This window comes from Streptomyces sp. NPDC088910, assembly GCF_044749865.1.
GTDB lineage: Bacteria > Actinomycetota > Actinomycetes > Streptomycetales > Streptomycetaceae > Actinacidiphila.
The window spans coordinates 763,477-994,162 of record NZ_JBIVIV010000001.1; the positions used below are offsets into that span (position 1 = coordinate 763,477).

Genomic DNA, 230,686 nt, shown 5'->3' on the forward strand with positions numbered 1-230,686 from the left:
GTGTAGCCGAAGACCGTGCCGGTGCCGCAGAGCTTGGCCTGCCAGCTCCCCATCGCGTCGGAGACCAACTCGCTGCCGGTGGTGTCGACTTCCCGCGCGCCCATCGCGCAGGTCGCGCCGACCGGCTGGAAGTCGAGCCGGACCGCGATGCGGTTGCGCCAGTTCGTGGAGGACACCGGGGAGCCCGCGTTGACCTGGGTGCGGTCCTGGTAGGGCTTGCCGTCCAGGTCCAGGTGGCCCTGCGGGACGATCACCAGCCAGCAGGACCGGCCGGTGACGCTGCCGTCGGGGTGCTTGACCGGGGCGCCGCAGCCCAGGTGCGGGGCCTCCTCCTTGGTCTGCGCCTCGACGTACTCCTGCCCGGTGCCGTCGGCCCCGGTGCGGCCGAAGTCGATCTCGTTGGTGGTGTTGTAGCTGTAGAAGCGGTTGTTCTGGGTGTCGCTGGTGACGACGGTGCCGTCGATGGACTTGAACGGCACCTCGCCGCGGCCGAAGGGGCGGCCCGCGCCGTACTTGTCGTCCTCGCCGTAGCTGCCGGGGTCCGCGCTGTACGAGACCTGCCGGGTGTCGTCCGCCTGGTTGCCGGGCCAGGTGTTACGGCCGGTGGTGGGCGACGCGCCGAACTGGCACTGGGTGCGCGGCGGTCCGGGGTTGCCGGGGACGGCGCCGTCGTCCTCGCCCCAGCACTGCATGATCTGGACGAAGTCGGTGTTGAACTGGGTGCCGGCGAAGGTGGTGGGCACCCCGCCGGTCCAGGACACGCTGATCGCCTGGTTGGCGAGGTCGCGGGTCTGGCTGACGCGGAAGCGCATGTCGGCGAATTCGCCGCGGCCGGAGACGGTCACGGCGGACGACTGGGCGGAAGGGCTCGACTGGGCCGCCCGCACCGACGCGGCCGACTGCGCGGCGACCGGCCGCAGGTCGGTCAGCAGGGCGGGGGCCGCCTGGGCCGCCGCCGCGCCGAGGACGGCGCCGAGCAGGGCGCCGGTGAGCAGGCGCCGGACGAGCCGGCGGCCGAGGGACTGTCGCGGGGTCGTCACGGCGTGTCCTCCTTGCGGTCGGTCGAGGCGGTGCGGTCGGCCGGGGCCTTGCGGCCGTTCAGGGCGCGGGAGGTCGCGGCCGGTGCCAGGACCAGCCCGACGACGAGCAGCGCCGCGAGGAGCATCAGGGTCTGGGTGCCGCCCCAGCCGTTGTGGCCGCCGACGGCGACCGGCTGCGCGAGCACGACCTGATTGCCGTTGCCGCCGCCGTTCGCACCGCCGTCGCCTGAGCCGCCGCCGGACGAACCGCCGTTCGGGGAGCCGCCGTTGGACGCGTCGACGGGCAGGCCGGTGTCCGGGTCGACGGCGCCCGAGCTGTTGCCGCCGCCCCCACTGCCCGAGCCGCCGGTGCCGCCGTTCCCCGTACCGCCGGAGCCGCCGCCCGAACCGCCGCCGCCCGTAACGCCGTTGCCCGATCCGCCCGTGCCGTTGCCCGAACCGCCGCTCGTACCGCCGCCGTTGGAGCCGCCGGACGATCCGCCGGAGCCGCCGGTGGACGCGCCGCCGCTGCCGGTGGTGCAGGGCGCGGCGCCCTGCTTGTCGCAGTCCTGCGGGAAGGGCGCCGACTTGGCGAGGGTGTTGGTGCCGTCGGTGCTGAAGGTCGGGTTGTGGCAGCCCTTGACGTTGATCGTCTGGGTCTGCGCGCCCGGGATGCGGCGGATCTGGTCGAAGCCCGCCTGCACCAGGTTGATCGGCAGCGGCGAGTAGCCGAGCTTGGGCGCGTACTGCTGGCCCTGGCACATGAAGTAGTACGAGAAGGCCGCCAGCGTGGTGCCCTTGGCCTGGGTGAACTGCCCCTGCACCTTGAGCGGCAGGATCATGTACGAGTAGCTGGACAGCGGATAGTTGCGCTTGTCGGTGTCGGTGTAGACGCCGCTGAGGTCCTGGGTGAGGTAGTCGGGCGAGTTCTTCTCGGTGTTGATCCGCGCCTTGACCAGCGACACCGCGACGTTGGCGGGCGTCGGCTCGGTGTAGTAGCCCGCGTGGTTGAGCACCTTCGCGACGGGGAAGTGCGCGTTCTTGGCGTAGGAGTAGTTGACGTAGCCGATCGCGCCGTCGCCGTAGTCCTGGGCGACGTAGCCCGCCACGCCGAGGTCGCCCGCCTGGGAGATCATGCCGGGCACCGGCGGGTAGTAGGACGTCGAGCCGCAGGCGCCCGCGCGGCCCACCTTGGCGCAGTAGGTGTTCCACAGCGCGGTGTGCTGCTTGGCCATCCACAGCGTGAACTGGGCGCTGGAGCCCGAGCCGTCGGAGCGGACCACCGGCACGATCTTCTTGGCGGGCAGTCGCAGGCCGGGGTTGTCGGCGGCGATGGCCGGGTCGGACCAGTTGGTGATGGCGCCGGTGAAGATCTTGGTGACGTTCTCGCCGGACAGCCGCAGATTGGTCAGCCGCTTCCCGTTGACCTTGAGGTTGTACATGAACACGGTGCCGCCGGCCACGATCGGCATGTACGCGTAACTGCCGTTGGTCGGGTGCTCGGGCGCGGAGCCGTCGGTGGGGTTGGTCTGGAAGGGGATGTCGGAGACCGCGAAGTCCACCGTCCCGTTGAGGAACTGGTGCCGGCCGTCGGAGGAGCCGGTCTGCGCGTACTGGATCTCCATGCCGTACTGCTTGACGTTGCGCCGCCACTGGTCGACGGCGTTGAACGCCCAGGTCGATCCGGCGCCGGACAGCGGGACGTAGCTGTCGGCCGCGGCGGCGCGCTGGACGCCGGGGCCGAACACCGAGGTGACCAGCAGGGCGAGCAGGGCCATGAGCAGGGCGGCCGGGGCTGAGGTGCGGCGGGGCATCAGGAGTTCTCTCCGGGAAGCGGGGATCCGGCCGGGTCTGCGGCGGGAGCGAACAGCGAGGGGCGGGGGGCGCGCAGGTCGTCGAAGCGCTCGACGTCGCGGCGGGAGGCGCGGGCGGCGCGGCGGCCCTGGCGCTTGGAGAGCTGGCCGGGGCCGCGCCCGCCGATCAGCCGGGCGATGGTGAAGAGCACCAGGACCAGCAGCATCAGCACGGCCGCCGCGCCGAATCCGCGGGCCACCATGGCCGGTTCCGGGGATTTGACGAAGGTGAACACGGCCAGCGGCAGCGACAGCATCGGGCCGTTGGTGGGGTCGGCGTTGACCGCGGTGGCGTATCCGGCGGTGAGCAGGACGGGCGAGGTCTCGCCGATGCCGCGCGCGGTGCCGAGGATGACGGCGGTGGCGAGCCCGGAGCGCGCGGTGGGCAGCACCACGTGCCAGACGGTGCGCCAGCGGGGGGCGCCGAGCGCTTCCGCGGCCTCGGTGAGATTGCCGGGGACCAGGCGCAGGACGACGTCCGAGGCCCGGATGATGATCGGCAGCATCATCACGCTGATCGCGAGTCCGGCCGCGAGACCGGACTTGGGGAAGTGCAGGATCAGGATCCAGGTGGCGTAGATGAACAGTCCGGCCACGATGGAGGGCAGGGCGGTCATCGCCTCGACGATGGTCCGCACGAAGCGCGCGAACCGGCCGCGGGTCTGGTTGAGGTAGACCGCGCAGGCGATGCCCAGCGGGATGGTGACGGCCAGGGCGATGGCGATCATGATCAGGCTGCCGAGCATCGCGTGGGTGATGCCGCCGACCGTGATCGGGTCGAGCGGGCCCGCGAGCTGCATGTCCTGCGTGAAGAAGTTGCCGTGCGGCAGCGCCTCGCGCCCCCGCCACAGCGTGAAGCCGACGACGAGCACCAGGGCCGAGAACAGCAGTCCCGCGGCGGACCAGAGCACGACGGTCATGAGCCGGTCGCGGACCGCGGGTCCGTCGTGCTCCAGCGAGCACAGCAGGGCGTACGCGGCGAGGAAGACCAGGTAGGTGACGGCCGCGAAGCCCAGCGGGCCGGAGAGCGGGGCCAGTCGGCCGAAGAGGAGGAGGGCGGTGCACAGGCCGGTGGCGGCGGCGCCGAGGACGTTGAGCACCGCGCCGCGGGCGACGCCGCCCAGGGCGCGCCGTCGCTGCGCGGCGTCCGGGGCGTCGGCCGGCTGCCGTACGACGACGGTGGTGGCGGGCGCGGCGGCGGCCGTTGTGGCGGCGGCTGCGGCGGCGTTCGTGGCGGCGGTGGCGGGCTCGGCCAGAAGGTCCGTCATGTCGTCACCCCTCGCTCAGCGAGCCGGAGCGGGACCGCGCGACGATCGTGGACGCGGTGAAGTTGACGACCAGGGTGAGCAGGAAGAGGGCCAGGCCCGCGGCCATCAGCGCCGACATGCCGAAGTCCGAGGAGTCGCCGTAGTGCAGGGCGATCAGCGAGGAGACGGAGTTCGAGCCGGTCTGGAGGATGTGGGGCTGGATCTGGAAGACCGGGGAGATGATCAGGTAGACCGCGATGGTCTCGCCCAGCGCCCGGCCGAGCCCCAGCATCGTGCCGCCGATCACGCCGCCCAGGCCGTACGGCAGCACCACCGAGCGGATCATGCCCCAGCGGGTGGAGCCGAGCGCGTAGGCGCCCTCCCGCTCACCGGCCGGGGCCTGCGCGAAGACCTCGCGCATGACCGAGCACATGATGGGGGCCACCATCATCGCGACGACGATTCCGGCGATGAAGGTGGAGGCGGTGTACACGCTGGCGGAGGAGAGGGGTTCGCCCGGCTCGACGCCGTCCACGCGCAGGAAGGGCACCCAGTGGAACCAGGTGGACAGCCAGCGGGACAGGCCGATCACATGGCCCTGGAAGAAGAACAGGCCCCACAGGCCGTAGACGACGGACGGCACGGCGGCCATCAGGTCGACCATCGCGACCAGGGTGCGGCGCACCCGGTGCGGCGCGATCTCCGAGATGAACAGCGCGGTGCCGACCGCGAGCGGCAGCGCGAAGCAGACGGCCACGGCGGCGATCAGCACGGTCCCGGTGAGGACGGCGGCGATGCCGAAGTTGTGGACGTCGGGCTGCCACTGCGCGGTGGTCAGGAACGCGAAGCCGCGTACCCGCAGCGCCTGGCTCGCCCGTAGCAGCAGGAACAGGCCGACCGCCGCCATGATCGCCAGTACGGCGACACCGGCGGCCGTGAGCTGCCCGCGGAATATCCGGTCCCCGATCCCCTTGGCCGCCCGCAGCCGCCGGGGGGCGTCGTCGCCCCCGACCGACTCGGGCGTGCGGGACACCACTTGTGTGGATGTCACGTGTCGTTCTCCCCCCAGCGCTCCCGCGCGCCGAATGGCGTCGCGTTGCGAGGAGTGAACGGGGCCTCCATGGCCGAATGACACTGTTCACCTGAGGAGAAAATGAACAACAGATAGTGAGAAGTTGTGAGTGGCCTGTGGAGGTTGTCCAATGTCCGACAAAACTACCCATCTCCCGCTCGGTTGCCTTATGCACCTAGCAACTTGCCTGCCCAGAAGGGGTGTTGAGAGGGCGCTCGGCGCGCGATACGGGCGGGACCGGTGGTGTTGGCGGGCGATGTGAGCACGGAGGGTGACGAGCGACAGGGGGCTCGATCCGGCCACATTGGGGCACGAGCCCACGGTTGCCGGGAGGCGCACGCCTGCTACCGGCAACGGGCACCGCGCGAGGCGCGGAGGATTCGGGGAGAGCCCTACGAGTTTGTAAAGGACCTGTGAGAGGGTGTCCGCCTGAACCCCGCCGATATTCGCCGCCCGACCGGGGCCGAAGGCTCCAGCGGTCGACCAGCGGACCGAATCGGGGGTTGGGGTAGTTTCATATCTCCGCGTGCTATCGATGCGAGGAACGTTGCGTATGGATTCCACACTGCCCGGAGCCGCGTCGACAATACGGCGGCGGAGGCGACTGAACACGAGGATCAAGGACGCGCTGCGCGATCTCTCCGTCCAAATGGCGTTGCTGAACCATCGGGTCGGCACTCATCTCGGCCTGCGCGACGCCGACTTGGAGTGCCTGGACCTGGTCAGCCGCTTCGGGCCGATCGGACCGACCGCGCTGTCGAAGCACGCGGGCCTGCACCCGGCCACGCTGACCGGCGTGCTCGACCGGCTGGAGCGCGGCGGCTGGGTGGTCCGTACGCCCAACCCCAGCGACCGGCGGGCGGTCCTCGTCCAGGTCATCAAGGAGCGCGAGACCGAGACGGCCGAGATGTTCGCCGGGCTCAACAAGTCGATGGACGTGATCTGCGCGGACTACGACGACGCCGAACTGGTGCTGATCGCCGACTTCCTGTCCCGCGCGGCGCGGGCGGGACGTGAGGCGACCGACGAACTCGCCGACCGCTGACGGGCCGACGGCCGGCCGCCGGTCGTCCTCACCTCACCCGACCTCACAGGCCGCCGGCCGTCCTCACCTCACCTGCCGCCGGCCGCGCGGCGCTCCGGGTGCCAGCGCGGCGCCGCGTCCAGGCAGCCGTCGTACGGGTCGCCGGGACCCGGCAGGTCCTGGCTGCCGCGCAGCGCCCGCAACTTGCGCAGCACGCCGGGATCGTCGAGGCCGCCGGGCCTGCGACGGGCCGCCGCGGCGACCGCGCGCGGGCCTGAGCCCTCGGTGGGCGCCGCGCCCTCCCACCAGTGCTCGCCGCGCCCGCGCCACCACTCGGACGACGAGACGCCGACGGTCGTCGAGCCCAGCGAGATCAGGGCGCGCAGCAGCCGGTCCCCGCAGAACCGGGCGGCGGCCCGGCCGAAGGCGCGCCAATTCGGTGCGGGCATGCGCGATCACTCCTCCTCACGCGTCTTCACCGATCGTGCTCAGACGCGCTCGGCCGTGACCCCGGTCCCGGTCTGCGCCGTGGTCTCGACGATCTTCAGCGAGATGAACTCGTCGATGCGCAGCCGCTGGAGCGCCCAGCGCAGCACGGCGGGGATGTCGGGGTTGTCGTCGATGTACACCTGCGGCGCGACCACCGGGACGCGCTTGCCGCGGGTCTTGATCTCACAACCGCCCGCGGCCACCACGTTCTTGACCCAGTCGGACTCCGCGCCGTACGGGAGGGACAGGATGAAGTGGCCGTTCTTCTTGAAGACCTTGACCGGCGTGCGGTACTCCCGGCCGGACTTGCGGCCCTTGTGGTAGACCGCGCCGAACCCCGGCATGGCGGGGAGGATCCGGCCGACGATCCGATTGCCGAAATACTTGTTCACGCGCGCCAGCCGCCGCTTAACGGACATGACTGTGCTCCTTCTTTGAGGGACTCGCACGGGGAAAAAGAACGGAGAAAAGAGAGAAGAAAAACGACAGCGGTCGGTAATAGCGCAACATCTTTACCGGCCGATGTCACACTCGGACGGGGGCCCTTCATCTCAGGTGACAGGAGCGCGCGTCACACTGGGAGGCCCACCATGTCCGACAACCCGGCGGAGCTGCCCGACGACACCGCCACACGGGTGTTCGTGGGTCATCGGGAGTTACTGTTCTCGGTGGTCTACAACCTGCTCGGCAGCGTCTCGGACACCGAGGACGTCCTTCAGGAGACCTGGCTGGCCTGGGCGCGGAGAGTCCGCCAGCCGCACGCCGAGGAGATCGACAACCCGCGCGCGTACCTGGTGCGGATCGCGGTCAACCAGGCGCTCGCCCGGCAGGCCACGATCAGCCGCCGCCGCGAGACGTACATCGGACCCTGGCTGCCCGAGCCGTTGATCACGCAGATTCCGGAAGCGCGGAACACCCCGCAGGCGGCGCAGGCGACGGACGCCGCGGAATCCGCGCTGCGCAACGAATCCGTGTCCATGGCACTGTTGGTCATTCTGGAGACGCTGACCCCGCTGGAACGCGCGGTGTTCGTGTTGCACGAGGTGTTCGGTTATGCGCATACCGAGATCTCCGAAATTCTCGGCCGCAGCCCGTCCGCGATTCGCCAACTCGCGCACCGGGCCCGCGAACACGTCCAGGCCAGGCGGCCCCGCTACCAGGCCGACCCGCACCTCCAGCAGCAGGTCACCGAGCGCTTCGTGGCCGCCGCGCTCGGCGGCGACATCGCCGACCTGATGAGCCTGCTCGCGCCGGACGTGACGATGTGGACCGACGGCGGCGGCAAGGTCCGCTCCGCGCTGCGCCCGGTCACCGGCCGCGACAAGGTCGCCCGGCTGCTGAACGGTTACGCCACCAGCCGGCTGCCGGAAGCCCTCGACATCCGCTACCGGCACGTCAACGGCGACCCGTCCGCCGTGGTCTTCTCCGGCGACTCCCCCTACGCGGTCATGGTCATGGACCTCAATCCGAGCAACGACCAGGTCACCGACATCTATCTGGTCACCAACCCGGACAAGCTCTCCCGCGTACGGCTGGACGGTCTGGACGACGGGGACGAGGACACGGCCGCCGGACAGATCGAGGCCGCCGAGCCGAGGAAGGCGATCGAGCCCGGCGACGACGGCCGCGACGGCCGCGACGAGTCCGGTCCGCGGTCGGGCTGAGCCGAGCGGCTGTCCCGGCCCTCCCCACGTGGGGCATGTCACGTGGGGTGGACCGGGACGCCGCGTTCCTGGGTGACGGGGGTATCGGCCGCCGGATCGGATGTTCCGGCGTCCGCGAACCCGTCGGTGAGTCCGTCGGGCAGACCGTCCGCGCGTCCGTCGGCGAGTTCGTCAGGACGCCCGTCCGTACCCCCCTCGGGCACCCCTTGCAGGGCCAGTACCCGCTGCTCGCGCAGTTCCTCGTCCGCCGTGCTCTCGATCCGCTTCATCGCGACCCGCAGGATCGGCGGAGCCATCAGCGGGGTGAGGATCGCGATCAGCACGATGATGCTGTACATCGCGGTGGTCAGCAGGCCGAGCCGCACGCCGACCACGGCGATGACCACCTGGATCACCCCGCGCGCGTTGATCCCGGCGCCGAGCGCCAGGGCCTCCCAGCGGGTGAGGCGGCTGAAGGCGCTGCCGATGAAGGCGCCGAGGAATTTCCCGGCGACGGCGATCGCCAGCGCGGCCAGTCCCCACAGCGCGATCTTCGGACGCGTCAGCGACGTCAGGTCGATCCGCAGCCCGGCGAGCGCGAAGAACAGCGGGGACAGGAAGGACAGCACGGTGGCGTTCAGCGGCTCCAACTGCCGTGCCTGCGCGTCCGTACCGCGCGAGCCGATCAGGATGCCGCACAGGAAGGCGCCGAACACCGCCTCGAAGCCGAGCGCCTGGGCGCCCGCGCCCGACAGGACGAGCAGGATGACGGTGGCGGAGATGGTCACGCCGCGCGAACCGGAGCGCTCGGCCCAGCGCAGCACCCAGCCGACCAGCCACCGGCCGCCGGTCAGCAGGACGACGATGACGACGGCGAGGTGCCACAGCGGGGTGGCGATCTCGCCCGCGCCGACCCCGGTGGTGGCCATCGCGGTGACGACGGAGACCAGCAGCCAGCCCACGGCGTCGTCGATGGTGCCGACGACCAGGATCATCTGGCCGACATTGCGGTGGATCAGCTTCATGTCGACCAGCACCCGGCCGATCACCGGGATCGAGCTGACGCACATGGCGACGCCGACGAACCAGGCGAAGACCGCCGGATCGGCGTCGCCCGGCCGCAGTTCACCCGGCAGCGCGTAACCGAGCCACACCCCGAGCGCCAGGGGCAGCAGCAGGGCGGCGGCGCTGACGCCCGCCGCCTTGCCGCCCTGTCTGCGGACCACCTTCAGGTCCAGGTGCATACCGGTGAAGCCGACGAGCAGCAGCACGCCGAGCTGCCCGACGGCGTCCAGCAGGTGCATCTGGGTGGGGTCGCGGGGGAAGAGCCAGCCGGACAGGCCCGGCGCCACGTGCAGCAGGAGCGAGGGCCCGAGTAAGACGCCCGAGGCCAGTTCTCCGACGACGGTCGGCATGCCGAGCCTGCTCGCCAGCCGTCCCAGCACGAGTGCCAGGACGAGCAGGGCGCCGATCTGGAGCAGGAACACCAGCAGTGTGTGCTGCGGAAGGGGATCGACGGTTTCCGCGGCGATGCTGATCGCACTCATCGAAGAGCTCCTCACTGATGCGCGGTGGCCGGGTCGGCGGACAGGCCCTAGGCCACGCAGATCCCCTGGACGGCGACCTTCTCCGCGATGAACGGCCGCGCGAGCAGACCGTCGGGGTAGGCGCCGGCCTTCTCCTGGAACTCGGCCGACATGAAGGCCGCGAGCAGCGAGGAGGTCGACTCCCAGATCGCGATGTTGACCAGGGTGTTGCTGCCCGCGGTGCCGCGGTGGAGCTGGGTGGAGATGCAGCCGTCACAGGACTTCATGTAGGCGGCGTCGAGCGCCCAGCTCTCCAGGGTCTTGTCCATCTGCCCCTCGGGCACGACAAGGGTGTTGATGAGTACGACGGTGCCCGAGTCCTCCTGCTGGAGCTGGGTCTCGAAGGAGACCTTCGGGTCGACGGCCTCGAATGCGAACGCCATGGTGTGTCCTCTCGTCGTCATGGGCGGTGCGTGACGTGACGTGACGTGGATGGCTGACGTGCGGGTCCGCTCAGCCGTCGAAGATCGGGTGCGCTCCCCGCGGCTCCTCCTCCAGCGCGCCCAGGGAGCCGCGGAAGAAGATGAGCGGTTCCTGGTACTCGCGGGGCACGCCGAGTTCGACGACGCGGCCGACGAAGATGGTGTGGTCGCCGCCGTCGAACTCCTTGTCCAGGCGGCAGGCCAGGAAGGCCAGTGCCTCGCTGAGCACCGGCATGCCCTCGGCCGAGTGGTGGTGGGGCACGTCCTTGACCGCCGAGGTGTCCTTGCCCGCGAAGGCGCGGGCCAGCGGCTCCTGCGGCCCCGACAGGAAATTCACCACGAAGGAGCCGGCCTCGTCGATGACCGCGCGCAGCCGCGACTCCTTGTGCAGGCAGAACAGCACGAGCGGCGGGTCGAGCGAGACGGAGGTGAACGAGTTGACCGTCGTTCCCTCCGAACGCCCTTCCGCGCCGCTGGTGATGACGGTGACACCGGTGACGAACAGGCCGCACACATTGCGCAGCAGCCTGCCCTCCACCGGCTCCGGCTGGTGCAGCACCTGATCGGAGGGCGCGCTCACGAGCGCCCCTTCTCGCCCGCGGCTGCGGCCCCGGCGCCGGCCCCCGCCTCGGCCTTGCCCGCCGCCTCCGCCTCGCCGACCTCGACGCCCACCGTCGAAGTGGCCATCAGCTCGCTGCTCTTGGGCAGCAGCGGACCGGCCAGCGCGGTCGTGACCAGCGCCATGATCACCATCATGGTGAACATCTGGCTGTCCAGGACGCCGAGTTGGACGGCGGTGTTGAGGATGATCAGCTCGGTCAGCCCTCGGGTGTTCATCAGCAGGCCGAGCGCCCTGGACTCCCGCCAGGACAGGCCGAACAGCCGGGCGGGCACCATCGCGCCGAGCAGCTTGCCCGCGCAGGCGACGACCAGGATCGCGGCCAGCTCCAGGTACTGCCGGGCGTGCAGGCCGTTGATGTCGACGCCGAGGCCGGTGACGATGAAGAACACCGGCAGCAGGATCAGGCTGACGTGGTCGAGCGGCTTGCGCAGGTGCTCGGCGAGCTGGAGCGCGGGCTCGCGCGGCATGATGAAGCCGAAGAGGAAGGCGCCGAAGATGCCGTGGATGCCGATCCAGGTCGTCAGGTAGGACGACAGGAAGGTACCGGCCGCCATGACCACCAACAGGGCCCGCCACTGCTGGCGTTCGCTGAAGAACCTGACCACCGCGGCCAGCGCGGGCCGCACGAGGACGAACATGCCGAGCACGTAGGCCGCGCTCAGGCCGAGCACCTGGAAGAGGTCACCGGCGCCGCTGGAGGTGACCAGCGCGGAGACGTACGCCAGCATGCACCAGGCGAGGATGTCGTCCACGGCGGCGCTGGCCAGGGCGAGGGTGCCGACCCGCGAGTGGGTGAGCCGGTTGTCGGTGAGGATCCGGGCGAGGACGGGGAAGGCCGTCACCGACATGGCCGCGCCCATGAACGTGGAGAAGGTGACGAAGGAGATGTGGTGCCCGGCCACCGTGTTGTGGTGCGGGTAGAGCAGCGCGGCCACCGCGACGCCGAGTCCGAAGGCGCAGGCGACCGAGGAGAGCGAGACCGACGCGGCCAGACCGCGGTGCGGACGCAGCATCCGCTTCTCGAACTCCCAGCCCACCATGAACATGAAGAGCATCAGGCCGACGTTGGAGACCGCGGACAGCAGCGGCCGTACGTCGGCGGGGAACAGCTTGTGCGACAGGTCGCCGGGCAGCAGCCCGAGCAGGCTGGGGCCGAGCGCGATGCCGGCGAGGATCTCGCCGATCACCGCGGGCTGGCGGACCCGCTTGGCGAGAGTGCCGAGCAGCACTCCGACCAGCAGGACGAAGGCGATGCCCGCCAGCATGGTGGCGACCTGGAGGTCGTTGTGGGGCGCGAGGCTGTGCAGCGCGATGCTTGTCATCGCAGTCCTCCGGGGACGGGAGCGGCTGGGAGATGCGGACTCGAGCGGTACGCGTCCGGGCGGTGTCCGGACGCACGACAGCGGGGTGGCACGGAAGTCCGTGGCCACCCCGCTGTCGTGAGAGGGATGTCGCTGTGTCGCCGTCAGGCCCCTAGCGAATGCTCTGGGCGAACCTGAAGGCGCCGTGCGGGTCGTAGCGGTGCTTCACGGCGGACAGCCGCGGGTAGTTCTCGGCGTAGTACGCCTGCCGCCAGTCGGGCAGTTCCGGGTCGATGAAGTTCTGGTAGGTCTCACCGGAGGACTGCCGGTCGATGACGCGGAAGCCGCTGTCGACGAACGCCTGACCCGCCGCCCTGCCCGCGGAGTCGGCGGCGTCCGGGGACCCGATGTCGACGAGGAAGTTCACCGTGAACAGCGCGTCGCGGTGGACGAACGCGGTGTCGGTGCGGCGTAAATCCCTCACCGCCCCGCCCAGCGGGAGCACTTCCATGAGGTGCGCCTGGCCGGGTACCCGCAGGGTCTCGAAGAGCGCCGCCGCGTTGTCCCACACGCTGCGCGACGGCAGCCGGTTGAAGAACCGGCTGCGCTGGAGGCCGAACGCCGACCGGGGAAGCGTGCCGCCGGGCGTGGTGTCGGCCCGGTGGCAGGCGGTCACATCGGCCGCGCACCGGAAGAAGCCCATCATCAGCGGCTGGTACGGCACGACGCTCGCGGGGGTCTGGCTGGCCGGCGCTCCGGTCAGCGCCACCAACCGGGCGACCTCGCTGGTGAGTTCGGCCGTGGTGCCGGTGGAGGCGACGAAGACCATGACGTTGACCGGCGCGCCCGGCGAGGCGTCGAAGAGCTGGAGGAAGGCGCCGCCGCTGAGCGTGCGGGGCGCGTTGACGGACCAGCGCGCGTACCCGTCCAGGACGTCGGCGGCCTTGTCGAAGGTCCAGTTCAGATTGACCACGGCGAGCTGCGAGACGTTGACGGTGGTGATGTCGTACGAGGTGACGACGCCGAAGTTGCCGCCGCCACCGCCGCGTATGCCCCAGTAGAGGTCCCGGTTCTGGGTGGGTGAGGCGGTGACGACGTCGCCGTTGGCGAGCACCACCTTCGCCGAGGCGATCCGGTCGGAGCCGACGCCGTAGGAGCGGGTGAGCACGCCCAGGCCGCCGCCCTGGTAGAAGCCGCCGACGGCGACCGTCGGGCAGTAGCCGCCGATGATGGCCTTGCCGTGCGGCGCGAGCGCGTCGATGGCGTCGACGCCCTGGACGCCGGTGCCGACGGTCACCGTGTTCTGGCCGACGGATATGGAGTTGAGCCCGGAGACGTCGATCACCAGGCCGGTGCTCGTGGAGTACCCGCCGCCGCTGTGCCCTCCGCTGCGCACGGCGAAGGGTATGCAGTTGTCCTGCGCGAACTTCAGGGTCAGCGCCACATCGGCGGCGCTGACGCAGTAGGCGACGGCCTGCGGGTTGATCACGTCGAACTGTTGCAGGTCGAGTTGCTTCGCCGTCGTGTAACCGGAGTCGGTCGGCAGGACGAGCCGGCCCTGGAGGTGCGCGCGCAACTGACTCCAGGGTGCCCCGCTGCCGGCGAAACCGGCGGTGGCCCCAAGTCCTGACAGAGCCACCGCGGTCGCGCCCGCACCGAGGACTTTTCTGCGACTGATCATGGTGCTGTTCAACTTTCGGTCAGATGGAAATTGCCGGGCGGGGTCAGACGAACTTCTGCCCACGCAGACCGGACCGCACAATTCCGCTTACCATGTCGCGACCCAGTTCGCGCATCTCGCCCGGAGCCTTGAAGTTGGCCCAGTACATGAACTTAGCCATCATCGCGGTGGTCGGGTACACGAATTTGATTTCTGGGTCCTCCCATCCGAAAACGGGGTTGAGTTCATCCGAAGCACGGAGACTGTCCATGATCAGCTTGGCCGCCGCGTCGCCGTCGATGTCACCGGCCTCGTACTTCTCGCAGGCCTCCGCCATGATTTCGACGGTTTGCTTGAAATCCGGGCTGTTCGGCCACCAAAGACCCGGATTGGGGGTCTTCTCCAAATCGTCCAGCCATTTCACGTCGCCGCTCTCCTCATACCGCGCCCGCGCCCGGATCAACCGCAGCGCGCCGGGCGTGAGATAGGAGCCCCAGACACGGAACACCGCGTTCCACAGCGGGAAGTGGCTGAAGGAGATGTAGGAGCTGTTCACCAGTTCGTCGTTGAAGTGCAGCAGGCCGCGCTCGACGTCCTCGACGTACTGGAATCGCTCGTTGGCGAAGTCGTCGTCGTCCAGGGCGGGCAGCAGCCGGGAGCACAGGGCGTAGACGACCTCGAAGGTGTTGGACAGACCGCGCGAGAACAGCGGGTCGAGGAAGCCCGCCGCGTGCGACATCAGGCACCAGCGGTAGCCGATCGACTTGCTGGAGCTGTACTGGAGCCGGTCGGTGGAGACCCACTCGCGGACCCGCGTCGCGCCCTCGAACTGCCGCTTCACCGCCGGGTACTGGTCGAGGAAGCCCTGGAACTCCTCCTCGGGGGTGCGGTCCTTCGGCTTGGGATACGTCCGCTCGTCCATGGTGAGCCCGATGCTGGTGATCGGGTTCTTGGAGTCCTTGTGGTTGTTGAACGGGATGATCCAGAACCAGCCGCGCTCGATCATGTGGTGCAGCGTGCCGCCGTGCCAGGGCGCGCTGGCCGGCGGGCGCAGGCTCTCCGGGTGGTGGCTGACCTCGTCGAACGGCTTGATGCCGATGTAGTGGGTGAACATCGACCGGGAGTGGTGCTTGAAGCGCGCGGGCTTCTCGCGCAGGTCGAACTTCTCGGCCAGCAAGGAGCGGAAGCCGCTCGCGTCGATCAGGTAACGGGCCCGGAAGACCTCGCCGTTCTGCCCCGTGACCGTCACTCCGAAGTCGTCGAAGTCAAGGTCGGCGACCCGCCAGTTCTGCCGCGTCGTGGTGCCGTACTTGGCCGCCACGTTGAAGAAGTACATATCGGTGTCCTGCCGGAACAGGTGACCGGCCTCGGTGAGCGCTTTGGGAATGACGAACATCGTGGCGTCGCGCGGGTCGGGCTCCTGGCCCTTCTCGTGCTTGATGAAACCGAAGCTCTGCTTCTTGCCGTGGGTCGGGCCGATGTTCTTGGTGACGGCCTTGACGTCCAGCAGGTGCTTGATCTCCGGTACGTCGAAGCGCACCGCCAGGATGTGCAGCCACTCGATGAGTTGCGGGGTCATCGACTCGCCGATCGCCATCCGGGGATGGGTCGCGGCATCCACCATGACCACGTTCTTGCCCTGCCGGGCGAGGATCGCCGCGCTCACCGAACCCGCGAGGCCCGACCCGATGATCAGGACGTCGCAGTTCTGCGTCTTGGAGGCGCTGTTCACCGGAACGGATTCCTTGGCTTTGCTGGGCACGGAGCGCCCCTCTCTCTCCGGCGCGGACGGCGCGGAGAATCAACGACGGGTGTGTGGCCGAATTCCCAGGGCACACGCGGGCATCTGAAAAAGGGCGTGCAAAACAATCGCCGGGCCGACCCCGATGGGTCGGCCCGGCGATCGAGAAGAGGTGACCAAGATGTGAGACGCGGCGGCGTCGCGGCGGTGGTCCGCCGGCGTCAAACCGCAATTGGGCATACTTCTACTGCCCAATAAAGCGTGACACGCGGCGACACTCGGTGTCAACCCCGGTAATGGTGTACCGGAAGTGACGCGAGTGCCGCCGGTGTTATTGTCCGGACTCTCCCGACCCCTCCCTAAAGGGCAACTCACCCCTCCCTAAAGGGCTACTCGGAGAACCGCGGGAGCTTGCCGATGGACGGCTTTACCAAGGGGTGGCCTACCGGTGGGCGGCTCCGGAATCGGCCGCCGAATCCGCCGCGGGAGACCCCGCGCCGTCCGTCTGACCGGGAACGGCCGCACCCGACTCCGGCGTGGCCGACTTCTTCGGCCCGACGATGATCAGGCAGGCGATCACACCGACGAACAGCACGGCCATCGGCACGTACATGGTCGGCTTCATGGCGTCGACGAAGCCGTGCCCGAAGACCGCCGCGGCGGTGTCCTGGATGCGGTGGGCGATGTCGGCGGGCACGTTCGACGGGAACTTCATGGCGCTGCTCGACTGGCCGCCGACCTCGAGGTGCTTGCCCGCGTTGTCGAAGTTCTTCAGGAAACCGGCGCGGTAGTCGGACGGCACGGCGCCCGCGCGCTGCGCCGCCTGGTCCTTGAGGGAGGAGGCGAGCTGGTTCTGGAGCACCGCGCCGATGACGGCGCCCGCCATGACCGAACCGACCTGCCGCAGCGCGTTGTTGACGCCGGACGCGGCCCCGGTGAGCTTGGGCGGCACATTGCGCATGACCTCGGTGGCCATCGGCGTGAAGGTGCAGCCCATACCGGCGCCGACGATCACGACCGGCGCGATCAGCCCGGTCCAGCTCTGGCCGACCTCGACGGTCCGCACGATCCAGAAGACACCGCCGATGTACGCGAGCAGACCGCCCATCAGGATGTACTTGCCGCCGAACTTCTCGGCCAGCACACCGGAGGGCCCGGCGGTGAGCATCGAGCCGACCGCCATCGGCACCAGCACGCCACCGGCCTTCAGCGCGCTGAAGCCGAGCACCGACTGGAGGTAGATGGTCAGCGGCAGCAGCAGGCCGACGACGCCGAACGAGACGGCGATACCGACGAAGTTGACCACCGAGAAGTTACGGTCCTTGAACAGCACGAACGGCACCAGCGGCTCGTTGTCCTGCTGGCCGCGCTGGTAGACCAGGAAGATCGCCAGCACCACGACACCGGCCGCGATCGTGCCCCAGATCGCGCCGTTCCAACTGTACTTCTGGCCCTCGATCAGACCGAAGGCGAGCAGGAACAGGGCGATGGTGGTCAGGACGACGCCGGGGATGTCGAAGCGGTGCCGCACCGTACGCGCCGCGGACGGCATGAACATGAACGAGGCGATGATCGCCAGCACACCGATCGGCACGTTGACGTAGAAGATCCAGCGCCAGTTGAGCTTGGTGACCAGCAGGCCGCCCAGGCTCGGTCCCGCGACCGACGCCAGGCCCGCGACCGTGCCCCAGATGCCGAGCGCGACACCGCGCTTCTCGTCGGGGAACACGTCCGCGATCATGGACAGGGTCTGCGGCAGCAGCAGTGCCGCGCCGATGCCCTGGATCGCCCGGAAGATGATGAGCTGGGTCGGGGACTGGGAGAGTCCGCAGGCGAGACTCGCCAGGGTGAACAGCGCCACACCCGCGATGAACAGGTTCTTCTTGCCGACGAGGTCACCGAGCCGGCCGGCGGTGATCAGCAGGACGGCGAGCCCGAGGGTGTACGCGTTGACGACCCACAGGATCTGGTCGAGGGACGCGTCGAGGCTGTCCACCATGTCGGGGATCGCGATGTTCACGATCGTCAGGTCGAGCAGGGTCATGAAGAATCCGAAGGACAGGATCGCCAGAATGACCCACGGATTACCACGCCATTTGTTCACGGTTCCTCCTTGCCGCGCGCGTCGGGCCGCACGGCGTTGCACGACCCACAGCCCCTTGCCCCCCAAGAGGTGAGCGGGGGCCGTGGGTGTGACATCGGTAGGACGGTCGAGACGCAACCGTCACCGAGGAGGTCCGCGAGTCCCGGCCGCGGGGGCCGGTCCGCCGGACGGGCCCTAGAGGGCCGCGGGCGCCAGACGCTCCCGCAGGAAGCTCACGACCCGCTCCCGCGCGGCGTACGCCGGGTGTCCGGGGATCTCGCGCATCTCCTCGGTCAGTACGGGGTGGGCTCCCTTGGGGAAGCCGCCCTCGTTGCCCTTCGAGGAGTCCAGTTCGATCACCTCGAAGGCGTCGCCCAGACTGCGCCGCAGGGTGTCGAACCTGGCCCGCGGGGACGCGCTGTCCCCGCTGAAGCGCATGCCCAGCACGCACAGTCCGCTGTTCTTGGTACGGCTCACCACCGTGTCCAGCTCGCCCCGCGAGAGGCCGGGGTCCGCGGACCGCTTGGCGCTGACCGGGAACGGCACCGCGGGCTGGGCGACGACCGGCGCGAGCACCACGTCCTCCACCGCGGCGGCCAGCGCGAACCCGCCGGTGAAGCACATGCCGACGATGCCGACACCGGGCCCGGGGGTTCGCGCGGCCAGATCCCGTACCAGCGCCCTGAGGTAGTCCGCGACCGGCCGCCGCGCGTCGACGGCGAAGGCCCGGAATTCGGCGGACACGCACAGCTTGGCGACGGTGGACAGCGTGTAGGGCGTGGAGTTCTTACGTCCGGGCCGTCCGAACAGCGACGGCATCGCCACGGTGAAGCCCTGGTCGACCAGGTGGTCCGCCAGGCCCAGCACCTCGGGCGTCATGCCCGGAATCTCCGGGACGAGCACCACTCCCGGCCCCGCGCCCTTCTCGTACACGTCGTGGGTGAGCCCGGCTCCCGTGAACGGGGCCGCGCGCCAGCCGGTGAGATCAGAGGTCGGTGCGGTACCGGTCACGAGGGGTTCTCCTTCAGACGGGTCTTCGGCCCGGGCGGGCGGACGGGCGGTCAGCCGCCCCCGGACTCCCGTCCCTGCCGCGCCCGGACGGCGAGGACGACGAAGGTGGTGATGCTCGCGATCAGGTCGATGTGGTCGATGGCGTGCGGCGACCCGTTCGCCCTGCGGATCTTCTTGGTGACGGCGAGGAAGTTGGCGGCCAGCGTACCGACCGTGACCGCCGTGCGCAGCGGGCTCGCTCCCCGCGCGGCGGGCGGCCCGGACCGACCCGCCCGCGGCCCGGCGGCGCTCACCGTACGGCGTCCGTCTCGCCGTCCGACGGCGCCACCGCCGCCAGCATGTCCTTCGGGGTGAACTTCACCACCGGGAGCAGGCGGCTGGCCCGGTTCTGGAACTCGTTGATGAACGGCAGGACTTCGGAGTACTTCGCCCAGATCCGGTCCCGCTCGGGGCCCGACAGGGTCTCGGCGAGGGCGACGATCTGCTCGCGGCCGATATTGATGGTCACCTCGGGCGTGGCCTTCAAGTTGAGGTACCAGGCCGGGTGCAGGCCCTTGGGGCCGCCGGGGATGTCGAAGTGGCCGGGCACGGCGACCGCGTAGAAGAAGCCGCGCTCGTAGATGTAACCGACCGGCACGACACGTTCCTTGCCGGTCTTGCGGCCCAGCGTGTGCAGCAGCAGCGCGTCGAGGTTGCCCATCTTGCCGCCGATGCGGCCGTTGGACCGCTCGTACAGCCAGATGTGCACATTGAGCGCGCCCTTGCTGAGCGACTTCTGCACCTTCTTCGGCGGCTTGGAGTAGATGTAGACGTTGACGCGCATGAAGGCCCGCGTGATCGGGCCCGCGTCCAGACCCTGGTCAGGACGCGTCGTCCTGAAGGACGACAGCGCCTCGGTGTCCTGGATCACCGAGGTGTCACCCATCGGCTCGGCCATCGAGTCCTCCATGGGCTTCGGGGTGGTCTGCATGTGTGGTGCCCTTTCGCGAGATCCGGTGTTCTCAGGACTTCTGTGTCGGAACGCGTCGCTTCGTCGCAAGGCCGTCTGTTCAGAGGACCTTCTTGCCCTTGACACCCGCGCGGACCGTGCCGGACAGCAGGGCGGAGCCGAGGTCCCGCATCTGCGGCGGGGCCTTGCGCACGGCCCAGTACATGAACTTCGCCATCGTCGCCGTGGTCGGGGTGATCAGCCGGGTGTCCTCGGGGTCGCGCCAGCCGAAGGCCGGGTTCAGCAGCTCGCAGCGGCGGAGCCGGTCGAAGATGATGTCCGCGGCGCGGTCGCCGTCGATCTGCCCGGCCTCGTACTTCTCGCAGGTCTCCGCGGTGAGGTCGACGATCTCCCGGACGGCGGGCTCCGGCCACCACAGGCCCGGATACGGCGCGTCCTCCAGGGCGTCCAGGTGCGCGGGGTCGCCGGTGAGCGTGAAGTTGATCCGCGCGCGGGCCAGCCGCATCACGCCGGGAGTGGCGAAGCCGCCCCAGACCCGGAACACCGCGTTCCACAGCCGGAAGTGGCCGAAGGAGATGTACGCGCTGTTCACCAGCTCGTCGTTGTAGTGCAGCAGGCCGCGCTCCAACCGGTCGACGTAACCGAAGCGTTCGACCGCGAAGTCGTCGTCGTCCAGGGCGGGCAGCAGCCGGGTCATGAGCGAGTGGACGACCTCGAAGGTATTGGACAGACCGCGCGAGAACAGCGGATCGAGGAAGCCGGCCGCGTGCGACATCAGGCACCAGCGGTAGCCGATCGACTCCTTCGAGCTGTACTGGAGCCGGTCGGTGGAGACCCATTCGCGCACCCGCGTCGCGCCCTCGAACTGCCGCTTCACCGCCGGGTACTGGTCGAGGAAGCGGGTGAACTCCTGCTCGGGGCTGATGTCACGGGGCCGCGGGTAGACCCGCTCGTCCATGGTGAGGCCGACGCTGGTGACCGGATTGGCCGCGCCCTTGTGGTTGTTGAACGGGATGATCCAGAACCAGCCGCGTTCGATCAGGTGGTGGAGCGTACCGCCGCTCCAGGGCGCGTTCTTGGGCGGTCGCAGGCTCTCCGGGTGGTGGCTGACGTCGTCGAACGGCTTGACGCCGATGTAGTGCGTGAACAGCGACCGGGAGTGGTGCTTGAAGCGCGCGGGCTGCTCCCGCAGGCCGAACTTCTCGGCGAGCAGCGACCGGTGGCCGCTGGCGTCGATGAGGTAGCGGGCCCTGAAGACCTCGCCGTTCTGCCCGGTGACGGTCACGCCGTCGTCGTCGAAGTCCAGGTCGGACAGCCGCCAGTGCTGCCGCGTCGTGGCGCCGTACTTGGCCGCGACGTGGAAGTAGTACGCGTCGGTGTCCTGCCGGAACAGGTGGCTGGCCTGGGTGAGCGCCTTGGGGATGACGAACATCGTCGTCTCCCGCGGGTCCGGTTCCTGGCCCTTGTCGTGCTTGACGAAGCCGAAGCTCTGCTTCTTCCCGTGGGTCGGGCCGATGTGCTCGGTGACCGACCGGTGGTCCAGCAGATGCAGGAGTTCGGGCAGGTCGAACCGTACGGCGAGGATGTGCAGCCACTCGATGAGCTGCGGGGTCATCGACTCGCCGATCGCCATCCGCGGATGCGTCTGGGAGTCGACCAGCACGACGCTCTTGCCCTGCCGGGCGAGGATCGCCGCGCTCACCGAACCGGCCAGACCCGCGCCGACGATCAGGACGTCGCAGGTGCGGACGGGCGGCTTCGGGGCGGCCGGTCTCGGAGCGGCCGGTCTCGGAGCGGCTGCCTTTACGGCGCTCGCCTGGGGCGCGGTTGCCTGAGGGGCAGTTGCCTGAGGGGCGGTTGCCTGGGGCGCCGCCGTCTCCGCGACGGCCGTCCGTGGAGCCGCGATCGGCGTGACGGGGACCCGGGGGACGTCCTCGGCGCCGAACCAGCGCCGTAGCGCCGGAGCCGGGTCGGCCGCGCGCGGCGCCGACCAGGCGATGTGTCCGTCGGGCCGCAGCAGTACGGTCTTCTGCCCGTCGAGGAGCGTGCCGGGCACCGGGCGCGCCGACACCACGTCGACCCGGCCCGCCCAGCCCTCGGCGGCCCTGCCCAGCGTGGCCCGGCGCCTGGTGTCGCCCGACAGGTCGAGCAGCACACCGCGGCCGGGCCGCAGCAGCTCGGTGGTGCCGGTGGGCCCGTCCGCCGTCGTCAGAGCGATGTGGGGCACGCGGCGGCCGGTCAACTCACCGGCCGCGTCGGGGAGAGTGTCGGTGTCGGGATCGCCGTAGCGGATGTCGAGGCCGCTGATCATGCCGGCGAGGTGGCCGCGGACGACCGAGGTGCGGGTGAGGAGTTCGGCGGCGGTGCCGCGGACCGCCCCGGTCTCGGGACCGCCGAAGAGGATGACGGTCTGCGCCTCGATGTTGGCCAGCACCCGTCGCCCGACCGCGTGCCGCTCGGTGTGGTACGTGTCCAGCAGCCCGTCGGGCGCGCGCCCGGTGACCCGCGCGGCCAGCTTCCAGCCGAGGTTGGCCGCGTCCTGGAGCCCGAGGTTGAGCGCCTGGCCGCCGACCGGCATCTGCCGGTGGGCGGCGTCCCCGGCGAGCAGCACCCGGCCCCGGCGGTACGAGGCCGCCTGGCGGCTGGTGTTGCCGAAGGCGTTCAGCCAGGTCGGGGTGCCGTGGGTGATGTCCTCACCGGTGACCCTGGCCCACACGGCCGCGATCTCGGCGTACTCGGGTTCCGCGGTCCTCGGCCGCACCTCGCGGCCGAACTCGTGCACCATGACGCGGGTGACGCCGTCCCGCGTGGCCGCGATGGCCACCCCGTTCGGGAGCCGCTGGAAGCGGCGGTTGGGGATGTCGAGCCCCAGCACGTCGCAGCGCAGCAGCTCCTTGGTGGCGTCGGAGCCGGGGAAGTCGAAGCCCGCCAGCCGCCGTACGGTGCTCTCCTCGCCGTCACAGCCGACCAGATAGCCGGCGGTGAGACGGGTGACACCGTCCGGGGTGGCGACCTCGACCTCCACGCCTTCCTCGCCCACGTCACCTTCGTCGCCGCCGTCGCCCGTGGTCAGGCCGAGCAGTTCGTGCTCGCGCCTGACCTCCGCGCCCAGCCCCGTGGCCCACTCCGCGAGCAGCTCCTCGACCCGGGCCTGCGGGACCTTCCACTGGCCGGGGTAGCGGGTGGTCGGCTCGCTCAGGTCGAGCGGCAGACCGCCGAAGTGGCCCATCGGCTCGTTGGGCGGCGTGCCCAGCGTCTCCAACAGGCCGCGCTGGTCGAGGAGTTCCATGGTGCGGGCGTGCAGGGTCGACGCCCGGGACTCGGTGGTGGGGGCGGCGAGCCGCTCCAGAACCGTCACCCGGGCTCCGCCGAGCCGGAGTTCACCGGCCAGCATCAGGCCGACAGGCCCCGCGCCGACGATGATGACGTCGGTGTCCATCTCAGCGCCGGCCCTCGGCGTAGTCCTTGGCGTGGCCCAGGGTGGCCCGGCTGTTGGTGCTCAGCGCGTTCTGCACGAAGGCGCGCGCCTCGGCGACCCCGGCGTCCGGGCCGAGGATCTTGGTGATGTTCGCGGTGTTGATCACCACGGTGTGCTGGGAGGTGGCGGCGACGCCGTCGCCCTCCTCCTCGAACAGCCAGTAGCCGGTGTGCAGCGTCATCAGCGCGGGCAGGGTGATCTGCTTGTAGACGATCCTGCTGTGCGGGAAGGTCACGCGCACCGACTTGGTGGTGTGCGAGGAGCCGTCCTTGGTGAGGGTGTCCATCTCCAGGATCTGCAGTCCCGGCGTCTCCTCCTCCAGCGAGACCCGCGCCACGTGCGGCAGCCGCTCCTTCCAGAGCTGCGCCTCGTTGATGAAGTCGTAGACGTCCTTGGCCGATCCGTCGATGTGGACGGTGTCGGCGAAGGACAGCAGGAGTTCGTCCGCGGAGCCGACGACCAGTTCGACGTTGGTCTTGAGCGCGGCCAGTTCGGAGCGGCTGTTGCGGTCCACGGCCTCGTCGATCCAGGCGAGATCGTCCGGCTTGTCGTCGATGGCGCGGTAGTCGTGCAGCAGCCGCACCCGCGACTCGGTGTCGGACACGGGCTCGATCACCCAGGTGCCGCCCATCGCCGCGACCGGCGGCGCCGAGACCTCCTGGCGGAATTCGATCCGCAGCGCCCGCGGGTCCAGGACGCGGCGCGACGTCCAGTTCTTGGCCGCGCCGTTGGCGGTGGCCCAGATGCGGATGCGCTCCTCGTTCTCCGAGCGCTCCACATGGTCGACGAAAACGGTCGGCGGGAAGATCCGCGGCCAGTTCTCCACCTCGGCGATCAGCCGGTACACCGCGGCGGCCGGGGCGTTCACCGTGATCTCGTGCTCCACCTCGCGGTGGCCAGTCTGCGTCATTCTCGTTCCCCTCACGCGAGTCGGACGTCGTAGGACGGGGTCGGTGGCGGCGGATCAGAAGTTGCCGAGGCCGCCGCACACGTTGATGGCCTGCGCGGTGATCGACGCCGCGGTGTCGGTGGCCAGGTAGCCGACCAGGCCCGCGACCTCCTCGGGCGTGGAGTAGCGGCCGAGCGGGATCTTGGACTGGAACTTCTGGAGGATCTCGCCCTCGGTGGTCGAGTAGGCCGCCGCGTAGCCCTGCCGGACCCGCGCGGCCATCGGCGTCTCGACGTAGCCGGGGCAGACCGCGTTGACCGTGATCCCGGTCGGGGCCAGCTCGTTGCCCAGGGCCTTGGTGAAGCCGACGACGCCGTGCTTGGAGGCGGAGTACGGGGCGCCGAGCACCACGCCCTGCTTGCCCGCGGTGGAGGCGATGTTGATGATCCGGCCGCGGTCGCGGTACCGCATGCCGCCGGTGTTGAGCACCTCGCGCGTCATCAGGAAGACGCTGTTGAGGTTGGTGTTGACGACGTCGAACCACAGCTCGTCGTCGATGTCGGCGGTGACGCCGCCGCCGCTGCGGCCCGCGTTGTTGACCAGGACGTCGACCGGCCCGTACCGCTCCACGGCGGCGAGCACGAACGCCTTGATGTCGTCGCCCGACTTGACGTCGCAGGCGGTGCCGTCGACGTCCAGGCCCTCGTCCCGTAGTTCCTTGACGGTCACTTCCACGCTCTCGGGCGTCCGCGCGCAGATGAACACCTGGTGTCCCTGTGCGGCCAGCGCCCTGGTGACGGCGAGCCCGATTCCGCTGGTGGCCCCGGTGACGAGAGCGACCCGCTGTCCCTCTGCCGACATGACTGCTCCTCCGACTCGGTACCGCTCGGCTGCGTACATGTGCTGCGTTCACGTGCGCTCTTCAAGTGCTGCGTTCATGTGCGCTGTACGTGTGGTCTGGGCGTGTGGGCTGGACGGGTGCGCTGTACGTGGGGGCTGGGCGTGTGGGCTGGCCGGTGCCGCCGCCGCGCCTTTGGAGCACGGCGGCGGCACCGGGCGGGGGGAGCGTCAGGCCGCGTGTTCCGCGGCGAGTTGCTCGTTGACGACGGCGAGCAGCGCCCGCGGCGTCTCGACGACGGTGATGGAGGTGTCCTCCAGCTCGATCCCGTGCTCGCGCTCGATCCGGCTGCCGGTCTCCAGCAGCGCCAGCGAGTCGTAGCCGAGGTCCTCGAAGGTCTGGTCGAGGATGTCGCCGTCCAGGTCGATGCCCTCGCTCTCGCCCGCGGCTTCCCGGAGGATGCGCTTGAGGTCTTCGATCGTGAGTTCCGGTCCGGCCATCTCGGTCCCTTCCTGAGGTGTGGCGACGGCGGTGCGCGGGCCCGTCACCGGGCTGCTCCGCGCACGACCATCGCCGAGTTGAAGCCGCCGTAGCCCCTGGCCAGCACCAGCGCGGCGTTCACCGGCGCGGTCCTGGGCCGGTCGACCACCAGGTCGAGGTCGTACTCGGGGGCGGGGGCGACATGGGTGGTGGGCGGGATGACCCCGTCCCTGATCGACAGCAGCGCGGCGGCCGTGTCGAGCGACGCGGCTCCTGAGTAGAGCCGTCCGGTCATCGTCTTGGGCGCGGTGACCGGCACGCCGCGCGGTCCGAAGACCGCGGTGATCGCGTCGGCCTCCGCGCGGTCCAGTTCGGGGACGGCCGCCGCGTCGGCGAAGACGACGTCGATGTCGCCCGCCGTCAGGCCCGCGTCGGCCAGCGCCGCCTCGACGGCCCGCCGCAGACCGGGCTCCCGGCCGCTGCCGGGCCTGGGGTCGAAGGTCGAGGCGTATCCGGCGATCTCCCCGTAGACCTTGGCGCCGCGCTCCCGCGCGGACCCGGCGTCCTCCAGGATCAGCAGCGCGCCGCCCTCGCCGGGCACATAGCCGTCGGCGTCCGCGGCGAAGGGCCGGTACGCCTTGTCCGGGTCGTCGCTGTCGGTGAGCCGTCCCGCGGCGACCTGCGCGATCCATCCCCAGGGGCAGATCGAGCCGTCGACGCCGCCGGAGACGATCAGCCGGGTGCCCTTGCGGATCTGCCGCCTGGCCTGCGCGAGCGCGTCGAGGCCGCCCGCCTGGTCGGAGACGACGACCCCGCTGGGGCCCTGCATGCCGTTGCGGATGGAGATCTGGCCGGTGTTGACCGCGTAGAACCAGGCGAAGGACTGGTACGCGCTGACGTGCTGGCCGCCCTTGGACCACAGCTTCTGGAGTTCGTTCTGGCCGAATTCGAAGCCGCCGGAGGAGCTGGCGGTGATGACGCCCATGTCGAACTGTTTCCACTCGTCGAGCTTCACGCCCGCGTCGGCCAGCGCCCAGTCGGCCGCGACCAGGGCGAGCCTGGTCATGTGGTCGGTCTGCGGGATCAGCCGGCTCGGCAGGTAGTCCGTGGCGACGAAGCCCGGTACCTCGCCTGCGAGTTTGGCGGGGTAGCCGGTGGCGTCGAACCGCTGGACGGGTCCGATGCCGTTCTTCCCCGCGAGCGTCGCGGCCCAGAACTCCTCGGTGCCCAGGCCGTTGGGCGCGGTGACGCCGATACCGGTGACGACGACGGAACTGGCGGCGCCAGAGGAGGCGGCCGTACTTTCGGAAGCGGTCGGGCCCGTGGAAGCGGCCGGGCCCGTGGAAGCGGTCGTGTCCGCGGAAGCGGCCGTGCCTTCGGAAGTGGTCATGCCGCCCTCCGCAGCACCATCGCGCTCTGGAAGCCGCCGAAGCCGCTGCCGACGCTGAGCACGGCGTCGGTGGTCCACTCCCTGGCCTTGAGCGGTACGTAGTCCAGGTCGCACTGCGGGTCCGGCTCGTGCAGATTGGCCGTCGGCGGGACCAGGTTGTTCTCGATGGCCAGCGCGGACGCGGCGATCTCGATCGAGCCGATGGCGCCGAGCGAGTGCCCGACCATCGACTTGATGGAGCTCATCGGCGTCCGGTACGCGTGGTCGCCCAGCGTGCGCTTGACGGCGGCGGTCTCGTGGCGGTCGTTCTGCTTGGTGCCCGAGCCGTGCGCGTTGACGTAGTCGATCTCGTCGGGGTTCATCCGCGCCTCGTCCAGGGCCGTCCTGATGGCCTCGGCCATCTCCAGGCCCTCGGGCCGCAGACCCGTCATGTGGAAGGCGTTGGAGCGGGTGGCGTACCCGGCGATCTCGCAGTAGATGTGCGCGCCGCGCGCCTTGGCCGCCTCGTACTCCTCCAGCACGAACATCGCGGAACCCTCGCCGAGGACGAAGCCGTTGCGGGAGTTGTCGAACGGCCGCGAGGCGTGCTCGGGATCGTCGTTGCGCGAGGTGGTGGCCTTGATGGCGTCGAAGCAGGCCACGGTGATCGGGGAGATCGGGGCGTCGGTGGCGCCCGCGATCATCACGTCGACGCTGCCCTCGCGGATCAGCTCGGTCGCGTAGCCCACCGAGTCCAGGCCGGAGGTGCAGCCGGTGGAGACCACCGTCGCCGGGCCCTCGGCCCCGGTGGACCAGGCCACTTCGCTGGCGAAGGAGCTGGGCACGAAGAAGTCGTACAGATGCGGTACCGCGTACCGGTGGTCGTTGAGGTCGAGACGCCCGCCGTCACTGGTGACGCGGTACTCCTGGTCCAGGCCCATCGTCGCGCCGACGGCGCTGCCGACGGTCACCCCGGTCCGGTACGGGTCCAGGTCGGACATCTCCAGTCCGCTGCCCGCGAGCGCCTCCGCGGCCGTGACCACCGCGAACTGCGCGGCGCGGTCCATGCGGCGGATCTCCTGCGGGCTCAGTCCCAGTGCCTCCGGGTCGAAATCGACCTCGGCCGCGACGCGGGAACGGAACGGGGCGGGATCGAAAAACGTGATGCCTCTGGTCGCGGTTCGGCCGTCGCTCAGCAGACTCCAGAAGTCCTTCACGCCGACACCCCCCGGCGCCACGACCCCAATGCCGGTTATCACCACTCGCCGTCCCATGTGGACGCCGCTCCCTTCGGAATTTCGTGAATTCTTGAGGACAGGCTTGAGATCAGGTCCGTCACTCGGACTTGGCCCAGTGATAGAAACGCGTGGCCATCGCGTCCTTCGGCGACCGCCAGGTCGCCGGGTTGTAGGCCTCGATGTGCGGCTTCAGGTCGGCGCTGACCTGCACAAAGAGCGGGTGGTCCTTGGTCTGTTCGATGGTCGTGTTACCGGCCTCCGTGTCGAAGTCCTGGAGGTGGAAGTAGAGGCCGTTGTAGGAGAAGAGCTCCCGTCGACGGGTGCCCATCAGGTCGGGCATCCCGGTCTGGTCGAATTCCCCGAAGATCCGGGCCACGTCCTCCGCGGACTGCGGCAGCATGCGCGCGACTATCAACGTGCTGTGCATCGTTCGCTCCTGGTGATGGGAGTGATGGAGGGGTCGTCCGCTGGTCGTCGAAACAGGCCGTCCTAGCGGGATCGTTCGGCAGATCGCTCGGCGCGGCGGCTGAAGCACGCGTGTGCGTCGGCCTCCGAGTAGTAGGTGCGGCCCGAGCCGTGCCTGCGGCGCCAGCTCTGCTCGCTGGCCAGCCGGTAGACCGTGCCGACCGGGGTGCTCCACAGCCGCGAGATGTCGGCGGCGGTGAGCCAGCGCTCGGCGACGGCGGGGGTGACGGCGGCGGGACCGGCGGAGGTGCCGGCGGAGGTGTCGGCCGCTGTGCCCGGGGCCGTGTCCTCGGCGGGCATCAGGCGGCGCAGATGGGTGAGTTGGTGCCCGGCCCAGGTGTGCCCGGCCTGGGCGTCGCACTGCACGGCCGGGTGCGCGGCCGTCGCCCCGACGCGTACGACGGCGGACAGCCGCCCCTCGCAGCCGGGTTCGACGCAGTCGCCCAGCGCGATCCGGCGGATCTGCTCGGGGTGGGCGACGCGGCGGGCCCTGCTGACCAGCCGGGCCACCTCGCGGGTTGCCTCGGCGACGGCCGGGTGCCCGGCCAGCCAGTCGGCGTGCCGCAGCAGGAACACCGACAGGGTGCCGACGGACCGCTCGGGCGGTACGAGGCCGCGCTGCTGGGCGATCAGGCCGCTCCAGGAGCCGAGCACCCCGAGGATCGCGGCGCGTGTCTCGGCCGCCGCCGGGTTGAACGGCATGCCGGGCAGCGGGCCGCCGCTGGTGCGTTCGCGCAGCCCCTTGGCCGCGGCGCCGCCCAGCACCCGCTCGCAGTCCCGGTACAGCTCGGGGAGCATGCCGATGCCGGTGGTCAGCCGACGGTGGCAGGCGGCGCACAGCCGGTTCCCGCCGACCGGACGGCCGGGGTGCCGGCCCCCGTCGCGGGGCTCGGCCTGCCGCGTACCGCATTCGTGTCCTTCGCACCGCACGGCCGCGCGGCTCATGCGGAGGACCCGGACCGTTCGAGCCCCAGACCGAGCCGGAATCCGACACCGCGGACGGTGACGATCCACTCCTTGGCGCCCAGCTTCGTCCGGAGGCTGCTGACATGGGTGTCGACGGTCCGCCGGGACCACGAGTCACCCCACACCTGCTGCATGAGCCGCTTCCGGGTGATGACGATGTCCGGGTGCGAGGCCAGCAGGTAGAGCACGTCGAATTCCTTACGGGTCACATCTATATGCCGTCCGCCGAGCCGCACTTCGCGCGATCCGGCGTCGATCCGCAGCGGTCCGCAGGAGATGACCCGCGCGGAGGCGGGTTCCGGGCGGGCGCGGCGCATGACCGCGTCCATCCGGGCCATCAACTCGCGGAAGCCGTACGGCTTGACGAGGTAGTCGTCGGCGCCTGCCTGGAGGCCGAGCACCCGGTCGAGTTCGGTGCCGCGCGCGGTGACGGCGATGACCGCCACGTCGCAGACCGACCGGATGCTCCGGCAGACCTCGAGTCCGTCCAGGTCGGGCAGGTCGAGGTCGAGCAGCACCAGGTCCGCGTCCTCGTACGTCTGGAGTGCCGCGCCGCCCGTGCCGACCGACGCGACCTCGTGTCCGTGCCGCCGTAACCCCCTGACCAGGGATTCGGCGTCGTCTGCATGAGGTTCCACCACAAGTACCCGCCAGCTCACGGACGGCCCCGGCACTCCCCGTACCGGCGATGCGGTACGTATCTCGGTGCGATTGACGTTTGCGGACGCACGTGGGGCTGGTATATGAGGCTTCAGAAGGTCTATCCGGCTCATGGGTCCGCCCTTTGTGACGCTCAGGTCCGACTGCGACCTGGGCCTGATCGGTTCCTTGGACTGCTTGCGAGTCTCCGGTCAACCTCCGGCCGCGAATGCGAGCGCATCGAGAGTCGAGGCACACTGCCGTGAATCGAATGTCGCGAACACCCGTGCTGCCGGGGCGATCCGGCGGCACAGGCCGCCGAGTACCTTTCCGGGTCCGATCTCGATGAAGCGGTCCACGCCCGCGTCCGACATTCCGGCCACGGTTTCGGTCCAGCGGACCCGGCCGGTGAGCTGGCGTTTGAGCGCGGTACGCGCCTCGGCGGCGGTGGTGACCGGCGCCGCGGTGACGGACGAGATCGTCTCGACCACCGGATCGCGGAATTCCACCGCGTCCAGGGCCGCCGCGAATTCGTCCTCGATCTCGCTCATGAGACTGCAATGGAAAGGCGCGCCGACTTCGAGGGGGACCGCCCGGCGCGCGCCGGCGTCCTTGGCGGCGGCCATCACCCATTGGACGGCTTCGGCCTGGCCCGAGACGACCGCCTGCGCCGGTTCGTTGTCGTTGGCGATCTCGACGATCTGGCCGGTGCCGGTGGCGGCCTGTGCGCAGATGGCCTCGACGTCCTCGAGCGGCAGGCCGAGTACGGCCGCCATGGCGCCGGGCACGCGTGCGTTGACCGCGGCCATCAACTGGCCGCGCAGCCGTACGAGTCGGAGGGCGTCGGTCCATTCGAGGACACCCGCGGCGACCAGCGCGGTGTATTCGCCGAGGCTGTGGCCCGCGACGATGTCGGGGGCGAGACCGCGCGGACGCAGGCTCTGCCAGGTGCACAGGCTGGTCAGGAAGATCGCGGGCTGGGTGATCGAGGTGTCCCGGAGGACCTCGGCGGGTCCCTCCCAGCACAGCCGGGACAGTGGAAGGCCGAGAATCTCGTCCGCGGTGCGGTAGTAGGGGCCGACCAGATCCGGATGCTCTCCGGCGAGGTCGAGCCCCATTCCCACCTTCTGCGAACCCTGGCCGGGGAAGACAAAACCGATCCTGTCCATGCGCCGCAGGCTCCTTTCGGCCTTTCGCGGTGCCGGTGGCGGGCGGTCGGTGACGGCGTGGCCGCCCATGACGAAGCCCCGCGGCTGCACAGCGCACGCGGGGCTCGGTGATCTGAGTGTGATTGCGGCGTCCGGGGTCTCACTGCTGCCCGGATCCGGGCATACCTCGGCCGCCGGAAGTATCGTGACAGTCTCTTGCCGCCGATGTCAACTTCACTTGGTCAGCGGGCTGTTTGCGCAGTTCATCGACGGGTCGGGACTATGCGGTCGGGAAAGATGGTTGCAGTGCCCCTCGAATTTGCGTGACACCGATGAAGTCCGATGATCCTCATAGCATCGCCTCAACATCGAGCATTTCGGAACACTCCGGACCCGAATGACCATGGAGCCTGACGCGCTGTCAGATGGTGATTGTTCGCGGGTTCACGACGGCGTCACGCTAGCGTGTAGTCACATTTTACGAGGCGGCATTCTCGTCAATGAGCCGCCGGTCAGGGCCGCGTGGAGCGTGATCGTCGCAGGTAGATCAGGTGTGGACGGCTCCTGCGTTTGCCTGTATCGTCGCCTGCCAAACGCGAACATCCGTATGCTGTAAGCCGTACATGACTCGGGAGCGGGGGTTCCGGATCGTTATGAACACGGATTTAACGCGACAGGCCCAACTAGACTCATCACGGCCACCACGGCGTTTCCGATCGCCGGTAACCTCGGTCTCGTGCCGGGGTGCTTCAGGCACGGTGGATGAGCCGGTCACCTCATGGCGCCACGGGAGCGTTTCTCCAGGTCACCCTCGGGCGACCGGCGGGGATCCAGCTTTACGAACGGTCCCGGGCACGGCCCAGGGCACCGTCATCCGTCTCCGCCCGAGCCACTGCTCGGACGCGGAGGCCGGCCAGGTCCGCGCACGCTCCGGCGACTCGACGGTCGATTCGGCCGTTGATTCGGCGGCGCGGCGGGCCCCGTCCCGCGTGGCACGGACGATGACGTCCCGCTTAGGCGACGCCACGGCACACGCGCGCCCCACATCATCCCGTACCGGTGCGATCCACTCACGACGCACACCTCCATGATCCGGCGTGCCCCATGGGCCCCACTGGTCTGTGGAGCCCGCGAGCACCGCTGCTCGCGGTATATCCGGTCGGCCCGGCCCTCGCCGACCGTTCTGCACTGCGTTCAGCACTGCGTTGAGATGGTCCAGGCGTTCCACTGAGTAGTTCCCTCGCGCCTGGAGTACGTCGACAGGTTCCGGATCCAGCGGTCGCCGCTGACGGTGCGCCATTCCGTCGGAGGCAGCCGATGCACGGCCATGTTCCGACGGGACGTCGCTCACCTGCACCGACGACGACTTTCGGCATGTCCTGAACAGGGCGCACTCCCCTCGGTCATCGAGTCGATCGACGAGTTCGCACTGCGACAGCCACCTTCCGACATCATGACCAACGGGTGACCAAATGAATTCATCTCCATGTGTGGGCCAAAAATGCGGCAACGTGCCGCACGGGTCGCGACCGCGCCGCACAGCGGCCCCGGGGCTGCGTCTGTGCACCTCGTGCTACCACGATCTCAAGGCGAATCTGATGGAGCTGCCGGAGATCTACGACGACTGCGAGTCGGTGCTCCATCCGCGCCGCAACCCGACTCTCCAACGGGTCAGCGGCAGCAGGCAGTCGACCGGAATACGGCTGGACGAGGCGGCGATCACCGCCCGGTCCGGCATCGTCGGGTTCCTGGCCTCGTGGGCGGCGATGGTCGCCGAGGAGCGCGCCGTCCGCAAGCCGGTCCGCAGGCAGCCGGAGGAGATGGCCGACTTCCTCGTCGTCCACCTCAACTGGCTGCTCGCGCACCCGACCGCCGCGGACTTCGCGGAGGAGATCTCCGAGATAACGCACCGCGCGCGCCGGTCCGCCTACACGCAGCCCGCGTTGCGCATGGATCTCGGCCAATGCATCCATTCCGGTTGCAGCGCGGCGATGACCACGGCGCCGTCGTCGCCCGACGGCCGGCGCACCCGAGAAGTGAGCTGTACCGCAGGACACAGTTGGCAGCCCCACCAATGGCTTCTGCTATCCCGGCAGATTCAGCAGACGCGGCAGTTCGCGCGCGGCACTGCGGGAGCGGCAGCACAATCCCAGCGCCCGGAGGACGCCGCATGAATCCGCCACCGCGCAATAGAAGTCGGCTTGTTCCGACTCAACTCGCCGCACTCGCCGCCGGAGTCTCCGAGGCGACGATCAGGAAATGGGCCAGCCGCGGCAAGATCACCCGCTACGGCAGTCCCGGACGCGCGCAATACGATCTCGACGAGCTACTCGAACGTGTGGCCGCGAAAACGGAAGCGGCGGCTCTGAAGGAATCCACGTGAGCGCTTCGGGCCTCGCGTAAAGCAATTGACAGAGGACGAAGAGCCCTGCCTGTCGTGCGGAGCTTTCTCTCGGGCAGGGTTTCCTCCTCGTTCTTCTCGTTCTCACCGTTCGGCCTTCGTCAAGTCCGGCCGCCGCTCACGCCCTCCTACCAGAGAGCCGGACCGCGCGACGGGATGTGACATCCGGTGCGGGAAGTGTGACGCGCGCCTCATTCGGCCGCCGGACAGGGGGCGCGCCGCCCGCGTGCGCCCTTAGCGCAGTCCGGGACCTTCCGCCAGCCCTCTCCTCTGTGTACATTTATGCTCGATAGCTGCTCGTTTCGAGCAGGATCGCGCATCCGCACCGCGCGTCGCATCTCGCACGCCGTATCTCGCACACCGCACGAGGAGCCCCGATGTCCGCGTCCCTCACCACCACCGAGACCGCCTCCCAGCCCGAGTGCTGGCAGCGGGCGGCCGATCTCGCTCCCGCCGAGGCCGGAAAGCTGCCGCGCGACGGCGAGCGGGTGGCGGTGATCGGCTGCGGCACCTCCTGGTTCATGGCCCAGTCCTACGCGGCGCTGCGCGAACAGGGCGGTCACGGCGAGACCGACGCCTTCGCGGCCTCGGAGTTCCCGTTCGGCCGCGGCTACGACCGTGTGCTGACGATCACCCGCTCCGGCACCACCACCGAGGTGCTGCGGGCGAGCGAACGACTGCGTACGGCGGGCGTCGCGGTCACGGCGATCACCGCCGACCCGCACACGCCGGTGATGGAGGCCGCCGACGAGGTCGTGGTGCTGGACTTCGCCGACGAACAGTCGGTGGTGCAGACCCGGTTCGCCACCACCGCGCTCGCGCTGCTGCGCGCCCACCTCGGCCACGACCTGACGGCGGCCGTCGCCGACGCGCGGCTGGCGCTCGCCCAGGAACTGCCCACCACCGTCACGGCCGCCGAGCAGTTCACCTTCCTCGGCACCGGCTGGACCTACGGCCTGGCGCAGGAGGCCGCGCTGAAGATGCGCGAGGCCGCGGGCGCCTGGACCGAGAGCTACCCGGCGATGGAGTACCGGCACGGCCCGATCAGCATCACCGGCCCCGGCCGCGTGGTGTGGGCCTTCGGCGCCCTGCCCGAGGGCCTGGCGGACAACGTCGCGGGCGTGGGCGGCCTTCTCGAGGCCGGTTCCGCCGCGCCCGCCGACGGCGGTACGAGCGCGGTCGGCGGTACGGGCGCGCCCGTGCTCGACCCGCTGGCCGACCTGGTGCGGGTCCAGCGGCTCGCGGTGGCCATCGCGGAGAACAAGGGGTACGACCCGGACCGGCCGCGCAACCTGACGCGTTCCGTCGTCCTGGCCTGACGACAGCCCCCGCGCGGCGCTCCGCTGTTCGGCGGACCGCCGCCCGTACCCCCGCCCGCACCCGTGAAACCGGCACCGCCGTACGTACCCCGAGGAATCCCATGCCTGCCGTCTCCACCGCAGAACTCGTCACCGCAGCCCGGGCCGCGGGCCACGGGGTCGCCGCGTTCAATGTGATCACGCTGGAGCACGCGGAGGCGATCACCTCCGCCGCGCAGGCCGCCGGGCTGCCGGTGATCCTCCAGATCAGCGAGAACGCGGTGGCCTTCCACGGCGGCCGGGTCGAGCCGGTGCTGGCGGGGGCGGCGGCGGTCGCGCGGGGCGCGGCGGTGCCGGTCGCCCTGCACCTGGACCACGTGGAGAGCGAGGAGTTGCTGCGGGCGGGCGTGGCGGCCGGGGCGTCCTCGGTGATGTTCGACGCGTCGAAGCTGCCGTACGAGGAGAATCTGCGGGCCACCGCGCGGATGGTGGAGTGGGCGCACGGCCAGGGCGCCTGGGTCGAGGCCGAGTTGGGCGAGGTCGGGGGCAAGGACGGCGCGCACGCGCCCGGCGTGCGGACCGACCCCGCCGAGGCCGCCGCCTTCACCGCCGCGACCGGGGTGGACGCGCTCGCCGTCGCGGTCGGCAGCTCGCACGCGATGACCGACCGCTCCGCGCGCCTCGACCACGAACTGATAGCCGCGCTGCGCACGGCCGTACCCGTACCGCTGGTGCTGCACGGCTCGTCCGGTGTGCCGGACGACGAGCTGCGGCGGGCCGTCGCCGCCGGGATGGTGAAGGTCAACATCGGTACGGCGCTGAACATCGCCTTCACCGGGGCGGTACGGGAGCACCTGGCGGCGGACCCGGCCGTCGTCGACCCGCGGCGCTATCTGCGGCCGGCCCGCGACGCGATGTCCGCCGTGGCGGAACACCTGCTGCGCGTCGTCGCGGGCCGTCCGGAGTGATCCGTAACGCCTGATCCCCAACGGCTACTTGGGCATCAGCACCGTGTCGATGATCTGCACGGTGGCGTTGGCGGTGGTGACGTTGCCGCAGACCACGTTCGCGGTGTCGTTGACCTTGTACGCCTCGCCGGAGCCCGAGGTCGTCAGGGTGCCCTTCTCCAGCGTGGTGTAGGTGCCCTTGGACAGGCCCTCGGGCGCCTTCACCGGCTCGCCGACCACGTGGTAGGTGAGGATCTTGGTGAGCATCGCCTTGTCGGCGAGGACCTTGTCGAGGTCGGCCTTCGGGATCTTCGCGAAGGCGTCGTTGGTCGGCGCGAAGACGGTGATGTTCTGGGCGTTGTTCAGGGTGTCGACGAGACCGGCCTTCTGGACGGCGGCGACCAGCGTCGACAGCGCCGGGTTGTGCGAGGCGGCGGTCGCCACCGGGTCCTTGGACATGCCGTCGAAGCTGCCCGCGCCGTTCTTGGGCACGGTGGCGCAGCCGGGCCCGAAGGGCGCGTCCTTCGTCGAGGCGTCACTCGGCGCGTCGCTGGTGGGCGCCATCGCCGGATCGCTCGCCGAGGTGGACGGGCTCGCCGCCGCCGAGTCGTCCTTCTTGTTGTCGTCGCTCGAACAGGCGCTGAGGGCCAGCGGCAGGACGGCGGCGGCCGTCACGGCGACGGCGATGCGGCGGGCGCGGAGGTTGAACATGGTTTTTCTCCTCTATATGTGCGGTTTATGCGACATGTGCGTGCGGAAAGTCGTCTGTGGCGGGGAGTTGGGGAGGCGGATGGTCAGGGGGGCGGATGGCCCGGGGGGGGGGCGGATGGCCCGGGGGGCGGCGGGCCGCTCGAAGGCGAACAGGTCGTCGGATGGTCGGCGCGCCGACGGGTCAGTCGACGCTGACCACCACCGAGTGCCAGCCGGTCGCGCCGTTCGGGACGGTGCCGACGCGGTGGTCGGTCTGCGTGTAGCCGTCACGGTCCGTCGCGCGGACCTCCAGCGTGTGACTGCCGGGCGTGGCGTCCCACTCCCACAGCCACTGCCGCCAGGTGTCGGTGCTGTCCTCGTCCGCGAGCCGGGCGGTCTGCCACCGGCCGCCGTCGACCCGTACCTGCACCCGGTCGATGCCCCGGTGCTGCGCCCACGCCACCCCGGCCACCGGCACCCGGCCCGCCTTGGGACTGGCGAACGGCTTCGGGGTGTCGATCCGCGACTCGGTCTTGATCGGAGCCTCGCGCGACCAGCTGCGTTTGACCCAGTAGGCGTCGTAGGAGTCGAAGGTGGTCAGTTCGAGTTCGCGCAGCCACTTGCAGGCCGACACATAGCCGTACAGGCCGGGCACCAGCATGCGGACGGGGAAACCGTGTGCGAAGGGCAGCGGCTCGCCGTTCATGCCGAGCGCGAGCATCGCGTCACGGCCGTCGAGCACGGTCTCCACCGGCGAGCCGATGGCCATGCCGTCCACCGAGTGCGCCACCAGCTGGTCCGCCGTGCCACCGTGCGACGGGGGCCGTACCCCCGCCTCGCGCAGCAGATCGGCCAGCCGGACGCCGATCCAGCGGGCGTTGCCGACGTACGGGCCGCCGACCTGGTTGGACACGCAGGTCAGCGTGATGTCCCGCTCGATCAGGTCACGGCGCAGCAGGTCGTCGTAGGAGAGCGTCAACTCCTTGCCCACGCCCATGCCGTGGATGCGCAGCCGCCAGGTGGTGGCGTCGATCTTCGGCACGACCAGGGCGGTGTCGACGCGGTAGAACTTCGCGTTCGGCGTGGTGAACGCGCTCAGGCCGGGGATTCCCAGGTCCGCCCCGCGCGGGACGGCCGCGGCGCGGGAGGCGGGGGCGGGCAGCGCGATGGCCTTCCGTGAGGCCACCGCGACGGCGCCGCGGCGGTTGTTGAGGGTACGGCCCAGGGCTCCCGCACCCGCGGACGCGGCAGCCGTGGCGGCAGCGGCCAGCACGAAGCCACGGCGGTCGAACGCGGGGCGGGAGGTGGGCCCGGCCTGCGGGGCGGGCGTTTCCGTCCGTGGCAGAGGGATCTCGGCGGTGTCCTCGTCGTCCTCCGCGGCGCGCTCCACGGCGGACGGAGCGGTCGGTGTCTCCGGCGCGGCGGCCTGTTCCGGCACGCGCGCGGCCGGTGCGGCGCGGAGCGTGAGCCGCTGTGTCAGCAGCCACAGCGCCGCCGCTCCGAGCAGCGCGCCGACGATCGACGGCAGCGTGTCCAGCCGGTGGTGGTCGGGACGGCTCCAGGCGGCGACCGCCCCGATGACGCCGAAGGCCAGCACGCCCGCGCAGCCCGTGCGCCGGAAGCGCAGCGCGAACACGCCGAGCACGAAGGCGAAGAGGGCCAGGATCGCGACGATGCCCAGTTGCAGCACCAGTTTGTCGTTGGTGCCGAAGTTCCGTACCGCGTAGTCCTTCAGGGACACCGGTGTGCGGTCGATGACCGCGCCGCCGACCGCAGTCACCGGACTGGCCTCGGGACGGGCGGCCACGGCGACGAGTTCGGCGAAACCGAGTGACGCGGCAGCGGCCAACAGGCCGCTCAGCGCGCCGAGTACGACCCTCAGCAGCCGGCCGGCGGCGCTCGGGCCATGTGGCTGATGAGGCTCCAGCGCACTGCCGGGGCTGATGGTCTCCTGGTCGGTCACATCCCGCATTCGTGGCCACTCGCCCGGCGGATTGGTACGGGATTCCGCGTCCCCCGGACCGACGGGTTCCGCCGCAGGTGGGGACCGTGAAGATCACCGCCGGAACGTTCCGCTCCCGCACCAATCCGCGACGGCGGCGGCCACGAATGATCAGTGAGGGCGCACCGGTGCCGGTCGCCGTTCCGGCCGCGCCGGACACCGACCGGGCACGGGGCGCCACCGGGCACCACGGGGTGTCACCGGACATCGAGCACTGACCGAGGGGATCGCATGACGGCCGAACGACGTCGGATCGCGGTGATAGGCAGCGGAGTGGCGGGCCTTACCGCCGCCCATGTGCTGCACCGCGCGAGTGACGTGTCCCTGTACGAGGCGGACGACCGGCTCGGCGGGCACGCGGACACCCACGACGTGGCCGACCCCGACGGCCGGTCCCTGAGCGTCGACACCGGCTTCATCGTGCACAACGCCCGCACCTATCCGCATCTGCTGCGGCTGCTGCGCGAGCTGGACGTCGCCACGCAGGAGTCCGAGATGAGCATGTCGGTGCGGTGCGAGGGCTGCGGCCTGGAGTACGCCGGGGCCCGCGGGCCGCGCGGGCTCTTCGCGCAGCCGCGCAACGCGCTGCGGGGCCGCTATCTGCGGATGCTGACCGAGGTCACGGCCTTCCACCGCGGGGCGCGGCGGCTGCTCGCGGAGAGCGGCGAAGCGGGTTCGGGTTCTTCCACGGATACGGGTGCGGGCTCGGGTTCTTCTGCGGGCTCGGGCTTTCCCGCGGATACGGGCTCGGATACGGACACGGGTGCGCGCGCTGCCGCCACCGACCGCACGCTGCGGGAATTCCTCGCCGACGGCCGCTACTCCCCCTACTTCGTCCAGCACTTCATGACCCCGCTGGTCTCCGCCGTCTGGTCCTGCTCCCCCGCGACCGCGCTGGACTTCCCGGCCCGCTACCTCTTCCGCTTCCTCGACCACCACGGCCTGCTCAGCGTCGGCGACTCCCCCACTTGGCGCACGATCACCGGCGGCTCCCGTACGTACGTCGAGCGGGTGGGCAAGGAGGTGTCCGCCGTGCACACCTCCAGCCGGGTGACCGCGCTGCGCCGCGTCCCCGGCGGCGCCGAGGTCACCGTCGAGGACGGCACCACCGAGCGCTACGACGCGGTGGTCGTCGCCGTCCACCCGCACCAGGCGCTGAGCCTGCTGGCCGAGCCCACCGCGGCCGAGCGCGAGGTGCTGGGCGCGATCCCGTACACCGTCAATCCCGCGCTGCTGCACACCGACACCGGCGTGCTGCCGCGCGCGTCCGGCGCCCGCGCGTCGTGGAACTACCTGATGCCGTCCTGCGCCTCGGACGCCGGCGCCGTCCTGGTCAGCTACGACATGAACCGGCTCCAGCGGCTGGACGGCGCCGACACGTATGTGGTGACGCTCAACGGCGCCGACCGGGTCGCCCCCTCCGCCGTACGGGACCGGATGGCGTACGAACACCCGCAGTACACGCCGGAGTCGGTGGCCGCGCAGCGACGGTTGCCCGAACTGAACGGGCCGGTGGTCGCCTACGCGGGCGCCTACCACGGCTGGGGTTTCCACGAGGACGGCTGCGCCTCCGGGGTGGCGGCGGCGCGCGCGCTGGGGGTGGAGTGGTCATGACGGCTCCGGTGCATGACGGGACGGCGCACGACCCGGCGAAAGTGGAAGCGAAGCCGCAGGCGGTGGCGCCTTCGCTGTACGACTGTCGGATCGCCCACGCCCGTAACCGCCCCGTGCGGCACTCCTTCCGTATGCGCACCTATATGTGGCTGGTCGACGTGGACCGCATGCCCCGACTGCCGCTGCCGCTGCGCCCGCTGGCCGGTTTCCGGGCGCGGGACCACTTCGGCGGTACGGCGCCCACGGTCAGGGCGGGGCTCGACCGGTTCCTCGCCGCGCAGGGGGCGGCCCCCGCGGACGGCCGCGTGCTGATGCTCACGCACGCCCGTGTCCTCGGCCATGTCTTCAACCCGCTGACCCTGTACTGGTGCCACGCGCGTGACGGCACGCCCCGCCATGTGGTCGCGGAGGTCCACAACACCTATGGCGAGCGGCACTGCTATCTGCTGGCGCCGGACGCCGAGGGCCGTGCCTCGACCGCCAAGGAGCTGTACGTCTCCCCGTTCTTCCCGGTGGAGGGCGACTACCGCATGCGGGTGCCGGAGCCGGGAAACCGCCTTTCCGTGACGGTCCATCTGGAACTGGACGGAAAACGCCCCTTCACCGCGACCGTGAGCGGCGACCGCCGCCCGGCCACCGCGGCCGGACTGCTCCGGGCCGCTGTACGCCATCCGTGGTCGACGCTCCTCGTCTCCGCGGGGATCAGATTCCACGGTGTTCTGCTGTATCTGCGCGGCCTGCCCGTACGGCCGCGGCCAAGCCATCACGTTCAGGAGGGAATGCGGTGACCGTGTCATCCACTCCGGCCGCCCCGGTGACTGCCGGGGCCGCCGTCTCGCCCGTGTCGACGTCCAGGGTGCGCGCGGCGGTCGACGCCGAGCGCTGGCCGGACGTCGCGGCGGCGCCCCGCTGTTCGGCCGCGCGCGCGGCCGTCGCGGCCTTCCTCGTGCGCAGGGCGCTGGAGCGGCTGCCGCTGCGGGTGCGGCTGGCGGGCGCGGACGGCGACGACGCGGGCGAGGGCGCCCGCACGCTGGGGCTCGGCGGCCCGCTGATGCGGGTGCACGACCCGCGGTCCTTCTTCCGCCGGATCGGCGCCGAGGGCCTGATCGGCTTCGGCGAGTCGTACATGGCCGGGGAGTGGGACGCGGACGACCTGACCGGTGTGCTCACGGTCTTCGCCGACAACGTCGCCACCCTCGTACCGCCGTCCCTGCAACGGCTGCGCGGTGCGTGGGCCAGGCGGCGGCCGGAGGCGCAGCGCAACACCCGCGAGGGCGCGCGCGACAACATCCACCGGCACTACGACCTGTCCAACGACCTCTTCTCGCTCTTCCTCGACGAGACGATGACGTACTCCTCCGCGGTCTTCCGCGGCTTCCCTGCCGACGAGCACCTGCTGCCCGCCGCCCAGCACCGCAAGATCGACCTGCTGCTGGACGCGGCCGGGGTCGGTCCCGGCACCCGGCTGCTGGAGATCGGCACCGGCTGGGGCGAGCTGGCGGTGCGCGCGGCATCGCGCGGCGCCCGCGTGGTGAGCGTGACGCTCTCGCGCGAGCAGCGTGGACTGGCGCTGGAACGGGTCCGCGCCGCCGGGCTCCAGGACCGTGTCGAGGTGCTGCTGCGCGACTACCGCGAGGTCGAGGGCGAGTACGACGCGGTGGTCAGCGTCGAGATGATCGAGGCGGTCGGCCACGAGTTCTGGCCGGAGTATTTCCGCACCCTGGAGCGGCGGCTCGCGCCCGGCGGCCGGATCGCGCTCCAGGCGATCACCATGCCGCACGACCGGATGCTGGTGAGTCTTCCCACCTTCACCTGGATCCACAAGTACGTCTTCCCCGGCGGCATGATCCCCTCCGCCGAGGCCATCTCCGAGGTGAGCGGCGAGGCCACCGGGCTGCGGATCGTCAGCGCCGAGGCGTTCGGACCGCACTACGCGGAGACGCTGCGGCTGTGGCGCGAGCGGTTCGCGCGGTGCGCGGACGAGGTGGCGGCGCTCGGCTTCGACGCGGTCTTCCGGCGGCTGTGGACGTTCTACCTGGCCTACTCGGAGGCCGGTTTCCGCTCCGGGTACCTGGATGTGCGGCAGTTCGTGCTGGAGGGGGCGGCGGGGGCCACCGGGGAATCGGGGCCGACTGGTGCCGTGCACGCGGAAGACTCGGCGGCAGGCCGGTGAACGGCTTTCCGTGGGGCGCATTCTGCGTGAATCTCGCGGCGGCGGCGGGCGCGGCGCTCGCCGTGATGCTGGTGACCTTCGCGGTCGCGGTGGCCAAGGGCATGCACCGGGTGGTCGACGTGGCGTGGGGCGCCGCCTTCGCGGCGGTCGCCGTCGTGTCGTACGGGTTGTCCTCGGGGCACGGTGACGACGGGCGGCGGCTGCTGGTCCTGGTCCTGACCGTGGTGTGGGGGCTGCGGCTGGCCGGGCACATCGCCTGGCGCGGCCGTGGCCACGGCGAGGATCCGCGCTACGAGAAGATGCTGTCCAAGGTCCCGGCCGACCGCCGCAACGGGTACGCCTTCCGGATCGTCTACCTGCTCCAGGGTCTGCTGGTGTGCGTGGTGTCGCTGCCGGTGCAGGTCGCCTGCTATCTGCCGGGGTCCGTCGGCCCGGCGGCGGCGGTCGGCGCGGCGCTGTGCCTGGTCGGGCTGGTCTTCGAGGCGGTCGGCGACCACCAGCTCGCCCGCTTCAAGGCCGATCCCGCGCACCGCGGTCAGGTGATGGACCGCGGCCTGTGGGGCTGGACCCGGCACCCCAACTACTTCGGCGACTTCTGCGTCTGGTGGGGGCTGTACGTGCTGGCGTGCGACGGCGCCCGCTGGTCGTCGGCGGCGGGCGCCGTCGTGCTGGCCGTGCTCGGCCCGCTGACCATCAGCTTCCTGCTCCTGCGGGGCAGCGGGAAGCCGCTGCTGGAACGGCACATGGCGCAGCGGCCCGGCTACGCCGAATACGTCGCCCGGACGAGTGGTTTCTTCCCGTGGCCGCCGCGAAAGGGCGGTGTTGACGGGCGGGCGTAGTCGGCGGCAGCCGGGCCGCTGGGGGCACAGGTCGTGGTGAGCGGGTCGGCTCCGCTCGGTTCGGCGGTTTCGGTGGGCTCGGTGGCTCGGTCGGTTCGCGGGTTCGCGGGTTCGCGGTCAGTCGTCCAGGCCGCGGGCCCGCGAGAAGCGGGCGTGCCCTTCGCTCAGGGCCACGATCGGGTCCGGGTAGTCGAACCGCTCCCGTTCCGGACCCGACAGCTTCCACGGCTGGTGCACTGCCGCCCCCTCCAACTCGGCCAGTTCCGGAACCCAGCGCCGCACATAGTCGCCGTCCGGGTCGAAACGGGCCGCCTGGAGCAGCGGGTTGAGCACCCGGTTGGGCCGGGTGTCGGTGCCGGTGCCCGCCGACCACTGCCAGTTGAGCTGGTTGTTGGGGATGTCGCCGTCGACCAGCAGGTCCAGGAAGTGCCGGGCGCCGACCCGCCAGTCCACGTACAGCGTCTTGGTCAGGAAACTCGCCACGAGCAGCCTGCCCCTGTTGTGCATCCAGCCCTCGTGCAGCAGTTGGCGCATCGCGGCGTCCACGATGGGGTAGCCGGTGCGGCCCTCGCGCCAGGCGGTGACCTCCTCGGGCGCGGTGCGCCAACGGTCGTGCCGGGAACGGTAGTCGCGGTGCGCCGCGTCCGGCCGCGCGGCGAGCACCTGATGGTGGAAGTCGCGCCAGGCGAGCTGCCGGATGAACGCCTCCGCGCCCCGGCCGCTCACCGACCGCGCCCGGTGCACGAGTTCGGTCGCGGACACGCACCCGAAGTGCAGATACGGCGAGAGCCGGGAGGTCGCGTCACCCGCCAGGTCGTCGTGCTGGTCCGCGTAACCCTCCAGGCCCGAACGCCACCAACTGCCCGCAAGCTTGCGACCCGCCGTCTCCCCGCCGGGCGGCAGGCCCGGCGACGGCTGCCCGCCGCCCGGCCCGGTCAGCTCGGCGGCGGAGGGCAGCGCGGCGGACTTCACGTCCTCGGGCACGGTGACCTTGCGCGGCGCGTCCAGCACGCGGCGCTGGGGCTCGGCGCCCCAGCGCCGGAAGTACGGTGTGAAGACGGCGAAGTGGTCGCGGCCCACGGGGGTGACGGCGCCGGGCGGGGCCGCGGTGACCACGGCCTCGTGCACCACCACCTCGCAGCCCGCCTCCGCCAGGGCCTTGCGCAGCCGGTCCTCACGGCGCAGGGCGTAACCGCTCACCCCGGCCGCGATGTGCACCTGCCGCGCCCCGCTGTCGCCGACGGCCCGGACGACCTCCTCGACGACGTCGCCGCGCCGCACGACCAGCCGCCCGCCGCGCGCCCGCAGGCCCGCGTCCAGGTCGGCCAGGCAATCGGCGAGGAACGCCGCCCTGTTCGGCACCGCGAATCCGGCCCGCGCGATGCCCTCGTCCACCACGAACAGCGGGACCACGCTCCCGGCCGCCGCCACCGCCCCGGCCAGCACGGGGTTGTCGTGCAACCGCAGGTCCGCGGTGAACAGCGCGATGGACGACCCGGTCCGCGACGTCTCAGGCACGGGCCGCCGCCGGGAACGTCACCAGCGCCAGCGGGGCACTCGTCGGCTGCTGCGAGCCGCCGGCCGGTTCGACCGTCACGCCCACCCCGGAGGCGTTGTCGATCCGCCCGTCCAGCACCACGGCCTGGTCGGTGGCTGACGGGTCCATCAGACCCGCCGGCCGCATCTTCCCGCCGTCGTCGAACCACAGCTCGTACGTCTTCCCGGCCGCCGGCGTCGGCATACCGGCGGCCAGGAAAGCGGCCTTGCCCAGGCTCCGGGAGACCACCACGGTCGCGGTCGTGCCGGTGCTGAGCTTCCGCGTGGTGCTCGCCGCGTCGGGCGCCGAGAGCACCTGGGAGAGCTCGCCCGCCCGCTGCTCGGCCTGATTCGCCCGCTGCCTCGCGTCGTCGGCGGCCTGGTGCTGCCAGACGGCCACCCCGCCGAGCCCGACCACTCCCGCCATGCACGCGGCCAGCGCGTAACGCGGCAGCCGCCGCGCCCCGGCCACCCATCCGGCGAGACCGCGCCGCTCCTGCCGCGTGACGACCGGCGGCTCCTGCCGCACGGCGGCGACCCGGCGCAGCACCTGCTCGCGCATGTGCGGCGGCGGCACGACCGAGGCGGCCAGCGCCAGCCGGGTGGCCGTCGCGGACAGCTCACGGACCTCCTGCGCACAGGCCGAGCAGTCGGCGATGTGCCGTTCGAATTCCTCCCGCTCACCGTCGGGCAGCGCGTGCACCGCGTACGCACCGGTGAGGGTATGCAGATCGGCGGTCGTCATGCGCTCACTCCCAAGCAGTCGCGCAGGCGGATGAGTCCGTCCCGCAGTCGGGTCTTGACGGTCCCCAGCGGAGCCGCGAGCAACTCGGCGACCTCCCGGTAGGTGAATCCCTGGTAGTAGGCGAGCGTCACCGACTGGCGCTGCAATTCGGTGAGCGTCCGCATACAGCGTCGCACCTGCTCGCGCTCCAGCCGTGACTCGACCTGTTCCGCGACCTCGTCGAAGGCGGGGGTGTGCTCAAGCAGCGCGGCCTTGTGCTCCCGGTCGGAGGACGCCTGCGCGGAACGCACCCGGTCCACCGCGCGACGGTGGGCCAGCGTCATCACCCAGGTCATGGCGCTGCCTCGGGATGCCTGGAAGCGGGTCGCGGTCTGCCAGACCTCGACCAGCACCTCCTGGGCGACCTCCTCCGACTGCGCGGGGTCGCGCAGCACCGAGCGCACCAGCCCCAGCACGGGCCCGGCCACCGCGTCGTAGACCCTGGCGAACGCCGCCTCGTCGCCGCGGGCGACCGCGACCAGCAGCTCCTGGAGGTCGGGGCCGGCGCCTGCGACGCCGTCCAGCCGTACGGCTTCCCTCATCTGCGATCCATCCCGTCCCGACTCACCCGCGCAAGTCTCCGACCGGTATTCGGAGCCGAGGGGTGGGCGGATTGCCCGCTCGCTGATTTCCTCCGGTCTCAGCCCGCCATCGTGCCCCCTTTCACCGCCACGGTCCGGACGACCTGCGCGGTCGTTACCCGTTCGCCACATTTGTCACCGTTACGCGGGTTCCGTGTCACAGAAGATCAACAAGCCCATGCGGTGACGCTCACCTGTCGTTGGCCGGACGAAGGTGCTGATCAACAGCAGCCCCGCCGTACGGAGGTACCTGGGATGACCGACCGGACCCTGTGGTCGTACGCCGAGATCGCCGCGCACATCCGCGTACAGGTCGACACCGTCCGCTCCTACCGGAAGCACGGGCATCTCCCGCCGCCCGATGTCGTCGAGGGCGGCAAGCCCTTCTGGTACGCCGATACCGTCAGGGCCTGGAGTGCCCGGCGGCCGGGAAACCGCGGCCGCCGGGATCCGGACTGAGCCTCAGTTCCGCGTGGCCGGCTCGGGGTCCCGCCGCTCCCGCGAGGAGCGCGGGGCCTTCGTGCCCTCCGCCGCCTCCTGGCCGCCGCCCTCCGATATGCCGAACCGGTCGTGGAAGCGGCGCAGCACCGGCGGCGCCCACCAGGTGGCACGCCCGGTCAGCCGCATCACCGCGGGCACCAGCAGGGTGCGGACCACCATCGCGTCCATGAGCACCGCGAGCGCGATGCCGAGCCCCAGCATCTTGGTGTTGGCCACCCGCGACGTGCCGATCGCGACCATCACCACGGCCAGGATCACCGCCGCCGCCGTGATCAGTCCGCCGGTCCGCTTGAGCCCGAACTCGATGGACGCCTGGTGGTCGCCGCCCCGGTCGTACTCCTCCTTGATCCGCGAGAGCAGGAACACCCCGTAGTCCATGGAGAGTCCGAAGGCCACGCAGAACATCAGCACCGGCAGGGTCGTCTCGATGCTGCCGGTGGCCGTGAAGCCCAGCAGTCCGGACAGATGACCGTCCTGGAAGACCCACACCACCGCGCCGAACATCGCGGTGAGACTCAGCGCGTTGAGCAGCACCGCCTGGAGCGGGATGATCACGCTGCCGGTGAGCAGGAAGACCAGCAGCAAGGTGACCAGGGCGATGATCCCGGCCGCCCATGGCAGCCGTTGGCCGATGGTGTCCTTGGTGTCCACCAGGACGGCGGCCTGGCCGGTCACCGAGGCTTTGAAGTCCGTGGGCACGGCGCGGATCGCGCCGACCAGGTGCTGGGTGCCGGCGTCCACCGCCTCGCTCGTGGACAGCACCGTCATATAGGCGGCGCCTGAGTCCCGGGCAACGACCGGCCCCTCGACCCGGACCACGCCGGGCAGGGCGGCCACCCGCTTCTCGTATCCGGCCAGTTGGGACCGGTCGGCGCCTTCGGCCAGCACCGTGATGGCGCCGTCGGGACTGCCGGGGAACTCCTGGCGGATGTGCTGCTGCACCACATGGGACTCGGCCGCCGAGGGCAACTGCCGATCGTCCGCGGCGCCGAAGCGCACCTGGAGGAAGGGCAGCCCGAGCAGCAGCAGGCCCGCGACCGCGCCGATCGCGAAGAGCGGCGCCCGGCGCATCACCAGCCGGGCGAAGGCGGCGTATCCCGCACCGGGGTCGCTCGCGGGCCTGCGGCGCAGTGCCTTGCGCAGATCCAGCGCGTTGACCCGGTCTCCGAGCAGGACCAGGCAGGCGGGCAGCGCGATCAGCGCCGCGGCGGCGGCCAGCAGCACCACGGCGATCCCCGCGTAGGCGAAGGAGCGCAGGAAGTACTGCGGGAAGACGAGCATCGCGGCGAGCGAGGCGGCGACGGTCAGGGCCGAGAAGAGGACGGTACGGCCCGCGGTGCGCAGGGTCACTCCGACCGCCGCGCGCGGGGTGAGTCCAGTCGCCAGCTCTTCGCGGAATCTGCGGACGATGAACAGGGCGTAGTCGATCGCGAGGCCGAGGCCGAGCGCGGTGGTGAGATTCTGCGCGAAGACCGAGACGTCGGTGAACGAGGTGATGGCGCGCAGCACCGCGTTGGTGCCGAGGATCGCGATGATGCCGACGCCCAGGGGCAGCAGTGCGGCGATGGCGCTGCCGAAGACCATGACGAGCAGTATCAGGGTGACGGGCAGGGCGATCATCTCGGCCTTGACCAGGTCGTCCTGGATGGTGCTCTGCAATTCGTGCCGGACGGCGGCCGAGCCGCCGACGCTCACGTCGACCGGTCCGTGCTCCCCCCGGTAGGCGGGGGCGATCCGTTTGACGGCGGTAGCCACCGCGTCGTCGTCGCCCTTGAGCCGGGCGGTGATCATCGCCGAGCCGTCGTCCTTGGCGCGCAGCACCGGCGCGTGGGTGCCCCAGTAGGAGGTGACGCCGGTGACGGCCGGATCCGCGGCGAGCTTGCGGGCCAGCTCCTGCCCCTGCGCGGCCACGGCGGGGCTGTCGACTCCCGCGCCCTTGGCGTCGACCAGCAGGACCAGATTGGGCTGGGAGGCGGGGAAGTGGTCGGCGAGCGCCGCGGTCGCGTACGAGGACTCGGAGTCGGGCGCTTCCCAGCCGCCGCTGGCCAGCCGGTCGGCCACGCCTCGCCCGGCGACGACCGCGAGCGCGGTGAAGAGGAGGGCGAGCAGCAGCGTCAGCCTGGGCCGGGCCGTGACGGCCCGCGTCCAGCCCCCGACCTCGGAGTCGTGGTTGACATCAGCCATGACAAAAGGTGTCCTCTCCCCGTAGTGCGACGTAGAATCGCAAATGCGAACTGTCGCTCGCGTTTCAAGAATGCGAGTGACCGCTCGTGTTTGTCAATACCCCTGGGGAGTCACCGTGTCCGAGGCGGAAGAGCGGCAGCCGCGCCGTCGGCAGGCCCGCGGCGAGCGGCGTGTCACACAGCTCCTCCAGGCCGCCGCCAGCGTGTTCTGCGCGCTGGGCTACACGGCGTCCAGCACCAACGCGATCGCCCGCGAGGCGGGGGTGTCGCCGGGCACGCTCTACCAGTTCTTCCCGAACAAGGAGGCCATCGCCGTCGAGCTGGGCAGCCAGCTCGCCAAGGAGATGGAAGCTACCCACGGCCGGGTCTTCACCGTCGAGAACGCCCTGCTGCCGCTGGACGAGATGATCGACGCCGTCGCCGGCCCCTTCATCGAGTTCAACTGCGCCAACCCGGCCTTCCTCGCCCTGATCAAGGGCCCAGACACTCCCGGCAAGGTCGCCGAGGGCCACGACGAGCTGCACGCGTCACTGCTCGCGCGCCTCACCGAACTGCTCGGCGTGCGTCAGCCGTCGCTGTCCACAGCGGAACGCACGCTTGTGGCGCAGATGTCCTTCGCGATGTTCAAGGCAGGACTCGACCTCGTCGTCCAGCACGAGGGCGAGGAACGGGACGCGTACGCGCGGGAGATGAAGGGGATGCTCTACCGCTATCTGGCGCCCTACCTGGGCACTGGGGCGGTCACCGGTCAGGGCACGGCCGCCGCCCCCGCCGCAGCCCCCGCCCCGGACAAGGGCACCGCCCCGGGCAAGAGCCCAGAAGACAGCACGGACACCACCGCCGCGCGCTGACTCCGGGTCCGGGGGCTCGGCCGAAGGCTACTTGCCGCGGCCGGCCGAGAAACAGGGAAATCCGCCCCGGTCCTTGCCCGGTGGCGGACTTGTGCGCGCGACAGTGGCGCCTGTGACGGATGTCGACGTGGTGGTGGCCGCTGCCCCTGGTCCCGCGGGCAGGCCACCGGCCGGTCCCGTACCACCACCGCCGGAGGGTCCCGGTACGACCACCGCGTCACCCGCGAAGGACGCCCGTACCACCATCGAGGGAGGCCGGGTCGCCTCGCGCTCCCCCACCAGGCGTGGATCGCGGCGCTCACGCGCCCGCGAGACCCACTGCACCAATGTGCCGATACCGGCGACGAGCATCGATATACCGAGCCCCAGGCAGAGGGCGAAGAAGGAGTTGGAAGCGGCTTTGCCGCTGAAATAACCGGCTCCGACGGAATAGCTGGCCCAGACGGCCTCCGCGACACCCGCGCCCACCGCGTAACGCCGGGCGGGATAGCGCACGACACCCGCCGCGAGACCGCCTATCACTCGGCCGCTGGGCAGAAAGCGCACGCCGATCACAAAGGGCACACCGTGCCGCTGTATCCGCAGGGCGGCCCATCTGAGCAGCGCCGCCCGGCGTTCGTTGCGCTCCATGCGGGCCAGGACACGGCCGCTGAGCGCCCGGCCGGTGCGGTGGATCAGCATGTCGCCGAGGACCGCGCTGCCCGCCACCACCAGCAGCACGAGGGCGATGTCCAGCCGTCCCTCGGCCGCCATCACTCCGCCGGTCACGAGCAGCACGGAGTTGGGCACGAGCGGCGGGGCCGTGGTGAGGGCCAGTACCGCGTACGCCCAGAAGACGTGTCCACCTCGCAGGTACTCAGCGAGACCCGAGGTGAAGTCCAGTGACGACACGTTCAGTGCAACGTCCATTCCACCGCCCCTCTTCCCGCCCCCGGGCTTCAAAACTGACAGCGGCCGGTGGGACGGGGCAAGGGGGTTTCCCGTGGATCAGGGGATTCCTCGGGGGCTCCCAGGAGAATTCATCCTGAGGGTCCAGTCGGGCTACTCCTCAGGGAGTACGGGCGCGCCTGTCACGGAACGCGGAATGCTCCCGGCGCACTGGACCACCGGAGCACAGGACCTCCGGAGCACAGGGACCACCCGGTCACCGGGTCACCGGCCGAGCAGTTCGCCGCCGTTGCACTGAAGGATCTCGCCGGTGATGAAGCCGGCCTCGGGGGACGCGAGGAAGAGCACGGCCGCCGCCACGTCGGCGGGGTGGCCGACGCGGCCCACGAGCGTGCGCCCGGCCCGCCGGGTCAGCTCGGCGTCGTTGAGCCGCGAGCCGAAGAATTCGGTGCCCGCCACGGTGCCGGGCGCCACGATGTTGCACGTGACGCCCTGCGGGCCGAGCTGGGCGGCCAGCGAGTGGTTCCAGGCGTGCAGGGCGGCCTTGGAGGCCCCGTAGGAGCCGCCGCCGCGCAGCGCGGCCACCGAGGTGACCGTGACCACCCGGCCGCTGTCGGTGAAGCGGTCCCGCAGCGATTCGGTCAGCAGCACCGCGGTCAGCACATTGCGCTCGAAGTCGCCGCGCCAGCGGGCGAGCACCCCGTGCGGGCCCGCGCCGATCGCCAGCTCCCGGCTGCCCGCGTTGTTCACCAGGACGTCGACCTGCTCGGGCAGGTGCCGGAGCGCCGCCTCTACGTCGTCGGGGTCGGCCAGGTCGCAGGCGACCGGGGTGACGTCCAGCCCGCGTTCCCGGCGCAGCTCCTCCGCGGTGGCGTGCAGGACCTCACGGCGACGGCCGACGATCGTGACGTGGTGGCCCTCCTCGGCGAAGCGGATCGAGATCGCCCGACCGATGCCCGTACCCCCGCCGGTCACGACGACGCTGCGGCCCGCTGTCCCGTTCTGTGCCATGTACTCCGCCCCTCATGAGGAGACAGCACGCTACGGGATCGCCCCATACCGCCCGCGAGCGGGGTAGCCTGCGAAAACGCCCCCTTTCGAAGAGACGTAGATCACAGGGCTTGGAACGTAACCATTACGGTGGTTCGTGGGTCTTATGTCTTGAGCACCGCGCTCCCGGCGGAGCCGGTGGGGGGCTGCGGAACGGGCTGTCTTGGGGGACGGCCCGGGAATGCGTCGCCGGGGCGATGTCCGGGGAGCTTTGAGCGGCCCTCCCGGGCCGCACTCGTCCCGGCACGGCGCAGCCGCCGAAAGACGCCCGGTCGGACCCGTGGGGGGATCCGTTCCGGGAACGGGAGCGCCCCGTGCCGGACCCGTGGGGGGATCCAGCGCGGGGCGCTTCTTCATGCGTGGTGGGGCCAGGCTCAGCCCGTGGTTCAGCGGCCCTCGACGGGCACGTAGTCGCGGATCTCGACGCCCGTGTAGATCTGCCGCGGACGGCCGATGCGGGAGCCGGGCTCCTTGATCATCTCGTGCCACTGGGCGATCCAGCCGGGCAGCCGCCCGATGGCGAACAGCACGGTGAACATGCTGGTCGGGAAGCCCATGGCCCGGTAGATCAGGCCGGTGTAGAAGTCCACGTTCGGGTACAGCTTGCGCGAGACGAAGTAGTCGTCGCCGAGCGCGTGCTCTTCGAGCTTGAGCGCGATGTCCAGAAGCTCGTCGGACTTGCCGAGCGCCGACAGGACGTCGTGCGCGGCCGACTTGATGATCTTCGCCCGGGGGTCGAAGTTCTTGTAGACGCGGTGTCCGAAGCCCATGAGCTTCACACCGTCTTCCTTGTTCTTCACCTTGCGGATGAAGGCGTCCACGTCGCCGCCGTCGGCCTGGATGCCTTCCAGCATCTCCAGCACCGACTGGTTGGCGCCGCCGTGCAGGGGGCCCCACAGCGCGCTGATACCGGCCGAGATCGAGGCGAACTGGTTCGCCTGCGAGGAGCCGACCAGCCGGACCGTCGACGTCGAACAGTTCTGCTCGTGGTCGGCGTGCAGGATGAAGAGCTTGTCGAGGGCGCTGACCACGACCGGGTCGAGCTCGTACTCCTCGGCCGGCACGGAGAACGTCATGCGCAGGAAGTTCTCGACATAGCCGAGGTCGTTGCGCGGGTAGACCACCGGCTGACCGACGGACTTCTTGTACGCGTACGCCGCGATGGTCGGCAGCTTGGCGAGCAGCCGGATCGTGGAGAGGTGGCGCTGCTCGGGATCGAACGGGTTGTGGCTGTCCTGGTAGAAGGTCGACAGCGCGCTCACCACGGACGACAGCATCGCCATCGGGTGGGCGTCACGGGGGAAGCCGTCGTAGAACCGTTTGACGTCCTCGTGCAAAAGGGTGTGCTGGGTGATCTCGCCCTTGAACTCGGCCAGCTCGTCGACCGTCGGCAGTTCGCCGTTGATCAGCAGGTAGGCGGTCTCCAGGAAGCTTCCGCGCTCGGCGAGCTGCTCGATCGGGTAGCCGCGGTAGCGCAGGATGCCTTCCTCACCATCGAGGAAGGTGATCGCGGACTTGTAGGCCGCAGTGTTGCCGTAACCGCTGTCCAGGGTGACCAGCCCGGTGTCGGCGCGCAGCTTGCCGATGTCGAAGCCGTTGTCACCGACGGTGCTGTCAACCACCGGGTAGCTGTACTCGCCGTCCCCATACCGCAGTACTACAGACTTGTCGCTCACGTCATTCCCTCACCGACGGTGTTGCCTCTTCTTCGAGGTGCCCTGACGAGGTCCACTGTCCCCCATTTGGCACTGGCGTGTGCACTCGGGGTCGGCCATCGGGCCGAAAGGTGGCACTCAGTGCCTATTTTGCGCCCCTGGACAGCCGGTGGTCGAGAGCCGTGAAGCGCTTTCCCGCCGACACCGTCCGCACCGCCTGACCGATGGCGCGACGCGATCCGACCAGCACGACGAGCCGCTTCGCCCTGGTCACAGCGGTGTAGAGCAGATTGCGCTGCAGCATCATCCAGGCACTGGTGGTGACAGGGATCACCACGGCCGGATACTCACTGCCCTGCGAGCGGTGGATCGTCACCGCGTACGCGTGGGCCAGCTCGTCCAGCTCGTCGAAGTCGTACGGGATCTCCTCGTCCTCGTCGGTGTGCACGGTGAGGCGCTGCTCGACGGTGTCCAGCGCGGTGACCACGCCGACCGTGCCGTTGAAGACGCCGTTCGCGCCCTTGTCGTAGTTGTTCCTGATCTGCGTGACCTTGTCGCCGACCCGGAAGGTCCGGCCGCCGAACCGGCGCTCGGGCAGGTCGGGCCGCGCCGGGGTGACGGCCTGCTGGAGCAGTCCGTTGAGCACGCCCGCGCCCGCGGGGCCCCGGTGCATCGGCGCGAGCACCTGCACGTCCCGGCGCGGGTCGAGCCCGAAGCGGGCCGGGATGCGGCGGGCCACCACGTCCACGGTCAGCCTGGCCACCTCCTCCGAGTCCTCCTCGGCGAAGAGGAAGAAGTCGGGCAGGCCCTGAGTGAGCGGCGGGACACCGGAGTTGATCCGGTGCGCGTTGGTCACCACCCCGGACTGCTGGGCCTGCCGGAAGATACGTGTGAGCCGCACGGCGGGCACGGGGCCGTCCGCCGCGAGCAGGTCACGCAGCACCTCACCCGCGCCGACGCTCGGCAACTGGTCCACATCGCCGACGAACAGCAGGTGCGCGCCCGGCGGCACCGCCTTCACCAGCTTGTTCGCCAGCAGCAGGTCGAGCATCGACGCCTCGTCGACCACCACCAGATCCGCGTCCAGCGGCCGGTCCTTGTCGTACGCCGCGTCGCCGCCCGGCTTCAGCTCCAGCAGCCGGTGCACGGTCGAGGCCTCGGCGCCGGTCAGCTCGGCCAGCCGCTTGGCGGCGCGGCCGGTCGGGGCAGCCAGCACCACCTTGGCCTTCTTCGCGCGCGCCAGCTCCACCACCGAGCGCACGGTGAACGACTTGCCGCAGCCGGGACCGCCGGTGAGCACCGCGACCTTCTCGGTCAGCGCCAGCCGTACCGCCTCCTGCTGTTCCGGTGCGAGATCGGCCCCCGTCCTGGTCGCCAGCCAGGCCAGCGCCTTGTCCCACTCCACGTCCCGGAAGGCGGGCAGCCGGTCCTCCGGTCCGCGCAGCAGCCGCAGCAACTGGGCGGCGAGCGATATCTCGGCCCGGTGGAAGGGGACCAGGTAGACGGCCTTCACCTGTTCCTCGTGCCCGTCCGGCGAGGGCACGCTCTCCCGGACGACGCCCTCCTCCTCGGCCAGCTCGCCCAGGCAGTCGATCACCAGCCCCGTGTCGACCTGGAGCAGCTTCACCGAGTCCGCGATCAGCCGTTCCTCGGGCAGATAGCAGTTGCCGCCGTCAGTGGCCTGCGACAGGGCGTACTGCAATCCGGCCTTGACCCGCTCCGGGCTGTCGTGGGGTATCCCGACCGCCTGCGCGATCCGGTCCGCGGTCAGGAAGCCGATCCCCCAGACCTCGGCGGCCAGCCGGTACGGCTGGTTCTTCACCACGGAGATCGACGCGTCCCCGTAGCCCTTGTAGATCCGCACGGCGATGGAAGTGGACACCCCCACTCCCTGGAGGAAGACCATCACCTCCTTGATCGCCTTCTGCTCCTCCCACGCGGCGGCGATCAGCTTGGTGCGCTTGGGGCCAAGCCCCGGCACCTCGATCAGCCGCTTCGGCTCGCCCTCGATGATCTCCAGCGTGCCGGTGCCGAAGTGGTCGACGATCCGCTCCGCGATCCTCGGCCCGATGCCCTTGATCAGCCCCGATCCCAGGTAGCGGCGTATCCCCTGGATCGTGGCCGGCAGCACCGTCGTGTAGTTCTCGACACTGAACTGCTTGCCGTACTGCGGATGCGAGCCCCAGCGGCCGTGCATCCGCAGCGACTCCCCCGGCTGCGCCCCCAGCAGCGCGCCGACGACCGTCAGCAGATCCCCCGAGCCACGGCCGGTGTCCACCCGCGCGACCGTGTACCCGGTGTCCTCGTTGGCGTAGGTGATCCGTTCCAGGACGCCGTCCAGCACGGCCAGCCCCGACTCGCCCATGCCCGGCCTCCCTTCCCGGCCCTCCCGTTGGTGATCTGTTCCGAAGGTACCGGTTGGCTCGGACACCCCGTTGCCGCCCTGTGGATAACTCTCCGGCGGCAACTCCCCCTGTGGACAACGCCGCTCGGGCCACCCGGCTGCGGCCCTTCACGCGTTCGGCCGAACTCCGGGGGCCGCCGCTCGCGCGCCCGCGTAGCGTCCGGCACATGAGCGACCGACCGCTGCAGGACGAAGTGCTGACCGAGCTGGGTGACGAGCGGCTTCAGGAACTGGCCGATCGGCTCGGCACGGACACGGACGCGGCTCGGCAGGTCGTGGGCGCCTCGGTCGGTTCGCTGACCGGTGTGGTCACGGATGAGGCGGTGACACCGGGCGGGACCGCGGAGTTGAGCCAGGCGCTGGAGCAGGCCGCCTCGGAACCGGAGCCGCTCACCGGGGTCGCCGGTTTCGCGGGGCTCGGCACGGGCGTGGGCGGCGGTCTGCTCACCACAGTGCTGCGCAAGGCGACCGCGCCGACGGCCCGCGCGGTGTCGAAGCGGACGGGTCTTCCGGTGGCGGCGGTCACGGGGGCGCTGGAGACGCTCATTCCCGTGGTGGCGACGGTGCTGGCCAAGCGGGCCCGCCGGGCGAAGTGAGGCGGACGCGGCGAGCCGCCCCGGCGGTCACAGCGTCCGCACAGAGATACGAAAGAGGTCCGGCACAAGGCCGGACCTCTTTCGTTTCCCCCCTGCTACCCCCGAAGCCCCCCTCGGGCGCATTTCCCTCTCGGCTCCGTGAAACCCCTCCCAGGAGCCTTGATGCCCAGTAAGACCACCGACCCCCCGGAAGGGTTGTACGACGGATGCGTAATCTCTCAAGTTTTTTTCAGAGAACGTGCCGGAGGTACCGATCGGCGATCTCGGCGACCAGTTCAGCGCCGTCCCTGGCCCACAGCGCGGGGTTGAAGATCTCCACCTCGACCGGCCCGCGAAAGCCCGTCGCGTCCACCCGCTCACGCAGTCCCCGCAGGTCGACGCAGCCGTCACCGAGCTGTCCCCGCCCCAGCAGCACCCCCTCCGGCAGGGGCGTCACCCAGTCGGCGACCTGGAAGGACGCGATCCTGCCTCCCGCTCCGGCCCGGACGATCTGCGTAGGCACCATGTCATCCCACCACAGGTGATACGTGTCGACCACGACACCCACCTGGTCCGCGGGGAAGCGCTCGGCGATGTCCAGCGCCTGGCCGAGCGTGGAGACCACACACCGGTCGGAGGCGTACATCGGGTGCAGAGGCTCGATCGCGAGCCGTACCCCGCGCTCCGCCGCGTAGGGCGCCAGCTCGCCGATCGCGTCGGCGACCCGCTCCCTGGCGGCGGCGATGTCGCGGTCGCCCGCGGGCAGGCCGCCGGAAACCAGCACCAAGGTGGCCGTTCCCAGCGTCGCCGCCTCGTCGATCGCCGCGCGGTTGTCGTCCAGCGCGGTCGCCCGCTCCGCCGGGTCGGTCGCGGTGAAGAATCCGCCGCGGCACAGCGATGTCACGGTGAGCCCGCTGTCCCGCATCAGGTCCGCTGCACGCTCGACGCCGTACTCCCGCACCGGCGCCCGCCACAGCCCCACCGAGCCGATCCCGGCCGCCACGCAGCCCTTGGCCAGCTCGGGCAGCGACCACTGCTTGACGGTCTCCTGGTTGATGCTCAGCCGCGAGAGGTCGCCGGTCACGTCGCTGTGCACGTCGTCGTGAGAGGCGGATGCGGAGGACTCGGGGTCGGGCGACGTCGGTACGGTCATGCGTCCACTCCGTATACGGCGAGCAGGCCGCGCATCCGAGCCTCGGCGAGTCCGGGGTCGGGGAACAGGCCGATCCGGTCGGCCAGTTCGTAGGCGCGGGCGAGATGCGGCAGGGAACGGGCCGACTGGAGACCGCCGACCATGCTGAAGTGCGACTGGTGCCCGGCCAGCCAGGCGAGCAGGACGACACCGGTCTTGTAGAAGCGTGTCGGTGTCTGGAACAGGTGCCGGGACAACTCGACGGTGGGGTCGAGGACGCGGCGGAAACCGGCGTCGTCCCCGGTGTCGAGGGCGCTGACGGCAGCCGACGCCAGGGGCGCGAGCGGGTCGAAGATGCCGAGCAGCGCGTGGCTGAAGCCCTGTTCGTCGCCCTCGATCAGCTCGGGGTAGTTGAAGTCGTCGCCGGTGTAGCAGCGCACGCCCTGCGGCAGGCGGCGGCGCAGTTCGACCTCGCGCCGCGCGTCGAGCAGCGAGATCTTCACGCCGTCGATCTTGTCCGGGTGGGCCTTGATGACGTCGAGGAAGGTGTCGGTCGCCGCGTCCAGATCGTCGCTGCCCCAGTACCCGGCGAGCGCCGGGTCGAACATCGGGCCGAGCCAGTGCAGGATCACCGGGTCACCGGCCTGACGCAGCAGCCGCCCGTACACCTCCAGATAGTCCTCAGGGCCCTTCGCGACCGCGGCGAGGGCGCGGGACGCCATGAGGACGGCCTGCGAACCGGTCGCCTCGACGAGCGCCAACTGCTCCTCGTAGGCGGCGGCGACCTCGTCCAGTGTGGCGGCGGGACCGGTGAGCTGGTCGGTGCCGACACCGCAGGCGATCCGGCCGCCGACGGCGCGCGCCTCGGCCGCCGACCTGCGGATCAGCTCCGCCGCGCCCGCCCAGTCGAGCCCCATGCCGCGCTGCGCGGTGTCCATGGCCTCGGCCACGCCCAGCCCGTGCGACCACAGATGGCGGCGGAAGGCGAGAGTGGCGTCCCAGTCGACGGCCGCGGGCTCGTCCGCCGCCGTCCGCAGCGGGTCGGCCACGACATGGGCGGCGGAGTACACGACACGGCTGCGCAGCGGAAGATCCGCGCTATAGGTGACGGATTCCGAACGCGGCACATAGGTGCGCGTTTCACCGGACGCGTCCGGCAGCAGGATGCTCACAGGGCCAGCTCCGGAACCTCGAAGCGGCGGCCCTGCGCGGAGGAGGCCAGGCCGAGTTCGGCGAGCTGGACGCCCCGGGCACCGGCCAGCAGGTCCCACTGCCAGGGCTCGTCGAGCGCGACGTGCCGCAGGAACAGCTCCCACTGGACCTTGAATCCGTTGTCGAAGTCGCCGTTGTCCGGGACCTCCTGCCACTGGTCCCTGAAGGACTCGGTGGCGGGCAGGTCCGGATTCCACACCGGCTTCGGCGTGGCGGAACGGTGCTGGACGCGGCAGTTGCGCAGCCCGGCGACCGCGGAGCCGTGCGTGCCGTCGACCTGGAACTCCACCAATTCGTCGCGGTTGACGCGCACCGCCCAGGAGGAGTTGATCTGTGCGACGGCGCCGCCCTCGAGTTCGAAGACACCGTAGGCGGCGTCGTCCGCGGTGGCGTCGTACGGCTTGTCCTTCTCGTCCCAGCGCTGCGGGATGTGGGTGGTGGCCAGCGCCTGGACGGTACGGACCCGGCCGAACAGCTCGTGCAGCAGGTACTCCCAGTGCGGGAACATGTCGGCCACGATGCCGCCGCCGTCCTCCGAGCGGTAGTTCCAGGAGGGGCGTTGGGCGCTCTGCCAGTCGCCTTCGAAGACCCAGTAGCCGAATTCGCCGCGGATGGACAGAATCCGGCCGAAGAAGCCGCCGTCGATGAGCCGCTTGAGCTTCAACAGGCCCGGCAGGAAGAGCTTGTCCTGCACGACGCCGTGCTTGACGCCCGCGGATGTGGCGAGCCGGGCGAGTTCCAGCGCTCCGTCGAGTGAGGTGGCGGTGGGCTTCTCGCAGTAGATGTGCTTGCCCGCGGCGATGGCCGCCTTCAGCGCGGTCTCGCGGGCCGCGGTCACCTGCGAGTCGAAGTAGATGTCGACGGAGGGGTCGGCGAGGACGGCGTCGAGGTCGGTCGACCAGTGCTCGATGCCGTGCCGCTCGGCCATGGCCCGCAGCGCGTGCTCGCGCCGGCCCAGCAGGATCGGCTCGGGCCACAGCGTGGTGCCGTCGCCGAGGTCGAGTCCGCCCTGCTCACGCAGGCTCAGGATGGAGCGGACCAGGTGCTGCCGGTATCCCATCCGCCCGGTGACGCCGTTCATGGCGATCCGCACTGTCCTGCGTGTCACGTGACAAGTCCTCTCGTCGCTGCCGGGTGCAGGGAACGCGCCCACGGTCACCAGCACGGCGATAGCAAGCGCTTTCTTCTCGTTTACGCTAGCTGTCACGGCCTGCGTTCGACAAGAGTCTCCTGGTGGTGAATGGAAGCGCTTTCTCTCACATGCGCCACCGCTCCCTCTCGCGTCCACGAAGTGAGACCATGTGCCCCTGCGAGCGGGAACGCGCACCTCACGGCGCCCCTCGCGCCCACCGCCCCCTGCAGAAGGACCGGACCGAGATGGCAGTGACTCTGGCCGATGTGGCGGCGCGCGCCGGAGTGTCGTCGGCGACCGTGTCCCGTGTTCTGAACGGCAACTACCCGGTCGCGGGAAGCACTCGGGAGCGGGTCAGGCGCGCCGTCGCCGAACTGGACTATGTCGTCAACGGCCAGGCGCGGGCCCTCGCCGCCGCCACCTCCGACCTGGTCGGCGTCCTCGTCAACGATGTCGCCGACCCCTTCTTCGGGCTCATCGCGAGCGCCGTCCAGGCCGAGATCAGCGCGGGCGCGGCGCCGGGCGGCGGCAAGCTCGCCGTCGTGTGCAACACCGGCGGGTCCCCCGAGGCCGAACTCACCTATCTCACGCTGCTCGAACGCCAGCGCGCGGCGGGCGTGGTCCTCACCGGGGGCGCCGTGGAGAGCGCGGAGCACACGGCGGCGGTCGCCGCGCGGCTCACCCGGCTCGCCGCGTCCGGCGCCAATGTCGTGCTGTGCGGCCGTCCCCCGCTGACCCTGCCGGACAGCGGGCTCGTCGCGGCCACCGTCGCCTTCGACAACCGCGGCGGCGCGCGGCGGCTGACCGAGCACCTGCTGTCCCTGGGCCACCGCAGAATCGGTTACGTGACGGGGCCGGTCGAGCGCAGCACCTCCCGGCACCGGCTGGAGGGCCACCGTGCGGCCCTGGCCGCGAGCGGCACCCGGATCACCTCGGATCCGGAGGCGTACGCGGAGCGGCTGACGGTGCACGGGACGTACGACCGGGCGTCGGGTTACGACGCCGCGCTCGAACTGCTGCGGCGGGACGCGGGTCTGACCGCGATCGTGGCCGCGAACGACACGGTCGCGCTCGGCGTGTGCGCGGCGCTGCGGGACCAGGGGCTGAGCATTCCCGGTGACGTGTCGGTCGCCGGATTCGACGATCTGCCGTTCAGCGCCGATGTCTCCCCGGCCCTGACGACGGTCCGCATTCCCTTGCAGGAGGCGGGCGCGCGAGCCGGGCGGTTGGTGATGGGGCGGCTGTCCCCGCCGCCGGGCGGGGTCGCCACGATCCGTACGGAACTCATGGTCCGCGGGTCGACCGCGCCGCCGTCGGGCCGGTCCGACTGAAGTTATCCACAGGTTTCGGAGGGGTCTTCCGCCCGGCCCCGCGTCCGCCTACCTTTGACTCAGGCAAAGGAAATGGGGGATTGATCATGGCCGTCCGGGAGATCCGCGAATTCAACCGCTTCTACACCAACCTGATCGGCGCGCTCGACTACAGCCGCCACCTGCACACACCGTTCACCCTCACCGAGGCGCGCGTGCTGTACGAGCTGGCGCACGCCCCGCGGACCGACGCGGCCGACCTGCGGGTGGAGTTGTCGCTGGACGCGGGCCATCTCAGCCGGATGCTGGCCAAATTCGAGGAACGGCAACTGGTCACCCGCGGCCCGTCAGAACAGGACGCCAGGCGGCAGCGGATAGAGCTGACCACGCACGGGAGGCAGGCCGCGTCGCTGTTGGAGGAGCGGTCGGAGGAAGCCGTCGGCTCGCTGGTGGACCGCATACGTCCGCAGGACCGGCCGCGGCTGTCCGAGGCGATGCGGACGGTTCGGGAAATACTGCGCGACAACACCGTCAGCGGCGACAGCGGTGGCGACGGCCGTGCCCCGGCCACCGGCGGCGAGCCGTCCGCGTCGCGGGTCGTGCTGCGCGGCGCGCGCCCCGGCGATCTGGGGTGGTCCATCGAGCGCAACGCGGAGGTCTACGCGACGGAGTTCGGGTGGAACGAGGAGTACGAGGCGCTGGTCGCCCAGATCGTCGCGGACTTCGCCGCCCATCGCGATCCGGAGCGCGACGCGGTGTGGATCGCCGAACTCGACGGACAGCGGGCAGGCTGCGTCTTCTGTGTACGCGACAAGGAGCCGGGCACCGCGCGGCTACGGCTGCTGCTGGTCGATCCGGCCGCCCGGGGACACGGCATAGGCAAGTTGTTGGTGGACGAATGCATCGCCTTCGCCCGCTCCGCCGGCTACACCGATCTGGTCCTGTGGACCAATGACATACTGGCCGGCGCCCGAACGATCTATCAGCGCGCGGGATTCGAACTCGTCGCGGAGCAGCGGCATCACAGCTTCGGCCGCGAACTCATGGGGCAGGACTGGCACTTGGCGCTGTAGGGGACAGCGCCGCGGGGCCGACACGACATCGCAGACACAGTATAGGGGGATTCCATGGCGATTTCGATGCAGAAGGTGGAGCAGACCGCGCCCGGTCTGGTCAGCCTCTACAAGCAGGCGGCCGTCAGCCTGGACAAGCACCGGCTGTCGGGCGAAAGCGCCGCGGTCTATCTGGTGCTCGACCGCTCGGGCAGCATGCGGGAGTTCTACAACGACGGCACCGTCCAGCATCTCGCCGAGCAGACACTCGGCCTGGCCGCGCATTTCGACGACGACGGCATCGTCCCCGTCGTATTCTTCTCCACCGAGGTCGACGGTGTGGACGAGGTGTCGCTGACGCGGTACGGCGGCCGGATCAACAAGCTCAATGAGGCGTACGGCCATATGGGTCGCACCAATTACGCGGCTGCCATGGAAGCGGTCATCGAGCACTATCAGCGGTCGGGGTCGACGGCGCCCGCGTTCGTGGTGTTCCAGACCGACGGCGGGCCGATCAACAAGGGCGCGACCATCGAGGTGCTGTGCAAGGCGGCGAAGCTGCCGATCTTCTGGCAGTTCGTGGGATTCGGGGACGACGAATTCCGCTTCCTGCGGCGGCTGGACGAACTGCCGGTACCCGCCAAACGGGTGGTGGACAACGCGGGGTTCTTCCCCGCGGGCAAGGACCCGCGATCGATATCCGACGCGGTGCTGTACGACCAGCTCATGGCGGAGTTCCCCGACTGGCTGGCGGCGGCCCGCGCGCAGGGCATCGTCGGCGGCTGAACAGGTGCCGAGCAGGGGCTGAACACGGGTCGGGCGGGGCCGAACGCGGTTGACCCGGCAGGAAGCGGTGCCTAGTGTCCGGCGAATGAAACTCGCCTTCTCCACTCTCGGCGTCCCGGCCCTGCCCATCGAGCAGGTGGTGCGGCTCGCGACGGAAAACGGCTTCCACGGCGTCGAATTGCGCGCCAGCGACGAGGAACCGGTCCACCCCGGTCTCTCGGCCGGTGAACGCGCCGACGTGGTGGAGCAGTTCGGCAAGGCCGGGGTCGAGATCCTCACCGTGGCCGCCTACGCCAAGGTGGCCGCGTCCGGGGACGACCAGCCGGTGCTGGACGAGATCGGCGCGGCGATGACCCTCGCGGCCGATCTGGGGGCCGCCTATGTGCGGGTGTTCCCGGGCGGAGGCGACACCGAGTCGCATGAGGCGGACGCGGTCGCCGCGCGCCGGCTCGCAGCGGTGGCGCCGGTCGCCGCCGACCTCGGGGTGCGGGTGCTGCTGGAGACCCATGACTCGCACCGCGGCGGCGCCGATGTCGCGCGGATCCTGGGCCTGGTCGGACACCAGGGGGTCGGCACGATCTGGGACGTGATGCACACCTGGCTGGCGGGTGAGCAGCCGTCCACGACCTATCCGGCACTGGCCCCTTACCTGGGCTATGTCCAGGTCAAGGACATCGCCTCGGCGGCGGACACCACACCGCTGGCGCTGGGGGCCGGGGTGCTGCCGCTGGCGGAGACCGTCGAGGTGCTGAGCCGGGCGGACTGGGACGGCTGGCTGTGCTGGGAGTACGAGAAGCGCTGGTATCCGCAGGTGCCGGAGTTGACGGCGCTGCTCGGCCCGGCGCGCGAGCACCTGTCCCGGTTGCTGGCCGACTCGGCCTGAACGGCATGCTCGATCTGGCGCGGCTGAGGGCGCTGCACGCGGTGCACGTCCACGGGTCGGTGGGCGCGGCGGCCGAAGCGCTCGGCTACACGCCGTCGGCAGTCTCGCAGCAGATCTCCAAGCTGGAGCGGGAGACCAGGTCCGTGCTGCTGGAGCGGCACGGGCGCGGGGTGGCGCTCACGGACGCGGCGCATCTGCTGGTGGAGACCGCGCAACGGCTGATGTCGATCGTGGAGGCGGCCGAGGTCACGCTGGAGGAGCAGCGCGGACGGCCCACGGGACGACTGACGCTGGCGGCCTTCCCGACGGCGGCCTGCGGGCTGCTGCCCGGAGTGCTGGCGGAACTGACCGCGGCGCACCCCGCGTTGGAGCTCCGGCTGCTGGAGGTGGACGCCCATCTGTCGGTGGACCTGGTGGCGCGCGGGGCGGTGGACCTGGCCGTGGCGCACGACTGGGACATCGCGCCGCTGCCCGCGCCGCCTGGCTTGGAGCGGGCGGTCATCGGGGACGACCGGTGCGACGTGCTGGTCCCTGCCGGGCATCGGTTGGCCGAGCGGGCGTCGCTGACGCGGGCGGATGTGGCGCACGAGCGGTGGATCTGCCAGCCGCCGGGGTCGGTGTGCCACGACTGGCTGGTGCGGACGTTGCGGGAGGCCGGGACGGAGCCGGACATGGCCTTCCAGGTCGGCGAGTACGGGACGCAGTTGGCGCTGGTGGGGGCGGGGCTCGGTATCGCGTTGGTGCCGAGGCTGGGGCGGGGACCGGTGCCCGAGGGCGTCGCGGTCGTACCGCTGGAGCCCGCTCCGGTGCGGCGGCTGTACGCGCTGTGGCGGACGGGGGCCGCGCGCAGGCCCTCGATCGTCGCGGCGGTCGACACGTTGAGGTCGCATTGGGCGGCTGGGCCCGGATCGGCCGCCGAGGACGGATGATCGGGGCATGCGCCCACGATTTCCGCACCGTCCGCCGCGCCCGCAGCCGGGCGGTGACCATGCCCCTGAGGCCATCGCGGAACCGGGCGGGGTCGGGGACCGTCACACCGGCATGCTGACCGTGAAGGTGAATCAGCGCGGAGCGGCCTGGGCCGTGGCACTGGCCGTTTCGCTGACCTTGGGTGCCGTCGCCTGCGGGAGCGGCACCTCGGACGCGGCGGACGGCGCGCCGTCCAGCACAACCGGGCCCGTGACGCCGAGCGGCGACACGACCACCGCGCCGCCGACGACCACCGAGCCGACGACCGCGACGCCGACGACCGGTGGCCCCACCACGGGCGGGGCGACGCCGGGGACGGGGTCGATCGCCAGTCGCGTCGTGTACTTCTCGTCGTCGGTGCGGGCCGTCGCGGGGACGCACGAGGTGCTGCGCGACCGGGGCGAGTTGGACCGTTTCGCCACCACCGTGGCGCACAACGACGGGAAGACGGCGGCGGAGATCTCGGCGGGCGGGGCGGCGACGGACTTCGGTCGGTACGTGCTGGTCGGCTGGACCGAGTCGACCGGGTGCAGCGCGGCCACGTCGGCGACGCTCGGCGTGGCGGGCAACTCGCTGAAGCTGCGCGTCGAGCAGCCGACGCCGACGGCGGAGTGCCTGACGGACTTCCGCGTGACGGCGGTGTTCGAGGTGCCGAAGGACCGGATCCCGGCGCGACCCGCCTTCGGCTGACCGAAGGCGGGACGCCAGGAGCCCAGAAGGGCAGAAGGGCGGAAGGCCAGGAAGGCGGGACCCGCCGGTTCCGTCGCACGGGCGACGGGTCCTCCCGTCACGCCACCGCGCGTACCTCGCCCGTGAAGGTGCGCCACAGCTCGGCGTAACGGCCGTCGCGGGCCAGCAGCGCCGCGTGGGTGCCGTCCTCGATGACCCGCCCGTGGTCGAGGACGACGACCCGGTCCGCACGGGCCGCCGTGCTCAACCGGTGCGCGACGACCAGCGTCGTACGCCGGGTGGCGAGCCGGTCGGCGGCCTGGTTGACGAGGGCTTCGGTGGCCAGGTCGAGGGCCGCGGTCGCCTCGTCGAGAAGCAGGACGGCGGGGTCGACCAGTTCGGCGCGGGCCAGGGCGATCAACTGCCGCTGTCCGGCCGACAGATTGCGGCCCCGCTCGGCGACCTGGTGGAGATAGCCGCCCTCCAGCGTCGCGATCATCGCGTGCGCGCCGACGGCCCGCGCCGCCGCCTCGACCTCCGCGTCGGTCGCGCCCATCCGTCCGTACGCGATGGCGTCGCGCACCGTGCCCGCGAAGAGGTACGGCTCCTGGGGGACGACGCCGAGGCGCTGCCGGTAGGCGGTGAGGTCGAGTTCGCGGATGTCGGTGCCGTCGACCAGCACCGCGCCGTCGGTCGGGTCGTAGAACCGCGCGACCATCTTGACCAGGGTGGACTTGCCCGCGCCGGTCTCGCCGACGAAGGCCACGGTCTGTCCGGCGGGGATGCGCAGATTCACGCCGCTGAGCGCCTCCGCGCCCTCGGCCCCCTCGCCGCCGTACCTGAAGTGCAGGTCGCGGAAGGCGATCTCGCCGCGCAGCCTTCCGACCTCACGCGGCCGGGCGGCGGCCGGGGTGGCGGTCGGCTCGTGCAGCAGCTCACGGATCCGGCCGAGCGACACCGACGCCTGCTGGTAGCCGTCGAAGACCTGCGAGAGCTGCTGCACGGGTGAGAAGAACAGGTCGATGTAGAGCAGATACGCCACCAGCGCGCCCGCCGTGAGCGTCCCCGCGCTGATCCGGTGCGCGCCCACGATCAGGACCAGCGCCGCCGCCACGCTGGACAGCAGCTGAACGAAGGGGAAGTAGACGGAGATCAGGAACTGGCCGCGCACCCGCGCCGTCCGGTAGTCGTCACCGCGTTCGGCGAATCGTTCCGCCCCGCGCCGCTCCCCCCGGAACGCCTGCACGATCCGCAGACCCGCGACGTGCTCTTGGAGGTCGGCGTTGACGACGGCGATCCGCTCGCGCGCCAGCTCGTACGCCTTCACCGACTTACGGCGGAAGACCCAGGTGGCGACGATCAGGATCGGCAGCGTGGCGAAGACCATCAGGGCGAGCTGGACGTCGATGGCGAGCAGCGCCACCAGGATGCCGAGGAAAGTGAGGACGCTGACCAGCGCCGTGACCAGCCCGGTCTGGAGGAACGTCGACAGCGCGTCCACGTCCGTGGTCATCCGCGTCATGATGCGGCCGGTCAGCTCGCGCTCGTAGTAGTCGAGGCCGAGCCGGTGCAGGTGCGCGAAGATCTTCACGCGCAGGGTGTAGAGGACGCGTTCGCCGGTGCGGCCGGTGAGCCGGGTCGAGCCCCACTCCGCCGCCCACTGCGCGATCACCAGGACCAGGCCGAGCAGCGACGCCACCCAGACCGCGCCGAGCGCCGCCTGCCGGACTCCCGCGTCGATGCCGTGCCGGATCAGCACCGGCAGCAGCAGTCCCGCGATGGCGTCCACGGCCACCAGCGCCAGGCTGAGCAGCAGCGGGGTGCGGAAGCCGCGCAGCAGGCTGCCGAGGCCGAACTTCTCCTCGGCGGTCCGCGCCCGGTCCTCGTCGACCTCCGGGGTGTCCAGGGCGGGCGGCAGCGCGGCGACCTTGGCGAGCAGGTCGGGAGTGGCGGGCATGCCCGCCAGCGCGCCCGCCATGCCGCCCTGGGCGGGGGCGACCCGCGGCGGCCCGGAGGCGCCCGCGCCGGCGCTCCGCCGGTCGTCGTCCTCGGCCGCGGCACGCCGGTCGGCAGGCCACAGCTCCGGAGTCACCGCCCCCGGAGCCACAGCCTCGGGACAAGCGCCGTCGCCCCGCGCCGGGTCGTCCTCGTCGAGCGGGCACTCGAAACCGTCGAGGCCGTCCGTACAGCCCTCGGTCCGCGCACCCGCCAGTTCGGCCTGCGCCGCGGCCATGTCCGTCTGCGCCGCCTCCCACTCGATCCGCCCCGCCGGGTCGAGGTCGACCACGTCGGCGCCGAGCGCGTCCGGGTCGGTGAGCAGCGCGCGGTAGAGCGGGCAGCGCTCCTGCAACTCCTCGTGCGTGCCGACGTCCGCCAGGCGTCCCGCGTCCAGTACGGCGATCCGGTCGGCGAGCGCCAGCGTGGAGCGGCGGTGGGCGATCAGCAGCGTCGTACGGCCGCGCATCACCTCGCGCAGCGCGTCGAAGATCTCCGCCTCCACCCGGGCGTCGACCGCCGAGGTGGCGTCGTCGAGCAGCAGCAGCCGGGGGTCGGTGAGGATCGCGCGGGCCAGGGCGACGCGCTGGCGCTGGCCGCCGGACAGGGTCAGGCCCTGCTCGCCGACGACCGTGTCGTAGCCGTCGGGCAGGTCGGAGATGAAGCCGTCCGCCTGCGCGGCGCGGGTGGCGGCGAGCATCTCCTCCTCGGTGGCGTCCGGGTGGCCGTAGAGGATGTTCGCCCGCACGCTGTCGGAGAACAGGAAGCTGTCCTCGGGGACCATGCCGATCGCGGACCGCAGCGATTCGAAGGTCAGCTCCCGTACGTCCACGCCGCCGACGCGTACGGCGCCGCCGGTCACGTCGTACAGCCGCGGCAGCAGCAGCGAGACCGTGGACTTGCCGGAGCCCGAGGAGCCGACGACGGCGACGGTCTCGCCGGGCTCGACGCGCAGGTCGAAGCCGTCGAGGACGGGCCGGTCCTCGGTGTAGCCGAAGGTGACGTGGTCGAAGTCGACGGTGGCGGGGGCGTCCGCGGGCAGCGTCCTGGTGCCGTCGGTCAGCGTGGGCTCGGTGTCGATCAGTTCGTAGACCCGCTCGACCCCGGCCCGCGCCTGCTGGCCGACGGTGAGCATCATCGTCAGCATCCGGACCGGGCCGGTGAGCTGCGCCAGGTAGGTGGAGAAGGCCACGAACGTGCCGAGGGTGATCTGGCCGCGGGTCGCCATCCAGCCGCCGAGCGCCAGCATGCCGATCTGGCCGAGGGAGGGCACCGCCTGGAGCGCGGGGCTGTAGCGGGCGGTGAGGCGGATGGTACGGAGGCGGCCGGCGAACAGCTTGCGGCTGACCGTCTCCAGCTTGTCCATCTCCTGCTGCTCCTGGCCGAAGCCCTTCACCACGCGCACACCGGTGACCGAGCCGTCGACGATGCCCGCGACGGCCGCCGCCTGACCTTGCGCGTACCAGGTCGCGGGAAACAGCCGCTTACGCGACCGGTCGGCGATAAACCACAGAGCAGGGGCGACCGCGAGCGCGACCAGGGTGAGCAGCGGCGACAGCGTGAGCATCACCACGAGCGAGAGCACGAACAGCAGCAGATTGCCGATCATCATCGGCAGCATGAACAGCAGACCCTGGATGAGCTGAAGGTCGCTGGTGGCGCGGCCGACGACCTGGCCGGTGCTCAACTCGTCCTGGCGGCGGCCGTCCAGGCGCATGATCGAGCGGAACATCTCATTGCGCAGGTCGTACTGGACGTCCAGGGCGAGCCGTCCGCCGTAGTAGCGCCGCACATAGGTGAGCACATAGACGACGACGGCCGCCGCGATCAAGGTGAACGCCCAGGGCGCGAGCGGCTTGTCGTGCTTGACGATCACGTCGTCGATGATCAGCTTCGGCACCAGCGGGACCAGCGCGGTCACCGCCATGCCGCCGAGTGACGCGCCCATCGCGAGCAGCACATTGCGGCGGTAGCGCCAGCAGTACGTGGTCAGCCGCCACAGCCAGCCCCGCTCCTTCGGCGTCCGCGCCGCCGCCCCCTCACCGGGGACAGGACCTTCCTTCGTCGTCCTCGCCCTGGTCAACGACCTTGCCACCCGCGTCCTCCAGCCCGTCCGTCCACCCGTTGCCGCCGGAGGCTGCAACGCTCCGGCGTGCGCGTTTCATCCTCCCGCAACAAATGGGAGACCAAGGTCGCGGGGCGGTGCGACCTTGGTCGTAGTCCCCGGGGCGACGCCGGCCAGGCCGCCGAGGGGCCGCGAACAGGCCCGCGGGGCGGCCCTGGAGGGGCCGTCAGCGGGCCGCGGCGACCTGCCGGGACATGATCGTCGTCAGCTCGTAGGCGGTGTGCGAGGCCGCGACCGAGGTGATCTCGGCGTGGTCGTAGGCCGGGGCGACCTCGACGACATCGGCCGACACCAGGTGGCAGTCGGCCAGGCCCCGCAGGATCTCCAGCAGCTCGCGGGAGGTGAGGCCGCCGGCCTCCGGGGTGCCGGTGCCGGGCGCGTGTGCCGGGTCGAGCACGTCGATGTCGACCGAGATGTACAGCGGACGGTTCCCGACACGCTCCCTGAGCTGCTGCGCGACCTCGTCGACACCGCGCCGCATGACGTCGGCGGACGTCACGATCCCGAAGCCCATCTTCTCGTCGTCGTCCAGGTCCTTCCTGCCGTACAGCGGGCCGCGCGTGCCGACGTGCGACAGCGCCGACGTGTCGAGAATGCCCTCCTCGACCGCGCGCCGGAAGGGCGTGCCGTGGGTGTACTCGGCGCCGAAGTAGGTGTCCCAGGTGTCCAGGTGCGCGTCGAAGTGCAGCAGCGCCACCGGGCCGTGCTTGCGCGCGACGGCGCGCAGCAGGGGCAGCGCGATGGTGTGGTCGCCGCCGAGCGTCATCAGCCGGGCACCGGTGTCCAGCAGGTCGTCCGCCGCGGCCTGGACGGTCTCCACGGCCTCGTTGATGTCGAACGGGTTGGCGGCGATGTCGCCCGCGTCCGCGACCTGGGCGAGCGCGAAGGGCGACGCGTCCTGCGCCGGGTTGTACGGGCGCAGCAGCCGTGACGCCTCGCGGATCGCGTTGCCGCCGAACCTCGCGCCGGGCCGGTAGGAGACGCCGGAGTCGAAGGGCACGCCGACGACCGCGACGTCGGCGGCGCCGACCTCGTCCAGGCGCGGCAGGCGCGCGAAGGTGGCCGGTCCCGCGTATCGCGGGATACGCGAGGAGTCGACGGGGCCGCGCGGCTCTGCGCTGCTCATGGGTGGCTGCCTCTTTCGTTGGGGATCGCCCGCCTGAGGGGCGAGGCCGACCCTACGTGGCCGCCGGAAGCCACCGGAATGTACGTTTCCTCCAATCGGGGGTTCCGATTACGCCTCGGCGTCGATCCCCGGCCGGACGCACGTCCGAGCGGCGGAGCGGGACAATGTGCGCATGCCCATGGATCCAGCTGCCGCAGCACCCACCCGCCAGGCCCTCGTCGCCCATCTGACCAGCACCCGGATAGCCGGCGACGTGGCGACCAGCCGCGAGAACAACCTCGACCACTTCCGGGCGCTGGCCGAGGGAAATCGCTACTACTGGTTCGGCCTGGAGCTGGGTGACCGCTGGGACGACCAGGCGGCGGTGCTGGAGCTGATGGCCGAGCGGTGCGGTGTCGTCGCCGATCCCGGGCACCGGCACGGGCAGGACACCATCGATCCCGAGCTGACGATCGACGCGCTCGACCGGATGGCCGATGTGCTGCACAAGGCGGCGGAAAACGGCTCCAGGGTGCTGGTGGCGACCGGTCACCCGGCGGGTCTGTTCGCCGTCCACTGGGAGCTGGCCGCCGCGCTGCGCGAGGCGGGCTGCACGCTGATCACCCCGTCGGAGCGCCTGTACGCGGACGGCGGTGAGATCCGGCACCTGGCGTCCGTTTCCATGGTCCACCGGGCGGGCGGTCTGGTGCACACCCACTCGCCCGACCCGATGCGGGAGATCCTGGACGCGCTGGAGCGCGACGGCGAGCCGCTGCCTGATCTGGTGATCGCCGACCACGGCTGGGCGGGGTACGCGGGCGAGCGCGGCATCGACACGGTCGGCTTCGCGGACTGCAACGACCCGGCGCTTTTCGTCGGCGAGGCGGAGGGCAGCCTGCTGGTGACCGTCCCGCTGGACGACAATGTGCCGCCGCAGCACTACGCGCCGCTGACCGCGTATCTGCTGGCGACCGCCGATCTGACCGCCGCAGGTCAGGCCGCGCGGAACTGACGCGGTCCCGGTCCGTCGCTACGCTCGCTACCATCAATGAAGGAACAAAAGGAACATCAGGGTCAAGAGGGGGCGAGGAAGGCAGGCGCAGTGGTCCAGGTCGTGATCGTCGATGACGAAGCACTGGTCAGGGCCGCCCTGCGAAGCATCCTCGAATCCTCCGGCGACATCCGGGTGGTCGCGGACTGCGACGGGCACGACGCCGTCGGGACGGTGACCGCGACGCGTCCCGGCCTCGTCCTGCTGGACGCGGTGATGCCGCCGCCCGACGACGGACTGACCGTCCTGCGCGCCCTGCGGGCACTGCCCTCGCCGCCCGCCGTCGCCATGCTGACCGCCTTCGACACCAGCGCCCATCTGCGCGCGGCGATGGCGGCGGGCGCCACCGGCTTCCTGCTCAAGGACACCGCGGTCGGCACCCTGATCGACGCGGTACGCGTCATGGCGCGCGGCGGCACCGTCTTCACCCCCACCGTGGGCCGCGCGGTCGTCGACGGCTTCCTGGGCGGTCCGCTCGGCTCCGACGGCGCGGAGGGGCCCGGTACGCCCGAGGCGTCCGCCCACGCCGCGGCCCTGGCGCCGCTGACCGACCGCGAGACCGAGGTGCTGCGGCTGCTGGCGGCCGGGCTGCCGAACGCCCGGATAGCCGCGGAGCTGGGGATCTCGGTCGGCACCGTCAAGGACCATGTGCGCGCGGTGCTGCGGAAGCTCGCCGCGCCCAACCGGGTGGCCGCCGCCGTCGTCGCGCACCAGGCCGGGCTGGTACGGGTGCCGAAGTGATCATGAAGCCACGTGTCGCCCTGCCGGACGCCGCGCTGTTCGCCCTCTCCGCGACCGAGGTGTGGGCCACGCGCTCCTTCGGCGGCCCGGTCTCGTTCGCCTTCGCGGCCCTGGGCACGCTGGCGCTGCTGTTCCGGCACCGCTTCCCGCTGATCGCCTTCGCCGCGACCCTGCCCGCCCTCTCGCTCGGCTACATCTGGTTCTCGCCGATGGGCGCGCTCTACGAGATCGCCGCGGGCGGCCCCGACCGTCACCGCGCACAAGGGTGGCCGTTTTCTCCGGCCGGGCCCTCGAAGAGCGCGCCTTCCGGTACGCCGCCCGCCGGTTCCTCTGCTCGGGCGGCTCTCGTACCGCCGGGGACGACGGCCGCTACCTCATCGGCCACGCTCGCCCGTTCGGGTGAGCGCGTGATATCTCGCCGCGCCCTGCTGATCGGTGGCTGCGCGCTGCTCGCGGCGACGGTCTCCTGCGTGCCGTGGCCGTTCCGCGCCCCGGCGCCCTGGGGGCTGTCGGACACGATCCTCGCGGTGATGCTGTCCTCGCTGCTGGCCCTGGCGCCGACCGCGCTGGGCCTGTTCGCCGCCTCGCGGCGCGAGCTGGCCGAGCGGCTGGAGGAGCTGGCGGCCAGCAGGGAACGGGAGCGAGAGCTGGCCGCGGAACAGGCGGTGGTACGGGAGCGGGCCCGGCTCGCCCGCGAGATGCACGACACCGTGGCGCACCACATCAGCCTGATCGCCGTGCAGTCCGGCGCCCTGGAGGCGACCGCACGGGGACCGCAGGCGCGGGCGGCGGCCGGGGCGGTGCGCGAGCTGAGCCGGGACGCGCTGGACGAGCTGCGCCGGATGGTGGGGCTGCTGCGGCTGCCGGTGACGTCGGGGCAGCCGCTGGACGCGGGCCCCGGCCTCGCGGGCATCCCCGCGCTGGTCGCCGCCGCGGGACCCGGCACGCACGGCGAACTGCCCGGCACCATGGCCCCGGCCGACGCCGCCCGCCTGCCCTCGGACGTCCAGCACGCCGCGTACCGCATCGTGCAGGAAGCGCTCACCAACATCCGCAAGCACGCGCCAGGCGCGGAAACCCGCGTCCTGGTGCGGCACAGCGGCGACGTGCTGGTGGTGGAGGTGCGCAACGGACCCGCGTCGGCGGCGCCGGGACCGGCCCTGCCCTCGGGCGGCCACGGTCTCGCCGGGCTGCGCGAGCGGGCGGTGCAGCTCGGCGGCGAATTCATCGCGTCGCCCGCGGCGACCGGGGGCTTTCTCGTACGGGCGACGCTGCCGGTCGGACCGGCGGTCGAGGCGGCGTAGGCGGAGCCGCCCGATCAGAGCCCGCGCGCGGCTCCGAAACCGCCGAGCCGCAACGCCGCGCGTGTCTCGTATCCGGGAGCGGAAATCCGCGCTCACCCGAAAGGGTGAGCGTCAGTCGCGCGGCACCCGCACCAGGCCCTCCTGGATCACCGAGACGGCGAGCTGCCCGTCGCGGGTGTAGATCCGGGCGGTGCCGAGGCCGCGACCGCCGGAGGCGGACGGGCTCTGCTGGTCGTAGAGCAGCCATTCCTCGGCCCGGAAGGGCCGATGGAACCACATGGCGTGGTCCAGGCTCGCGCCGACCACGTCGCCGACGGTCCAGCCGCCGCGGCCGTGGGCGAGCAGGACCGAGTCGAGCAGCGTCATGTCCGACACATAGGTGGCGAGACAGACGTGGAGCAGCGGGTCGTCGGCCAGTTTGCCGCGGGCGCGGAACCAGACCTGGGAGCGCGGTTCGCGGATGACACCCGCGGTGAGGAACGGCGGGTCCTCGACGTAACGCAGGTCGACGGCCGCGCGGGTCTCGAGTATCCGGTCGACCACCGTGGGGTCGGGGAACCGCGCGGCGTGTACGGGCAGCATCTCCTCGGCCGTCGGCAGCGTCTCCGGGTCGGGCGCGTACGGCATCGGCTCCTGGTGTTCCAGGCCCTCCTCGTGGACCTGGAAGGACGCCGAGAGATGGAAGATCGGCTGGCCGTGCTGGATCGCGACGACCCGGCGGGTGGTGAAGGAGCGGCCGTCGCGGATCCGGTCGACCTGGTAGACGATCGGCGCGCCGGGGTCGCCGGGCCGCAGGAAATAGGCGTGCAGCGAGTGCGCGCCGCGGTCCTCGGGCGACGTGCGGCCCGCGGCGACCAGGGCCTGTGCGGCGACCTGGCCGCCGAAGACCCGGGGCACCACGGCCGACCGGCTGACACCGCGGAAGATGTCCCGCTCGATCCGCTCCAGGTCGAGCAGATCGAGCAGGGACTGGAGCGGATCCCGGGAGTCGTTCACGGGTCCTTCGGCATTCACGCGTCCGCCGGCTTTCTCACGGATGGGTCTACGGTCACAGGCCCATTGACTTGGCGATGATGGACTTCATGACCTCGCTCGTGCCGCCGTAGATCCGGTTGACGCGGTTGTCGGCGTACAGGCGGGCGATCGGGTACTCGTTCATGTAGCCGTAGCCGCCGTGGAGCTGGAGGCAGCGGTCGATGACGCGGGCGGCGACCTCGGTGCAGAAGAGCTTGGCGGAGGCGGCGTCCGCGGCCGACAGCTCCTTCTTGTCGTGCGCTTCGAGGGCGCGGTCGACGACGGCCTGCGCGGCGTCCACCTCGGCCTTGCAGGCGGCGAGTTCGAACTTGGTGTTCTGGAAGGACGCGACGGTCTGGCCGAAGACGGTCCGGTCCTGGACGTACGCCTGGGCGAAGCGGATCGCGGCGGCGGCCTGGGCGTACGCGCCGACGGCGATGCCCAGCCGCTCCTGCGGGAGATTCTGTCCGAGGTAGGAGAAGCCCTTGCCCTCCTCGCCGAGCAGGTCCTCGAGCGGGACCTTGACGTCGGAGAAGGAGAGTTCCGCGGTGTCGGAGGTGCGCAGGCCGAGCTTGTCGAGCTTGCGGCCGACCGCGTATCCGTCGGCCTTGGTGTCCACGACGAACAGGGAGATGCCCGCGCGGCGGTCCTCGGGCGTGGCGGGGGCGGTGCGGGCGCAGACGATGACGCGGTCGGCGTGGACGCCGCCGGTGATGAAGGTCTTGGCGCCGTTGAGCACGTAATGCGTGCCGTCGGCGGAGAGCTTGGCCGTCGTCTTCATGCCCGCGAGGTCGGAGCCGGTGCCGGGTTCTGTCATGGCGATGGCGAACATCGTCTCGCCGCTGACGAAGCCGGGCAGCCAGCGCTTCTTCTGCTCGTCGGTGGCGTAGGCCATCACGTAGGGCAGGCAGAGGCCGACGTGGACCCCGCTGCCGCCGAAGCTGACGCCCGCGCGGGCGCACTCCTCGCTGATGACGGCCTGGAATTTGAAGCTGTGCTCGCCCGCGCCGCCGAACTCCTCGGGCACCTCGATGCCGAAGACGCCCAGCTCGCCGAGCTTGTAGTAGAAGTCGCGCGGGACCAGGCCCGCTGCCAGCCACTCGTCGTGGACGGGGACGACCTCGGCCTCGATGAAGGCACGTATCGTCTCGCGGAACGCTTCGTGGTCCTCGTTGAACACCGTACGACGCACAGCGCGCCTCCCATCCGCGACCGGGTCCGCTGCCGGGGCGGTCGACAATCGAGCATTAAGCAAGCGCTCAGTAAGTTACCCGCCAGTCGGCCGTGCTGTCCAGACCGTCCAGCGCGTCCAGCGCCCCGAGGGCGAGCCGGTGCAGCAGGGCCGCCATCGCGGTCCTGCCGGGCAGTCCGCCGCGCTCGCCGAGGTGCGGAGTGGAGTTGAGCAGACCGAAGACGGCGTGCACGGCCGCGCGCACTTCCAGCTCGGTGGCGCCCGGATGCACCAGCCGCACGACCGCGACCCACTCCTCGACGTACTGCCGCTGGAGCTGGCGGACCAGCTTGCGGTCGGAGTCGCGCAGCCGGTCCAGCTCGCGGTCGTGCAGCGTGATCAGCGGCCGGTCGTCGATCGCGAAGTCGATATGGCCGCGGACCAGCGCGTCCAGCGCCTCGACGGGCCCGGTCGCCTCGGCGACCCGCATCTTGCCCGCGGTCAGCAGCCGGCCGCTGATGCCCACCAGCAGCTCGGCGAGCATGGCGTCCTTGCCCGCGAAATGCCGGTAGAGACCCGGGCCGCTGATGCCGACCGCGGCGCCTATCTCGTCGACACCGACCCCGTGGAAGCCGCGCTCGGCGAAGAGCCGGGCGGCCTCTCGGAGAATCTGCTCGCGACGGTTCTCCGCCGTCTTCGTCGGGTTCATGAGATCGAGTCTAGACAACCGAGTTAGCGAGCGTTAACGTGGTGTCACCACGTTAACGCTCGCTAACATCCGGGGGGCCGAACCATGGCAGCACCCGCCCTGTCCAGCGCCGCAGATCCGGCGTCAGAGGCGTATCAGGCCAATGCGCAGGCTCATGCCGCATTGACCGCGGACCTGCGCGACAAGCTGGCCGCCGCGCGGCTCGGCGGCGGCGAGAGAGCCCGCGCCCGCCACACCGCGCGCGGAAAGCTGCTGCCCAGAGACCGGGTGGACGGGCTGCTCGACCCCGGCTCACCCTTCCTGGAGCTGGCGCCGCTGGCCGCGGACGGGATGTACGACGGGCAGGCACCGGCCGCCGGGGTGATCGCCGGGATCGGCCGCGTCGCGGGGCGTGAGGTCGTGGTCGTCGCCAATGACGCCACGGTCAAGGGCGGCACCTATTACCCGATGACGGTCAAGAAGCACCTGCGCGCCCAGGAGATCGCCCTGGACAACCGGCTGCCGTGCGTCTACCTGGTCGACTCCGGCGGCGCCTTCCTCCCCCGGCAGGACGAGGTCTTCCCCGACCGCGACCACTTCGGCCGGATCTTCTTCAACCAGGCCACCATGTCCGCGCGCGGCATCCCGCAGATCGCCGCCGTCATGGGCTCGTGCACCGCGGGCGGCGCCTACGTCCCGGCGATGAGCGACGAGGCGGTGATCGTACGGAATCAGGGCACGATCTTCCTCGGCGGTCCGCCGCTGGTGAAGGCGGCCACCGGCGAGGTCGTCACCGCGGAGGAACTGGGCGGCGGCGAGGTGCACTCCCGGGTCTCCGGCGTCACCGACCACCTCGCCGAGGACGACGCCCACGCGCTGGACATCGTCCGCGACATCGTCGCCACCCTGCCCGCGCGCGGCGCCCCGCCGTGGACGGTACGGCCCGCGGAGCCGCCCGCCGTGGACCCGGCCGGGCTGACCGGTGCGGTACCGGTCGACTCCCGCACCCCGTACGACGTCCGCGAGGTCATCGCGCGGCTGGTGGACGGCAGCCGCTTCGCCGAGTTCAAGGCGGAGTACGGCACCACGCTGGTCACCGGTTTCGCCCACATCCAGGGCCATCCGGTCGGCATCGTGGCCAACAACGGCATCCTGTTCGCCGAATCCGCCCTCAAGGGCGCGCACTTCATCGAGCTGTGCGACCAGCGCGGCATCCCGCTGCTGTTCCTCCAGAACATCTCCGGCTTCATGGTCGGCCGCCAGTACGAGGCGGGCGGCATCGCCAAGCACGGCGCGAAGATGGTCACGGCGGTCGCCTGCGCGCGCGTGCCCAAGCTGACCGTGGTGATCGGCGGCTCCTACGGCGCGGGCAACTACTCGATGTGCGGCCGGGCCTACAGCCCGCGCTTCCTGTGGATGTGGCCCAACGCCAAGATCTCGGTGATGGGCGGCGAGCAGGCCGCGTCCGTGCTGGCCACCGTCAAGCGCGACCAGCTCGCCGCCGCGGGCGAGAAGTGGAGCGAGGAGGCGGAGGAGGCGTTCAAGGCCCCGGTCCGCGAGCAGTACGAGACGCAGGGCAACGCCTACTACGCCACCGCCAGGCTCTGGGACGACGGTGTGATCGACCCGCTGGAGACCCGTACCGTCCTCGGCCTGGCCCTCACCGCCTGCGCCAACGCCCCCCTTCCGACCGCCGATCCGGGTGCGCCCGGCTACGGCGTCTTCCGGATGTGAGGGGCGTGCCGACCATGAACACCGCAACCGCCGGGAGCGCGAGCCCCATGTTCGACACCGTCCTGGTCGCCAACCGCGGCGAGATCGCCGTCCGCGTGCTGCGGACCCTGCGGGAGCTGGGCGTCCGCTCGGCCGCCGTCTTCACCGACGCCGACGCCGACGCCCGGCACGTACGCGAGGCGGACACCGCGGTACGGATCGAGAACTATCTGTCGGCCGCCGAGCAGGTACGGGCGGCCGTGGAGGCGGGTGCCCAGGCGGTCCACCCCGGCTACGGCTTCCTGGCGGAGAACGCGGCCTTCGCCCGCGCCTGCGCCGAGGCGGGCCTGGTCTTCATCGGACCGCCCGCCGAGGCCATCGAGCTGATGGGCGACAAGATCCGCGCCAAGGAGACGGTCCGGGCCGCGGGCGTCCCGGTCGTGCCCGGCAGCACGGGCAGCGGGCTCACCGACGACCAACTGGCCGACGCGGCACGGGAGATCGGCCTGCCGGTGCTGCTCAAGCCCTCGGCGGGCGGCGGCGGCAAGGGCATGCGGCTGGTGCGCGACGAGGCCCTGCTGGCCGAGGAGATCGCGGCGGCCCGGCGCGAGGCGCGCGGCTCCTTCGGCGACGACACGCTGCTGGTGGAGCGGTGGATCGACCGCCCGCGGCACATCGAGATCCAGGTCCTGGCCGACGGCCACGGCTCGGTGGTGCACCTCGGCGAGCGCGAGTGCTCGCTGCAACGACGGCACCAGAAGGTGATCGAGGAGGCCCCCTCGGTCCTGCTCGACGAGGCGACCCGGCAGGCGATGGGCGAGGCCGCGGTGCAGGCCGCCCGCTCCTGCGGCTACACGGGCGCGGGCACGGTGGAGTTCATCGTCCCCGGCGCCGACCCCGGCGCGTACTTCTTCATGGAGATGAACACCCGCCTCCAGGTGGAGCACCCGGTGACGGAGCTGGTCACCGGGCTCGACCTGGTCGAATGGCAGCTCCGGGTGGCGTGCGGCGAGCGGCTGGGCTTCGGACAGCGGGCCATCGCCATGACCGGCCACGCCATGGAGGCGCGGATCTGCGCGGAGACCGCCAGAGCGGGCGACGGCCGGGTGGACTTCCTGCCGTCCGCGGGCACCGTCGTGGCGCTGGCCGAACCGACCGGCCCCGGAGTGCGCGTCGATTCGGGTCTCGCGGTCGGCACGGAGGTGGGCACGGCCTACGACCCGATGCTGGCCAAGGTGATCGCCTACGGCCCCGACCGGGCCACGGCGCTGCGACGGCTGCGGGCCGCGCTGGCGGACACCGTCGTGCTGGGCCTGGACACCAACACCGGTTTCCTGCGCAGGCTGCTGGCCCACCCGGCGGTGGTCGCGGGCGAGCTGGACACCGGGCTGATCGACCGGGACGCCGCCGAGCTGCTGCCGCCCGGCGTGCCGGACGAGGTGTACGCGGCGGCGGCGCTGCTGCGGCAGGCCGCGCTGGCCCCGGCCCCGGACGCGGGCGGCTGGACCGACCCCTTCTCGGTGCCGAGCGGCTGGCGGCTGGGCGGCGAGGCCGCCTGGACGGTGCACCACCTGCGGGTTCCCGGCCGGGAGCCGGTGACGGTACGGGTCCGCGACGGCCTGGTGCGGATCGGCGAAGGACCGGCCACGGCGGCCCGGTTGACGCTGGACGGACCGCGCGCGCTGCTCCACCGCGAGGGCACGGTGACCGCTTTCCGGCACGCGGGCGAGTGGCTGGGCCGGGACGGCGACGGCTGGTGGGTACGGGCGTACGACCCGGTGGCCGCGGCCCTGCGCGGCGCCGCGGGCGGGGGCGGGGGCGGCGCGCTGACCGCGCCGATGCCCGGCACGGTCACGGTGGTGAAGGTCGGCAAGGGGGACGAGGTCGTGGCGGGCCAGAGCCTGCTGGTGGTGGAGGCCATGAAGATGGAGCACGTGATCACCGCCCCGCACGACGGGACGGTGTCCGAGATCGACGTCACCGCGGGCAGCACCGTGGCGATGGACCAGGTGCTGGCGGTGGTCACCCCGTCGGCCGCGCAGGACCCGGCCGAGGCGGCAACACCCGCGGCAGCCGCCGGAACAGCGCCCGAGCCGCCCGCCGGACCGACCGCCGGACCGACCGCCGCGCGGACCACCGCATCCGACGCCGCGCGGACCACCGCACCCGCTGCCGGTCAGACCACCGCGCCGGCTTCCGCACCGACCGCCGGGGAGGCGTCATGAGCACCGCCGACCGGAGCCCGGCCGCGTCCGGGACACCCAGCGGCGCCGCCGCGAGTACGACGACGGACGCGACCGGCGGCGCGCTGCCCGCCGGACTGCCGATGGCCGTACCCGCGGCCGGGCTGCCGACGGCCGTGCGGATCCACGAGGTCGGCGCGCGGGACGGACTGCAGAACGAGAAGGCGACCGTGCCGACCGCCGTGAAGGCGGAATTCGTGCACCGGCTCGCCGCGGCCGGGCTCGGCACGATCGAGGCGACCAGCTTCGTCCACCCCAAGTGGGTGCCGCAACTGGCCGACGCGGCCGATCTGATGCCGCTGCTCGCGGACCTGGACCCGGCGGTGCGGCTGCCGGTGCTGGTGCCGAACGAGCGGGGTCTGGAGCGGGCGCTGGAGCTGGGCGTCCGGGAGATCGCGGTCTTCGGCAGCGCCACCGAGTCCTTCGCCCGCGCCAACCTCAACCGGACGGTGGAAGAATCGCTGGCGATGTTCGCCCCGGTGGTGACCAGGGCCAGGGACGCGGGCGCCACCGTCCGCGGCTATCTGTCGATGTGCTTCGGCGACCCCTGGGAGGGCCCGGTCCCGATCGGGCAGGTCGCCGCCGCGGCCCGGCGGCTGTACGAACTGGGCTGCACCGAGCTGAGCCTCGGCGACACGATCGGGGTGGCGACGCCCGGCCATGTCACGGCGCTGCTGGACGAACTGACCGGCGGCTCCGGCGGCAACGACGTCCCGGTCGACAAGCTCGCCGTGCACTTCCACGACACCTACGGCCAGGCGCTGTCCAACACGCTGGCCGCGCTCCAGCGGGGCGTCACCGTCGTGGACGCCTCCGCGGGCGGCCTCGGCGGCTGCCCGTACGCCAAGAGCGCCACCGGAAACCTCGCCACCGAAGACCTCGTCTGGATGCTGCACGGCCTCGGCATCCGTACCGGGGTCGATCTGGACCGCCTCAGCGCCACAAGCGTGTGGATGGCGGAGCACCTGGGACGGCCGAGCCCGTCCCGTACCGTCCGCGCCCTGACCCACCAGGAGCAGTAGCCATGTCGATCGACCACCGTCTGTCCGCCGAGTACGAGGAACTGCGCGCCACGGTCGCGGAGTTCGCCAAGGACGTGATCGCGCCGAAGATCGGCGAGTTCTACGAGCAGCAGGAGTTCCCGTACGAGATCGTGCGGGAGATGGGGCGGATGGGCCTGTTCGGGCTGCCGTTCCCCGAGGAGTACGGCGGGATGGGCGGTGACTACTTCGCGCTGTGCATCGCACTGGAGGAGCTGGCCCGCGTGGACTCCTCGGTGGCGATCACCCTGGAGGCCGGGGTGTCGCTGGGCGCGATGCCGGTGTTCAGGTTCGGCACCGAGGAGCAGAAGCGCGCCTGGCTGCCGAAGCTCTGCTCGGGCGAGATGCTGGGCGCGTTTGGGCTGACGGAGCCGGAGTGCGGTTCCGACGCGGGCGGCACCCGTACCACCGCGCGGCTGGACGAGGCGACCGACGAGTGGGTGATCAACGGCACCAAGTGCTTCATCACCAACTCGGGCACCGACATCACCGGGCTGGTCACGGTGACGGCGGTGACCGGCCGCAAGGACGACGGCAGGCCGCGGATCTCCTCGATCATCGTCCCGTCGGGGACGCCCGGCTTCACGGTGTCGAAGAAGTACAGCAAGGTCGGGTGGAACGCGTCGGACACCCGCGAGCTGTCCTTCGCCGACTGCCGGGTGCCCGCGGCGAATCTGCTGGGCGAGGAGGGCCGGGGCTACGCGCAGTTCCTGCGCATCCTGGACGAGGGGCGGATCGCGATCTCGGCCCTGTCCACCGGTCTGGCGCAGGGCTGTGTGGACGAGTCGCTGTCGTACGCCAAGACCCGGCACGCCTTCGGGCGTCCGATCGGTGACAACCAGGCGATCCAGTTCAAGATCGCGGACATGGAGATGCGGGCCCACACGGCGCGGCTGGCGTGGCGGGACGCGGCGTCGCGGCTGGTGCACGGCGACGAGTTCAAGAAGGAGGCGGCGCTGGCCAAGCTCTACTCCTCCGAGATCGCGGTCACCAACGCCCGTGAGGCCACGCAGATCCACGGCGGCTACGGCTTCATGAACGAATATCCGGTGGCCCGTATGTGGCGGGACTCCAAAATCCTGGAGATCGGCGAAGGCACCAGCGAGGTGCAGCGCATGCTGATCGCACGGGAGTTGGGGCTCGTGGGCTAGAACACCCGCCTGCGGGGAAGAGTGATCCCTGAGACAACTGGGACACAGGACCGTTGAGCGGCTGAGTTAGGTTAGGCTAACCTAACTCAGCCGCTCAACGAGAGGTCTGCCCATGCGCTCACACCTGCTCAACGACGCCACGACGGAGCACTATCTGCGCTCCGTCTCCCAGGGAGTCGAGCGGGTGGCGGCCACCCTCGCCGCGACCGACCGGCCTTTCACCGGCATCACCCCGGAAGCCCTCGCGCCCCGGATCGACGCGATCGACCTCGCCCAGCCGCTCGGCGACACCGCCGCCGCGCTGGACGAACTCGAAGCGGTCTATCTGCGCGACGCCGTCTACTTCCACCACCCCCGCTACCTCGCGCACCTCAACTGCCCGGTCGTCATACCGGCCGTCGCCGCCGAGGCCGTGCTCAGCGCCGTCAACTCCTCCCTCGACACCTGGGACCAGAGCGCCGGCGCCACCCTCATCGAGCGCCGCATGATCGACTGGACGGCCGAGCGCGCGGGCCTCGGCCCGGCGGCCGACGGCGTCTTCACCAGCGGCGGCACCCAGTCCAACCTCCAGGCTCTGCTGCTCGCCCGCGAGGAAGCCGTCACCCGCGGCGCCGCCTCCTCGCGGCTGCGCATCCTCGCCTCCGAGTGCGGCCACTTCAGCGTCCAGAAGTCCGCGAAGCTGCTCGGCCTCGGCGCCGACGCCGTCATCTCCGTCCCCTGCGACCAGAACAAGCGGATGCAGAGCCTCGCGCTCGCCCGCGAGTTGGACCGCTGCGCCCGCGAGGGCCTGACCCCGATGGCCGTCGTCGCCACCGCGGGCACCACCGACTTCGGCTCCATCGACCCGCTGCCCGCCATCGCCGACCTGTGCGAGCGCCACGGCGTGTGGCTGCACGTGGACGCCGCGTACGGCTGCGGCCTGCTGGTCTCCCCCACCCGCCGCCACCTGCTCGACGGCATCGAGCGCGCCGACTCGGTGACCGTCGACTACCACAAGTCCTTCTTCCAGCCCGTCAGTTCGAGCGCCCTCCTGGTCCGCGACCGCACCACGCTGCGGCACGCCACGTACTACGCCGACTACCTCAACCCGCGCCGCACCACCACCGAGCGCATCCCCAACCAGGTGGACAAGTCGCTCCAGACCACACGGCGGTTCGACGCCCTCAAGCTGTGGATGACGCTGCGCGTGATGGGCGCCGACGGCGTCGGCCAGCTCTTCGACGAGGTCGTGGACCTGGCCGCCGAGGGCTGGAAGCTGCTCGACGCCGACCCGCGCTTCGAAGTGGTCGCCCCGCCGACCCTGTCCACGCTGGTCTTCCGCTGGATCCCGGCCGCCGTCACCAGCCCGGCGCTGATCGACCGCGCCAACCTGCACGCCCGCAAGGCGCTGTTCGCCTCGGGCGAGGCCGTCGTGGCGGGCACGAAGGTACGCGGCAGCCACTACCTGAAGTTCACCCTGCTCAACCCGCGCACCACCCCCGCCGACATCGCCACCGTCCTCGACCTGCTCGCCGAGCACGCGGACCAGTACCTGGGAGACGCACTTGTCCACGCCTCGTGACCCGGACTCGGCATCCGAACCCGCCGCGCCGGAACCGGAGTTCGACTTCATCGCGATCGGCCTCGGCCCGTTCAATCTGGGCCTCGCCTGCCTGACCGAGCCGATCGACGACCTCAACGGCCTCTTCCTGGAGGCCAAACCGGACTTCGACTGGCACTCCGGCATGTTCCTGGAGGGCAGCACCCTCCAGACGCCGTTCATGTCGGACCTGGTGACCCTCGCCGACCCCACCTCGCCCTTCAGCTTCCTCAACTACCTCAAGGAATCGGGGCGGTTGTACTCCTTCTACATACGCGAGAGCTTCTATCCGCTGCGCGAGGAGTACAACGACTACTGCCGCTGGGCCGCAGCCCGCATCCCGTCGATCCGCTTCGGACAGACGGTCACCGAGGTGACCTACGAGGACGGCGCAACGTACGAGGACACGCACGGCGGGACTTACGTCGTACGGACCGCGAGCGGCGCGGCGCACCGTACGCGCCGACTGGTCCTCGGCACCGGCACACCGCCGTACGTCCCCGCCGCCTGCGAAGGGCTCGGCGGCGACCTCATCCACAACTCCCGCTATCTGGCGGCCAAGAGCGACCTCCAGCGCAAGCGCAGCATCACGATCGTCGGCAGCGGGCAGAGCGCCGCCGAGATCTACCACGACCTGCTCCAGGACATCGACGCGCACGGTTACGCGCTGAACTGGGTGACCCGCTCGCCGCGCTTCTTCCCGCTCGAATACACCAAGCTCACGCTGGAAATGACGTCGCCCGAATACGTCGACTACTTCCATTCCCTGCCGTCCCCGGTCCGCGACTCGCTCAACGTGTCGCAGAAGAACCTCTACAAGGGGATCAATTCCGAGCTGATCAATGACATCTTCGACCTGCTCTATCTGAAGAACCGGCGCGGCAAGGTCCCGACCCGGCTGCTCACCAACACCTCGCTCGACAGCGCGCGGTACGACGCCGACAGCGGCACGTACACCCTCGGACTGTGCCAACGCGAGCAGGGCGGGGAGTTCACGATCGACACCGAGGGCCTGGTCCTCGCCACCGGCTACCGCTACCAGGTGCCGGAATTCCTCGCCCCCGTCCGGGACCGCATCCGCTGGGACGAGCAGGGCCGTTACGACGTCACCCGCGACTACGCCATCGACGTCACCGAGCGCGCGATCTACGTGCAGAACGCCGAACTGCACACGCACGGCTTCGTCTCACCCGACCTCGGCATGGCGGCCTACCGCAACTCCCGCATCATCCGGGATCTGCTCGGCCGCGAGCACTACCACGTGGAAAAGGCCATCGCCTTCCAGGAGTTCACCGCATGAGCAGCACGAACAGCATGAGCGGCGCAAGCACCGCGAGGACCGCAACCACCGCGAACAGCGCGGGCAGCACCAGCACAGACCTCGACTTCACCTTCCGCCCGGTCGACCCCCTCGCCGACGCCGACCTGCTGCACACCTGGGTAACGCACCCGAAAGCCGGTTTCTGGCTGATGGGCGACGCGAGCCGTTACGATGTCGAGCGCGCGTACACCGAGATCGCGCAGGCCCCGTACGAGGCGGCGTTCCTCGGCCTCCAGGACGGACGGCCCGTCTTCCTGATGGAACGGTACGACCCCGCGCGGGTCGAACTCGTCGGGCTCTACCCGGCGCGGCCCGGTGACGTCGGCATGCACTTCCTGGTCGCGCCCTGCGACACCCCCGTGCACGGCTTCACCCGCGCGGTGATCAGGGCGGTGATGGCCGAACTCTTCGCCGATCCCGCGACCCGCAGGGTGATCGTGGAGCCCGACGTCCGCAACACGGCGGTGCACGTACTCAACGAGACGGTCGGCTTCGAGATCATCGAGCGGATCAAGAAGCCGGAGAAGGACGCCTTCTTGAGCATCTGCACCCGCGAGCGCTTCGAGGCCACCCGATGACCGACGTCGACCACCTCACCCCGGAGCTGTGGGAGCGGGCCACCCGCCACCTGGTGGCCAAGGCCCTCGCCGAATTCGCCCACGAACGGCTGCTCACCCCGGAGCCCGCGAGCCAGGACGCCCAGCGCGGCCAGCACGGCCAGGACCGTCAGCACGCCCCAGACGCCCGGCACGCCGCGGACGCCCGGCACGGTCAGAAGAACCACGACAGCTACCTCGTCCGCAGCGACGACGGCGCCACGACGTACCGTTTCGCCGCCCGCCGCCTGGCCCTCGACCACTGGCGGATCGACCCGGCGAGCGTCACCCGCCACCGGCAGGAGGCCGAACTCCCCCTCGACGCGCTCGACTTCATCACCGAACTGCGCACCACCCTCGCCATCAGCGACAGCGTCCTGCCGGTCTACCTGGAGGAGATCAGCGCGACCCTCTCCGCCGCCGCCTTCAGGCTCGCCGCCCGCGACCGCGCGCCGGTGAGCGCGGCGGAGCTGACCCGCGCCGGATTCCAGGCCATCGAGACCGGGATGACCGAGGGCCACCCCTGCTTCGTCGCCAACAGCGGCCGGCTCGGCTTCGGCGCGGACGACCACCCGCGGTACGCGCCCGAGGCCGCCTCCCCCGTCCGGCTGATCTGGCTGGCCGCGCGCCGCGACCGCACCACCTTCAGCGCGGGCGCGGGCATCGACTACGAGGACTTCCTCACCGCCGAACTGGGCCGGGAGCAGCTCCGGCGCTTCGCCGCCGCGCTGACCGGCCGGGGCCTCGACCCGGCCGCGTATCTGCTGATCCCGGTCCACCCCTGGCAGTGGTGGAACAAGCTCTCGGTCACCTTCGCGGGCGAGGTCGCCCGGCAGCACCTGGTCTGCCTCGGCCCCGGCGACGACGCGTATCTGGCGCAGCAGTCGGTCCGTACGTTCTTCAACACCACCGTCCCGACCAGGCACTATGTGAAGACGGCGCTGTCCGTCCTCAACATGGGCTTCATGCGCGGCCTGTCCGCCGCGTACATGGCGGCCACCCCGGCGATCAACGACTGGCTCGCCGAGCTGATCGCCGCCGACCCCACCTTCACCGCCGCCCGCTTCTCGATCATCCGCGAGCGGGCGGCGATCGGTTACCACCACCGGCAGTACGAGGCGGCCACGGCGTACGGCTCCCCGTACCGGAAGATGCTGGCCGCGCTGTGGCGGGAGAGCCCGGTCGCGGACCTGGAGCCGGGCCACCACCTGGCCACGATGGCGTCGCTGCTGCACACCGACGCCGACACGAGCACGGGTACGGGTACGGACACAAGCACCGGCACAGGCACAGGCACAGGCACCGGCACGGACGCGGGCACCTCCTTCGCGGGCGCCCTCATCGCCCGCTCCGGCCTCCCCGCCGAGACCTGGCTGCGGCGCTACCTGGACGCGTATCTCGTCCCGGTGCTGCACAGCCTCTACGCCTACGGGCTGGCCTTCATGCCGCACGGCGAGAACGTGATCCTGGTGCTGGACGAGACCGGGACGGTGCGGCGGGCGGTGTTCAAGGACATCGCGGAGGAGATCGTGATCATGGACCCGGAGACGCCGCTGCCGCCCGAGGTGGAGCGGATCAGGGCCGAGGTCCCGGAGGACGAGCGGGTGCTCGCCGTCTTCACCGATGTCTTCGACTGCTTCTTCCGCTTCCTCAGCGCGATCCTCCACACCGGGAAGATCCTGGACGAAACGGTGTTCTGGCGGACGGTCGCCGAGTGCGTCGCCGACTACCAGGCCGCCCACCCCGACCTCGCCGACCGGTTCAAGCGGTACGACCTCTTCGCGCCGGAATTCACCCTGTCCTGCCTCAACCGGCTCCAGCTCCGTGACAACCAGCAGATGATCGACCTCGCCGACCCGTCGGCCGCCCTCCAGTTCGCGGGCACCCTCCTCAACCCCCTGGCGGCCCACCGGCCGCACCCGTAACCGGGCCAACCGGGCCGACCGGGCCGACCGGGCCGTCCGCGCCCGCAGCAGTGCCGTCTTCGTCCGTAACGGCCGAATTTTCACCCCCTTGGCCGCTTCCCCTGCCCGAAATCGGGCAGGATTCTTGCAAAGCGCAGATGATCACATCAGTATCGACGGGTGCTCGAACGCCGGACGTCCTACGAGGACCTGATCGACCACCTGGTGCGCTCCACGCCGCTGCACCGCGGCGAGGCGAGCCGGGTGGTGCTGGACGTGCTGGCGTACTTCGACGAGACGACGGAGGAGTTCGTCCGCAGGAGACACCGCGAACTCCAGGCCAAGGGCCTGGTCAACGCGGACATCTTCGAGCGGATCGCCGAGGAGCTGCCGCACCGCGCGGTGGCCCCCTCGGCCCTCTCGCAGCGCCAGCTCCGCCGCATCGTCTACGGCTGAGCGACCGAGCCAACGATGCGGCCGAGCGACCGAGCCGACAATGCGGCCGAGCGGCCGAGCACCGTCGGCCACCGGGACAGGGCACCCGGGGGCCGAAAAGAACAGAACAGAACACGGACAGACACAGGGACGAGGGACGACCATATGTGCGGAATCGTCGGATACATCGGCAGGCGTGACGTGGCACCGCTGCTCCTCGAAGGGTTGCAGCGGCTGGAGTACCGGGGTTACGACTCCGCGGGCGTCGTGATCACCGGAAAGTCCGGCGAGCTGAGGACCGTGAAGGCCAAGGGCCGGGTGCGCGAGCTGGAAGGCCGCATCCCCAAGCGCTTCGCGGGCACCACCGGCATCGCGCACACCCGCTGGGCCACCCACGGCGCCCCGAGCGACCACAACGCGCACCCGCACCTCGACGGGGACAGCAAGGTCGCGATCGTCCACAACGGGATCATCGACAACGCGTCCGAGCTGCGCGCCAAGCTCTCCGCCGACGGCGTCACCTTCGCCTCGGAGACCGACACCGAGGTGCTGGCCCACCTGATCGGCCGCGCCCAGGCGGAGACCCTGGAGGAGAAGGTCCGCGAGGCGCTGCGCTCGGTCGAGGGCACCTACGGCCTCGCCGTCCTGCACCGCGACTTCGCCGACCGTATCGTCGTGGCCCGCAACGGCTCCCCCGTCGTCCTCGGCATCGGCGAGAAGGAGATGTTCGTCGCCTCCGACGTCGCCGCGCTCGTCGCCCACACCCGCCAGGTCGTCACCTTGCAGGACGGCGAGATGGCCACCCTCAAGGCCGACGACTTCCGCACGTACACCACCGAGGGCTCGCTGACCACGGCGACGCCGACCACCGTGGAGTGGGAGGCCGAGTCGTACGACATGGGCGGCCACGACACGTACATGCACAAGGAGATCTCCGAGCAGGCGGAGGCGGTCGACCGCGTGCTGCGCGGCCGGATCGACGACCGGTTCTCCACCGTGCACCTGGGCGGCCTGAACCTGGAGCCGGGCGAGGCCCGCCGGGTGCGCCGGATCAAGATCCTCGGCTGCGGCACCAGCTACCACGCGGGGCAGATCGGCGCCGGGCTGATCGAGGAGCTGGCCCGTATCCCCGCGGACGCCGAGCCCGCCTCGGAATTCCGCTACCGCAACCCGGTGGTCGACCCCGACACCCTCTATGTCGCGGTCTCCCAGTCCGGCGAGACGTACGACGTGCTGGCCGCCGTCCAGGAGCTCAAGCGCAAGGGCGCGCGGGTGCTGGGCGTGGTCAACGTGGTCGGCTCGGCCATCGCCCGCGAGGCGGACGGCGGCACCTATGTGCACGCCGGGCCCGAGGTCTGCGTGGTGTCCACCAAGTGCTTCACCAACACCGTGGTCGCCTTCGCGCTGCTCGCCCTGCACCTGGGCCGGATTCGCGACCTGTCGGTGGCCGACGGCAAGCGGATCATCGAGGGCCTGCGCCGGCTGCCCGGCCAGATCGACGAGATCCTGAAGACCGAGCCGGAGATCAAGGCGCTGGCCAGGCGGTACGCGGACGCCAAGTCGATGCTGTTCATCGGGCGGGTACGCGGCTACCCGGTGGCCCGCGAGGCGTCGCTGAAGCTCAAGGAGGTCTCGTACATCCACGCGGAGGCGTACCCGGCCTCGGAGCTGAAGCACGGGCCGCTGGCCCTGATCGACCCGTCCATGCCGACGGTCGCGATCGTGCCGGACGACGACCTGCTGGAGAAGAACCGGGCGGCCCTGGAGGAGATCAAGGCCCGCAGCGGGCGCATCCTCGCGGTGGCGCACCAGCCGCAGGAGAAGGCCGACGACACCATCGTCGTACCGAAGAACGAGAACGAGCTGGACCCGATCCTGATGGGCATCCCGCTCCAGCTCTTCGCGTACCACACGGCCCTCGCACTGGGCCGGGACATCGACAAGCCGCGTAACCTGGCGAAGTCCGTGACCGTCGAGTAGCCGAGCGATCGGCTCGTCGCCGGTCGCGCATACGGCGAAGGCCCCCGCCAGCCCGGCGGGGGCCTTCGTAAACGTCCGTACGGGACGATCCCGCACGGAACGTGCGACCGCCCGCCGCGACCCTCCGTGACCCGCCACGACCCGCCACGACCCGCCACGACCCGCCACGACCCTCCGCGCCCTACGGAATGACCACCACGGGCCGCTGCGCCCGCCGCGCGAGCCGCCCGGCGACCGAGCCGAAGATCCGGCCGACCAGGCCGTGCGTCCCGCCCACCACGATGGCGTCGGCCTCGTACTCCCGGCCGACCTCCTCCAACTCGTGGCAGATGTCGCCGCCGCGCTCCACCAACACCCAGGAGATCTCGGCGAGGTGGTCCGCGCAGGCCAGTTCGAGGCCGAGGACTTCGGTGCGGTGGTCGGGCACGTCCACGAAGACCGGCGGTTCGCAGCCCGCCCACACGGTGGCCGGAAGCCGGTTGGCGACATGCACGATGATCAGCGCGGAGTGCGTCCTGCGGGCCATGCCGATGGCGTAGGACAGGGCGCGCTCGCTGGAGAGGGAACCGTCGAAGCCCACCACGACCCCGTGCCGGAAGGCAGGATCGCAGGCGTGCCGCAGCGCTGGAGCCTGCTCGGGCAGCGCCGCCGACTCGGCGAGCGGCCTGCCGTCGGCGGGCTCGGGAAACTCATGACCGGCCATGATGCGGATTCTCGGCGAGGGCGGCGCTGACGCGCCGAGCGGCGGACAAGGACGGTGCGCGCGGGGCGGGCCGCCGGAACCAGCCGGTTTCGGCCAGTTCGCCACTTCCCGTCCCACTGACTCCAGAGTACGGCCGCGGAGACCGCCTGCACAGGCTTGCCGGGGCTCCACAGCCCTGTCGTACCCGGCAGGTACCCGGAGTTTCCGGAAGAATGCCGGAGCCGGGCCCAGAGTGCAACGCCATCACGCCAACCGGCGGCACGGTTCAGCGCACCGGCGCACCGTGGGGGCGCATCGGGATCACCCGTCCGTGGCTCTTCCGGAACGCCTCGGAACCCCGCCGGAGGGACCTCGGACCGGTGCGCAGGACACCTCCGGCGCACGTGAACGACGTGTTCGGGCTCCGGCAGGCGCGCGGGCCGGCCGCGCGCCGCGCACCGCTCCCCGCACGCGGTGGGCGCACTACCCGGCGCCCTTTACGCACACCGGCCCGCCGAACGACGTTTTTCGGCCAACTTCTCTTCCCTGCGCGCCGATTGGGCTTCCGGATCATTAACACCCCCACCACCTGCGGTTCTACGATGCCCAAAGACGCGGAGGGGGCGTTTGGTGGCCCGTGTGGCGGGAGGCGTACTTCCCAGCGGGCTCAGCGAGTGAAACGCTTCGTGATCGAATGCTTTACGCCACGTTGTCTTGTCGACTTAGCGTCAGATGGTGAACTAGTCACTAACGCCCCACCTGACACAGTAGATTTGATCATGGGTGGCCTCATGGGGGAAAACATGCAGGACCGAGGGGACGACGCGTCGATTCGAGGGGGGCTTGAGCTCCATGAGCCAGGAGTCCAGTTCCGTTACGGCGGCGGACAGTCCGTCGCAAGCACCATCGGCATCGCCTCGCGCCATTCGTAAACTTTCCGCGCGACGCCGACCGGAAGTCGTCGCCGTGCTGCTCTTCAGCGGCGGACCGATCTTCGAGAGCTCCATACCGCTCTCGGTCTTCGGCATAGACCGGCAGGACGCGGGCGTGCCCCGCTACCGGCTGCTGGTCTGCGCCGGGGAGGACGGCCCGCTGCGGACCACCGGCGGACTCGAACTGACCGCGCCCTACGGCCTGGAGGCACTCTCCAGGGCAGGCACGGTCGTCGTGCCCACCTGGCGCTCGATCTCCCAGGCACCGCCGCCCGAGGCGCTGGACGCGATCCGCCGCGCCCACGAGGAGGGTGCCCGGATCATCGGACTGTGCACCGGCGCCTTCGTGCTGGCCGCCGCCGGGCTGCTGGACGGCCGCCCGGCCACCACACACTGGATGTACGCGCCCACGCTCGCCAAACGGTATCCCTCGGTGCACGTGGACCCCAGGGAACTGTTCGTGGACGACGGCGACGTCCTCACCTCCGCGGGGACCGCCGCCGGGATCGACCTGTGCCTGCACGTGGTGCGCACCGACCACGGCGGCGAGGCCGCGGCGGCGCTGGCCAGACGGCTGGTCGTACCGCCCCGCCGGGCGGACTGGCAGACCGGTCAGCGACACCTCGACCGGTCTTTACCCGAGGAGATCGGCGCCGACCCGCTGGCCGAGGTCGTCGCCTGGGCGCTGGAGCATCTTCACGAGCAGTTCGACGTCGAGGCGCTGGCCGCGCGCGCGTACATGAGCCGTCGGACGTTCGACCGGCGGTTCCGCTCGCTCACCGGCAGCGCGCCGTTGCAGTGGCTGATCACCCAGCGGGTGCTCCAGGCGCAGCGGCTGCTGGAGACGTCGGACTACTCGGTCGACGAGGTGGCGGGCCGCTGCGGCTTCCGCTCGCCCGTCGCGCTGCGCGGGCACTTCCGGCGGCAGCTCGGCTCCTCCCCCGCGTCCTACCGGGCGGCCTACCGCGCCCGCAGGCCGCAGGACGAGCCGGACCGCACGCCGCCCGCACCCGACCTGCCGCCGCCCCGGCGCGGCCCGGTCTCCCAGATCCTGGCCGCCCCCGGCAAGACGGACAGTGACGCCTACGTCGCCGCCCGTGTGCCCGAGCAGCCCGGCAGCAGGGCCGAGGCGGCCGAGAGCGCGTCCCGGGGGCGGCTGCGCGCCCCACGCAGCCTGGGCGCCGCACTGCCCGGCTCACGGGATCGCCCCGTAGGGTGAGGCGTATGAACGACCGGATGGTGTGGATCGACTGTGAGATGACCGGGCTGTCGCTGGCCCACGACGCGCTGATCGAGGTGGCCGCGCTCGTCACGGACTCCGAGCTGAATGTGCTCGGGGACGGGGTGGACGTGGTCATCCGGCCGCCCGACGAGGCGCTCGTGACCATGCCGGACATCGTGCGGGAGATGCACACCTCCTCCGGTCTGCTGGAGGAGCTGCCCGGCGGGATCACGCTCGAAGAGGCCGAGAAGATCGTGCTGGGGTACGTGCGCGAGCATGTGGCCGAGCCGCGCAAGGCGCCGCTGTGCGGGAATTCGGTCTCCACCGACCGCGGCTTCCTCGCGCGCGACATGGGGACCCTGGAGCAGCACCTGCACTACCGGATCGTGGACGTCTCCTCGATCAAGGAGCTGGCCCGCCGCTGGTACCCGCGCGCGTACTTCAACAGCCCGGAGAAGAACGGCAACCACCGGGCGCTGGCCGACATCCGCGAGTCGATCGCGGAGCTGCGCTACTACCGCGAGGCGGTCTTCGTCCCCCAGCCGGGGCCGGACACCGACACCGTGCGGGCCATCGCGGCCAAGCACGTCCTGCCGGCGGAGTAGCGCGGCCGGAAGGCCCTGCTGAGCGGCCAGGAAAGGCCGCGGAGAGCGGCCGCGAAAGCTCGCCAAAAGGGATGCGCGAGCACGCCCCCGCACCCTGTACACTTCTTCAGGTCGGCGCCTGAAAGCGCCGGACATGGTGGGTGTAGCTCAGTTGGTAGAGCACCTGGTTGTGGTCCAGGTGGCCGCGGGTTCAAGTCCCGTCACTCACCCCATACGAGAGGCCCGGCCCGCGGAAGCGGACCGGGCCTCTCGCGTGACTCACGTCACATCAGGGGTGGTCGTACGCCGCCTCACTCGTTGAAGAGCAGCGCGTACGAGCCCATCGCCAGCGCGATGTCCGCCTGGGCCCAGAAGCGGTGGTAGGTGAAGGTCGGGGCGGCTCCTCCGCCGAGGTAGGTGGCGATCTTGGACCAGTTGGGGTCGTTCTTGTAGAAGGAACGCAGCTCCAGGAAGGTCGAGCTGGAGTTGATCTTGTCGCCGTTCGGCATGGCGCCGGAGAAGGTGGACGGGACGTAGACCGGGTCGTTGAAGCGGGAGAAGTCCGTACGGGTCTCCGGCACCGCGATGCCCAGGGCGTCCTGGTTGTTGCTCCACATGCCGTCCAGCAGCGCCTTGGCCGTGGTCTTGGCGGCGGCGTTCCCGGACTTGGCGCCGTAGTACGACAGGGTCTTGGCCAGGGCGGCGGCGACACCGAGGTCGTTGCCGTAGGACGTGACCGTGACGTGCAGGTTGGCGTTGGCGCCCGGCGAGGCGGCGTTCCAGGTGTCGGGAGCGCCGGTCCAGGCCAGGTCGGACGGGATCTTGAAGGTGCCGTCGGGGTTGATGGTGGTCTGGGAGATCGCCCAGGTCACCCACTTGTCGAGCACCGCCTTGGCCTTGGCGTCACCGGTCTGCTGGTAGTACTCGGCGACGCGCTCCATCGACCACGCCTGCATGCCGAACCACTGGTTCGACGGCGGGTCGTGGTAGACGGGCTCCCAGTCGTACGCCATCCCGTAGAAGGTCGGCGTGCCGGCCGGGGGCTGGGCGTAGGCGCCGTCCCAGCTATTGGTGGCACCGCCCGCGATGCCGCCCTCCTTGGACTGGAGCCAGGTGTAGAACTCCAACTGCCGGGTGAGGCTGGTCGACCAGTCCTGCTTGCCGGTGGCCGACTTGGGGGCCATCGCCGGGTCGGTGGTCAACGCGTAGGCCGCCAGCGGGTTCTGGTAGCCGAAGTGCGAGGCGCCGTCACCGATCCGCCAGGACCAGCCGCCGCCCGTACCGCTGGAACCGCCCCAGGCGTAGTACCAGGACAGCAGGTAGTGCTCGCTGTCCTTGCCGGTGCCCGCCGGGCAGGACGGACTCGTGCAGTTGCCGATCTTCTTGAAGTACTTGTCGAAGAACGAGTACCGCAGGTAGTCGCCCATCTTTCCGGCCTTGGCGACCGTGGTCGCCACATCGGCGCCCTTGCCCTGCGCCTTGGCCCAGGTGTCCGCCCAGTAGGCGGCCTGGATCGCGCGCGCGTCGGCGTCCGGGGCGTCGGTGTACTTCCACTGCTTGGCGTACGACGAGTCGCCGGTGAACAGGTCCAGATAGCCGTTGGTGCCGCCGTACTTGAAGGCGTCGCAGGTCGGCTGCGGCACTGTCTCCCACACCGACTCCTGCGCGCCGCGCTGGAAGGTGTTGATGTACGAGGGACCGGCCGCCGTCGGGCCCAGCTCGCAGCCGCCGCCGGGCGTGTCACCGAACCCGTAGGTGTTGTCCACGTCCTGGAGCCAGTGCATGCCGTAGATGTCGGACGTGCCGTACGCCGACTTCAGCTCGTTCGCGATCGGGTCCTGACCGACCGGGACGCTCGTGTCGAGCTTGGACGGGTAGTCCGAGGGCAGCGGGTGCTCCGGCGCGTACGTGGCGGGCTTGCTCGGGTCGTAGAAGCTGTTCGTGGGCTGGTCGGCGGAGGTGGGGATCATGTACTTCTCCATCAGCGCCCAGGCCCCGTTGAACTTGCTCCAGTCCTGGGTGATCCGGCCGTACATCGCCTGGAGCCAGATCAGGTACGAGTACGCCTCCGACGTCGTCTCGTGCCCGTAGTCCGGCGCCTCCACGATCAGGGTCTCCACCGAGTGGTAGGGGATGCCCTGCGGGGAGAAGTAGCCGTTGGCCGGGTCGGTGATCTTGCCGTAGAGGTTCAGGAAGCGGGAGTCGTACGTGCCGCTGGTGCCCGTCACCTCCGTCACCGTGACGTCGGCCTTGGCGAAGCCGGTGGCGGTCGCGGAGAAGGTCGCCGCTCCGCTGCCGGTGGCCGCGGCGGCGACGGTGACCGTCTGCGCCGTGCTCCAGTTGGCGGGGGTGAAGGTCAGGCTGGCGCCGGACTTCACGGTCAGCGAGGTGTTCCCCGAGGTGCGCGCGACGGCGACCGTGACATTGGCCGACGGCGCGCCGGACAGCTTGACACCGAAGGTGCCGGTGCCGCCCTGCGTGACCGAGACCTGCGTGGGCGAGGCGACGATCGAGGGCCCGGCGGCCACGTGCACGCCCACCGGGGTCGATTCGCCGGACGCGCCCAGGCTGTCGTACGCCTTGGCGTAGACCGAGTAGTCACCGGCCGCGACCGCGGGCCAGGTGAAGGTGTAGGGCGAGGTGGTGTCGGTGCCCAGCAGCGTGGTGTCGCTCCAGAACTCCACCTTGCTGACGGTCGCCGAGTCCGCCGCGACCGCGGTGGCCGCCAGCGGGATGCTGGCGCCGGCGGTGTACGTGGCCCCGGCCGACGGGCTGGTGAGCACGGTGAGCGGTGGCTGGTGAGCGCCCCCGCATACGGTGCCGTTGACGGCGAAAGCGGTCGGCGCCGCGTTCGTGCCGCTGTAGTTGAAGTTGGCGCTCGTGGTCACACCGGCGTTCGGCGCGATCGTCTTGTTCCAGTCGAGCGATTTGACGGTGACGTTCTTCCCGGTCTGCGACCAGGTGCCGTTCCAGCCGCTCTGGAGCGTCTGGTTGCCGGCGTAGGCGTACGTCAGTGTCCAGCCGTCGATCGCGGCCGTACCGCGGTTGGTGATGGTGGCGTTGGCGGTGAAGCCCGAACCCCAGTCGTTGGCCGAGTAGTCGACGCTGCACTGGAGAGTGGCCGCGTGGGCGACGGTTCCGCCGCCTGCCACGGTCAGGGCGAGCGGCAGGGACAGCGCGACGGCGAAAGCCGTCACCAGCCTGCGGATCCGCTTGCTGAACGGTCTTCCTCTGGGCATGCGAGAAGCCCTCCTCGCGGTTCTGTGGGGGGATGGAAACATCTGAACCAGTGGGAGCGCTCCCACAATCAAGGCGCTGTGAGCGCACTGTCAAGAGGTGAAGCAGAACGGCATGTTCATGCCGCTATCACCGGAGAGTCGCTACAGAAGTCGACACGGTCGTCACCGAACCCCTACCGCCCTCGCCGACTTGCCGCTATGGTCTGCGGCGGACCAGTGGGAGCGCGTCCACTTCTCGATCCCCCCACTTACGAGGAGTCGCACATGCGACGACCCACGCGCACCGCGGCATTCGGGATCGCGGCCGTCACGACGGCCGCGACCGCCGCCGCGCTACTACCCGCCGCGCTCGGCGCGACCGCGTCGGGTGCCGCCCCCGCCTGTTCGGTGGCCTACTCGGTGACCAGCCAGTGGGACGCCGGATTCCAGGGCGATGTGGTGATCACCAACAACGCCGCCGCGACGACCAGTTGGAATCTGAGCTTCGACTTCCCCGGCAGCCAGAAGGTCACCCAGGGCTGGAACGGCACCTGGACCCAGTCCGGCAAGACCGTCAGCGTCGCCTCGATGTCGTACAACGGGACGATCGCCACGGGCGGTTCGGTGAGCGCCGGATTCCTGGCCAACTGGTCGGGCTCCAACCCGGCGCCGACGGTCTTCAAACTCAATGGGACCACGTGCAATGTGAACGGCACGACGCCGCCCACCACGCCCCCGACGACCCCGCCCACGACACCGCCGACCACTCCCCCGACCACACCGCCCACGACACCACCGACAACGCCGCCGACGACGCCGCCGACGACTCCGCCCGGTGGTGACACCGCGCCGCCCAAGCTGCACGTCTCCGGCAACCAGCTCGTCGACTCCACCGGCAAGAACGTCGTGCTGCACGGCGTCAACCGCTCCGGCACCGAGTTCATGTGCGCGCAGGGCTACGGCGTCTTCGACGGCCCGGTGGACGACGCGGCGATCGACGCGATCAAGAGCTGGCACGTCACGGCGGTCCGCGTCCCGCTCAACGAGGACTGCTGGCAGGGCCTTTCGTACGTGCCCGCCGCGTACGGCGGCGCCAACTACGTCTCGGCGATCACCGGCTGGGTCAACCGGCTGGTCGCGCACGGCATCACGCCGATCGTGGAACTGCACTGGAGCCACGGCACGTACACCGGCAACTCGGCGGGCTGCTCGGACGTCAACGCGACCTGCCAGAAGCCGATGCCGGACGCGCAGTACGCGATCCCGTTCTGGACCGGCGTGGCCAACGCGTTCAAGAACAACACCTCGGTGGTCTTCGACCTGTTCAACGAGCCCTACCCGGACCGCGCCACCTCCACCACCGAGCAGGCGTGGACCTGCTGGCGGGACGGCGGCACCTGCCCGGGGATCGGCTACCAGGTGGCCGGCATGCAGTCGATGATCAACGCCGTACGCGGCACCGGCGCGCAAAACGTGATCCTGGCGGGCGGTCTGGCGTACTCCAACGACCTGACGGGCTGGCTGGCGCACAAGCCCACGGACCCGACGGGCAATCTGGGCGCCGCGCTCCACGTCTACAACTTCAACACCTGCTCCTCGGCGGCCTGCTGGGATTCGCAGGTCGCGCCGGTCGCGGCGCAGGTCCCGCTGGTGGCCGGTGAGATCGGCGAGAACACCTGCTCGCACGGCTTCATCGACCAGTTCATGAACTGGCTGGACGCGCACAAGCTGTCGTACCTGGGGTGGACCTGGAACACCTGGGACTGCTCCTCGGGACCGTCGCTGATCTCGGCGTACGACGGGACGCCGACGGCGTACGGGATCGGGCTGCGCGATCACCTGGCGTCGCTGGGGTAGCCCGGTGACGTGACGAGCCGGAGCGGTCCCGCGCATGGATGGCGTGTGCGGGGCCGCTCCTTCGCGCCGCGCGGGAGTGCGAGGCGCGAACGACGGCGCGCGGGGTGTGAGCTGCGGGTTCGGCGTCCGCTCGCGTTCGGTTCTCGAAATCGGGCACGGGGCCAACTGACCATTATTGAACAACTCATTGACGCGGCTGTTCGGCGCTTGTAAACATCACCTCGCCGGGAGAGCGCTCTCAATGCACTCCGGCTCCCTCCGGCCTCCATCACGGACCCCCACCCGGTTGAGGAGAACACATGTCAGGCAGCACTACCCTGTCGGTGCGCCAACGGCCATGGCGCGGCGGGCGCCGGCCGGTTCTGATCTTCACCGTCCTCGCGGCCCTGCTGGCGAGCCTGGCGCTCGTCTGGACCCAGTCCCCGGCCCGCGCGGCGGACACCCTGCTCTCCCAGGGCAAGCCGGCCACCGCGTCCTCGACGGAGAACGCGGGCACGCCCGCGTCGGCCGCCGTGGACGGCAACACCGGCACCCGCTGGTCGAGCGCCGCCGCCGATCCGCAGTGGCTCCAGGTCGACCTCGGCTCCTCGCAGACGATCACCTCCGTCACCCTCAACTGGGAGGCGGCGTACGCGAAATCCTTCAAGATCCAGACGTCGGCCAACGGCACGACCTGGACCGACATCTACTCCACCACGACCGGAACGGGCGGCAACCAGACGCTGACCGTAAACGGTTCCGGGCGCTATGTCCGGGTGTACGGCACGGTCCGCGCCACTCAGTACGGCTACTCCCTGTGGGAGTTCCAGGTGTACGGCAACGGCGGTACGACGCCGCCCGCCGCCTGCGGCACGGCCAACGCCGCGCTGAACCACCCGGCCACCGCGTCCTCCACCGAGAACGCGACCACCCCCGCCTCGGCGGCGGTCGACGGCAACACCGGCACCCGCTGGTCCAGCGCCTTCGGCGACCCGCAGTGGCTCCAGGTCGACCTCGGCTCCTCGCAGACCATCTGCAAGGTCGGCCTCAACTGGGAGGCGGCGTACGCCACCGGCTTCCAGATCCAGGTGTCCGACAGCGGTACCGGCGGCTGGACGAACATCTACTCCACCACCACCGGGACCGGCGGCGTCCAGGCGCTCAACGTCACCGGCACCGGCCGCTACCTGCGGGTCAACGGCACCGCCCGCGCCACCGCGTACGGCTACTCGCTGTGGGAGCTGACCGTCAACACCACCGGCGGCGGCACCACGACTCCCCCCACCACACCGCCCAGTGACAGCTTCTGGGGCACGACGGACGACATTCCGGCCGCGCACAATGTGATGGAACTGAAGATCCTCAACCGGACCAACGGCCAGTACCCGGACAGCCAGGTGTACTGGAGCTTCAACGGCACGGTCCACTCGATCGCCGAGCAGCCGTACTTCGACATGCCGGCGAACTCCTCGGGCCGGATGTACTTCTACCTCGGCTCGCCGAACAGCCAGTACTACGACTTCATCGAGTTCACCATCGGCGCCAACGTCTTCAACGGGAACACCACCCGGGTCGACGCCTGGGGCCTGCCGCTGGCCATCCGGCTGCACACGCACGACGGCCAGGATGTCCAGCTCGGTGACAGCCAGGACCTGTTCAACCAGAGCCGGGAGGCGACCTTCGCGCAGTTCCAGGCCGCCGTACCGCAGCAGTTCAAGGTGCTGGCCCAGACCCAGGCCCCGTACCGGATCATCGCGCCGGGCAGCGACCCGAGCTTCCGCGCGGGCGGCGCGAACGCCAACTACTTCACGGCGTACGCCAATTCGGTCGGTGTCAACGAGCCCACGTCCAACATCTTCGGCTGCGCGGGCTCGCTGGCGGGCAACCCCGGCATGTGCGCCGCGCTCAACCGGCACACCGCCAACCTCCCGTCCAGCCAGTGGGAGGACCCGACCAAGTTCTACACGGGCGGCGACCCGGCCAACTGGTACGCCAAGTTCTGGCACGACCACGCGATCAACCACCTCGCCTACGGGTTCCCGTACGACGACGTGGCCGGGCAGGCCGCGTACGCCTCGCTCCAGAACCCGCAGTGGATGGAGATCGCGGTGGGCTGGTAGCACCCGCTGCCGCTCCTTCCTTCTCACCGTTCTTTTCTCCTCCCCCCACAAGCCGGGGGCGGGCGGCGGCCGTTCATGGCCGCCGGCCGCCCCCGGCGGCATGTCCGGGTCCGGACGCGCGTCCGGGTCCGGCGGGACGTCCGGGTTCAGTCCGGCGGCGCGGCCGAGGCCCGTAGCGGGTCCGGGTCCGGCGGCGCGTCCGAGGCCCGTGGCGGGTCCGGGTCCGGCGGCGCGCGGGTCCGGCTTCTTTGCGACTCGGATATCTCGCCATGGCGGACGTTTTACCTCCGGATATCCATGGACGAAACGGGTGTTACGCGTGAGGCGGTGTTGACATGTGCTCGACATCGTTTGATGGTGGGGGACGGCCGGTGGTGAGAGCGCTCTCGTGCGGTGGAGGCGCGCTGGACTGCCGGGCGCTGTTCGAGTGTGTTGTCCCCCCACGAATTCTCGCTCGCGAGAAGGTGCAAAGGAGCGCGTCGATGCGACGTATGACTCGTACGGGCTGGTGTCTGTCCGCCGTAGTGGCTTTGGGAGTAGGGGCGTTGGGGCTGGCGCCGGTGACCTCGGCGTCGGCCTCCGAGCCGTTGTCGCCGGGACTGGTGAGCGCCATGCAGCGGGACCTGGGGCTGACCCAGACGCAGGCGACCGCGCGGCTGAAGGCCGAGGCGACGGCGACCACGCTGGCGCCCACCGCCCGGCGCGCGGCCGGAAAGGCGTTCGGCGGCGAGTGGTTCGACGCCGCCTCCGGCAAGCTGGTGGTGGGGGTGACCGACAGCGCCGCGACCGAGGCCGTACGCGCGACCGGCGCTTCGACCGTGAAGGTCGCGCACACCGCGGCCGCGCTGGACTCGGCCAAGGCCGGGCTCGACACCGCGGCCAAGTCGTCGGCCGGTGCGCCCGCCGCGGTGCGGAGCTGGCGCGTCGACGTCACGACCAACCGCGTCGTCGCCGACGTACAGGCGGGGGCGGAGAACCGCGCCGACGTGGCGGCCTTCCTCGCGCCCGCCCGCGCCGCCGGGCTGCTGACCGTCAAGGCCGACAACTCCCCCGCGCCCCGCACCTTCTCGGCCGGGACCGTCGGCGGTGACCCGTACTACATCAACGGCAACACCCGCTGCTCCATAGGCTTCTCGGTGGTCGGCGGCTTCGTCAGCGCCGGGCACTGCGGCACGCCGGGCAGCTCCGTGGCCGGCTGGGACGGCTCGGCGATGGGCACCTTCGTCGGCTCCACCTTCCCCGGCAACGACTACTCCTACATCTCCATCGGCAACGGCTGGTGGACCGTCCCGGTCGTCCTCGGCTGGGGCACCGTCAGCGACGTCCTGGTCCGCGGCTCCAACGTCGCCCCGGTCGGCTCCTCCATCTGCCGCTCCGGCTCCACCACCCACTGGCACTGCGGCACCGTCCTGTCCCAGGGCGACACCGTCAACTACGCCCAGGGCGCGGTCTACAGCCTGACCGGCACCAACGTCTGCGCCGAACCGGGCGACTCCGGCGGCTCGTTCATCACCGGCGACCAGGCCCAGGGCGTCACCTCCGGCGGCTGGGGCAACTGCGCCAGCGGCGGCCAGACCTGGTTCCAGCCGGTCAACCCGATCCTGAGCCGCTTCGGGCTGACCCTGGTCACCGCCTGACCGGATTCGGGACCCGTCGCGGTCCCGGTGATGCGTGACAGGTGATGCGTGGCAGCTGCGCCTGGTGCGAAGTCGGCGAGGACTTCGGCCGGGTCGGCGGAGTCGGTCGCATGTCGTGTGTCCATGCCTCTAGGGGCGTGTGAGGCGCCGGATTCTTGAAGCCCAGCCCTTTCGGGGGCGGTGGAAAGAATCCGGCGCCTCGCGCGTCCTACTCCATGTCCGGCAACGCGGGGCGACCCGCAGATCGAATGGAGCGGAGGACATGGGACAAGGCTCGGGGGCCATGACGACGAGCGCCGTACCGCCGCCGAAACGGCTGTCGGAGGAGCTGGAAGGGCTCATCGAGGCAGAACTGAAGGAGGTACATCCCCGCCTGCTCAGGGCGGTCAGGCGACTGACCCGGGACGCGGTCCTCGCCGAGGACATCACGCAGGAGGCGTGCATCGCCGTCATCCTGGAGTACCGCAAGGGCACCGTCTTCGAGAAGCCGGTGATCGTCTTCGCGACGGTGGTCGCCCGCAACAAGCTCAAGTCGCACTACAACCGGCTCGGTACGCGCTACGAGGACCCGACCGGGGAACTCCCCGAAGGCGTCCTGTGGCCCGGCGTTCTCGGCCGCCCCGCCGCGGACCATCTCACGGCCTCACTGGAGTTCATCGAACTCCTCGCCGCCGTACGAGCCGCGATCGGCCACGAACGCCCGTACACCATATGGGAATTGACCCATGTGTGGGGCCTGAGCGGGGTCGAGATCGCCGCCCACCTGGGCGTCTCGCCCGCGACCGTCAGCAAGGACCTGAAGAAGGCCACCCGACTGGCCTTAGGCATCGGCCCGGAGGAGGAATGGCGCGCGGAATAGGTCTGCTTCTCGGGACCACGGATCACTTTCACCGTGGTCCCGAGTCGGGATCTAATCCCGACACGAAGAACAGGGGGAGACAGGGAGGATGCACGTGTCGAAACCGAATCGAGGGGATTCACCGCACGAAAGGATGCTGGCATACCTGAACGAGAGTGACCGCACGATGAACGACCCGCCCGAGCCCGAGGGGGGCAAGGGCGTTGGGGGCACGACCGGTTGGCATGAGCTGTACGGGGGACTCATGGCGACCGCGGAGGCAGTCCGGATCGTGGCGGGGGCCACGGCGGACGCGCCGACGACCGGGGAGGACGTCGCCGGCGCACCACGGGAACACCCGGGGGAACACCAGGGGGAATGGGTACCGGTCGGCGGCACGCGGGGGCGCTGATCCGTATCCCGAACGTGCCCGTTGCCCGACGCGAGGGGGTCGTCGGGCAACGGGCACATCGACGGGTGGCAGAGCTCACGTCAGACGTGACGACATGAAGTGTCCGCACGGGCCAAATGTACTTCAGGCCCGTTGACGGGGAATCCAATGGGCGGCTCCAATCACCCCTGTCGCCACCTATCGGTAACCTCATAGCGACTCACGCCATGTCGAACGGCCAACTCGCCAGCACCGGCCTCGCTCTGCGTTAAATATACACCGGCGAAGGAAGTGCAATCAGGGCTCAGCCTTCCTTCAACAACCGCGCGAGCCTCTTTCGCCGCTTCATCGCGCCAGTATCGAGAAGGTCTTTGAGTCATACCAAATTCCTACCGCGCGTTCCAAGAGCGACCCTCCACCAACACCTCCGCAGTAGTCGATCAGACTCTGCTCATGCTGGTATATCAGCACATCATTGCCACCGGGAATCTCAATCCGGTCAATCTCTCGGACGTCAGAAGAACTGTATCCGGCACTACCGATAGCATGCCTGCGATCACTAAATGCACGATGGATTCTGACGTGAATAGTGTTCGCCTTGGTCGCCGACCCGACATACACCTTTCCATCATTCGTCTTGATGATGTAGACGCTCTGAGTATTGGGCGCGTTCAACCGGCCGGAAGACGACTGGGACCCAAAGATTCGACATCCGTAGTCGTTGTGAACGAGGACCGACGTCTCACCCGCCAGCACATAGTACGTGTGCTACGCGACCTCCTTCCGCGAGTACAAGGGCAGCGACCCGACGACGAAAGGTCTGGCCGCGACGCCCGCCGCACCTGGCGCACCGAACAGGCCAGCGCCCACGCCGGCCTCCCCGATTCCGATGCGGACACGACTCTCGTCTTCGGCCACTGGGGCTACCTCGGCTCGGGCTACAGCCCCGGCGCCCCCCTCCTCGCCGCTGACGTCTGGCACCGCAGGGAACTTCAACGCCACTTCGCGGCCGAAGGCGGCTGCTGATGACCACGACTTCTCCGCCCTACACCCGGCGGTGCGTCCGATGCAGGAACTGCTGACGATCCCCCAGGTCATGGCTCGCCTCCAACTCGGCCGCTCCGCCGTCTACGACCTGCTCCGCACCCGGCAACTCGACTCGATCACCCTCGGCCGCGCCCGCCGCATCCCCGCACACGCCCTCACGGACTTCATCCGCACCCGACTCGAACAGGACGCCGCCAGACCACACCCCGCGACACCCCCGCCTCCCGACGGACCCGCGCCAACGGCGACGGAACCGTCTACCAGCGCAGGGACAACCGCTGGGAAGCCGCCGGATACGTCCTCGCCCCCGGCGACACCCACCGCCGCATCCGCGTCTACGGCACTACCCGCAAAGAGGCCCTGGCCAAGCTCACCGAGAAGATCGCCGCCAGCAACCGTGGCCTCCCCATCCCGTCCGCGCAGGGCTGCGTACCTGACGTACTGGCTCGATGCTGTCGCCGTCCACCAACTCCGGGAGAACACCCACACCCGCTACACCGCCGTTGCCCGGATCTACCTCACCCTCGGCCTCGGGCGGAAGTAGCTCGTCAAGCTCACCGCCAAGGACATCCGCACCTGGCTCAACCAGCTCCGCACCACCTGCCGATGCCGCACCCCCGGCCTCGATACCGCCCGCGACCAGCCCCTCTGCTGCGCTGCCGGAAAGTGCTGCTCCAAGCGGCTCTCGCCCCTGACCCTCGCCTACGTGCACTCCGTCCTCAAGTCCGCCCTGGAACACGCGGTACGCGAGGAAGAGATCCCGCGCAACGTCGCCCGCAACGTCCGCACCGGCACACCCCGATCCCGCCGCTTCGAACCCCTCACCGCCGACGAGGCCCGCACCTTCCTCACCGCCGCCCAGGGCCACCGCCTCCACGCCCTGTTCGAACTCGCCCTGCGCACCGGGCTCCGGAAGGGCGAACTCCTCGGCCTTCGTTGGGAAGACCTCGACCACGGCAGCGGCACCGCCAGCATCCGCCGCACCCTCCGGCGCACACGCACCGGCGGATTGACCACCCTGCCCACCAATACAGTCAGCTCCGAACGCCGCATCGCCCTCCCGGCCCCCTGCCTGCTCTCACTCCGCGCCCACCGCCAGCAGCAAGCCCAGGAGAAGGAGAAGGCCGGCGCGGGCTGGGTGGACAGCGGCCACGTCTTCACTCGGCCCGACGGCCACCCCATCGAACCCGCCACCCTCACCCGCCACTTCAACGCCCTGCTCCGCCGCGCCCGCCTTCGCCAGATTCGCTTCCACGACCTCCGCCACTCGACCGCGACACTCCTCCTGGAACAGGGCGTCGAACTCATCGTCATCAAGGAACTCCTCGGCCACGCCCACATCGGCGTCACCGCCACCGTCTACGCCCACGTCCGACTCCGCCTCCAACGCGACGCCATCGACCTCCTCGGCCGTACCCTCGGCAAGCCCTCCGAGACCGGCCACCGACCCCGACGACGGCGACGACCCACCGCTTTGTGCAGCACCCGTCCGCTGACGTTGCCGTCAACTACTGCCGTCAGACACCACGGAAGCCCCACCGGAAACAGATCCGGTGGGGCTTCCGCATTACTCCAATGCGATCAGTCCTCGAATTTTACAAAACTGCGCAATGTCACTTTGGAGAACCCGTCGAATTCGCCGAAATTTCCATAATCATATCGCGGGAACCCTGCCTCCAGGTCAACGCCGCAAAAGTATCGGACCCCCGGGGCCTTCCAGTAGATATGATCTAGATTTTTCAGACCATCCTCCATTGCGCAGATTAGCCCAGGCTGATCCGGCGCGAAAAGTGCAAGCAGGTGGGAGCGAAGAAGAATCCCACTTTGTGTGAACGCGGCCACAATATTCTTTTCACCCACCTCGGCGACATCAAGTGTCACATGCCGAAGAGTTCTCCAATCGAGGCGCGTGGGCAGCCAAGGAAACGTGATGAGTTCATCATGGAAGGCCGCACAGACGTCAACTGAGGCCACTGAAGCACGACCTGAGGACACCCAGTCCGCCAAGTGCTCACTGTCGATGTAGTTCACGTATAAACTCAGTTCCATGGGAAGTGACTGATCATTTGACGGAAGTCGCCTTCGGTTGCTCCATCAATAATAACAGCCCCACCCTTCCAGCCAGAATTTCGCTTCGGGCCGCTCGTCCTATCCCACCAGTTGACGTGAACGCCCTTGCGCGAGGCGGGGTCGGGATCAAAGTCCATCCGCCAGCCGCGCAGCCCGTCAGGACTCTGCATCCCCGAGGTGTATTTCCCCTTCAGAGGGCCAAGCTCCTGCTGGAAGGGGATGGCGTCATCACCCAGCCCTGCTGACGCACGAGCGATATTCCTCGCTTCATTCAGGCTGGAGACATGAACATGCGGTTCATCAATGATGCTGCAATTGTGGACCAGGACCGGTGTGTTTCCGGCGAGTACATAGTACGTGTGTAGTTGCTCGACGGTCAGGTTGTACATGTCGGCTGCGCCCGGCAGAGGGTGCACGGACTTGATGACGACGTGGGTGTTGCTGGCGGTTTCCAGGGAGTGGCCGGGGGTCAGGCGGGCGGCGGGGGTCCAGGCGTGGGTGGTGTCGTCCCAGAAGGGGTGTTTGGATGTGGTGTGGAGGACGGAGGTGTGGCCTGGAGCGGTTTCCACGGTCAGATCGACGAGGTCGTCGTCGTGATTGACATGTGTGGCCGTGACGGTGCGGGTGCCTTGGTGTTTTCCGGTGTCCGGGTCTGCCGCTTCTACCGTGTCACCGGGCTGAATCTTGCCGATGGCCTTGGCCTTCCCATCGGCGAGCAGAACCTCGGTCGACGGAGTGAAACTGCATTTCCCTGGTTTACTCTTCCCCCATCCGCCGACCGCCCCGTCCTTGCCTGCAGCTCCGAATGCGGCCACCCCGGCCATGATCGTCGAAAGCAGCGAAGATACATTGTGCGGGCAGCCGTGAATCTCGGCGCAGACCGCCATTTTGATATTGCTTAGCTCATATTGGGTGCTGCTGACGTCGTCGCCGCCCACGCAGTAGACGTCCACCTGCCCGTGGCACATCTCCTTGAGATATTCATTCCAATGCTGAATGAATACATATTTCTTGTCCCAATCGGTCGGAATGTCGACTCCTGGGAATATGGTGGAACGCCCGTCGTGGTTGACGTCGTCCCCATGGGCTTCCCTGGCGACCAGGTCTTCGGTGTCGATGTCGTCGCCCCGGGGGTCCGGATTGTCGTGGCAGGCGTATTCACCGGATCCTGCCTGTTGGCTGCACGAACCGCTACTGCCGTCCTTGTCGCTCCGTTGCAGGCCGGTGGGGTCGCTGTAGGTGACCGGGCTGTTGTTGCTGTAGCTGTAGCCGTTCATCTGCTGCGGGTCGGCGGTGTCGAGGATGGGGTCGGCGCTGATGAAGCGGCCGGTGGCGGGGTCGTAGTCGCGGGCGCCTAGGTGGGTGAGGCCGGTGCCCTGGTCGATGGTGCCGCCGATGAAGCCCTTGCTGCCGGGCCAGTTGGCCGGCGGGGTGCCGCGGGCTCCGCCGAAGGGGGTGGAACGGCGCTGCTGCATGGCCAGGTCGGTTGCGGAGATGGCCAGTTGGGCAGTGCCGAGGTGGTCGCCGATGAGGAAGCTGAGTTTGTTGTCGTCGGTGCGGATGGCCTGGGTGCCGCCGCCGAGGTCGTAGTAGCGGGTGGCCTTGGCCTTGATGGCGCCCTTGGTCAGGGTGATCTCGGTGGAGCCGAGGTAGACGGTGGTGTCGGTGGCGGTGCGGGTGATCAGGCGGTTTCCGTCTGCGTCGTAGACGTAGGAGACGACGGTCTTGGTGCCACCGTTTCCGTCGTCCTCGGTGACCTTGGCGAGATGGCCCTCGGCGTCCCAGATCAAGGTCTGCTTGTCGCCGCCGACAGTGCGGGTGGCGGTATTCCCTGTGGCGTCGTAGGTGTAGTAGTCGGCCGCTGTTCCAGTCGCTCCGGTGGTGTCGACTTCGCTGAGAGTGTGCGGCCGCGCCGCTGTCGCGCTCGGATTGATGTAGGCGCGGTGGACGTCGTTGGCCGTCACCCCGTTGGGGTCGTGGAGTGTTTCGGTCTTGCGGTTGCCGCTGAGGTCGTAGGTGTACGACTGCCAGTAGGGGGCCGGTCCGCCGAGAAGCGCGGCGCTGGGGTCGCCGCAGGTGGCGGCCGTCTGGGCCCAGGTCTCGGTGAGACGGCCGAGGTAGTCGTAGGTGAAGCACTGATTGTCGGTGCCGTCGCGCGAGACGTCGTTGATCGAGGTGACGTTGCCGGCTTCGTCGTACCCGTAGGTGGAGGACTTGTCGGTGCCGGGGACGTCCTCGCGGTCGACGCGCGCGTTGGCCAGGCGCTGTGTGCCCCACTGGTAGGTGTTGGTGACCTGGGTCTTCTTGCCGCCGCTTTGGTAGGTGTACTGGAGCGGCTTGCCGGTGAAGCTGTAGACGGCATCGGTGAGGTATGTGGTGCCGCCGGTTCCGGTGAGCTTGACCGGGCGCAGCACGTCGTCGTACGTGGGCACCAGGACGTCGGCGGCCAGGGAGCCGGCCGCGGGGTAGCCGGTCGACTGGAGTGTGCCGTTGGCGTTGTACTTGACGTTGGTCTGGTATGACCCGGCCAGTGTTTCCTCGCCGGTGACCGACGGGATAGTGGTGGTGATCCGGTTGGGCCGGTAGAGGGCGTCGTAGATGTTGTACGTGGTGGTGTACGCGGTCCCGGTGGCTCCGCCGACGTAGCGGGTGGCGGAGGCGAGTTGGCCTTTGTAGTCGGACGGATCCCAGACGTGCCTGGTCAGCAGCGGTCCGGTCGCGGTGCCGTCATGGGTCTCGGTCTCGCGGCCCAGGCCGTCGTACACATGCGTGATCGTCTGGTGGTTGGCATCGGTGGTGGAGACGAGCTGGTTGCGGTCGTCAAAGACCGAGGAGGTGTCACCCTTGTCCGGGTCGTGCGCGCTGGTCTGGTTGCCACGCTGGTCGTATCCGTAGGACCAGACAGTGCCCGACGGGTCGGTGATCTTCTCCAGCTTCCCGGCGGGCGTGTAGCCGTAATGGGTCGTGTCGGCCGCTCCGGTGGGGGTGGCTGCGTGGTACTGGAGCAGGTCGGTGGTTCGGCCGCGTGCGTCGACCACCGTGGTGGTCGGAGTGGCTCCCCTCGGCGGCGTGACCGTAACGCGGTCGCCGCCGTACGTGGTGCTGGTGGTTGCCAGAATGCCACCGCCGCCGCTGTTGCCCGAAACCTGCTGGGTCTGGACGACGCGGCCCAGGCCGTCGTAGGTGTTGCGGGTCTGGGTCTCGACACCGAGAGCGTCATCGAGCTTCAGCAGTTCTGTGGAAGGCGCGCTGGTGTTGTAGTACGGAGCGAAGGTCATGACTGCCTGGCCGCGCTCGTCATAGAAGGTGTCGGTGACCAGGCGTCCGCCGTTCGGGCCGGGCGCCTGGGTCTGCCGCGGCTGAAGGAACCCGTCGTACAGGGCGTAGGAGGTCTGCTGCCCGGCGTCGCTCTTGAGCGTTTTGGTGGCGACCGAGATCGGTTTGGTGTCGGTGATGGTGTAGACGAACTGGTAGTTCGGGATGTCGCTGTTGGCCTTGGACCGGTCGGGCAGCCAGACCTTCAGACTGCGGCCGAGGGCGTCGTACGTCATGTCGGTGCGCTTGTTATTGGTGTCCAGCGCTGTGAGGGGCAGGCCGCGCAGCGTGTCGTAGGTGGTCTTCGTCGCCTGTGAGGTCGACGCCGTGCCTGGCACCGCTGGCGGCGAAGTCACGGTTACGGTCGTCGGAAAGCCTGTCGCCGGGGCGTAGGCCGTGGTCATCGTCCGACCGTCAGTGCGGTTGGTCCGGACCGGGCTCGTGGTTTCGGTGGCGGTGACAGTACCGGTGAGGTCCGTCGCGGTCAGAGGCCGACCGTAGGTGCTGTCGTATGTGGCGCCGGCCTCAAGGTAGGTAGCTTTGCTGCCGTCATGGCTTTTCAGGGATGCCATGTGGGTGGCGTCGCCCTTGGTGGGCGCGACACCGTAGTCGAGTCCGTCGTAGGCCGTGCGGACATCGGAGAGAACGTCCTTGGCCCGGTTCGGGGTGGCGGAGCAGTTGACGGCAACGGTCTCGCTGCGCGCGACGGCGGTGAGCAGCCACACGCTGGTGTTGTCCGCGTAGGTGACGCGGGTGCACTGATCGTCGGCGGGAGTGCTTTCGTCACCGAAGTCATCGGTCTTGACGACGCGCCCGGCGCTGTTCTCGAAGCTGTTGACCTTGTAGGTCTGCCGCCAGGTGGTTCCCGCGCCGTTGTCCAGCGAGGCCCAGGTGCGAGTGTTCGCGGTACCGGTGAGGTCGGCCGTGGTCGTGCCCCAGTCCCGCACCCGCTTGGCCGTCTCGTGGAACCAGGGGGTGTTGACGGTCTTCGACAAGACCTTGCCGCCCGGCGCGCTGTACTGCTCGGTCTTGTACTCGAAGCCCGCCACCGGGTCGCTGTCGGTGATGGTGCCGCCGTGGTCGTCGGAGACGGTGACCGGGTTGGTGCCGCCCTTGTCGCCGTCCATGCCTCGCAGGAAGTAGTGGTCGGTCTGGGTCTTCATACCGACCGGGTCCTGACCGCCGGTCTGGACCCGGACGTGGCCGTAGCCGCGCCAGGTCGACCAGGTCTTGTACTTCTCCTTGGTGAGCCCTTCATCGTCGTCGTAGTGCCAGGCCGCCCCGTCGAGGTAGGAGTAGCGGGTGACCATGTCCGGCGACGATTTGGTGCGGTCGGTCCGGACGACGGTGTCGACGACGTATTTGTTGAACCACTGCAGAGTGGGATCCGTGTCGCCCTGCTTGGTGAAGTAGACCGGGAAACAGCGGGTGGTGTTGGACGCCGGCGTCGGCAGGTGGGCAGCGTCGCAGGTGGCCGCGGAGTAGGTGACGTCGAGTTGTCCGCCGGATTCGTCGACGACTGTGGCCAGCCGCTCCTTGATGAACGGTGCCGTGTCGTCGCCGGGTTGTTTGAGGCGGTTGGTGCGCTGGTCGTATCCGAAGGTGACCGGCGGCAGGGAGATGTTCGGAGTGGCCGACTTGCCGGTGTGCTTGACCGACTTGAGGAGCAGTTGGTAGTCGATGTCCGCCATGCCCCAGCCCTGGTCCAGGTGCCAGGTGTCGATGGGGTTGTAGCCACTGCTGTCCGGCTTGAGGACTTGGGTGGTGACGTCGGTGAGGCGCTTGCGGGTCCAGAACGTGGGGGACGCGGACTTCGTGCAGTCCGCGCCCGCGGCGCAGTTCAGGTCCCACGGGGTGTCGTACCAGTAGAACGACTTGTCGTTGATCGTGCCCGCGTCGCAGGTGACGCCGGTTTCGGGGATGCAGCGCTCGGCTGAGGCGAAGTCGACACGGGCGAGTGCCTTGGCGGAGTAGACGGAACTGTCCCGTAGCCCGTACTCGATGTGGTCGAGGCTGCCGCCGCGGTCGTACGCGGTTTCGTCGGCGGGCTTCAGGTTGCGGGCGTAGGTGTTGGTCTCCTTGTTGTAGAAGTAGGCGATGGCGTTGCCGTGGACGTCGACCGCGTAGTCGAGATTCCAGCGCCAGCCTTGCTGGCACCAGGAGTTGGCGAATGTGGCCGCGTTGCAGGGCTCACCGGAGTCGTCGCCGTAGACCGGCACGGTCCAGGCCGAGTTGGTGACTGCGTTGCCGGTGGCCCAGCCGGGCAGCCGGTTGTAGCCGAAGTAGTAGCGGGTACCGTCGGTGGTCGTCACCTTCCAGTACTCGTCGTTGCGCGCCCCGTTGGCCCGGACGTTGTTCGTGTCACCGTAGACGCGGTCGATCTTGGTGCCGTCGTCGCCCTTGAGACGGAAGGTGTTGGTTCCCGTTGCGATGAGCTCTCCTGCGTGCCCGTTGAAGGAGAGCGTCGCGTTGTCATAGGCCCAGCACAGGTCGCCGGGAGCCTTCCCGTCGGCGTTCTTCACGTTGTCGTCGGCGCATGGCTTGTAACTGCGCTCGATCGAACCGGACCAGAGGTTGAAACCGTCGCCGGCCCAGGACGCCTGATTGTTGGAGTTGGACGTACGTCCGTCCAAAGAGTCGGAGGAGTAGGCGAGCTTGACAGTCGGAGTGAATTTTCCTGGCACATCCGGTGTGGGCATCGGATAGGACCAGGTGAAGTCACCAGTGTTCAGGTTGGCGTTCCACGTCGCGGACGACGACAGCGGCGTCGCCTTGTAGTCACCGTGATCGCTCGATGTCCCGGTGGCCACGGCGAGCAGCAGCGACTGGCCCGCGGCAGGCACGCCTACCGATGCCGCGGTAAGGCTGTGGGCAGCCGGGTCGTTGCGGGCCGGAACGGGAGTACGCGTGGAGCAGGACGGCTCTTCAGGCGTGGTGGCCGCGCAGGCCGGGAGCTGCACCAGTCGGACCCGGGCGGCGTAACCGCCTCCGTAGGCCTGGGAGAAGGCGCTGTAGTCCACGGTCAGTCCCACCGCGTTCCCGCGGGCTGCGTTCTGGCGGCTGACAGAGAAGAGCATGCCGTCCACGCCGGCCCGCTGGGCGGCCTGATGGTCAAGCACCCGCACGGTGGCGGCGCCTTCCAGGGGCGTACTCGCCGTCTTCGCCCGGGCGGTCTGTGCGGTCGCGGTGGTGAGCGCCACCGCGGTGCTTCCGGCGCGGACGGCGGTGGCGGTCTTTCCCGGGGCGGGGAGTGTCACCTGCGCGGTACTGGCCTTCGGCCAGTTCTGTTTCGGCGTCCGCTGGGGGATGCCAGGCGCACCCTTGGTCTGGCGGGGTGCCATCTTCACGTCGTGGCCGCTGAGTGCCTTCTCCGACGCCGGGATTCCCGGCATGTCGTCGGCTTCCGCCACAGGGAGGACCGCCCCTTGCAACAGGGTGGCGATCAGGGCGCCGGAGACGACTGCGGCGATCCTGCGGCGAATCCGTCGTCTCATGCCCGCAGAAGTCGTCGCTGTCCTTGCCCGCTTCATCATGAAATCCGTCCTGGGCCGCACAAGCCATGCCCCCTCGCCCCGGTTCGGGGCAGTCCGCCGAAAGGTCGTGGTCAAAAGGGTGGTACTGGGACTGCTCTGCGGGGTGGCCGCACAGTTGGTGCGGCCACCCCGCCATGGCCGGTCAGGGGCCAGGGTTGGTGGGGATCGCGTTTCCATTGGCCAGAATTGCGATCTGCTCGTCGTTGGCGGCGCCTTGGAAGACCCACACGTCGTCGATCGCGCCCGACCAGTTCTCGCCGAAGACGCCGCCGTTCAGGGAGCGCCCGATCTGCAGGCCCTTGGTCGCGTCGAAGGGATGCGCGTCGGAGTTCCAGGACACCTTCGTCGTACACGTCGGGTCGTTCTGCGTGCCGTCGCCGTCGTCGTCCGCACACACCGACTGACGCAGTCCGCCGTCGACGTACAGGCGCATCTGCGCAGCGAAGGCGTCGTAGACCACGGTGATGTTGCTCCAGCCGTCGTCCTGGAAATTGGTGTGCTCTGCGAGAGAGTGTTTCGCGGCGCTGTCGTCTGTGGTGGCCATGTCCAACTGCCATCGCCCGGCGTTCGGGTCGTCCGGGTCAGGGACGTAGCGCACGGCGAAGGCGGAGTTCTTCACACCCGCCTGGCTCAGCACGGTCCGTGGCGATGTCGGCCGCGGTCCTTTGACCCACGCGCTGACGGTGAAGCTGGTGTTGGTGTGAATCGGCGAGGCGGCAGTGGAGGCGTAGCTGCTGCTCGTGCCGTCCAGCTTCAGGCCGCCGGAACCCACCATGTAATTGGTGCTGTCGGTGTCGATGTGGGCCCCGGCTCCGAGGGTCAGCGGGTGCCGGTCCGCCGCGGTGGGCAGGTCATCGGGAGACGTGGACCCGGTGGCGGTGTCCAGCGTCCAGCGGCCTTCCACGATCGGCCTGGACCGGTACAGGTCGGACACCTCGGGACCGGACAGCGCCCGGTCGAAGAGCTGGACGTCATCGATCTGTCCGGGGAAGAAGTCCCCCGCGACATGGTCGAATGAACTCGCACCGATCTGTACGCCGCCAGTGCTGTAGAAGGGGGTGGCGAAGCTGGTGGTGGTCACATGGACGCCGTTCACGTACAACTGCATCTCATCGGCGATACCGTCATAGGTGCCGACCAACTGCGTCCACACACCGGCCGGGGATTTCGTTGTGTCGCCTTGTGCGGCCCGGACCAGTGTGGCGCTGGGAGCGTCCGTGGTGAACTGGCCGAACGTCCAGCCGAGTGCGTTGGAGTAGTAGATCTCGAAACTCGGACGTGAGGACCCTGCCTGGGTCACGACGACCGCGCCGTGGTCGGGCTTGACCGAGAGCTTCGCCCACGCCACCACGGACATACTGTCGACTGCGTTGACGTGCGGGAACGTAGTGGCCGCGTAGTCGTCGACTCCGTCGAGCGTCAGTGCGTTGCCGTAGACACCTGGTTGACCGGGCGTCGCCCCGCCCTTGTACGCGGCGGCCTGCACGTCTGCGTGTCCGCTGATCACCGTGGTGGCAGCGCCGTCGTCCTGCGTCGCTCCCTCGTCGAGGGAGAAGACGGCTCGGGCTGGGCGTCCGGTGTCCAGCGGCTGCTTGTTGGCCAGCCTGGTGACGTCGTTCTGTACCAGGGGCTTGTCGTAGATCCGTACGTCATCGATGGACCCGGGGAAGAAGGAGGTCGGGCTTCCGCTGTGGGAGCCCGCGCCGATCTGCAGTCCTCGGCGGGCGTCCCATGGGGTGGCGTACGCCTTCGTACCCGCCACGGCCCCGTTGACGTAGAGGGTCATCAGATCCGCCGCCGAGTCGTAGACGCCCGCCAGGTGAACCCACTCGTCCGCATGGACTCCGCCACCTGCCGCTTGTGCCGCCTCGACCGGTGTCGCCGTCGTGGCGTCGGCCGTGTACTGGTTGAACGCCCAGCGGTCGGTCGTCTTGTTGTAGTACAGCTCGAACCCGGGGCTGTTGTTGCCGGGTTGCGCGGCCACCACCGCCGAGGAGCCCGGCATCGTGGACAGATTCACCCACGCGGCGACCGAGAACCCATACGACGTGTGCACCGTGGGGATGTCGGAGTACAGGTAGTCGTCGATCCCGTCGAACGTGACCGCATTGCCCACGGCGCCCGGAACACCCAGCGTGGGGTTGCCCGCGATGTCGAGTGTCCGCTCTCCGCCACTGCCTTCGGCGGCGGTCGCACCGGCCGGGTCGTCCAACTTCCACGCGGCCCTGGCCGGCTGGCCGGCCTTCACCTTGAACATGTACGACGTCGGCGCGCGCTTGTTGCCCAACGAGTCGAGTGTGGAGGCATAGACGATGTTGACACCGGATTTCGTGGGGCGGAACTTGATCGTCTTGGCCGCGCCCGCGGTGGTGGTGATCACGTTGGCCGATGACGGCTCTTCGTTCACCCCGTACCAGTACTTCGTGGTGCTGCTGTCGGTGGGAGAGGAGATGGTGAAGGTGCCATACCGGCCGACACCGTCATAGCTCGGGTCCAGCGGATCGTTGACGTTGATCGGCGGGTAGTCGCCGGAGGTGATCGTCGGGCTTGCCGGTGCGCTGGTGTCGTAGACGAAGTAGCAAGCGGTCGCGGCCCCGTCGTACGACCAGGGGGAGTAGCTGTACCGATTTTCCTCGTCGTAGTCCGCCACACGTACCGTCCACCCGATCTTGAGGTTCTCCGGGATGGTCGAGGGGAGGGCGATCGAGAAACTGGAGCCCGAGGCCTTGGCCGTCGTCCACGCTGACGTCCAGTGCGTCGTCCGGTTCGTACCTCTGCTCGCATCCCACAGAAGCGCGAACTGAACGGCGACGTGGTCTCCGTCGGGGTCGGTGACGTTCACCGCCGAGACCGTGGGCACAAACCGCGTGGAGCTCCCGAGCGGATTGCACGTCCCGCCCGGATTCATCGACAACTGCGACATCTTGATCTGCGTCGGCGGCTTGTTGTACTTCACCCGCAGGAACGCGTCGTCGGAGAACCGCTTCCACGCGTACTTGTCCCCCTCTTCCGTCGCCTTGAGACCGAACGTGGCCGTGGAAGAGCCGTGAGAGACCGCGTACTTCACACCGTCCGTGGCCTCGAACTCCACGTCACCGGCCGGGCATCCCGAACCGCCGCCCTTGGCGACATCGGCCGTGCCGAGCGCGTCTGCCCAGAATCCGCTGGCGAGCTGCGTGTTCCACGTCGTCGACGAGCTGATCGGCTTGGTCCGCCACAGCTCGACCACGCGTTTGTCGCAGCTCGCCGAGTGCGTCTCATGCCCGACGAAAGTGGCCTTGACGATCGTCTTGCCGATGAACTTCGACGTGGAGAACTGGTAGAACAGCCGCTTCAGGTCGTACGGGGCGCAGTAGTCCCAGCCGCAGTAGCCGACACCCGCGTCGGAGTCCCCGTTGAACCGCCACTGCGGTGAGGACGCCCAGTACCGCGAGACCATCGTCCACGACGACGCCTTCGGCGTGTACGTCTGCGGGTCGATGAACACCGGGAAGCGGGTGCCCGCGTCGGCCAGCATGTTCTGGTCGGGCGTCAGATGCAGTTCACTGCCGTCGGCCGACACCTCGACATCGATCGGCGCGACTGCCGAAGCGTCACCGGGACCGTGCTCATCGGCCGCTCCCGCCGTCTCCTCGGCAGAAGCCGCCCGGCTTCCTGCGGTCTTGGTGGCCGTCTGCGTGCCCGTCGGGCTCGCCGAGTCCCACATCACCGGCTGCGGTGCCTCGATTGCGAACCGCCGCCCGCCTCGTCGGTCGCCTCCAGGCCACCGTAGGCCGACTCGGCCAGACTCAGCCCCTGCGTCTGAACTCCCAGTTTCAGTTGGGCGAGCGCCGGGTTCTTCGCCGCTTCGGCCGGCATCCGCAGATCGATGTCAGGGAAAACGTTCTCGTACGTGGCCGTGTCCCCGTCGAGCGTCGGCACGGGGAGCAGCGCGGGCCACGTGTACGCCAGCTTCTTGCCCGCGTTGTCCAGCGACACCAACGGGCTGCTGCCGCCGCCGGAGAAGGTGATCCCCACGGTCGTCGCGTTCGGGACCACCGTTCCCTGCGCCGTCGCGGTCAGAGTGTTGTCAACCGGCTGCCACCCGCCGCGAATCCGGGCACGCACCGGCCGGACGTGCTCCACCACCTCGAACTGGCCATCGGCCGTGGCGTACGTCTCGCTCGACTCCGACCGCAGCGACGTGATCTCCACATCTGCCCCGGTGGACGCGGCCTGTGCCTTCGCGGCGTCCTCGGTGAGGGCCGAAGCGGCCTTTCCCTGCGGGGACTTCTCCGCTGTCTGCGAAGGAGGAGCGGCGAACGCCTGCCCGCCCGCACACAAGGGCGCGAGGCCGCCCGTCACCATTACCGCCGCCACGGCAGCAATCAACGACCTGCGCGCACGCCTGCTCAGCACAGAGCTCTCCCCCACCCCAGCCCCAAAGTCCCCACCCGGAGCCACAGAATTCCCACAAGTTCGCAGATCTTACATGTGATGTACATGCTCAGGTCAAGGGTGCATAAAGGGGTCTTCTGGCGGGTGGGCGGACGATGGAGACCACGGGCATATCCGGAGGGAGTCCTTCCATGCGGAGGGGGTGATCGCTCGTGGGCATGATCTGCTTTACTCCACTCCGTGGATGACAGAGGGGCGTCTCAGCCTGGCGGTGGAAGTAGCGGCGGAACGGGCGTGGACGGGGTGCTTGCGCCGCAACAACCGGGCTCGGGAAATGAGTTGCCGGAATATCCCCGTGGGGGGCCTACGGATCAGGCTGTGTACGGGCAGGTGCCGGTGGGCGGGATGCCGCCACTGGCGTCGTGGGGCCGACGGGTAGCGGCGGCACTGATCGACGGCATCATCATGTACGTGCCCGAACGCATCGTCTGGTACGCGCTGGGCAGCACGCCGGCAGCCGCCCAGTGGGGCGCGCTTCTCGTCCTCCTGATTGCCATCGGCCTGAGCTACGTGGCGGGCACCACCGGGCAGACCCCCGGAAAAAAGGTGGTCGGCATCCACCTCCTACGCGAGGCCGACGGGCAAGTCCTCGGCGTCGGGAGGGCCTTCGGCCGCTGGCTCCTGCACATCCTCGACGCCGTCTGCTGCGGGCTCGGCTATCTGTGGCCGCTGTGGGACGAAAAGCGGCAGACCTTCGCCGACAAGATCGTGCGCTCCGTCGTCATCAAGCCCTGACAGCCGCAGGCGCGACAGCGGGGGCCACGGCGATGCCGCCGTGGGCGCGACCCCGTGCCTGAGTGACGAGCCAGGACCGGAATCGAGCCGTGGCGACGACCTTGGTCGCGATGACGAGTCTCCGCTTCACGACGCCGAAGGCGGCCTGGGGGCGGGGCGGTTGGTCCGGTAGCGGCCGGGGGTTGTGCCGAGGATGGCGGTGAAGGCGGCGATGAAGCCGCTGGGGTTGGCCCATCCGCAGGCGGCGGCGGTGCGGAGGGTGTCGTGGCCATCGGCGAGGAGCACGAGGGCGTGGTGGATGCGCAGTTGGGTGCGCCACTCGTAGAAGGTCATGGCGAGTTCGTCGTGGAAGAGCCGGCTGAGGGTGCGGGGGCTGGCGCCGATCGTCCTGCCGAGTTCGGCCAGCGTGGAGTTGTCCGCCGGGTTCTCGTAGAGGATCCGGGCGACGGCTCGCAGCCGGTCGTCCGCGGGCTCCGGCAGGTGCAGAGGCTGTTCGTGCGCTTCCTGGAGGTCGTCGACGAGGACGCGCAGGAGGCGGGCGCGCGCGGCGGGGCTGTGCGCGGGCACGTCGGCGTCGTGCGCGCGGGGTCCGGTCAGGGCGAGCAGGACCTCGCGGGCGAGGCCGGAGGCGAGGAACACGGCGGGGTGGCCGGGCAGGAGCCGGGCGAGGGACGGCGTGAGGAAGACGATCCGCATGTCGGTGACGCCGTGAGCGCGGTGGTGGTGCGTGAACCCCGCCGGGGTCCAGGCGACCCGGTCGGCGGGCACGATCGAGGTGCCGCGCTCGGTGTGGACCGCCAGGACGCCGCTGGCCGCGTACACCAGGTGCCCGCGTGGGTGCGACCGCACCTCGCTCGCCTCGCCGGACGGCCAGAGGTGGCGCCCGCCGGACGGCCACACATGGGACGTCACACCGGCGGCCGGGCGAGGTTGGCGGCGAACGGGCATGACTTGGCATCGTAGCGGTACCACGCCACCGCCTGCCCCCGTGAGACTGGCTCTGTACGCAGTGGTCCCGCGGCGCGCCGAGCGCCCGGCCGGGCCGCGTGTCACCCGGAGAAGGAGAAGCACATGGCGACGTTCGTCCTCGTACCCGGCGCGTGGAAGGGCTCCTGGTCGTTCGAGGCGGTGGTCCCGCTGTTGGAGCGCGCCGGGCACACCGTGCACGCCCTGACCCTGACCGGTCTGCGGCCGGACGACGACAGCGCGACGGTCGCGACCGCCGGTCTCGACACGCACGCCGACGACGTGCTGCGGTGCCTGGACCGTCACAGCGTCACCGGCGCGACGCTGGTCGGCCACAGCTACGCCGGGATGGTGGTCGCCGCCGCGGCCGACCGCGCGGAGGGCCGGATCTCCCGGCTGGTGCACCTCGACGCCTACGTACCGCGCGACGGTGATTCGTGCTGGTCGTCGACGAACGACCACTTCCGGGAGGTGTTCGCCGCCGGTGCCGCGGCCACCGGCTACTCCGTCCGGCCGCCGGACGGCGGCGATCCCCGCCGCCGCCCCCATCCCCTCGCCGCCTTCCTCCAGACGGTCCGGCTGACCGGCGCGGTCGCCCGCGTCCCCCGCCGCGAGTTCGTCTACTGCTCGGGCTGGGAGAACCGGACGCCCTTCGCCGGCCTCCGCGCCCGCCTCCAGGCCGACCCCGCCTGGCGGGTCCACGACCTCCCGACCGGCCACGACGCCATGCACGAGGCCCCGGACGCCGTCGCCGCGATCCTCCTCGCCGACGCCGACGCCGACGCCGAGGCCGACGCCGACGCGCACACCGCCGCCGACACCGCTGCCACCGCCCACCCGAGCGCCTGAGCCCGGCGCGTGTCGGATCCCGCAGCCGAGCTCACGGCGTTCATGGCGCGGTATGAGCAGGCCAACAACAGCCACGACATCGCACGCGTGATGCAGCCCCGGTCAGGGGAGGGGCGGGGCACGAACGTGATCGTGAAGCGGGACGGGGCGTGGAAGATGCTGCACGAGCACCTGAGTCCCTGACACGCGGTGGGCCGGTGGGCCGGTGGGGGTCCTTGGGGCCGGGGCCCGGCGTCGCCGCCCGGGGCGGAAACCCGGGTGCGGGGGCCGGACGGGCGTGTCTAGGGTGCGGCTCGGACGTCGAGGGATCGGAGAGGTACGGGGTATGAGCAGTGAACTGTTCGCGATCTGCTTCAACGCGACGCGGCCGACGGGGCTGGCGAGGTTCTGGTCCGGGGTGCTGGGCTGGGAGGTGATCCCCGGTGAGGACGAGGACGCGCAGGGCGGTGTCGCGATCGTGCCGCCCGCCGCGGACGGGGCGACCGGCGGCTTCCGTATCCGCTTCCTGCCGAGCCAGGAGCCCAAGTCCCGCCAGAATCAAGCGCACTTCGACCTGACGAGCGCCTCCGCCGAGGACCAGCGGCAGACGGTGGCCAGGGCGCTGGAACTGGGCGGACAGCACATCGACATCGGCCAACTCCCCGAAGAGGGGCACGTCGTGCTCGCCGATCCTGACGGCAACGAATTCTGCGTCATCGAGCCCGGCAACACATTCCTCGCCGACACCGGCGTCATCGGCGCCCTGGCCTGCGACGGCACCCGCGAGGTCGGCTGCTTCTGGAGCGAGGCCCTGCGGTGGCCCCTGGTCTGGGACCAGGACGAGGAGACCGCGATCCAGTCCCCCGAGGGCGGTACGAAGATCACCTGGGGCGGCCCGCCCGTCGCCCCCAAGACCGGCACCAACCGCCTCTTCTTCGAACTGGCCCTCCCCGCCGGCGCCGACCGCTCCGCCGAGGTCGACCGCCTCCTCGCCCTCGGCGCCACGCGCCCCGAGGCCGCGGAGACCGACGGCGGAGCCCACGTCCTGCTCCTCGACCCCGACGGCAACGAGTTCTCCGTCCGGAGGCCCGGATAGGCAGTCCTGCCCGGATGAAGCCGTCCTGCCCGAGCCTGCCCCGGCCCGGCTCCCGCCCCGCCCCGCCGCGACTCGCCGCAGTCAGTCCGCCGTGACGCCCCAGTAACCGATCGAGACCGGCCTGCCGTCGGCGTCGTAGAGGACGGTGCAGTTGCCCGCCGCGCGGTCGGGGTAGAGGTCGCCGCGGTCCGACACCGCGGCGGTCCACTCGGCCTCGGTGGGACGGCCGCCGGGGCACCAGGCGCGGACCTCCGCGTCGGTCAAGGGGCGCATGAACGGCCCCTCCTCGTCATGGTCCCGAACCCGTGGTCGTCCTCGGAGAGTTCGCGCTCCTGCTCGAACGCCGCCGCCGGATCCGGGCGGTGCGGAACCCCGTGGCCGAGGCGGAGGGGGAGCGTCGGCCACGGGGCGCGGGGGTCAGATTCCGCAGGAGGAGGCGCTCCAGTAGCGGGAGCTCTGGTCGCCTAGGTGGGCGTGGGTGCTGTGGCCCGGGTAGCCGGGGCCGAGGATCTCGTTGAAGCCGTGGTAGCGGGCCTCCTGCACGATGCGGCAGTAGCTCGGTGAGCCGATCAGGTCGACGGCACGGCCGTACATGTGGTTGCTGTTCGCGGCCCCGCCGACGGCGCTGTTGCACGACGCTGAGCGGAAGCCGCTGCTCGTGTTGAGCGGCTGGTCGCCCAGCGCGTGGCGCAGCGCCTCCAGCTTCCACATGAGCCGCAGGGCGTTGTCACGGGCGGTGGCCGCACTGACCGCGCCGCCCGCCCAGGTGGTGTTGCAGCGGTTCATCTCGCCGAAGGTGAAGTGGATCGGGGTGCAGTCGGTGTCCTGGAGCGCGCCGATCTTCGCGAAGGTCTGCGGCCCGGCGATGCCGTCCGCCGTGAGGCCGTACGCCTGCTGGAAACGCACGACGGCGGACTTGGTCGCCGGCCCGAACTGGCCATCGGTCGCCAGCACCGCGCCGTAGCCGGGGTATCCGGCGATCCGGATCTGGAGCTGGCGGACGTCCTCACCGCTCGCGCCCTGGCTGAGGGTGCGGCCCCAGGAGTAGCAGCCGGCCGCATGGGCGCTGCCCGCCGTCACGGCGGTTCCGACGAGGATAGCTGACGCAAACATGACAATAGCGAGTAATGCACGGACGTACCGTCTCAACATCATGCCTCCCATGGGGGGTTCACGGACTCATGAGACTGCCCGACCTTGTCTATGCGCGTCAACCACTCCTTGACCTGGCATATTCGCCTGGCGCACCTCGCCCGCGAACGCCGGCGGGGCCGCGCGGACACGGTGTCCGGGCGGCCCCGCAGAAGCAGGCCCCGCCGAAGCAGGCACGCGGGCCGAGGGTCAGGACCCCTGGGTGAACGTGTAGTGCGGGGAGTCGTACTGGGGGCCGTTCTTCTCGTACGTGAACCAGTACGTGAGAACGCTGCCGGTGGAGAGGCCGTTGACGGTCTGGGTCCAGGTGCCGGAGGAGTTGGTCATGCGGAAATTCTGCTGACCCGCGCCGTTGACGAGGTAGTGGACGTCGACGTAGGCGGCCGGGGTGGTCGGGGTGAAGGAGATGCGGGCCTGCGTGGAACTGGTGGAGGTGACACCGGCGGTGTAGTCGGGCGTGGTGGTGCTGCCGCCCGTGCTGCCCGCGCTCGAACCGGAGCTGGTGCCGGAACTCGTACCGGAACTCGAACCGGAGCTGGTGCCGGAACTCGTACCGGAACTCGTCCCGGAGCTGGTGCCGGACGACGTACCGCCGTTGTTCGTGCCGCCGACCGTGCCGCTGCTGCCGCCGGTCGTCTGGTACACGGCGAACCAGTCGACGCTCATGCCCGCGCCGGAGCTGATGTCGGCGGACGGGGAGGTGCAGCCGCAGACCTTGTTGGGGTACGAGCCGCCGATGGCGACGTCGAAGATGGCGAAGAAGCCGTGGTCGACGGCGGCCTGCCAGGTGGCGACGGAGACCTGGTTCTCGTTGACGGTGTAGGTCAGATTGCCGTCGAGGTAGAAGCGGAGCTGCTCGGCGGAGGTGTTGGTGCGGTCGATGACGGCCGAGTACTTGTGGAAGCCGGTCTGGCAACCGGCGCACGGCTGGAGGTCGCTGGTGATGCCGTCGGGGTCGTGGCACTCGCCCGCCCACTGCCCGCAGTGGAAGGTGGTGGAGTGCTTACTGAGGGCGTTGACGTCCTCCATGATGTCGATCTCGCCGATGCTGGGCCAGTTGGTGGCGCTGACCGGGCGGGCGGCGGCGCCCATCGCCCAGAAGGCGGGCCAATAGCCGAGCCCGCTCTGGGGGTTGGGCTGCTGGATCGAGGCGCTGATTTCGAGCTGACCGCCCGCGGGGGCCGCGAAGTCCGTGCGCTGGGTCTCCACGCGACCCGAAGTCCAGTGCCCCGAGGCGTCCTTGACCGGCTTGATCACCATGTGGCCGGAGCCGTCCTGGTAGACGTTCTGCGTCGAGTCGGTGGAGGTCTCGATCTCGCCGGTGCCCCAGTTGCCCGCGCCGCCGGGGTAGCTCGTGCCGATGTCGTAGAGCCAGTTGGACCGGTTGAGGCCGCTGCCCGCCGCCCCGTTGAAGTCGTCGCTGAACACGGTCGTCCAGCCCGCCGCGGGTCCGGGAACGGCCGCCGACGCCGAACCGCCGGACAGCACAAGGCCGGTGATGCCGGTCACGAGGAGGAGCAGGGCGCTGAGCACGGCCGTGGGACGTCCGCTGACGAAGCGGCGGGCGGCCGATGGAGGGGATGTCGTCATGGGCAGGTGCTGCCTTTCGGTCGTGGGGGGACAGCTGCCGTGGTGGCGGGGCGCTGAGCGTGAGCCGTGGTGCGTGGTACGTGGTCCGTCGTGCGTGTTACGTAGTCCGTGGTCCGTCCTGCTCGTGCGCGACCCGCCGCCCGTGGTGCCGTACTCGATATGCGTGATGCGGGCATGACATGTCGGAAATCCTGAGAGCGCTCTCAGAGCTGCGTGCGAATGGAGTGTCGGGCGGAACGGCGGGGGCGTCAAGGCATCGCACACAGATCCGCCGGGTAGGGGGCGGCGGCGGACGGGGCCGGGCACGCGTCACGGCCCCCGCCCGGGAAAGGGCGGAGGCCGTCACAGGCACCGGGGCCGCGGGGCCCGCTCGATCACCCCTGCGAGGCGACCGGCTCGCGGTCCAGGTCGGGACCGGAGGCCGGCTCGCCCTCGCTGAGCCCGAACCGGTCGTGGAATCTGCGCAGGAAGCCCGGCGCGTACCAGGCCGATCCGCCGAGCAGGCGCATCGCGGCGGGGACGAGGACACCGCGGATGGCGACGGCGTCGATGAGGATGGCCAGTCCGCTGCCGAGGCCGAACATCTGCATGAAGCTGAGCTTGGCCGTGCCGAAGGCGAAGAAGCTCACGGCCAGCAGGCAGGCCGCCGCGGTGACGATGCGCCCGGTGTGCCCGAGGCCGTTGACGACGGCCGACTCGGTGTCCTCGCCCTGGTCGTGGAGCTCCTTGATCCGGCTGGTGACGAAGACCTCGTAGTCCATCGAGAGTCCGAAGACGATGCAGAACATCAGCACGGTCATCGACATCTCCATCGGCTGCGCGGTGAAGCCGAGCAGGGAGGAGAGATGGCCGTCCTGGAAGATCCACGTCATGACGCCGAGGGTCGCCACCAGGGTGATCGCGTTGAGCAGCAGGGCGCGCAGCGGCTGCACGACGCTGCCGGTGAACAGGAAGAGCAGGATGAAGGTGGTGAGGACGACCAGGCCGATGGCGAGCGGGAGTTGGCCGCCGATGGAGTGCCGGGTATCGACCAGTTCGGCGTCGGTGCCGCCGACCAGCGGGTGCGTTCCGGCGGGCGGCGCGAGGTCCCGTACCGCGCCGACCAGGTCCTGGGCCGCGTCCGACCTCGGCGTCAGGGAGCTGGTCACGCTGATCCGCTGCCCGTCGGGGCGGCCGAGGTTGGCGCTGCCCGGCCCGGCTGCGGAAGCCTGCCCGTCGGCGTAGGTCCCGGTGCTGGTCTCGACCCGTACGACGCCCTTGAGCTGCGACAGCCGCTGCGCGTACGACCCCAGGGGGCCCTTGTCCACGGCCTGGCCGAAGACGATCTGGAGGGCGGAGTCGTCGCTGCCGGTGAAGTCGCTCCTGAGCGTCGCGGAGACCTGGCGGCTCTCGGCGTCCTTGGGCAGCACGCGCTCGTCCGGGGTGCCGAAGACGATGCCCAGCAGGGGGCTCGCCGCCGCCAGCAGGACCACGAGCACGGGCAGCGCGGTGAGCGCGGGCCGCCGCATGGAGGTACGGGCCAGCCGCGCCCACACGGAGACGCGGGCGGTGGAGTCGGCGGAATCCGTGGAGCTGGCGGAAGTCGTGGCGCTCGCGGCGCTCACGGAATTCACGGCCTTCGCGGCGCTCGCGGCCTTCATCCAGGGCATCCGCCCGCTGTTGACCCGGTGGCCCAGGACGACGAGCAGCGGCGGCATGACGAACAGCGCGCTGACGGCCGCGATGGCGACGACCCCGACGCCCGCGAAGCCGAACGAGCGCAGGAAGTACTGCGGGAAGACCAGGAGCGCGGCGAGCGCGGCGGCCACGGTCGCCGCGGAGAACGCGACGGTGCGGCCCGCGGTGTGGACGGTCCGGCGGACTGCGTCGTCCACGCTCGCGCCCGTCGCGAGCTGCTCCCTGAACCGGCTGATCATCAACAGGCCGTAGTCGATGCCCAGTCCGAGGCCGAGGGCCGTGGTGAGATTGGTCGCCGTGTTCGAGACGCTGGTGACGTCCGCGAGCAGGGACAGCTCGGCGAACGAGCCGAGGATGGCGATGACCGCGATGGCCAGCGGCAGCAGGGCGGCCACCGCGCTGCCGAAGACGAACAGCAGCAGGACGAGGGTCAGCGGGATCGCGATCAGCTCGGCCAGTTCGAGGTCCTTGACGACCTGCGTCGCCATGTCGTTGCCGACGGCGGCCACACCGCCGGCCCGGACCGTGAGCGCGTCCTTGTACGTACCGCCGAAGTGGTCGAGAAGCTTCTCGGCGTTCTTCTGCTGCTGCGTCGGGTCGCCCTTGACGTGGGCGAGCACCATGGCCTCGCGGCCGTCCTTGGACCGCAGTTCGGTGCTCCGCGTGTCCCAGTACGAGACGACGTTCGCCAGCGTCTTCTCGCTCTTCAGCTCGGCCACCAGGGCCCGCCCGTTCCGCTCGGCCGCCGGGGCGTCCACACGGCCGTCGGCGATACGGCCGTCCGCGGTGCGGACGAGCAGCACCAGATTCGTCTCGCCGCCGAATCTCTTGTCGATGAGGTCGCGTGCCCGGGTGGACTGGGAAGCTGGATCGTCGAAGCCGCCGCCCAGTAGCTTGGTGAAGGCGCCAGCACCCACGGCACCCATGACGGCCGTCGCCACGATGGCGACGATGAGTACCAGCCGGGACCGGCGGATCGCCAGTTCGGCTATGCGTTCGAACACGCGAGATCTCCTCTGCGGACTTGCGGGCGTTCTGGACGCGCGTACCGGCGCAGTCGCGGGTGTGCGGGGCCCGCGGAGCCGCGCCGTGCGGCGGATGCGACGGGAGTGACGTCGCCGTGACGAACGTAGACAGCACACAACAGACTTTGGCAGTGCGAGATTTACCTGACAGTGTTCAAATTCCGGATACACGCCAAGGAAGCCGTCATAGGGTGGGCGCATGCCCGCCGAGGAACACCCGCCAGCGCCACCGGACGTCTCCACGCCGACAACACCGCCGACACCACGGACGACACCGTCGGGACCGCCGACACCAGCAACGCCGCCGCCACCGTCGTCCCCGCCCTCCCCGCCCTCCCCGCCCTCCGCGCCCTCTCTGCGTGAACGGCGGCGCGCGGCGGCGACGCAGGAGATCCTGGACGCCGCCGAACACCTGATCGGGGAGAACGGCCCCGAGGGCCTGTCGATGCGCGCGATAGCCCGCGGCCTGGGCATGACCGTCCAGGCGCTCTACCACTACTTCCCGAGCCGGGACGCCCTCGTCACCGTGCTCGTCACCAAGGCGTACGACGACCTGACCGCCGCCGTACGTGCCGCGCTCGACCGAGCGGCGGCGGACTGGCCGGACCTGCCGCGCCTGGTGGTCGCGGCCGAGGGCTACCGCCACTGGGCCATCGCCCACCCCGAGCGGTACCAACTCCTCTACGGGACACCGCTGCGGGGGTACGCGGCCCCGCACGACGGCATCACCACCCAGGCCAACCGCCGGATGAGCGTGCTCTTCCAGCGCGAACTGTTCGACGGCTTCAGCACCGCGCAGCTCGCGGCGGCCGACGTCCCCGCGCTCTCGCCCCGGCTCCTGGCGCACCTGGACCGGCTGCCGCCGGAGGGCCCGGGAGAGCTGCCCCCGCCGGCGGTCGCTCTCCTCATGGAGGCGTGGGGCCGCCTGCACGGGCAGGTGGTCCTGGAGGTCTTCGGGCACACCTCGTTCCTCGGCGAGCACCAGGCCGAGGTCTTCCGCATGGCGATGCGGAATCTGCTCGCGGACGTCCGCCGCCGTATCCCGGCGGACGTGATGGTGCCGCAGACGTAGGACGGACCCGCAGCGAGTGGGCCCGACACCCGCGCGGGCCCGAGGCCCACGCGCGCCCGGCAGGGATCAGGGGGCGGTCTCGGCCCCCAGGATCGCGGCGAGCTGGCGCGGCTCGGAGAACATCGGCCAGTGCCCGGTGTTCATCTCCACCAGCCGCCACCGCTTGCCGTCCAGGAGCGCGGCCACGTCGCTGTTCGGCTCCGGGCCGTCCAGAAGGCACTTGATGTACGTCGTCGGGAGGTCGGCGAGCGGGCGGGACAGCGCGGCGGGCTCGGTGAGCGAGGGCGCCGGATGCGGGGTCGCGCCCGCGACGAGCCGGGCGATCTGCTCGTCGGTCAGGCCCTGGCCCTCGAACTCCCCGGCGGCGGGTGGCGGCCAGAAGCCGTCCCCCTCGGCCAGGATCGCCTCGAATCTGGCCTGCCCCTCCCACCAGCCGGACGCGAACGACCCGCCCTCGACCGGCACTTCGGAGTCGACCAGGACCATACGGGCCAGCCGGTCGCCGATCCGGCCGGCGGCCTGGCCGACCGGAATCCCCGAGTAGCTGTGTCCGACCAGGACCACGTCCCGCGAATCGAGCCGTTCCACCTCGGCCACGATGTCCTCGACATGCGTCCGCTGCCCGGCGTCCGGCGCGGCGCCCCGCTTCTCGGCGAGCCCCGACAGCGTCAGCGGATGGACGCCGTGCCCGGCCGCCCGCAGCTCGGGCACCACCTCGTCCCACGCCCACGCGCCGAGCCACGCCCCCGCGACCAGTACGAATTCAGCCATGACGGCAACGTATCCGAGGGGTACGACAATCCCGCCGAGGCCCGCACGCCGCCGCGCGGCATCCGTACGACAGCCGTGCGACAGCCCCCGGCAGACGGGCGGCACCCGCGCCAATCCGTACGCCGTACCGCGCCGAATACAGGGTGAGAGCCCCGACCGGAACAGCCCGGCACAGCCCGGAACAGCACAGCGGAGCCGCCTCACCGGCCGGCACCGCGGAAAGCGAGCGCGTCCATGCCCTCCGTGACACCCACCGCGGCCGACCGGCTGCGCCCCCACCTGGACCAGGCGCTCGGCGGGGAACCGCCGCTGCGGGTGCGGCTGTGGGACGGGAGCGAGCTGGGCTCGGGCGACGGACCGCTGGTGGTCGTACGGCGGCGGCGGGCGCTGCGGCGGCTGGTCTGGCAACCCGGCGAGCTGGGCCTCGCGGAGGCGTACGTGGCCGGGGAGATCGACGTCGAGGGCGATGTCGGGGAGGCGCTGCGCACGGTGTGGGCGGCCATCCGGCAGCAGAAGCTGCGGCCCGCCCGGCTGTCGGCGGCCGACCGGGCACGCGCGCTGGCGGCGGCGGTACGGATCGGCGCGATCGGGCCGCGCCCCGCGCCGCCGGGGGCTCCGGCGCGGCTGAGCGGACGCCTGCACAGCAAGGACCGCGACCGGGCGGCGATCCACCATCACTACGACCTGTCGAACGACTTCTACGCGCTGCTGCTCGACGAGACGATGGCGTACTCCTGCGGTTGGTGGACCAGCGACGCCCCCGACTACACGTCCGCCGACGCGCAGCGCGACAAACTCGACCTAATCTGCGTGCGGTTGGGGCTCGGGCCCGAGGCCCGGCTGCTCGACATCGGCTGCGGCTGGGGCTCGTTGACCCTGCACGCCGCCGAGCGGTACGGCGCCCGCGTCACCGCCGTCACCCTCGCGGCCGAGCAAGCGGCGTACGTACGACAGGAGGTGAAGGCGCGCGGGCTCAGCGACTTGGTCGACGTGGAGTGCCGCGACTACCGCGACATCCGGGGCGGCGGCTACGACGCCGTGGCCACCATCGAGATGGGCGAGCACGTCGGCGACGCCGAGTACCCGGCCTTCGCCGCGGCCCTGCACGACCGGCTCAGGCCGGGCGGCCGGGTGATGGTCCAGCAGATGTCACGCGGCCGGAACGCGCCGGGCGGCGGCGCCTTCATCGAGACCTACATCGCCGCCGACATGCACATGCGCCCGCTCGGCGAGACCGTCGGCCTGCTCGAACAGGCCGGTCTCGAAGTGCGGTCCGTCACCGCGATGCGCGAGCACTACGTCCGCACCATCCTGGCCTGGCACCGCACGCTGGAGGACCGCTGGGCCGAATTCGTCGCCCTCGTCGGCGAGGAGACCGCCCGCGTGTGGCGGCTCTACCTCATCGGCAGCGCCCTGTCCTTCGGGGAGAACCGCATGGGCGTCGACCAGATCCTCGCCTGCCGCCCGCCCGCGCCCGAGGACGCGGCCTGAACCGATCCCGGCGAACGCGGTCCCGAAACGTCTCCGGGAGCGTGTTCCTGAACGTATTCGGTGCACGGCGGGCCTCACCCATGCACTGGCGCACGGCCTGCGGACGGGCGAGGCGGACGGCGACCGCGACGGGCTGATCACGCTCGGCGAGTTGTACGCGTACGTACGCGACCGGGTGCGGGAGGCCGCCGACGTCCACGACGAACTCCTCATCGCCTGGTGCGACCGCCCCGCCGCGTCCTCCGGCCACCGCCAGGAGCACCCTCACCACCACCTCGCCGTACCGGAGTGGGAGCTGCCCGACGTCCCGGACGCAGCCGTCCCCGCCCCACGTGGTGCTGTCGTCGCCCTCCCGCGCCGCGCCGGGAGTGCCGGTGTGGCGCCGCCTGTGGCGGCGGTGAACGGCGTCGGCAGCGCGTTCTGAGAGCGCGTACGAGGGCCCGCGTTCAAGAAACGTACGCGCCTCGGCGGCCCGAGGTCGTAGCCTCCGTTCATGGCCGAGATCTGGGATGAACAGGAGCTGATCGGCGAGGGATTCGAGCGGGTCTTTGCCGAATTGGACCGATACGACGCCCCGATTTTCGGCCTCGCCGAGGTCGAAGGGGAGCCGCACTACTTCCGGCTCGTGTACGAGGACACCTACGCCGTGTGGCCCGTCGGCGCCGCCCAACTCGCCCTGGAGCGCGAGCGGTGGGCCCTCTTCGCGGCCTGGCATGCCCGCTACGAGGCCGGTACGGCCGAGCCCGACACCCACCCCGGCACGGGCGGCGTCGACGCCCGTTACGACGAACTCACCGCGCTGCTCCTCCCCCACCGCGACACCCCCGCCGAGCCGCGCGTCCTGACCGCCCAGTGGCGCTCCACCCCCGGCCCCCGCTACCGCCCCGACGGCGTCGACTACCGCGTCAGATGGCGGCCCGCCGACTGAACCGGATACGGCGTCTCCCGGCTCTCCGTCTGCAACGCCCTGTGCCACTCCCCCATCTCCTCGGCCAACTGCCCGTGCCGGGCCAGCACCGGAGCCGGGACCTTCCCCGTATTGCGCTCCAGCCAGCGCACCAAGTGCGTACGGATGTAATCGCGGTCGTACGTCCGGTGCCGCTCGTAGAACTCGGCCTCCGCCGACGACAGTTCGAACCTGGTCGACACCGCCAGGCCGTAATCCGCGAAGTACAGGCGGTGGCCGTCGGTCAGGATATTCTCGAAGTGCGCGTCGAAATGCAGCAGTTCGCGGTCGTTCATGAAATCCGCGCCGTCCAGCAACTCTCGCTCGATCCACTCGCAGACGCGTTCCGTCGTCTCCTCGTCCGCCTCCGCGAGACGGTTCCGCAGCCAATTCTGCAAATTCTGCGGGATGTACTCCATGAAGACCACCGCGCTCGCCGTCGCGTCCCGCACACCCTCGATGCGGCGCCTCATTCCGGGGCTGCCGCCCCAGTACGCCACCGCCGCCTCCACGTCGGCCAGCTCCTTCGGCAGGGGCCTTCTCGTGCTCGGCAGCACCCGCCAGTGATACGTCATGGGGAAGCCGTCGTGCTCTCCCGCCAGGACCCAGTTCGTCGTCATGGCATGGACGGCCAGTTCGCGCCAGGCGCCGAAGCCGGGGGTGGCGATGCCGTAGTGGCAGAACGCCGGGAGGTCGAATACGTTCGCCGTCGAGTGGGTGTTCTCCGGGCGCCTTTCGAGGTCGGTGAGGCGGATCTCCTTCACGAAGACGGGGGTTCCCGCGAGGAGCACCTTTGAGGTCTGTCCGCCGATTCCTTCTCCGAGGGGTTCCCCCCTTTCCACGAGCTCGCGCAGTTCCGCGTCACTTCTCAGCGCCAGCTCTGTCGCCACTTCCCCGTAAACCGCCGTCCGCTGCTTCACGTCCTGTCCTTCCTCCGTCCTGTCTTTCCCACCCGCCCACCCGTGCGGGTGCTTTCTTCGTCTGCGGGTGCCGCCCGTGCCTGGTCGGTCCCGGCCCGGGGCACCTCCTCGGGCGACGAACGTGCGGCCACTTCCACTCGCTTCTGCCCTTGCCCGTTCGTCCCCCTGCGGGGGCACCCCGCACCGACCCCTCCGGTCCGCCGGCGCCCGCCTGTCCGCTGTGGCTGGGGGGGGGAGGGGGTGGGTGGGGTGCGGGACCTCCGTTAGGTGTGAGCCCGGGACCCGAGTCACCCGACGTCCAGCCGGAGTGGGCGGGGGTGCGGGTGCTGGGGAGTGGGGGGGTGGCAGGGGCTTCGTTGGGCGCCTGGGGAAGGGCCCGGTCTTTCCGGAGCGGCCGGGAGGGCGCACCGGCACAAGGCGGCCCGCCGAAAGAACCCCCCTCCCCGGCAACCCCCACCGGACAGGCGGACGCCGACGTACCGGGAGGGGACGGGCCGGGGTGCCCCCGCAGAAATGCGGTGACAAGAAGGGTGCCGGATACACAGGTACCAGGTAGCCGCATTTCGAGGAGGTGCCCCGGACCGGCACCGACCAGGCACAAGCGGCACCCGCAGACGAAGAAAACACCCGCACGGGTGGGCGGGCGGGCAAAGACAAGACAACGAGCCCTAAACAGAGTCGCGTTGAATCAGCTCAGTGGCCAGAACGACATGGCGTCGCACCGAATCCCGCTCAGCGATCTCCTCCAGAAGCACCCGCGCCATCGTCCGCCCCATCTCCTCCGTCGGCTGCCGAACACTGGTGAGCGCCGGATCCATGTGCCGCGCGATGGCCGAGTCCTCGAAACCGACGAGCGCGACATCGGTCGGCACAATCCGCCCCGACTCGCGCAGCACCTGCCGCGCGCCGGCCGCCATGAGGTCGGAGGCGGCGAAAACGGCGTCGATGTCCGGCCGCCGCGCGAGCAGCTCGCGCATGGCCCGCCGCCCGCCCTCCTCGGTGAAGTCGCCCCGGGCGACGAGCTCCGAGCCCGAGGAGCCCCCCGAGGAACCCCCGGGGGAAACCCCCGCCGCCTCCACGGCCTGCCGATACCCGTCGAGGCGACACCGGGCCACGTACATGTCCGGCGGCCCGGTGATCGTCGCGACGGCCCGCCGCCCGCGGGCGAAGAGGTGGGCGACGGCGGCACGCGCGCCGCCGACGTTGTCGGCGTCCACGTACGAGACGGATTCCAGGTCACTGCGCCGCCCGTTCAGAACGGCGGGCATGTCGAGCTGTTCGAGAAGGTCGGGCAGCGGATCGTCCTCGTGGACGGAGACCAGCAGGACGCCGTCCACGCGGTGCGCGGCCAGGTACTGGCCGAAACGGGCCCGCTCCTTGGGCGTTCGGATCAGCGTGAGCAGGAGCTGCATGTCGGTGTCGGCCAGCTCCGCCCCGATCCCCCGGATGATGTCGGAGAAGTACGGCTCGGCGAAGAGCCGCGTCTCCGGCTCGGGGATGACCAGAGCGATCGCGTCGGTGCGATTTCCGGCCAGCGCGCGGGCCGCGCGGTTGGGCACGTACCCCAGTTCGGCGATGGCGGCCTCGACCGCGGCCTTCGCGCGGTCGCTGACCCGCGGCGACCCGTTGATGACGCGCGAGACCGTGCCGCGTCCCACCCCGGCGCGTACAGCCACCTCTTCCAGGGTGGGCCGTCCGCTGTGCCGCCCGTTCATGGCCACTTCCGCCTCCTGTGCTCCACTGTCGCGCCACCTTAGCGCCCGGCCCGCTCTGGACAGCAGGATCTCTTGAGAGCGCTCCCACGCTGTGTTCACCGTACCCGCCCCGCGGCGTCCGATCCGTTCAAGAAGTGACCATCGGTCCGGTCCGGACACGTTCCGGCAACGAAATCGACTTCACATCTTGACACTGACCCCTCCGAGGCCGGATTGTTCCGGCAAGCTTAGTGGGAGCGCTCCCACACCCTCACTCGCACCACCGCACGCCAGACCCACCCTGACAAGGAGAGTGGAATGCGCACTTCCGGCAGAACCCGCAAGGCCGCAGTCATCGCGGTCGCGGGTCTCGCGACCTGCGCGACCCTGATCACCGGATGCAGCAGCGACAGCAAGAGCAAGGACTCGGGCAACGGGAGCACCGCCTCCTCGACCGAGAAGATCACGCTGCACGTCGGTGACTTCGGATCGTTCGGCTACGACGACAAGACGGGCGCGGCCCTCTTCTCCGAGTACCACAAGCTGCACCCCAACATCACGATCGTCGAGGACAACGTCGCCGACGGGCAGCAGTACTGGGACGCCCTGAAGCTCCACCTCTCCCAGGGCAGCGGCCTCTCCGACATCCAGGCCATCGAGATCGGCTACATCGCCGAGGCCACCGGCCCGACGCTGGCGTCGAAGTTCGTGGACCTGGGCAAGGCCAAGGGCGTCAACGTCGGCGACTGGCTGGACTACAAGGAGAAGCAGGCCACCACCACCGACGGTTCGGTGATCGGCCTGGGCACCGACATCGGCCCGATGGCGGTCTGCTACCGCAAGGACCTCTTCAAGGCCGCGGGTCTGCCCGACGACCGCGAGGCGGTCGCGGCCAAGTGGGCCGGTGACTGGTCGAAGTTCCTGGCCGTCGGCAAGGAGTTCAAGGCGAATGCGCCCTCAGGTGTGGCCTTCACCGACTCCGGCAGCGGTCTGTTCAACGCGGTGGTCTCCAGCCAGACCACGCAGTACTCCGACGCGTCCGGCAAGCTGATCTACGACACCAGCCCCGGTGTGAAGACGGCGTGGGACCTGGCGACCGAGGCCGTCAAGGACGGACTGACCGACAAGCTGCGGCAGTTCGACGCCAACACCTGGAACGCGGCGTTCAAGAACTCCAAGTTCGCGACCGTGGCCTGCCCGAGCTGGATGATCGGCATCATCAAGGACTCGGCCGGCCCCGCCAACCAGGGCAAGTGGGACATCGCCGCGCCGCCGCAGGCCGGTAACTGGGGCGGTTCGTTCCTGTCGGTGCCCAAGGCCGGCAAGCACATAGCGGAGGCGACCGCGCTGGCCGCCTGGCTGACCGCGCCCGCCCAGCAGGCGAAAGTCTTCGCGAAGAACGGCAACATCCCGTCGACCAAGGCGGGTCTCGCCGACCCGGCCGTGCAGAACGCGACGAACCCGTACTTCGGTGACACCCCCGTCGGCAAGATCTACTCGGCCACCGCGGAGAGCATCCAGCCCGCGCCCATCGGCCAGTACGACGGTCAGGTGAAGACCTTCATCACCGACAACGGAATCCTCGACATGGAGCAGCACGGCACCTCGGCCGAAAAGGCGTGGTCGAACGTGAAGGCGCTGGTCAAGGACAAGATCGACCAGTAGCGCGGACGGGGCCGCCCGGCAGTGTCTCCCACCTGCCGGGCGGCCCGCACCTCGTCTCCCCGCACCTCGTACCGCCCCCGCAGCCGCGGCCGGACCACCCCGGACGACCGCGGCCCTCCTCCAGTCACCGCACAACCCTCGCCCGAACCCCTACGGGAAGGACGCCACTCGTGGCCACCTCCGTCAGGGCGACGTCCGACGGCAGTCCTCCGTCGTCCCGGCCCGCCGCCCCCCGCTCGCCCGGCAAGGGCGCCCACCGCCCCCCGGGCTGGCGTTCCAGGCTGTACCGGCTGGACACCAAGGCGTCGCCGTACGCGTACATCGCCCCGTTCTTCATCTGCTTCGCGGCCTTCGGCCTCTTTCCGCTGATCTACACCGGCTACCTCTCCTTCAACCAGGTACAGCTCGGCGGCGACGCCAGTTGGGTCGGTTTCCGGAACTACACCCGCCTGTGGGACAGCGAGTTCTTCTGGAACGCGCTGCGCAACACCTTCTCGCTCGCGGTGATCTCGACCGTGCCGCAGCTCCTGATGGCGCTCGGCCTCGCGCACCTGCTGAACTTCAAGCTCAGGGCGCGCGGCTTCTTCCGGGTCGCGGTGCTCGCGCCGTACGCCACCTCGATCGCGGCGGCGTCGCTGGTCTTCGTCCAGCTCTTCAATCCCGACTACGGGATGGTCAACCAGATCCTCGCCCACTTCGGGGTGCACAACCTCGACTGGCAGTCGTCCAAGTGGCCCGCGCAGATCGCCATTTCGGCGATCGTCACCTGGCGCTGGACCGGCTACAACGCGCTGATCTACCTGGCCGCGATGCAGGCCGTGCCGTCCGACCTGTACGAGGCGGCGGCGCTCGACGGGGCCTCGCGCTGGCGGCAGTTCATCAGCGTCACGATCCCCTCGATCCGGCCCACGATTCTCTTCACCATCGTGGTCTCGACGATCGGCGCCACACAGCTCTTCGGTGAGCCGCTGATCTACGGCGGCGGAGTCGGCGTCAGCGGCGGCTCCGCGCATCAGTACCAGACGCTGAGCCTCTACATGTACGAGAAGGGCTGGGCGACCGGCGCGCTGGGCCAGGCCTCCGCCGTGGCCTGGGTGATGCTGCTGATCCTGCTGCTCATCGGCGCCGTCCAACTGTTGATCGTGCGGGCCAACCGCCGGAAGCTCGGGGGCTGACCTCATGGCACAGACAACCGAAACGCAAGCGTTCGGGGCCGCGCCGTCGCGGCGGTCCACCGCCGTACCGCCGCCCAAGCCCCCGCGTCGCCGGTTCCTGCGCAGGAGCGGGGCGGGCAAGCAGGAGCACGCGGGCCCGGTCGCGTACGTGATTCTCGTCGTCGCGGCGCTGATCTCGCTGTTCCCGCTGTACTGGACGGTGGTGGCGGCGTCGCGCACGGACGCCGAGATCGTCACGCCGCCGATGCCGCTGCTGCCCGGCAGCCATCTGATCGACAACCTGCACATCGTGTGGGACCAGGTCGACATGGGCAAGGCCCTGATCAACTCCACGATCGTGGCGGGCTTCGTGTCGTTCAGCACGGTGATGTTCGCGACGCTCGCCGGATTCGCCTTCGCCAAGCTCCAGTTCCGCGGCCGTAACGCGCTGCTGATGCTGGTGGTCGCGACGATGACGATCCCGCCGCAGCTCAGCGTGATCCCGCTCTACCAGATCATCACCAACCTGGGCTGGGTCGGGCACATCCAGTCCGTCATCCTGCCGTCGCTGGTGGCCGCCTTCGGCGTGTTCTTCATGCGGCAGTTCTTGTCCGAGGCGCTGCCGATCGAACTGGTCGAGGCGGCGCGGGTGGACGGCGCGCACAGTCTGCGGATCATCTGGCACGTGGTGTTCCCGGTGGCGCGGCCCGCGATGGCCGTGCTGGGAATGCTGGTGTTCGTGCAGTCGTGGAACGACTTCTTCTGGCCGTTCATCGCGCTCAACCAGCAGAACCCGACGGTTCAGGTCGCGCTGGCCGGTCTGGGTTCCGGTGACCACACCATCGACCACTCGATCGTGGTGACGGGCGCGCTGGTCGCCACGCTGCCGCTGCTGCTGGTCTTCGCGGTCCTCGGCAAGCACATCGTCGGCGGCATCACGGCAGGTGCCGTCAAGAGCTGAACCCTTCGTGAACTCCCCCATGCCTCCCCTGAACTCCCCCTGAGCAGCGTCCTGTTGGCCCCCTCCCCCGCTTACCCCTGATTCCCCTGGAGTCCCCCGTTATGACCGCTGTCCGCTCCGAGAGCGCCGAGAGCGCCAATGTCTCGGCCTCGCTCCGCTTTCCCCCCGGCTTCGTCTGGGGGGCGGCCACCGCCGCCTACCAGATCGAGGGCGCCGCGGCCGAGGACGGCCGCACCCCCTCGATCTGGGACACCTTCAGCCACACGCCCGGCCGCGTCCACAACGGGGACACGGGTGACATCGCGGCCGACCACTACCACCGCTTCCGCGACGACGTCGCGCTCATGTCCGACCTGGGCCTGGGCGCGTACCGGTTCTCCGTCTCCTGGTCGCGCGTGCAGCCGACCGGGCGCGGCCCGGCCGTCCAGCGCGGCCTCGACTTCTACCGCTCGCTCACCGACGAACTGCTCGACCGCGGCATCACGCCGGTGGCCACCCTCTACCACTGGGACCTCCCGCAGGATCTGGAGGACGTCGGCGGCTGGACGGTACGCGACACCGCCGAGCGGTTCGCCGACTACGCGGCGCTGGTGGCCGGCGCGATCGGCGACCGGGTGCCGTACTGGACGACCCTCAACGAGCCCTGGTGCTCGGCCTTCCTCGGCTACGGCTCCGGCGTGCACGCGCCGGGCCGCACCGAGCCGGAGTCGGCGCTGCGGGCCGTCCACCACCTCAACCTCGCGCACGGCAAGGCGATCGGGGCCCTGCGCTCCGCGCTGCCCGCCGCCGCGCAGACCTCGATCACCCTCAATCTGCACCAGATCCGCCCGCTGACCACCTCACCGGGCGACCTCGACGCGGCCCGCCGGATCGACGCGGTCGGCAACCGGGTCTTCCTCGGCCCGATCCTCGGCGGCGACTACCCGGCCGATCTCCTCGCGGACACCGCCCACTTGGTGGACTGGGAGTCGCTGGTACGGGAGGGCGACCTCGCGGAGATCTCCCGGCCGATCGACCTGCTGGGCATCAACTACTACACGCCGACGCTGGTTTCGGACGGCAAGCAGCGCGCCGACGGACCCGACGTGCCCCGCAACGACGGGCACGGCGCCAGCGACCACTCGCCGTGGCCCGGCTCCGAGCACGTCGCCTTCCACCTGCCGCCCGGCGAGACCACCGCGATGCGCTGGGCGGTCGACGCCACCGGTCTGTACGACCTGATCCACCGGGTGGCGCGCGAGCACCCGGGGCTGCCGATGATGGTTACCGAGAACGGCGCCGCCTACGACGACTACATCTCGCCCGAGGGCACGGTCAACGACCCGGAGCGGATCGCGTATCTGCGCAGCCACCTGGCGGCGATCCACCGCACGATCGCCGACGGCGTGGACGTACGCGGCTACTTCCTGTGGTCGCTGATGGACAACTTCGAGTGGGCGTACGGCTACAGCAAGCGGTTCGGCGCGGTCTACGTCGACTTCGGCACACAGCGCCGCATCCCCAAGCAGAGCGCCCACTGGTACGCGGCCGTCGCCCGCGAGAACGTCCTTCAGGGAGTCGCGGAGGAGGACGGGGCTTCCTGAGGGAACGGAAAAGGAGCGGTACGGACAGCTCGAGGGTGCTGTCCGTACCGCTCCGCGCTCCTCTCCCGTGGGGGTGGGAGAGGCACGGTTCAGGGGGCGTTCACAGGTGACGTGCCGTCAGCCGGTGTACGCGGCGAACGCCTTGGAGAAGGCGCCCGCGCTCTGCACGATCGAGCTGCACGAGGCGTCGGCCCAGCTCTGCGCGCCGCCCGCGCACTGCTTGTCGCGGGTCGCGGACCACATCGACAGCCACGCCAGGCCCTTGGACTTGGCGAAGGTCACCAACTGCGTGGCGTCCTCGACGGTGAAGATCTCGGTGGCGACGTCGTTGACGCCGATCATCGGCGTCACCGCGATCTTCTTCCACGCGGCGGCGTCGGAGATCCCGAGCACGCTCTTGACCTGCGCCTGCGTGGCGGTCGCGCCGTCGATCGCGTACTGGCCCATGTCGCCGCTGAACGAGGAACCGTAGTCCATCGCCATGATGTTGACGGCGTGGATGTCCACCCCGTTGCTCTTGGCGTTGCTCAGCAGATTGATGCCGTCCTGCGTGAGCCCGGTCGGCATCGCGGGCAGCGTGTACGAGACCTCGAGTCCGCTGTGGCTCTTCTGGAGTTGGGCGATGGCCTGCGCGCGGCGGGTGTTGGCCGCGGTGTCCGGCAGCGCGCCGCCCTCCACGTCGAAGTCGACCTTCGTGAGCTTGAACTGGTCGATGGCCTTGCCGTACGCCGCCGCCAGGTCCGACGCCGAGGAGCACGCCGAGGCCAGCTCCGTACCGTTGGCGCCGCCGAACGATACGCGTACGTCGCCGCCGGCCGCCCGCAGCGCGCCGATCTGCGCGGCCACCGCGTCACCGCCCAGGTCGGTGACGCCGCCCCACTTGGGGACGCAGCCGCCGCCGGACACGAGGAAGGCGAGGTTGAACTCCTTGACGCCGTTGGCCTTCGACGCGGCGACGAGGTCGTACGCCGGGTAGAGGGAGGTGTCGACGTAGGGGGCGAAGCCGCTGGACGTCGTGGTGCCGCCGCCCGAGGTCGGGGTCGGGGTGGCGGTGGGCGTCGGGCTCTGGGTGGGGGTCTGCGTGGGCTTCTGGGTCGGGGTCGCCGTGGGGGTCGCGGTCTGCGTCGGGTGGCCCGTCGGGGTCTGCGTGGGGCCGTCGGAGACCGAGCACTTCGCGTTGTTGATCAGGCAGTTGACGGGGTCGCCCGCCGCGCCGGACGCGCTCGTCACGAAGCCGACATCGACTTTGCCGCCGGGGGCGATCGTGCCGTTCCAGCTCTCCGCGGTGACGGTGACCGTCTGGCCCGACACCCGGTAACTGCCGTTCCACAGCGAGCTGATCTTCGTTCCCGCAGGCAGGTCGAACTTCAGCGTCCAGCCGGTGAGGGCGCTGCTCGCGGAGTTCGTGATCTCGTACTGGCCGGTGTAACCGCCGTCCCACCCGCTGGTCTTGGAGTACACCGCCCCGACCGACGCGGCACTCGCCGATCCCGCCAGTGCGAAGGCGCCTCCGGCTACGGCGGCGACGGCGGTGAGGCCGCCTATCAGTTGGACCTTCCGGCTGGGGCGACGGCGGTGCGTTGTTGCCATGTTCGAGCCTGCCTCTTGGGGGTGGGGGGAGGGGGACGCGTTGGCACGCTAGCGCGCGGAGAGGGGACAAATTGGCTGGTCCGGGCTGCGGACGGGGTTCTTATGGCGCGCTTAAGGCGGCGCAAGGGAGCCGTTAAAGGTGGGGCCTCATCGCCGGCGGGGCTCGTCGCCCCCAGCCAGCGCGGGGAGGTGCCCCCACAGACGCCGGACGGGCTGAATCCTGGCTTCCGGCACGCGCGCCGGGCGCGCTGCGGGCTCAGCGGTGGCGGTTGAGGGGGGTGCGGCGGTGGGTGGGGTGGGGGGTCGAGGTGTGGGGGGAGAGGGCGAGCCAGAGGCGGATCTCGGCGCCGCCGAGGACGCTGCGGCCGACGGCGAGGTCGCCGCCGGTGGATTCGGCGACGCGGCGGACGATGTCGAGGCCGAGGCCGGTGGAGCCCTGGCCGCCCGCGCCGTGGCCGCGGCGCAGGGCGGCGGCCGGGTCGGCGACGCCGGGTCCGGCGTCGGAGACGAGGACGATGACGGCGTCGTCGCCGCGGTGGACGTCGACGGCGAAGGCGGTGCCCTCCGGGGTGTGGCGGAAGACGTTGCCGAGCATGGCGTCGAGGGCGGCGGCCAGTTCGGCGCGGGCGACGGGGACCCGTACCGGCCGCTCGGCCCCCGCGGAGCGGACCTCGCGGCCCTCGTCCTCGGCGAGCGCGGACCAGAAGGCCATCCGTTCGCGGATGACCTCGGCGGCGTCGCACCCGGCGGCGCCGGTCGCGGTGTGGGCGCCGCGCTGTTCGCGGGCGGCGCGGATGATCTGGTCGACCTCGCGTTCGAGCTGGGCGACGGCCGCTCGGGTCTGGTCGGCGGCCGGACCTTCGCCGAGGGACGCGGTGTTGAGCCGCAGCACGGTGAGCGGGGTGCGCAGCCGGTGCGATAGATCAGCCGCCAACTCCCTTTCGCTGGCGAGGAGTTCGACCACCTGGTCGGCCATGGCGTTGAACGCGGCGGCGGCGGACCGCAGTTCGCTGGGACCGGCCTCGGGAACCCGTACCGCCAGGTCGCCTTCGCCGAGGCGCTGCGCGGCGCCCGCGAGCCGGGCGGCGGGGCGGACCATGCGGGTGCCGAGCCGGTCGGCGATGGCGACCGAGCCGACGATCAGGCCGATTCCGACGGCGGCCAGCACCAGCCAGGCGGTGGGGACACCGCGGTTGATGTCGTCGTCGGGCACGAACACCTCGACGACCGCGACCGTCCCCGAGCTGACGGCGGTCGGCTGGAGCAGCGCGTATCCGCCGGGGACGCGTACGGTCGCGGCCTCGCCGTACGCCGAGGCGGTGTGCAGCGCGGCGTCGGTGGCGTGCGGGGTGCCGATGCCGACGGCCGCGGACTGCGCGGTGGCCGGGATGCGCAGCGCGATCCGGGACTCGGCGCCCGCCTGGGTGCTGGCGATGGCGCGTTCCAGCTCACCCCGGTCGGTGGTGATGGCCAGGGCGGGGCCGATCGCGGCGGCCTGGCGTTCGGCGTTGGTGAGCGCGCGGTCGCGGGCCAGTTCCTTGACGACCAGGCCGAGCGGTACGGCGAAGGCGATGACGACCATCGCCGTCACCGCCAGGCTCACCTTGATCAGCGCCCATCTCATGACGGCGGCACCGCGGGGGCGGGCGCTATCGCGGTGGGCGGCAGGGCGGCGGGCGGTTCGAGTTTGACGCCGACGCCGCGCAGGGTGTGCAGATAGCGCGGACTGGCCGCGGTCTCACCGAGCTTGCGGCGCAGCCACGACAGATGGACGTCGATGGTCTGGTCGTCGCCGTACGACTGCTGCCAGACCTCGGCGAGCAGTTCGCGGCGGGCGACGACGACGCCGGGCCGGGCGGCGAGGAAGGCCAGCAGGTCGAATTCGCGGCGGGTCAGGTCGAGGACGGCGCCGTCCAGGACCGCTTGGCGGCGGCGTACGTCGATGTGCAGGCCGCCGACGTGGATCAGGGCGTCCGCGGTGGGCGCGGCGGACCGGCTGCGGGCGCGCCGCAGGACGGCGGAGAGCCGCGCCGACAGGTGCTCGACGGAGAACGGCTTGATCAGGTAGTCGTCGGCCCCGGCGTTGAGCAGGCGTACGACCTCGGCCTCGTCGTCCCGCGCGGTCGCGATGATCACCGGTACGTCGCTGAGGCCGCGCAGCATCTTCAGCGCCTCGGACCCGTCGAGGTCGGGCAGGCCGAGGTCGAGGATGACCACGTCGAAGCCGACCTGCGCGACCTCCCGCAACGCCTCAAGAGCCGTCCCCACGCTGCGTACCGTGTGGGACGCCTCGGTGAGGTGCCGAATGAGGGCGGACCGCACGAACTGGTCGTCCTCGACCACGAGCACACTTGCCATGCGCCGCAACCTAGCCCATCCGGGGGACCGGGCACCGGCCCGCCCGGCGATCCGGGGTGCGTACGGGGTGCGGACGGGGGTGCGTAAAGGGGCGCATCGGACGCGCGGCGGGGCGGGCGGTCTCGCGGACGGGGGTGCTTCGGCCAGCCGCTGGGCCCACTGCCGAATCCGGCGCAGAACCCGGTGTTGAGGCGGGCGTTGAGCCGGACGCTGAGCCGGGCGTTCCGGTACGTGTTCCGGGCGGCGGGCGGGTGCGGCAGTATGGCGCGCGTGCACAGAGGACTGTTCCATGTCGGCGCCTGGGCGCTGGCGACCGCGGCGGCCGTGACCTTGTCGTGGTTCGGCGTGCACTCGGTGCTGCGCACGGCGTACGACCCGCCGCGCGCCCTGCCGATCTCGGACGGGGACCCGCCGGTCGTGTCCTCCACGCACCGCCCGAAGCCGACGCCGCCCGCGACGCCGACCGCCACGCACACCAGGGCGACGGCCCCGCCCCCGGTCACCGGCAAGGCCAAGGTGCCGCCGAAGACGCCGCCGGGCACGCCGAAGGCGACCGCCACGGCGAGCGGTGACACCGGCCATGTGCACAGCTACACCGTGGAGGGCGGCCGGGTCGCCCTCGACCTGGGCCCCGACTCGGCGTCGCTGGTCTCCGCGACGCCCAATCCGGGCTGGCAGATGCAGGTCTGGACGCAGGACGGCTGGCTGCGGGTGACCTTCACCGAGACCTCCGGCAGCGGCTCGTCCTCCGTCTTCTGCACCTGGAACGGCCACGCGCCGACGGTCCAGGCCTTCGAGGACTGACGCCCGGCCCGCCGCTACGGGGCAGGCCGCGGGCTTACGTGAAGACGCCGGGCGGTGGCGCCGGGGAGTCGGCGGCCGTGGCGTCCGTGACGACGGGCGCGCCGCCCGCGAAGTCCGCCAGCTCGCGGCCGTGTTCGACCCGGCCGGGGTGCGGGTCGGTGGCGACCCTGCGGGTCAGTTCGGCGACCGGCAGCGGGTGGTCGGCGGCGTAGAGGATGAGATTGCCGAATCTCTTGCCGCGCAGCACGGCGGGGTCCGCGGCCAGGCAGACCTCGGCGAAGGCGGCCCGTACGGTGGCGATCTGCGCGCGCAGGAAGTCCAGCCGCCCGCCGTCTGCGAGGTTGGCGGCGTAGTGCCCGTCGGGGCGCAGCACCCGGCGGACCTCGGTGAGGAATTCGGCGCTGGTGAGGTGGGCGGGGGTGCGGGCGCCGCCGAAGACGTCGGCGATGACCAGGTCGGCCCAGCCGTCCGGCAGTTTGGCCAGGCCCGCGCGGGCGTCGCCGCCGCGTACCTTGATCCGCCAGCCGCGGTCCCAGGGCAGTTCGGCCCGGACCAACTCGACCAGCGCGGTGTCCAGTTCCACGACCTGCTGGGTGGAGCGCGGCCGGGTGTGCGCGGTGTAGCGGGCCAGCGTCAGGGCACCCCCGCCCAGGTGCAGGACCTGCAACGGGCGGCCGGGCGGCGCGGCCAGGTCGATCAGGTGGCCGAGCCTGCGCTGGTAGGAGAAGTCCAGGTGCGCGGGGTCCGCGAGGTCCACGTGCGACTGCGGGGCGCCGTCGATCAGCAGCGTCCAGCCGCCGGGGCGCGCCCGGTCGGGCACGAGCGCGGCGAGTCCGCCGCCCACCTGTGCCTCGACCGTGTCCGGGGTACGCGCCCTGCCGCCGCTCTGCCGCTTGCCTGCCATCCCCCGATTATCGGGGACGGCCGGCGGCCGGGCGGGTCAGGGGCGGGGAGGCCGGAGAGGCCGGAGAGGCCGTGCGTGATCCGCTGGACAGGCCCTAGCGGTACCCCGGGGTCGCGTCCGCGGTCCGCAGGGCCGACTCGGCCGGGCGGTGGTGGTCCGCGGACGGGCAGAAGCCGTCGGCCAGCTCGATGGTGCGGGCCGCCATGCCGAGGGCCGCGCGCAGTACGGCCGGGTCGGTGACGACCGTGTCGGTGTGCGGCGGCACCAGCCAGCCGGTGTCCTCGACGGGCGGCTCGTCACCGATGACCAGACCGCGGCCGTCGGTGCTGGTACACGAGCTGCCGGGGACGTCCCAGCAGTCCGCGGTGCCGGGCGGGACGAGGAAGCCGAGGCTGTGCCCGGAGTTGTCGTGCAGTACGGGACCGACTCCGCTGCTCAGCCGCAGGATGTCGACCGCTTCCAGACCCTGCCTGGTCGGCACGGTGACCAGGTCGCACGGCGGCGGCAGTTGGCTGCTCTCCGTGCTCGGACCCGACGTGTGTGACCCGCTGGTGTCCAACAAGGCAACTCTCCTCACGCTCACGATGGGATCGGCACCACACCCGTATCAACGCGCCCCGGCGTCAACGGCTACGCGTGAATGACGCCGTAAGGGGTGGCGTTTCATGGCGGATAGCGCGTGAGATATCCGTTTTGTAGGCAAATTGAGTATTTCGCGGGCCCGATTCCCCGGTACGGTCGTCCCCGCCGCCGAGCGGCACCGTCCGTCCGGGAGTCCGTCATGACGTCGTTCCCCCTGCCCCCTCTCCCCCGCACCACCGGGTCGTCCGCCGCCGCGTCCGCTTCCCCGTACACGCCCAACACCGCCTTCCGTCAGTTGCGCGGCGACCGGTCGCCGGGCGAATTCGCGGCGGCGGTACGGCGCGCCGCCCGCGAGATCGGCGAGCACGTGAGCTGCGACGCGCGGTACATCGGGCGGCTGGAGAGCGGGGAGATCCGCTGCCCCAACTACGCCTACCAGCGGGTCTTCCGCCATCTGTTCCCCGACCTGACCTCGGCGGACATGGGCTTCGCACCCCGCCGGGCGGTACGGGGCCGCGCCCGCCGCTCCCCCGAGTCCGGCGCCGCCGGTCCGCCCGCCCTCTCCGTCCTGCCCTCCCCCACCGGCCCCACCGGCCCCACCGGCTCCACCGGCTCCACGGCTTCCGCCGGCCTTCCCGATCCGACGTACGAGGAGAGCGACGTGCTGCGTCGCGCATTCATGACCGGCGGCTCCGCCGCCCTCGCCAGCACGCTGGTGCCCGCGCAGGGCGGCCGGGACCGAGGCCGTACGACCGGCCGCGCCGGTTCCTCCGAGGTACGCGCCGTCCACGAGTCCGTCCGGCAGATCCGGCTGCACGACGACCGGCACGGCGCCGACGGCCTCTACGACGACGCCGGGGACGCCCTGCGCACGGCCTACCGGCTCCTGGACGAGAGCAGCCACGGGCCCGCCGTCGCCGCCGGGCTCGCCTCCGGCGCCGGTGAACTGGCCATCTCCGTCGGCTGGTTGGCCCACGACTCCGGGCGGCTCACCGAGGCCCGCTCGTACTACGCCGAGGCGCTGGCCACCGCCCGGATGGCCGGGGACTCCGCCCTGGAGGCCCACGCCTTCTGCAACACCGCCTTCCTCGCCCGCGACGCCGGGCGCCCCCGCGAGGCCGTCCGCGCCGCCCAGGCCGCCCAGCTCCTCGCCCGCTTCTTCGGCTCCCCCCGGCTGCTCTCCCTGCTCGCCCTGCGCGAGGCCGGGGGGCGCGCCGGGCTCGGCGACCGGCGCGGCTGCGAACTCGCCCTCTCCCGCGCCCACTCCCTCTTCGCCTCCGGCCCGCGCGACGCCGACCCCGCCTGGATGACGTTCTTCGGCGAAGCCGAACTCTCCGGCCTCGCCGCCCAGGCATGGTCCGCCCTCGGCGCCCACTCCCGCGCCGCTGCCGCCGCCCGCGAGGCCGTGCGCCTCCAGGACCCGCACTTCACCCGGAACATCGCCCTGTACGAGGCCGAACTCGCCCTCAATCTGGCCGCGTCCGGCCAGCCCGAGGAGGCCCAGGCGGCGCGCTCGCGCGCGCTGCGCCTCCTCGGACAGGTCCGCTCCTCCCGCATCCGCGCGATGCTGGTGGCGTAGCACGGGGCACCTCAGCGGACCCGGTCGTAGACGAGGGACAGCGTCCCGTGCTCGCCTGCCGCCCGCCTGGCCGCTAGCCCTCTTGCCCTTTGTCTTTGCCCGCCCGCCCACCCGTGCGGGTGCTTTCTTCGTCTGCGGGTGCCGCTTGTGCCTGGGTCGGTGCCGGTCCGGGGCACCTCCTCGAAATGCGGCTACCTGGTCTCCTGTATCCGGTGCCCTTCTTGTCACCGCATTTCTGCGGGGGCACCCCGGCCCGTCCCCTCCCGGTACGTCGGCGTCCGACGGTCGGTGGGGGTGGCCGGGGAGGGTAGGGGGCCTTTTCGGCATGCCGCCCTGCGCCGGTGCCCCCTCCCAGCAAGCCGCAAGACCTCGGCCCTCCCCCAAGCACCCAACACCACCCCTGCCCACCCCGCCAGACCGTCGCCTCCCCCAGGCCCCGACCCCCCTCGCCCACCCGGCCGGACAGTCGGGCGCGCAGGACCCGGGCTCCCACCCACCCCCCTTCGCCCACCCCGCCGGAAGGTCGGGGCACGCAGGGGCCGGGCTCCCACCCACCCCCTCCACCACCACAGCGGACCGTCAGCCGCCGACGCACCCGGCCCCACCCACCCCCCTCCGCAACGCCCACCGGCAGGCGGACGCCGACGCACCCGAACCCACCCACCCCCCTCCCCGGCAACCCCCACCGGCGGGCGGACGCCGACGTACCGGGAGGGGACGGGCCGGGGTGCCCCCGCAGAAATACGTTGACGGCCGGGTACCGGATTCGTAAAGGCCAGGTGATACGGATTTCGAGGAGGTACCCCGGACCGGCACCGACCAGGCACAGGCGGCACCCGCAGACGACAAAACACCCGCACGGGTGGGCGGGCGGGAAAAGGAAGCAAGACACGAAGGGCGGAGGCGGGTTCGTTAGGGTGCGGGGAGGGGGTGAGGGGCGGTGGACGGTGGAACCGTCGCAGGAGTCGCCGCGTCCACCGCGGCGCTGCTGACGCTGCACCTGCTCGCCAGCCACCGCACCGCCGGCCTCGCCGCCGCCGCCGCGGCCGGCGCCGTCGCGATGGCCACCGCCACCGCCGCCGCGGCCGGCCTGAGGCCGTGGAACGTCGCGGGCACCGCCCTCGTGGCGGCGGGCGCCGCGGCCGTCGCGTGGGCCCTGGGCCGCTCGCGGAAACGCAGGCGCGCCGAGCGCTCGGCCCTGGCCGCGTACCGTACCGGCGCACCCCAGATCCCCCGCTTCGCGGCCCTCGCGGAACGCGACCGGCTCGCGGTCGAGTTGCACGATGTCGCCGCCCAGCGCCTGACGGCGATCGTGGTCTCCGCCGCGGCGGCGCAGCGCCTCGCCGACCCCGAGCGCACGGCGGCCGCACTGCGCCACGCGGGCACCGCCGCCCGCCTGGCGATCGCGGAACTCGACGTCCTCACCGACCACGAGGACGAAAGGGCGGCGGACCTCGACGCCGTCGCGGCCCTCGCCGCCGAGGCCGGCGCCCATTACGAGTGCACCGCCGCGGCGGTCCCCGCGCCGACCGCCGCCCTCGCGTACCGCGTCGTGCGCGAGGCCCTGACCAACGCGGCGCGCTACGCCCGCGGTTCGGCGATCCGTATCGCCGTCGAGGCCGCCCCCGGCGTGGTCACGGTCACGGTCGGCGACAGCGGCGGCACGGCGCTCGAACCCCGCCTCGGCACGGGCCACGGCCTGGCCGGTCTGCGGACGACCGTGGCCGCCGCCGGGGGCACGCTCCGTTACGGCCCGGACGGCCCCGGCTGGAGGGTGCGGGCCGAACTCCCGGTCGCACAAGCCGCGTCCGGCCGGACACCCGGCGGGACACCCGACCGCCGCCGCCCCCTGTGGCGGGGACCCACCGCGCTCGACTGGGCGCTGGTCGTCCTGGCCGTCGCGCTGTCGCTCGGCGCAAGCCTGCTCTCGGACGACGTGCCCGACTCGTTTCGCGGACTGCTGCCGAGCGTGCCGGTGGTGGTGCTGTCCGGGCTGCACGCGGTGCCGTTGGGGTGGCGGTCGCGGGCGCCGGGGGCGGGGCTGGTGGCGGTGCTGTCGGCGCTGGTGCTGTGGTGGGGGTGCGACAGGGCCGGGTGGACCCGGCCGCCGGTCAGTGACATTTTCCTGGTCTATTGGTGGGTCGAGCTGACGTTCGTCTTCAGCGCGGGCGCGTATCTGGCGGTGCGGCGCGGGCTGATGGCGCCGGTGGCGGTGGCCGTGACCGGCGGTCTCGCGCTGGCCAGCGCGGACGGCATCACCGGCAGCAGGACGGCGGCCTGGGCGGCGCTGACCGGGCTGCTGGCGGTGCCGTCGTTCGCGCTGTGGTGGCTGGGTCTGGCCACCGCCAGGCGGCGGGAGCGGCGCGGGGCGGTGGCGGCGCGGGGGCGGGAACGGCTCGAACGGGACGCCGACGCCGCCGTACGCGACCAGCGCCGCCTGATCGCGGCGGGCCTGCTGCGTACCGCCCGGCAATACGCGGCGAATGTGGCGGACGCGGCCGACGCGGGACGGCTCGACACCGTTCTCGACGAGGCGCGCGCGGCCCTGGGCGCGCTCCGCGAACTCCTGCGTGACCTGCGCGGCCGGGACGGCGCGAGCACTCCGCCGCCCACGGTGGCGGGGATCGCCGCGCTGGCGGGCCGGTACGGCGCGACCGTCCGCTACCGGGGGCCGCACCGGGCGGTGACCGTCGTCGTGGGGGTGGCCGCGTACCGGGTCGCGGCGCTGCTGCTCGCCGAGGGGGTCACCCTCACCGTGCTGCGCCTGGACGCGGGTGTCGAACTCACCGCGCCGCCGCCCGGCGGCCCCGGCGCCCTGCGCCGGGTACGGGCGGTGGCCGACGCGGTGGGCGGTACGCTCACCAGGACCGACGACGACGCGGTGCGCGTGTGGCTGCCGGAGGTGTTCCCATCACGATCAGGGTGACGGTCGCCGACGACCAGGCGGTCGTACGCGCGGGCATCGCGGCGATCGTCGACGCGGAGCCCGGCCTGTCGGTCGTCGGCCAGGCCGACGACGGGGAGTCGGCGGTGGCGCTCGCCCTCGAACTGCGCCCGGACGTCGCGCTGATGGACATCAGGATGCCCGGCACCGGCGGTCTGGCCGCCACGGCCCGGATCGTCGCGGGCGCCCCCGCCACCCGTGTCATCGTGCTCACCAGCTTCGACCTCGACGAGTACGTGTTCGCCGCGCTGCGCGCCGGGGCCGTCGGCTTCCTGCTCAAGGACGCCGAGCCGGAACGGGTCGTGGACGCCGTGCGGGTGGTGGCCGGCGGGGCCGCCCTGCTCGACCCCGCGGTGACCGGACGGCTGATCGAGCGGTACGCCGCCGGGCCCGTCCCCGCCGACCCGGCGCGGCTGGCGCGCCTCACCCCGCGCGAGACCGAGGTCCTGCGGCACGTGGCGCGCGGCCTGGCCAACGCCGAGATCGCCGCCGTCCTGGGCATCAGCCCGGCCACCGTCAAGGACCATGTCGCCGTGGTCCTCGGCAAGCTGGGCGTACGCGACCGGGTCCAGGCGACGATCGCCGCGTACGAGACGGGTCTGGTCCGCCCCGGAGCCGGCTGAATCCGCGACCCCCGCCCCCGTACGAGACAGATCTGAGCCGCCGCGACCGGTCGGGCCCCCCGCCGCGCGGCGGGGGTCGGGACCCCGCCGACCAGCGGATTTCGCCGAACGCCGGTCGTCCGGGCGCACGACGACCGGGTGACCCGCGCGTACCTAGGCTCGGCGGCATGGCACTGAGACTTCCCCCGCTTCCCCCGCTCGCCCGCCGCATATTCGGCGGCGTCCTCCTCGTCGTCACGGTGGCGCTGACGCCCGTCACCGCGACCGCCGGTTTCTTCGCGGCGGCGTTCGCGACCGCGAACGTCCCGCTGCTCGCCCTGTGCGGCCTGGTGGTCGCCACGGGGACGGCCGCGGCGCTCGGCCGAGGGGCGTTCGCCCTGCTCGGCAAGGGCGGCCTGCGGGCGACCTGCGTCCTCACCGGCGTCCTGCTCCTCGGCGTCTGCGCGCTCGCCGCCGGTACGGTCTTCCGCCCGATGCCGACCTCCGCCTCGGCCCCGGTCCCGGCGGACGTCAGATTCTGGAATCTGCCGACCGGCTCACGGATCGCCTATGTGCACGCACCCGCCGTCGGCACTCCGAGGCCGACCCCGGTCGTCTTCCTGCACGGCGGCCCCGGCACCCCGTCTGAGGGCATCCCCACCGGCGGCCGGGAGTTGGCCGCGGACGGCTTCGACGTCTACGCGTACGACCAGGTGGGCGCCGGACGCTCCACCCGGCTCTCCGACGTCACCGGGTACACGGTGGCGCGCCAGGTCGCGGACCTCGACGCGATCCGCCGCACGATCGGGGCGGACCGGATCATCGTCGTCGGCCAGTCGTGGGGCGGTTCGCTGGCCGCCCAGTACCTGCTGGCGCACGGCACGCACGTCGCCAAGGCCGTGTTCACCTCGCCCGGCGCGCTGTGGGGCCACGAATTCCCCGGCTCCGCGGCGGGGGACCCCTGGGACCACCTGACACCGGCCCAGCGGGCGGCCCGTGACCGGCTGGACAGCAAGCCGCGGCTGATCGCCGCCAGTCTGCTGCTCCAGATCAACGCGCGCGCCGCGCACGCCCTGGTGGGCGACGGCGAACTCGACCACTGGATGCACGAGGTGGCCCTGCTCGGCAAGGACACCACCTCCTGCGCGGACGCCGCGGCCTCGGAGGCGCACGCCAACCCTCAGGGCTTCTACAGCAACCAGATGACCGTCAAGGACTTCGAGCAGCTCCCCGACCCGCGCCCGAGGCTGCGCGCGATCCGCGTTCCGTCCCTGGTCATGCGGGGAAGCTGCGACTTCATCAAGCCCGCCGTGACCGAGGAGTACCGGCAGACCCTCCCGGACTCCCGCCTCGTGCGCGTCGAGGACGCGGGCCACGCCATCTCCCACGACCAGCCCGCCCTCTACACCGCCCTCCTGCGGTCCTTCCTCCTGGACCGCCCCCTGCCGACGCCCGCCTCCTGAGCCGAGGACGCGGAGGGGACGGCGCGGGGACGGCGCGGGGACGGTGCGGGGCGCGGTCAGGGCCTCACGCCAAGTGACCGGTGTCGTTCCAGCGCTCGATCGCCGGGGCGCCGTAGGCCCAGCCGAGGATGGACAGGGAGGCGGGGTCGAGGCGGAGGGCGCCGGCGAAGGACGGGTCGAGGTCGAGCCAGCGGGCCCCGAGGACGCGCAGGAAGTGCCCGTGGGCGAAGACGAGGACGTCGCGCTCGGCGGACCGCGCCCAGGAGACGACCTGGTCGGCGCGCGCGGCGACCTCGGCCAGCGCCTCGCCGCCCGGCACGCCGTCACGCCAGATGGTGAAGCCGGGCCGCAGGTCCTGGAGCTGGGCGGGCGTCAGGCCCTCGTAGTCGCCGTAGTCCCATTCGACCAGCGCGTCCCACTCCTTGGCGGCGCCGCCGAAACCGGTGAGGTCACAGGTCTCGGCGGCCCGCAGCAGCGGACTCGTGCGGACCTCGACGTCGGGAAGTCCGTTCCAGGGCCCGCGCGCGAGCCGCTCCCCGAGGATCCGGGCGGTGCGCCGCCCCTCCTCGGTGAGGGGGATGTCGGTACGGCCGGTGTGCCGCCCGGACAGGGACCATTCCGTCTGGCCGTGTCTGACCAGAAGAATGCGCGGAGCCATGCGGCGGTGCCTTTCCTAGGAAACGGGCCCCCATCATCGCTCACGGCCCCGCCGTCCCCGCCCTCACGGCCCCGCCGTCCCCGCCCTCAGAGCCCCTGGCCGCCGCCGAGCAGACCCTCCAGCAGCCCTTCGAGGCCGAATTCGTACTGCGCGGAACCCTGGTCCTGGGCGCAGAGGAGTTCGGGCGCGAGGCTGACGAGGGCGGGGTAGACGTCGGGCGGCAGGGCGTCGATCTTGGCGCGGACCCGGTCGCGTACCCCGTCCTCGCACAGGGCGCGGGCCCGCCTGGTGTTCCACAGGGCGGAGCCGACGGTGTACTGCATGAGGGCCACGTGCGCGTGGGCCGCGTCGGCGCGGCCGAGCCCGGCGCGCCTGAGCAGGTCGAGCATGCGGTCGATGACGGCTATGGCGTCGTCGCCGCGCAGCGGCCTGATGGTGAGGAGCTGGAGCGCGGAGGGGTGCTCGGTGAAGAGCCCGTAGACGCCGCGGCAGACCTCCCGCAGCTCACCTCGCGGGTCGCCCGTGCCGGTGGGCGGAAGCTCTATCGTGTCCATCAGACGCTGTGCCACGGCGTCGCTGATCTCGTCCTTGCCCCGGAAGTGGGAGTAGACCGCCATGGTGCCGACGCCGAGTTCCTGGGCGAGCGCGCGCATGGTGAACGCCTCGGCGCCCTCGCGGTCGAGGAGGGTGATCGCGGCGTCGAGGATACGGTCGGGGTTGAGCGAGTTGCGGGGAGCGCGGCGCCGTGGGGAGCGGACCGGCTGGGTGACGGACATCCGATTCTCTTGTTTCTCGTACTCAGTCGTACTTCAGTCGTACAACAGTCACGCTGGGGTGCCTCGTGCGACGGGGTACGCCGAGGCCGGAACGTCGCCAACACGTCGAGGAATACGCCGAGGAAGGCAACCCGGAGAGCGGACCGGGCGTCCTCGACTGCACATACCCCTGCTACGGAACGTTGAACACCGTACGATGTCGGAGTTTCTTCCGTAGTTCTGGGCCGGTGTACGTGGCGTTTAGCGTACGTCGTACGGTAGAGGGTACGCGCCAAGACCATGACCGCCCGCCCGCGGCCTTCGGAGAACCTGGAGAGACGCCCGCATGACGATCACCGCCACCGCGCCGCGCGCCGCCGCCTACCGGGGGAAGCTGCGCTGGTGGACCGAGCTGCCGCTCATCGCGGTGATTTACGCGCTCTACTCCGGCGCCCGCCTGCTGGTCAGGGGGGATGTGGACGACGCCGTCGAACACGGCGCGGACATCCTGCACTTCGAGCAGCTCCTGCACATCGATCCGGAGCGCTGGTTCAACAAGCTCTTCACGCAGCACGCCTTCCTGGGCGTGCCCGCGGACTTCGCGTACGCGTCGCTGCACTATGTGGTGACGCCGAGCATCCTGATCTGGTTGTGGCGCCGCCGCCCGACGCACTACCGGGTGGCGCGCACGTGGCTGATGATCTCGACGCTGATCGGTCTGGTCGGCTTCACCGTGGCGCCCACCGCGCCGCCGCGGCTGATCGGCGGCGGGCACGGCTTCATCGACACGATGGCGCAGTACGGCTCCTACGGCTGGTGGGGCACCGACGCGAGCGCGCCGCGCGGTATGGGACATCTCACCAACCAGTACGCGGCGATGCCCAGCCTCCACGTGGGCTGGTCGCTGTGGTGCGGGATCATCCTGTGGCGCTACGGGCGGAACAGGGTGGTGCGCACCCTGGGCGTGCTCTACCCGGTGACGACGGCGTGTGTCGTGATGGGCACCGCCAACCACTATCTGCTGGACGCGGTGGCCGGTGTCGCCGTGATGGGCCTGGGCTATCTGCTGGCGAAGCCCGCGCTGCGGGTCGCCGACCGGCTGCTGGCGCGCGTGAAGGAAGCCCTGGGCAGGCAGACGGCCGAGGAGACGGAGCCGGTGTCCGGTGCGTCGTCCGCGGTGGTCACCGCGCACGTCGCCAATACCGCGCAGGTCTCCAACGGCACGCACGTGTCCAACGGCACGCATGCCACGGGCGTCAGCGGTGTCGCCGCGAGCATTCCGGCGCCCGGTGGCGGCGCCTCCGTACCGAAGCCGCGGACCGTGTCCGTACCGCCCGGCGCGGACGGGCCGGACGACGCCGACGACCCGCGTGCGGCGGGCGAACACGCCGGACAGAGCCGGATGTCGTAGCCGAGTGCCACACTTTCGCGGGTGAGCACTACGCACCACCACCACTCGCTGCGGGAACGGCTGGCCGCGCTGCGCGGCCCCGACACCGCGCCACGGCCGCTCGACGCACGGGCGCTGGCCGCGCTGGCCGCCAACCCCGGCTGCCGCCGCCGCGCGCTGCTGGACGCCGCCGGGGTCGACAAGGGCGCGGTCGCCGAAGTGCTGGGCGCGCCCGCCCGGTTCGGCCAGTCCCGCTTCGCCTTCTCGCGCGGCCACGCCTTCGAGGCCCGCGTCAAACGGGACGGCTGCGCCGAGTTGCTGCGGCTGCTGGGCGCGGCGGAGACGGCGGCGGGGATTCCGGAGTCCGCCGAGGTCCCCGATCTGTCGGCGGCGGGGCCCGAGGGCCGGGCGGCCCGTACGCGGCTGGCGCTCGCCGAGGCACCGGCCGGTTCCTGGACGCTGCTCGACCATCCGCTGCTGGCCCTCGAGGTCGCGGGGTCGCTGGCGTATCTGGAGCCGGACGCGGTGGCGGTGCGGCCCGACGGGTCCTGGACGGTGGTGGAGATCAAGTCCTTCCCGATCCTGGACGGCGGCGCGGACGCGCTGAAGGTCGGCGCGGCGGCCCGGCAGTCCGCGGTGTACGTGCTCGCGCTCGACGAGGTGGCGGCCGGCCGGACCCGGCCCGACGTCCTGCTGGTCTGCCCGAAGGACTTCTCGAATCTGCCGACCGCCGAGTGGGTCGACGTCCGCAAGCAGCTCTCGGTCACCCGGCGGCAGTTGGCCCGGCTGACCCGGATCGAGGAGATCGCGGCGGCCCTCCCCGAGGGCACCACCTTCGACCTGCGGTACGGCGCGGACGGCAGTACGCCGACCCGCCCGCGGATCGACCTGACCGCCGCCGTGGACGCGGTGCCCGCCGCGTACGCGCCCGAGTGCCTGTCGACCTGCGAGCTGGCGTACCACTGCCGTGACCGGTCGCGGGCGGACGGCTGCGTGGAGTCGCTCGGCCGCAGTCTGCGCGGCGAGCTGGGCACCCTGACGACGGTGGAGGCGGTGCTGTCGGCCGCGCACGGTGAGGCCGGTGACCCGGCCGACCCGGCGGTGGCGGCGCTGCGCAGGGCGGCGGCCCTGCGGGCCGAGGCGCTGTCCGCCCGGGAAGAGGCACCCGCGCTGCCCGCCCAGGCGGCCGTACGGGACCAGGCACCGGACGACGCCGCCGTACGGGACGGTGCCGCATGTCGTTGATGAACACGCTCGCGCGGGCCGAGGCCGTCGCGACGGGCCGGGCCGTGCCCGCGGCGACCGTACGCCACCGGCACCTGGCCGAACGGCCGCTGGTGCTGGTGCCGTTGACGACGGCCGGTGAGGCGGGCGCGCCGCTGGGCGCGATGGTGGGCACGGACCGGGCGGCGCCCGAGCTGCTGGTGGTGCCGCAGCCGCTGGACCGGGAGCTGCGCTTCGGCTTCTTCGCCGGACTCGCGGGCGCCGTACTGCCGTTGATGGACGCGTACGCGGACGACGTCGAGGTGGAGCCCGCGACCCGCAACCGCGTGGGGGCACCTCCCAGCCGCCGGGCTGGGGGAGAGTCGGAGGTCTGCGCGGACGCGCCGCAGATCGTGGTGCCGAACAGCGCGGCGCTGGAGTACGTCCGCCTGCTCGGCCGGTCCACGCGCTTCCTGCGGACGGCCGAGGACCCGGACGCGCCGCACCCCGTCCCGGTGCCGGTGCCGCTGCTCGGCCGCTGGCTGACGCATTACGGGGAGCGGGCGCGTACGCCGGGCAGCGCGCTGCTGGTGGCCATGACGGAGCTGCTGACCCGGCACTGGGCGACCGGGCAGAGCTCGATGGAGGACCAGCACCTGGGCGGCCTGCTCGGCTGGATCGACCCGCCGGACGGGCTTGACGGGGCGGTCGCCGCCGAGCGCGCGCAGACCGACCGCGCCGCCGACGGGCTGCTGCTGAGCCCGCCCGCGGGTCCCGCGACCGACCCGGTCTTCGACAACCGTGTGCTGGCCCCCGCGATGGCCCGCTACGACGCGGCGCGTACGGCGGCGGAGGCGGACCCTGCCGGGGCCGCCGCTGAGCTGGCCGCGGCCGAGGCGGAGGTACGGCGGCTGGTCGGCTCCCAGCTCCGGCCGACCTGGGACGACGTGTGGCGCGGCCTCGACCTGCTGCGGGCGCTGCCCGAGGGCGCGCATGTGGCCGACCGGTGGAAGCGCGACCGCTGGTCGTTCACCGGGCACCGCGACCGGCTGCGCGCGGGTGAGCCGCCGCAGCCCAAGCGGGACGGCGCCATCGCCGCCGCGCAGAAGCTCGCGGGCCGCGAGACGGCCCAGGCGCGGGTCTCCGCGCAGGAGGCGCTGGACGACCCCCTGACGATGGCGGCCAGGCGGCTGGCGGGCGAGGCGTTCGCGGGCGAGGTCATCGGCGTCGAGATGACGTACTCCGAGGGCAAGCGGCCCATGCCCCGCCCCCTCCTGACCATCCGCACCCACGACCTCCCCCAGGCCGAGCCCGGCACCAAGGCGTACCGCTCCGTGCCGGGCGCCAAGTCCGCGCAGAGCGCCGAAGTGGTCTCGGTGGCCCCGGACGGCAGCGGCGCCACCGCGCCGGACGGCGGTCCTGTGGCCGGGCCGGAAGGCCGGTTCGTGGTGGTGGTGCGGCTCACCGGGGGGATGGGGAGCGGGCGGACGCCGAAGGAGGGGTCGGTGCCGGGGGCCGGTGACCGGGTGGACTTCACCTTCTTCGAGCACGATCCGCGCGGCGGCCCCGGGCTGCCGGAGCCGGAGCAGACACCGTGGACGCACGGCGGCCCGCCCGACGCCGGGACGCCGCCCGGCACACCGCCGACCGCTGACCCGCCCGACCCCGTGACCGCGGAGGACTACCTGTGACGCAGCCCGTGCGAGCCGACGGCCCGGACACGGACGGACACGTACCGGAAAGGTGGGACAGAAAGGACGGGTTCGACGCGGGCAGGGCCGCCGCCGAGGCGACGGCCGCGATCCTGGAGAGCACGCTGCACGGCACCGCCCGCGGGGTCGTGGTCGACTCGCCGCCCGGCGCGGGCAAGTCGACGCTCGTGGTGCGCGCGGCACGCGAACTGGCGGCGGCGGGCGAGTCGTTGATGATCGTCGCGCAGACCAACGCGCAGGTCGACGACCTCGCGGACCGGCTCGCCACCGCCGAGCCCGACCTGCCGGTGGGCCGGTTGCACGGCGCCGAGTCGCCGCCCGACAAGGCGCTCGACCGGCACCCGGCGCTGATGAAGTCCAGTTCGGTGGCGGATCTGCGGGCCTGCGAGGTGGTGATCGCGACCGCGGCGAAGTGGGCGTACGTGAAGGACACCGAGCCGTGGCGGCACGCCATCGTGGACGAGGCGTACCAGATGCGGTCGGACGCGCTGCTGCAAGTGGCGGGGCTCTTCGAGCGGGCGCTGTTCGTGGGCGACCCCGGGCAGTTGGACCCGTTCAGCGTGGTCGGCGCGGAGCAGTGGGCGGGGCTGAGCTACGACCCGTCGGCGAGCGCGGTGGTGACGCTGCTCGCGCACAATCCGGGGCTGCCGCAGCACCGGCTGCCGGTGTCCTGGCGGCTGCCCGCGTCGGCGGCGCCCCTGGTGTCGCGCGCCTTCTACCCGTACACCCCGTTCAGGAGCGGTACGGACCACGGCGACCGGCGGCTGGTGTTCGGGGTGCCGGGCGACGGCGGCGGGCCCGACCGCGTCCTGGACGAGGCGGCGGCCAGCGGCTGGGGGCTGCTGGAGCTGCCCGCCCGGCACACCCCGCGCACCGACCCTGAGGCGGTACGCGCGGTGGCCGCGGTGGTGCGGCGGCTGCTGGACCGCGGGGGTCTGACGTACTCCGCGCCCGATCCCGGCCCGGCGGCGCTGACCGCGGACCGGATCGCGGTCGGCACCGCGCACCGGGACCAGGCGGCGGCGGTGCGCGCCGCCCTGGCCGACGTCGGCGTCGCCGGGGTCACGGTGGACACCGCGAACCGTCTCCAGGGCCGCGAGTTCGACGTGACCGTGGTGCTGCACCCGCTGTCCGGCCGCCCCGACGCCACGGCGTTCCACCTGGAGACCGGGCGGCTGTGCGTGCTGGCCTCCCGGCACCGGCACGCGTGCATCGTGGTGTGCCGCGCGGGCGTGGCCGAACTCCTCGACGAGCACCCGTCCTCCGAGCCGGTCCAGCTCGGTGTCACGGTCAAGTTCCCCGACGGCTGGGAGGCCAACCACGCGGTCCTGGCGCACCTCGCGGAACACCGGGTGAGCTGGCGGCCGTGAGCGCGGTCGCTCACCCGATTGGAGGGGGTCTTGCGTGGGCGCGGGACAATGGTGTGCGTGATCGATTCCGGAGGTAGCCGTATGTCAGAGCCGCAGTCGGCTCAGAACGCGCAGGGCGGTGGGTCGCGGGAGGCGGCGCCGCGGCCCAGGCGGCCCGCGTCGCTGAGCTTCGAGCCTGCCGCGACGGTGGAGGATCCGGAGCACTTCTTCGACCTGGAGTCGATGGACGATCCGGGGCGGATGCTGGCGCGGGCGACGGAGCTGGCGACGGCTTTCCGTACGGCCGCCGACCGGGCCACGGACTTCCAGGCGATAGCCGCCGCGCAGCTCACCGATCCGCGCCGCTTCGACCGGCTGACGTACGCGGGCCTGGCCGAGCGCGCGGGGTGGACCGAGGACTACGCGAAGCGGATGGTCGAGTACGGCGAGGGCCTGATCGCGGGCGGCGGCGCCCCCTAGGGCCTGATCGCGGGCGGCGGCGCCCCCTAGGGCGGGTCCGCGGGCGCTTCAGGCTCCCCTGGCGGCTGCCGTGACCGTCACGCCGCCGGGGGCCGCCGCAACCGTGCCCCGCATATGCGTCGCGGCAAGGTACCCCCTCTCCCACCCTCCTGTCCCGAATTCGTCCGATTGCGCCGACCGCGCCGGAAGCGGCCGGTACCTGTAGATGCCATGGACGAATGGCAAGGGACCGGAAGCATCGCGGCCGTGACGCATGCCGTCACCGAGGTCGTCACCGAAGCCCAGCGGCGTCGGCACACGTCGTACGTCACCCCGGAGGGCGCCGAGTGGCTGGCCTCGGCCAGCGCCTTCCCGCGCAGCGTGCGGGCGCTGTGGTCGGCCCGTCCGACGGCGCCGAGCGTGCTGCCGTGCGGTACGGCGTTCGACGTGGTGAACCTGTCGGCGCTGTTCGGCCGCAGACTCCTGGAGCAGTTATGGGCGTCGGGCCCCGGCAGCGGCCCGGTGGCCGTGCACCGCGGGCGGCTGCTGCTGCTCGTCGCGCCCGGTACGGCGCAGCGGCTGCCGTACCTGCTGGACTGGGAGGAGTGGGGCCAGGCGGTGCCGCCGATGCTCTGTCACGGCAGCGGCGACGCGGTGACCGTACCGCCGCTGTACGCGCCGCAGGACGGCGCCGAGGCCGGCCAGGACTCCGGTTGCGATCCGGGGGCAGGGCTGTCCCGCTGGCTGGTGGCGCCCGATACCCGGCACCCCTGGCTGCCGGGCGCGGACGTGGTCCTCTGGGCGTGTGTGCGGGCGGCCAGGTCGGCGCCCGCGAAGACCGTTCCCGCCCTGGTCAGCACCCCTGGAACGGCCTGAGTCATATCGATTTCCGCTCCCCGTGGCCGGATGCTAAGGTCTACGACGTCAGCAGGCGCCGCTAGCTCAGTTGGTTAGAGCAGCTGACTCTTAATCAGCGGGTCCGGGGTTCGAGTCCCTGGCGGCGCACAGACGGTCGAAGGCCCCTCGCGGAAGCGGGGGGCCTTCTTCGTATGAACGTCCAGGCATGCGGACGCGCCGTCCGGGTGGCCGACGGCCCGCACCACGACGACCCTGGAGCCATGGTGGACTGGCTGGCCGACGCGTACCGGACGCGGATCGCGGACACCGGCCGTGAGCCGCTCTTCCTGCTGCTGGTCGGACTGATCGGCTCCTTCCTGTTCATCCGGTTCAGCGTGCGGATGATCCGGCGCGGGGTGAAGTGGTGGCCGGGCAATGTGCAGCCCGGCGGCCTGCACATCCACCATGTGGTGTTCGGCCAGGCGATGATGCTGATCGGCGGCATCGGGTCGTTCGCCGTACGCGGCGGCCCGGCGGTGCACGACGTGCTCGCGCTGGTCTTCGGGATCGGCTGCGGCCTGGTGCTGGACGAGTTCGCGCTGGTGCTGCACCTGAAGGACGTCTACTGGAGCGAGCAGGGCCGCCAGTCGGTCGACGCGGTGATCCTCGCGGTGTCGGTGATCGGGCTGCTGCTGATCGGCCAGGCCCCGCTGGGCGGATTCGCCGTCGGGGAGTCGTACCAGCAGTATCTGAGCGCCGGGGTGCTGATCGGCTTCGTGGTGGTGTGCCTGTCCAAGGGCAAGGTCTGGACGGGGCTGCTCGGGGTGATGGTGCCGGTGCTGGCGATCGTCGGCGCGCTGCGGCTGGCCCGCCCGGCCAGTCCGTGGGCGCGCTGGCGGTACACCTCCCGGCCGCGCCGGATGGCCAGGGCCGAGCGGCGCGAGGACCGGATCCACCGGCGGATGGTCGCGATGAAGACGGCCATGATGGACGCGGTGGCGGGCGCGCCGCTGCCGTCGTCGACGCCCGCGCGCAAGCCCGCGCGGCGGCCGACGATCGTGGAGCTGCCGCCGTCCAGGATCGAGACGCTGCTGGCCCGCGTGCTGCGGCCGTTGCGGCAGCCGGGTGCGGCCTTCACCGTCTGGTACCTGCGGGTGGTGTGCGCGGTCAACGCGGTGACCGGGGTGATCGCGCCGTTCCGCGACCGGGTGCGGGCCGCCTCGAACGGCGAGTTCTTCACCGCCTTCCTGGTCAGCCCCGGTTTCACCGGCGCGGTGCTCGCGCTGGTCCTGTCGGTGAGCCTGCGCCGCCGCAAGCGGGCCGCCTGGATCGTCACGACCGTGCTGACCGGCGGATACACGCTGCTGTGCCTGGCGGGTGTGGCGGCGCTGCCGGTGACGCGCGGGCATCCGTTCAACTGGGTGTCGCTGGGGGTGACCGGGCTGGTGCTGTTCGCGCTGCTGGTGTCCAGGACGGTGTTCAACGTGCGCGGCGAGCGGGGCAATGTGGCGCTGGGGCTGACGACCTTCGTCGTCGGCGGCGCGGTGGCGATCGGCCTCGGCACGCTGCTGGTGCACGCGACGGACGAGCTGCCGCCGCGCCAGTGGGGGGCCAGTACGCGGTACACGCTGGTGCGGGTGCTGACGGTGTCCGGTCTCTTCGACCTGCCCGAGATCCGGGTGCCCGGCTGGACGGACCTGGCGATCAACGTCCTGAGCGTCGCTCTGATGCTGCTCATCCTGCTCGCCTTCTTCCGCTCGCCGCGCGGCCGGGACCGGCTGCTGCCCGCGGACGAGCGGCGGCTGCGGGCGCTGCTGCGGGTGTACGGGCGGCGCGACTCGCTCGGCTACTTCGCGCTGCGCCGCGACAAGGCGGTGTCCTGGACCCCGGAGCGGGACGCGGCCGTCCTCTACCGCGTGGTGAACGGGGTCGCGCTCGCCTCCGGTGACCTCGTCGGCGACCGGGCGGCCTGGCCGCGGGCCGTCGACCACTGGCTGGACACGGCGCGGCGGCACGCCTGGGTCCCGGCCGTCACCAGCGCGGGGCCCGCGGCGGCCGTGGTGTACGAGGCGGCCGGTTTCCGCGCGCTGCCGTCCGGTGACGAGGCGGTGGTGGAGGCGGCCTCCTTCGCCGCCGTCTTCGCCGATACGGGCTCCGCCGAGCTGAGCGCGCTGCGGCAGGCGCACGGGGTGCTCGGCGGCGCGGGCTACTCGGTGGTGCTGCGCAGGCACCGGGAGATCGCCCCGGACGAACTGCGGCGGCTGGCGCATCTGGCCGACAGGTGGCGGCGGCACCCCGCCGAGCGCGGCTTCTCCGTGGCGCTCGGGCGGCTCGGTGACGCGGCCGACGGGGACTGTCTCCTGGCGGAGTGCCTCGATCCGCACGGGCGGACCTGCGCGATGGTCACGTTCGTGCCCTGGGGGCCCGACGGGCTCACCCTCGACCTCATCCGGCGCGACCGGGAGTCCGGGCGGGCCCCGGTGGATTTCCTCCTCACCGAGGTGCTGCTGCGCGCCGCAGCCGGTAGGGCTCCGCTGGGCGCGGTCACCCGCGTGTCCCTCAACTTCACCGCCTTCCGCGGCGCCCTGTCCTCGCGGCTGCGCCGCGCCCCGCTGCGGCTTCTCGCCCGCCTCGGGCAGGTCGCCGCCCGCGAGCGGGGCTACGCGGCGTTCGCGCCGCGCTGGCAGGCCCGCTATGTGCTCTTCGAGCGGAGAGCCGACCTTCCGCGGGTGGCTGCCGCCAATGCCATCGCCGAGGGGTTCCTCACCGGACCGCGTCTCCGCCACCGCGGCACCCTCCTCACCCCTGAGGACGGTGCTCCCTAGCCCGGAGCCGTACGCCTGGAGAGGCGCGTCCCGCCGGGTTGGGGAAAGCTGAAGGCGCCAGGTGCGTGGGAGGAGAGGCGGAGCCGATGCCCGGGAAGGTGGCGTGGGGGCGGGTGGCGCCCAGGATTCCGGGCTGGTTCGGAGAATTCTTCGGGATTCTGGCCCTGTTCTGCGCCACCCTGGCCGTCGTCTCCCCGTTGCGGCCCCTGCTGGACCCGGTGCGCCGGTGGGTGGAGATCCTGACGGTGCCGGCGTCGCCGAATCTGGCGTACGCGGCGTTCCTGGTGCTGCTGGGCGGCGCGATGGCGGCCCGCAAACGGGTGGCGTACTGGATCGTGGCGGTCTTCCTCGGTCTGACCGTGGTGGCGAATCTGGTGCTGATCGCGGTGCGCGACTGGAGCGCGATCCCGGCGCTGCTGATCACGGGCACGGTGCTGGGCGCGGTGATCGCCGCGCGGGGCGAGTTCTCGGCGCGGGTGCGCAAGGGGGCGTTCTGGCGGGCGCTGCTGGTGCTGGTGTGCGGGCTGGCGATCGGGGTGCTGCTGGGGTGGGGGCTGCTGACGCTGTTCCCGGGGACGCTGGAGGGCGGGAACCGGCTGCGGTGGGCGGTCAACAAGGTGGTCGGCGGGGTGAACGACCTGCCGGACATCGGCAGGCCGCCGTACTGGACGAATTTCTGGCTCGGCCTGTTCGGCGCGGCGGCCCTGCTGTGCGCGGCGGCGGCGCTGTTCAGGTCGCAGCGGATGGAGGCGGCGCTGCGGGGGGACGACGAGGACCGTATCCGGGCGCTGCTGGCGCGGTACGGGGACAAGGACTCGTTGGGCTACTTCGCGACGCGGCGCGACAAGTCGGTGGTGTTCTCGCCGAGCGGCAAGTCCGCGGTGACGTTCCGGGTGGAGGTGGGGGTCTGTCTGGCCAGCGGTGATCCGCTGGGCGACCCGGAGGCGTGGGGTCCGGCGATCGACGCGTGGCTGGCGCACGCGGGGGCGTACGGCTGGGTGCCGGCGGTGATGGGCGCGGGCGAGGAGGGCGCGAAGGCGTACGCGCGGGCGGGGCTCGGCGCGCTGGAGCTGGGCGACGAGGCGATTCTCGACGTGACGGACTTCGACCTGGCGGGCCGCGAGATGCGCGGTATCCGGCAGGCGGTGCACCGGGTGCGGCGGACCGGGGCGACCACCCGCATCCGGCGGCACCACGACCTGTCGCCCGAGGAGCTGCGGGAGGTCGAACGGTTGGCGGACGCCTGGCGGGACACCGACACCGAGCGCGGCTTCTCGATGGCGCTGGGGCGGCTCGGCGACCCGGCGGACGGCGAGTGCCTGCTGGTGGAGGCGCTGGACGACAAGGGGCGGGTGACCGCGCTGCTGTCGTTCGTGCCGTGGGGGCACGACGGGGTGTCGCTCGACGTGATGCGGCGGGACCGTACGGCGCCCAACGGGATCATGGAGTTCATGGTCACCGAGCTGGCCGCGGGCGCGGGCGCGCTGGGTGTCCGGCGGGTCTCGCTGAACTTCGCGGTGTTCAGGTCCGCTTTCGAGGAGGGCGCCCGGATCGGCGCGGGGCCCGTCCTGCGGATGTGGCGGCGGCTGTTGCTGTTCTTCTCCCGCTGGTGGCAGCTGGAGGCGATGTACCGCTCGAACGTGAAGTACCAGCCGCACTGGTACCCGCGGTACCTGTGTTACGCCGACGGCAAGGACATGGCCAGGATCGGCCTGGCCTCGGGCATCGCCGAGGGTTTCGTGGAACTCCCGAGCCTGCGCTTCCGGCGCCGCCGCCGGTCCGCGGCGGGCGGTACGGGAGCGGTGGGTGGTACGGCGGTGGCCGGTGCGACGGCGGGCGTGGTGGGCGGTACGGCGGCGGGGATGACGACGGCGAGCGTGACGGCCGCCGCGGCCGAGCGCGGCCGTCACGCCCCCGCGGACCCGCACGGCCCCGCCGAGCAGGTCCGTGTGCGCCTGGCCAAGGTCGAGGGGATGCGGCGCGACGGCGTCGACCCGTATCCGGTGAGCGCGGGGCCGACGCACACGCTGGCGGTGGCGCGTACGGCGGGGGCGGGCAGCGCGGTGGCGGTCGCGGGCCGGGTGCTGCGGGTGCGCGACCACGGCGGGGTCGTCTTCGTGACGCTGCGGGACTGGTCGGGCGACCTCCAGATCATGCTGACCAGGGATCGTCTCGGACGGGACGGTCTGCGGGAGTTCGAGTCGGGCGTGGACCTCGGCGACCTGCTCCGGGTCGAGGGGGCGATGACGGTCAGCCGCGGCGGTGAGCCGACCGCGGAGGCGCACTCCTGGACGCTGACCGGCAAGTGCCTGCACCCGCTGCCGGACAAGCGCCGCGGCCTGACCGACCCGGAGGCGCGGGTGCGGCAGCGCTATCTGGCGCTGGTGGTCTCCCCCGAGGCGCGGTCCCTGCTCACCGCCCGCAGCGCGGCCGTCGGCGCGGTCCGTACGACGCTGGCCGACCGCGGCTTCCTGGAGGTCGAGACGCCGATGCTCCAGCCGGTGCACGGCGGCGCGAACGCCCGCCCGTTCACCACGCACATCAACGCCTACGACCTCGACCTGTATCTGCGGATCGCGCCCGAGCTGTATCTGAAGCGGCTGTGCGTCGGCGGGGTGGAGCGGGTCTTCGAGCTGGGCAGGACCTTCCGCAACGAGGGTGTGTCGTACAAGCACAACCCCGAGTTCACGATGCTGGAGGCGTATCAGGCGTTCGCGGACTACGACGTGATGCTCGATCTGGCGCGGGAGCTGATCCAGGCGGCGGCCGTCGCGGCGAACGGCGGGCAGACCGCCCGGCGGCCGGACGGCGCGGAGGTCGACCTGTCGGGGCGGTGGCCGGTGCGGACGGTGTTCGGGGCGATCTCGCTGGCGCTGGGCGAGGAGGTCGACGCGGGGACGCCGCTGGCGCGGCTGCGCGCGCTGTGCGACCGGGCGGGGGTGCCGTACGGCCCGGAGGACGGGCCGGCCGACGTGGCGCTGGAGATGTACGAGCGGCTGGTGGAGGAGCGCACCACCACGCCGTGCTTCTACAAGGACTTCCCGGCCGAGGTCTCGCCGCTGACCAGGCAGCACCGCACCGATCCGCGGCTGGCCGAGCGCTGGGACCTGGTGGCGTACGGCACGGAGCTGGGCACGGCGTACACCGAGCTGACCGATCCGGTGGAGCAGCGGGCCCGGCTGACCCGGCAGTCGCTGCTGGCGGCGGGCGGCGACCCGGAGGCGATGGAGCTGGACGAGGACTTCCTGACGGCGCTGGAGTACGCGATGCCGCCGACCGGCGGGCTGGGGATCGGGGTGGACCGGCTGGTGATGTTCCTCACGGGGCGGACGATCCGTGAGACGCTGCCTTTCCCGTTGGTACGTCGCCGCTGACCGTGCCGCGCGGCGGGTCGCGGGGGGTGCGCGGCCGGATTCGCGGGGGCGCGGGGCGGGTTCCCCGGGGCCGGGCGCGGGGCGGGGGGCCTTGCATCACCCGTTCGGAGCATGTTTACGGTGGTCCGCATGACGTACAAAACCGGACGATCTGGGATGTTGAGCCGCACGGCCGTACGGCGGACCGCCGCCGCGGTGGCCACCGCGGCGCTCGCCGGGACCGCGCTCGCGGCGTGCGGCACACAGCACGGCGGGGCAGCGGCGAGCGGGGCGGACGACGCGCGGGCCTCGTCGCGCGCACCCTCCTCGGCCGCGTCGGGTGAGGCGTCCGGCCCGGCCGCGGGCATCCCGTCCCAGCGGACCTCTCCGCCGGGCGATCCGTCCGGCTCGCAGCCGTCCGGACCGGGTCCCGGTCAGAACGGTCCCGCACCGACCGGTCCGGCGCAGACGGGTCCCGTGCCCACCGATCCGTCCGGGACCGTCCCGTCGCAGACGGTCCCCGGGCAGCCGACCGGGCCCCTGGACCCCTCGGCCGGTCCCGCCGACCCCTCGGGGAGCCCCGCCACCGGCGCCCCGGCCGGCGAGTCGATCCAGCACTCCACCGAGGACGGCGGCAGGTCCGTCGCGCTGACCTTCGACGACGGCCCCGACCCGCGCTGGACCCCGCAGGTCCTGGCGCTGCTGGCCGCGCACCACGCGAAGGCGACCTTCTGCGAGATCGGCCCCAACGCCGCCGCCCACCCCGACCTGGTCCGGCAGATCACCACGGCGGGCCACCGGCTGTGCGACCACTCCGTGCACCACAACGAGCGGCAGAGCAGCAGGTCCGCGGCGTACAACACGCACGAGATAGTCGACGCGCAGCGCGAGATAACCAAGGCCGCGGGCGCCGGCGCGAAGCTCTGGTACTACCGGGCGCCCGGCGGCGACTTCACCCCGACGATCCGTCACATCGCCGCCGGCCACGGGCTGCGCCCGCTGGGCTGGACGGTGGACTCCCGCGACTGGGAGCGGCCCGGCACCGCCAAGGTGCTGGCGAACATCGACCGTCAACTGCGCCCCGGCTCCATCGTGCTGATGCACGACGGCGGCGGCGACCGCGCCCAGACGGTGCGGGCGCTGTCGCGGCTGCTGGACAGGCTCGACGCGCAGGGCTGGACATACAGCTTCCCCGCGCGCTGATCGGGGCGCGCGCGAGGTAGCGTTCAGGAGGCGTTCCCGCCATCCGTCGGTACCTCTTGGAGGCTTCACCATGGCAACCACCCGCACCGCGACGACCCAGTGGAAGGGCCCGCTGATGGGCGGCGCCGGGACCGTCTCGCTGGACACCTCGGGCGTCGGCTCGTACGACGTGACGTGGGCCTCCCGCGCGGAGGAGGCGAACGGCAAGACCAGCCCCGAGGAGCTGATCGCTGCGGCCCACTCCTCCTGCTTCTCGATGGCGCTCTCGCACGGTCTGGCGGGCGCGGGCACCCCGCCCGAGTCGGTGCAGACGCAGGCCGACGTGACCTTCCAGCCGGGTGAGGGCATCACCGGCATCGTCTTGACGGTGAAGGCGCGTGTCCCCGGCATCTCCGCCGGTGACTTCGAGGCGGCGGCGCAGGGCGCCAAGGAGAACTGCCCGGTCAGCAAGGCGCTCGCGGGCACGACGATCACGCTCAACGCCGAACTGCTGGACTGAGTACGGTCTCTGACGCCTGATCAGCGGCGGGTGACGTGGATCTTCCACGCGCCCGCCGCTGTCCTTCCCAGCACCTTGAAGGTCAGCCCGGACGCCTTGTCGGTGGAGCCCTCGCCGACGCTGAAGGGCGCGTCGTTCAGGGAGTTGAAGGCGCCGCTGCTGAAGTCGCAGGCGGAGGTGCGGGGATGGGCGTCCACGACGGTCACCGGGCCCTTGCCCGAGTCGACGTCGGTGCGGACCCTGTAGGCGAGCACGCCCGCGCGGCACGCGTCCTTGTCGTTGCCGAGCTGCTGTCTGGCCTCCAGGACGAAGACCCCGGTGCGGCTGTACGGGATCACGACGGCTTTGCGTCCGCCGGGGATCTCGACGGCGCCGAGTTCGTAGGTCGTGTCGGTGCGGCCGGTGACGCAGGCGATCTGGCTGTCGTCGAGCCAGCCGAGCTTCCACTTGTGCCAGGCGAACAGGTCGCCCTGCAGTCCCCAGTCGAGGGACATGCTGTCCCACTGCCCGGCGAGCGTGTCGGTGCGCGGGAAGTCGTCGGCGGCGTAGAGGTCGGGCAGGCCGAGCGCGTGGCCGTTCTCGTGGCTGAGGACGCGCGGGCCCGACTGGTCGTGGCCGTAGATGAGGGAGACCTTGTCGAGGTGGGCGCCGTCGTCGGTGGTCGCGGCGGACGCGCCGGTCCAGGTGACCGAGAGCACCGCCTCGTCGGCGGGCGGGCCCGCGTTGGGGGTGACGAGGATGTTGACCAGGTCGTAGCCGCGGAAGTCGATGGAGTGGTCGGCGACCTTGAGCAGGTCGCGCATCATCTCGGTGTGGGCGTCCCAGCCGTAGCCGCGGCCGATCCCGTACGCGCTGAAGGGCCGCGGCATCCGTATGTAGCGCAGCACCGGCGTGGACTCGTAGTCGAGGCGGCCGTACGAGCTGACGGCGTACCACTTCTTGACGGCGGGGAAGAACTCGCCGTAGCGGTCGGCGGCGCTGTACTGGGCGGGCGCGTCGGGGAAGTCGATCAGCAGGGTCAGGGCGTGCAGGGTGCCGGTGGAGGGGGCGAATTCGGCGTTGGGGCCGCGGCTGGAGCTGTCGGGGAAGCCCTCGGACATGGCGACGCCGGGGACGGCCCGCAGGGCGCAGGGCCGGGCGGCGGGCGGCGGCGAGGCGTTGAGCGCGGCGGTGCGCGGGCCCGCGGAGACGGTGCTGCCGACGGCGAGCAGCCCGAGCGCGAAGAGCGCGGTGCAGCGCAGTCCGGTCCGGGTCAGCCGGCGCGGCCCCGACCCCGTCGTGGCCGGGCGGCGCGGTCCAGACCCCTTGGTGGAGGCCATGGCGTTAGCTCCTGTGGCCGGTGTCGTCGCCGACGGGCGACCCCTCGACGATCTTGACCGTCCAGGTGCCGTCCGAATTGTGGGCGGAGACCGTCACGCGGGTGGAGCCGTCGGGTACGGCGTAGGACTCCCCCACGCCCAGCGGCGCGTCGGCCAGCGGCGGGTAGACGGAGGTGGCCCGGCACGCGGAGGTGTGCGGGTGGCCGTCGATCACCGTGATGGGTCCGTCGCCCGACTCGATGTCGGAGCGCACCTTGTAGAGCAGGACGCCCTGGCGGCAGGCGGCGTGGTCGTTGCCGGTGGCGGTGCGCGCCTCGATGGCGAGGGCGGTGTCGGGCCCGGTGCGTACGACGATCAGCTTGGTGCCGCCGGGGGTCTCGTCGGGGCTGAGGTCCTGGTAGGTGGTGCCCGCGCGGGTGACGCAGCCGACCTGGTCGGAGGTGATCCAGCCGAGCTTCCACTTGTGCCAGGCGAAGGGGTCGGGCGCGAGGCCGAACTGGCTGCCCATCAGGTCCCAGTCGCCGACGTGGGTGTCCCAGTCGGCGTTGCTGCCCGCGGGCGGCCGGTAGTACAGGTCGGGCAGGTCGAAGACGTGGCCGGTCTCGTGGGCGAGCACGTTGCGGTCCGGCGGGTGCCGTTCGAAGACGGTGACGAGCCGGCGCAGCGGGGTGCCGTCGACGGTGATCGGGGTGGAGAGGTTGACGACCTTGGTGGCGTCGGAGTCGACGCCGGGCGCGTCGGGGTCAGCGACGAGGTAGACGACGTCGTAGCCGTGGAAGTCGACCACCGGGTCGGCGGCGGCGATGGCGTCGCGCAGGTAGGCGGTGCGGTCGGCGGCGTTCCAGTCGCGGCTGATCGCGTAGTCGGTGGCCGGGCGCGGCATGCGCAGCCAGCGGGTGACGGGGTGGACGCCGAGGTCGAAGCGGCCGTACGAGGCGCGGTCGAAGAAGCGGGTGGTGGCCGGGAAGTGGTCGGCGGCGACCTGCTGGGTGGTGAGGTCGGGCGCGGTGCCGGGGAAGTCGAGGAAGACCATGAGGGCCTTCATGTGGCCGGTCGGCCGGGCGTAGCCGCTCTCCCAGGTGTCGACGCCCTCGGAGTGGTGGGCGCCGGTGCGCGGCAGGAGGCAGGCGCTGCCGACGGCGGCGGACGCGGCGGGGCCGGTCGTCAGCGTCCAGGCGACCACGGCGCTGAAGACGCTGAGCGCCGCCGCGGCGGAGCGCAGGACACGCCGCCGCGCGCGGGGCGGTACGCCTATCGAGACGCCTGAGGAGCCTGACGAGCTGGCTGACCGCCGCACATGGACCTCCGGGGAGGATTCGTGAACCCGTTCGGGACACCTCCCCCACATTGCTATGGAATGTGACGATATGTCCTGTCCGACTGCTCCAGCCGGGCGGTGTGCGGGAGGCGTACGGGCATCGCACAGCGGTCACTACGGTGCGTAATGTCCCCGGGGATGCGATCACATGAGCGATCCGTTCGGACACGTTCGGTCGATCCGTCAGCACACGTGCGGAGAATCACCACCAGGGCGCTGGAACACCAACTCCGCCAGCCCATATGATCGCGATCGAGACGAGCGCGAAGCGGGGAGCGGGCCATGGGCGGACCCTCGGGCGGCCCAGGTGTCGAGCCCGAAAGCACAGCACAAGTCATCACGCACAGTCACACCTCTGCCCCACACTCCGGCGGCGCGGAACCGCAGCCGGCCGGACGGACGGCGGGGCAGGGAAGTACGGCCGCGCGGCCGGGCGACGCCGACCTGCGCGACTACCGGGCCGCCTTCGCCATCGCCCAGACCGCGATGGCGCTGCTCGCCCCCGACGGCACGGTCCTGGAGGCCAACGGCGCGCTCGGCGCGCTGCTGGGCGCCTCGCCCGAGCGGATGAGCGCCACGGGCGCCGCCGCGCTCCTCGGCCTGAGCGGCGACCGGCACGCCCGCGCCGCCTTCCACGACGTGCTCACCGGCCGCCGCGAACGGCTGCGCTGCACGCGCGGCATCACCCGGCCGGACGGCAGCACCGTGCACGCCGAGATCACGCTCTCGCGCACCGGCGCGCGCCCGCTGCTGCTGTCCGTCGAGGACGTCGGCGAGCGGGACACCCTGCGCGAGGAGCTGCGGCACCTGCGCATGCACGACCCGGTCAGCAGACTGCCCAACCGCGCGCTGTTCTTCGAGCGGCTGTCGGCCGCCGTCGGCGACCACGGCAGCCGTACCGGCCGGATCGGCCTGTGCTATCTGGACCTGGACGGCTTCAAGGCGGTCAACGACACGCTCGGCCACCGTGTCGGCGACGAACTGCTGGCCGCCGTGGGCCGCCGCCTGCTGGCCTGCGCCGAGCCCGGCGGGCACCTGGTGGCGCGGCTCGGCGGCGACGAATTCGCCCTGCTGGTACGGGACTCCACCGGTACGGGGCAGGCGACGGATCTGGCCGAGGCCGTACTGGCCGCGCTCCAGCCGCCGTTCGACGTGGGCGGCCACCGGCTCGCGGTCTCCGCCAGCATCGGCGTGGTCGAACGGGAGGCGGCGGGCACGTCGGCCACCGGTCTGATGCAGGCCGCCGACACCACGCTGTACTGGGCCAAGGCCGACGGCAAGGCGCGCTGGACGCTCTTCGACCCGGAGCGCAACGAGCACCGGATGACCCGTCAGGCCCTGTCCCGTACGCTGCGGCAGGCCGTCGAGCGCGGCGAATTCGTCCTGGACTACCAGCCGTTGGTCGCCCTCGACTCGGGCGAGCTGCGCGGTGTCGAGGCACTGGTGCGCTGGGAGCACCCGCACTTCGGGCGGCTGGCGCCCAACCGCTTCATCGGTCTCGCCGAGGAGGACGGCTCCATCGTCCAGCTCGGCCGCTGGGTGCTCGCCGAGTCCTGCCGCCAGGCCCGCGCCTGGCAACTGGCCCACCCCGAGGCGCCGTTGGTGGTCAGTGTCAACGTGGCCGTACGCCAGGTCTGGGACTCCGACCTGGTCGCCGACGTCGCCGCGATCCTCGCCGACACCGGTCTGCCGCCGCGGCTGCTCCAGTTGGAACTCACCGAGTCCGCCGTGATGGGCTCCGCCGGCCGTCCCCTCCAGGCGCTGCACGCCCTGGACGAGATGGGCGTACGGATCGCCATCGACGACTTCGGCACCGGTTACTCCAACCTCGCCTACATGAGCCGCCTCCCGGTCTCGGCCCTGAAGCTGGACGGCTCCTTCGTGCAGGGCTTCCGCTCCGCGGAACACCCCAACCCGGCCGACGAGACGATCGTCGAGGCGCTGGTCGAACTGGCCCACCGGCTCGGCCTGACGGTGACGGCGGAGTGCGTGGAGAACGCGGAGCAGGCGGAGCGCCTGCGGCGGATCGGCTGCGACACGGGCCAGGGCTGGCACTACTCGCGCCCCGTGGCGGCGGCGGCGATCTCCGCGCTGCTGGACTGAGGCGGCACGCGCCGCGGGACCGGGGCGGTACGCGCCGCGCGGACCGGGGCGGCACGCGCCGCGCGACGGCGGCACGCGGAAGGGGCCCGCGTCCTTGGGGGGAGAAAGGACGCGGGCCCCGGGTCATGCGGTCAGGAGGTGAGCCGCGTCAGCAGGCCCCGAGGTCCTGCCACACGCCCCATTCCCCGGTCGTACCGGGCTCCTCATTGGTGGTCCACCACTTGGCGTTCCACTTGTGGCCCTTCCAGGAGACCTGGTTGCCACCGACGTAGACCGCGGAGGCGGACCAGGACGGCAGGGTGCAGGTGCCGCCCGGCGGGGTGGTCGGAGGCGTGGTGGGCGGGGTCGTCGGCGGCGTCGTGGGGGGCGTCGTCGGCGGGGTGGTGGGAGGCGTGGTCGGCGGGGTGGTCGGCGGCGTGGTGGTCGTGCCGCAGCCGGACGCGGACCCGTTGGTCGCCGTCACGATCTTGTTGAAGAGGGTGGCGGCGGGATCGAGGTCGAGCAGCGAGTACATCATCGAGCCGGCCAGGTTGTGGCAGTGCGCGTAGTCCGCCTTGGCCTGGATCGCCTGGGCGCCGAGGCCGGTCCAGAACTCGGTCCCGTTGTAGAACCAGTTGGCCTGGGTGCTCGGGTCGTAGAACGTCGTGGAGGCGTTGTCCACGAGCCCGGTGAGCTCCTTGTAGTACGCGGTGCCCGCGACCTGGCTGATGCCGCGCGCCGGGGCGGGGCCCGAAGCGGACTGGTACAGGCCGTGGTTGCTGCCCGCGGGTACGCCGGTCCAGCCGCGGTAGTACAGCGGGTAGCCCATGGTGATCTTCGTGGACGGGAAGCCGCCCGCGATGCCGTAGGCCGAATTACCGTTGATCCACGCGTTGATGGCGTGATCGGTGCTGTACTTCTCGGTGCCCGGCGGGATCGCCGTGGACGGGTCGGTCGGCGACTGATACAGCGGGTCCTGGAGGTTGGTCGGACCGGTCGCGTCCCAGGCTCCGTGCATGTCGTACGTCATGATGTTCGCGTAGTCGAGGTACTGCCCGACCTTGTTGGTCTCGATCTGCGCGATCTTGTCCTGGCCGGCCGGGAGCGCGGCGGTCAGCAGCATCTTCTTGTTGCCGTTGGCCGTGCCGTACGCGTTCAGCTCGGTGCGGAACTCCGCGAGCAGCGCGGTGAAGTTGGCCTTGTCGTTGGGGCTGTAGTGGTTGCCCACGTGGCCGTTGGGCGAGCCGGGGTACTCCCAGTCGATGTCGAAGCCGTCGAAGATCCCGGCACCGCTGCCGGGGCCGCCGTAGCCGCCCTGCACGGGCAGATTGCCCTTGATGAACATGTCGATGCAGGAGCTGACGAACTTCTTCCGGCTGGCGTCCGTGGCCGCCACGTCGGAGAAGTACTTGGAGTAGGTCCAGCCGCCGATCGAGGCGACGATCTTCAGGTTGGGGTGCTTCGCCTTCAGCTTCTTGAGCTGGTTGAAGTTGCCGACGATCGGCTGGTTCCAGGTATCGGCGACACCGTCCACGCTGATGTCCGCGCCGAACGACTTCTGGTAGTCGGCGAAGGAGTCGCCCGCGCCGTCACCGGCGTTGGGGTTGGACTCGTTCGTGGAGTCCGACGCCTTGGTGGCCTCGAAACAGGTCAGGTTCGAGGGGTCGATGTTCTCGAACGAGTAGTTGAGGATGTCGAGTTTGCCCGCCACCCCCGACGTGTCGAGGTTCTTCGGGTAGTAGGCGTTGCCGTACACGCTCCACTGGTCGTAATAGGCGATCTTCACGCCGCCGCTGCTCGCGGCGGCGGCCGCGGGCTTGACGGCGGCGGTGGTGTCCGCCTGGGCTGTGCCCACTCCGGCGACGAGCGCGGTGAGCGCTCCGGCGGTGAGGGCGGCGGTCGTGACGGCTGCCACGATCGCTCTCTTCCTGGACTGCACGAGTACCTCCGGGGGGAGAGGGAGGAACAACAGGGGGCTGGTGAATGGATAACCCCTCGTCAAGTGCACGTCAATGGTCTGAACCAGACTTGGACTAGACCAATCCTGCGGAAGGCGACCGGCCGGTAGCGTTCCGCGACAACGGCAAAGCCGCTCGTCAACCGGGTGACAAGCGGCTTTAACGCTGACTTAAGGCTGGTCAGGGGCCGTCGCGCGACGTTGGACCACGCACCGGCCGGAAATGAGTCTTTAACCGGCGGCGACCTCGGAGGAGACACCCGACGGGGCCTCGGCGGAGGCCGTCGCGATGTCCTTCGGGAAGCCGTACGCGTCCGCGATGAGGTCGTAGGAACGCAGCCGGACCGACGGCGTGTGCGCGTTGGCGGTGATCACCAACTCGTCGGCGCCGGTGCGGTCCACGAGCTGGTCGAGTCCGGTACGCACCGTGTCCGGGTCGCCGTGGATGATGTTCACCAGCCACGAGTCCACGAAGTCCCGTTCCGCCGGGCTGAATTCGTATGCCTCGGCCTCCTGGGGCGTCGGCACCAGGCCGGGGCGTCCGGTACGCAGCCGCAGCATGCTCAGCGCGCCGGAGAGCACCTGGCGGCGCGCCTCGGCCGGGTCGTCGGCGGCCAGCGCGGCGACGCCGATCGAGGCGTAGGGGCGGTCCAGGATCTCCGAGGGCCGGAAGGACTCGCGGTAAAGGGCCAGCGCGGGAACGGTGTTGGCGGCCGAGAAGTGGTGCGCGAAGGAGAACGGCAGGCCGAGCGTGCCCGCCAGTCGCGCGCTGAAGCCGGAGGAGCCCAGCAGCCACACGCTCGGGCGGCCCGCCGACTGGACGCCGCCGGGCGCCGTGCCCTGCACCGGGCCGGGAATGGCGTGAATGCGCGCGTAGCGGTGCCCGTCGGGGAAGTCGTCGTCCAGGAACCGGGTCAACTCCGCGAGCTGCTGCGGGAATTCGTCCGCGCCCTCGTGCAGCCGGTCGGTGCGGCGCAGCGCGGCGGCCGTCGCGCCGTCGGTGCCGGGCGCGCGGCCGAGACCGAGGTCGATCCGGCCGGGGGCCAGCGCCTCCAGGGTGCCGAACTGCTCGGCGATCACCAGCGGCGCGTGGTTGGGCAGCATCACCCCGCCGGAGCCGAGCCGCAGCGTGCGGGTGTGGGCGGCGAGGTGGGCGAGGATCACCGCGGGCGAGGAGCTGGCGACGCCCGGCATCGAGTGGTGCTCGGCCACCCACATCCGGTGGTAGCCGCGGGTCTCCGCGGTCCTGGCGATCTCGACGCTGGTGCGCAGCGCGTCGGTGGCGGTGAAGCCGCTGCCGACGGTGGCCAGATCCAGTACGGACAGCGGTACGGGGGCGGTGCCGCGGACCGGGCCGCGGATGCCCCGGCCGCGGAGCGTACCGGTGTCGCCGTCCCGGCCGTCCGTACGGGACCGGCCGTCCGTAGCGGACCGCCCGTCCGTTCGTTCGCCCTGCTGTTCGCCCTGTCGTTCGTCACCCACGGCGGGCGCCTCCTCGATCGTCTCCGTGCCCATGTCTGCCCCACCCCTGCCCGACCGACAACCGGAGCCCGCGTCCGGTTATTCCCGGGCGCGGATTGTACGGTTCCCCCGCCGTTTCCTTTTCGGGTAATGACGTCGGCATATGCCAGGGTGGCCCCGTCCTGCATATACGCTTGAAGAGCCCCGGATAACCGGCCAACCGCCTCTACCTGAAACGGGATTGGGGCTATCGTGGAGACCGGCCCAGCCGCCGGGTCCGGTCGTCTCGGATACCCGTCCGTGACCGGCGGCGACAGCCAGGACGCAAACGGTCATACCTGCAGGGGGCTACCGTGGCGCTTGAACACCGACAGATCGAGCCGGTGTACGCGGTCCAGTACGCGCTGCGCGTGCTCGAATCCGTCGACACCCATCGGCACGGCGTCACCGCCGAACAGTTGGCCCGCGAAATCGGTGTGCCGCTGGACTATCTCTCCCATCTGCTGGCAATGCTGCGCCGCGAGCGTTATCTCGGATTTCTGCCCGGCGGCGGATATGTCATCGGCGAGTCCATGGTGCTCCTCGGCGCCGCCAACCGCGACCACGCCCTCGCGGAGAAGCTCCAGACGGTCCTGGCCGAACTGCGCGACGAAGTGGGCGCGGCCGTCTACTTCAGCCGGTACGACGACGGCGAGGTGCACGTCATCGACTTCGCCGACGGCCCCAACGCGCCGAAGGTCAACGAGTGGGTGGACTTCCGCTCCTCCGCCCACGCCAGCGCGGTCGGCAAGTGCCTGCTCTCGCAGCTCGACCACGACGGCCGGATGGAACACCTCTCGCGGCACCGCCCGGCCCGGCTGACCTCGCGCACCGTCGTGGACGACCGCGTCCTGCTGACCAAGCTCGAACGCCAGCCGACCTCGGTGCCCACGCTCGACCTCCAGGAATACGCGGTCGGCACCGTCTGCGCCGCGATCCCGGTCACCATCGGCAAGACGGTCGCCTGCCTCGCGCTGTCGATGCCGTACGCCCAGGCCCACCGCCTCAAGCCCGCCGTGGACACCCTCCACACCCGCGCGGCCCCGGTCCTGCTCTCCTTCAGCATCTGATCCGCCACGGCACAGGCTCGGCACGACGAAAGCCCGGCACGGCGAAGACCCGGCACGGCGAGCGTTCGGTACGACAAAGGTTCGGTACGACAAAGGCCCCCCGCGTGTACGGAGGGCCTTCGTGGGCATGTGCGCCGCCAGGGACTCGAACCCCGGACCCGCTGATTAAGAGTCAGCTGCTCTAACCAACTGAGCTAGCGGCGCCTGCTGACGTGGGAGATCGTACCCGATGGTCGGGGCCGGGCTCAAAGCGGCGGCGGATTGCCGCCAGGCGGAATCGCGCCACCGCCGATCCGTGCGGTGGCGGGCGTACGGCCGGTAGATCATGTGCATGACTTCGACTCGACGCCGGATCACCGTACCGGCGGGCACCACCGTGCTCGCCCTCGGTACCGCACTCCTGCTGCCCACGGGCCCCGCCGCCGCGGCGACCCCCGCGGCGGCCCCGCGGTCCGCGCCCTCGTCAGCCAACTCCACCCCCTCCGCCACCTCGACCACCGTCACCCTGCTCACCGGCGATGTCGTGCACATCGCCGACGGCCCCGGCAAGCAGGACACCGTCACCGTCGACCGCGCGCCCGGAGCGCGGGGGATCGTACGGATCCAGCAGTACGGCGGTGACACGTACGTCATTCCCGACGAGGCGGAGCCGCTGCTGGCCGCGGGGAAGCTGGACCGGCGGCTGTTCGACGTGTCCGCCCTGGCCGCGATGGGCTACGACGACGCGCACAGCGCCGGCCTGCCGCTGATCGCCACCTGGACCGACGCCGCCCGCACGGCACGGTCACAGCCCGCGGCTCCGGCCGGCGCGAGCACCGTACGGACGCTGCCGAGCATCGGCGGCGCGGCCCTGAAGGCCGACAAGAAGCGGTCCCGCGCCTTCTGGACCGGCCTGGCGGGCCCGGCGGGCAACGCCCGTTCGCTCAACGGCGCCACCGGCATCGACAAGCTGTGGCTCGACGGCCGGGTGACGGCCGACCTCAAGGACTCGGTGCCGCAGATCAACGCGCCGCAGGCGTGGGCCGAGGGCTACGACGGCGCGGGCGAGAAGGTCGCCGTCCTGGACACCGGCGTGGACGACACCCACCCCGACCTGAAGGACCGGATCGCCACCGAGCAGAGCTTCGTGCCCGGCCAGGCCGTCACCGACGGCAACGGCCACGGCACGCACGTCGCCTCCACCATCGCGGGCAGCGGCGCGGCCTCCGACGGCAGTTACAAGGGCGTCGCGCCGGGCGCGAAGCTGCTGGTCGGCAAGGTGCTCTCGAACGAGGGCGAGGGCCAGGACTCCTGGATCATCGCGGGCATGGAGTGGGCCAAGGCCCAGGGCGCCGACGTGGTGAGCATGAGCCTCGGCTCCCCGATACCCGACGACGGCACCGACCCGATGGCCCAGGCCGTCAACTCCCTGTCGGCGAACGGCGGTCCGCTGTACGTGATCGCCGCGGGCAACTCCTACGGCGCGGGCACCATCGGCGCCCCCGGCTCGGCGCGCGACGCGCTGACCGTGGCCGCCGTCGACAAGTCAGACCAGCGCGCCGACTTCTCCAGCATGGGCCCGCTGAGCGGCGGTTACGGACTCAAGCCGGACCTGTCGGCGCCCGGCGTCGACATCACCGCGGCGATGCCCGGCGGCGGCTACCAGACGATGTCCGGCACGTCGATGGCCACCCCGCACGTGGCGGGCGCCGCCGCGATCCTCAAGCAGCGGCACCCCGACTGGACCGCGGCGCGGCTCAAGGACGCGCTGATGAGCACGTCCAAGGTGCTCGCCGACTACACGCCGTTCGAGCAGGGCACCGGCCGGGTCGACGTACTGGCCGCGGTCGACTCACCGGTCCAGGCCACCGGTTCGGTCGACACGGCCGTTTACTCCTGGCCGCACGACGGCGCGGCCCCGGCCACCCGCGTGATCACGTACCGCAACAGCGGCAAGGCCCCGGTCACGCTGGATCTGGCGACGGACACCAAGGACCCGGCGTACACGCTGTCGGCGCCGTCCGTCACCGTCGCCGCGGGCGGCAGCGCGGACGTCACACTGACGCTCGACCCGGCCGGGGTGCCGTCGGCGACCACCTTCTCCGGCCAGGTACTGGCGACCGACGCGGCGACCGGACACATCGTCGCGCACACCGGCTTCGCGCTGGAGAAGGAACAGGAGCTGTACGACTACACAGTCAAGCTGCGCGGCCGGGACGGAAAGCCCGCCGCGGGCACCGTCGTGCTGGCGCAGGAGGGCAACCCCAACCCGTCGCCGGTCGCGGTCGACGGCGAGCGCACGCTGCGGCTGGCGCCCGGCACGTACATGGCGTACGCGGAGATCGACGTGGCAGGCGACGCCCCGGACTCGCTGGGCCTGGCCGTGCTGATCAACCCGGAGACGGTGCTCAGCAAGGACACCACCGTCACGCTCGACGCGAGCAAGGCGCGCAAGGTCAGCGCGGCCGTGCCGGGTCAGCGGACCCAGACGCGGCAGCTCCACGTGGACATCGCCCGCACCTTCGCCGACGGCGAGGTCGTCCGTGACGCGGCGGTCCTGCCGCTGACGTACGACACGCTGTACGCGTCGCCGACGGCCAAGGTCGGCAACGGCACCTTCGACTTCCTGACCCGCTGGCGGCTCGGCGAGCGGCAGGTCGCCGTCACCGGGCGCGGGCAGGACCTGGACACCACCCCGCAGCCCGGCGCCACCGTCACCGACGGCAAGGGCACGCTCCGCGCGGTCTACGCCGGGCAGGGCGGCGCGGCCGGCTACCGGGGTCTGGACGCCAGGGGCAAGGTCGTGGTGGTCGAGCGCTCCGACGCCGTCACGCCGGTCCAGCGGGCCGCGGCGGCGACCGCCGCGGGCGCGAAGCTGCTGATCGTCGTCAACGACGGCCGCGGCAGGCTGCTGGAGTCCTACGCCGACCCCGACAACGGCTACCAGGACACGCCGCTGACCGTGGTCTCCGTCCAGCAGGGCGCGGGCGCGAAGCTCGTCGCCGACGCCAAGGGCGGCAAGCTCTCGCTGAGCGTCGAACAGCGCGAGTACACCCGGGTCGTCTACGACCTGCTCGACCAGCACGACGGCACCATCCCTGACCGCTCCCTGGCCTACACCCCCGACCCCAGGCGCGACCTGGCCAAGGTCACCGCCACCTACAACGGCGACCGCGCCCGCGCGGGCGCCGGCTTCCGCTATGACATCCCCGCCTGGGGCTACGGCATCGGTTTCGCCGAGCAGGAGTCCTACCCGGGCACCCGTACCGAGTACGTCTCGCCCGAGCACGGCGCCGGATTCTGGTACGAGGACCACTCCGTCTACGACGCGGACTACAGCAACCAGCTCCTGGAGGAGCGCGGCGGCAACGACTCGTTCACACCGGGCCGTTCGTACGCGGTCTCCTGGTTCGGCGGGATCTTCCGGCCGCGCCTCGGCTCCGCCTTCTGGGGGCCGAACCGCTCGTCGTACAACGACATCCAGTTCAACATCACGCCGTGGACGGACGGCGGCGCGGGCCACTCGGGCGACATGCCCGCCGACGAGTACGACGGCCGCACCACCTACGCCGCCTACCAGGGCGACACCCTCGTCGCCCAGGGAGTCGGCCGGGCGGGCGGCATCTGGGACCAGCCCGCGAAGAAGCTGCCCTACCGGCTGGTGCTCGACTCGGCGCGGGACGCCAAGGAGTGGCGGACCTCGATCCGTACGCACACCGAGTGGAACTTCGTCTCGGGGCCGCTGCCCGAGGGCGTCGGCCAGGACGACGTCAAGCTGCTCCAGCTCGACTACGACGTGCCCACCGACACCGCGGGCGATGTGCCCGGCGGCCGGCTGATCCCGGTCGGTCTGGGGTCCACCACGCAGGAGTGGCTGGTCGGCGCGACGAAGGCGGCCTCGGCGAAGCTGTCGGTCTCCTACGACGACGGCAGGACCTGGCTGCCGACGCTGCTGATCAAGGACCGCAAGGGCCACTGGACGACGCTGATCCGGACTCCGCGCGACCCCGGCGGCTCCGTGTCGCTGAAGGCGAGCGCGTCCGACGGCGCGGGCGGCTCGGTGAGCCAGGAGATCATCAGGGCCTTCGGCCTGAGGTGACCGGCTGACCCACCGGGCGGAGGGGATGGTCGGAGGGGGTGGTCGAGACCACCCCCTCCGACCACGTATGATGGTCCCCGCAAGCGCCGCTAGCTCAGTTGGTTAGAGCAGCTGACTCTTAATCAGCGGGTCCGGGGTTCGAGTCCCTGGCGGCGCACTTGCCCAGAAGGCCCTCCGCGCGAGCGGGGGGCCTTCTCCGTGTGCCCGCCGGTGTGCTCCGCACGGGTGGTCCTGGGCGGCGGCGGGCGCGGCAGGCGTACGGGGCGGGGCGGGCGGAGGAAGGTCGGCCCGTGCTGGGGCTGATCGTGGGTCATTTCGTGCTGGCGGGTTTCGCGGGGGTGTTCACGCGGTGGTGGGGCCGCCGGGCCTTCCTCGTGCTCGCCGCCGCGCCCGCCGCGACCGCCGTCTGGGCGGCCCTCCAGTGGAACGCGGTCGCGGACGGCCGGGTCCGGGAACAGACCTGGCACTGGGCGCCCGCCCTCGACCTGGAGATCGCGCTGCGCCTCGACGCGCTGAGCCTGCTGCTCGCCGTCCTCGCGGGCGGCGTCGGCGCCCTCGTCCTGGTCTACTGCGCCGGGTACTTCCGCGACGACGAGCCGGGACTCGGCGGCTTCGCGGGCACCCTGACCGCCTTCGCGGGCGCCATGCTCGGCCTCGTCCTGGCCGACGACCTGATGCTCCTGTACGTCTTCTGGGAGCTGACCACCGTCCTGTCCTTCCTGCTGATCGGCCACAGCGCCGAGAAGAAGGCCAACCGGCGCTCCGCCCTCCAGGCCCTGGTGGTCACCACCGCGGGCGGCCTCGCCATGCTCGTCGGGCTGCTGATGCTCGGCCACCTCGCGGGCACCTACCGGCTGTCCGCGCTGATCGCCCACCCGCCCGCCACCGGTCCCGCCGTACGCGTCGCCCTCGTCCTGGTCCTCGCGGGCGCCCTGTCCAAGTCCGCCGTGTGGCCCTTCAGCCTGTGGCTGCCCGGCGCGATGGCCGCGCCCACCCCCGTCAGCGCCTACCTGCACGCGGCGGCCATGGTGAAGGCCGGTGTCTATCTCGTCGCCCGCCTCTCCCCCGCCTTCGCCCCCGTCGGCCCCTGGCGCGCCCTCACCGTCGGCCTCGGCCTGGCCACCATGCTCCTCGGCGGATGGCGCGCCCTGCGCGAATTCGACCTCAAACGGATCCTCGCCTACGGCACCGTCAGCCAACTCGGCTTCCTCACCGCCCTGGTCGGCACCGGCTCCCACACCGCCGCTCTCGCCGGAGTCACCCTCCTGTTCGCCCACGCCCTCTTCAAGGCCGCCCTCTTCCTCGTCGTCGGCGCCGTCGACCAGACCACCGGCACCCGCGACATCCGCCGCCTGTCGGGCCTGGCCCGCACCTCCCCCCTCCTGTGCGCCGCCGCCACCCTCGCCGCCGCCTCCATGACCGGCCTCCCCCCCTTCCTCGGCTTCCCCGCCAAAGAAGCCGCCTTCGACGCCCTGACCCCCCTCCCCCTCTCCCTGTCCGTCCTCGGCTCCGCCCTGACCGTCGCATACACCCTGCGCTTCCTGTGGGGCGCCTTCGGAGGAAGAGCCACGGCGAAGCCCCCTGCCGCCCCTCCCCCCGCGACCCCCGACGCACCGAAGCCCCCTGCCGCCCCTCCCCCCGCAGCCGCCGACGCACCGGAGGGGACGGGCCGGGGTGCCCCCGCAGATTTGCGTGCCGACAGGGCGGCGACGGATGCGCAGGAGCAGGCAGCACGCAGCTCGAGGAGGTACCCCGGCCCGGGACCGACCCGCGCACACACGGCAGGCGCACACACGGCCAGCCCACGCACGGCCAGCGCACACACAACCCGCGCACACACGGCAGGCGCACACCTGAAGGGCTGGGAAAAGGCGGTGCCCGTAGGAACGCTGGCACTCGCCGGGACGGTCCTCGGCCCCTACGTCACCCACCTCGAACCGCTGCTCGGGCAGTACGCCCACTCCGTACCGGAAGCGGACGGCGCCACGCCGTACCACCTGGCGCTGTGGCACGGCTGGGGCACCCCCCTGGCCCTGTCCCTGGTCGCCTGGGCCCTGGGCGCAGCCCTCTTCGCGGCGAACACCCCCCTGATCCGGCTCGCCCGGAAAACGGCCCTCCCCACCGCCGAAGCGGCCTTCGCCCGCATGATCCGCGGCACCGAATGGTTCGCCCTCCAGCTCACCGGCACGGTGCAACGCGGCTCCCTCGCGGTCTACTTGACCACCGCCCTCCTCGTGTTCACCGGCACCGAGTCGTACGCCCTGGTCCACGACGCCCCCTGGCACACCCCCGGCGGCGGCCCCCGCCTGGCGGACGACGCGGCGCAGGCCGCCGTGGCGGTCGCGGTGATGGCGGCGGCGGTGCTGTGCGTGACGGCCCGGCTGCGGATGAAGGCGGTGGTGCTGGCGGGCACCACGGGCTACGGCACGGCGGTGCTGTTCGTGCTCCAGGGCGCCCCCGACCTGGCCCTGACGCAGTTCACCGTGGAGACGGCCAGCATCGTGGTGTTCGTGCTGGTGCTGCGCCGCCTACCGGCGCGCTTCCCGCGCACCGCCCCGCGCCGCCGCGCGGCGAACTACGCGGTGGGCGCCGCCGCGGGCGCCCTCGTCGCGGGCCTGACGTATCTGACGGCGGCGGCCCGCCGGGCGAGCGACGCCCGCGCCGCGCTGATCGAGGCGACCGAGCACGACGGCGTGAAGAACGTGGTGGCGACGATCCTGGTGGATCTGCGCGCCTGGGACACGATGGGCGAGTCCGCGGTGCTGGCGGTCGCCGCGGTCGGCGTGACGAGTCTGCTGTTCCTGCGCCGCCGCGCGGGCTCGCTGCCACGGGCAGCGGACGGCGAGGAGCCGGGCACCGTATGGCGGGCGGGGCCGCGCGAGGCGCCGGGCCCGGCGTCACTGGCCCCCGAGCGGACCTGGCTGTCCGCGAGCGGCACCCTCGCGCAGGAGCGCCGCTCGGTGGTCTTCGAGGTGGTGGCCCGGCTGACCTTCCACCCGATCCTGGTGCTCTCCCTCTACCTGCTGTTCAGCGCGGAGAATCTGCCCGGCGGCGGCTTCACGGCCGGGCTCGTCGCGGGCCTGGCGCTGGTGGTGCGCTATCTGGCGGGCGGGCGGTACGAGTTGGCCGCCGCGGCCCCGGTGGATGCCGGTTTCCTGCTGGGCGCGGGCCTGGTCGTGTCGGTCGGTACGGGCCTGGGCGGGCTGGTGTTCGGGCGCGCGGTGCTCGACGCGGGCACGTACCACGCGCGGCTGCCGCTGTTCGGCTCGGTCCATCTGGCGAGCCCGGTGCTCTTCGACTTCGGGGTCTACCTGCTGGTGCTCGGCGTCGTCCTGGACGTGCTGCGCGGCCTGGGCGCCGAGATCGACCTCCAGATCGAACGGGACGGCCGCGGGGAGAGGGAGGTCACGTGAAGGCGACGATCGCGCTCATCGCGGTGGGCGGTGTGCTGTTCGGCTGCGGCACCGCGCTGCTGATGTCCAGACCGCTGACCCGGATCCTGCTGGGCGCGGTGCTGCTCGGCAACGGGGCGAATCTGCTGGTGCTCGCCACGTCGGGCAAGGCGGGGAAGCCGCCGCTGCTGTATCCGGGCACCGACCCGAAGGACGTCACCGACCCGCTGCCGCAGGCGATGGCGCTCACCGCGATCGTCATCACGCTGGCGCTGACGGCGTTCCTGCTGGCGATGGCGTACCGGAGCTGGCAGTTGTCGGGGAACGACGACGTGCAGGACGACGTCGAGGACATCCGGATCGCGCTGCGCGCCGAACACGAGGGCACGCGGGCGGAGTTGCGGGCCGTGCTGCGGGCGGACCGGGTGCGGCAGGCCCGCGCGGAGGAGACCGAGGACCTCGACGACGAGGTCTGGGACCACGTACTGGGGGCCGACCGGTGACCGCGTCCGACCTGCTGCCGCTGCCGGTGGCGCTGCCGCTGCTCGCGGCCGGGGTGAAGCTGGCGATCGGCCAACGGCTGCCGCGTACGCAGCGGTTCATCAGCGCGGGCGTGCTGTGCGCGGTGCTCGGCGCGTCGCTCGCCCTGCTGGTGGCCGCCGACCGGGACGGGCCGCAGGTCATGCACACCGGCACCTGGCCCGCGTCGGTCGGCATCACACTGGTCGCCGACCGGCTGTCCGGGCTGATGCTGGTGGTGTCGGCCGCGGTCACGCTGTGCGTGCTGATCTACTCGATCGGCCAGGGCATGGCCGACCAGGACGCGGCGACACCGCTGTCCGTCTTCCACCCGGCGTATCTGATCCTGGTCGCCGGGGTCTGCGACACCTTCCTCGCGGGCGACCTGTTCAACCTCTACGTCGGCTTCGAGATCATGCTGACCAGCAGCTATGTGCTGTTGACGCTCGGCGGTACGGCGGCCCGCATGCGGGCGGGCGCCACGTACGTGGTGGTGTCGCTGCTGTCGTCGGTGCTGTTCCTCGTCGCGATCGGGATGGTCTACGCGGCGGCCGGGACGGTGAATCTGGCGCTGCTCGCCGGGCGGCTGGCCGAACTGCCCTCCGGCGTACGGCTGCTGCTGCAACTGGCGCTGCTGACCGTCTTCGGCATCAAGGCCGCCGTCTTCCCGCTGGCGGCGTGGCTGCCGGACTCGTACCCGACCGCGCCCGCGCCGGTCACCGCCGTCTTCGCCGGTCTGCTCACCAAGGTCGGCGTCTACTCGATACTGCGGACCCAGACGCTGCTGTTCCCCGGCGGGCGGCTCGCCGACCCGCTGATGCTGGTCGCCCTGCTGTCGATGGTGATCGGCATCCTGGGCGCGGTCGCCCAGACCGACCTCAAGCGGCTGCTGTCCTTCACACTGGTCAGCCACATCGGGTACATGGTCTTCGGTATCGCGCTCGCCTCACGCGGCGGCATCGCGGGCTCCGTCTTCTACGTGGCCCACCACATCACCGTGCAGACCACGCTCTTCCTCGTCGCGGGGCTGATCGAACGGCGCGGCGGCACGACGGATCTGCTGCGGCTGGGCGGCCTGGCCCGGATCTCGCCGCTGCTCGCCGTCGTCTTCTTCGTCCCCGCCATGAACCTCGCCGGTATTCCGCCGCTGTCCGGTTTCCTCGGCAAACTCGGCCTGCTGCGCGCCGGCATCGCCAACGGGGGCGGCTGGGCGTACGTCCTGGTCGCGGGCGGCATCGTCACCAGCCTGCTGACGCTGTACGCGTTGGCCAAGGTCTGGAACCTGGCCTTTTGGCGTGCCGCCCCGCCCGATCTGTGCGAGGACGGCACCGTCCTGGAATCCGACGAGGACTCCGCCGACGCGGAGGAGGGCGGCTCGGGGCCGGCACCCGCGCCCCCGTCGCCCCCGTCGCCCGGGGAGGACTCCGGGGCGACCGCCGTGCCGCTGCCCGCCGGGGCCGCCCACGCCGCGTCCCTCAGCGGGCGGCCCATCACCACCACGGCGGCCCTCCCCGCGCCGATGCTTCTCGCCACCTGCGCCATGGTCGCGCTCGGTCTGTCGTTCACCGTCCTGGCCGGGCCCCTCACCGGCCTCGCCGATCGCTCCGCGAGCGAGCTCCTGTCCCGAACCCCGTACGTCTCGGCGGTCCTCCGCCACTGACGGTCCCCACCGGCCGGTGGTCCGGAGACAACCGGACTGCCCCGCCGGGGCGGGTGGTGACCTGCGGGCACGCGGTAGTTGAGCGCGCGGTTCCCCATGCCCCCGACGGGGCGCGTCCTGCCCCGGGCGTCAGGTCCAATGGGAGGGGCGGGGCGGGCCACCTGGCGAAAGGACGGTGGTGGAGTCGCCGCGGGCGGCGGTGAGTTGGGGCGGGGTGAGGAAGAGGGCCCCGCGCAGATCCGCCCCGCGCAGATCGGCGTCGCGGAGATCGGCACCGATGAGATCGGCGAGGCGCAGGTCGGCCCGCCGCAGGTCGGCGGCGATCAGATAGGCCCCGCGGAAGTCGGTGCCGCGCAGGTCCGCCCCGCGGAACCCGCGGCCGATGAGGTCGGCGCCGCGCCGGTCGCGGCCGGGGGTGCCGGCGCGGGCCAGGGCGCTGGCGCGGAGCAGGATCTCGTTGACGGGCGCGCGCTCGGCGGCGACGTCGAGGGCGAGCAGGGCCTCGGGGGTGCCGAGGGTGAGCCCGGAGATCCGGGCGACGGCCGCCTCGGCGGCGGCGTGCACGGGCCGGGCGGAAGGCAGCGCCAGTGTCTCGCCGAGGTAGCGGAGGAGTTCGTGGAGCTGCCGGACGACCGGCAGCAGCGCGAACATCGACCGCCCCCCGTCGGCGGCGTCGCGCCAGTCCTGCCCGCCGAAGGTGATCCGGGAGAGCTTCTGGCCCGCGCCGAAGCAGTCGTAGACGGTGCAGCCCCGGTAGCCGCGGCCCCGCAGTTCGCGGTGGATGCCGCAGCGGTGGTCGCCGCCGAGGTGCCCGCAGGGCTCCCCGGCGGCCTTGTCCGCGGCGAAGTCCGCGGAGCGGGTGAAGGCGAGGGCCACGCAGCACAGCCCGAAGCAGTCGCCGCAGTCGGCCCGCAGCTCACTCGTCTCACCCGTCGGCGTGTCCACCGGTCAATGGTGCCTCACGGCGCCGAGGGGAAGACCGCGGGCTTGGCGGCGGTGTAGAGCCAGGTCTGGAAGAAGGTGCCGAGGCGCTGCCCGGAGATCCGCTCCGCGAGCCGCTGGAAGTCGGCGATGGTGGCGTTGCCGTAGCGGTGCAGGGCGGGCCACGCCTTGAGCAGGGTACGGAAGTCGCGGTCGCCGATGGTGTCGCGGAGCGCCTGGATGGCGACGGCGCCGCGGTCGTAGACGGCGTCGTCGAACTGGTTGTCGGGGCCGGGGTCGCCCGGCTTGACCGTCCAGAACGGGTCGTCGGCGGGGTGCGCGTCGTAGATGTCCCGGGCGAGCTGCTGCGGGGTGCCGGTGCCCTCGTGCTCGGCCCACAGGAACTGGGCGTAGCTGGCGAAGCCCTCGTTGAGCCAGATGTCGGACCAGCGTTCCAGCGAGACGTCGTCGCCCCACCACTGGTGGGCCAGTTCGTGCGAGACGACGTTGGTGTTGGCCTTGGTGGCGAAGGAGCTGGGGCTGTAGAAGACGCGGGTCTGCGCTTCGAGCGCGAAGTGCGAGGTCACGTTGGGCACGTAGCCGCCGGCCGCGTCGAAGGGGTAGGGGCCGAACCAGCCGCTGAGGAAGTCGACGATCTCGGCGGTCCGCTCCACGCTGGCGCGGGCGTTGGCGGCGGTGGCCGCGGGGAGGTCGGCGCTGTACGCGTTGATGACCGGGACGCCGGTGCGGGTGCGGCTGTGCGTGATGTCGAAGTGGCCGACGGCCAACGTGGTGAGGTACGTGGCCTGCGGCTTGGTCTCGCGCCAGTGGTAGCTGGTCCGGCCGTCCTCGGACTTCCGCGAGACCAGCAGCCCGTTGCTGATCGCCTGGTCGCCGTCGGGGACCTTGACGCGCACGTCGTAGGTGGCCTTGTCGGCCGGGTGGTCGTTGCTGGGGAACCACCACCACGCGGATTCGGGTTCGTTGGCGGCGACTGCGCCGTCCGGGGTGCGCTGCCACGACGTGAAGCCGTAGCGCTTCACGGTGGAGGGGACGCCCGAGTACGTGACGGCGACGGTGATCCGGTGGCCCTTGGCGATCGGCCTGGCCGGGGTGATGACCAGTTCCTGCTCGCCGCTGGTGGCGAAGGCGGCGGGCTTCCCGTCGACGGTGACCCGGCTGACGGTCAGCGCGAAGTCCAGGTCGAAGCTGGTCAGTCCCTGGGTGGCGGTCGCCGTGATGACGGCGGTGCCCGACAGCAGGTCGGTGCTGGGCTGGTAGTCGAGGTTCAGGTCGTAGTGGGAGACGTCGTAGCCGCCGTTCCCGTAGGTCGGGTAGTACGGGTCGCCGATGCCGGGCGCGCCCGGCCCCGTGTCGGCAGCGGCCGCCGGGATCGCCAGCAGCAGGCCGAGGGCGGCGGCAGTGGACGCGATGACTCTCTTACGCACAGGGGTCCTCCAGCACGGTGAACGACAAGCGGCGGGTGCCAAGTGGCCGCCGCCGCGAGGCGGGTGGCGGCGGCCGAGTGGCAGGTACACGGCGACCCTAAGGAGCCCCAACCGTCCCAGCCACCCCTGTACTCACTGCTGTCGCAGAACGTTCACCCGGCGCAACACAACGGCCGGAACGTGACACCCGTGTCGTAGGCGCGTCACACGTGTCCGGTCTGCGAGCATTCGGCGGGTGCGTACCCTGCGGAGAATCCAGTGGCCGCTGGTGCTCTGGCTGGCCGTGGTCTGGGTGCTGCTGTGGGGAAAGGTCACCGCGGGCAATGTGCTGACCGGCCTGGCCGTCGGCGTCGTGCTCTGCCTGGCCTTCCCCCTCCCGCCGCTCGAACTCGAACTGCGGCTGCACCCGGTGGGCCTGGTCCGCTTCGCCGCCTACTTCCTGGCCGATCTGACGGTGGCCGGGCTGCGTACGGTCTGGCAGATCCTCACCCCGTCGCCGCTGCCCTGCGCGGTGCTCGCCGTACCGCTGCGCTCCCGCAGCGACTTGATGCTGACCGCGACGGCCGTGGCGGTCTGCGCGGTGCCGGGCAGCGCCGTACTGGAGATCCAGCGCTCCACCGGCACGCTCTTCGTCCACGTCATGGGCTCCGACAGCGCGGGCACGGACCAGGCCCGCGCCGAGGTCAGACGCCTGGAGCAGCTGGTGGTACGGGCGTTCGGCACCCGCGCGGAGATCGCGGACCTGACGGCCCCCGAGCCGGGTACGGGTGCGCCGTGAACTGGGTGACGGGGGTGGTGCTCGCCCTGCTGGTCGCCTCCGGCGTGATGGTCTTCGTCCGGCTGGCGCGCGGCCCCTCGATGCTGGACCGGGCGGTGGCGGTGGACGCGCTGCTGGCGGTCGTGGTGGCCGGACTCGGCGCGCGGGCCGCCGAGGCGCGCACCCCGTACACCCTGCCGGTGCTGCTGGTCCTGGCCTTCCTCGGCTTCACCGGCTCGGTGGCCAGCGCCCGCTTCATCGCGGTGCGCGGCGCGGAGCCCCCGGAGCGGCCGGGCGGGCAGGAGCCGGCGGGGTCAGGGGAGCCAGGAGGGCCGGGGCGGCCGGGGGAGCCGGTGGAGCCCGAGGGGGCCGAACGGACCGAGCGGACCGAGCGGCCGAAAAGGGATGACGGCCGGGAGGGCACGGCCGCTGACGGTGAGGAGACGGGCGGATGAGCTGGACCGCGGTGGGCGACTGGGCCGCGGCGGTGTGCCTGCTGCTCGGCGCGGGGCTGAGCTTCGTGGCCGGGGTCGGGCTGCTGAAGCTGCCCGACACCCTCACCCGTATGCACGCGGCGACCAAGCCGCAGGTGCTCGGGCTGCTGTTGGTGCTGCTCGGGGTCGCCCTGCGGTTGCGTTCCTGGGTGGATCTGGGAACGCTGGTACTGATTGGCACGTTTCAGCTGATGACTGTGCCGGTCGCGGCTCATATCGTGGGCCGCGCGGCGTACCGCACGGGCCAGGTGGACGGCGACCGGCTGGTCCTTGACGAGTTGGACGAGCGGCTGACCCGGCCGGAAAGGCCAGATAGGTTCACCGTGTGAAGAATGTCCGCGTGGTCAGGGCGCTACAGCATGTGGAGGACGAATACCTGTCACGTATGGGTATGTCGCTCCCCCTGCTGGTCATCGCGCTGGTCGTGATCGCCGATCTCGCGGCGGGCCGGGACCACTTCATCACGCCGGGCATCGTGGCCGCGCCGCCGCTGGCCGCGATCACCGTCAACTGGCGGCGGACCCTGTTCATCGGCGTGCTGGGCCTGATCGTCCAGGCGGCGCTCGCGCCCTACGACGGCATCGCCGAGATCCCCGATCACGACGTGTTCTTCGGCCAGGTCTTCGCGTACGGCTCGGTGACCCTCTTCAGCATCTACATCGCCTGGCGCCGCGAGACCGGCGCGAAGGCGTTCAGCGCCATCACCTCCGTCGCCGAGGCCGCCCAGCACGCCCTGATGCGCCCGCCCGCCCCGCGCGTGGGCGGTATCCAACTGGCCGTGCGGTACGTGTCGGCGGCCGACGCGGCGCAGATCGGCGGCGACCTGTACGCGGTGCTCGACACCCCGTACGGCGTGCGGGCGCTGATCGGCGACGTGCGCGGCAAGGGCCTGGGCGCGGTGCAGACCTCGGCCGTGGTGCTCGGCGCCTTCCGCGAGGCCGCGTTCGACGAGGGCGGACTCGACCGGGTGGCGCGCCGGGTGGACATCAGCGTCGGCCGGCATGTGACCGGCGGGGACTTCATCACGGCGCTGTTCGCGCAGTTCGACAAGCCGGACAGCGTGGAACTGCTGCACTACGGCCATGTGCCGCCGCTGCGGGTCTCGCGGGACGGCGAGGTGGAGACGCTGTACCCGAACGAGCCATGGCTGCCGCTGGGCCTGGCCGACATGGTGGCCGAGGGGCCCACCCCATGGCGGGTGCCGCTCATGCCGGGCGACGTGCTGGTGCTGTGCACCGACGGGGTGATCGAGGCGCGCAGCCCGCGGGACAACTCCTTCTACCCGCTGGCCGAGCGGGTCGGCCGCCTGGTGGCCGGTGCCTCGTACGACCTGGACGACGCCGTGGAGCGGGTCTACAGCGATCTGCTGGAGCACGCGGGCGGCTCGCTCACCGACGACGTGGTCCTGCTGCTGCTCGCGCCCCAGCAACGGCCCCTGCCGGCCCACCCGCAGGACCCGCCGCTCAATCCGGTGTGACCGCTGTCGTCGTGTCCCGGGCGTCCGGCGCGGGCGCCGCGTGGGTGACCGGCAGGCCGCGTGTCGCGCGGTCCAGCGCGATCAGCACCGACTCGTACGCCTCGCCCGTGGCGTGTTCCATGCCCAGCTCGCACATCCGGTTCGCCGACAGATACGCGTCGTAGCCGCGCGCCGCGACCTCCTCGGCCTCGGGGCGCGTCGCGGCCTCGGTCAGCTCCTCGTGCAGCATCCCGCGGTCGCCCGCGAAGGCGCAGCAGCCCGCGTCGTCGGGCACGACGACCTCGCGGGCGCAGGCCCGCGCGACGGTCTCCAGCGCGCCGGTGTCGCCGAGGTGCCGCATCGAGCAGGTCGGGTGCAGGACGGCGGACGCGACGGTGTCGGTGACCGTCAGCCGCGGCAGCAGGTGCTCGGCGGCCCAGACGACGGAGTCGATGACGGTCAGCTCGCCGTGCAGTTCACGGTTGGCGTCGGAGAGGTACGGCACGACGTCGCGGGCCAGGCCGAGCGTGCAGGAGCTGGCGTCGACCACGATCGGCAGCCGTCCGCCGCCGGTCCACAGCCAGGCCGCCTCCACGATCCGGTTGGCCATCACCGCGTTGCCCGCCAGGTAGCCCTTGGAGTGCCAGATGGTGGCGCAGCAGGTGCCCGTGACGTCGTCCGGGATCCACACCGGGCGACCGGCCCGCGCGGAGACGCTGACGACGGCCTGCGGCAGCGACCCGTACCGGGTGGCCGGGACGCCGAAGACGCGGTTGACGCACGCCGGGTAGTACACGGCGGTCGCGCCGTCCTTCTCGGTGCGGGGCAGCCGGGGGGCGGCGCCGGGGATCTCGGGGAGCCATTCGGGTATCAGGTCCGGGCGTACGGCTCTGCGGGCCAGGCCGGTGCCCGCGGTCAGCGGGCGGTCGCCGACCCGGTCGCGTACCGCGTCGGCGGCGGCCACCGCGGCGCGGGCGGCGCGTTCCGCGGCCTTCCAGTGGGTGGCGACGGAGGCGGCGACCCGCTCCTCGGTACGGGAGTGCCCCGCGTGCCGGAAGTCCCGCATCATCGCGCCGGTGTCGATGCCGACCGGGCAGGCCAGCGCGCAGGTGGAGTCGCCCGCGCAGGTGTCGACGGCGTCGTATCCGTACGCGTCCAGGAGCGCCTGGAGGACCGGGGAGCCGGGCGGCTGGCGGAGCATCTCGCGGCGCAGCACGATCCGCTGTCGGGGAGTGGTGGTCAGGTCGCGGCTGGGGCAGGTGGGCTCGCAGAAGCCGCACTCGATGCAGGCGTCGGCGACGGCCTCGATGGCCGGGATCGTCTTGAGGCCGCGCAGGTGGCCGCGCGGGTCCAGGTCGAGGACGACGCCGGGGGCGAGGACGCCGTCCGGGTCGAGCAGCCGCTTGACCCGCCACATCAGGGCGGTGGCCTTCGCGCCCCACTCCAGTTCGAGGAAGGGCGCGATGTTGCGGCCGGTGCCGTGCTCGGCCTTCAGCGAGCCGTCGAACCGCTCGACGACGGTGTGGCAGAAGTCGTCCATGAAGGCGGCGTACCGCTCCACGTCGGCGGGGTCGGCCGCGTCGAAGGTCAGCAGGAAGTGCAGATTGCCGTGCGCGGCGTGGCCCGCGACGGCCGCGTCGAAGCCGTGCCGCTCCTGGAGTTCCAGCAGCTCGGCGCAGGCGTCGGCGAGCAGCTCCGGCGGTACGGCGAAGTCCTCGGTGATCAGCGTGGTGCCCGACGGGCGGGCGCTCCCGACGGCCGCGACGAAGGCGTTGCGGATACGCCACAGGCCGGCGATCCGCGCCGGGTCGCGGGTGAAGGCGTTGTCCGCGGACGGTACGGGCGTGACCAGGCCGAGGTCGTCGCAGACCCGGACGGCGGCCCGCTCGTACGCGGCCAGCTCCGTGTCGTCGGCGGCCCGGAACTCCACCAGCAGCGCGGTCGTCTCGCGCGGCAGCGCGGCCCACTCCCCGGGCACCTCGGGCACGCCCACGGCGGCCCGCAGGGTATTGCCGTCCATCAGCTCGACAGCGTCGGCCCCCGCCTGGTTGAACAGCGGCACGGCCGCGGCGGCGGCGGGCAGCGTCGGGAAGAACAGCAGGGCGGCGGTGGCCGCCGCGCGTATCGGCAGCGTCTCGAAGACGGCCTCGGCGACGAAGCCGAGGGTGCCCTGCGAGCCGACCATCAGACCGCGCAGGATCTGCGCGGGCGTCTCGGCGTCGAGGAAGGCGTCGAGCCGGTAGCCGTTGGTGTTCTTGATCGCGTGCTTCGCGCGAATCCTGGCGGTCAGCTCCTCGTCGGCCTCGATCTCGTCCCGCAGGTCGAGCAGGCCCTGGCACAGCTCGGGCTCGGCGGCGGCCAGCGCCGCGTCGGCGTCGGGGTCGCCGGTGTCCACGAGGGTGCCAGACGGCAGCACGACGGTCATCGAGGTGACCGTGCGGTACGAGGTGCGGCTGGTGCCCGCGGCCATCCCGGACGCGTTGTTGGCGACGACTCCGCCGACCGTGCACGCGACGGCGCTGGCCGGGTCGGGGCCGAGCACCCGGCCGTGCCGGGCCAGGGTGGCGTTGGCCCGCGCGAGTACGGTGCCGGGCAGAATACGGGCCCGCGCGCCGTCGGCCTCGACCTCGACGCCGCTGAAGTGGCGGCGCACGTCCACCAGGATGTCCTCGCCCTGCGCCTGGCCGTTCAGGCTGGTGCCCGCGGCTCTGAAGACCAGGTGGCGGCGCTCGCGGCGGGCGTAGGCCAGCAGCCTGACGACGTCCTGCGCGCTCTCGGGCAGGACGACGGCCTGCGGCACGAAGCGGTACGGGCTGGCGTCGGAGGCGTAGCGCACGAGGTCGGAGACGCCAGTGAGGACCTTGTCCGCGCCCAGCAGCTCGGTCAGCGCGGCCTTGAGGCCCTGCGGTGTGCCGGTGGCCCGCGACTCCTCCACCCGGTCGGGCGCGGCGCTCGCGGGCGGCACAGGGCGCAGTGCCTCGCCCTTCGGATCGGGCACGGGCATCCGGACCTCCTCGGGCGGACCGTGGGACGTGGTGGCTTCCGGTTCTCGGTCGTGGGCGCTGGGCTCGCGGCGGTTCTCGGGTCGGCGGCTCCGGGTGCTCGGTACTCGGCTCTCGGTGCTCGGGAGGAGCCCACCGATTGCCAAGGTATGACGGACTCCGCGTTCCCGCTCGCCCCGCGGGCCCCGCGCTGCTCCGCCGTCTCCGACCTACGGCGGAGGCGCCGCGCCGACCCGACGGCGGATACTCGGCTGCGAGTCCGGCAACGGGGGCCGGGCACGAACGGGGAGCAGCGAGAATGAGCCACAGCGCGCCAGGTGATCCTTCCGGCCCTCCCACGAAGGGTCCCGCCACGAGCGGCCCCGCCTCGAACGGTCCGGCCACGAACGGTCCGGCCACGAGCGGCCCTTCCGGGGTCCGGCCCGGCGCTCCCGCCGACTCCCCGGCGCCCGAGCCGTACGCCGCCGCGCTCGGGGCGGCCTTCGTGGCCGTGGCCGACACGCTCGACGGGGGCGGCGCGGTCGGGGACGTGCTGGTCGGGCGGTGTGTCGGGGTGCTCGGGGCGGCGGCGGCCGGGCTGCTGCTGGTGGCGGAATCACGCGGGAGCGCGGAGCCTGAGGTGGTCGCGGTCACGGACGAGGCCGTACGGGCGCTGGTCGCCGCCGAGGGCCCCGGCCGGGAGTGCCACCGCGCGGGCGCGCCGGTGCGCGCCGACGTGCTGGGCGCGGCGGCGGGCCGCTGGCCCGATTTCACCGGGGCCGCGCTGGCCGCGGGCTACGGCGCCGTCCTCGCCGTCCCCATGCGTTGGCGCGAGGAGACCATCGGCGCCCTGACGCTGTTCCGTACGGCGCCCGGCCCGCTCCCCGACGGCTACGCCGAGCTGGCCCAGGCGCTCGCCGACGTCACCACCATCGGGGTGCTCCAGCGCCGCGTCAGACGGCAGCGCGAACAGCTCGCCGACCAGCTCCAGTCCGCGCTGGAGAGCCGGGTCCTGGTCGAGCAGGCCAAGGGGCTGCTCGCCGAGCGCTGGCAGGTGAGCGTGGACGCCGCCTTCACCGCGCTGCGCAGCCACGCCAGGACGCGCCGCATCCGGCTGTCCGACCTGGCGCAGGGCCTGCTCGACAGCACGGTGGACGCGGCGGAGCTGCGCGGGGGCCCCGGCCGGTGACGCCGCCCATGCCGCGGCCGGTGACGTCGCATTGCGTAGAGAACGTGTAACCAACCGTCATATTCCCTCTGGTGCGCGGGAGTTCGGTGTTCTAGGGTGTGGGGCACTTCGCGGCCCGCGACCCCGGTCGCGGCGCTCAGACCCGTACTCTCCCGTCCGCTCAGGCACGGCCCGACGACGCCAGGACTTGGTTTGCCCATGGTCAAGCTCGCGGCATCCGCGTACCTCCCCCCACGCGAAGCCGACCGCCCGGTGCTCGACGTGTCCTGGACCTTCTCCGTCGGCCGCCTGCCCGGCAGCGACGAACTGGCGGCCCGTATGACCCGCGCCGCCCTCGACACGCTCGGCGGCCCGTACGGCGGGATCGGCGCCCTGATCACCGACGCCACCTCACTGGCGTGCGCCTACCTGGTCGCCCACAGCCTGGCCCGGCGCTACCGCGTCACCCTGGGCGTGGACGGCGGGCACTGCGCGGTCGCGGTCACCGACTACGGCTACGACCACGGGCTGCCCGGCGACGGCGCGGAGCCGGTGCCGGAACCGGCCCGCGACGAGGCCAGGGACCTGTGCAGGCGGCTCGCCGAGGCCGCGGCCCACCCGGTGACGATCGACGGGGTCCAGGTGCACCACGCCGTGGACGGCGCCGTGCTCATCCGCTTCAGGGCCCAACTGCCCCACGCCCCCACGGTTCCCCCCACTCCCCCGGCCGCGCCGGACGCCTCCCGCAGTCCAGGCGCCCGAGGGTGAGGAGCGCCCGGCCGGGCGGCTTCGCGGGGGAGGCGAGCCACCGGCCGGGCGCGGTACGCACCCCGGGAGGGATGCGGGTCTCGACACGCGCGTCAGGCCGTCGGCGTGCCGGGCCGTACGTGCGTCAGGTCGTACGCCGTCGGGCCGTACGTGCGTCGGGCGCACGCGCCTCGGGCCGTACTGCGTGCGTCAGGTCGTACTGCGTGCGTCAGGTCGTGCGGTTGCCGGTCAGCGCCGCGAAGACCACGACGTTCGCCGAGTACGCCTGCTTCTCCTTGTCGAAGGAGCCGCCGCAGGTGATCAGCCGCAGTTCCGGGCGCCCGGAGGACCCGTACACCCGGTTGGCGTCGAAGTGGTCCTTCTCCACCACCTCGACGCCCTCGACGGAGAATTCGGCGACCGTGCCGTCCGCACGGGTCACCTCCACCAGCGCGCCCGGCTCGACGGTGCTCAGCCCGTAGAAGACGGCCGCGCGGGTCTCGGTGTCGACGTGGCCGACGATCAGCGCCGCGCCCGCCGTTCCCGGCGACGGTCCGTCGCGGTACCAGCCCGCGACGTCCGGGGTGGCGTACGGCGGCGGGTCGACCGCGCCGTCCTTCAGGCCGCGGCCGACGAGCTTGGCGTGCAGCCCGATCGAGGCGATGTCGATGCGCAGCGGCGTGGAGGCGGGCATCGGCAGGTGGGGGGCGTAGACCTCGCGCGGGCGGTCGGCAGCGGCGGCGGCCAGCGCCCGGCCGCCGGGGGTGGCCTCCGTACCGCTGCCGCCGCCGTCGTGTCCGAACAGCCAGGCCGCGAGCAGCACGAGGGCGACGGCCGCGGTCGTCCAGGTCCTGTTGTCGGGCCGTGGACCGTCCTCGCCGCCGCCCGCGGCCTCCGCCCCTTCCGCCATCCCGGTCAGCCGCGGTCGGAGCTGCGGCGCCGGTGGATCACGAGGCCCGCCAGACCGATGGCCGCGAAGCCGCCGGTGACCAGCAGCGCGCTGGTGTCGGAACCGGCCGTGCCGGGCCCGGCCGCGAGCTGCGCGGTACCGCCGCCGCCCGCGGGGACGGGCGCGATCGGCAGCGAGGTGCTGGCGCCGGTGACCGTCACGGACGCGGACGCGGAGCTGGAGGAGCCGTTGCACTCGACGGAGATCTCGTACGAGCCGTCGACCGCGTCGGACTTGATGAACGCGGTGCCTTCGAGCGAGTGGGAGCCGTCGCTCGCCGGGGCGAGGGTGACGGTGTCCACGAAGACCTCGGCGCTGGCGCGGGCCTTGCCGCCGGACTTGCAGGAGGTCTCCAGGTGCAGGCTCACGACACCACCCGGCGCCACGCTGGCGGGCGACACGTCCATCGAGTCCGAGGAACTGGACGACGAGGACGAGGACGACGACGAGGAGGAAGAGGACGACGATCCCCCTCCGCCCGAGTCGGCGATCGCCTGGCTGGGCAGCCCCGAGGCGCCACCGAGCGCGAACACTCCGACGGCACCGGCTGCGGCGATGACGGGCAGTTTCAGACCGAACATGGAGACCTCCGCTCGTCCGGGAGCGGGGACTCGCGCCCGGTGCTTACGAACATCCCTGCGACGGCCGCCGCCCGCACCCCGAGGGGCGCCTCAATCGTCCATCAGGGTGAGGGACGCTCTACGGAGAGTGATGGAGCGGTGTGTCGGCTCGGCTTTCCCGGGCCCGGGGCTCCGGGGGCTGCGCGCCGGCTCGGGGGCCGGCGCTGGGGGCTGCGGGCCGGGGCTCAGATCTCCGACACGAGGTCCGCGATCGAGTTCACGACGCGCGAGGGGCGGAACGGGTGGCGGTCGATGTCGGCGGGCGCGGTGAGGCCGGTCAGCACCAGGAACGTGGTCATGCCGGACTCCAGACCGGCCAGCACGTCGGTGTCCATCCGGTCGCCGATCATCGCGCTGGTCTCGCTGTGCGCGCCGATCGCGTTGAGCCCGGCGCGCATCATCAGCGGGTTGGGCTTGCCCACGAAGTAGGGGTCCTTGCCGGTGGCCTTGGTGATCAGCGCGGCCACCGAGCCGGTCGCGGGCAGCACGCCCTCGGGGGACGGCCCGGTCTCGTCGGGGTTGGTGCCGATGAAGCGGGCGCCGTTGTTGATCAGCCGGATCGCCTTGGTGAGCGCCTCGAAGCTGTAGGTGCGGGTCTCGCCGAGGACGACGTAGTCCGGGTCGGTGTCGGTGAGGATGTAGCCGACGTCGTGCAGGGCGGTGGTCAGCCCCGCCTCGCCGATCACGTACGCGGTGCCGCCGGGGCGCTGGTCGTCCAGGAACTTGGCGGTGGCCAGCGCGGACGTCCAGATGTTCTCGACCGGTACGTCGAGACCCATGCGGGTCAGCCGGGCGTGCAGGTCGCGCGGGGTGTAGATGGAGTTGTTGGTGAGCACCAGGAAGGGCTTGCCGGACTCCTTCAGCCCCTTGATGAAGGCGTCGGCGCCCGGGATGGGCGTGCCCTCATGGATCAGCACCCCGTCCATGTCGGTGAGCCACGACTCGATGGGCCTGCGTGTCGACACGGGTTCCGCTCTCCTGTTCCTCGCACAGCTCGCGCCCGGGGCATCCGCTCGCGGCATCCGCGCGCCGCTTCCGCGCACGGCTTCCGCGCACGGCTTCAGCCCACGGCCTCAGCACGCCGGCTTCTGCCCACGGCTTCACTCACCAGCGTAGCCGGGGCGGATGGCACCCGCCCCGGCCGTCTCGCGTGCTGGTCGGCCGCCGCGTCACGGCGGTCCCCCCGGTCAGCCAACGGCCGGCGGACCGGTGACCTGCCGCTCGGCCAGGAGTCAGCTTCCGGTGGCGGTCTTCCACGCGTCCACGTAGTCGGTCAGGTGGGCGTCGATGTCGGACCAGTCGGGGGTGAAGACGTCCACGCCCGACATGATCTGCTTGAGCTTGGCGGCGTTGGCGTCGGTCGCGGTCACGTCGGTGCGGGCCGCGAAGCCGCCGCCGATCGAGGAGACCTGCTGCTGGACCTCGGTGGTCAGGAAGTAGTCGAGCAGCTTCTTGGCCGCGTCCTCGTGCGGCGCGTTCTTCACCAGCCCGGCCGCGTACGGCAGCGCGAAGGTGGTCGGCTTGCCCGAGGCGTCGGCGGCCGGGAAGAAGATGCCCTGGTGCGGCATCGTCGCCTGGTCCGCGTAGTTCATCTGCACATCGCCGTTGGCGACCAGCAGTTCGCCCTTGTCGACCTTGGAGGCGAGCTGGCCGGTGGACGCGGACGGGCCGACGTTGTTGGCCTGGAGCTTCTTCAGGTACTCCATCGCCGGGGCCTGGCCGCCGAAGTCGTGCATGGCCTTGATGACGACGGCGGTGCCGTCGCCCGCGACACCGGGGGTGGAGTACTGGAGCTTGTTCTTGAACTTGCCGTCCAGCAGGTCGTTCCAGGTCTTGGGCGGGGTCGGCAGTTCCTTGGTGTTGTAGATGAAGCACAGGTAGTTGTTGACGATCGAGGTCCAGTTGCCGTCCGCGCCCTTGTCGGCGGCGTCGACCGTGTCGGAACCGGCGGGCTTGTACGTGGTCAGCAGCCCCTTGGCGTCGGCCTGCTGGATGAAGGGCGGCAGCGTGACGATCAGGTCGGCCTTGGTGTTGGACTTCTCGCGGATCACGCGCTGCACGACCTCGCCCGAGCCGCCCTCGACGTAGTTGACCTTGATGCCGGTCTTCGCCGTGAAGTCCTTGAACACCTTGTCGTAGAAGCCGTCCCCGGCCTCGTTGTGCAGGCCGTCGGCGCTGTAGACGGTGACCTCGGTGGACGCCTTGCCGTCCGAGGAACCGGAGCCGGAGTCGGAGGAGCCGCCGCAGGCGGCGAGGGCGAGACCGAGCGTGAGGGTGCCGGCGACGGCGGTGAGCGGGGTGATGGGGCTGCGCTTGCGCATGGCAGGTCGAACTCCTTGCTGGGTGTGGTCAATCGGGAAGGAGAATGGGGAAAAGGGGGTCAGCGGTAGGAGGCCCGGGTGCGGACGCGGGACATCCCGAGCAGGACGAGCAGGGTCGTCACCATGAGGACGACGGCCAGGGCGGCGCCCGAGTAGAGCGAACCGCGGTTCGTCGCGCCGTAGATCTGGACCGGCAGCGGCAGCCAGTCGGGCGGGTAGAGCATCATCGTGGCGCTCAACTCGCCCATGGACAGGGCGAAGCAGAGTCCGGCGGCGGCGGTGAGCGAGGGCAGCAGCAGCGGAAGCCTGATCCGCCACAGCACGTACGCGGGCCGCGCGCCCAGGCTCGCGGCGCTCTGCTCGTACGCCGGGTCGAGGCGGACGAGCGCGGCGCTCACGGACTGGTAGGCGAAGGCGGTGACCAGGACGGTGTGGGCCAGGATCACGATCTCGCGGGTGCCGTTGAGCAGCAGCGGCGGCTTGGAGAAGGCGACCAGCAGGGACAGGCCGACCACGACGGACGGCACGGCGACGGGCAGCATGAACAGGGTGTCGAGCAGGCGCCGTTGCCAGCCGCGCAGGCGTTCGGCGGCGAGCGCCGCCCAGCCGCCGACGAGCAGGGCCAGCACGCTGGCGGCCAGCGCCGTCCACAGGCTTGTGGTCAGGGCGTGCGCCGAGTCGCCCTTGGTGATGTCCTGATAGTGCGTCAGCGTCGGGTGGGACGGGAAGGCGCCGCTCCAGTTGGTGGCGAAGGACGCCATCAGCACGACGAGGAAGGGCAGCGCGAAGACCGGCAGGAACAGGACGAAGAAGACGGCCCAGGCCGTCCAGCGACCGCTGCGGCTATGCACCAGCACGGCGGGCACCTCCGGTGAAGCCTCCTGCGAGGGTGGTGGTACGGGCCACGACGGCCCGGTAGAGGCCGTAGAGCGTCACCGACAGCACGACGGCGACGACCGCGACGACGCACGCCCCCGGGTAGTCGCCGTCGAGGATCGCCTTGCTGTAGACGAGCATCGGCAGGGTGGTGACGCCCTTGGCGCCGGTGAAGAGCACGATGCCGAACTCGTTGAGGCACATGACCAGGACGAGGCTGCCGCCCGCCGCGAGCGACGGCAGCGCCTCGGGGAGGATCACCTGCCGTACGATCCGCGGCGCCCGCGCGCCCAGCGACGAGGCGACCTCCAACTGGGCGGTCTCCACCTGGGAGAAGGCCGCGAGCAGCGGGCGCATCACGAAGGGCGTGAAGTACGTGATCTCCGCCAGGAGTACGCCCCACGGTGTGCGCAGGAAGTCGATCGGGCCGCTGCCGCTCGCGCCGCCCGTCACGTCCGTCCACAGGCCGTTGGCCATGCCGACGGTGCCGTAGAGGAACAGCAGAGCGAGGGTGATCAGGAAGGAGGGGAAGGCCAGGAAGATGTCGATGAAGCGGCTGAGCGCCTTGCCGCCGGGGAACGGCACGAAGGCGATCACCAGGGCCAGGACGAAGCCGAGGACCAGACAGCCCGCGGTCGAACCGACCGCGATCCACACGGTGTTCCACAGCGCCTCGCGGAACGACTCCTCCGTGAACACGTCGGTGTACGCGGACACGGAGTGGCCGCCGCTGTCCGGTGAGAGGGACTGCTTGCCGACCAGGAAGAGCGGATAGAGGAAGAAGAAGCCGATCGCGGCCAGGGGCGGCAGGGCCCAGAGCGGGCCGGGCACGGTCAGCCGCCGCGAACCGCCCTTGTCCGCGGCGGACGTGGCGGTGCGCGCGGCCGGTGTGGCGTCCGGTGTGGCGTCCGACTTCGCGGCCGGTGTGGCGTCCGGCTTCGCGGCCGGTGTGGCGTCCGGCTTCGCGTCCGGTGTGGCGTCCGGCTTCGCCTCCGGTACGAGCGGCGCCTGCGTCGTCCTAGCCAACGCCGACACCTCCCGCGCCGAGCCCCGCGGGCAGCAGCACCGCGTCCTCGGCCGCGAAGGTCAGCCCGACCTCGTCGCCCGCCCGCGGCGGCTGCCGCAAGTCCCCTACGTCGGCGCGCAGTTCGTGCCCGTACGCCGCGACGAGCAGCCGGTGCGTGTGGCCGCGCCACTGCACGGCGGTGACGGTGCCGCGCAGGACGTTGCCGCCGCCTTCCTCGGATGCGGCGGCCAGCCGCAGCGCGTGCGGGCGGACGCACAGCGTCGCCTCGGCGCCAGGCGCCGGGCCGTCCGTACCGCTCGCGGCCACCTGGAGGGTGGTGTCCGCCAGCCGTACGGCGCCGTCCTCCCCCGCGCTGACGTTCAGCAGATTGGCGTTGCCCACGAAGGAGGCCGTGAAGGCCGTGCGCGGGTGCCGGTAGAGGTCGCGCGGGGTGCCGCAGTCCCGGAGCCTGGCCTTGTCCAGGACGGCGATACGGTCGGCGAGCGTCAGCGCCTCGATCTGGTCGTGGGTGACGTACAGGATCGAGACCTCGGGCAACTCGCGGTGCAGCCGGGCCAGTTCGGTGAGCATCCCGGAGCGGAGCTGCGCGTCGAGCGCCGACAGCGGCTCGTCGAGCAGCAGCACCCCCGGCCTGATCGCCAGCGCGCGGGCGATGGCCACGCGCTGCTGCTGCCCGCCGGACAGCTCCCGCGGATAGCGCCGGGCGTACGCGGCCATGCCGGTCATCTCCAGCGCGTCCGCCACCCGCCCGGGCACCTCGCCGCGCGGCACCTTCTGCGCCTTGAGCCCGAACGCCACATTCTGGTCCACCCGCAGATGCGGGAAGAGCGCGTACTGCTGCACCACCATCCCGATGCCCCGCCGGTACGGCGGCAGGTCCGTCACGTCCCGTCCCCCGATCGCCACCCGCCCGCTGACCGGCCGCACGAACCCCGCCACCGCCCGCAGCGCCGTCGTCTTCCCCGACCCCGACGGGCCGAGCAGCGCCATGACCTCCCCGCGCTCGACGGTCAGGTCGAGCGAGTCCAGCACCGTCTGGCCGTGGTAGGCGACGGTCACCTGCGCGAACCGGATGCCCGCGGGGCCGGTCGTGCCCGCGCGCGGGGGCGCGGGCGTCGGCTCCGCCGCCGGGTGGTCGGCGGCGGTCATCGCGGGGTCTCCCGGCGGGCGACGGCGGCGGGGAGTTCGGCGATCGAGGCCAGGACGTGGGTGGCGCCCGCCGCGATGAGCTGGGGCTCGGTGTGAGCGCCGGTCAGGACGCCCGCGACCAGCGGGGCGCCCGCGCGGACGCCGCTGAGCATGTCGTAGGCGGTGTCGCCGGCCACCGCGACCTGGCGGACGGAGTCGGTGCCGGTGCGCAGCAGCGCGGTGAGCACCATGTCGGGGTAGGGGCGGCCACGGCCCGCGTCGGCCGGGCACAAGGTGAGGTCGGCGACATCGCGCCAGCCGAGCGCGTCGAGGATCGCGTCCTGCGTGACGCGGGAGAAGCCGGTGGTCAGGACGACCTTGCGGCCCGCCTCGCGCAGCGCGTCGATCGTCTCGCGCGCGCCGGGCAGCGGCGCGCACCGGCCGCCGTCGACGAGTGCGGCGTACGCGGTCTCGAACGCCGCGTTGCCGCGCCGTGCCGCCCGCTCGTCACCGAACAGGGCGCGGAAGACGGTGATCTTGGACTCGCCCATCGTGGCGCGTACGTAGCCGAGTTTGGCGCTGTGGTCCGCGCTGCCGGGCTCGACCCCCAGCTCCTCGGCCGCCCGCGAGAAGGCCAGTTCGACCAGCCCGTCGTCGGCGACGGTGGTCCCGGCCATGTCGAGGACGACAAGCCGCAGGTCGGACGTATCGCCTGGGGCGGAGGCGGAGGCGGCGGGTCCCGGCTCCGTGGGTGCGGGGGCGGCGGCAGCCGCCGTGGTCTCGGTCATGTCGTTCACCAGCCGATCTCGTTCGCGGTGTCCTCGCCGATCGCCGGGGAGCAGGTCATGCCGCGACCGCCGGGGCCGGTGACCAGCCACACGCCGTCGCGTACCTGCTCGCGGTGGACGACCCGGGTGGTGTCGGCGCACTGCGCGTACACCCCGGCCCAGCGGCGGCGGATCTTGGGCAGGGGGCGGCCGAGGAGTTCGGCGGCCCGTTCCAGCAGGTGGTCGTACGGGTCCTCGATCACGTCGAAGGCGAAGGCTTCGTCGTATTCGTGGGTGTCGCCGATGGTGAGGCCGCCGTCGAGGCGCTGGACCATGAGCAGTTGCATGCGGTGCTCGGCGGCGACCGGCGGCTGCGGCTGGCCCGCGCGCAGGGCGTCGAGCGCGGCGCCGTCGTAGGCGGGGTAGTAGCGGAAGCTGTCGGCGTCGGCGACGGAGGTCGTCAGCGGTTCGCCGAGCGGGTCGGTCTGCGCCATCTGGAGCCGGACCCTGCGTACCGGCAGGCTCGGCGCGAGTTCCTTGACGAGACCGGTCAGCCAGGCGCCGGTGGCGACGACGACGCTGTCGGAGGCGTACGACGTGCCGTGGTCGTCGCGGACCAGGCCGGTGTCGACGTCGCGGACCTCGCGGCCGGCCACGAAGGTGTAGCGGCCGGTCGCTTCGAGGTGGGCGCGCAGGGCGGGCAGGGCGACGCGCGACTCGACGGCGGCGTCGCGCTCGCAGAGCAGGGCGCCGAGGAGTTCGCCGCGCAGGGCCGGGTTGTGGGCGGCGACCTCGGTGGGCGACAGCCACTTGTAGCCGCGCTCGGCGGCGTCGGGGCGGCCCAGGACGTCCTCGGCGACGGCCCGCTCGGCCGGGGTGCGGACCACGGTGAGCGAGCCGTTGGCGCGGAAGCCGACGCCGGGCACGCGAGCCCCGATCCCCTCCCACAGCTCGCGGGCGCGCAGCGCGGTCTCCAGTTCGGCACCGGCCGCCCGGCCGCCGACCCACACGAGGCCGAAGTTGCGCACGGACGCGCCGCGGGCCTCCCGCTCGCGCTCCAGGTGGACGACCTCGTGGCCGCGGTTGACTGCGTGCCAGGCATGCATCGTGCCCAGCGCTCCGGCTCCTACGACAGTGACTCTCACGCCGTCGAGATTCGCGGCGGAGGGTGGCCGTCTCGCGTCCGGCTACCGACGTCCGGGTGAACAGGTCTCCAAGCTTGGACTAGACCCGTTATCATTTCGTGACTAAAAAGGGGACGTCGGCCACCGGGGACCTCAGCCCCGCCGGTCGCTCTTCTCCATGTGGACGGTGAAGCTGAAGCGGTCGCCGCGGTAGAGCGACCGCACCCGCTCCAGCGGCTCGCCCGCCTCGTCCCGGCTCGACCGGTGCAGCAGCAGCATCGGCAGCGCGGGCGGCGTACCGATCAGCAGCGCCTCGCGCGGTGTGGCCAGCACCGTCTCGATCCGCTCGTCCACCGAGACCGGCTCGACGCCGATCCGCTCGCGCAGAAAGGCGTAGAAGGAGGTGTCGGGCGCGAAGTCCCTTTCCAGGTGCGGCAGTCGGGCCACCGCGAGATACGTGCTCTCCAGGCCGACCCGCTCCTCGTCGGCGAGCAGCACGCGCTCCATGTGCCACACCGGGTCGCCGGGCGCGAGCCGCAGTTCTGCGGCGAGACCGGGGTCGGCGGGCAGCCGCTCCAGCGCGATCAGATTACGGCCGGGGACGCGGCCCTGCCGCCGTACGCCCTCGGTGTAGCTGTCGGTGGACAGCGGCTGTTCCAGCTTGGGCCCGGCCACGACGGTGCCGCGGCCCCTGCGGCGCACCCGGCCCTGGATCAGCAGTTCGCGCAGCGCCTGCCGTACGGTCTCCCGCGCCACCTCGAAGCGGGCCGCCAACTCCCGCTCCGTGGGCAGCAGTCCGCCCTCGCCCAACTCGTCGAGCACGACTTCGAGGCGGGTCTTGACGGCGAAGTACTTCGGCACCCGCCCGTGCTCCGGGATGCCCGCCCGGATCGGGCTCTGCGGATCTGCGTCGGCCATTGCCCGATCCTCGCAGACCGGACGGGGTGCCCGGTCCCGGAGCCCTGCTCACGGGCGGGCGGGGACGCGTCAGGCGTGGGTGAGGACATTGCCGAAGAGCGGGGCCAGGACGAGCAGGGCGGCGCCCTCGGCCACCGCGCGGGGGCCCGCCGCGGCGAATCCCACGGGCACGCTCCGGCCGCGTTCGGCCAGCACGGCCGCGACCTGCTCCGCGAAGACGGCGGGCGCGGCCAGTACGGTCCTGCCGCCCAGCACCACCTGGTCGATGTCGAGCAGCGCGACCAGATTCGCCGCCCCGACGCCCAGCAGCCGGGCCGCGCCCACGGTGTCGCCGCGCCCGGCCGCCGCCAGGCACAGCGCCTCCAGGCAGCCCCGGTTGCCGCACTCGCACAGCACCCCGCCCAGCTCCACCGCCTGGTGCCCGAACTCCCCCGCCCCGGTCCGCCCGCCCCGGTACACCTCCCCGCCCAGCACCAGCCCGGCGCCGAGCCCGGCCCCGAGGTGCAGATACGCGAAGGCCGGGGGGCCGCCTGCGGCGGGGCGGGGACGGACGGCTGCGGACCACTCGCCGGGGGCGGCGGCCGGGGGCGGTGAGCCCTCCCCGGTCCCGGCCAGAACGGCCCCGGTCGGGGCGCTTCCCGCCGGGACGGCCTCGGCCAGGATCGACAGGGCCGCCGCGTTGGTGTTCTTGTCGAGGGCGACCGGGAGGCCGAGGGCGGCGGCCAGGCGGGCGCGGAGCGGGACGCCCTGCCAGTGCGGGAAGCCGGTGACGCGGTGGAGGGTGCCGGTGCGGTGGTCGAGGGGGCCGCGCATGCCGACGCCGACGCCGAGGACGGCGCCGGGGGCGCGGGCGGCGATGAGCCGTACTTCGTGGACGATCGCGGCGAGCGCGGACTCCACGGGCAGGCCGAGGTCCAGCGGCGCCTCGCGTTCGGCGACGGTACGGCCGGTGAGGTCGGTGAGGACGGCGGTGAGCCGTTCCCCGTCGAGGTGGACGCCGACGGCGTGCCGGGCGCCGCTGACGAGCCGCAGTTCGGTGCGCGGCTTGCCGCCGGTCGAGGCGCGCCGCCCGGCCTCCTCGACCAGCCCCTCGGCCCGCAGCCGGGCGGTGATCTTGCTGACCGCCTGGGGGGTGAGGCCGGTCCGCTCGGCCAGCTCCAGGCGGCTGATGCCCCGCGCGCGGCCGTCCGTACCGCCGCTGCCCGTTCCGCCCCTGCCCGTACCGCCGCCGCCCGCACCACCGCTGTCCGTGCCGCCGCCGCTCGTACCCCGGCTGTCCGTATCGCCGCTGTCCGTGCCTGCGTCGGCGGGCGACAGCGTGGCCGTACGGAGCAGGCCGAGGACGAGCGCGGCGTTGTGGCTGCGGAGGGCGGGGAGGTTGGCGCCGGGCGCGGACGGGTTCACCCCGCCATTGTCCCGCCCGCTTGCACTTTGGCAACACTGTTGCCAAAGTGGAGCGCATGAGCACCTCCGGCACTCCCCTTCGCGTCGGCCTCGTCGGCTACGGCCCGGCCGGCTCCTTCTTCCACGCCCCGCTGATCGCCGCCACCGAGGGCCTGGTCCTCGACACGATCGTCACCGGCAGCCCCGAGCGCCGCGCCCAGGCGCTGGCCGAGCACCCGGACGTACGCTTCGCCGCGGCGGCCGACGAGCTGTGGGCGCGCGCGTCCGAGCTGGACCTGATCGTCCTGGCCTCCCCCAACCGCACCCATGTGCCGCTGGCCACCGCCGCGTTGGACGCCGGGCTGCCGGTCGTGGTGGACAAGCCGCTCGCGGGCACCGCGGCCGAGGCGCGCGAACTGGCCGCCTTCGCCGAGCGCCGCGGCCTGCTGCTCTCCGTCTTCCAGAACCGGCGCTGGGACAGCGACTTCCTCACCCTCCAAGGGCTGCTGGACAAGGGCGAGTTGGGCGAGGTGCAGCGCTTCGAGTCGCGGTTCGAGCGGTGGCGCCCGCAGCCCAAGGGCGGCTGGCGCGAGTCCGGCGACCCTGCCGAGATCGGCGGCCTGCTGTACGACCTCGGCAGCCACCTCGTCGACCAGGCGCTCGCGCTGTTCGGCCCGGCCGCCCTGGTGTACGCCGAGTCCGACGTCCAGCGGCCCGGCGCCGCCGCGGACGACGACACCTTCATCGCCGTCACCCACGCCAACGGCGTCCACTCCCACCTGTGGATGAGCGCCACCACCGCCCGCCTCGGGCCGCGCTTCCGCGTCCTCGGCAGCCTCGGCGGCTACGTCACCTACGGCCTTGACCCGCAGGAGGCCGCGCTGCGCGAGGGCCTGCGCCCCGGCGAGGGCACGGCGTGGGGCGCGGAGCCGGAGTCCTCGTGGGGCACCGTCGGCACCGACGACAACTCGCGCCGGGTGCCGTCCGTGCCCGGCGACTACCCCGCCTTCTACGCCGGTGTCCTGGCCTCCCTGCGCGACGGCACCCCGCCGCCGGTCACGGCGCTGGAGGCCGCCGCCGCCCTGGACGTCCTGGAGGCCGCGAAGCTCTCGGCCGCGCAGGGCCGGACGGTGGCGCTGTGACCGCGCCCGGTGGCGAGCGGGTCGCCGAACTCGTGGCGCAGGAAGCGGAGTTGGTGTTCCCCCGGTTCACCCACGACGACGCCTGGCGGCTCGGCTCCCTGCTGGTCGAGATGGCCCGCGAGGGCGGCGCCGCCGTCACCGTCGACATCCGGCGCGGCGGTCAGCAGCTCTTCCACCACGCCCTGGACGGCACCACCCCCGACAACGACGCCTGGCTGGCCCGTAAGGCGCGGGTCGTCGAGCGCTACCACGCCTCGTCACTGCTGGTCGGCGAGCGGTTCCGGGCCAAGGGCGGCAGCTTCGAGGAGTCCTCGCGGCTCGACCCCGACCTGTACGCGGCGCACGGGGGCGCGTTCCCCCTGCGGGTGGCGGGAGTCGGCGTGGTCGGGGTCGTCGCCGTCTCCGGCCTCCCGCAGGTCGAGGACCACGCGCTGGTCGTGGCGGCGCTCACCCGCTATCTGGCGGAGGCGGGCGCCTGACGGCGAGCGGGGTGGGTGGCCGTGATCGCCGTGAGCTTGACGGTCGGTCGCCGTGAGCTTGACGGTCGCCGTGAGCTTCATGGTCGCCGTGATCGCTCAGTCGGCGTGATCGCTCAGTCGGCGGGGGCCCCGAACCACTTCGGCATCAGGGCGCGCAGGTCCGCCTGGTCCTCGCCGACCCACACGACATGGCCGTCCGGGCGCAACAGGACTCCGGGGACGTCCAGTTCCTCGCTGACGTCGACCACGTGGTCGACCCGGTCCGCCCACCCGTCGACCGAGAGCGCGCCGGTCCGGTCGAGCAGCAGACCGCGCCCCTGGCGCATCAGCCCGTAGAGGTGGCCGCGCTTCAACTCCACGTCGCGCAGCCGCCGGCCGAGCAGTTCGTGCCCCTCGCCGACGTCGTAACGGATGGCGATCGCGGTGATCTTCTCGATCAGATACGTGTTGACGTTCTCGAACTCGGCCAGTTCCGACAGCAGTCGGCGCACCGCCATGGCTCCCGGCTCCGTGGACATCAGCTCCATCTGGGCGCGGGTGTTGTCCAGTACGGCGGCGGCCACCGGGCGGCGCTCGGTCTCGTAGGTGTCCAACAGCCCCTCCGGGGCCCAGCCGTTGACGGCGGCGGCCAGCTTCCAGCCGAGGTTGAACGCGTCCTGCACGCCGAGGTTGAGGCCCTGGCCGCCGGTCGGCGGGTGGATGTGCGCCGCGTCCCCCGCCAGCAGCGCCCGGCCCACGCGGTAGCTGTCCGCCAGGCGGGTCGTGTCGCCGAACCGCGACAGCGAGCGCGGTGAGTGCACGCCGAAGTCGGTGCCGCCGAAGGCCGTCAGCCGCTCCTTGAAGTCCTCCAGCGTCGGCGGGACCGCCCTGTCTTCGCTGACGCCCTTCGCGGGCACGACCACCCGGTACGTCCCGTCACCGAGCGGCATCGCCCCGAAGCGCTTCTCGGTCTTGCGCACCTCGGCCGTCACGGCCGCCAACGTCTCCTGGTCGACGTCCAGTTCCATCTCGCCGATCAGCGTCTCCACCCTGCTCGGCTCCCCCGGGAATCCGATGCCGAGCAGCTTGCGCACCGTGCTCCGGCCGCCGTCGCACCCCACGAGGTACCGCGACCGCAGCCGCGACCCGTCCGCCAGCTCCGCCGTCACCCCCTCGTCGTCCTGGCTCAGCCCCACGACCTCGCAGCCGCGCCTGAACTCCACGCCCAGCTCCCGCGCGTGCTCGGTCAGCAGCCGTTCGGTGACCGTCTGGAAGATCCCCAGCACATATCCGTGCGCCGTATCCAGCCGCCGCGGCCACTCCTTGCCGAGCCCCCCGAAGAATCCCCCGACCCGGTGCTGCGTCCCCAGCGCCAGGAACCGCTCCAGCAGCCCGCGCTGGTCCATGATCTCGATGCTCCGCGCGTGCAGCCCCAGCGCCCGCACCAACGACGTCGGCTCCGCCTCCCGGTCCAGCACCACGACGTCCACGCCCTGCAACCGCAGCTCGCTCGCCAGCATCAACCCCGTCGGCCCACTGCCGACGACGGTCACGTCCACCATCAGATGTCCCCGTCCACAAAGCCGTGCATTCCGCCAGATTCACCGCACCTCTGGCCTCCGGCCGCCCATTGTGCGACCCCAGCACCCCCTTGCCGCAAGGCCCCCCTTGCGCTATACCTTAAGAAGGGCAAGGAGTACCCACTCTCCTTGCCCATTCGCATACCCGGCCTCCGCCCGTCACGGCGTGACGGGCTTCGGGGCGGGCCCGCCCGGGAGCGGGCCCGCTGTGCGCGTGCCGGTCAACGGCCGCGCGGTGGGGTCAGGCGGACGTGAACTGCTGGCGCTGCGTGCCGAGTCCGTCGATGCTCAGCTCGACGACGTCGCCGGGCCGGAGGTACGGCTTGGGTTCGGGCTGGCCCATCGCCACACCGGCGGGGGTGCCGGTGTTGATGACGTCGCCGGGGTAGAGCGTCATGAAGTGGCTGAGGTAGCGGACGACTTCGGCGACGGGGAAGATCTGGCTCGCGGTGGAGCCGTCCTGCTTCAGCTCGCCGTTGACCCAGAGCCGGAGGCGCAGGGCCTGCGGGTCGGGGACCTCGTCGGCGGTGACGAGCCAGGGGCCGAGGGGGTTGAAGGTCTCGCAGTTCTTGCCCTTGTCCCACTGGCCGCCGCGCTCGATCTGGAACGCGCGCTCGGAGACGTCGTGCGCGATGGTGTACCCCGCGACGGCGGCCAGCGCCTCCTCGTGCGAGGCGGCATAGCGCAGTTCGCGGCCGATGACGACGGCCAACTCCACTTCCCAGTCGGTCTTTTCGCTGCCGCGCGGCACCAGCACCGTGTCGTCGGGGCCGACGACCGTGTCCGGGGCCTTCATGAACACGACGGGCTCGCCCGGCGCCTGGGCGCCGGTCTCGGCCGCGTGGTCGTGGTAGTTGAGCCCGATGCAGACGATCTTGCCTATCCGGGACAGCGGCGGGCCGACCCGCAGCGACGGGTCGAGCGACGGGAGCGAGCCGTCGGCCGCGGCCTCGGCCACCGCGGTGAGCGCCGCCGAATCGGCGAGGAGCTTCCCGTCGATGTCGGTCACCAGACCGCTCAGGTCACGCAGGACACCGTCTCCGTCGAGCAGGGCCGGGCGCTCCGCCCCGGCGGGGCCGACTCGCAGCAGCTTCACGTGGGTACTCCCATTTTTTCCGGTCGCCTCTGGGCGACCTGCCCCGGTCCGGGGCTCGGTCATCGGTCGGCACCCGGTGGGAACGGTCATCGGATGTCTTGTCCGATCCTCCAACTCCGCCCCCGGCCCGCGCAACCCCCGGCCCACCCCGTGGGACAGCCGCCCCGGCGGGAGAACAGCACGGGCCCGGGCCCCGGACAGGCCCTAGCGGGAGGCGGTGGATTGGAGGGTGCCCCAGAGGACGAGGCGGTAGCGGGAGGTGAATTCGGGAGTGCAGGTGGTGAGCGTGATGTAGTGCGCGACCCCGCGCATACGGGCGGAGGAGTGGACGGAGCTGTAGGGAACGGGCGCGATGACGGTGCCGTCGGAGGCATACGTCTGGGGAAGGACTTCACGGATCACGTACGTGTAGCGGTAGGCGGCCGTCTCGACCTCGACGGTGTCGCCGACGCGGAGCCGGTTGATGTAGCGGAACGGCTCGCCGTGGGTGTTGCGGTGCCCTGCGAGGGCGAAGTTGCCGGTGGCGCCGGGCCCCGCGGTGCCGGGGTAGTGGCCGACGTAACCGTGGTTGAGGATCGCGGACTTGCTGATGCCCTCGGCGATCGGCGCGGTGATCCCGATCCGGGGAATGTGGATGACGGCGAAGCCCGGATCGCGGGTGCCGCCCTTCGAGGAGGGCGGCGGCGCGGCGGCGGACGGGGCCGGGCCGCTCGGCGTGACGGCCGGATCGTCACTCGGCGCGACGGTACCCGGCGAGGGCGCCGCGGGAGAGGGCGACGGCGTGCCCCAACTCCGTTCCAGCGCGGCGACTTCGCGCCGGGCCGCCGCGTGCGCCTGCACATTGGTCCACCACAGCTGGTGGACGACGAGCAGGAGTACGAGCACCCCCGCGGTCATGGCCAGTTCGGCCGCCGCCCACAGCAGCCGCCCGGTCAGCGAGCGCCGCGGACGGGGCCCGCGGCCGTAACCGGGGCCGTACGCCTGCCCGTAGCGGCGGCCGTAGCCGCGCCCGTAGGCGACGACGCGCCGCCGCCGGGGCGGGCCCGACCCCCGCCTGGACGTCGCACCCCGCCGGCCGTGCCGTATCTGACGAACCGTCACATCGGCAACGATACGGCGGTACGGCGCCGCCCGTCAGCCCCCCGCGAGGCGGGAGATGGCGAAGATGGCCAGGCCCGCGAGGGCGCCGACGACGGTGCCGTTGATCCGGATGAACTGGAGGTCGCGGCCGACGTGGTTCTCGATCTTGCGGGACGTCTGGTCGGCGTCCCAGCCCGCGACGGTCTCGGAGATCAGCGAGGTGATCTCGTCGCGGTAGGTGGTCACGAGATACGTGGCGGCGTCCTCCAGCCAGACGTCGACCTTCTCCTGGAGCCGCGGGTCGGTGGCCAGCTTGCGGCCGAGCGACAGCAGGGAGGCGCGGGCGCGCATCCGCAGCTCGCTGCGCTCGTCCTCGGCGGCGGCGACCATCATCGTGCGCACCGCGCCCCACACGGACGCGATGAGGTCCTGCACCTCGCCGCGCGCCAGCAGGTCCCTCTTCAGCCGCTCGACGCGGGCGCGGGTGTCCGGGTCGGACTGGAGCTCGACGGCGAAGTCGCCGAGGAAGCGGTCGACGGCGCCGCGCGCCGGGTGGCCGGGGGAATCGCGCATCTCGGTGACGAAGCGCAGCAGCTCCTTGTAGACCCGCTCGCCGACCTTGCGGTCCACGAAGCGCGGGGTCCAGCCGGGGGCGCCGCCCTGCACCGCGTCCATGACGGAGTCGCCGTGCTCGACCAGCCAGTCGTGGGCGCGGACGCAGACCAGGTCGACCATGCGGCGGTGGCCGCCGTCGGCGACGATCCGCTCCAGCATCTTGCCGAGCCCCGGCGCGACCTCCTGGGCCTCCGCGCGCCGGGTGATCGCCTCGCTGACCACGGCCTGCACGTCGGAGTCGCGCAGCACCGTGAACATGCCGCGCAGCGCGGCGGCGGCCTGCTCGGTGACCTTGTCGGCGTTGGCGGGCTCCGACAGCCAGCCGCCGAGCCGGGTGCCGATGCCGACCGCCCGCAGCCGGGTGCGGACGACCTCGGCCGACAGGAAGTTCTCGCCGACGAAGTCGCCGAGGCTGGCGCCGAGGGCGTCCTTCTTGGTCGGGATGATCGCGGTGTGCGGGATGGGCAGGCCCAGCGGGCGGCGGAAGAGCGCGGTGACCGCGAACCAGTCGGCGAGCGCGCCGACCATGCCCGCCTCCGCGGCGGCGGCCACGTAACCGGCCCAGCCGCCCGCGCCCCGCGAGTCCGCCCACTTCGCGAGCGCGTAGACGACGGTCGCGACCAGCAGGAAGCCGGTCGCGATCAGCTTCATCCGGCGCAGGCCCCTGCGGCGCTCCTCCTCGGCCGCGGCGCCGCCGGGCGCGTCGGCCAGTCCGCCGCGCGGTGAGGGCCGCCCGCGCGGGGCGGAACCGGGCCCGGAGCCGGAGCCCGAGCCGCCGGAGCCCCCGGAGCCGCCGTGGCCCCCGCCGCCTGCGCCGTTCCGGGACGCGCCGCCGGGGCCCGAGCCGTCGGCCGTCGGCGCAGCGTCCCCGGCCTCGGGCCCGAGCGCGATCCGTCCGCCTGATTCCGGCCGTGCGCCGTTGGCCGCGGGGCCATGGGCCGCCGGGGCCGCACTGCCCGCACCCGCCGCCCCGCCCGTACCGGTCCCGCCGCTCGTGCTCGCCGTTTCCATCCGCTCCCGCTCCGCCCGCGTGTCCACCCGGGTATTGTCGCCGCCCGCGGCCGTCACGGCCCGGTGATCCTTGTCGTACGCGCACACGTACGCCAGCCCGTACGCGCTCCGGTACGCCAGCCCGTACGCGCCCACGTACGCCTGCCCCCTACCCGCTCCCGCTTCCCGCTCCCGTGCGCCTCCTCGTCCGCGCGCCCGTACCCGTCGTGCCGGCGCTTTCCCCCCGCGCCGACAATGGGGGAACGAACGGCGGGTTCCCGGTGCCTCCCGGCACCGGGAACGGCCCACGACGCACGCATACCCCCGCACGGCACCGCCACGTACGAGCGACAGACAGCGACAGGGAGCACACCGCGATGACAGCGCCGCACGCCACCGGAGGGCTGCCCGGTTACGCCGAGCACTTCGAGGAGCCGGAGGGCTATCTCGACTTCGCCCGTTACGGTCCGCCCTCGCGGGACGTGCTGGCCGCGACGGCCGAGGCGCTGGAGAGGTCGGCCCACGCCGACCAGGACACGGTGAACGACCTGATGCGCGCCGAGCCCAGGGCGCGGGAGGCCGCCGCCCGGCTGGCGGGCACCGACGCGGCGCACACGGTGCTGCTGCCGAACACCTCGACCGGCCTGTTCCACGCGGCCTTCGGCCTCCCGGCGGGCACGGTGCTGGTGCCCGCGGGCGAGTTCCCCGCCAACCACTACCCGTGGCGGCGCAGCGCGGAGCTGGGCCGCGCCGTACCGCGCGTGCTGGAGCCGGACGCGCGGGGGCGGATCACCGCGGACGCCGTACGGGCGGCGCTGACCGACGACGTCGTGGCCGTGTCGGTCAGCGCCGTGGACTTCCGGACCGGCTACCGGGCGGATCTGGCGGCGCTGCGCGAGGTGATCGGCCCGGACCGGCTGCTGGTGGTGGACGCCATCCAGGGCTTCGGGGTGGCGGATCTGCCGTGGGCGGCGGCGGACGTGGTGGTCGCGGGCGGCCAGAAGTGGCTGCGGGCGAGCTGGGCGACCGGCTTCGGAATCCTCTCCGACCTCGCGCTCGACCGTCTGGAGCCGACGCTCGGCGGCTGGACCGGCGTCGAGGACGCGGGCGTCTTCGACGACGTCGAGCACCCGCCCGCGCCCGGCGCCCAGCGCTGGAGCACCACCAATCTGAGCCCGGTCACGGCCGCCGCGCTGGCCACGGCGCTGGAGCTGGTGGAGGGCGTCGGCGTACCGGCCGTCGAGGCGCACATCCGCGCGCGGGTCGGCCAGTTCATCGACGCCGTCCGGTCCTGCGGCGGCGACGTCCTGTCCCCCACCGACCCCGCCGAGCGGGCCGGGATCGTCTCCTTCCGGCTGCCCGGCACCGACCCGCGGCACGTGGCGAAGGCCCTGCACGCGCACGGGGTCACGCCGTCGGTCCGTACGGACTCGGTACGGCTGTCCGCGCACGCCTCCACCCGGCTCGCGGCCGTCGACCGCGTCCGCGCGGCCCTGACGTCGCTGCGCTGATCCGGCGGCGGGCGGCCCCGCGCACGCGCGCCGCCCACAGCGGCTGTCCCCGTCCCCCGCGTCCCCCGTGCCGCCCCTGACGCGGGGGGCGTCGCGCCCACTCCCCGTGTGCTACACAGGGAGTAACCAAAGGGGCATTTTGCAGCAGCTCAAGCAGCACAGGCAGAACCCGCAGCAGCCGCACCTCACGCTCGGAATCATGGCGCAGACGCGCAAGGAGAACGAGCACCGTCTGCCCATCCATCCGGCCCACTTCGAACGCATCGACGCCGACCTGCTCGGCAGCATCTATCTCCAGACCGGTTACGGCGAGCACTTCGGTGTGCCGGACGAACAGCTCGCGCCGCTCGTCGCCGGTTTCCGGCGGCGCGAGGAACTGATCGCCGAGTGCGATGTCGTCCTGCTGGCCAAGCCGCTCCACGAGGACCTGGCGGAACTGCGCGAGGGCCAGGTCCTGTGGGGCTGGCCGCACTGCGTGCAGGACGAGAAGGTCACCCAGGCCGCGATCGACCGGCGGCTGACCCTGATCGCCTTCGAGGCGATGAACCACTGGCACCGCAACGGCTCGTTCAACCTGCACGTCTTCCACAAGAACAACGAGCTGGCCGGATACTCCTCGGTGCTGCACGCCATGCAGCTCACCGGGGTCACCGGTGACTACGGGCGGCGGCAGCGCGCGGTCGTGATCGGCTTCGGCGCGACCGCCCGCGGCGCGGTCACCGCGCTCAGCGCGCTGGGCGTGCACGATGTGGACGTGCTCACCGCCCGCGGTGTGACGGCCGTCAGCTCGCCCATCCACTCCGCGCGGATCGTGCACTTCGACCACGACGAGGCCGACGACACCCTCGACCCGCGGCGCAGCGTCGTCCTGACCGAGGACGGCCCGCAGCCGCTGGCCGGATTCCTCGCCGGGCACGACATCATCGTCAACTGCGTGCTCCAGGACACCGACGCGCCGCTGATGTTCCTGATAGAGGACGACCTGCCCAGCCTCGCGCCCGGCACGCTGATCATCGACGTGTCCTGCGACGAGGGCATGGGCTTCGCGTGGGCCAGGCCCACCACCTTCACCGACCCGATGTTCACCGTCGGCGACCACGTCCAGTACTACGGCGTCGACCACAGCCCGTCGTACCTGTGGAACTCGGCCACGTGGGAGATCAGCGAGGCGCTGCTGCCGTATCTGCGGCGCGTCCTGGAGGGCCCGGCGGGCTGGGACGCGGACGACACCCTGCGGCGGGCGATCGAGATCCGCGGCGGGACCGTGCAGAACCCCAAGGTGCTGGCCTTCCAGCACCGCGCCGAGGAGTATCCGCACGACCACGTCCCGGCACGGCCGTAGCCGTATCGCCGGCCGGGGCGCGTACGGCCTCGCGGTCGTCCGCGCCCCGGCCGGTCGGGGGCGGTCTGTCGGGGCGGTCCGTCAGGTGCGCCCGGTCGGGGGCGGTCCGTTCAGGTGCGCCCGTCAGGTGCGGACCGCTTCAGGTGCGGTCCGTTCAGGTGCGGTCCGTTCAGGTGCGGTCCGCGCCGTACATCCGGGCGATGACGTCCTCGATGGCCGGTTCGCGGACCGACAGGTCCACCAGCGGGTAGTCGGCGGCGACCGCGGCGACCAGCGGGGCGGCGCTGGCCTGCGCGGGGAAGGCCAGCCACTGGCGGGGGCCCTCGACCTTGACGCAGCGGGCGCCCTCGACCTGGACCGGGGGCAGCTCGCGGGCGAAGTCCGCCACCAGGGTCCGCTCGCTCTCCCCGACCGCGTGCAGCCCGCCGAGGTCCCCGTCGTACATCAGGCGGCCGTGGTCGATCACCATCACCCGGCGGCACAACTGCTCGATGTCGGTGAGGTCGTGCGTGGTGAGCAGCACCGTCGTGCCGCGTTCGGCGTTCACCGTGCGCAGGAAGTCGCGCACCTTGGACTTGCTGATCACATCGAGCCCGATCGTCGGCTCGTCCAGGTACAGCACCTCGGGATCGTGCAGCAGCGCCGCCGCGATGTCGCTGCGCATCCGCTGCCCCAGCGAGAGTTGGCGCACGGGCACGTCCAACAGCGGCCCCAGGTCGAGGAGTTCGACGCAGGCCGCGAGATTGCGGGTGTAACGGGCGTCGTCGATCCGGTACATGCGGCGGACCAGTTGGTACGAGTCGCGCAGCGGCAGGTCCCACCAGAGCGTGGTGCGCTGGCCGAAGACGACACCGATCCTGCGGGCCAGCCGGGTACGGTCGCGCGTCGGGTCCAGGCCGCAGATCCTGATCCGGCCGCCGCTGGGGTTGAGGATGCCGGTGAGCATCTTGATCGTCGTGGACTTCCCCGCGCCGTTGGGCCCGATGTAGCCGACGATCTCGCCGCGCGGCACGGTGAAGGAGATCCCGTCCACCGCCCGCACCTGGCTGCGCACCCTGCGCAGCGCGCCCGCTTTGCGGCGTACGTCGAAGACCTTCTCGACGCCGTCCAGCGCGATCACGGTGTCTGTGCCGGGTCCCGGCCCGCCCCCGGCACCTGTGGCGCCTGCTCCGGTGGCTCCCGCTCCCGCGGCTCCCGTTCCTCCGGTTGCTCCTGTGCGTTGCTCGATCACGGCCGTCTCAACTCCCTGTGCTGCGGTACGTACGAAGGGCCGCGCGCCAGGCGAGCCCGGCCAGGCCGCAGCAGAGCGCGGCGACCAGGGGGGAGGCGAAGTCGACCCAGCCGGGCAGGCCGAGCGGGTCGGGTTCGCCGAGGATGCGCAGGGCGGGCAGCCAGTTGACGAAGGCGAGCGGCACCACGAAGGTGACGCCGCGCACGAGGTCGCGGGCGAAGATGCCCGGCGGGTACTGGAGCATCGTGTTGCCGCCGTAGGTCACCGAATTCTGCACCTCGGAGGCGTCGCCCGCCCAGAACTGGAAGGCGCCGCCCGCCACGTACACCGCGCAGAAGATGACCGCGCCCGACAGCACCGTCACGGGCAGCAGCAGGACGGTGACCGGCGACCAGTCGATGTCCGCGTGCGCGACCGCCCAGCCGAGCACGATCAGACCCTGGGTGATCCGGCCCAGCCTGCGCAGCGCGAACCGGTCGGCGGCGACCTGCGCGAGCACCGGCACCGGGCGCAGCAGCAGCGTGTCGAGCGTGCCGTCCCTGATCCGGCGGCCGAGCCGGTCCATGGAGCCCAGCACCAGATCGGCGACGCCGAAGGACGTGCTCGTGGTGCCGTACAGGAACGCCACCTCGGCGAGGGTGAAGCCGCCGAGCACGGTGATGTGCGAGAACATCAGCAGGATCGTCACGAAGTCCAGGCCGGTGGCGGCGAAGTTGCCGAACGCGGTGAGGACGAAGGACGTCCGGTACGCCATCGTGGACCGCACCCACATGCCGACGATCAGCCGGTAGGTCCGCCACGTCTCACGGACGGTGAACCACGCGCCGCCTGCGGTGTCGTACGGGTCGACGGCCCCGACCGATTCGACGGAGCCGAAGCCCCCGACGCCCCGCGAGCCGTCGAAGCCCCGGGAGTTCCCGAAGCTCCGGCCGTCCTCGGCGCGCCCGGCGCCGTCGCGGACCGTGGATTCCTCAGCCACCCTGCACCACCACTCTGCGCGCCGCGACGGCCTGCAACGCGCGGCCGGTCAGCAGCAGCGCCGCCGCCCAGCCCGCCTGGAAGGCCAGCGCGAGCAGCGCGTCCGTCCCCCGGTGCCGCTCCAGCAGCACATCGGCGGGCACCTGGAGCATCGCCGCCCACGGCATCGACCGCGCGAACGTGCCGAGCCAGCCCGGGAAGACGGTCAGCGGCAGCAGCATCCCGGAGAAGAACAGCCCGGCCAGGAAGGCGACCTGGCTGACGCCCGCCCCGTCCAGCAGCCAGAAAGCGCTCAGCGCCACCAGGAACCGCACCGCGAAACTCACCACCACCCCCAGTGCCACCGACACCAGGAACAGCAGCCAGGTCACCGGCCGCGTCGGCAGCGCCAGATCGAACGCCAGCGCCCCGCACACCATCGGGATCACGCCGCGCCCCATCAGCTGGAAAGAGGCCCGGCCCAGATCCGCCGCCAGCCACCACCCCTGGAGGTCGGCCGGGCGGTACAGGTCCACCGCGATGTCACCCGACCTGATCCGCTCCATCAGCTCGTCCTCGAAGCCGCCGCCCATCAACGCCATCGTCTGGAGCAGCGCCTGCCCGATCCAGACATACGTCAGCGCCTGCGCCTCGGTGTAACCGCCGAGGTGCGGGCGCTGACCCCACAGCGCCACATAGCTGTAGGCGACAATGAAACCGAAGACCGTATTGGTGAAGACACCCGCCGCGGTCGCCGTCCGGTAGGTGGCGTAACGCCGGAAACCGCGCACCACCACGGCCCCGTAGAAGCCGCCCATCACTCACTCACCCCCGAAAAAGACGCAAGTCGGCGAGCCTAGTACGCGGCGAACCCCACCCACCACCGGTTTTCTCCGCGGCGTTCCGCACCCCGGCGACCCACCCCAACGGGTGACACGCGTGCGCCGTCCGGCCTGTCACAGCCCTGTCACGGATGCGCGGCGTTGAACCCCGGCGGGCTAATGGTGCGACAGTGTTTGGCGGCGGCCTACGTAAGCGTACGTAACGATTGGTCCATCATGTTCCGCCGCGGACCAACCCCGGCAGCGGCGGAGGAGTCCCAACAGATATGAGCCACGAGCCGAAACCGACGACGGGCGAGCGGGCATGACCGGCGGGCAGGGCTGGGGACCGCGCCCGACGCTCACCGACCGCAGGGGACGGCCGCGCCGTACCGGCCTGCGCCGGCTGCTGCCGACCTGGCGCATGGTCACCGGCGGCGTACTCGCCGTCCTGATCGTCCTCATCGGCGGCTTCTTCCTCGGCTACGCGCTGGTCTCCATCCCCGACCCGAACGCCGCCGCCACCGCGCAGAGCAATGTGTACGTGTACGCGGACGGCACGACGGAGATCGCCCGCGACGGCGCGATCAACCGTGAGAACGTCACCCTCAGCGGCGTCGCCAAGACCGCGCAGCACGCCGTGCTCTCCGCGGAGGACCGGAATTTCTACCACGAGTCCGCCGTCAGCCCCAAGGCCATGCTCCGCGCCGCCTGGAACACCGCCACCGGCAAGGGCAGGCAATCCGGCTCCACCATCACCCAGCAGTACGTGAAGAACTACTACCTGAACCAGTCGCAGACCGCGGTCCGCAAGGTCAAGGAATTCTTCATCGCCATCAAGCTGGACCGCAACGAGACCAAGGACCAGATCCTCGAGGGCTATCTCAACACCAGCTACTACGGGCGCAACGCGTACGGCATCCAGGCCGCCTCCCAGGCGTACTTCGGCGTCAACGCCAGCGAATTGACGACCGCTCAAGGCGCCTATCTGGCAACGCTGTTGAACGCGCCCAGTGAATACGATCTGGTCGCCCACCCGGAGAACGCCCCGGCGGCGAAAGGCCGTTGGAACTACGTACTGGACGGCATGGTCAAGGAGGGCTGGCTCAGCCAGTCCGAGCGCAACGCGACGGTCTTCCCCGGCATCGACAAGCCCAAGCCCGTCGCCAGCAAGGCGGGCCAGCGCGGCTACATCATCGAAGCCGTCAACCGCTATCTCTCCGACAACCACATCGTCGACGCCGACACCCTGCGCCTGGGCGGCTACCGCATCGTCACCACGATCCAGAAGCCCAAGGAAGACGCCTTCGTCGCCGCCGCCCAGAGGAACATCTACGACCGGCTCGGCCACAGGACCGTCGACAAGTACGTCCGCGCGGGCGGCGCGTCCATCGACCCGGCCACCGGCAACGTCGTCGCCCTCTACGGCGGCATCGACTACACCAAGCAGTACGTCAGCAGCGCCACCAACGCCACGTATCCGCCCGGCTCGACCTTCAAGCCGGTGATCTTCGCCTCCGCCGTCCAGCACGAGTCCTCGACGCAGGACAAGGAGCCGATCACCCCCAAGACGGTCTACGACGGCACCAACAAGCGCGAGGTGATCGGCCCGGACGGGCCCACCGGCTACAAGCCGGAGAACGAGGACCAGGGGTCCTACCCCGACATCACCGTCACCCGCGCCATGGACAAGTCCGTCAACGCCGTCTTCGCGCAGATGGCGCAGGACGTCGGCACCCGCAAGGTGATCGACACCGCGCACGACCTGGGCATGCCGGACGACGTCAAGATCCCCGAGACACCCGCGATGGCGCTCGGCGCCTTCGGGGCCAGCCCGCTGGACATGGCGCAGATGTACGCCACGCTCGCCAACCACGGCAAGGAGATCCCGTACTCGCTCGTCCTGAAGATCACCAAGGACGGCAACGACGTGAGCCTGCCCAAGCGCGACGCCGTCCAGTCCGTGCCCCGCCAGGCCGCCGACACCACGACGTCCATCCTGCGCAGCGTCGTCGACAGCCCCGGCGCGACCGCGACCGTCGCCCAGGACTCCGGCTGGCCGTCGGCCGCCAAGACCGGTACGGCGGACGACGACATCGCCGCCTGGTTCGCCGGCTACACGCCCAAACTCGCCACCGTGGTCGCCGTGTTGGGCATGAACCCGGACAACGGCAAACAGGAGAAGCTGTACGGCGCGATGAATCTGCCGCGGATCAACGGCGGCGGGCCGCCCGGCTCGGTGTGGGCCGACTACACGGCGGCGGCGCTCAAGGGCGTGCCCAAGCAGAACTTCTCGCTGGACGTGCAGAGCGGCCTGCCCACGCAGCCGCCGGCGACCACCGCGAGCCCGACCGACACGCCGACGTCGACGCCGCCCACGTCCGAGCCGCCGACCACCCCTCCCCCGACGACCACCGTGCCGCCCACCACGCAGCCGCCGACCACGGAACCGCCCACGACGCAGCCCCCGACCACCGAGCCGACCCCGTCCGACACGTTCAACCCGATCGGCGGGGTGACGGGCGGGACGAGTCCGGGCGGCGGGGGCGGTGGCGGCGGGGGCGGTGACGGGAGCGGTACGGCGGGGCCGGACGGGAACAGTTCACCGGGCGGGTGAGGAGGCCGGGCGCGGGCGCCCGGCATGTGCGGGGCCGGGCCGCGGGCAGGGGCCTCAGCGGCCCGGCTCCGGGGAACCACCGGCCTCAGGGATTCCGGTCATCCACCGGTCTCAGGGATTCCGTCATCCACCGGCCTCAGAGCGTCCGTCATCCACCGGTCTCAGAGATACAGCCCGGTGGAATCCTCCGAGCCCTGGAGCCGCTCGGCGGCGACCGCGTGCAGATCGCGCTCCCGCATCAGGACGTACGCGACACCGCGCACCTCGACCTCGGCCCGGTCCTCCGGGTCGTACAGCACCCGGTCGCCGACCTCGACGGTCCGCACATTCTGCCCGACGGCCACGACCTCGGCCCACGCCAGGCGCTTGCCGACGGCCGCGGTCGCCGGAATCAGAATCCCGCCGCCACTGCGGCGTTCACCCTCACCGCTGTCCTGGCGCACCAGAACGCGGTCGTGCAGCATGCGGATGGGCAGCTTGTCGTGCTGCTCGCTCTTCGAACTCTTCGAACTCACGGCCACGACGTTACCGGCGGCGCCGCCACACCGTGAGACCGGCCACCGCGGCGACCAGCGCCACCCCGGCGACCGCCGCCGGAATGACCCGCTCGGGGCGGGGCGCGCCCTTCTCGTCGACGAAGTGCGCACGCGTCCTGCCGACCGCGCGGTTCGCCGCCACGAACGCCTGCCCGACACTGCGGTCCACCGCGGAAACGGCCTTGGCCTTGGTGTCCCGGACAATCGTCACCGGGTGCACCCGTACCGCGATCTCGTCCAGCGTCGACGCCAGATCCTGCCGCCTGCGGGTGATCTCCGCCTCGATCTGGGCGGCCGTCCTGACTTCCGACCCTTCCGACACCGCGGTTCCTCCATCGCCTGATTCGGTAGCGTTCGGACAGTCTGTCAGTACGACGCGGCCCGCGCCCCGTCGGCACCCCCGAATGCGCCCCATTGCACAAGGAGTTTCCCTCATGTCCGAGCGCCTGGCCCCCGGCGACACCGCCCCCGACTTCACCCTTCCGGACGCCGACGGCAAGCCCGTCTCCCTCGCCGACCACCGCGGCCGCAAGGTCATCGTCTACTTCTACCCGGCCGCCCTCACCCCCGGCTGCACCAAGCAGGCGTGCGACTTCACCGACAATCTCGACGTCCTCGCCTCCGCCGGGTACGACGTCATCGGCGTCTCCCCCGACAAGCCGGAAAAGCTCGCCAAATTCCGCGAGAAGGAATCCCTCAAGGTCACCCTGGTGGCGGACCCCGACAAGGCCGTGCTCACCTCCTACGGCGCCTTCGGCGAGAAGAAGCTCTACGGCAAGACCGTCACCGGCGTCATCCGCTCCACCGTCGTCGTCGACGAATCCGGCAAAGTCGCCCACGCCTTCTACAACGTCAAGGCCACCGGCCACGTCGCCAAGCTCCTCAAGGACCTCGCCGTCTGACGTGACCACGTATCCACGTACGCGGGGGCGGGCGCGACCACGTACCGCGGACGACACCGGGTCGATATCATGGTGAGGTTGCACGCGGCCGTGTCGTAACAGGCAGCCGAGCTGGGTTTAGATCCCAGTGGGAGAAATCCCGTGTGGGTTCGAATCCCACCGGCCGCACCATGTATGGCCTGCGATTCAAAGGTCGAATCGCAGGCCATTGTCATGCGCGGGGTCAGGCCAGGAGCTCCGCCACCAGGGGGGTCAGGGCGCGGAAGGCTTGGCCGCGGTGGCTGATGGCGTTCTTCTCCGCGGGGGTGAGTTCGGCGCAGGTGAGGGTGGAGCCGTCGGGCTGGAGGATGGGGTCGTAGCCGAAGCCGTTGGTGCCGGCGGGGGCGGTGCGCAGGGTGCCGCGGAGGCGGCCTTCGACGACGCGGGTGGTGCCGTCGGGGAGGGCGAGGGCGGCGGCGCAGGTGAAGTGGGCGGCGCGGTGGGGGGTGTCGATGTCGCCGAGCTGGGCGAGGAGCAGGTCGAGGTTGGCCGCGTCGTCGCCGTGCTTGCCCGCCCAGCGGGCGGAGAAGATGCCGGGGGCGCCGCCGAGTACGTCGACGCAGAGCCCTGAGTCGTCGGCGACGGCCGGCAGCCCGGTACCGGCCGCCAGCGCCCTCGCCTTGAGCAGGGCGTTCTCGGCGAAGGTGACGCCGGTTTCCCTGACGTCGGGGATCTCGGGGTAGGCATCGGCCCCGACGAGGTCCACGTCCAGGCCGCTGTCGGCGAGGATCGCGTGGAGTTCGGTGACCTTGTGTGCGTTGCGAGTGGCGAGTACGAGGCGGCGCGTCATGGGGGAATTATCTCCGGCCGGATGCCGTGGCCGTTGAGGCGGTCGTGTGACGACGGTTCACGCGCCCCCTCCCCCGTGGCCGCGCCTCCCGACGGGTGCGGCGCGCGTGGCTGTCAACACGCGGCAGCCGCCGGGAGGGTGGCGTCGAGCGGGGTTCAGGCGGTGGCCGCCAGGGCGGCTTGCTGGGCGGCGGTGAGGTCGGCGCAGCCGTTGACGGCGAGGGCGAGGAGGGCGTCGAGTTCGGCGCGGTCGAAGGGCTGGCCTTCGGCGGTGCCCTGGACCTCGACGAAGCGGCCGTCGCCGGTGCAGACGACGTTCATGTCGGTTTCGGCCTTGACGTCTTCTTCGTAGGCGAGGTCGAGGAGGGGGACGCCGTCGACGATGCCGACGCTGACGGCGGCGACGGTGCCGGTGAGGGGCTGGGCCTTGGCGCGGATGAGGCGGTTGGTCTGCATCCAGGTGACGGCGTCGGCGAGGGCGACGTAGGCGCCGGTGATGGCGGCGGTGCGGGTGCCGCCGTCGGCCTGGAGGACGTCGCAGTCGAGGACGACGGTGTTCTCGCCGAGGGCTTTGTAGTCGATGACGGCGCGCAGCGAGCGGCCGATCAGGCGGGAGATCTCGTGGGTGCGGCCGCCGATCTTGCCGCGGACGGATTCGCGGTCGCCGCGGGTGTTGGTGGCGCGCGGGAGCATGGAGTATTCGGCGGTGACCCAGCCCTCGCCGCTGCCTTTGCGCCAGCGGGGTACGCCTTGGGTGGCGCTGGCGGTGCAGAGCACGCGGGTGTCGCCGAAGGAGACGAGGACGGAGCCCTCGGCGTGCTTGCTCCACGCGCGCTCGATGGTGACGGGGCGGAGCTGGTCAGGGGTGCGGCCGTCGAATCGTGACATGCGCGTGAGCCTATCCGGGTGAGGCCGCCGCGCAGGACCGGGTGGGTCCGGGACCGCGGGGCCCGTCGGGGGCCCGGCCCGCGGCCGTCGGCGGGAACGGGGAGGACCGCGCCACGGGAGTGACGCGGTCCTCGGACGTTCAGCGCGGGCGCCGCGTCACATCATGTCTTCGATGTCCGCCGCGATCGGGTCCGCGTCGGTGCCGATGACGACCTGGATGGCGGTGCCCATTTTGACGACGCCGTGGGCGCCCGCGGCCTTGAGGGCGGCCTCGTCGACGAGGGAGGGGTCCCGTACCTCGGTGCGCAGCCGGGTGATGCAGCCCTCGACCTCTTCGATGTTGTCGAGTCCGCCGAGACCGGCGACGATCTTCTCAGCCTTGCTGGCCATCTCTTGTCTCCTGTTTCCCTGACCCACCGTGAGTCCGATATGTCACGGTAACGCACGGTTGGCCCAACTTCACGGGCGGTTGACCCCCGGGTGGACCACCATGGCGCTCAGCGGCGCCCCCCTGCCGGACGGGCGCCGCCTGCGTACAAGTGGTCTAAACCAATGTACGGCCACTGTACGCGAACGCCCGCAGGCAGCAGTCAGGGAGGACACCGAATGAGTTCGGCCACCGCGTCCGCGGCGCCCCGCAAACCCTGGTTGAGCGTGCTGTTCCAAGGGCTCCAGAAGATGGGCCGCAGCCTCCAGCTGCCGATCGCCGTCCTGCCCGCCGCGGGCATCTTGAACCGGCTGGGCCAGCCGGACGTCTTCGGCGCCGACGGCCTCGGCTGGGACCGGGTGGCCAAGGTCTTCGTCGGCGCGGGCGGCGCGCTGCTGGACGGCTCGATCGGTCTGCCGCTGCTGTTCTGCGTGGGTGTGGCCATCGGCATGGCCAAGAAGTCCGACGGCTCGACCGCGCTCGCCGCGGTGGCCGGTTTCCTGGTCTACAACGGCGTGCTGCACCAGTTCCCCAAGGACTGCGGGCCCGGCACCGTACTGTCGGCGGGCGCGTGCATCGCCAAGGACGGTACGGCGGCGGCAGCCACGTACCAGAACCCCGGTGTCTTCGGCGGCATCGTGCTCGGGCTGCTGACCGCGTACTTCTGGCAGCGCTTCCACCGCACCAAGCTGGTCGACTGGCTCGGCTTCTTCAACGGCCGCCGCCTGGTGCCGATCATGATGGCCGGGGTCGCGATCGTCTTCGCGGTGATCTGCACCTGGGTCTGGCCGCCGATCGGCGACGCGCTGACCAGCTTCAGCAAGTGGCTGGTGGACCTCGGCGCGATCGGCTCGGGCATCTTCGGTGTCGCCAACCGCGCGCTGCTCACGGTGGGTCTGCACCAGTTCCTGAACACCTTCGTGTGGTTCCAGTTCGGCGACTTCACCAAGCCGGACGGCACGGTCGTGCACGGCGACATCCCGCGCTTCCTGGCAGGCGACCCGACGGCCGGGCAGTTCCAGACCGGCTTCTTCCCGATCATGATGTTCGCGCTGCCCGCCGCCGCGCTGGCCATCGCGCACACCGCCAAGCCGCACCGCCGCAAGGAGATCAGCGGCATGATGCTCTCGGTCGGCCTGACGTCGTTCGTCACCGGGATCACCGAGCCGATCGAGTACTCCTTCCTGTTCATCGCACCGCTGCTGTACGCCTTCCACGCGGTGCTGACCGGCGTCTCGATGGCGGTCTGCTGGGGGCTGGGCGCCAAGGACGGCTTCAGCTTCTCGGCCGGTCTGATCGACTACTGCCTGAACTGGAACCTGGCCACCAAACCCTGGCTGCTGCTGATCGTCGGCGCGTGTTTCGCCGTGGTCTACTACGCGCTCTTCCGCTTCGTGATCGTGAAGTTCAACCTGGCCACGCCGGGCCGGGAGCCGGACGAGATCGAGGCCGAACTGGAGCAGGGCAACGTAAAGTAACGATTCAGCGTCGTAAAAGCCCCCAAGTCCCCGGACTTGGGGGCTTTTGTCATGTCACCCAGCGTGTGACTCATGGCACACGCAACGATCCGGAATCATGGATTCCTTTACGCCTCCCTCACGTGTTAAAACTGGTCTACACCACTGAGTGGTATAGACCACGGCGGCGGGCCGTCCCCTTCCATGCGCCCGCCTCACCAGGAGGAATCTGATGAGTACGGCCACCGGCGCGGCGGCTCCCGCGAAGAAGCGGGGCTCCGGCCTGTTCCAGGGTCTGCAGAAGGTGGGACGGAGCCTCCAGCTCCCGATCGCCGTCCTGCCGGCCGCGGGCATCCTGCTCCGGCTCGGCCAGCCCGACGTCTTCGGCGCCGACGGTCTGGGCTGGGGCAAGGTCGCGACCGTCTTCGCCGAGGCCGGCGGCGCGGTCTTCGACAACCTGCCGCTGCTGTTCTGCATAGGCGTCGCCATCGGCTTCGCGAAGAAGTCCGACGGCTCCACCGCGCTGGCCGCCCTGGTCGGCTTCCTGGTCTACAGCCGGGTCCTCCAGGCGTTCCCGGTCACCGACGCGGTCGTCAACACCACCGCCAACAAGGGCGTCGACGTCGCGGCCACGTACAACAACCCCGGTGTCCTCGGCGGCATCCTGATGGGTCTGCTGGCCGCCGTGCTGTGGCAGCGCTTCCACCGCACCAAGCTGGTCGACTGGCTCGGCTTCTTCAACGGCCGCCGCCTCGTCCCGATCATCATGGCCTTCGTCGGCACCGGCATGGGTGTCTTCTTCGGCCTGGTCTGGAAGCCGATCGGCGAGGGCATCAGCAACTTCGGCGAGTGGATGACCGGCCTCGGCGCGGTCGGCGCCGGCCTGTTCGGCCTGATCAACCGCGGTCTGATCCCGGTCGGCATGCACCAGTTCGTGAACTCCGTCGCCTGGTTCCAGATCGGCGACTTCAAGGACGCCTCCGGCACGATCGTGCACGGCGACCTGACCCGGTTCTTCGCCCACGACCCGACCGCGGGCCAGTTCATGGCGGGCTTCTTCCCGATCATGATGTTCGGCCTGCCCGCCGCCGCGCTGGCCATGGCGCACACCGCGCGCCCCGAGCGCCGCAAGGCCGTCATGGGCATGATGCTCTCGCTCGCCCTGACCTCGTTCGTGACCGGTGTCACCGAGCCGATCGAGTTCTCGTTCATGTTCATCGCGCCGCTGCTGTACGCGATCCACGCCGTGCTGACCGCCGCGTCGATGGCCATCACCTGGGCGCTGGGCGTGCACGCGGGCTTCACCTTCTCCGCGGGCTTCATCGACTACGCGCTGAACTGGAACCTCGCCACCAAGCCGTATCTGATCATCCCGATCGGCCTGGTCTTCGGAGCGATCTACTACTTCGTCTTCCGGTTCGCGATCGTCAAGTTCAACATCCCCACCCCGGGCCGCGAGCCCGAGG

At 71.4% G+C, this 230,686-nt stretch carries 180 protein-coding genes, 5 tRNA genes and 2 pseudogenes (2 of these 187 running past the window's edge); 92 read left to right on the forward strand and 95 right to left on the reverse strand.

Annotated elements, in window-relative coordinates; genetic code table 11:
• The 4 genes in view from ACIP4Z_RS03215 to pstC are tightly spaced (at most 4 nt apart) and all read right to left on the reverse strand, a layout consistent with a single transcriptional unit that may run on beyond the window.
• Positions 1-1,040, reverse strand: the 5' end (the start) of a protein-coding gene (locus tag ACIP4Z_RS03215; protein WP_401304680.1) for a hypothetical protein. Its footprint begins 1,717 nt before the window's first position; only the first 1,040 of its 2,757 coding nucleotides appear in the window; it begins with the start codon at positions 1,038-1,040; its stop codon lies off the left edge, out of view.
• Positions 1,037-2,833: a phosphate ABC transporter substrate-binding protein PstS gene (locus ACIP4Z_RS03220; RefSeq protein ID WP_401304683.1), complete on the reverse strand. Its 1,797-nt coding sequence runs from the start codon at positions 2,831-2,833 to the stop codon at positions 1,037-1,039. Before ACIP4Z_RS03220 ends, ACIP4Z_RS03215 begins: the two co-directional genes overlap by 4 nt.
• Entirely contained in the window at positions 2,833-4,140 is a 1,308-nt protein-coding gene (gene pstA / locus ACIP4Z_RS03225) for a phosphate ABC transporter permease PstA (protein WP_355337108.1), read from the reverse strand. Before pstA ends, ACIP4Z_RS03220 begins: the two co-directional genes overlap by 1 nt.
• A gap of 4 nt (positions 4,141-4,144) precedes the next feature.
• Entirely contained in the window at positions 4,145-5,170 is a 1,026-nt protein-coding gene (gene pstC / locus ACIP4Z_RS03230) for a phosphate ABC transporter permease subunit PstC (RefSeq protein ID WP_401304687.1), read from the reverse strand.
• Between the two features lie 670 nt (positions 5,171-5,840).
• Between pstC and ACIP4Z_RS03235 the strand changes: the two genes are divergently transcribed.
• Positions 5,841-6,236, forward strand: a complete 396-nt coding sequence (locus tag ACIP4Z_RS03235; RefSeq protein ID WP_401304690.1) for a MarR family transcriptional regulator — start codon at positions 5,841-5,843, stop codon at positions 6,234-6,236.
• 68 nt (positions 6,237-6,304) lie between these two features.
• Here the strand turns inward: ACIP4Z_RS03235 and ACIP4Z_RS03240 are convergent, their stop codons facing one another.
• Together ACIP4Z_RS03240 and ACIP4Z_RS03245 are read right to left on the reverse strand one after the other, a co-directional pair.
• Complete coding sequence (locus ACIP4Z_RS03240) at positions 6,305-6,664, reverse strand: hypothetical protein (protein ID WP_391046820.1); 360 nt, start codon at positions 6,662-6,664, stop codon at positions 6,305-6,307.
• 39 nt (positions 6,665-6,703) lie between these two features.
• Positions 6,704-7,123 carry a nitroreductase family deazaflavin-dependent oxidoreductase gene (locus ACIP4Z_RS03245; protein WP_355337100.1) on the reverse strand — a complete coding sequence of 140 codons (420 nt, stop codon included), beginning with the start codon at positions 7,121-7,123 and terminating at the stop codon, positions 6,704-6,706.
• Between the two features lie 171 nt (positions 7,124-7,294).
• Here ACIP4Z_RS03245 and sigJ point away from each other — a divergent pair, with 171 nt between their 5' ends.
• Positions 7,295-8,368 (forward strand): RNA polymerase sigma factor SigJ, encoded by a 1,074-nt coding sequence (sigJ, locus tag ACIP4Z_RS03250; protein WP_401304694.1) that lies wholly within the window; start codon positions 7,295-7,297, stop codon positions 8,366-8,368.
• Positions 8,369-8,406: 38 nt separating this feature from the next.
• Here the strand turns inward: sigJ and ACIP4Z_RS03255 are convergent, their stop codons facing one another.
• The 20 genes from ACIP4Z_RS03255 to fabD all read right to left on the reverse strand — a co-directional run bounded on the left by ACIP4Z_RS03255 (position 8,407) and on the right by fabD (position 31,253).
• Entirely contained in the window at positions 8,407-9,894 is a 1,488-nt protein-coding gene (locus tag ACIP4Z_RS03255) for a cation:proton antiporter (RefSeq protein WP_401304697.1), read from the reverse strand.
• 47 nt (positions 9,895-9,941) lie between these two features.
• A complete protein-coding gene (locus tag ACIP4Z_RS03260; protein WP_355337094.1) occupies positions 9,942-10,316 on the reverse strand; it encodes an antibiotic biosynthesis monooxygenase family protein in 375 nt (124 codons plus the stop codon).
• Between the two features lie 70 nt (positions 10,317-10,386).
• Positions 10,387-10,935 (reverse strand): flavin reductase, encoded by a 549-nt coding sequence (locus tag ACIP4Z_RS03265; RefSeq protein ID WP_391046827.1) that lies wholly within the window; start codon positions 10,933-10,935, stop codon positions 10,387-10,389.
• A complete protein-coding gene (locus ACIP4Z_RS03270; RefSeq protein WP_401304701.1) occupies positions 10,932-12,299 on the reverse strand; it encodes a cation:proton antiporter in 1,368 nt (455 codons plus the stop codon). Before ACIP4Z_RS03270 ends, ACIP4Z_RS03265 begins: the two co-directional genes overlap by 4 nt.
• 151 nt (positions 12,300-12,450) lie before the next feature.
• Positions 12,451-13,959, reverse strand: a complete 1,509-nt coding sequence (locus ACIP4Z_RS03275) for an FAD-binding protein (RefSeq protein WP_355337088.1) — start codon at positions 13,957-13,959, stop codon at positions 12,451-12,453.
• Between the two features lie 43 nt (positions 13,960-14,002).
• The gene (locus ACIP4Z_RS03280; RefSeq protein ID WP_391046834.1) at positions 14,003-15,700 is read right to left on the reverse strand and encodes a tryptophan 7-halogenase; all 1,698 of its coding nucleotides are present in this window, start codon (positions 15,698-15,700) and stop codon (positions 14,003-14,005) included.
• A 421-nt stretch (positions 15,701-16,121) separates the two neighbouring features.
• Positions 16,122-17,783, reverse strand: a complete 1,662-nt coding sequence (locus ACIP4Z_RS03285) for a DHA2 family efflux MFS transporter permease subunit (protein ID WP_391046837.1) — start codon at positions 17,781-17,783, stop codon at positions 16,122-16,124.
• Positions 17,784-17,957: 174 nt separating this feature from the next.
• Positions 17,958-18,773, reverse strand: coding sequence for a dienelactone hydrolase family protein (locus tag ACIP4Z_RS03290; protein WP_355337082.1), 816 nt, complete (start codon positions 18,771-18,773; stop codon positions 17,958-17,960).
• A gap of 50 nt (positions 18,774-18,823) precedes the next feature.
• A complete protein-coding gene (locus ACIP4Z_RS03295; RefSeq protein ID WP_355337080.1) occupies positions 18,824-19,066 on the reverse strand; it encodes a hypothetical protein in 243 nt (80 codons plus the stop codon).
• Positions 19,063-19,743, reverse strand: a complete 681-nt coding sequence (locus ACIP4Z_RS03300) for a nitroreductase/quinone reductase family protein (RefSeq protein WP_355337078.1) — start codon at positions 19,741-19,743, stop codon at positions 19,063-19,065. The genes ACIP4Z_RS03295 and ACIP4Z_RS03300 overlap by 4 nt, the downstream gene beginning before the upstream one ends.
• A gap of 79 nt (positions 19,744-19,822) precedes the next feature.
• The gene (locus tag ACIP4Z_RS03305; RefSeq protein ID WP_401304709.1) at positions 19,823-23,161 is read right to left on the reverse strand and encodes an FAD-dependent monooxygenase; all 3,339 of its coding nucleotides are present in this window, start codon (positions 23,159-23,161) and stop codon (positions 19,823-19,825) included.
• A gap of 1 nt (position 23,162) precedes the next feature.
• Positions 23,163-24,110, reverse strand: a complete 948-nt coding sequence (locus tag ACIP4Z_RS03310) for an aromatase/cyclase (RefSeq protein WP_355337074.1) — start codon at positions 24,108-24,110, stop codon at positions 23,163-23,165.
• Between the two features lie 54 nt (positions 24,111-24,164).
• Positions 24,165-24,950, reverse strand: a complete 786-nt coding sequence (fabG, locus tag ACIP4Z_RS03315; protein ID WP_188280345.1) for a 3-oxoacyl-ACP reductase FabG — start codon at positions 24,948-24,950, stop codon at positions 24,165-24,167.
• Positions 24,951-25,157: 207 nt separating this feature from the next.
• The gene (locus ACIP4Z_RS03320; protein WP_355337071.1) at positions 25,158-25,427 is read right to left on the reverse strand and encodes an acyl carrier protein; all 270 of its coding nucleotides are present in this window, start codon (positions 25,425-25,427) and stop codon (positions 25,158-25,160) included.
• A gap of 44 nt (positions 25,428-25,471) precedes the next feature.
• On the reverse strand, positions 25,472-26,797 hold the full coding sequence (locus tag ACIP4Z_RS03325) for a ketosynthase chain-length factor (protein ID WP_401304714.1): 1,326 nt from the start codon (positions 26,795-26,797) through the stop codon (positions 25,472-25,474).
• Positions 26,794-28,050 carry a beta-ketoacyl synthase gene (locus tag ACIP4Z_RS03330; protein ID WP_188280342.1) on the reverse strand — a complete coding sequence of 419 codons (1,257 nt, stop codon included), beginning with the start codon at positions 28,048-28,050 and terminating at the stop codon, positions 26,794-26,796. Before ACIP4Z_RS03330 ends, ACIP4Z_RS03325 begins: the two co-directional genes overlap by 4 nt.
• Positions 28,051-28,111: 61 nt before the next feature.
• The gene (locus ACIP4Z_RS03335) at positions 28,112-28,441 is read right to left on the reverse strand and encodes a TcmI family type II polyketide cyclase (protein WP_355337067.1); all 330 of its coding nucleotides are present in this window, start codon (positions 28,439-28,441) and stop codon (positions 28,112-28,114) included.
• A gap of 62 nt (positions 28,442-28,503) precedes the next feature.
• Positions 28,504-29,424 carry a hypothetical protein gene (locus ACIP4Z_RS03340; RefSeq protein WP_391160462.1) on the reverse strand — a complete coding sequence of 307 codons (921 nt, stop codon included), beginning with the start codon at positions 29,422-29,424 and terminating at the stop codon, positions 28,504-28,506.
• Positions 29,421-30,218, reverse strand: coding sequence for a response regulator transcription factor (locus tag ACIP4Z_RS03345; RefSeq protein ID WP_355337063.1), 798 nt, complete (start codon positions 30,216-30,218; stop codon positions 29,421-29,423). Before ACIP4Z_RS03345 ends, ACIP4Z_RS03340 begins: the two co-directional genes overlap by 4 nt.
• A gap of 78 nt (positions 30,219-30,296) precedes the next feature.
• Positions 30,297-31,253 carry an ACP S-malonyltransferase gene (gene fabD, locus ACIP4Z_RS03350; RefSeq protein ID WP_391046853.1) on the reverse strand — a complete coding sequence of 319 codons (957 nt, stop codon included), beginning with the start codon at positions 31,251-31,253 and terminating at the stop codon, positions 30,297-30,299.
• A 1,577-nt stretch (positions 31,254-32,830) separates the two neighbouring features.
• Here fabD and ACIP4Z_RS03355 point away from each other — a divergent pair.
• From ACIP4Z_RS03355 to ACIP4Z_RS03370, 4 genes are all read left to right on the forward strand, one after another.
• Positions 32,831-33,406: a hypothetical protein gene (locus ACIP4Z_RS03355; protein WP_355337059.1), complete on the forward strand. Its 576-nt coding sequence runs from the start codon at positions 32,831-32,833 to the stop codon at positions 33,404-33,406.
• On the forward strand, positions 33,403-33,615 hold the full coding sequence (locus tag ACIP4Z_RS03360; protein WP_188280336.1) for a MerR family transcriptional regulator: 213 nt from the start codon (positions 33,403-33,405) through the stop codon (positions 33,613-33,615). The genes ACIP4Z_RS03355 and ACIP4Z_RS03360 overlap by 4 nt, the downstream gene beginning before the upstream one ends.
• Positions 33,616-34,010: 395 nt before the next feature.
• The gene (locus ACIP4Z_RS03365) at positions 34,011-34,952 is read left to right on the forward strand and encodes an SIS domain-containing protein (protein ID WP_355337057.1); all 942 of its coding nucleotides are present in this window, start codon (positions 34,011-34,013) and stop codon (positions 34,950-34,952) included.
• Between the two features lie 101 nt (positions 34,953-35,053).
• On the forward strand, positions 35,054-35,899 hold the full coding sequence (locus ACIP4Z_RS03370; RefSeq protein ID WP_391046859.1) for a ketose-bisphosphate aldolase: 846 nt from the start codon (positions 35,054-35,056) through the stop codon (positions 35,897-35,899).
• Positions 35,900-35,923: 24 nt separating this feature from the next.
• On the opposite strand, the gene ACIP4Z_RS03375 is transcribed toward ACIP4Z_RS03370, so the two are convergent.
• Positions 35,924-36,589 carry a fasciclin domain-containing protein gene (locus ACIP4Z_RS03375; protein WP_391046862.1) on the reverse strand — a complete coding sequence of 222 codons (666 nt, stop codon included), beginning with the start codon at positions 36,587-36,589 and terminating at the stop codon, positions 35,924-35,926.
• Between the two features lie 181 nt (positions 36,590-36,770).
• Positions 36,771-38,540 carry a sulfite oxidase gene (locus ACIP4Z_RS03380; RefSeq protein WP_401304723.1) on the reverse strand — a complete coding sequence of 590 codons (1,770 nt, stop codon included), beginning with the start codon at positions 38,538-38,540 and terminating at the stop codon, positions 36,771-36,773.
• Between the two features lie 261 nt (positions 38,541-38,801).
• Between ACIP4Z_RS03380 and ACIP4Z_RS03385 the strand changes: the two genes are divergently transcribed.
• The 4 genes from ACIP4Z_RS03385 to ACIP4Z_RS03400 all read left to right on the forward strand — a co-directional run bounded on the left by ACIP4Z_RS03385 (position 38,802) and on the right by ACIP4Z_RS03400 (position 43,196).
• Positions 38,802-40,184, forward strand: a complete 1,383-nt coding sequence (locus tag ACIP4Z_RS03385) for an NAD(P)/FAD-dependent oxidoreductase (RefSeq protein WP_401304725.1) — start codon at positions 38,802-38,804, stop codon at positions 40,182-40,184.
• A 62-nt stretch (positions 40,185-40,246) separates the two neighbouring features.
• On the forward strand, positions 40,247-40,972 hold the full coding sequence (locus tag ACIP4Z_RS03390; protein WP_401305038.1) for a DUF1365 domain-containing protein: 726 nt from the start codon (positions 40,247-40,249) through the stop codon (positions 40,970-40,972).
• On the forward strand, positions 40,969-42,357 hold the full coding sequence (locus ACIP4Z_RS03395) for a class I SAM-dependent methyltransferase (RefSeq protein WP_401304728.1): 1,389 nt from the start codon (positions 40,969-40,971) through the stop codon (positions 42,355-42,357). The genes ACIP4Z_RS03390 and ACIP4Z_RS03395 overlap by 4 nt, the downstream gene beginning before the upstream one ends.
• The gene (locus tag ACIP4Z_RS03400; RefSeq protein ID WP_391160471.1) at positions 42,354-43,196 is read left to right on the forward strand and encodes a DUF1295 domain-containing protein; all 843 of its coding nucleotides are present in this window, start codon (positions 42,354-42,356) and stop codon (positions 43,194-43,196) included. The genes ACIP4Z_RS03395 and ACIP4Z_RS03400 overlap by 4 nt, the downstream gene beginning before the upstream one ends.
• A 117-nt stretch (positions 43,197-43,313) precedes the next feature.
• Here the strand turns inward: ACIP4Z_RS03400 and ACIP4Z_RS03405 are convergent, their stop codons facing one another.
• Genes ACIP4Z_RS03405 through ACIP4Z_RS03415 form a run of 3 tightly spaced genes read right to left on the reverse strand, consistent with a single transcriptional unit; the run spans position 43,314 to position 46,058 of the window.
• Positions 43,314-44,714: a cryptochrome/photolyase family protein gene (locus ACIP4Z_RS03405; protein WP_401304731.1), complete on the reverse strand. Its 1,401-nt coding sequence runs from the start codon at positions 44,712-44,714 to the stop codon at positions 43,314-43,316.
• Positions 44,707-45,477, reverse strand: coding sequence for an anti-sigma factor domain-containing protein (locus ACIP4Z_RS03410; RefSeq protein WP_391160477.1), 771 nt, complete (start codon positions 45,475-45,477; stop codon positions 44,707-44,709). The genes ACIP4Z_RS03405 and ACIP4Z_RS03410 overlap by 8 nt, the downstream gene beginning before the upstream one ends.
• Complete coding sequence (locus tag ACIP4Z_RS03415) at positions 45,474-46,058, reverse strand: sigma-70 family RNA polymerase sigma factor (RefSeq protein ID WP_188280325.1); 585 nt, start codon at positions 46,056-46,058, stop codon at positions 45,474-45,476. Before ACIP4Z_RS03415 ends, ACIP4Z_RS03410 begins: the two co-directional genes overlap by 4 nt.
• Positions 46,059-46,352: 294 nt before the next feature.
• Here ACIP4Z_RS03415 and ACIP4Z_RS03420 point away from each other — a divergent pair, with 294 nt between their 5' ends.
• Entirely contained in the window at positions 46,353-46,556 is a 204-nt protein-coding gene (locus ACIP4Z_RS03420; RefSeq protein ID WP_188280324.1) for an AlpA family transcriptional regulator, read from the forward strand.
• Positions 46,557-46,559: 3 nt separating this feature from the next.
• On the opposite strand, the gene ACIP4Z_RS03425 is transcribed toward ACIP4Z_RS03420, so the two are convergent.
• A complete protein-coding gene (locus ACIP4Z_RS03425) occupies positions 46,560-48,782 on the reverse strand; it encodes an MMPL family transporter (protein ID WP_401304736.1) in 2,223 nt (740 codons plus the stop codon).
• Between the two features lie 70 nt (positions 48,783-48,852).
• Between ACIP4Z_RS03425 and ACIP4Z_RS03430 the strand changes: the two genes are divergently transcribed.
• The gene (locus tag ACIP4Z_RS03430) at positions 48,853-49,632 is read left to right on the forward strand and encodes a TetR/AcrR family transcriptional regulator (protein ID WP_401304739.1); all 780 of its coding nucleotides are present in this window, start codon (positions 48,853-48,855) and stop codon (positions 49,630-49,632) included.
• Between the two features lie 27 nt (positions 49,633-49,659).
• On the opposite strand, the gene ACIP4Z_RS03435 is transcribed toward ACIP4Z_RS03430, so the two are convergent.
• From ACIP4Z_RS03435 to ACIP4Z_RS03450, 4 genes are all read right to left on the reverse strand, one after another.
• A complete protein-coding gene (locus ACIP4Z_RS03435; protein ID WP_401304742.1) occupies positions 49,660-50,541 on the reverse strand; it encodes a DedA family protein in 882 nt (293 codons plus the stop codon).
• A 243-nt stretch (positions 50,542-50,784) separates the two neighbouring features.
• Complete coding sequence (locus tag ACIP4Z_RS03440; RefSeq protein ID WP_355337035.1) at positions 50,785-51,531, reverse strand: SDR family oxidoreductase; 747 nt, start codon at positions 51,529-51,531, stop codon at positions 50,785-50,787.
• A gap of 425 nt (positions 51,532-51,956) precedes the next feature.
• Positions 51,957-53,246, reverse strand: a complete 1,290-nt coding sequence (locus ACIP4Z_RS03445; protein WP_188280320.1) for a citrate synthase — start codon at positions 53,244-53,246, stop codon at positions 51,957-51,959.
• Between the two features lie 124 nt (positions 53,247-53,370).
• Positions 53,371-55,590, reverse strand: coding sequence for an ATP-dependent RecD-like DNA helicase (locus ACIP4Z_RS03450; RefSeq protein ID WP_401304746.1), 2,220 nt, complete (start codon positions 55,588-55,590; stop codon positions 53,371-53,373).
• Positions 55,591-55,796: 206 nt separating this feature from the next.
• Here ACIP4Z_RS03450 and ACIP4Z_RS03455 point away from each other — a divergent pair, with 206 nt between their 5' ends.
• Complete coding sequence (locus ACIP4Z_RS03455) at positions 55,797-56,225, forward strand: DUF937 domain-containing protein (RefSeq protein ID WP_401304749.1); 429 nt, start codon at positions 55,797-55,799, stop codon at positions 56,223-56,225.
• Between the two features lie 229 nt (positions 56,226-56,454).
• Here the strand turns inward: ACIP4Z_RS03455 and ACIP4Z_RS03460 are convergent, their stop codons facing one another.
• The 3 genes from ACIP4Z_RS03460 to ACIP4Z_RS03470 form a co-directional block, all read right to left on the reverse strand.
• Positions 56,455-57,288, reverse strand: coding sequence for a sugar phosphate isomerase/epimerase family protein (locus ACIP4Z_RS03460; protein WP_401305040.1), 834 nt, complete (start codon positions 57,286-57,288; stop codon positions 56,455-56,457).
• Positions 57,289-57,353: 65 nt separating this feature from the next.
• Positions 57,354-58,508 carry a dihydrodipicolinate synthase family protein gene (locus ACIP4Z_RS03465; RefSeq protein WP_401304752.1) on the reverse strand — a complete coding sequence of 385 codons (1,155 nt, stop codon included), beginning with the start codon at positions 58,506-58,508 and terminating at the stop codon, positions 57,354-57,356.
• Positions 58,505-59,656 (reverse strand): Gfo/Idh/MocA family oxidoreductase, encoded by a 1,152-nt coding sequence (locus tag ACIP4Z_RS03470; RefSeq protein WP_355337026.1) that lies wholly within the window; start codon positions 59,654-59,656, stop codon positions 58,505-58,507. Before ACIP4Z_RS03470 ends, ACIP4Z_RS03465 begins: the two co-directional genes overlap by 4 nt.
• A 269-nt stretch (positions 59,657-59,925) precedes the next feature.
• On the opposite strand from ACIP4Z_RS03470, the gene ACIP4Z_RS03475 reads away from it, so the two are divergent.
• The 6 genes from ACIP4Z_RS03475 (at position 59,926) to ACIP4Z_RS03500 (ending at position 65,370) form a co-directional block, all read left to right on the forward strand.
• The gene (locus ACIP4Z_RS03475) at positions 59,926-61,011 is read left to right on the forward strand and encodes a LacI family DNA-binding transcriptional regulator (RefSeq protein WP_401304755.1); all 1,086 of its coding nucleotides are present in this window, start codon (positions 59,926-59,928) and stop codon (positions 61,009-61,011) included.
• 86 nt (positions 61,012-61,097) lie between these two features.
• Positions 61,098-62,063, forward strand: a complete 966-nt coding sequence (locus tag ACIP4Z_RS03480) for a GNAT family N-acetyltransferase (protein ID WP_401304758.1) — start codon at positions 61,098-61,100, stop codon at positions 62,061-62,063.
• 54 nt (positions 62,064-62,117) lie between these two features.
• The gene (locus ACIP4Z_RS03485) at positions 62,118-62,828 is read left to right on the forward strand and encodes a VWA domain-containing protein (RefSeq protein ID WP_355337020.1); all 711 of its coding nucleotides are present in this window, start codon (positions 62,118-62,120) and stop codon (positions 62,826-62,828) included.
• Between the two features lie 85 nt (positions 62,829-62,913).
• The gene (locus ACIP4Z_RS03490; protein WP_401304762.1) at positions 62,914-63,711 is read left to right on the forward strand and encodes a sugar phosphate isomerase/epimerase family protein; all 798 of its coding nucleotides are present in this window, start codon (positions 62,914-62,916) and stop codon (positions 63,709-63,711) included.
• Positions 63,712-63,716: 5 nt separating this feature from the next.
• On the forward strand, positions 63,717-64,640 hold the full coding sequence (locus ACIP4Z_RS03495; protein WP_355337016.1) for a LysR family transcriptional regulator: 924 nt from the start codon (positions 63,717-63,719) through the stop codon (positions 64,638-64,640).
• 7 nt (positions 64,641-64,647) lie between these two features.
• Positions 64,648-65,370, forward strand: a complete 723-nt coding sequence (locus ACIP4Z_RS03500) for a hypothetical protein (RefSeq protein ID WP_401304766.1) — start codon at positions 64,648-64,650, stop codon at positions 65,368-65,370.
• A gap of 97 nt (positions 65,371-65,467) precedes the next feature.
• Here the strand turns inward: ACIP4Z_RS03500 and ACIP4Z_RS03505 are convergent, their stop codons facing one another.
• Both ACIP4Z_RS03505 and speB read right to left on the reverse strand, forming a co-directional pair.
• Positions 65,468-69,346: an ABC transporter ATP-binding protein gene (locus tag ACIP4Z_RS03505; RefSeq protein WP_401305041.1), complete on the reverse strand. Its 3,879-nt coding sequence runs from the start codon at positions 69,344-69,346 to the stop codon at positions 65,468-65,470.
• 289 nt (positions 69,347-69,635) lie between these two features.
• Positions 69,636-70,595: an agmatinase gene (gene speB, locus ACIP4Z_RS03510; RefSeq protein WP_355337012.1), complete on the reverse strand. Its 960-nt coding sequence runs from the start codon at positions 70,593-70,595 to the stop codon at positions 69,636-69,638.
• 172 nt (positions 70,596-70,767) lie between these two features.
• Here speB and ACIP4Z_RS03515 point away from each other — a divergent pair, with 172 nt between their 5' ends.
• The 3 genes from ACIP4Z_RS03515 (at position 70,768) to ACIP4Z_RS03525 (ending at position 73,670) form a co-directional block, all read left to right on the forward strand.
• The gene (locus ACIP4Z_RS03515; protein WP_355337010.1) at positions 70,768-71,586 is read left to right on the forward strand and encodes a phosphatase; all 819 of its coding nucleotides are present in this window, start codon (positions 70,768-70,770) and stop codon (positions 71,584-71,586) included.
• 90 nt (positions 71,587-71,676) lie between these two features.
• Positions 71,677-72,366, forward strand: a complete 690-nt coding sequence (locus tag ACIP4Z_RS03520) for a response regulator (RefSeq protein ID WP_401304770.1) — start codon at positions 71,677-71,679, stop codon at positions 72,364-72,366.
• 2 nt (positions 72,367-72,368) lie between these two features.
• The gene (locus ACIP4Z_RS03525) at positions 72,369-73,670 is read left to right on the forward strand and encodes a sensor histidine kinase (RefSeq protein ID WP_401304773.1); all 1,302 of its coding nucleotides are present in this window, start codon (positions 72,369-72,371) and stop codon (positions 73,668-73,670) included.
• Between the two features lie 111 nt (positions 73,671-73,781).
• Here ACIP4Z_RS03525 and ACIP4Z_RS03530 read toward each other — a convergent pair whose 3' ends face one another.
• The 3 genes from ACIP4Z_RS03530 to ACIP4Z_RS03540 all read right to left on the reverse strand — a co-directional run bounded on the left by ACIP4Z_RS03530 (position 73,782) and on the right by ACIP4Z_RS03540 (position 76,564).
• Positions 73,782-74,666, reverse strand: coding sequence for an acyl-CoA thioesterase (locus ACIP4Z_RS03530; protein ID WP_401304776.1), 885 nt, complete (start codon positions 74,664-74,666; stop codon positions 73,782-73,784).
• 52 nt (positions 74,667-74,718) lie between these two features.
• Positions 74,719-75,876 carry an acyl-CoA dehydrogenase family protein gene (locus ACIP4Z_RS03535; RefSeq protein WP_355337002.1) on the reverse strand — a complete coding sequence of 386 codons (1,158 nt, stop codon included), beginning with the start codon at positions 75,874-75,876 and terminating at the stop codon, positions 74,719-74,721.
• Positions 75,877-75,943: 67 nt separating this feature from the next.
• On the reverse strand, positions 75,944-76,564 hold the full coding sequence (locus ACIP4Z_RS03540; RefSeq protein WP_355337000.1) for a TetR/AcrR family transcriptional regulator: 621 nt from the start codon (positions 76,562-76,564) through the stop codon (positions 75,944-75,946).
• Between the two features lie 84 nt (positions 76,565-76,648).
• On the opposite strand from ACIP4Z_RS03540, the gene ACIP4Z_RS03545 reads away from it, so the two are divergent.
• The 10 genes from ACIP4Z_RS03545 (at position 76,649) to glmS (ending at position 90,505) form a co-directional block, all read left to right on the forward strand.
• A complete protein-coding gene (locus tag ACIP4Z_RS03545) occupies positions 76,649-78,277 on the forward strand; it encodes a carboxyl transferase domain-containing protein (RefSeq protein ID WP_401304780.1) in 1,629 nt (542 codons plus the stop codon).
• Between the two features lie 47 nt (positions 78,278-78,324).
• Complete coding sequence (locus ACIP4Z_RS03550; RefSeq protein WP_401305043.1) at positions 78,325-80,481, forward strand: biotin carboxylase N-terminal domain-containing protein; 2,157 nt, start codon at positions 78,325-78,327, stop codon at positions 80,479-80,481.
• A 101-nt stretch (positions 80,482-80,582) separates the two neighbouring features.
• Positions 80,583-81,521 (forward strand): hydroxymethylglutaryl-CoA lyase, encoded by a 939-nt coding sequence (locus tag ACIP4Z_RS03555; RefSeq protein ID WP_401305045.1) that lies wholly within the window; start codon positions 80,583-80,585, stop codon positions 81,519-81,521.
• Positions 81,522-81,523: 2 nt separating this feature from the next.
• Positions 81,524-82,690, forward strand: a complete 1,167-nt coding sequence (locus tag ACIP4Z_RS03560) for an acyl-CoA dehydrogenase family protein (protein WP_401304783.1) — start codon at positions 81,524-81,526, stop codon at positions 82,688-82,690.
• Positions 82,691-82,802: 112 nt separating this feature from the next.
• Positions 82,803-84,251: a pyridoxal-dependent decarboxylase gene (locus ACIP4Z_RS03565; RefSeq protein ID WP_391160516.1), complete on the forward strand. Its 1,449-nt coding sequence runs from the start codon at positions 82,803-82,805 to the stop codon at positions 84,249-84,251.
• The gene (locus tag ACIP4Z_RS03570) at positions 84,235-85,569 is read left to right on the forward strand and encodes a lysine N(6)-hydroxylase/L-ornithine N(5)-oxygenase family protein (RefSeq protein ID WP_401304786.1); all 1,335 of its coding nucleotides are present in this window, start codon (positions 84,235-84,237) and stop codon (positions 85,567-85,569) included. Before ACIP4Z_RS03565 ends, ACIP4Z_RS03570 begins: the two co-directional genes overlap by 17 nt.
• Positions 85,566-86,168 carry a GNAT family N-acetyltransferase gene (locus ACIP4Z_RS03575; protein WP_401304788.1) on the forward strand — a complete coding sequence of 201 codons (603 nt, stop codon included), beginning with the start codon at positions 85,566-85,568 and terminating at the stop codon, positions 86,166-86,168. The genes ACIP4Z_RS03570 and ACIP4Z_RS03575 overlap by 4 nt, the downstream gene beginning before the upstream one ends.
• Positions 86,165-88,111 (forward strand): IucA/IucC family protein, encoded by a 1,947-nt coding sequence (locus ACIP4Z_RS03580; protein ID WP_401304790.1) that lies wholly within the window; start codon positions 86,165-86,167, stop codon positions 88,109-88,111. Before ACIP4Z_RS03575 ends, ACIP4Z_RS03580 begins: the two co-directional genes overlap by 4 nt.
• Positions 88,112-88,270: 159 nt before the next feature.
• Entirely contained in the window at positions 88,271-88,546 is a 276-nt protein-coding gene (locus ACIP4Z_RS03585; protein ID WP_188280294.1) for a hypothetical protein, read from the forward strand.
• A gap of 144 nt (positions 88,547-88,690) precedes the next feature.
• Positions 88,691-90,505: a glutamine--fructose-6-phosphate transaminase (isomerizing) gene (gene glmS, locus ACIP4Z_RS03590; RefSeq protein ID WP_401304792.1), complete on the forward strand. Its 1,815-nt coding sequence runs from the start codon at positions 88,691-88,693 to the stop codon at positions 90,503-90,505.
• A 181-nt stretch (positions 90,506-90,686) separates the two neighbouring features.
• Here glmS and ACIP4Z_RS03595 read toward each other — a convergent pair whose 3' ends face one another.
• The gene (locus ACIP4Z_RS03595; protein ID WP_355336983.1) at positions 90,687-91,208 is read right to left on the reverse strand and encodes a universal stress protein; all 522 of its coding nucleotides are present in this window, start codon (positions 91,206-91,208) and stop codon (positions 90,687-90,689) included.
• 831 nt (positions 91,209-92,039) lie between these two features.
• Here ACIP4Z_RS03595 and ACIP4Z_RS03600 point away from each other — a divergent pair.
• From ACIP4Z_RS03600 to ACIP4Z_RS03610, 3 genes are all read left to right on the forward strand, one after another.
• Complete coding sequence (locus ACIP4Z_RS03600) at positions 92,040-93,338, forward strand: helix-turn-helix domain-containing protein (protein WP_355336981.1); 1,299 nt, start codon at positions 92,040-92,042, stop codon at positions 93,336-93,338.
• 5 nt (positions 93,339-93,343) lie between these two features.
• Positions 93,344-93,946: an oligoribonuclease gene (gene orn, locus ACIP4Z_RS03605; RefSeq protein WP_355336979.1), complete on the forward strand. Its 603-nt coding sequence runs from the start codon at positions 93,344-93,346 to the stop codon at positions 93,944-93,946.
• Positions 93,947-94,082: 136 nt separating this feature from the next.
• Positions 94,083-94,158: transfer RNA gene (locus ACIP4Z_RS03610), tRNA-His, on the forward strand.
• 78 nt (positions 94,159-94,236) lie between these two features.
• On the opposite strand, the gene ACIP4Z_RS03615 is transcribed toward ACIP4Z_RS03610, so the two are convergent.
• The gene (locus tag ACIP4Z_RS03615; RefSeq protein WP_401304796.1) at positions 94,237-97,164 is read right to left on the reverse strand and encodes a glycoside hydrolase family 48 protein; all 2,928 of its coding nucleotides are present in this window, start codon (positions 97,162-97,164) and stop codon (positions 94,237-94,239) included.
• Positions 97,165-97,428: 264 nt separating this feature from the next.
• On the opposite strand from ACIP4Z_RS03615, the gene ACIP4Z_RS03620 reads away from it, so the two are divergent.
• The 7 genes and pseudogenes from ACIP4Z_RS03620 to ACIP4Z_RS03650 all read left to right on the forward strand — a co-directional run.
• Positions 97,429-99,000 (forward strand): cellulose binding domain-containing protein, encoded by a 1,572-nt coding sequence (locus tag ACIP4Z_RS03620; protein ID WP_401304798.1) that lies wholly within the window; start codon positions 97,429-97,431, stop codon positions 98,998-99,000.
• A gap of 299 nt (positions 99,001-99,299) precedes the next feature.
• Complete coding sequence (locus tag ACIP4Z_RS03625; protein ID WP_401304800.1) at positions 99,300-101,099, forward strand: discoidin domain-containing protein; 1,800 nt, start codon at positions 99,300-99,302, stop codon at positions 101,097-101,099.
• Positions 101,100-101,581: 482 nt separating this feature from the next.
• Positions 101,582-102,736 (forward strand): S1 family peptidase, encoded by a 1,155-nt coding sequence (locus ACIP4Z_RS03630; protein WP_401304802.1) that lies wholly within the window; start codon positions 101,582-101,584, stop codon positions 102,734-102,736.
• 262 nt (positions 102,737-102,998) lie between these two features.
• Positions 102,999-103,595 carry an RNA polymerase sigma factor gene (locus tag ACIP4Z_RS03635; RefSeq protein WP_401304804.1) on the forward strand — a complete coding sequence of 199 codons (597 nt, stop codon included), beginning with the start codon at positions 102,999-103,001 and terminating at the stop codon, positions 103,593-103,595.
• Between the two features lie 823 nt (positions 103,596-104,418).
• On the forward strand, positions 104,419-104,991 hold the full coding sequence (locus tag ACIP4Z_RS03640; protein ID WP_401304806.1) for a hypothetical protein: 573 nt from the start codon (positions 104,419-104,421) through the stop codon (positions 104,989-104,991).
• A gap of 40 nt (positions 104,992-105,031) precedes the next feature.
• Positions 105,032-105,208, forward strand: a pseudogene (locus tag ACIP4Z_RS03645) (helix-turn-helix domain-containing protein); the annotation flags it as partial.
• Between the two features lie 2 nt (positions 105,209-105,210).
• Positions 105,211-106,447 (forward strand): annotated as a pseudogene (locus tag ACIP4Z_RS03650) (tyrosine-type recombinase/integrase); the annotation flags it as partial.
• Positions 106,448-107,051: 604 nt separating this feature from the next.
• On the opposite strand, the gene ACIP4Z_RS03655 reads toward ACIP4Z_RS03650, so the two are convergent.
• Genes ACIP4Z_RS03655 through ACIP4Z_RS03665 form a run of 3 tightly spaced genes read right to left on the reverse strand, consistent with a single transcriptional unit; the run spans position 107,052 to position 118,328 of the window.
• Complete coding sequence (locus tag ACIP4Z_RS03655; protein ID WP_401304808.1) at positions 107,052-114,107, reverse strand: polymorphic toxin-type HINT domain-containing protein; 7,056 nt, start codon at positions 114,105-114,107, stop codon at positions 107,052-107,054.
• A complete protein-coding gene (locus tag ACIP4Z_RS03660; RefSeq protein ID WP_401305047.1) occupies positions 114,073-117,636 on the reverse strand; it encodes a LamG-like jellyroll fold domain-containing protein in 3,564 nt (1,187 codons plus the stop codon). The genes ACIP4Z_RS03655 and ACIP4Z_RS03660 overlap by 35 nt, the downstream gene beginning before the upstream one ends.
• The gene (locus ACIP4Z_RS03665; RefSeq protein ID WP_401304810.1) at positions 117,636-118,328 is read right to left on the reverse strand and encodes a hypothetical protein; all 693 of its coding nucleotides are present in this window, start codon (positions 118,326-118,328) and stop codon (positions 117,636-117,638) included. The genes ACIP4Z_RS03660 and ACIP4Z_RS03665 overlap by 1 nt, the downstream gene beginning before the upstream one ends.
• A 357-nt stretch (positions 118,329-118,685) precedes the next feature.
• Between ACIP4Z_RS03665 and ACIP4Z_RS03670 the strand changes: the two genes are divergently transcribed.
• Entirely contained in the window at positions 118,686-119,102 is a 417-nt protein-coding gene (locus ACIP4Z_RS03670; RefSeq protein ID WP_401304812.1) for an RDD family protein, read from the forward strand.
• Between the two features lie 126 nt (positions 119,103-119,228).
• On the opposite strand, the gene ACIP4Z_RS03675 is transcribed toward ACIP4Z_RS03670, so the two are convergent.
• Complete coding sequence (locus ACIP4Z_RS03675) at positions 119,229-120,050, reverse strand: AraC family transcriptional regulator (protein WP_401304814.1); 822 nt, start codon at positions 120,048-120,050, stop codon at positions 119,229-119,231.
• 123 nt (positions 120,051-120,173) lie between these two features.
• On the opposite strand from ACIP4Z_RS03675, the gene ACIP4Z_RS03680 reads away from it, so the two are divergent.
• The 3 genes from ACIP4Z_RS03680 (at position 120,174) to ACIP4Z_RS03690 (ending at position 121,992) form a co-directional block, all read left to right on the forward strand.
• Complete coding sequence (locus ACIP4Z_RS03680) at positions 120,174-120,917, forward strand: alpha/beta fold hydrolase (RefSeq protein ID WP_391160546.1); 744 nt, start codon at positions 120,174-120,176, stop codon at positions 120,915-120,917.
• 9 nt (positions 120,918-120,926) lie between these two features.
• Positions 120,927-121,100 carry a nuclear transport factor 2 family protein gene (locus ACIP4Z_RS03685; protein WP_401304816.1) on the forward strand — a complete coding sequence of 58 codons (174 nt, stop codon included), beginning with the start codon at positions 120,927-120,929 and terminating at the stop codon, positions 121,098-121,100.
• Positions 121,101-121,242: 142 nt separating this feature from the next.
• The gene (locus ACIP4Z_RS03690; protein WP_355336961.1) at positions 121,243-121,992 is read left to right on the forward strand and encodes a VOC family protein; all 750 of its coding nucleotides are present in this window, start codon (positions 121,243-121,245) and stop codon (positions 121,990-121,992) included.
• Positions 121,993-122,073: 81 nt separating this feature from the next.
• Here the strand turns inward: ACIP4Z_RS03690 and ACIP4Z_RS03695 are convergent, their stop codons facing one another.
• The 4 genes from ACIP4Z_RS03695 to ACIP4Z_RS03710 all read right to left on the reverse strand — a co-directional run bounded on the left by ACIP4Z_RS03695 (position 122,074) and on the right by ACIP4Z_RS03710 (position 127,415).
• The gene (locus ACIP4Z_RS03695) at positions 122,074-122,265 is read right to left on the reverse strand and encodes a hypothetical protein (RefSeq protein WP_401304819.1); all 192 of its coding nucleotides are present in this window, start codon (positions 122,263-122,265) and stop codon (positions 122,074-122,076) included.
• 144 nt (positions 122,266-122,409) lie between these two features.
• Complete coding sequence (locus ACIP4Z_RS03700; protein ID WP_391160552.1) at positions 122,410-123,144, reverse strand: D-Ala-D-Ala carboxypeptidase family metallohydrolase; 735 nt, start codon at positions 123,142-123,144, stop codon at positions 122,410-122,412.
• Positions 123,145-123,333: 189 nt separating this feature from the next.
• A complete protein-coding gene (locus ACIP4Z_RS03705; RefSeq protein WP_401304821.1) occupies positions 123,334-124,734 on the reverse strand; it encodes a glycoside hydrolase family 16 protein in 1,401 nt (466 codons plus the stop codon).
• A 374-nt stretch (positions 124,735-125,108) separates the two neighbouring features.
• Positions 125,109-127,415, reverse strand: a complete 2,307-nt coding sequence (locus ACIP4Z_RS03710) for an MMPL family transporter (RefSeq protein WP_401304823.1) — start codon at positions 127,413-127,415, stop codon at positions 125,109-125,111.
• A 220-nt stretch (positions 127,416-127,635) separates the two neighbouring features.
• Between ACIP4Z_RS03710 and ACIP4Z_RS03715 the strand changes: the two genes are divergently transcribed.
• Positions 127,636-128,508, forward strand: a complete 873-nt coding sequence (locus ACIP4Z_RS03715; protein ID WP_401304825.1) for a TetR/AcrR family transcriptional regulator — start codon at positions 127,636-127,638, stop codon at positions 128,506-128,508.
• 66 nt (positions 128,509-128,574) lie between these two features.
• Here the strand turns inward: ACIP4Z_RS03715 and ACIP4Z_RS03720 are convergent, their stop codons facing one another.
• A complete protein-coding gene (locus ACIP4Z_RS03720) occupies positions 128,575-129,279 on the reverse strand; it encodes an alpha/beta fold hydrolase (RefSeq protein WP_401304827.1) in 705 nt (234 codons plus the stop codon).
• Between the two features lie 234 nt (positions 129,280-129,513).
• Here ACIP4Z_RS03720 and ACIP4Z_RS03725 point away from each other — a divergent pair, with 234 nt between their 5' ends.
• From ACIP4Z_RS03725 to ACIP4Z_RS03735, 3 genes are all read left to right on the forward strand, one after another.
• Complete coding sequence (locus ACIP4Z_RS03725; RefSeq protein WP_401304829.1) at positions 129,514-130,770, forward strand: class I SAM-dependent methyltransferase; 1,257 nt, start codon at positions 129,514-129,516, stop codon at positions 130,768-130,770.
• A 151-nt stretch (positions 130,771-130,921) separates the two neighbouring features.
• Positions 130,922-131,194 (forward strand): hypothetical protein, encoded by a 273-nt coding sequence (locus ACIP4Z_RS03730; RefSeq protein ID WP_401304831.1) that lies wholly within the window; start codon positions 130,922-130,924, stop codon positions 131,192-131,194.
• A gap of 69 nt (positions 131,195-131,263) precedes the next feature.
• Complete coding sequence (locus ACIP4Z_RS03735) at positions 131,264-131,698, forward strand: hypothetical protein (RefSeq protein ID WP_355336948.1); 435 nt, start codon at positions 131,264-131,266, stop codon at positions 131,696-131,698.
• Here ACIP4Z_RS03735 and ACIP4Z_RS03740 read toward each other — a convergent pair.
• Positions 131,668-132,507 carry a protein kinase family protein gene (locus tag ACIP4Z_RS03740; protein ID WP_401304833.1) on the reverse strand — a complete coding sequence of 280 codons (840 nt, stop codon included), beginning with the start codon at positions 132,505-132,507 and terminating at the stop codon, positions 131,668-131,670. The two genes, ACIP4Z_RS03735 and ACIP4Z_RS03740, sit on opposite strands and share 31 nt — an antisense overlap.
• 797 nt (positions 132,508-133,304) lie before the next feature.
• Positions 133,305-134,351 carry a LacI family DNA-binding transcriptional regulator gene (locus ACIP4Z_RS03745; RefSeq protein ID WP_355337218.1) on the reverse strand — a complete coding sequence of 349 codons (1,047 nt, stop codon included), beginning with the start codon at positions 134,349-134,351 and terminating at the stop codon, positions 133,305-133,307.
• A 297-nt stretch (positions 134,352-134,648) separates the two neighbouring features.
• On the opposite strand from ACIP4Z_RS03745, the gene ACIP4Z_RS03750 reads away from it, so the two are divergent.
• The 4 genes from ACIP4Z_RS03750 to ACIP4Z_RS03765 all read left to right on the forward strand — a co-directional run bounded on the left by ACIP4Z_RS03750 (position 134,649) and on the right by ACIP4Z_RS03765 (position 139,693).
• On the forward strand, positions 134,649-135,995 hold the full coding sequence (locus ACIP4Z_RS03750) for an extracellular solute-binding protein (RefSeq protein WP_391163913.1): 1,347 nt from the start codon (positions 134,649-134,651) through the stop codon (positions 135,993-135,995).
• A gap of 170 nt (positions 135,996-136,165) precedes the next feature.
• Positions 136,166-137,170, forward strand: a complete 1,005-nt coding sequence (locus ACIP4Z_RS03755) for a sugar ABC transporter permease (protein WP_355336942.1) — start codon at positions 136,166-136,168, stop codon at positions 137,168-137,170.
• 4 nt (positions 137,171-137,174) lie between these two features.
• Complete coding sequence (locus ACIP4Z_RS03760; RefSeq protein WP_188280271.1) at positions 137,175-138,110, forward strand: carbohydrate ABC transporter permease; 936 nt, start codon at positions 137,175-137,177, stop codon at positions 138,108-138,110.
• Between the two features lie 101 nt (positions 138,111-138,211).
• Entirely contained in the window at positions 138,212-139,693 is a 1,482-nt protein-coding gene (locus ACIP4Z_RS03765; RefSeq protein WP_355336938.1) for a beta-glucosidase, read from the forward strand.
• A gap of 117 nt (positions 139,694-139,810) precedes the next feature.
• Here the strand turns inward: ACIP4Z_RS03765 and ACIP4Z_RS03770 are convergent, their stop codons facing one another.
• From ACIP4Z_RS03770 to ACIP4Z_RS03780, 3 genes are all read right to left on the reverse strand, one after another.
• Positions 139,811-141,283 (reverse strand): cellulose binding domain-containing protein, encoded by a 1,473-nt coding sequence (locus ACIP4Z_RS03770; protein WP_401304836.1) that lies wholly within the window; start codon positions 141,281-141,283, stop codon positions 139,811-139,813.
• A gap of 256 nt (positions 141,284-141,539) precedes the next feature.
• Entirely contained in the window at positions 141,540-142,907 is a 1,368-nt protein-coding gene (locus ACIP4Z_RS03775; protein WP_401304838.1) for a sensor histidine kinase, read from the reverse strand.
• Positions 142,904-143,641 carry a response regulator transcription factor gene (locus tag ACIP4Z_RS03780; protein WP_401304840.1) on the reverse strand — a complete coding sequence of 246 codons (738 nt, stop codon included), beginning with the start codon at positions 143,639-143,641 and terminating at the stop codon, positions 142,904-142,906. Before ACIP4Z_RS03780 ends, ACIP4Z_RS03775 begins: the two co-directional genes overlap by 4 nt.
• A 261-nt stretch (positions 143,642-143,902) precedes the next feature.
• Here ACIP4Z_RS03780 and ACIP4Z_RS03785 point away from each other — a divergent pair, with 261 nt between their 5' ends.
• Positions 143,903-144,445 (forward strand): hypothetical protein, encoded by a 543-nt coding sequence (locus tag ACIP4Z_RS03785; RefSeq protein ID WP_355336930.1) that lies wholly within the window; start codon positions 143,903-143,905, stop codon positions 144,443-144,445.
• Between the two features lie 34 nt (positions 144,446-144,479).
• Here ACIP4Z_RS03785 and ACIP4Z_RS03790 read toward each other — a convergent pair whose 3' ends face one another.
• Positions 144,480-145,349, reverse strand: coding sequence for a fused MFS/spermidine synthase (locus ACIP4Z_RS03790; protein ID WP_391117173.1), 870 nt, complete (start codon positions 145,347-145,349; stop codon positions 144,480-144,482).
• Positions 145,350-145,443: 94 nt separating this feature from the next.
• The gene (locus ACIP4Z_RS03795; RefSeq protein ID WP_391117175.1) at positions 145,444-145,911 is read right to left on the reverse strand and encodes a hypothetical protein; all 468 of its coding nucleotides are present in this window, start codon (positions 145,909-145,911) and stop codon (positions 145,444-145,446) included.
• Positions 145,912-146,130: 219 nt separating this feature from the next.
• Here ACIP4Z_RS03795 and ACIP4Z_RS03800 point away from each other — a divergent pair, with 219 nt between their 5' ends.
• The 4 genes from ACIP4Z_RS03800 to ACIP4Z_RS03815 all read left to right on the forward strand — a co-directional run bounded on the left by ACIP4Z_RS03800 (position 146,131) and on the right by ACIP4Z_RS03815 (position 152,519).
• A complete protein-coding gene (locus ACIP4Z_RS03800) occupies positions 146,131-147,510 on the forward strand; it encodes a tetratricopeptide repeat protein (RefSeq protein WP_401304843.1) in 1,380 nt (459 codons plus the stop codon).
• 940 nt (positions 147,511-148,450) lie between these two features.
• The gene (locus tag ACIP4Z_RS03805; RefSeq protein WP_401304845.1) at positions 148,451-150,436 is read left to right on the forward strand and encodes an ATP-binding protein; all 1,986 of its coding nucleotides are present in this window, start codon (positions 148,451-148,453) and stop codon (positions 150,434-150,436) included.
• A complete protein-coding gene (locus tag ACIP4Z_RS03810) occupies positions 150,433-151,077 on the forward strand; it encodes a response regulator (RefSeq protein WP_391047006.1) in 645 nt (214 codons plus the stop codon). Before ACIP4Z_RS03805 ends, ACIP4Z_RS03810 begins: the two co-directional genes overlap by 4 nt.
• A gap of 167 nt (positions 151,078-151,244) precedes the next feature.
• On the forward strand, positions 151,245-152,519 hold the full coding sequence (locus ACIP4Z_RS03815; RefSeq protein ID WP_401304847.1) for an alpha/beta hydrolase: 1,275 nt from the start codon (positions 151,245-151,247) through the stop codon (positions 152,517-152,519).
• 64 nt (positions 152,520-152,583) lie between these two features.
• On the opposite strand, the gene ACIP4Z_RS03820 is transcribed toward ACIP4Z_RS03815, so the two are convergent.
• Entirely contained in the window at positions 152,584-153,177 is a 594-nt protein-coding gene (locus ACIP4Z_RS03820; RefSeq protein WP_355343256.1) for a histidine phosphatase family protein, read from the reverse strand.
• Positions 153,178-153,263: 86 nt separating this feature from the next.
• On the reverse strand, positions 153,264-153,953 hold the full coding sequence (locus ACIP4Z_RS03825) for a TetR/AcrR family transcriptional regulator (protein WP_355343253.1): 690 nt from the start codon (positions 153,951-153,953) through the stop codon (positions 153,264-153,266).
• A gap of 325 nt (positions 153,954-154,278) precedes the next feature.
• Between ACIP4Z_RS03825 and ACIP4Z_RS03830 the strand changes: the two genes are divergently transcribed.
• The 11 genes from ACIP4Z_RS03830 to ACIP4Z_RS03880 all read left to right on the forward strand — a co-directional run bounded on the left by ACIP4Z_RS03830 (position 154,279) and on the right by ACIP4Z_RS03880 (position 168,762).
• Positions 154,279-155,343 carry a phosphatase PAP2 family protein gene (locus ACIP4Z_RS03830; protein ID WP_401304850.1) on the forward strand — a complete coding sequence of 355 codons (1,065 nt, stop codon included), beginning with the start codon at positions 154,279-154,281 and terminating at the stop codon, positions 155,341-155,343.
• Between the two features lie 21 nt (positions 155,344-155,364).
• On the forward strand, positions 155,365-156,567 hold the full coding sequence (locus tag ACIP4Z_RS03835) for a hypothetical protein (RefSeq protein WP_401304852.1): 1,203 nt from the start codon (positions 155,365-155,367) through the stop codon (positions 156,565-156,567).
• The gene (locus ACIP4Z_RS03840) at positions 156,558-158,216 is read left to right on the forward strand and encodes a hypothetical protein (RefSeq protein WP_401304854.1); all 1,659 of its coding nucleotides are present in this window, start codon (positions 156,558-156,560) and stop codon (positions 158,214-158,216) included. The genes ACIP4Z_RS03835 and ACIP4Z_RS03840 overlap by 10 nt, the downstream gene beginning before the upstream one ends.
• 110 nt (positions 158,217-158,326) lie before the next feature.
• Positions 158,327-159,607 carry an AAA domain-containing protein gene (locus tag ACIP4Z_RS03845; RefSeq protein ID WP_355343301.1) on the forward strand — a complete coding sequence of 427 codons (1,281 nt, stop codon included), beginning with the start codon at positions 158,327-158,329 and terminating at the stop codon, positions 159,605-159,607.
• Between the two features lie 81 nt (positions 159,608-159,688).
• Complete coding sequence (locus ACIP4Z_RS03850) at positions 159,689-160,066, forward strand: hypothetical protein (RefSeq protein ID WP_355343241.1); 378 nt, start codon at positions 159,689-159,691, stop codon at positions 160,064-160,066.
• Positions 160,067-160,312: 246 nt separating this feature from the next.
• Entirely contained in the window at positions 160,313-160,921 is a 609-nt protein-coding gene (locus ACIP4Z_RS03855; RefSeq protein ID WP_391047021.1) for a bifunctional DNA primase/polymerase, read from the forward strand.
• A 55-nt stretch (positions 160,922-160,976) separates the two neighbouring features.
• A tRNA-Lys gene (locus tag ACIP4Z_RS03860) sits at positions 160,977-161,050 on the forward strand.
• A gap of 44 nt (positions 161,051-161,094) precedes the next feature.
• The gene (locus ACIP4Z_RS03865; protein WP_401304856.1) at positions 161,095-163,707 is read left to right on the forward strand and encodes a phosphatidylglycerol lysyltransferase domain-containing protein; all 2,613 of its coding nucleotides are present in this window, start codon (positions 161,095-161,097) and stop codon (positions 163,705-163,707) included.
• Between the two features lie 86 nt (positions 163,708-163,793).
• Positions 163,794-167,081 carry a bifunctional lysylphosphatidylglycerol synthetase/lysine--tRNA ligase LysX gene (gene lysX / locus ACIP4Z_RS03870; RefSeq protein ID WP_401304858.1) on the forward strand — a complete coding sequence of 1,096 codons (3,288 nt, stop codon included), beginning with the start codon at positions 163,794-163,796 and terminating at the stop codon, positions 167,079-167,081.
• A 129-nt stretch (positions 167,082-167,210) separates the two neighbouring features.
• Positions 167,211-168,263: a polysaccharide deacetylase family protein gene (locus tag ACIP4Z_RS03875; RefSeq protein WP_401304860.1), complete on the forward strand. Its 1,053-nt coding sequence runs from the start codon at positions 167,211-167,213 to the stop codon at positions 168,261-168,263.
• Positions 168,264-168,333: 70 nt separating this feature from the next.
• Entirely contained in the window at positions 168,334-168,762 is a 429-nt protein-coding gene (locus tag ACIP4Z_RS03880; RefSeq protein ID WP_355343227.1) for an OsmC family protein, read from the forward strand.
• A 20-nt stretch (positions 168,763-168,782) separates the two neighbouring features.
• Here the strand turns inward: ACIP4Z_RS03880 and ACIP4Z_RS03885 are convergent, their stop codons facing one another.
• Both ACIP4Z_RS03885 and ACIP4Z_RS03890 read right to left on the reverse strand, forming a co-directional pair.
• On the reverse strand, positions 168,783-170,081 hold the full coding sequence (locus ACIP4Z_RS03885) for a M6 family metalloprotease domain-containing protein (RefSeq protein WP_401304863.1): 1,299 nt from the start codon (positions 170,079-170,081) through the stop codon (positions 168,783-168,785).
• 4 nt (positions 170,082-170,085) lie between these two features.
• The gene (locus tag ACIP4Z_RS03890) at positions 170,086-171,429 is read right to left on the reverse strand and encodes a M6 family metalloprotease domain-containing protein (RefSeq protein ID WP_401304864.1); all 1,344 of its coding nucleotides are present in this window, start codon (positions 171,427-171,429) and stop codon (positions 170,086-170,088) included.
• Between the two features lie 252 nt (positions 171,430-171,681).
• Between ACIP4Z_RS03890 and ACIP4Z_RS03895 the strand changes: the two genes are divergently transcribed.
• The gene (locus ACIP4Z_RS03895; protein ID WP_401304866.1) at positions 171,682-173,502 is read left to right on the forward strand and encodes a putative bifunctional diguanylate cyclase/phosphodiesterase; all 1,821 of its coding nucleotides are present in this window, start codon (positions 171,682-171,684) and stop codon (positions 173,500-173,502) included.
• A 148-nt stretch (positions 173,503-173,650) separates the two neighbouring features.
• On the opposite strand, the gene ACIP4Z_RS03900 is transcribed toward ACIP4Z_RS03895, so the two are convergent.
• Positions 173,651-175,399 (reverse strand): glycosyl hydrolase family 18 protein, encoded by a 1,749-nt coding sequence (locus ACIP4Z_RS03900; protein WP_401305050.1) that lies wholly within the window; start codon positions 175,397-175,399, stop codon positions 173,651-173,653.
• Positions 175,400-175,669: 270 nt separating this feature from the next.
• Entirely contained in the window at positions 175,670-176,953 is a 1,284-nt protein-coding gene (locus ACIP4Z_RS03905; RefSeq protein ID WP_355343215.1) for an LLM class flavin-dependent oxidoreductase, read from the reverse strand.
• 299 nt (positions 176,954-177,252) lie between these two features.
• Between ACIP4Z_RS03905 and ACIP4Z_RS03910 the strand changes: the two genes are divergently transcribed.
• Positions 177,253-178,008, forward strand: a complete 756-nt coding sequence (locus ACIP4Z_RS03910; RefSeq protein WP_355343212.1) for an IclR family transcriptional regulator C-terminal domain-containing protein — start codon at positions 177,253-177,255, stop codon at positions 178,006-178,008.
• Positions 178,009-178,138: 130 nt separating this feature from the next.
• Here ACIP4Z_RS03910 and ACIP4Z_RS03915 read toward each other — a convergent pair.
• Positions 178,139-178,212, reverse strand: a tRNA-Lys gene (locus tag ACIP4Z_RS03915).
• 127 nt (positions 178,213-178,339) lie between these two features.
• On the opposite strand from ACIP4Z_RS03915, the gene ACIP4Z_RS03920 reads away from it, so the two are divergent.
• From ACIP4Z_RS03920 to ACIP4Z_RS03940, 5 genes are all read left to right on the forward strand, one after another.
• The gene (locus tag ACIP4Z_RS03920; protein ID WP_401304868.1) at positions 178,340-182,086 is read left to right on the forward strand and encodes a S8 family peptidase; all 3,747 of its coding nucleotides are present in this window, start codon (positions 178,340-178,342) and stop codon (positions 182,084-182,086) included.
• Between the two features lie 83 nt (positions 182,087-182,169).
• Positions 182,170-182,243: transfer RNA gene (locus tag ACIP4Z_RS03925), tRNA-Lys, on the forward strand.
• A 133-nt stretch (positions 182,244-182,376) separates the two neighbouring features.
• Entirely contained in the window at positions 182,377-185,499 is a 3,123-nt protein-coding gene (locus ACIP4Z_RS03930) for a Na+/H+ antiporter subunit A (protein WP_401304870.1), read from the forward strand.
• Positions 185,496-185,981: a Na(+)/H(+) antiporter subunit C gene (locus tag ACIP4Z_RS03935; protein ID WP_355343203.1), complete on the forward strand. Its 486-nt coding sequence runs from the start codon at positions 185,496-185,498 to the stop codon at positions 185,979-185,981. Before ACIP4Z_RS03930 ends, ACIP4Z_RS03935 begins: the two co-directional genes overlap by 4 nt.
• Complete coding sequence (locus tag ACIP4Z_RS03940) at positions 185,978-187,657, forward strand: Na+/H+ antiporter subunit D (protein WP_391163933.1); 1,680 nt, start codon at positions 185,978-185,980, stop codon at positions 187,655-187,657. Before ACIP4Z_RS03935 ends, ACIP4Z_RS03940 begins: the two co-directional genes overlap by 4 nt.
• A gap of 129 nt (positions 187,658-187,786) precedes the next feature.
• On the opposite strand, the gene ACIP4Z_RS03945 is transcribed toward ACIP4Z_RS03940, so the two are convergent.
• Both ACIP4Z_RS03945 and ACIP4Z_RS03950 read right to left on the reverse strand, forming a co-directional pair.
• The gene (locus tag ACIP4Z_RS03945; protein WP_401304873.1) at positions 187,787-188,602 is read right to left on the reverse strand and encodes a pentapeptide repeat-containing protein; all 816 of its coding nucleotides are present in this window, start codon (positions 188,600-188,602) and stop codon (positions 187,787-187,789) included.
• Positions 188,603-188,616: 14 nt separating this feature from the next.
• Positions 188,617-190,026 (reverse strand): M1 family metallopeptidase, encoded by a 1,410-nt coding sequence (locus ACIP4Z_RS03950; protein ID WP_401304875.1) that lies wholly within the window; start codon positions 190,024-190,026, stop codon positions 188,617-188,619.
• Between the two features lie 235 nt (positions 190,027-190,261).
• Between ACIP4Z_RS03950 and ACIP4Z_RS03955 the strand changes: the two genes are divergently transcribed.
• The 4 genes from ACIP4Z_RS03955 to ACIP4Z_RS03970 are packed head-to-tail and all read left to right on the forward strand — an operon-like array spanning position 190,262 to position 192,754.
• Positions 190,262-190,804 (forward strand): Na+/H+ antiporter subunit E, encoded by a 543-nt coding sequence (locus tag ACIP4Z_RS03955; RefSeq protein ID WP_355343191.1) that lies wholly within the window; start codon positions 190,262-190,264, stop codon positions 190,802-190,804.
• The gene (locus tag ACIP4Z_RS03960) at positions 190,801-191,238 is read left to right on the forward strand and encodes a monovalent cation/H+ antiporter complex subunit F (protein ID WP_355343188.1); all 438 of its coding nucleotides are present in this window, start codon (positions 190,801-190,803) and stop codon (positions 191,236-191,238) included. The genes ACIP4Z_RS03955 and ACIP4Z_RS03960 overlap by 4 nt, the downstream gene beginning before the upstream one ends.
• Positions 191,235-191,606 carry a monovalent cation/H(+) antiporter subunit G gene (gene mnhG, locus ACIP4Z_RS03965; protein WP_355343185.1) on the forward strand — a complete coding sequence of 124 codons (372 nt, stop codon included), beginning with the start codon at positions 191,235-191,237 and terminating at the stop codon, positions 191,604-191,606. Before ACIP4Z_RS03960 ends, mnhG begins: the two co-directional genes overlap by 4 nt.
• Positions 191,603-192,754 carry a PP2C family protein-serine/threonine phosphatase gene (locus ACIP4Z_RS03970; RefSeq protein WP_355343183.1) on the forward strand — a complete coding sequence of 384 codons (1,152 nt, stop codon included), beginning with the start codon at positions 191,603-191,605 and terminating at the stop codon, positions 192,752-192,754. The genes mnhG and ACIP4Z_RS03970 overlap by 4 nt, the downstream gene beginning before the upstream one ends.
• Here ACIP4Z_RS03970 and ACIP4Z_RS03975 read toward each other — a convergent pair.
• Positions 192,741-195,737 carry an FAD-binding and (Fe-S)-binding domain-containing protein gene (locus ACIP4Z_RS03975; protein ID WP_401304879.1) on the reverse strand — a complete coding sequence of 999 codons (2,997 nt, stop codon included), beginning with the start codon at positions 195,735-195,737 and terminating at the stop codon, positions 192,741-192,743. The two genes, ACIP4Z_RS03970 and ACIP4Z_RS03975, sit on opposite strands and share 14 nt — an antisense overlap.
• A gap of 296 nt (positions 195,738-196,033) precedes the next feature.
• Between ACIP4Z_RS03975 and ACIP4Z_RS03980 the strand changes: the two genes are divergently transcribed.
• Positions 196,034-196,903: a GAF and ANTAR domain-containing protein gene (locus ACIP4Z_RS03980; protein ID WP_355343177.1), complete on the forward strand. Its 870-nt coding sequence runs from the start codon at positions 196,034-196,036 to the stop codon at positions 196,901-196,903.
• Between the two features lie 198 nt (positions 196,904-197,101).
• On the forward strand, positions 197,102-197,650 hold the full coding sequence (locus ACIP4Z_RS03985; RefSeq protein WP_401304881.1) for a hypothetical protein: 549 nt from the start codon (positions 197,102-197,104) through the stop codon (positions 197,648-197,650).
• A 208-nt stretch (positions 197,651-197,858) separates the two neighbouring features.
• Here the strand turns inward: ACIP4Z_RS03985 and ACIP4Z_RS03990 are convergent, their stop codons facing one another.
• The 11 genes from ACIP4Z_RS03990 to ACIP4Z_RS04040 form a co-directional block, all read right to left on the reverse strand.
• Positions 197,859-198,539 carry a class F sortase gene (locus tag ACIP4Z_RS03990; protein WP_188283612.1) on the reverse strand — a complete coding sequence of 227 codons (681 nt, stop codon included), beginning with the start codon at positions 198,537-198,539 and terminating at the stop codon, positions 197,859-197,861.
• A 5-nt stretch (positions 198,540-198,544) separates the two neighbouring features.
• Entirely contained in the window at positions 198,545-199,159 is a 615-nt protein-coding gene (locus tag ACIP4Z_RS03995) for a hypothetical protein (protein ID WP_391163940.1), read from the reverse strand.
• Between the two features lie 224 nt (positions 199,160-199,383).
• On the reverse strand, positions 199,384-200,163 hold the full coding sequence (locus ACIP4Z_RS04000; protein ID WP_355343169.1) for an HAD-IIA family hydrolase: 780 nt from the start codon (positions 200,161-200,163) through the stop codon (positions 199,384-199,386).
• 267 nt (positions 200,164-200,430) lie between these two features.
• Entirely contained in the window at positions 200,431-201,519 is a 1,089-nt protein-coding gene (locus tag ACIP4Z_RS04005) for a 2-aminoethylphosphonate ABC transporter substrate-binding protein (RefSeq protein WP_401304883.1), read from the reverse strand.
• 59 nt (positions 201,520-201,578) lie between these two features.
• Positions 201,579-202,376, reverse strand: a complete 798-nt coding sequence (locus ACIP4Z_RS04010; RefSeq protein WP_391163942.1) for an ABC transporter permease subunit — start codon at positions 202,374-202,376, stop codon at positions 201,579-201,581.
• The gene (locus ACIP4Z_RS04015) at positions 202,363-203,421 is read right to left on the reverse strand and encodes a 2-aminoethylphosphonate ABC transporter permease subunit (protein ID WP_401304886.1); all 1,059 of its coding nucleotides are present in this window, start codon (positions 203,419-203,421) and stop codon (positions 202,363-202,365) included. The genes ACIP4Z_RS04010 and ACIP4Z_RS04015 overlap by 14 nt, the downstream gene beginning before the upstream one ends.
• Positions 203,414-204,571, reverse strand: a complete 1,158-nt coding sequence (locus ACIP4Z_RS04020) for an ABC transporter ATP-binding protein (protein WP_401304888.1) — start codon at positions 204,569-204,571, stop codon at positions 203,414-203,416. Before ACIP4Z_RS04020 ends, ACIP4Z_RS04015 begins: the two co-directional genes overlap by 8 nt.
• Entirely contained in the window at positions 204,568-205,338 is a 771-nt protein-coding gene (locus ACIP4Z_RS04025) for a phosphonatase-like hydrolase (protein ID WP_401304890.1), read from the reverse strand. Before ACIP4Z_RS04025 ends, ACIP4Z_RS04020 begins: the two co-directional genes overlap by 4 nt.
• Before the next feature lie 5 nt (positions 205,339-205,343).
• Complete coding sequence (locus ACIP4Z_RS04030) at positions 205,344-206,462, reverse strand: TIGR03364 family FAD-dependent oxidoreductase (protein WP_391047079.1); 1,119 nt, start codon at positions 206,460-206,462, stop codon at positions 205,344-205,346.
• A gap of 132 nt (positions 206,463-206,594) precedes the next feature.
• A complete protein-coding gene (locus ACIP4Z_RS04035; protein ID WP_355343149.1) occupies positions 206,595-207,359 on the reverse strand; it encodes a GntR family transcriptional regulator in 765 nt (254 codons plus the stop codon).
• Positions 207,360-207,428: 69 nt separating this feature from the next.
• The gene (locus ACIP4Z_RS04040) at positions 207,429-208,763 is read right to left on the reverse strand and encodes an ROK family transcriptional regulator (RefSeq protein WP_401304892.1); all 1,335 of its coding nucleotides are present in this window, start codon (positions 208,761-208,763) and stop codon (positions 207,429-207,431) included.
• A gap of 56 nt (positions 208,764-208,819) precedes the next feature.
• Here ACIP4Z_RS04040 and ACIP4Z_RS04045 point away from each other — a divergent pair, with 56 nt between their 5' ends.
• The gene (locus tag ACIP4Z_RS04045) at positions 208,820-209,884 is read left to right on the forward strand and encodes a Gfo/Idh/MocA family oxidoreductase (RefSeq protein WP_401304894.1); all 1,065 of its coding nucleotides are present in this window, start codon (positions 208,820-208,822) and stop codon (positions 209,882-209,884) included.
• Complete coding sequence (locus ACIP4Z_RS04050) at positions 209,881-210,363, forward strand: heme-degrading domain-containing protein (RefSeq protein WP_355343140.1); 483 nt, start codon at positions 209,881-209,883, stop codon at positions 210,361-210,363. The genes ACIP4Z_RS04045 and ACIP4Z_RS04050 overlap by 4 nt, the downstream gene beginning before the upstream one ends.
• Before the next feature lie 113 nt (positions 210,364-210,476).
• On the opposite strand, the gene rox is transcribed toward ACIP4Z_RS04050, so the two are convergent.
• The 4 genes from rox to ACIP4Z_RS04070 all read right to left on the reverse strand — a co-directional run bounded on the left by rox (position 210,477) and on the right by ACIP4Z_RS04070 (position 215,724).
• Positions 210,477-211,904, reverse strand: coding sequence for a rifampin monooxygenase (rox, locus tag ACIP4Z_RS04055; RefSeq protein ID WP_401304896.1), 1,428 nt, complete (start codon positions 211,902-211,904; stop codon positions 210,477-210,479).
• A 259-nt stretch (positions 211,905-212,163) separates the two neighbouring features.
• Positions 212,164-213,018, reverse strand: coding sequence for a fumarylacetoacetate hydrolase family protein (locus ACIP4Z_RS04060; protein ID WP_355343134.1), 855 nt, complete (start codon positions 213,016-213,018; stop codon positions 212,164-212,166).
• A 204-nt stretch (positions 213,019-213,222) separates the two neighbouring features.
• A complete protein-coding gene (locus tag ACIP4Z_RS04065) occupies positions 213,223-214,119 on the reverse strand; it encodes a class E sortase (protein WP_401304898.1) in 897 nt (298 codons plus the stop codon).
• A gap of 33 nt (positions 214,120-214,152) precedes the next feature.
• Complete coding sequence (locus ACIP4Z_RS04070; protein WP_401305052.1) at positions 214,153-215,724, reverse strand: DUF445 domain-containing protein; 1,572 nt, start codon at positions 215,722-215,724, stop codon at positions 214,153-214,155.
• 356 nt (positions 215,725-216,080) lie between these two features.
• Here ACIP4Z_RS04070 and ACIP4Z_RS04075 point away from each other — a divergent pair, with 356 nt between their 5' ends.
• Both ACIP4Z_RS04075 and ACIP4Z_RS04080 read left to right on the forward strand, forming a co-directional pair.
• Entirely contained in the window at positions 216,081-217,214 is a 1,134-nt protein-coding gene (locus ACIP4Z_RS04075) for an aminotransferase class V-fold PLP-dependent enzyme (RefSeq protein ID WP_391047094.1), read from the forward strand.
• A gap of 199 nt (positions 217,215-217,413) precedes the next feature.
• On the forward strand, positions 217,414-218,556 hold the full coding sequence (locus ACIP4Z_RS04080) for a N(5)-(carboxyethyl)ornithine synthase (protein ID WP_401304901.1): 1,143 nt from the start codon (positions 217,414-217,416) through the stop codon (positions 218,554-218,556).
• A gap of 169 nt (positions 218,557-218,725) precedes the next feature.
• On the opposite strand, the gene ACIP4Z_RS04085 is transcribed toward ACIP4Z_RS04080, so the two are convergent.
• The 3 genes from ACIP4Z_RS04085 to ACIP4Z_RS04095 form a co-directional block, all read right to left on the reverse strand.
• Positions 218,726-219,676: an ATP-binding cassette domain-containing protein gene (locus ACIP4Z_RS04085; protein ID WP_401304902.1), complete on the reverse strand. Its 951-nt coding sequence runs from the start codon at positions 219,674-219,676 to the stop codon at positions 218,726-218,728.
• A 118-nt stretch (positions 219,677-219,794) separates the two neighbouring features.
• A complete protein-coding gene (locus ACIP4Z_RS04090; RefSeq protein ID WP_355343292.1) occupies positions 219,795-220,559 on the reverse strand; it encodes an ABC transporter permease in 765 nt (254 codons plus the stop codon).
• Between the two features lie 199 nt (positions 220,560-220,758).
• A complete protein-coding gene (locus ACIP4Z_RS04095; protein ID WP_401304904.1) occupies positions 220,759-221,562 on the reverse strand; it encodes an ABC transporter permease in 804 nt (267 codons plus the stop codon).
• 328 nt (positions 221,563-221,890) lie between these two features.
• On the opposite strand from ACIP4Z_RS04095, the gene ACIP4Z_RS04100 reads away from it, so the two are divergent.
• On the forward strand, positions 221,891-224,182 hold the full coding sequence (locus ACIP4Z_RS04100; protein WP_401304906.1) for a transglycosylase domain-containing protein: 2,292 nt from the start codon (positions 221,891-221,893) through the stop codon (positions 224,180-224,182).
• Between the two features lie 161 nt (positions 224,183-224,343).
• Here the strand turns inward: ACIP4Z_RS04100 and ACIP4Z_RS04105 are convergent, their stop codons facing one another.
• Both ACIP4Z_RS04105 and ACIP4Z_RS04110 read right to left on the reverse strand, forming a co-directional pair.
• Entirely contained in the window at positions 224,344-224,646 is a 303-nt protein-coding gene (locus tag ACIP4Z_RS04105; protein WP_188282170.1) for a co-chaperone GroES, read from the reverse strand.
• 61 nt (positions 224,647-224,707) lie between these two features.
• Entirely contained in the window at positions 224,708-225,040 is a 333-nt protein-coding gene (locus tag ACIP4Z_RS04110; protein WP_355343113.1) for a DUF3618 domain-containing protein, read from the reverse strand.
• A gap of 112 nt (positions 225,041-225,152) precedes the next feature.
• Here ACIP4Z_RS04110 and bcp point away from each other — a divergent pair, with 112 nt between their 5' ends.
• Both bcp and ACIP4Z_RS04120 read left to right on the forward strand, forming a co-directional pair.
• Positions 225,153-225,620, forward strand: a complete 468-nt coding sequence (gene bcp / locus ACIP4Z_RS04115) for a thioredoxin-dependent thiol peroxidase (protein WP_355343110.1) — start codon at positions 225,153-225,155, stop codon at positions 225,618-225,620.
• Positions 225,621-225,704: 84 nt separating this feature from the next.
• Positions 225,705-225,791, forward strand: a tRNA-Leu gene (locus ACIP4Z_RS04120).
• 52 nt (positions 225,792-225,843) lie between these two features.
• On the opposite strand, the gene rdgB is transcribed toward ACIP4Z_RS04120, so the two are convergent.
• From rdgB to ACIP4Z_RS04135, 3 genes are all read right to left on the reverse strand, one after another.
• On the reverse strand, positions 225,844-226,449 hold the full coding sequence (gene rdgB / locus ACIP4Z_RS04125; RefSeq protein WP_355343107.1) for an RdgB/HAM1 family non-canonical purine NTP pyrophosphatase: 606 nt from the start codon (positions 226,447-226,449) through the stop codon (positions 225,844-225,846).
• A gap of 155 nt (positions 226,450-226,604) precedes the next feature.
• Complete coding sequence (rph, locus tag ACIP4Z_RS04130; protein ID WP_355343104.1) at positions 226,605-227,336, reverse strand: ribonuclease PH; 732 nt, start codon at positions 227,334-227,336, stop codon at positions 226,605-226,607.
• A 156-nt stretch (positions 227,337-227,492) separates the two neighbouring features.
• Entirely contained in the window at positions 227,493-227,726 is a 234-nt protein-coding gene (locus ACIP4Z_RS04135; protein WP_188282159.1) for a glucose PTS transporter subunit EIIB, read from the reverse strand.
• Positions 227,727-227,942: 216 nt separating this feature from the next.
• Between ACIP4Z_RS04135 and ACIP4Z_RS04140 the strand changes: the two genes are divergently transcribed.
• Positions 227,943-229,241, forward strand: coding sequence for a PTS transporter subunit EIIC (locus ACIP4Z_RS04140; protein ID WP_355343101.1), 1,299 nt, complete (start codon positions 227,943-227,945; stop codon positions 229,239-229,241).
• Positions 229,242-229,452: 211 nt separating this feature from the next.
• On the forward strand, positions 229,453-230,686 hold the 5' portion of the coding sequence (locus tag ACIP4Z_RS04145; RefSeq protein WP_391117287.1) for a PTS transporter subunit EIIC. It continues 26 nt past the right edge of the window; only the first 1,234 of its 1,260 coding nucleotides appear in the window; the start codon lies at positions 229,453-229,455; its stop codon lies off the right edge, out of view.

Excerpts from the sequence above, each read along its gene's own strand:
- ACIP4Z_RS03220 (WP_401304683.1), bottom strand. The coding sequence starts at position 2,833 with ATGCCCCGCCGCACCTCAGCCCCGGCCGCCCTGCTCATGGCCCTGCTC.
- pstA (WP_355337108.1), bottom strand. The coding sequence starts at position 4,140 with ATGACGGACCTTCTGGCCGAGCCCGCCACCGCCGCCACGAACGCCGCC.
- ACIP4Z_RS03235 (WP_401304690.1), top strand. The coding sequence starts at position 5,841 with ATGGCGTTGCTGAACCATCGGGTCGGCACTCATCTCGGCCTGCGCGAC.
- ACIP4Z_RS03240 (WP_391046820.1), bottom strand. The coding sequence starts at position 6,664 with ATGCCCGCACCGAATTGGCGCGCCTTCGGCCGGGCCGCCGCCCGGTTC.
- ACIP4Z_RS03245 (WP_355337100.1), bottom strand. The coding sequence starts at position 7,123 with ATGTCCGTTAAGCGGCGGCTGGCGCGCGTGAACAAGTATTTCGGCAAT.
- sigJ (WP_401304694.1), top strand. The coding sequence starts at position 7,295 with ATGTCCGACAACCCGGCGGAGCTGCCCGACGACACCGCCACACGGGTG.
- ACIP4Z_RS03255 (WP_401304697.1), bottom strand. The coding sequence starts at position 9,894 with ATGAGTGCGATCAGCATCGCCGCGGAAACCGTCGATCCCCTTCCGCAG.
- ACIP4Z_RS03260 (WP_355337094.1), bottom strand. The coding sequence starts at position 10,316 with ATGGCGTTCGCATTCGAGGCCGTCGACCCGAAGGTCTCCTTCGAGACC.
- ACIP4Z_RS03270 (WP_401304701.1), bottom strand. The coding sequence starts at position 12,299 with ATGACAAGCATCGCGCTGCACAGCCTCGCGCCCCACAACGACCTCCAG.
- ACIP4Z_RS03275 (WP_355337088.1), bottom strand. The coding sequence starts at position 13,959 with ATGATCAGTCGCAGAAAAGTCCTCGGTGCGGGCGCGACCGCGGTGGCT.
- ACIP4Z_RS03300 (WP_355337078.1), bottom strand. The coding sequence starts at position 19,743 with ATGCAGACCACCCCGAAGCCCATGGAGGACTCGATGGCCGAGCCGATG.
- ACIP4Z_RS03305 (WP_401304709.1), bottom strand. The coding sequence starts at position 23,161 with ATGGACACCGACGTCATCATCGTCGGCGCGGGGCCTGTCGGCCTGATG.
- ACIP4Z_RS03310 (WP_355337074.1), bottom strand. The coding sequence starts at position 24,110 with ATGACGCAGACTGGCCACCGCGAGGTGGAGCACGAGATCACGGTGAAC.
- fabG (WP_188280345.1), bottom strand. The coding sequence starts at position 24,950 with ATGTCGGCAGAGGGACAGCGGGTCGCTCTCGTCACCGGGGCCACCAGC.
- ACIP4Z_RS03320 (WP_355337071.1), bottom strand. The coding sequence starts at position 25,427 with ATGGCCGGACCGGAACTCACGATCGAAGACCTCAAGCGCATCCTCCGG.
- ACIP4Z_RS03325 (WP_401304714.1), bottom strand. The coding sequence starts at position 26,797 with ATGACCACTTCCGAAGGCACGGCCGCTTCCGCGGACACGACCGCTTCC.
- ACIP4Z_RS03330 (WP_188280342.1), bottom strand. The coding sequence starts at position 28,050 with ATGGGACGGCGAGTGGTGATAACCGGCATTGGGGTCGTGGCGCCGGGG.
- ACIP4Z_RS03335 (WP_355337067.1), bottom strand. The coding sequence starts at position 28,441 with ATGCACAGCACGTTGATAGTCGCGCGCATGCTGCCGCAGTCCGCGGAG.
- ACIP4Z_RS03340 (WP_391160462.1), bottom strand. The coding sequence starts at position 29,424 with ATGAGCCGCGCGGCCGTGCGGTGCGAAGGACACGAATGCGGTACGCGG.
- ACIP4Z_RS03345 (WP_355337063.1), bottom strand. The coding sequence starts at position 30,218 with ATGAGCCGGATAGACCTTCTGAAGCCTCATATACCAGCCCCACGTGCG.
- fabD (WP_391046853.1), bottom strand. The coding sequence starts at position 31,253 with ATGGACAGGATCGGTTTTGTCTTCCCCGGCCAGGGTTCGCAGAAGGTG.
- ACIP4Z_RS03355 (WP_355337059.1), top strand. The coding sequence starts at position 32,831 with ATGGAGCTGCCGGAGATCTACGACGACTGCGAGTCGGTGCTCCATCCG.
- ACIP4Z_RS03360 (WP_188280336.1), top strand. The coding sequence starts at position 33,403 with ATGAATCCGCCACCGCGCAATAGAAGTCGGCTTGTTCCGACTCAACTC.
- ACIP4Z_RS03365 (WP_355337057.1), top strand. The coding sequence starts at position 34,011 with ATGTCCGCGTCCCTCACCACCACCGAGACCGCCTCCCAGCCCGAGTGC.
- ACIP4Z_RS03370 (WP_391046859.1), top strand. The coding sequence starts at position 35,054 with ATGCCTGCCGTCTCCACCGCAGAACTCGTCACCGCAGCCCGGGCCGCG.
- ACIP4Z_RS03375 (WP_391046862.1), bottom strand. The coding sequence starts at position 36,589 with ATGTTCAACCTCCGCGCCCGCCGCATCGCCGTCGCCGTGACGGCCGCC.
- ACIP4Z_RS03380 (WP_401304723.1), bottom strand. The coding sequence starts at position 38,540 with ATGCGGGATGTGACCGACCAGGAGACCATCAGCCCCGGCAGTGCGCTG.
- ACIP4Z_RS03385 (WP_401304725.1), top strand. The coding sequence starts at position 38,802 with ATGACGGCCGAACGACGTCGGATCGCGGTGATAGGCAGCGGAGTGGCG.
- ACIP4Z_RS03410 (WP_391160477.1), bottom strand. The coding sequence starts at position 45,477 with ATGACGACCGCCGATCTGCATACCCTCACCGGTGCGTACGCGGTGCAC.
- ACIP4Z_RS03415 (WP_188280325.1), bottom strand. The coding sequence starts at position 46,058 with ATGAGGGAAGCCGTACGGCTGGACGGCGTCGCAGGCGCCGGCCCCGAC.
- ACIP4Z_RS03420 (WP_188280324.1), top strand. The coding sequence starts at position 46,353 with ATGACCGACCGGACCCTGTGGTCGTACGCCGAGATCGCCGCGCACATC.
- ACIP4Z_RS03425 (WP_401304736.1), bottom strand. The coding sequence starts at position 48,782 with ATGGCTGATGTCAACCACGACTCCGAGGTCGGGGGCTGGACGCGGGCC.
- ACIP4Z_RS03430 (WP_401304739.1), top strand. The coding sequence starts at position 48,853 with ATGCGAGTGACCGCTCGTGTTTGTCAATACCCCTGGGGAGTCACCGTG.
- ACIP4Z_RS03435 (WP_401304742.1), bottom strand. The coding sequence starts at position 50,541 with ATGGACGTTGCACTGAACGTGTCGTCACTGGACTTCACCTCGGGTCTC.
- ACIP4Z_RS03440 (WP_355337035.1), bottom strand. The coding sequence starts at position 51,531 with ATGGCACAGAACGGGACAGCGGGCCGCAGCGTCGTCGTGACCGGCGGG.
- ACIP4Z_RS03450 (WP_401304746.1), bottom strand. The coding sequence starts at position 55,590 with ATGGGCGAGTCGGGGCTGGCCGTGCTGGACGGCGTCCTGGAACGGATC.
- ACIP4Z_RS03455 (WP_401304749.1), top strand. The coding sequence starts at position 55,797 with ATGAGCGACCGACCGCTGCAGGACGAAGTGCTGACCGAGCTGGGTGAC.
- ACIP4Z_RS03475 (WP_401304755.1), top strand. The coding sequence starts at position 59,926 with ATGGCAGTGACTCTGGCCGATGTGGCGGCGCGCGCCGGAGTGTCGTCG.
- ACIP4Z_RS03480 (WP_401304758.1), top strand. The coding sequence starts at position 61,098 with ATGGCCGTCCGGGAGATCCGCGAATTCAACCGCTTCTACACCAACCTG.
- ACIP4Z_RS03485 (WP_355337020.1), top strand. The coding sequence starts at position 62,118 with ATGGCGATTTCGATGCAGAAGGTGGAGCAGACCGCGCCCGGTCTGGTC.
- ACIP4Z_RS03490 (WP_401304762.1), top strand. The coding sequence starts at position 62,914 with ATGAAACTCGCCTTCTCCACTCTCGGCGTCCCGGCCCTGCCCATCGAG.
- ACIP4Z_RS03495 (WP_355337016.1), top strand. The coding sequence starts at position 63,717 with ATGCTCGATCTGGCGCGGCTGAGGGCGCTGCACGCGGTGCACGTCCAC.
- ACIP4Z_RS03500 (WP_401304766.1), top strand. The coding sequence starts at position 64,648 with ATGCGCCCACGATTTCCGCACCGTCCGCCGCGCCCGCAGCCGGGCGGT.
- speB (WP_355337012.1), bottom strand. The coding sequence starts at position 70,595 with ATGAGCAGCGCAGAGCCGCGCGGCCCCGTCGACTCCTCGCGTATCCCG.
- ACIP4Z_RS03515 (WP_355337010.1), top strand. The coding sequence starts at position 70,768 with ATGCCCATGGATCCAGCTGCCGCAGCACCCACCCGCCAGGCCCTCGTC.
- ACIP4Z_RS03525 (WP_401304773.1), top strand. The coding sequence starts at position 72,369 with ATGAAGCCACGTGTCGCCCTGCCGGACGCCGCGCTGTTCGCCCTCTCC.
- ACIP4Z_RS03540 (WP_355337000.1), bottom strand. The coding sequence starts at position 76,564 with ATGAACCCGACGAAGACGGCGGAGAACCGTCGCGAGCAGATTCTCCGA.
- ACIP4Z_RS03545 (WP_401304780.1), top strand. The coding sequence starts at position 76,649 with ATGGCAGCACCCGCCCTGTCCAGCGCCGCAGATCCGGCGTCAGAGGCG.
- ACIP4Z_RS03550 (WP_401305043.1), top strand. The coding sequence starts at position 78,325 with ATGTTCGACACCGTCCTGGTCGCCAACCGCGGCGAGATCGCCGTCCGC.
- ACIP4Z_RS03555 (WP_401305045.1), top strand. The coding sequence starts at position 80,583 with ATGGCCGTACCCGCGGCCGGGCTGCCGACGGCCGTGCGGATCCACGAG.
- ACIP4Z_RS03560 (WP_401304783.1), top strand. The coding sequence starts at position 81,524 with ATGTCGATCGACCACCGTCTGTCCGCCGAGTACGAGGAACTGCGCGCC.
- ACIP4Z_RS03565 (WP_391160516.1), top strand. The coding sequence starts at position 82,803 with ATGCGCTCACACCTGCTCAACGACGCCACGACGGAGCACTATCTGCGC.
- ACIP4Z_RS03575 (WP_401304788.1), top strand. The coding sequence starts at position 85,566 with ATGAGCAGCACGAACAGCATGAGCGGCGCAAGCACCGCGAGGACCGCA.
- ACIP4Z_RS03580 (WP_401304790.1), top strand. The coding sequence starts at position 86,165 with ATGACCGACGTCGACCACCTCACCCCGGAGCTGTGGGAGCGGGCCACC.
- glmS (WP_401304792.1), top strand. The coding sequence starts at position 88,691 with ATGTGCGGAATCGTCGGATACATCGGCAGGCGTGACGTGGCACCGCTG.
- ACIP4Z_RS03595 (WP_355336983.1), bottom strand. The coding sequence starts at position 91,208 with ATGGCCGGTCATGAGTTTCCCGAGCCCGCCGACGGCAGGCCGCTCGCC.
- ACIP4Z_RS03600 (WP_355336981.1), top strand. The coding sequence starts at position 92,040 with ATGAGCCAGGAGTCCAGTTCCGTTACGGCGGCGGACAGTCCGTCGCAA.
- orn (WP_355336979.1), top strand. The coding sequence starts at position 93,344 with ATGAACGACCGGATGGTGTGGATCGACTGTGAGATGACCGGGCTGTCG.
- ACIP4Z_RS03615 (WP_401304796.1), bottom strand. The coding sequence starts at position 97,164 with ATGCCCAGAGGAAGACCGTTCAGCAAGCGGATCCGCAGGCTGGTGACG.
- ACIP4Z_RS03620 (WP_401304798.1), top strand. The coding sequence starts at position 97,429 with ATGCGACGACCCACGCGCACCGCGGCATTCGGGATCGCGGCCGTCACG.
- ACIP4Z_RS03625 (WP_401304800.1), top strand. The coding sequence starts at position 99,300 with ATGTCAGGCAGCACTACCCTGTCGGTGCGCCAACGGCCATGGCGCGGC.
- ACIP4Z_RS03630 (WP_401304802.1), top strand. The coding sequence starts at position 101,582 with ATGCGACGTATGACTCGTACGGGCTGGTGTCTGTCCGCCGTAGTGGCT.
- ACIP4Z_RS03635 (WP_401304804.1), top strand. The coding sequence starts at position 102,999 with ATGGGACAAGGCTCGGGGGCCATGACGACGAGCGCCGTACCGCCGCCG.
- ACIP4Z_RS03640 (WP_401304806.1), top strand. The coding sequence starts at position 104,419 with ATGCTGGTATATCAGCACATCATTGCCACCGGGAATCTCAATCCGGTC.
- ACIP4Z_RS03655 (WP_401304808.1), bottom strand. The coding sequence starts at position 114,107 with ATGGAAACGCGATCCCCACCAACCCTGGCCCCTGACCGGCCATGGCGG.
- ACIP4Z_RS03660 (WP_401305047.1), bottom strand. The coding sequence starts at position 117,636 with ATGTGGGACTCGGCGAGCCCGACGGGCACGCAGACGGCCACCAAGACC.
- ACIP4Z_RS03675 (WP_401304814.1), bottom strand. The coding sequence starts at position 120,050 with ATGCCCGTTCGCCGCCAACCTCGCCCGGCCGCCGGTGTGACGTCCCAT.
- ACIP4Z_RS03680 (WP_391160546.1), top strand. The coding sequence starts at position 120,174 with ATGGCGACGTTCGTCCTCGTACCCGGCGCGTGGAAGGGCTCCTGGTCG.
- ACIP4Z_RS03690 (WP_355336961.1), top strand. The coding sequence starts at position 121,243 with ATGAGCAGTGAACTGTTCGCGATCTGCTTCAACGCGACGCGGCCGACG.
- ACIP4Z_RS03695 (WP_401304819.1), bottom strand. The coding sequence starts at position 122,265 with ATGCGCCCCTTGACCGACGCGGAGGTCCGCGCCTGGTGCCCCGGCGGC.
- ACIP4Z_RS03700 (WP_391160552.1), bottom strand. The coding sequence starts at position 123,144 with ATGTTGAGACGGTACGTCCGTGCATTACTCGCTATTGTCATGTTTGCG.
- ACIP4Z_RS03705 (WP_401304821.1), bottom strand. The coding sequence starts at position 124,734 with ATGACGACATCCCCTCCATCGGCCGCCCGCCGCTTCGTCAGCGGACGT.
- ACIP4Z_RS03715 (WP_401304825.1), top strand. The coding sequence starts at position 127,636 with ATGCCCGCCGAGGAACACCCGCCAGCGCCACCGGACGTCTCCACGCCG.
- ACIP4Z_RS03720 (WP_401304827.1), bottom strand. The coding sequence starts at position 129,279 with ATGGCTGAATTCGTACTGGTCGCGGGGGCGTGGCTCGGCGCGTGGGCG.
- ACIP4Z_RS03725 (WP_401304829.1), top strand. The coding sequence starts at position 129,514 with ATGCCCTCCGTGACACCCACCGCGGCCGACCGGCTGCGCCCCCACCTG.
- ACIP4Z_RS03735 (WP_355336948.1), top strand. The coding sequence starts at position 131,264 with ATGGCCGAGATCTGGGATGAACAGGAGCTGATCGGCGAGGGATTCGAG.
- ACIP4Z_RS03745 (WP_355337218.1), bottom strand. The coding sequence starts at position 134,351 with ATGAACGGGCGGCACAGCGGACGGCCCACCCTGGAAGAGGTGGCTGTA.
- ACIP4Z_RS03750 (WP_391163913.1), top strand. The coding sequence starts at position 134,649 with ATGCGCACTTCCGGCAGAACCCGCAAGGCCGCAGTCATCGCGGTCGCG.
- ACIP4Z_RS03760 (WP_188280271.1), top strand. The coding sequence starts at position 137,175 with ATGGCACAGACAACCGAAACGCAAGCGTTCGGGGCCGCGCCGTCGCGG.
- ACIP4Z_RS03765 (WP_355336938.1), top strand. The coding sequence starts at position 138,212 with ATGACCGCTGTCCGCTCCGAGAGCGCCGAGAGCGCCAATGTCTCGGCC.
- ACIP4Z_RS03770 (WP_401304836.1), bottom strand. The coding sequence starts at position 141,283 with ATGGCAACAACGCACCGCCGTCGCCCCAGCCGGAAGGTCCAACTGATA.
- ACIP4Z_RS03775 (WP_401304838.1), bottom strand. The coding sequence starts at position 142,907 with ATGAGATGGGCGCTGATCAAGGTGAGCCTGGCGGTGACGGCGATGGTC.
- ACIP4Z_RS03780 (WP_401304840.1), bottom strand. The coding sequence starts at position 143,641 with ATGGCAAGTGTGCTCGTGGTCGAGGACGACCAGTTCGTGCGGTCCGCC.
- ACIP4Z_RS03785 (WP_355336930.1), top strand. The coding sequence starts at position 143,903 with ATGGCGCGCGTGCACAGAGGACTGTTCCATGTCGGCGCCTGGGCGCTG.
- ACIP4Z_RS03790 (WP_391117173.1), bottom strand. The coding sequence starts at position 145,349 with ATGGCAGGCAAGCGGCAGAGCGGCGGCAGGGCGCGTACCCCGGACACG.
- ACIP4Z_RS03800 (WP_401304843.1), top strand. The coding sequence starts at position 146,131 with ATGACGTCGTTCCCCCTGCCCCCTCTCCCCCGCACCACCGGGTCGTCC.
- ACIP4Z_RS03815 (WP_401304847.1), top strand. The coding sequence starts at position 151,245 with ATGGCACTGAGACTTCCCCCGCTTCCCCCGCTCGCCCGCCGCATATTC.
- ACIP4Z_RS03820 (WP_355343256.1), bottom strand. The coding sequence starts at position 153,177 with ATGGCTCCGCGCATTCTTCTGGTCAGACACGGCCAGACGGAATGGTCC.
- ACIP4Z_RS03825 (WP_355343253.1), bottom strand. The coding sequence starts at position 153,953 with ATGTCCGTCACCCAGCCGGTCCGCTCCCCACGGCGCCGCGCTCCCCGC.
- ACIP4Z_RS03830 (WP_401304850.1), top strand. The coding sequence starts at position 154,279 with ATGACGATCACCGCCACCGCGCCGCGCGCCGCCGCCTACCGGGGGAAG.
- ACIP4Z_RS03840 (WP_401304854.1), top strand. The coding sequence starts at position 156,558 with ATGTCGTTGATGAACACGCTCGCGCGGGCCGAGGCCGTCGCGACGGGC.
- ACIP4Z_RS03850 (WP_355343241.1), top strand. The coding sequence starts at position 159,689 with ATGTCAGAGCCGCAGTCGGCTCAGAACGCGCAGGGCGGTGGGTCGCGG.
- ACIP4Z_RS03865 (WP_401304856.1), top strand. The coding sequence starts at position 161,095 with ATGAACGTCCAGGCATGCGGACGCGCCGTCCGGGTGGCCGACGGCCCG.
- lysX (WP_401304858.1), top strand. The coding sequence starts at position 163,794 with ATGCCCGGGAAGGTGGCGTGGGGGCGGGTGGCGCCCAGGATTCCGGGC.
- ACIP4Z_RS03875 (WP_401304860.1), top strand. The coding sequence starts at position 167,211 with ATGACGTACAAAACCGGACGATCTGGGATGTTGAGCCGCACGGCCGTA.
- ACIP4Z_RS03880 (WP_355343227.1), top strand. The coding sequence starts at position 168,334 with ATGGCAACCACCCGCACCGCGACGACCCAGTGGAAGGGCCCGCTGATG.
- ACIP4Z_RS03885 (WP_401304863.1), bottom strand. The coding sequence starts at position 170,081 with ATGGCCTCCACCAAGGGGTCTGGACCGCGCCGCCCGGCCACGACGGGG.
- ACIP4Z_RS03890 (WP_401304864.1), bottom strand. The coding sequence starts at position 171,429 with ATGTGGGGGAGGTGTCCCGAACGGGTTCACGAATCCTCCCCGGAGGTC.
- ACIP4Z_RS03895 (WP_401304866.1), top strand. The coding sequence starts at position 171,682 with ATGGGCGGACCCTCGGGCGGCCCAGGTGTCGAGCCCGAAAGCACAGCA.
- ACIP4Z_RS03905 (WP_355343215.1), bottom strand. The coding sequence starts at position 176,953 with ATGGGCACGGAGACGATCGAGGAGGCGCCCGCCGTGGGTGACGAACGA.
- ACIP4Z_RS03920 (WP_401304868.1), top strand. The coding sequence starts at position 178,340 with ATGACTTCGACTCGACGCCGGATCACCGTACCGGCGGGCACCACCGTG.
- mnhG (WP_355343185.1), top strand. The coding sequence starts at position 191,235 with ATGAGCTGGACCGCGGTGGGCGACTGGGCCGCGGCGGTGTGCCTGCTG.
- ACIP4Z_RS03975 (WP_401304879.1), bottom strand. The coding sequence starts at position 195,737 with ATGCCCGTGCCCGATCCGAAGGGCGAGGCACTGCGCCCTGTGCCGCCC.
- ACIP4Z_RS03980 (WP_355343177.1), top strand. The coding sequence starts at position 196,034 with ATGAGCCACAGCGCGCCAGGTGATCCTTCCGGCCCTCCCACGAAGGGT.
- ACIP4Z_RS03985 (WP_401304881.1), top strand. The coding sequence starts at position 197,102 with ATGGTCAAGCTCGCGGCATCCGCGTACCTCCCCCCACGCGAAGCCGAC.
- ACIP4Z_RS03990 (WP_188283612.1), bottom strand. The coding sequence starts at position 198,539 with ATGGCGGAAGGGGCGGAGGCCGCGGGCGGCGGCGAGGACGGTCCACGG.
- ACIP4Z_RS03995 (WP_391163940.1), bottom strand. The coding sequence starts at position 199,159 with ATGTTCGGTCTGAAACTGCCCGTCATCGCCGCAGCCGGTGCCGTCGGA.
- ACIP4Z_RS04005 (WP_401304883.1), bottom strand. The coding sequence starts at position 201,519 with ATGCGCAAGCGCAGCCCCATCACCCCGCTCACCGCCGTCGCCGGCACC.
- ACIP4Z_RS04020 (WP_401304888.1), bottom strand. The coding sequence starts at position 204,571 with ATGACCGCCGCCGACCACCCGGCGGCGGAGCCGACGCCCGCGCCCCCG.
- ACIP4Z_RS04025 (WP_401304890.1), bottom strand. The coding sequence starts at position 205,338 with ATGACCGAGACCACGGCGGCTGCCGCCGCCCCCGCACCCACGGAGCCG.
- ACIP4Z_RS04035 (WP_355343149.1), bottom strand. The coding sequence starts at position 207,359 with ATGGCCGACGCAGATCCGCAGAGCCCGATCCGGGCGGGCATCCCGGAG.
- ACIP4Z_RS04045 (WP_401304894.1), top strand. The coding sequence starts at position 208,820 with ATGAGCACCTCCGGCACTCCCCTTCGCGTCGGCCTCGTCGGCTACGGC.
- rox (WP_401304896.1), bottom strand. The coding sequence starts at position 211,904 with ATGGTGGACGTGACCGTCGTCGGCAGTGGGCCGACGGGGTTGATGCTG.
- ACIP4Z_RS04070 (WP_401305052.1), bottom strand. The coding sequence starts at position 215,724 with ATGGAAACGGCGAGCACGAGCGGCGGGACCGGTACGGGCGGGGCGGCG.
- ACIP4Z_RS04075 (WP_391047094.1), top strand. The coding sequence starts at position 216,081 with ATGACAGCGCCGCACGCCACCGGAGGGCTGCCCGGTTACGCCGAGCAC.
- ACIP4Z_RS04080 (WP_401304901.1), top strand. The coding sequence starts at position 217,414 with ATGGCGCAGACGCGCAAGGAGAACGAGCACCGTCTGCCCATCCATCCG.
- ACIP4Z_RS04090 (WP_355343292.1), bottom strand. The coding sequence starts at position 220,559 with ATGTGGGTGCGGTCCACGATGGCGTACCGGACGTCCTTCGTCCTCACC.
- ACIP4Z_RS04095 (WP_401304904.1), bottom strand. The coding sequence starts at position 221,562 with ATGGGCGGCTTCTACGGGGCCGTGGTGGTGCGCGGTTTCCGGCGTTAC.
- ACIP4Z_RS04100 (WP_401304906.1), top strand. The coding sequence starts at position 221,891 with ATGACCGGCGGGCAGGGCTGGGGACCGCGCCCGACGCTCACCGACCGC.
- ACIP4Z_RS04105 (WP_188282170.1), bottom strand. The coding sequence starts at position 224,646 with ATGCTGCACGACCGCGTTCTGGTGCGCCAGGACAGCGGTGAGGGTGAA.
- bcp (WP_355343110.1), top strand. The coding sequence starts at position 225,153 with ATGTCCGAGCGCCTGGCCCCCGGCGACACCGCCCCCGACTTCACCCTT.
- rdgB (WP_355343107.1), bottom strand. The coding sequence starts at position 226,449 with ATGACGCGCCGCCTCGTACTCGCCACTCGCAACGCACACAAGGTCACC.
- rph (WP_355343104.1), bottom strand. The coding sequence starts at position 227,336 with ATGTCACGATTCGACGGCCGCACCCCTGACCAGCTCCGCCCCGTCACC.
- ACIP4Z_RS04135 (WP_188282159.1), bottom strand. The coding sequence starts at position 227,726 with ATGGCCAGCAAGGCTGAGAAGATCGTCGCCGGTCTCGGCGGACTCGAC.
- ACIP4Z_RS04140 (WP_355343101.1), top strand. The coding sequence starts at position 227,943 with ATGAGTTCGGCCACCGCGTCCGCGGCGCCCCGCAAACCCTGGTTGAGC.